The organism is Thermosporothrix sp. COM3, assembly GCF_059696735.1.
Genome location: NZ_AP019376.1, coordinates 3,632,940 through 3,863,625, shown reverse-complemented (window position 1 = coordinate 3,863,625; position 230,686 = coordinate 3,632,940). Strand labels below are relative to the sequence as shown.

General features: G+C 54.5%; 185 protein-coding genes, 6 tRNA genes, 1 other RNA gene and 1 other annotated feature (1 of these 193 running past the window's edge). Of the genes, 89 read left to right on the top strand and 103 right to left on the bottom strand.

The features are described 5' to 3' along the window. The 5 genes from KTH_RS16350 to KTH_RS16330 all read right to left on the bottom strand — a co-directional run. Positions 1 to 707, bottom strand: the 5' portion of a protein-coding gene (locus KTH_RS16350) for a MetQ/NlpA family ABC transporter substrate-binding protein (protein WP_111317934.1). 112 nt of this gene lie to the left of the window's left edge; 707 of the gene's 819 nt are visible here — the first part of the coding sequence; it begins with the start codon at positions 705 to 707; its stop codon lies beyond the left edge, outside the window. Between the two features lie 266 nt (positions 708 to 973). After that, positions 974 to 1,951: an aromatic ring-hydroxylating dioxygenase subunit alpha gene (locus tag KTH_RS16345; protein WP_497619982.1), complete on the bottom strand. Its 978-nt coding sequence runs from the start codon at positions 1,949 to 1,951 to the stop codon at positions 974 to 976. Positions 1,952 to 2,144: 193 nt separating this feature from the next. Next, positions 2,145 to 3,743, bottom strand: a complete 1,599-nt coding sequence (locus KTH_RS16340; RefSeq protein ID WP_497619981.1) for a helix-turn-helix domain-containing protein — start codon at positions 3,741 to 3,743, stop codon at positions 2,145 to 2,147. A gap of 329 nt (positions 3,744 to 4,072) precedes the next feature. After that, positions 4,073 to 4,891, bottom strand: a complete 819-nt coding sequence (locus tag KTH_RS16335; RefSeq protein WP_111317924.1) for a tetratricopeptide repeat protein — start codon at positions 4,889 to 4,891, stop codon at positions 4,073 to 4,075. Between the two features lie 48 nt (positions 4,892 to 4,939). Next, complete coding sequence (locus tag KTH_RS16330) at positions 4,940 to 6,439, bottom strand: MiaB/RimO family radical SAM methylthiotransferase (RefSeq protein WP_111317923.1); 1,500 nt, start codon at positions 6,437 to 6,439, stop codon at positions 4,940 to 4,942. A 538-nt stretch (positions 6,440 to 6,977) separates the two neighbouring features. On the opposite strand from KTH_RS16330, the gene KTH_RS16325 reads away from it, so the two are divergent. The 6 genes from KTH_RS16325 (at position 6,978) to KTH_RS16300 (ending at position 12,197) form a co-directional block, all read left to right on the top strand. Beyond that, positions 6,978 to 8,597: a Na/Pi cotransporter family protein gene (locus tag KTH_RS16325; RefSeq protein ID WP_111317921.1), complete on the top strand. Its 1,620-nt coding sequence runs from the start codon at positions 6,978 to 6,980 to the stop codon at positions 8,595 to 8,597. A 249-nt stretch (positions 8,598 to 8,846) separates the two neighbouring features. Next, positions 8,847 to 9,464 carry an RNA polymerase sigma factor gene (locus tag KTH_RS16320; RefSeq protein WP_111317918.1) on the top strand — a complete coding sequence of 206 codons (618 nt, stop codon included), beginning with the start codon at positions 8,847 to 8,849 and terminating at the stop codon, positions 9,462 to 9,464. A gap of 21 nt (positions 9,465 to 9,485) precedes the next feature. Then, positions 9,486 to 9,851 carry a hypothetical protein gene (locus tag KTH_RS16315; RefSeq protein WP_111317915.1) on the top strand — a complete coding sequence of 122 codons (366 nt, stop codon included), beginning with the start codon at positions 9,486 to 9,488 and terminating at the stop codon, positions 9,849 to 9,851. Positions 9,852 to 9,873: 22 nt separating this feature from the next. Then, positions 9,874 to 10,809 (top strand): mechanosensitive ion channel family protein, encoded by a 936-nt coding sequence (locus tag KTH_RS16310; protein WP_111317913.1) that lies wholly within the window; start codon positions 9,874 to 9,876, stop codon positions 10,807 to 10,809. A 381-nt stretch (positions 10,810 to 11,190) separates the two neighbouring features. After that, on the top strand, positions 11,191 to 11,406 hold the full coding sequence (locus KTH_RS16305; protein ID WP_111317910.1) for a helix-turn-helix domain-containing protein: 216 nt from the start codon (positions 11,191 to 11,193) through the stop codon (positions 11,404 to 11,406). Positions 11,407 to 11,507: 101 nt separating this feature from the next. Beyond that, a complete protein-coding gene (locus KTH_RS16300) occupies positions 11,508 to 12,197 on the top strand; it encodes an RNA polymerase sigma factor (RefSeq protein WP_111317907.1) in 690 nt (229 codons plus the stop codon). A 46-nt stretch (positions 12,198 to 12,243) separates the two neighbouring features. On the opposite strand, the gene KTH_RS16295 is transcribed toward KTH_RS16300, so the two are convergent. Both KTH_RS16295 and KTH_RS16290 read right to left on the bottom strand, forming a co-directional pair. Beyond that, the gene (locus tag KTH_RS16295) at positions 12,244 to 13,188 is read right to left on the bottom strand and encodes an aldo/keto reductase (RefSeq protein ID WP_111317904.1); all 945 of its coding nucleotides are present in this window, start codon (positions 13,186 to 13,188) and stop codon (positions 12,244 to 12,246) included. A gap of 98 nt (positions 13,189 to 13,286) precedes the next feature. Further along, positions 13,287 to 14,627 (bottom strand): phenylacetate--CoA ligase family protein, encoded by a 1,341-nt coding sequence (locus KTH_RS16290; RefSeq protein ID WP_111317901.1) that lies wholly within the window; start codon positions 14,625 to 14,627, stop codon positions 13,287 to 13,289. Positions 14,628 to 15,002: 375 nt separating this feature from the next. On the opposite strand from KTH_RS16290, the gene KTH_RS16285 reads away from it, so the two are divergent. Continuing rightward, positions 15,003 to 15,656, top strand: a complete 654-nt coding sequence (locus KTH_RS16285) for an HAD family hydrolase (protein ID WP_111317898.1) — start codon at positions 15,003 to 15,005, stop codon at positions 15,654 to 15,656. Between the two features lie 40 nt (positions 15,657 to 15,696). Then, a tRNA-Sec gene (locus KTH_RS16280) sits at positions 15,697 to 15,792 on the top strand. 15 nt (positions 15,793 to 15,807) lie between these two features. Here the strand turns inward: KTH_RS16280 and KTH_RS16275 are convergent. After that, on the bottom strand, positions 15,808 to 16,875 hold the full coding sequence (locus KTH_RS16275; protein WP_211325985.1) for an L-threonylcarbamoyladenylate synthase: 1,068 nt from the start codon (positions 16,873 to 16,875) through the stop codon (positions 15,808 to 15,810). Positions 16,876 to 17,164: 289 nt separating this feature from the next. Here KTH_RS16275 and KTH_RS16270 point away from each other — a divergent pair, with 289 nt between their 5' ends. From KTH_RS16270 to KTH_RS16260, 3 genes are all read left to right on the top strand, one after another. Next, complete coding sequence (locus tag KTH_RS16270) at positions 17,165 to 18,775, top strand: HAMP domain-containing sensor histidine kinase (protein WP_111317895.1); 1,611 nt, start codon at positions 17,165 to 17,167, stop codon at positions 18,773 to 18,775. 143 nt (positions 18,776 to 18,918) lie between these two features. Beyond that, positions 18,919 to 19,779: a formyltetrahydrofolate deformylase gene (gene purU / locus KTH_RS16265; RefSeq protein WP_111317892.1), complete on the top strand. Its 861-nt coding sequence runs from the start codon at positions 18,919 to 18,921 to the stop codon at positions 19,777 to 19,779. A 222-nt stretch (positions 19,780 to 20,001) separates the two neighbouring features. Beyond that, a complete protein-coding gene (locus KTH_RS16260) occupies positions 20,002 to 20,433 on the top strand; it encodes a gluconate 2-dehydrogenase subunit 3 family protein (RefSeq protein ID WP_111317889.1) in 432 nt (143 codons plus the stop codon). Positions 20,434 to 20,479: 46 nt separating this feature from the next. On the opposite strand, the gene KTH_RS16255 is transcribed toward KTH_RS16260, so the two are convergent. Then, positions 20,480 to 21,664, bottom strand: coding sequence for a serine/threonine protein kinase (locus tag KTH_RS16255; RefSeq protein ID WP_170142266.1), 1,185 nt, complete (start codon positions 21,662 to 21,664; stop codon positions 20,480 to 20,482). 250 nt (positions 21,665 to 21,914) lie between these two features. On the opposite strand from KTH_RS16255, the gene KTH_RS16250 reads away from it, so the two are divergent. Beyond that, positions 21,915 to 22,559 carry a PadR family transcriptional regulator gene (locus KTH_RS16250; RefSeq protein ID WP_111317884.1) on the top strand — a complete coding sequence of 215 codons (645 nt, stop codon included), beginning with the start codon at positions 21,915 to 21,917 and terminating at the stop codon, positions 22,557 to 22,559. 81 nt (positions 22,560 to 22,640) lie between these two features. Here the strand turns inward: KTH_RS16250 and KTH_RS16245 are convergent, their stop codons facing one another. Beyond that, the gene (locus KTH_RS16245) at positions 22,641 to 24,203 is read right to left on the bottom strand and encodes an O-antigen ligase family protein (protein WP_170142265.1); all 1,563 of its coding nucleotides are present in this window, start codon (positions 24,201 to 24,203) and stop codon (positions 22,641 to 22,643) included. A 366-nt stretch (positions 24,204 to 24,569) separates the two neighbouring features. Further along, positions 24,570 to 25,262, bottom strand: coding sequence for a metal-dependent transcriptional regulator (locus KTH_RS16240; RefSeq protein ID WP_111317878.1), 693 nt, complete (start codon positions 25,260 to 25,262; stop codon positions 24,570 to 24,572). Between the two features lie 243 nt (positions 25,263 to 25,505). Here KTH_RS16240 and KTH_RS16235 point away from each other — a divergent pair, with 243 nt between their 5' ends. The 10 genes from KTH_RS16235 (at position 25,506) to aroH (ending at position 35,934) form a co-directional block, all read left to right on the top strand. Continuing rightward, a complete protein-coding gene (locus KTH_RS16235) occupies positions 25,506 to 26,306 on the top strand; it encodes a transglycosylase SLT domain-containing protein (RefSeq protein WP_111317875.1) in 801 nt (266 codons plus the stop codon). A 71-nt stretch (positions 26,307 to 26,377) separates the two neighbouring features. Beyond that, positions 26,378 to 26,653 (top strand) — a binding site (T-box leader). Between the two features lie 67 nt (positions 26,654 to 26,720). Beyond that, complete coding sequence (gene trpS, locus KTH_RS16230; protein WP_211325984.1) at positions 26,721 to 27,758, top strand: tryptophan--tRNA ligase; 1,038 nt, start codon at positions 26,721 to 26,723, stop codon at positions 27,756 to 27,758. 107 nt (positions 27,759 to 27,865) lie between these two features. Further along, positions 27,866 to 29,464 carry an anthranilate synthase component I gene (trpE, locus tag KTH_RS16225; RefSeq protein ID WP_497619971.1) on the top strand — a complete coding sequence of 533 codons (1,599 nt, stop codon included), beginning with the start codon at positions 27,866 to 27,868 and terminating at the stop codon, positions 29,462 to 29,464. Further along, on the top strand, positions 29,445 to 30,026 hold the full coding sequence (locus KTH_RS16220) for an anthranilate synthase component II (RefSeq protein WP_111317869.1): 582 nt from the start codon (positions 29,445 to 29,447) through the stop codon (positions 30,024 to 30,026). Before trpE ends, KTH_RS16220 begins: the two co-directional genes overlap by 20 nt. A gap of 40 nt (positions 30,027 to 30,066) precedes the next feature. Next, positions 30,067 to 31,134 carry an anthranilate phosphoribosyltransferase gene (gene trpD, locus KTH_RS16215; RefSeq protein ID WP_111317866.1) on the top strand — a complete coding sequence of 356 codons (1,068 nt, stop codon included), beginning with the start codon at positions 30,067 to 30,069 and terminating at the stop codon, positions 31,132 to 31,134. Continuing rightward, positions 31,124 to 32,569, top strand: a complete 1,446-nt coding sequence (gene trpCF / locus KTH_RS16210; protein ID WP_497619968.1) for a bifunctional indole-3-glycerol-phosphate synthase TrpC/phosphoribosylanthranilate isomerase TrpF — start codon at positions 31,124 to 31,126, stop codon at positions 32,567 to 32,569. The genes trpD and trpCF overlap by 11 nt, the downstream gene beginning before the upstream one ends. 20 nt (positions 32,570 to 32,589) lie before the next feature. Continuing rightward, positions 32,590 to 33,834 (top strand): tryptophan synthase subunit beta, encoded by a 1,245-nt coding sequence (gene trpB / locus KTH_RS16205; protein WP_497619966.1) that lies wholly within the window; start codon positions 32,590 to 32,592, stop codon positions 33,832 to 33,834. A 13-nt stretch (positions 33,835 to 33,847) separates the two neighbouring features. After that, complete coding sequence (locus KTH_RS16200; RefSeq protein WP_111317857.1) at positions 33,848 to 34,555, top strand: B3/B4 domain-containing protein; 708 nt, start codon at positions 33,848 to 33,850, stop codon at positions 34,553 to 34,555. Between the two features lie 30 nt (positions 34,556 to 34,585). Continuing rightward, entirely contained in the window at positions 34,586 to 35,449 is an 864-nt protein-coding gene (gene trpA / locus KTH_RS16195; RefSeq protein WP_497619963.1) for a tryptophan synthase subunit alpha, read from the top strand. Positions 35,450 to 35,574: 125 nt separating this feature from the next. Then, a complete protein-coding gene (gene aroH, locus KTH_RS16190) occupies positions 35,575 to 35,934 on the top strand; it encodes a chorismate mutase (protein WP_497619961.1) in 360 nt (119 codons plus the stop codon). Positions 35,935 to 35,982: 48 nt separating this feature from the next. Here the strand turns inward: aroH and KTH_RS16185 are convergent, their stop codons facing one another. The 8 genes from KTH_RS16185 to KTH_RS16150 all read right to left on the bottom strand — a co-directional run bounded on the left by KTH_RS16185 (position 35,983) and on the right by KTH_RS16150 (position 46,268). Continuing rightward, on the bottom strand, positions 35,983 to 36,453 hold the full coding sequence (locus KTH_RS16185; protein WP_111317850.1) for an NUDIX hydrolase: 471 nt from the start codon (positions 36,451 to 36,453) through the stop codon (positions 35,983 to 35,985). A 158-nt stretch (positions 36,454 to 36,611) separates the two neighbouring features. Continuing rightward, positions 36,612 to 37,871 carry a sugar ABC transporter permease gene (locus KTH_RS16180; RefSeq protein WP_497619959.1) on the bottom strand — a complete coding sequence of 420 codons (1,260 nt, stop codon included), beginning with the start codon at positions 37,869 to 37,871 and terminating at the stop codon, positions 36,612 to 36,614. A 4-nt stretch (positions 37,872 to 37,875) separates the two neighbouring features. After that, positions 37,876 to 38,679 carry an ATP-binding cassette domain-containing protein gene (locus KTH_RS16175; RefSeq protein ID WP_497619957.1) on the bottom strand — a complete coding sequence of 268 codons (804 nt, stop codon included), beginning with the start codon at positions 38,677 to 38,679 and terminating at the stop codon, positions 37,876 to 37,878. 85 nt (positions 38,680 to 38,764) lie between these two features. Beyond that, on the bottom strand, positions 38,765 to 39,898 hold the full coding sequence (locus tag KTH_RS16170) for a sugar ABC transporter substrate-binding protein (protein WP_497619955.1): 1,134 nt from the start codon (positions 39,896 to 39,898) through the stop codon (positions 38,765 to 38,767). A gap of 158 nt (positions 39,899 to 40,056) precedes the next feature. Continuing rightward, positions 40,057 to 41,400 (bottom strand): PTS sugar transporter subunit IIC, encoded by a 1,344-nt coding sequence (locus tag KTH_RS16165; protein WP_497619953.1) that lies wholly within the window; start codon positions 41,398 to 41,400, stop codon positions 40,057 to 40,059. 7 nt (positions 41,401 to 41,407) lie between these two features. Further along, positions 41,408 to 41,728, bottom strand: coding sequence for a PTS sugar transporter subunit IIB (locus tag KTH_RS16160; protein WP_497619951.1), 321 nt, complete (start codon positions 41,726 to 41,728; stop codon positions 41,408 to 41,410). Positions 41,729 to 42,391: 663 nt separating this feature from the next. Next, positions 42,392 to 45,292: a sigma-54-dependent transcriptional regulator gene (locus KTH_RS16155; protein WP_497619949.1), complete on the bottom strand. Its 2,901-nt coding sequence runs from the start codon at positions 45,290 to 45,292 to the stop codon at positions 42,392 to 42,394. 106 nt (positions 45,293 to 45,398) lie between these two features. Next, a complete protein-coding gene (locus KTH_RS16150) occupies positions 45,399 to 46,268 on the bottom strand; it encodes a class I SAM-dependent methyltransferase (protein WP_497619947.1) in 870 nt (289 codons plus the stop codon). Positions 46,269 to 46,493: 225 nt separating this feature from the next. Here KTH_RS16150 and KTH_RS16145 point away from each other — a divergent pair, with 225 nt between their 5' ends. Further along, positions 46,494 to 47,846: a glutamine synthetase family protein gene (locus tag KTH_RS16145; RefSeq protein ID WP_497619945.1), complete on the top strand. Its 1,353-nt coding sequence runs from the start codon at positions 46,494 to 46,496 to the stop codon at positions 47,844 to 47,846. A gap of 537 nt (positions 47,847 to 48,383) precedes the next feature. Further along, positions 48,384 to 49,706 carry a UDP-N-acetylglucosamine 1-carboxyvinyltransferase gene (gene murA / locus KTH_RS16140; RefSeq protein WP_497619943.1) on the top strand — a complete coding sequence of 441 codons (1,323 nt, stop codon included), beginning with the start codon at positions 48,384 to 48,386 and terminating at the stop codon, positions 49,704 to 49,706. Positions 49,707 to 49,799: 93 nt separating this feature from the next. On the opposite strand, the gene KTH_RS16135 is transcribed toward murA, so the two are convergent. Together KTH_RS16135 and KTH_RS16130 are read right to left on the bottom strand one after the other, a co-directional pair. After that, entirely contained in the window at positions 49,800 to 50,150 is a 351-nt protein-coding gene (locus KTH_RS16135; RefSeq protein ID WP_111317819.1) for a YtxH domain-containing protein, read from the bottom strand. 144 nt (positions 50,151 to 50,294) lie between these two features. Next, complete coding sequence (locus KTH_RS16130; RefSeq protein WP_497619941.1) at positions 50,295 to 51,338, bottom strand: competence protein CoiA; 1,044 nt, start codon at positions 51,336 to 51,338, stop codon at positions 50,295 to 50,297. A 219-nt stretch (positions 51,339 to 51,557) separates the two neighbouring features. Between KTH_RS16130 and KTH_RS16125 the strand changes: the two genes are divergently transcribed. Then, positions 51,558 to 52,685 carry an amidohydrolase family protein gene (locus KTH_RS16125; RefSeq protein WP_497619939.1) on the top strand — a complete coding sequence of 376 codons (1,128 nt, stop codon included), beginning with the start codon at positions 51,558 to 51,560 and terminating at the stop codon, positions 52,683 to 52,685. Between the two features lie 30 nt (positions 52,686 to 52,715). Further along, positions 52,716 to 53,177 (top strand): NUDIX domain-containing protein, encoded by a 462-nt coding sequence (locus KTH_RS16120; protein WP_111317811.1) that lies wholly within the window; start codon positions 52,716 to 52,718, stop codon positions 53,175 to 53,177. Positions 53,178 to 53,181: 4 nt separating this feature from the next. Here the strand turns inward: KTH_RS16120 and KTH_RS16115 are convergent, their stop codons facing one another. Next, a complete protein-coding gene (locus KTH_RS16115) occupies positions 53,182 to 54,066 on the bottom strand; it encodes a thiamine pyrophosphate-dependent enzyme (protein ID WP_497619936.1) in 885 nt (294 codons plus the stop codon). Positions 54,067 to 54,356: 290 nt separating this feature from the next. Between KTH_RS16115 and KTH_RS16110 the strand changes: the two genes are divergently transcribed. From KTH_RS16110 to KTH_RS16080, 7 genes are all read left to right on the top strand, one after another. Further along, entirely contained in the window at positions 54,357 to 56,453 is a 2,097-nt protein-coding gene (locus tag KTH_RS16110) for an alpha-ketoacid dehydrogenase subunit alpha/beta (protein ID WP_497619934.1), read from the top strand. Positions 56,454 to 56,623: 170 nt separating this feature from the next. After that, entirely contained in the window at positions 56,624 to 57,538 is a 915-nt protein-coding gene (locus tag KTH_RS16105; protein ID WP_111319515.1) for an AAA family ATPase, read from the top strand. Continuing rightward, complete coding sequence (locus KTH_RS16100) at positions 57,535 to 58,899, top strand: vWA domain-containing protein (protein WP_497619932.1); 1,365 nt, start codon at positions 57,535 to 57,537, stop codon at positions 58,897 to 58,899. The genes KTH_RS16105 and KTH_RS16100 overlap by 4 nt, the downstream gene beginning before the upstream one ends. A 15-nt stretch (positions 58,900 to 58,914) precedes the next feature. Continuing rightward, positions 58,915 to 59,232, top strand: coding sequence for an XdhC family protein (locus KTH_RS16095; protein WP_497619930.1), 318 nt, complete (start codon positions 58,915 to 58,917; stop codon positions 59,230 to 59,232). 8 nt (positions 59,233 to 59,240) lie between these two features. Continuing rightward, positions 59,241 to 60,002 carry an XdhC family protein gene (locus KTH_RS16090; RefSeq protein WP_497619928.1) on the top strand — a complete coding sequence of 254 codons (762 nt, stop codon included), beginning with the start codon at positions 59,241 to 59,243 and terminating at the stop codon, positions 60,000 to 60,002. Between the two features lie 181 nt (positions 60,003 to 60,183). Next, positions 60,184 to 61,446: an LCP family protein gene (locus KTH_RS16085; RefSeq protein ID WP_497619926.1), complete on the top strand. Its 1,263-nt coding sequence runs from the start codon at positions 60,184 to 60,186 to the stop codon at positions 61,444 to 61,446. A 157-nt stretch (positions 61,447 to 61,603) separates the two neighbouring features. Continuing rightward, a complete protein-coding gene (locus KTH_RS16080) occupies positions 61,604 to 62,998 on the top strand; it encodes a protein kinase domain-containing protein (RefSeq protein ID WP_497619924.1) in 1,395 nt (464 codons plus the stop codon). A gap of 25 nt (positions 62,999 to 63,023) precedes the next feature. Here the strand turns inward: KTH_RS16080 and KTH_RS16075 are convergent, their stop codons facing one another. The 4 genes from KTH_RS16075 to murJ (KTH_RS16060) all read right to left on the bottom strand — a co-directional run bounded on the left by KTH_RS16075 (position 63,024) and on the right by murJ (KTH_RS16060) (position 69,027). Next, on the bottom strand, positions 63,024 to 63,224 hold the full coding sequence (locus tag KTH_RS16075) for a PLD nuclease N-terminal domain-containing protein (protein WP_111317789.1): 201 nt from the start codon (positions 63,222 to 63,224) through the stop codon (positions 63,024 to 63,026). Between the two features lie 106 nt (positions 63,225 to 63,330). Next, positions 63,331 to 64,368: a homoserine dehydrogenase gene (locus tag KTH_RS16070; RefSeq protein WP_497619922.1), complete on the bottom strand. Its 1,038-nt coding sequence runs from the start codon at positions 64,366 to 64,368 to the stop codon at positions 63,331 to 63,333. Between the two features lie 10 nt (positions 64,369 to 64,378). Then, positions 64,379 to 66,802: a murein biosynthesis integral membrane protein MurJ gene (gene murJ, locus KTH_RS16065; RefSeq protein ID WP_497619920.1), complete on the bottom strand. Its 2,424-nt coding sequence runs from the start codon at positions 66,800 to 66,802 to the stop codon at positions 64,379 to 64,381. 302 nt (positions 66,803 to 67,104) lie between these two features. Next, positions 67,105 to 69,027: a murein biosynthesis integral membrane protein MurJ gene (gene murJ / locus KTH_RS16060; protein ID WP_497619918.1), complete on the bottom strand. Its 1,923-nt coding sequence runs from the start codon at positions 69,025 to 69,027 to the stop codon at positions 67,105 to 67,107. Between the two features lie 661 nt (positions 69,028 to 69,688). Between murJ (KTH_RS16060) and KTH_RS16055 the strand changes: the two genes are divergently transcribed. Further along, the gene (locus KTH_RS16055) at positions 69,689 to 70,618 is read left to right on the top strand and encodes an acyl-CoA desaturase (protein WP_497619916.1); all 930 of its coding nucleotides are present in this window, start codon (positions 69,689 to 69,691) and stop codon (positions 70,616 to 70,618) included. A gap of 221 nt (positions 70,619 to 70,839) precedes the next feature. Further along, positions 70,840 to 71,904: a mannose-1-phosphate guanylyltransferase gene (locus KTH_RS16050; RefSeq protein WP_497619914.1), complete on the top strand. Its 1,065-nt coding sequence runs from the start codon at positions 70,840 to 70,842 to the stop codon at positions 71,902 to 71,904. Between the two features lie 81 nt (positions 71,905 to 71,985). On the opposite strand, the gene KTH_RS16045 is transcribed toward KTH_RS16050, so the two are convergent. Beyond that, positions 71,986 to 72,237 carry a hypothetical protein gene (locus KTH_RS16045; protein ID WP_497619913.1) on the bottom strand — a complete coding sequence of 84 codons (252 nt, stop codon included), beginning with the start codon at positions 72,235 to 72,237 and terminating at the stop codon, positions 71,986 to 71,988. A gap of 467 nt (positions 72,238 to 72,704) precedes the next feature. Here KTH_RS16045 and ggt point away from each other — a divergent pair, with 467 nt between their 5' ends. From ggt to KTH_RS16025, 4 genes are all read left to right on the top strand, one after another. Continuing rightward, positions 72,705 to 74,330 (top strand): gamma-glutamyltransferase, encoded by a 1,626-nt coding sequence (gene ggt, locus KTH_RS16040; RefSeq protein WP_497619911.1) that lies wholly within the window; start codon positions 72,705 to 72,707, stop codon positions 74,328 to 74,330. A gap of 47 nt (positions 74,331 to 74,377) precedes the next feature. Continuing rightward, complete coding sequence (locus tag KTH_RS16035) at positions 74,378 to 75,337, top strand: glycosyltransferase (RefSeq protein WP_497619909.1); 960 nt, start codon at positions 74,378 to 74,380, stop codon at positions 75,335 to 75,337. 163 nt (positions 75,338 to 75,500) lie between these two features. Beyond that, the gene (gene pepF, locus KTH_RS16030) at positions 75,501 to 77,306 is read left to right on the top strand and encodes an oligoendopeptidase F (RefSeq protein WP_497619907.1); all 1,806 of its coding nucleotides are present in this window, start codon (positions 75,501 to 75,503) and stop codon (positions 77,304 to 77,306) included. Positions 77,307 to 77,530: 224 nt separating this feature from the next. Next, positions 77,531 to 77,794 carry a CsbD family protein gene (locus tag KTH_RS16025; protein ID WP_111317763.1) on the top strand — a complete coding sequence of 88 codons (264 nt, stop codon included), beginning with the start codon at positions 77,531 to 77,533 and terminating at the stop codon, positions 77,792 to 77,794. Positions 77,795 to 77,861: 67 nt separating this feature from the next. Here KTH_RS16025 and zwf read toward each other — a convergent pair whose 3' ends face one another. The 3 genes from zwf to KTH_RS16010 form a co-directional block, all read right to left on the bottom strand. Continuing rightward, positions 77,862 to 79,409: a glucose-6-phosphate dehydrogenase gene (gene zwf / locus KTH_RS16020; RefSeq protein ID WP_497619905.1), complete on the bottom strand. Its 1,548-nt coding sequence runs from the start codon at positions 79,407 to 79,409 to the stop codon at positions 77,862 to 77,864. A 141-nt stretch (positions 79,410 to 79,550) separates the two neighbouring features. Beyond that, positions 79,551 to 80,504 (bottom strand): hypothetical protein, encoded by a 954-nt coding sequence (locus KTH_RS16015; protein WP_497619903.1) that lies wholly within the window; start codon positions 80,502 to 80,504, stop codon positions 79,551 to 79,553. A 186-nt stretch (positions 80,505 to 80,690) separates the two neighbouring features. Continuing rightward, positions 80,691 to 81,746, bottom strand: a complete 1,056-nt coding sequence (locus KTH_RS16010; RefSeq protein WP_111317754.1) for an alpha/beta hydrolase — start codon at positions 81,744 to 81,746, stop codon at positions 80,691 to 80,693. A 256-nt stretch (positions 81,747 to 82,002) separates the two neighbouring features. Between KTH_RS16010 and KTH_RS16005 the strand changes: the two genes are divergently transcribed. Together KTH_RS16005 and KTH_RS16000 are read left to right on the top strand one after the other, a co-directional pair. After that, positions 82,003 to 83,397: a nicotinate phosphoribosyltransferase gene (locus tag KTH_RS16005; protein WP_111317751.1), complete on the top strand. Its 1,395-nt coding sequence runs from the start codon at positions 82,003 to 82,005 to the stop codon at positions 83,395 to 83,397. A gap of 243 nt (positions 83,398 to 83,640) precedes the next feature. Beyond that, positions 83,641 to 84,465 carry a hypothetical protein gene (locus KTH_RS16000; protein WP_497619900.1) on the top strand — a complete coding sequence of 275 codons (825 nt, stop codon included), beginning with the start codon at positions 83,641 to 83,643 and terminating at the stop codon, positions 84,463 to 84,465. A 36-nt stretch (positions 84,466 to 84,501) separates the two neighbouring features. Here KTH_RS16000 and KTH_RS15995 read toward each other — a convergent pair whose 3' ends face one another. Beyond that, a complete protein-coding gene (locus KTH_RS15995; RefSeq protein WP_497619898.1) occupies positions 84,502 to 85,305 on the bottom strand; it encodes a CPBP family glutamic-type intramembrane protease in 804 nt (267 codons plus the stop codon). Between the two features lie 558 nt (positions 85,306 to 85,863). Here KTH_RS15995 and KTH_RS15990 point away from each other — a divergent pair. Beyond that, complete coding sequence (locus KTH_RS15990; RefSeq protein ID WP_111317743.1) at positions 85,864 to 86,856, top strand: GAF domain-containing protein; 993 nt, start codon at positions 85,864 to 85,866, stop codon at positions 86,854 to 86,856. Between the two features lie 865 nt (positions 86,857 to 87,721). On the opposite strand, the gene ndk is transcribed toward KTH_RS15990, so the two are convergent. The 12 genes from ndk to KTH_RS15930 form a co-directional block, all read right to left on the bottom strand. Beyond that, positions 87,722 to 88,186: a nucleoside-diphosphate kinase gene (gene ndk / locus KTH_RS15985; protein ID WP_111317741.1), complete on the bottom strand. Its 465-nt coding sequence runs from the start codon at positions 88,184 to 88,186 to the stop codon at positions 87,722 to 87,724. Between the two features lie 227 nt (positions 88,187 to 88,413). After that, positions 88,414 to 88,767 carry a roadblock/LC7 domain-containing protein gene (locus KTH_RS15980; RefSeq protein ID WP_111317738.1) on the bottom strand — a complete coding sequence of 118 codons (354 nt, stop codon included), beginning with the start codon at positions 88,765 to 88,767 and terminating at the stop codon, positions 88,414 to 88,416. A gap of 42 nt (positions 88,768 to 88,809) precedes the next feature. After that, positions 88,810 to 92,433, bottom strand: coding sequence for a DUF6584 family protein (locus KTH_RS15975; protein WP_497619895.1), 3,624 nt, complete (start codon positions 92,431 to 92,433; stop codon positions 88,810 to 88,812). Between the two features lie 24 nt (positions 92,434 to 92,457). Next, positions 92,458 to 93,735 (bottom strand): M16 family metallopeptidase, encoded by a 1,278-nt coding sequence (locus tag KTH_RS15970; protein WP_111317736.1) that lies wholly within the window; start codon positions 93,733 to 93,735, stop codon positions 92,458 to 92,460. Between the two features lie 339 nt (positions 93,736 to 94,074). Then, positions 94,075 to 95,043 (bottom strand): double zinc ribbon domain-containing protein, encoded by a 969-nt coding sequence (locus tag KTH_RS15965; RefSeq protein WP_497619893.1) that lies wholly within the window; start codon positions 95,041 to 95,043, stop codon positions 94,075 to 94,077. A gap of 173 nt (positions 95,044 to 95,216) precedes the next feature. Beyond that, positions 95,217 to 96,323, bottom strand: a complete 1,107-nt coding sequence (locus KTH_RS15960) for an aminopeptidase (RefSeq protein WP_111317728.1) — start codon at positions 96,321 to 96,323, stop codon at positions 95,217 to 95,219. An 81-nt stretch (positions 96,324 to 96,404) separates the two neighbouring features. Beyond that, the gene (locus KTH_RS15955) at positions 96,405 to 96,761 is read right to left on the bottom strand and encodes a hypothetical protein (RefSeq protein ID WP_111317725.1); all 357 of its coding nucleotides are present in this window, start codon (positions 96,759 to 96,761) and stop codon (positions 96,405 to 96,407) included. Between the two features lie 117 nt (positions 96,762 to 96,878). Further along, positions 96,879 to 97,757 (bottom strand): class I SAM-dependent methyltransferase, encoded by an 879-nt coding sequence (locus tag KTH_RS15950; protein WP_170142261.1) that lies wholly within the window; start codon positions 97,755 to 97,757, stop codon positions 96,879 to 96,881. Positions 97,758 to 97,789: 32 nt separating this feature from the next. Then, the gene (locus tag KTH_RS15945) at positions 97,790 to 98,800 is read right to left on the bottom strand and encodes a GAF domain-containing protein (RefSeq protein ID WP_170142260.1); all 1,011 of its coding nucleotides are present in this window, start codon (positions 98,798 to 98,800) and stop codon (positions 97,790 to 97,792) included. 295 nt (positions 98,801 to 99,095) lie between these two features. Further along, positions 99,096 to 99,965 carry an FAD binding domain-containing protein gene (locus tag KTH_RS15940; RefSeq protein WP_111317718.1) on the bottom strand — a complete coding sequence of 290 codons (870 nt, stop codon included), beginning with the start codon at positions 99,963 to 99,965 and terminating at the stop codon, positions 99,096 to 99,098. A gap of 42 nt (positions 99,966 to 100,007) precedes the next feature. Beyond that, complete coding sequence (locus KTH_RS15935) at positions 100,008 to 102,341, bottom strand: xanthine dehydrogenase family protein molybdopterin-binding subunit (protein WP_111317715.1); 2,334 nt, start codon at positions 102,339 to 102,341, stop codon at positions 100,008 to 100,010. Positions 102,342 to 102,448: 107 nt separating this feature from the next. Continuing rightward, positions 102,449 to 102,958 (bottom strand): (2Fe-2S)-binding protein, encoded by a 510-nt coding sequence (locus KTH_RS15930; RefSeq protein ID WP_111317712.1) that lies wholly within the window; start codon positions 102,956 to 102,958, stop codon positions 102,449 to 102,451. A 106-nt stretch (positions 102,959 to 103,064) separates the two neighbouring features. Between KTH_RS15930 and KTH_RS15925 the strand changes: the two genes are divergently transcribed. Further along, positions 103,065 to 103,334: a hypothetical protein gene (locus KTH_RS15925; protein ID WP_137686085.1), complete on the top strand. Its 270-nt coding sequence runs from the start codon at positions 103,065 to 103,067 to the stop codon at positions 103,332 to 103,334. A gap of 93 nt (positions 103,335 to 103,427) precedes the next feature. Here the strand turns inward: KTH_RS15925 and KTH_RS15920 are convergent, their stop codons facing one another. The 6 genes from KTH_RS15920 to pgmB all read right to left on the bottom strand — a co-directional run bounded on the left by KTH_RS15920 (position 103,428) and on the right by pgmB (position 107,482). Continuing rightward, positions 103,428 to 103,820 carry a cupredoxin domain-containing protein gene (locus KTH_RS15920; protein ID WP_111317707.1) on the bottom strand — a complete coding sequence of 131 codons (393 nt, stop codon included), beginning with the start codon at positions 103,818 to 103,820 and terminating at the stop codon, positions 103,428 to 103,430. Positions 103,821 to 104,136: 316 nt separating this feature from the next. After that, a tRNA-Glu gene (locus KTH_RS15915) sits at positions 104,137 to 104,210 on the bottom strand. A 26-nt stretch (positions 104,211 to 104,236) separates the two neighbouring features. Beyond that, positions 104,237 to 104,313, bottom strand: a tRNA-Glu gene (locus KTH_RS15910). A gap of 41 nt (positions 104,314 to 104,354) precedes the next feature. After that, positions 104,355 to 104,431 (bottom strand) — tRNA-Glu (locus tag KTH_RS15905). A gap of 142 nt (positions 104,432 to 104,573) precedes the next feature. Beyond that, positions 104,574 to 106,781 carry a glycoside hydrolase family 65 protein gene (locus KTH_RS15900; protein ID WP_170142259.1) on the bottom strand — a complete coding sequence of 736 codons (2,208 nt, stop codon included), beginning with the start codon at positions 106,779 to 106,781 and terminating at the stop codon, positions 104,574 to 104,576. Positions 106,782 to 106,834: 53 nt separating this feature from the next. Then, positions 106,835 to 107,482, bottom strand: a complete 648-nt coding sequence (gene pgmB / locus KTH_RS15895) for a beta-phosphoglucomutase (RefSeq protein ID WP_111319511.1) — start codon at positions 107,480 to 107,482, stop codon at positions 106,835 to 106,837. 426 nt (positions 107,483 to 107,908) lie between these two features. Between pgmB and KTH_RS15890 the strand changes: the two genes are divergently transcribed. Then, positions 107,909 to 108,607, top strand: a complete 699-nt coding sequence (locus tag KTH_RS15890) for a hypothetical protein (RefSeq protein WP_111317700.1) — start codon at positions 107,909 to 107,911, stop codon at positions 108,605 to 108,607. Positions 108,608 to 108,648: 41 nt separating this feature from the next. Here the strand turns inward: KTH_RS15890 and KTH_RS15885 are convergent, their stop codons facing one another. The 5 genes from KTH_RS15885 to KTH_RS15865 all read right to left on the bottom strand — a co-directional run bounded on the left by KTH_RS15885 (position 108,649) and on the right by KTH_RS15865 (position 116,268). After that, entirely contained in the window at positions 108,649 to 109,398 is a 750-nt protein-coding gene (locus KTH_RS15885; protein WP_111317697.1) for an alpha/beta hydrolase family protein, read from the bottom strand. A gap of 16 nt (positions 109,399 to 109,414) precedes the next feature. Beyond that, positions 109,415 to 110,194, bottom strand: a complete 780-nt coding sequence (locus KTH_RS15880) for an SIR2 family NAD-dependent protein deacylase (RefSeq protein ID WP_111317695.1) — start codon at positions 110,192 to 110,194, stop codon at positions 109,415 to 109,417. A gap of 29 nt (positions 110,195 to 110,223) precedes the next feature. Beyond that, the gene (locus KTH_RS15875; RefSeq protein ID WP_497619886.1) at positions 110,224 to 112,647 is read right to left on the bottom strand and encodes an Eco57I restriction-modification methylase domain-containing protein; all 2,424 of its coding nucleotides are present in this window, start codon (positions 112,645 to 112,647) and stop codon (positions 110,224 to 110,226) included. Between the two features lie 110 nt (positions 112,648 to 112,757). Beyond that, a complete protein-coding gene (locus KTH_RS15870; RefSeq protein ID WP_497619884.1) occupies positions 112,758 to 115,175 on the bottom strand; it encodes an Eco57I restriction-modification methylase domain-containing protein in 2,418 nt (805 codons plus the stop codon). A gap of 133 nt (positions 115,176 to 115,308) precedes the next feature. After that, positions 115,309 to 116,268, bottom strand: a complete 960-nt coding sequence (locus KTH_RS15865; RefSeq protein ID WP_111317686.1) for a TerC/Alx family metal homeostasis membrane protein — start codon at positions 116,266 to 116,268, stop codon at positions 115,309 to 115,311. Between the two features lie 407 nt (positions 116,269 to 116,675). On the opposite strand from KTH_RS15865, the gene pyrH reads away from it, so the two are divergent. After that, on the top strand, positions 116,676 to 117,380 hold the full coding sequence (pyrH, locus tag KTH_RS15860; RefSeq protein ID WP_497619882.1) for a UMP kinase: 705 nt from the start codon (positions 116,676 to 116,678) through the stop codon (positions 117,378 to 117,380). Positions 117,381 to 117,403: 23 nt separating this feature from the next. Here the strand turns inward: pyrH and KTH_RS15855 are convergent, their stop codons facing one another. Next, positions 117,404 to 117,883 (bottom strand): DinB family protein, encoded by a 480-nt coding sequence (locus KTH_RS15855; protein WP_170142258.1) that lies wholly within the window; start codon positions 117,881 to 117,883, stop codon positions 117,404 to 117,406. A gap of 318 nt (positions 117,884 to 118,201) precedes the next feature. On the opposite strand from KTH_RS15855, the gene KTH_RS15850 reads away from it, so the two are divergent. From KTH_RS15850 to KTH_RS15840, 3 genes are all read left to right on the top strand, one after another. After that, positions 118,202 to 120,073 carry a transketolase gene (locus KTH_RS15850; protein WP_111317678.1) on the top strand — a complete coding sequence of 624 codons (1,872 nt, stop codon included), beginning with the start codon at positions 118,202 to 118,204 and terminating at the stop codon, positions 120,071 to 120,073. Between the two features lie 199 nt (positions 120,074 to 120,272). Then, entirely contained in the window at positions 120,273 to 121,079 is an 807-nt protein-coding gene (locus tag KTH_RS15845) for a ribonuclease HI (RefSeq protein WP_211325980.1), read from the top strand. Positions 121,080 to 121,122: 43 nt separating this feature from the next. Continuing rightward, on the top strand, positions 121,123 to 121,836 hold the full coding sequence (locus tag KTH_RS15840) for a DUF169 domain-containing protein (protein WP_170142257.1): 714 nt from the start codon (positions 121,123 to 121,125) through the stop codon (positions 121,834 to 121,836). Positions 121,837 to 121,925: 89 nt separating this feature from the next. On the opposite strand, the gene KTH_RS15835 is transcribed toward KTH_RS15840, so the two are convergent. Next, positions 121,926 to 123,191: a hypothetical protein gene (locus KTH_RS15835; protein WP_111317672.1), complete on the bottom strand. Its 1,266-nt coding sequence runs from the start codon at positions 123,189 to 123,191 to the stop codon at positions 121,926 to 121,928. A gap of 136 nt (positions 123,192 to 123,327) precedes the next feature. Then, positions 123,328 to 124,167, bottom strand: a complete 840-nt coding sequence (locus KTH_RS15830) for an LLM class flavin-dependent oxidoreductase (protein ID WP_111317670.1) — start codon at positions 124,165 to 124,167, stop codon at positions 123,328 to 123,330. Positions 124,168 to 124,356: 189 nt separating this feature from the next. Between KTH_RS15830 and deoC the strand changes: the two genes are divergently transcribed. From deoC to KTH_RS15800, 6 genes are all read left to right on the top strand, one after another. Continuing rightward, positions 124,357 to 125,340 (top strand): deoxyribose-phosphate aldolase, encoded by a 984-nt coding sequence (deoC, locus tag KTH_RS15825; protein ID WP_111317667.1) that lies wholly within the window; start codon positions 124,357 to 124,359, stop codon positions 125,338 to 125,340. Between the two features lie 14 nt (positions 125,341 to 125,354). Then, positions 125,355 to 127,739, top strand: coding sequence for an aldehyde dehydrogenase family protein (locus KTH_RS15820; protein ID WP_111317664.1), 2,385 nt, complete (start codon positions 125,355 to 125,357; stop codon positions 127,737 to 127,739). Positions 127,740 to 128,144: 405 nt separating this feature from the next. Beyond that, a complete protein-coding gene (locus tag KTH_RS15815; RefSeq protein ID WP_111317661.1) occupies positions 128,145 to 128,909 on the top strand; it encodes an RNA polymerase sigma factor in 765 nt (254 codons plus the stop codon). Between the two features lie 169 nt (positions 128,910 to 129,078). Continuing rightward, positions 129,079 to 129,858, top strand: coding sequence for a zf-HC2 domain-containing protein (locus KTH_RS15810; RefSeq protein ID WP_111317658.1), 780 nt, complete (start codon positions 129,079 to 129,081; stop codon positions 129,856 to 129,858). Positions 129,859 to 129,863: 5 nt separating this feature from the next. Then, positions 129,864 to 132,812 (top strand): CHAT domain-containing protein, encoded by a 2,949-nt coding sequence (locus KTH_RS15805; RefSeq protein WP_137686083.1) that lies wholly within the window; start codon positions 129,864 to 129,866, stop codon positions 132,810 to 132,812. 44 nt (positions 132,813 to 132,856) lie between these two features. Beyond that, positions 132,857 to 134,167, top strand: a complete 1,311-nt coding sequence (locus KTH_RS15800; RefSeq protein WP_111317654.1) for a formimidoylglutamate deiminase — start codon at positions 132,857 to 132,859, stop codon at positions 134,165 to 134,167. An 8-nt stretch (positions 134,168 to 134,175) separates the two neighbouring features. Here KTH_RS15800 and KTH_RS15795 read toward each other — a convergent pair whose 3' ends face one another. Further along, positions 134,176 to 137,499: a S41 family peptidase gene (locus KTH_RS15795; RefSeq protein ID WP_111317652.1), complete on the bottom strand. Its 3,324-nt coding sequence runs from the start codon at positions 137,497 to 137,499 to the stop codon at positions 134,176 to 134,178. Positions 137,500 to 138,151: 652 nt separating this feature from the next. Between KTH_RS15795 and KTH_RS15790 the strand changes: the two genes are divergently transcribed. Together KTH_RS15790 and KTH_RS15785 are read left to right on the top strand one after the other, a co-directional pair. Next, on the top strand, positions 138,152 to 138,367 hold the full coding sequence (locus tag KTH_RS15790) for a hypothetical protein (protein WP_111317649.1): 216 nt from the start codon (positions 138,152 to 138,154) through the stop codon (positions 138,365 to 138,367). 322 nt (positions 138,368 to 138,689) lie between these two features. Next, a complete protein-coding gene (locus tag KTH_RS15785) occupies positions 138,690 to 140,045 on the top strand; it encodes a polysaccharide deacetylase family protein (RefSeq protein ID WP_170142256.1) in 1,356 nt (451 codons plus the stop codon). Between the two features lie 6 nt (positions 140,046 to 140,051). On the opposite strand, the gene KTH_RS15780 is transcribed toward KTH_RS15785, so the two are convergent. Genes KTH_RS15780 through KTH_RS15750 form a run of 7 tightly spaced genes read right to left on the bottom strand, consistent with a single transcriptional unit; the run spans position 140,052 to position 147,213 of the window. Then, positions 140,052 to 141,278 (bottom strand): glycosyltransferase family 4 protein, encoded by a 1,227-nt coding sequence (locus tag KTH_RS15780; RefSeq protein WP_111317643.1) that lies wholly within the window; start codon positions 141,276 to 141,278, stop codon positions 140,052 to 140,054. A 30-nt stretch (positions 141,279 to 141,308) separates the two neighbouring features. Then, complete coding sequence (locus tag KTH_RS15775; protein WP_111317641.1) at positions 141,309 to 142,520, bottom strand: glycosyltransferase family 2 protein; 1,212 nt, start codon at positions 142,518 to 142,520, stop codon at positions 141,309 to 141,311. Positions 142,521 to 142,538: 18 nt separating this feature from the next. Continuing rightward, positions 142,539 to 143,729, bottom strand: coding sequence for a glycosyltransferase (locus tag KTH_RS15770; protein WP_111317638.1), 1,191 nt, complete (start codon positions 143,727 to 143,729; stop codon positions 142,539 to 142,541). Continuing rightward, a complete protein-coding gene (locus KTH_RS15765) occupies positions 143,677 to 145,260 on the bottom strand; it encodes an O-antigen ligase family protein (RefSeq protein WP_497619873.1) in 1,584 nt (527 codons plus the stop codon). Before KTH_RS15765 ends, KTH_RS15770 begins: the two co-directional genes overlap by 53 nt. 11 nt (positions 145,261 to 145,271) lie before the next feature. Further along, complete coding sequence (locus tag KTH_RS15760) at positions 145,272 to 145,403, bottom strand: hypothetical protein (protein ID WP_497619871.1); 132 nt, start codon at positions 145,401 to 145,403, stop codon at positions 145,272 to 145,274. A 27-nt stretch (positions 145,404 to 145,430) separates the two neighbouring features. Next, the gene (locus KTH_RS15755; RefSeq protein ID WP_111317633.1) at positions 145,431 to 146,159 is read right to left on the bottom strand and encodes a CpsD/CapB family tyrosine-protein kinase; all 729 of its coding nucleotides are present in this window, start codon (positions 146,157 to 146,159) and stop codon (positions 145,431 to 145,433) included. 28 nt (positions 146,160 to 146,187) lie between these two features. Continuing rightward, the gene (locus KTH_RS15750) at positions 146,188 to 147,213 is read right to left on the bottom strand and encodes a hypothetical protein (protein WP_497619868.1); all 1,026 of its coding nucleotides are present in this window, start codon (positions 147,211 to 147,213) and stop codon (positions 146,188 to 146,190) included. 446 nt (positions 147,214 to 147,659) lie between these two features. Here KTH_RS15750 and KTH_RS15745 point away from each other — a divergent pair, with 446 nt between their 5' ends. Genes KTH_RS15745 through KTH_RS15725 form a run of 5 tightly spaced genes read left to right on the top strand, consistent with a single transcriptional unit; the run spans position 147,660 to position 152,996 of the window. After that, entirely contained in the window at positions 147,660 to 148,823 is a 1,164-nt protein-coding gene (locus tag KTH_RS15745; protein WP_497619867.1) for an FAD-dependent oxidoreductase, read from the top strand. A 26-nt stretch (positions 148,824 to 148,849) separates the two neighbouring features. After that, the gene (locus KTH_RS15740) at positions 148,850 to 150,076 is read left to right on the top strand and encodes a carboxylate--amine ligase (protein WP_497619865.1); all 1,227 of its coding nucleotides are present in this window, start codon (positions 148,850 to 148,852) and stop codon (positions 150,074 to 150,076) included. Beyond that, positions 150,060 to 151,556 (top strand): flippase, encoded by a 1,497-nt coding sequence (locus KTH_RS15735; protein WP_497619863.1) that lies wholly within the window; start codon positions 150,060 to 150,062, stop codon positions 151,554 to 151,556. Before KTH_RS15740 ends, KTH_RS15735 begins: the two co-directional genes overlap by 17 nt. 9 nt (positions 151,557 to 151,565) lie before the next feature. Further along, on the top strand, positions 151,566 to 152,123 hold the full coding sequence (locus KTH_RS15730; RefSeq protein ID WP_497619861.1) for an acyltransferase: 558 nt from the start codon (positions 151,566 to 151,568) through the stop codon (positions 152,121 to 152,123). Between the two features lie 24 nt (positions 152,124 to 152,147). Then, positions 152,148 to 152,996, top strand: a complete 849-nt coding sequence (locus KTH_RS15725) for a PIG-L deacetylase family protein (protein WP_497619859.1) — start codon at positions 152,148 to 152,150, stop codon at positions 152,994 to 152,996. On the opposite strand, the gene KTH_RS15720 is transcribed toward KTH_RS15725, so the two are convergent. Then, positions 152,991 to 154,052, bottom strand: a complete 1,062-nt coding sequence (locus KTH_RS15720; RefSeq protein ID WP_497619857.1) for a GH39 family glycosyl hydrolase — start codon at positions 154,050 to 154,052, stop codon at positions 152,991 to 152,993. The two genes, KTH_RS15725 and KTH_RS15720, sit on opposite strands and share 6 nt — an antisense overlap. Positions 154,053 to 154,326: 274 nt before the next feature. Here KTH_RS15720 and KTH_RS15715 point away from each other — a divergent pair, with 274 nt between their 5' ends. Next, positions 154,327 to 155,361, top strand: coding sequence for a lipid II:glycine glycyltransferase FemX (locus KTH_RS15715; RefSeq protein ID WP_497619855.1), 1,035 nt, complete (start codon positions 154,327 to 154,329; stop codon positions 155,359 to 155,361). Between the two features lie 69 nt (positions 155,362 to 155,430). Here the strand turns inward: KTH_RS15715 and KTH_RS15710 are convergent, their stop codons facing one another. The 8 genes from KTH_RS15710 to KTH_RS15675 all read right to left on the bottom strand — a co-directional run bounded on the left by KTH_RS15710 (position 155,431) and on the right by KTH_RS15675 (position 164,388). After that, positions 155,431 to 156,186: a winged helix-turn-helix domain-containing protein gene (locus KTH_RS15710; protein WP_497619853.1), complete on the bottom strand. Its 756-nt coding sequence runs from the start codon at positions 156,184 to 156,186 to the stop codon at positions 155,431 to 155,433. A gap of 36 nt (positions 156,187 to 156,222) precedes the next feature. Further along, on the bottom strand, positions 156,223 to 156,537 hold the full coding sequence (locus KTH_RS15705) for a putative quinol monooxygenase (RefSeq protein ID WP_497619851.1): 315 nt from the start codon (positions 156,535 to 156,537) through the stop codon (positions 156,223 to 156,225). Between the two features lie 558 nt (positions 156,538 to 157,095). Beyond that, positions 157,096 to 160,029 carry an ATP-binding protein gene (locus tag KTH_RS15700; RefSeq protein WP_497619849.1) on the bottom strand — a complete coding sequence of 978 codons (2,934 nt, stop codon included), beginning with the start codon at positions 160,027 to 160,029 and terminating at the stop codon, positions 157,096 to 157,098. Positions 160,030 to 160,743: 714 nt separating this feature from the next. Next, positions 160,744 to 160,827, bottom strand: a tRNA-Leu gene (locus KTH_RS15695). Positions 160,828 to 160,898: 71 nt separating this feature from the next. Further along, positions 160,899 to 161,885: an acetyl-CoA carboxylase carboxyltransferase subunit alpha gene (locus KTH_RS15690; protein ID WP_111317599.1), complete on the bottom strand. Its 987-nt coding sequence runs from the start codon at positions 161,883 to 161,885 to the stop codon at positions 160,899 to 160,901. 13 nt (positions 161,886 to 161,898) lie between these two features. After that, positions 161,899 to 162,798: an acetyl-CoA carboxylase, carboxyltransferase subunit beta gene (accD, locus tag KTH_RS15685; RefSeq protein ID WP_497619847.1), complete on the bottom strand. Its 900-nt coding sequence runs from the start codon at positions 162,796 to 162,798 to the stop codon at positions 161,899 to 161,901. A gap of 15 nt (positions 162,799 to 162,813) precedes the next feature. Next, entirely contained in the window at positions 162,814 to 163,809 is a 996-nt protein-coding gene (gene ftsY, locus KTH_RS15680) for a signal recognition particle-docking protein FtsY (protein ID WP_497619845.1), read from the bottom strand. 366 nt (positions 163,810 to 164,175) lie between these two features. Beyond that, positions 164,176 to 164,388, bottom strand: coding sequence for a hypothetical protein (locus KTH_RS15675; protein WP_111317593.1), 213 nt, complete (start codon positions 164,386 to 164,388; stop codon positions 164,176 to 164,178). A 774-nt stretch (positions 164,389 to 165,162) separates the two neighbouring features. Here KTH_RS15675 and KTH_RS15670 point away from each other — a divergent pair. After that, a complete protein-coding gene (locus tag KTH_RS15670; RefSeq protein WP_111317589.1) occupies positions 165,163 to 166,167 on the top strand; it encodes a sigma-70 family RNA polymerase sigma factor in 1,005 nt (334 codons plus the stop codon). A 103-nt stretch (positions 166,168 to 166,270) separates the two neighbouring features. Here the strand turns inward: KTH_RS15670 and prfB are convergent. The 7 genes from prfB to rnhC form a co-directional block, all read right to left on the bottom strand. Further along, a protein-coding gene (gene prfB, locus KTH_RS15665; RefSeq protein ID WP_111317587.1) for a peptide chain release factor 2 occupies positions 166,271 to 167,387 on the bottom strand; the annotation gives its coding sequence in 2 pieces (ribosomal slippage) (positions 166,271 to 167,320 and positions 167,322 to 167,387; 1,116 coding nt in all). Between the two features lie 217 nt (positions 167,388 to 167,604). Continuing rightward, positions 167,605 to 168,444: an HNH endonuclease gene (locus tag KTH_RS15660; RefSeq protein WP_497619842.1), complete on the bottom strand. Its 840-nt coding sequence runs from the start codon at positions 168,442 to 168,444 to the stop codon at positions 167,605 to 167,607. A 109-nt stretch (positions 168,445 to 168,553) separates the two neighbouring features. Further along, positions 168,554 to 169,141: a zinc ribbon domain-containing protein gene (locus tag KTH_RS15655; RefSeq protein WP_170142252.1), complete on the bottom strand. Its 588-nt coding sequence runs from the start codon at positions 169,139 to 169,141 to the stop codon at positions 168,554 to 168,556. 209 nt (positions 169,142 to 169,350) lie between these two features. Beyond that, the gene (locus KTH_RS15650) at positions 169,351 to 169,869 is read right to left on the bottom strand and encodes a GNAT family N-acetyltransferase (protein ID WP_111317583.1); all 519 of its coding nucleotides are present in this window, start codon (positions 169,867 to 169,869) and stop codon (positions 169,351 to 169,353) included. 14 nt (positions 169,870 to 169,883) lie between these two features. After that, positions 169,884 to 170,756 carry an SDR family NAD(P)-dependent oxidoreductase gene (locus tag KTH_RS15645; RefSeq protein WP_111317581.1) on the bottom strand — a complete coding sequence of 291 codons (873 nt, stop codon included), beginning with the start codon at positions 170,754 to 170,756 and terminating at the stop codon, positions 169,884 to 169,886. A gap of 272 nt (positions 170,757 to 171,028) precedes the next feature. Continuing rightward, entirely contained in the window at positions 171,029 to 171,781 is a 753-nt protein-coding gene (locus tag KTH_RS15640; protein WP_211325979.1) for a hypothetical protein, read from the bottom strand. Between the two features lie 310 nt (positions 171,782 to 172,091). Further along, entirely contained in the window at positions 172,092 to 173,045 is a 954-nt protein-coding gene (rnhC, locus tag KTH_RS15635; RefSeq protein ID WP_497619839.1) for a ribonuclease HIII, read from the bottom strand. 226 nt (positions 173,046 to 173,271) lie between these two features. On the opposite strand from rnhC, the gene KTH_RS15630 reads away from it, so the two are divergent. Genes KTH_RS15630 through tmk form a run of 3 tightly spaced genes read left to right on the top strand, consistent with a single transcriptional unit; the run spans position 173,272 to position 176,622 of the window. Continuing rightward, positions 173,272 to 175,317 carry an exonuclease domain-containing protein gene (locus tag KTH_RS15630; RefSeq protein WP_497619837.1) on the top strand — a complete coding sequence of 682 codons (2,046 nt, stop codon included), beginning with the start codon at positions 173,272 to 173,274 and terminating at the stop codon, positions 175,315 to 175,317. A 55-nt stretch (positions 175,318 to 175,372) separates the two neighbouring features. Then, positions 175,373 to 175,975 carry a dCTP deaminase gene (gene dcd, locus KTH_RS15625; protein ID WP_111317571.1) on the top strand — a complete coding sequence of 201 codons (603 nt, stop codon included), beginning with the start codon at positions 175,373 to 175,375 and terminating at the stop codon, positions 175,973 to 175,975. Positions 175,976 to 175,977: 2 nt separating this feature from the next. Continuing rightward, entirely contained in the window at positions 175,978 to 176,622 is a 645-nt protein-coding gene (gene tmk / locus KTH_RS15620) for a dTMP kinase (RefSeq protein ID WP_111317569.1), read from the top strand. An 18-nt stretch (positions 176,623 to 176,640) separates the two neighbouring features. Here the strand turns inward: tmk and KTH_RS15615 are convergent, their stop codons facing one another. Continuing rightward, positions 176,641 to 179,454 carry an ABC transporter transmembrane domain-containing protein gene (locus tag KTH_RS15615; RefSeq protein WP_497619834.1) on the bottom strand — a complete coding sequence of 938 codons (2,814 nt, stop codon included), beginning with the start codon at positions 179,452 to 179,454 and terminating at the stop codon, positions 176,641 to 176,643. 258 nt (positions 179,455 to 179,712) lie between these two features. Here KTH_RS15615 and KTH_RS15610 point away from each other — a divergent pair, with 258 nt between their 5' ends. Then, positions 179,713 to 180,543, top strand: coding sequence for a phosphatase PAP2 family protein (locus KTH_RS15610; RefSeq protein WP_497619833.1), 831 nt, complete (start codon positions 179,713 to 179,715; stop codon positions 180,541 to 180,543). On the opposite strand, the gene KTH_RS15605 is transcribed toward KTH_RS15610, so the two are convergent. Both KTH_RS15605 and KTH_RS15600 read right to left on the bottom strand, forming a co-directional pair. Beyond that, complete coding sequence (locus tag KTH_RS15605) at positions 180,540 to 180,914, bottom strand: tetratricopeptide repeat protein (RefSeq protein WP_111317563.1); 375 nt, start codon at positions 180,912 to 180,914, stop codon at positions 180,540 to 180,542. The genes KTH_RS15610 and KTH_RS15605 overlap by 4 nt on opposite strands. Next, positions 180,914 to 181,543: a nucleotidyltransferase family protein gene (locus KTH_RS15600; RefSeq protein WP_170142251.1), complete on the bottom strand. Its 630-nt coding sequence runs from the start codon at positions 181,541 to 181,543 to the stop codon at positions 180,914 to 180,916. Before KTH_RS15600 ends, KTH_RS15605 begins: the two co-directional genes overlap by 1 nt. Positions 181,544 to 181,670: 127 nt before the next feature. Between KTH_RS15600 and larE the strand changes: the two genes are divergently transcribed. The 3 genes from larE to KTH_RS15585 all read left to right on the top strand — a co-directional run bounded on the left by larE (position 181,671) and on the right by KTH_RS15585 (position 185,197). Further along, positions 181,671 to 182,510, top strand: a complete 840-nt coding sequence (larE, locus tag KTH_RS15595) for an ATP-dependent sacrificial sulfur transferase LarE (RefSeq protein WP_111317561.1) — start codon at positions 181,671 to 181,673, stop codon at positions 182,508 to 182,510. A 72-nt stretch (positions 182,511 to 182,582) separates the two neighbouring features. Next, a complete protein-coding gene (gene nifS, locus KTH_RS15590) occupies positions 182,583 to 183,734 on the top strand; it encodes a cysteine desulfurase NifS (RefSeq protein WP_111317559.1) in 1,152 nt (383 codons plus the stop codon). Positions 183,735 to 184,021: 287 nt separating this feature from the next. Next, positions 184,022 to 185,197, top strand: a complete 1,176-nt coding sequence (locus KTH_RS15585; protein ID WP_111317557.1) for an aminotransferase class I/II-fold pyridoxal phosphate-dependent enzyme — start codon at positions 184,022 to 184,024, stop codon at positions 185,195 to 185,197. 46 nt (positions 185,198 to 185,243) lie between these two features. On the opposite strand, the gene KTH_RS15580 is transcribed toward KTH_RS15585, so the two are convergent. The 3 genes from KTH_RS15580 to KTH_RS15570 all read right to left on the bottom strand — a co-directional run bounded on the left by KTH_RS15580 (position 185,244) and on the right by KTH_RS15570 (position 191,443). Next, positions 185,244 to 185,888, bottom strand: a complete 645-nt coding sequence (locus KTH_RS15580; protein ID WP_111317555.1) for a mycothiol-dependent nitroreductase Rv2466c family protein — start codon at positions 185,886 to 185,888, stop codon at positions 185,244 to 185,246. Between the two features lie 125 nt (positions 185,889 to 186,013). Next, positions 186,014 to 186,541 (bottom strand): hypothetical protein, encoded by a 528-nt coding sequence (locus KTH_RS15575; RefSeq protein ID WP_111317553.1) that lies wholly within the window; start codon positions 186,539 to 186,541, stop codon positions 186,014 to 186,016. A 228-nt stretch (positions 186,542 to 186,769) separates the two neighbouring features. Further along, positions 186,770 to 191,443, bottom strand: coding sequence for a ribonucleotide reductase barrel domain-containing protein (locus KTH_RS15570; RefSeq protein WP_170142250.1), 4,674 nt, complete (start codon positions 191,441 to 191,443; stop codon positions 186,770 to 186,772). A gap of 319 nt (positions 191,444 to 191,762) precedes the next feature. Here KTH_RS15570 and KTH_RS15565 point away from each other — a divergent pair, with 319 nt between their 5' ends. From KTH_RS15565 to KTH_RS15555, 3 genes are all read left to right on the top strand, one after another. Further along, positions 191,763 to 193,004, top strand: a complete 1,242-nt coding sequence (locus KTH_RS15565; RefSeq protein ID WP_170142249.1) for a competence/damage-inducible protein A — start codon at positions 191,763 to 191,765, stop codon at positions 193,002 to 193,004. A 141-nt stretch (positions 193,005 to 193,145) separates the two neighbouring features. Beyond that, positions 193,146 to 194,486 (top strand): Nramp family divalent metal transporter, encoded by a 1,341-nt coding sequence (locus KTH_RS15560; RefSeq protein WP_111317549.1) that lies wholly within the window; start codon positions 193,146 to 193,148, stop codon positions 194,484 to 194,486. Positions 194,487 to 194,545: 59 nt separating this feature from the next. Further along, positions 194,546 to 195,502, top strand: a complete 957-nt coding sequence (locus KTH_RS15555) for a site-2 protease family protein (protein WP_111317547.1) — start codon at positions 194,546 to 194,548, stop codon at positions 195,500 to 195,502. An 88-nt stretch (positions 195,503 to 195,590) separates the two neighbouring features. On the opposite strand, the gene KTH_RS15550 is transcribed toward KTH_RS15555, so the two are convergent. The 5 genes from KTH_RS15550 to KTH_RS15530 form a co-directional block, all read right to left on the bottom strand. Further along, positions 195,591 to 196,502, bottom strand: a complete 912-nt coding sequence (locus KTH_RS15550; RefSeq protein ID WP_111317545.1) for an NAD(P)-dependent oxidoreductase — start codon at positions 196,500 to 196,502, stop codon at positions 195,591 to 195,593. A gap of 73 nt (positions 196,503 to 196,575) precedes the next feature. After that, positions 196,576 to 198,555 carry an acetyl/propionyl/methylcrotonyl-CoA carboxylase subunit alpha gene (locus KTH_RS15545; protein ID WP_111317543.1) on the bottom strand — a complete coding sequence of 660 codons (1,980 nt, stop codon included), beginning with the start codon at positions 198,553 to 198,555 and terminating at the stop codon, positions 196,576 to 196,578. A 3-nt stretch (positions 198,556 to 198,558) separates the two neighbouring features. Further along, positions 198,559 to 199,368, bottom strand: coding sequence for an enoyl-CoA hydratase/isomerase family protein (locus tag KTH_RS15540; RefSeq protein ID WP_497619826.1), 810 nt, complete (start codon positions 199,366 to 199,368; stop codon positions 198,559 to 198,561). A 38-nt stretch (positions 199,369 to 199,406) separates the two neighbouring features. Continuing rightward, complete coding sequence (gene corA, locus KTH_RS15535; protein ID WP_497619824.1) at positions 199,407 to 200,387, bottom strand: magnesium/cobalt transporter CorA; 981 nt, start codon at positions 200,385 to 200,387, stop codon at positions 199,407 to 199,409. 142 nt (positions 200,388 to 200,529) lie between these two features. Then, positions 200,530 to 202,137 carry a carboxyl transferase domain-containing protein gene (locus tag KTH_RS15530; RefSeq protein WP_497619822.1) on the bottom strand — a complete coding sequence of 536 codons (1,608 nt, stop codon included), beginning with the start codon at positions 202,135 to 202,137 and terminating at the stop codon, positions 200,530 to 200,532. 256 nt (positions 202,138 to 202,393) lie between these two features. On the opposite strand from KTH_RS15530, the gene KTH_RS15525 reads away from it, so the two are divergent. The 4 genes from KTH_RS15525 to KTH_RS15510 all read left to right on the top strand — a co-directional run bounded on the left by KTH_RS15525 (position 202,394) and on the right by KTH_RS15510 (position 206,727). Further along, a tRNA-Gln gene (locus tag KTH_RS15525) sits at positions 202,394 to 202,464 on the top strand. Between the two features lie 379 nt (positions 202,465 to 202,843). Then, a complete protein-coding gene (gene glmU, locus KTH_RS15520) occupies positions 202,844 to 204,280 on the top strand; it encodes a bifunctional UDP-N-acetylglucosamine diphosphorylase/glucosamine-1-phosphate N-acetyltransferase GlmU (RefSeq protein WP_497619820.1) in 1,437 nt (478 codons plus the stop codon). A gap of 65 nt (positions 204,281 to 204,345) precedes the next feature. Then, positions 204,346 to 205,788, top strand: a complete 1,443-nt coding sequence (locus KTH_RS15515; protein WP_497619819.1) for a hemolysin family protein — start codon at positions 204,346 to 204,348, stop codon at positions 205,786 to 205,788. A gap of 18 nt (positions 205,789 to 205,806) precedes the next feature. Continuing rightward, a complete protein-coding gene (locus KTH_RS15510) occupies positions 205,807 to 206,727 on the top strand; it encodes a hydroxymethylglutaryl-CoA lyase (protein ID WP_111317536.1) in 921 nt (306 codons plus the stop codon). 17 nt (positions 206,728 to 206,744) lie between these two features. Here the strand turns inward: KTH_RS15510 and KTH_RS15505 are convergent, their stop codons facing one another. Further along, entirely contained in the window at positions 206,745 to 207,068 is a 324-nt protein-coding gene (locus tag KTH_RS15505) for an L-rhamnose mutarotase (RefSeq protein WP_111317535.1), read from the bottom strand. An 88-nt stretch (positions 207,069 to 207,156) separates the two neighbouring features. Between KTH_RS15505 and KTH_RS15500 the strand changes: the two genes are divergently transcribed. Continuing rightward, a complete protein-coding gene (locus tag KTH_RS15500; RefSeq protein WP_497619816.1) occupies positions 207,157 to 208,020 on the top strand; it encodes an AAC(3) family N-acetyltransferase in 864 nt (287 codons plus the stop codon). 26 nt (positions 208,021 to 208,046) lie between these two features. Here the strand turns inward: KTH_RS15500 and KTH_RS15495 are convergent, their stop codons facing one another. Next, complete coding sequence (locus KTH_RS15495; RefSeq protein ID WP_111317533.1) at positions 208,047 to 209,495, bottom strand: S41 family peptidase; 1,449 nt, start codon at positions 209,493 to 209,495, stop codon at positions 208,047 to 208,049. A gap of 264 nt (positions 209,496 to 209,759) precedes the next feature. Beyond that, positions 209,760 to 210,584, bottom strand: a complete 825-nt coding sequence (gene infC, locus KTH_RS15490; protein ID WP_249033438.1) for a translation initiation factor IF-3 — start codon at positions 210,582 to 210,584, stop codon at positions 209,760 to 209,762. A gap of 596 nt (positions 210,585 to 211,180) precedes the next feature. Between infC and KTH_RS15485 the strand changes: the two genes are divergently transcribed. Beyond that, positions 211,181 to 212,776, top strand: coding sequence for a DUF255 domain-containing protein (locus KTH_RS15485; RefSeq protein WP_170142248.1), 1,596 nt, complete (start codon positions 211,181 to 211,183; stop codon positions 212,774 to 212,776). Positions 212,777 to 212,855: 79 nt separating this feature from the next. Here KTH_RS15485 and KTH_RS15480 read toward each other — a convergent pair whose 3' ends face one another. Both KTH_RS15480 and KTH_RS15475 read right to left on the bottom strand, forming a co-directional pair. Then, positions 212,856 to 213,296, bottom strand: a complete 441-nt coding sequence (locus KTH_RS15480) for an Hsp20/alpha crystallin family protein (RefSeq protein ID WP_111317531.1) — start codon at positions 213,294 to 213,296, stop codon at positions 212,856 to 212,858. 280 nt (positions 213,297 to 213,576) lie between these two features. Next, a complete protein-coding gene (locus tag KTH_RS15475; RefSeq protein WP_497619813.1) occupies positions 213,577 to 214,806 on the bottom strand; it encodes an SGNH/GDSL hydrolase family protein in 1,230 nt (409 codons plus the stop codon). Positions 214,807 to 215,042: 236 nt separating this feature from the next. On the opposite strand from KTH_RS15475, the gene tyrS reads away from it, so the two are divergent. Then, the gene (gene tyrS / locus KTH_RS15470) at positions 215,043 to 216,278 is read left to right on the top strand and encodes a tyrosine--tRNA ligase (protein ID WP_170142247.1); all 1,236 of its coding nucleotides are present in this window, start codon (positions 215,043 to 215,045) and stop codon (positions 216,276 to 216,278) included. Positions 216,279 to 216,382: 104 nt separating this feature from the next. Beyond that, positions 216,383 to 217,255 (top strand): S-methyl-5'-thioadenosine phosphorylase, encoded by an 873-nt coding sequence (mtnP, locus tag KTH_RS15465; protein ID WP_111317529.1) that lies wholly within the window; start codon positions 216,383 to 216,385, stop codon positions 217,253 to 217,255. Positions 217,256 to 217,322: 67 nt separating this feature from the next. Here the strand turns inward: mtnP and KTH_RS15460 are convergent, their stop codons facing one another. Then, complete coding sequence (locus KTH_RS15460) at positions 217,323 to 217,628, bottom strand: protealysin inhibitor emfourin (protein WP_111317528.1); 306 nt, start codon at positions 217,626 to 217,628, stop codon at positions 217,323 to 217,325. Positions 217,629 to 217,821: 193 nt separating this feature from the next. On the opposite strand from KTH_RS15460, the gene KTH_RS15455 reads away from it, so the two are divergent. From KTH_RS15455 to recA, 6 genes are all read left to right on the top strand, one after another. Then, positions 217,822 to 218,673 (top strand): GNAT family N-acetyltransferase, encoded by an 852-nt coding sequence (locus KTH_RS15455; protein WP_111317527.1) that lies wholly within the window; start codon positions 217,822 to 217,824, stop codon positions 218,671 to 218,673. A 612-nt stretch (positions 218,674 to 219,285) separates the two neighbouring features. Next, positions 219,286 to 219,385: signal recognition particle sRNA small type (gene ffs, locus KTH_RS15450), an RNA gene on the top strand. A 115-nt stretch (positions 219,386 to 219,500) separates the two neighbouring features. Further along, positions 219,501 to 221,588: a DNA polymerase III subunit gamma/tau gene (gene dnaX, locus KTH_RS15445; protein WP_111317525.1), complete on the top strand. Its 2,088-nt coding sequence runs from the start codon at positions 219,501 to 219,503 to the stop codon at positions 221,586 to 221,588. A gap of 15 nt (positions 221,589 to 221,603) precedes the next feature. Continuing rightward, a complete protein-coding gene (locus tag KTH_RS15440; protein ID WP_111317524.1) occupies positions 221,604 to 221,900 on the top strand; it encodes a YbaB/EbfC family nucleoid-associated protein in 297 nt (98 codons plus the stop codon). 253 nt (positions 221,901 to 222,153) lie between these two features. Further along, positions 222,154 to 222,765: a recombination mediator RecR gene (gene recR / locus KTH_RS15435; RefSeq protein ID WP_111317523.1), complete on the top strand. Its 612-nt coding sequence runs from the start codon at positions 222,154 to 222,156 to the stop codon at positions 222,763 to 222,765. A gap of 330 nt (positions 222,766 to 223,095) precedes the next feature. Next, positions 223,096 to 224,232, top strand: coding sequence for a recombinase RecA (recA, locus tag KTH_RS15430; protein ID WP_111317522.1), 1,137 nt, complete (start codon positions 223,096 to 223,098; stop codon positions 224,230 to 224,232). An 82-nt stretch (positions 224,233 to 224,314) separates the two neighbouring features. Here the strand turns inward: recA and KTH_RS15425 are convergent, their stop codons facing one another. From KTH_RS15425 to KTH_RS15415, 3 genes are all read right to left on the bottom strand, one after another. Then, entirely contained in the window at positions 224,315 to 225,736 is a 1,422-nt protein-coding gene (locus KTH_RS15425; RefSeq protein WP_211325978.1) for a DUF4032 domain-containing protein, read from the bottom strand. 241 nt (positions 225,737 to 225,977) lie between these two features. Beyond that, the gene (locus KTH_RS15420; RefSeq protein ID WP_170142246.1) at positions 225,978 to 227,474 is read right to left on the bottom strand and encodes a sensor histidine kinase; all 1,497 of its coding nucleotides are present in this window, start codon (positions 227,472 to 227,474) and stop codon (positions 225,978 to 225,980) included. 1 nt (position 227,475) lies between these two features. After that, positions 227,476 to 228,189 carry a response regulator transcription factor gene (locus KTH_RS15415; protein ID WP_111317519.1) on the bottom strand — a complete coding sequence of 238 codons (714 nt, stop codon included), beginning with the start codon at positions 228,187 to 228,189 and terminating at the stop codon, positions 227,476 to 227,478. Between the two features lie 154 nt (positions 228,190 to 228,343). Between KTH_RS15415 and KTH_RS15410 the strand changes: the two genes are divergently transcribed. Beyond that, positions 228,344 to 228,799 carry a GNAT family N-acetyltransferase gene (locus KTH_RS15410; RefSeq protein ID WP_137686079.1) on the top strand — a complete coding sequence of 152 codons (456 nt, stop codon included), beginning with the start codon at positions 228,344 to 228,346 and terminating at the stop codon, positions 228,797 to 228,799. A 45-nt stretch (positions 228,800 to 228,844) separates the two neighbouring features. On the opposite strand, the gene KTH_RS15405 is transcribed toward KTH_RS15410, so the two are convergent. Beyond that, positions 228,845 to 229,018, bottom strand: coding sequence for a hypothetical protein (locus tag KTH_RS15405; RefSeq protein ID WP_170142245.1), 174 nt, complete (start codon positions 229,016 to 229,018; stop codon positions 228,845 to 228,847). A 56-nt stretch (positions 229,019 to 229,074) separates the two neighbouring features. Further along, a complete protein-coding gene (locus KTH_RS15400) occupies positions 229,075 to 230,106 on the bottom strand; it encodes a zinc-binding dehydrogenase (protein WP_111317517.1) in 1,032 nt (343 codons plus the stop codon). Between the two features lie 196 nt (positions 230,107 to 230,302). Between KTH_RS15400 and KTH_RS15395 the strand changes: the two genes are divergently transcribed. Further along, positions 230,303 to 230,578: a hypothetical protein gene (locus KTH_RS15395; RefSeq protein ID WP_111317516.1), complete on the top strand. Its 276-nt coding sequence runs from the start codon at positions 230,303 to 230,305 to the stop codon at positions 230,576 to 230,578. Positions 230,579 to 230,686: the final 108 nt, after the last annotated feature.

Here is a 230,686-nt window from a genome sequence, read left to right as displayed (position 1 = left end):
TTCAGCACGGCGAGTACGTTGGCGTATGGGTTGCCTTTCGCCTGTTCCAGCGCCAGCGCGTCTTTTGAGGGCTTGAGGTTGATCGACATGGCGTAGTTGCCGTTGATTACGGAAATGGTGGTGTCATCCAGTGAGCGCGGGAGCTGGGCGGCTTCCAGCTCTTTAATCTGAAGATTCTTGGGATTGGCGGTGATATCGTGAACGGTGGCCTTTGTGCCCACATTCTCTTTCAGGGTGAGAAGGCCCTGTGCTGCGAGCAGTTGCAGCGCTCGACCGCCATTGGTGGCATCATTCGGAATGGCGACGACCGCTTTGTCGGGAACCTCTTTGAGCGATTTGATTTTCTTCGAGTAGATGCCGAGCGGTTCGATATGCACGCCACCGACAGAAACCAGATCAATATGATGTTCCTTGCCAAAATCCTCCATATAGGGGACATGCTGGAAATAGTTCGCGTTGAGCTGCCCATCCTGAAGCGCCAGGTTTGGTTGTACATAATCAGTAAATTCCACTATCTGGATATCCAGGCCCTCTTTTGCCGCAAGATGATCCTTCACATATTTGAGAATCTCTGCGTGTGGGGTGGGCGAGGCTCCAACTTTAATGGAAAGAGAATTCGATGAGGATTGACCGCTGCCGCCGCATCCGACCAGAAGCAGAGCGAGCGCGGCAAAGCAAAGAAGAAAACGAGTCCTGAACAACCGCATAAATAAGGTACCTCTCCATCTCAAAAACATCTTCTTCGTCTGAAGCAAGCGAATACGAAGAATGGCGGTATTATAACAAAGTTGATCAACTATGTCAACAATATGCAGGCCCGCCAGTTGCTGCCCCCGGGGAAGCTTTCCTGAATCTCTGTATCGGCCAGGTCGAGGCTCTTCTAAAGGGGAAAAAGGAGAGAGCGGAAAACAACCTCAATGGATTATAGCATATCTCAACAGGTGGTGCTTTCCGCTCCGGGGTATATATTGAATTATGCGGTTCCGAAACTCAGGCCAAGCTGACGCAACCATTTACGATAAGCAATGGACGTGCGGTCAGAGCGCAGATGGAGTTCGGCCTGAAGATCAAGCGGCAGAAGCTCCGGGCGCTGTGATTCGACGACCGGGATATCCTGTAGCGTGATGATATTCTGGAACTCGCGTACCTCTTCATCGGTCTGATCAGTGTGATCAATGGCGACATAGGCCCAGGCGATTGATTCCTGTTCGGAGACCGGCGTGACCGTAAAGAACATTGCAAAGCGCGGCCCGGTTGAGGTTTTCATAAAATAGGCGCTCAAGGGGCGAGGTACTTTATACGTATAGTGAACGCGTTTCCCTTCTCCCGTGCCGTCTGGATTCGGCTGCCAGACAGAGATATCACGAGCAATGACACCCTCCGGGGTGATCTCGGCGGTGTAGTCGTTGATCGCGGGGTCGATGGGATCGCCCAGATAACCCTGATGGACAAAGGGGAAATGGGCGACATCCAGGAAGTTTTCAACTGCTCTTGGCCCACTTGCCTTATAGGTGTAGGGACCGCAATGAATCTTACGGAACGAGGGGTCATCCCATTCCTCAAATACGGGAACATCCTGTGTGGTTTCTCCGAGCGTCACCCAGACCCAACCATACTTCTCGGTCGCGCGATACACTTTTGCGCGGGCCTTCGAGGGGGGAATCTGCTCAGGATGCGCGGGAATACGGACACAGCGTCCTTCTGCATTGTAGGTCCAGCCGTGGTATGGACAAATAATGGTCTCGTTCTCGATACGGCCAAGCGAAAGCCGGGTACCTCTATGGATGCACAGGTCACGCCAGGCACACACTTGATCGCCCACCCGCCAGAGCACGATATCTTCTCCGAGCAGTTTGACTGCCAGCGGTTTTTCACTTGTTACGTCTTCAGAACGTGCGACAACATGCCAGTCGTTGGCAAGCACAGTATCACACAGTTGTTGCTGCTGCATATCTCATCCTTACTTTGGGGGAATAGGTATCTCTTTTGAGAATGTCTTCCACAGGTAATACTATCTCAGTCTCTTCTGAAAGTAAAGGATTCTAGCCTCTTTTTATGGAATAGTTGCCTGTGAAAGGTGAACTATCTGTGTATTGAAGTGGTACCCGGAATGGAAGGAACAAACAATGTAGAGGAGAAAGGTCTTAGCGCTTGTGTACCTGATGAATCTTAAGCGCGATCTGGAGTGAGAGGCGAAAGTCTGCATCTTCAAGCGAGTGGCCCAGAAGCTCTTCAATGCGCCCGAGGCGATAGAGCAGCGAGTTGCGGTGCAAGTGCATCATCCGGGCTGTTTCGCTGAGGTTGCCATTGCAGTGAAAGAAGGAGTCCAGGGTTTCGATCAGGGTTTCGTCCTGCCGGCTATCATGCTGTAGCAGAGGACCAAGCGTTTCACGGTAGAAGGCGTCTAGCTCGCTGTGTCCATCGAGGTGGAAGAGCAGGCGATAGATGCCAAGCCGTGCGAACGAGTGGATTTTCCCTTCCCCGAAGAGTCGGCGGCCTATTTCCAGCGCTCGTTGCGCCTCTCGATACGATTGCGGGATCGTCTCAAGCGTGTTGGCGATGCGCCCGATGCCGCACGAGAGCGGAGTGCCTTTATTGGTGCGGGAGAAGATGCGCTCCAGCCGGGTATAGATTGTCTTTTCACGCTCATTCTCGTCTGCCACACTGGCAGGGAGCAGGGCCAGCACGCGCCGTCGCTCGACCAGTATCCAGCAGCCGCGCCAGTCGCGTTGTAGCTCTTCGCGGATGCGGCGTCCCCACAGTGCTGCCGGATCGCCGGGGCGAAAATCGGGGATCTCCTCGGCAAGCTCGAAAATCGCAACAACCTCTGGTTGGGCGAGATCGTAGCCAAGAATGCGAGCGCGAGCCAGCATTTCCTCTGTGCTCTGGTAGGTGCCGCGAATAATATTGGTGAATGCCTCGACAAGATAACGATTCTCGACCTCGCTGCGTTCGCGTTCCCGGGCCACTTCCAGTGCCAGCACCGGGACAACCTGCCCGAGAATAATGCGTTCCAGAAAGTCGAAGTCGCTTTCGGGGCCGATCAATGAGATCGAGCCTACCACCTCGTGCCGAATCTGGATCGGTTCTGTGATGCGGGTCAGCGAGCGCTGATGCAGAAAATCGTCGGAGAAGCTGGCTGGAAGCTCAAGCGGTCGCGCTGAGTCGGGCGTGGCTTGAACCCGAACCTCGCCGCTTGAGTCCTGAACAATGACCCATTTTTCCCGGCTCTGCGCCAGATAATCACAGACGCCCTGAATGCCGGCACCCTGAACGCTCAATTGCATCAGATGATGAGCAATCTCGGTGGCTTTGCGCTCGATTTCGCCCCTGAAGCTGACAACAAAGGTAATGACTTCGCGCTCAATCTCTTCGAGGTGGCTGTTGGCAGGCAGGAGGATCAGGGGAAAGTTCTGCTGATCGGCAAAGGAGATGGCTTCCGGGTCGAGGGCTGAGAGATCGGGGGCGGCAACTCCGACCGCTGCGACGCCTGCTTTCTGCAAGCTTTTGAGCAGGCGGGGAAGTGTTTCATCCAGTCGTCGTAGCTGTGAAAGGGCGAGCAGGGCCAGTTCGCCCCCCTGCACGCTTTCAAAGGCTGGCAGGCGTACGCGCATGCGACAAGCCCAGGTAACGCGGCGTTCCAGCCCGCCTGACCCCGCCACCAGCTGGGCTTCGCGTGAGGCGAGCAGCGTGAGAATATTGCGGACTGAGGCCGATGAGATGGAAGGTGGAAGACTGCTCATAGCTCACACTGTATTCCCACTGTTTCTTTCATCCCCGGCAGCCGTGGAAGGCCACCCCTACGAGAGAGGAGTGCAGGCTTCATCCCTCGTTCATGGAGCGTGTGTAGTTCCAGAAACGTGAGTGATGTTGCCTTCACACTCTTCTGTGCACACTCAAAAGGTTGCTGTGATACAGCAATGCGAGAAAATAAGGGAAAGCCGACTAGCGGCGGGTTGCTGTTGCGGCTTTTTGCTGTTGCTGTCTCTCTTTCATCTTCCGTTTTTTCTTCAAGTGTTTATGCCAGGCAACTTTTTTCGTTTTATTCATATAGAAACCTCCTCTGACTGCATTAATCTTCTATTTCAAGCGAAGAATCGAAATCGGCGTCGCTGAGCTCGTCGCTTTCGTCTCCGCTATCATAGTACTCGTCATCATTGCCAAGCTCGTCATCATCATCATGCTCGTAGCGAACCGCAGAGCCACGAATATATGCGCGGATCGTATCGCTGCTGCCCTGGGAGGGGAAGCTGACGCGACCGAACATACTGGGATGCTGGTACTCCTCGCGAATGATAATACGGACCTGGTTATTCTCGGTTCCAAGAATAGCTGCTGCGTATCGGTTCCCATGTTCCATGAAGGTAATCAGGCGATTTGCCAGACGGGGTTCAACCTGTCCGATTTCGTCACCTGCTGCATTATATACCAGCAGAGAATGGCCGCTGACGCGCAACTGCACACGATCTCCCACCCCGATTTTCACGAGAATGGAGGCAGGGCCGAGGTTGATCAGATCGGTCACACCGGTCTTGCCGGTCTCCTCAATGAAGAGCCGTGGATCAATCCTGTCTGTCACCGGGGTAGGTTTGCGTTCCTGGGTGTCTTGAAGCAGTGCCAGACGCTCAAGATTCTTTTTCGCGATAGTGTTGTTCGGGCTAAATTTGAGTGTCTGGTTATAGGCATCTCGTGCCTCGGCGTACATGCCTAGCTCGCTATAGGCTTTGCCGAGACGATTGAGCGCATCTGGTTCGCTGGGGAAGAAGCCCAGAATGTTCTTGTTGGTCTGGATCGCTTCTTCCCATTGTCCCTCTTGCGCCTGCTTGATGGCGATTTCAGTCCATTGTTTCTTTAAGCGAGCTTTATCTTCGGTTGAAAGGGCTTGCGTCATCGAACGACACCTCCATCATCACCATGATGTTATTATTTGTAGTCCCGATTACGTGAAGGAAGGTTCAGCAACCGCGCACCCCTGAAGGGACCAGGCTGTCGCTCGTTCAATACGCACATTGACCAGATCTCCCGGCTTGATATCTCTATCGTCAGGTGCGGGGAAGAAGACCAGTTTGTTCGTGCGGTTGCGTCCCTTCCATTGCTGAAGGCCACGAGAGGTGTTGATCTCTTCAACCATCACTTCTTCGATACTGCCTACCAGCGGTTGATTGATTTCCAGGGCAATTCTGGCCTGTTGCTCTTCCACTGCATGCAGGCGGCGCTTCTTCTCGGCCAGCGGGATATCATCTTCCCAGCGTGCCGCGACAGTGCCGGGGCGTACAGAGTAGGCTGCAACATGGACGACATCGAAACGGATCTTTGCCAGCATATCAAGGGTTGTCTGGAACTCTTCCTCTGTCTCTCCGCAGAAACCGACAATAATATCTGTTGAGAGTGAGGCTTTCGGCCATAGCTCGCGTACGCGGTCAATGCGCTCGCAGTATTCCTCTATAGTATAGCCGCGCTTCATACGCTTGAGTGTATCGTTATGTCCGGCCTGAACGGGAATGTTCAGGTGCTCGCAGACCTTCGGCATAGCGGCCATACGGCGGATCATGTCGTCTGTCATATGGCGCGGGTAGGAGGTCATAAAGCGGATGCGCTTCAGCCCTTCGATCTCGCTAAGGCTCTCCATCAAGTCGGCGAGATTTGGCTGCCCGGGCAGGTCAAGCCCATATGCCTCAATAGTCTGACCAAGCAAGGTCAGTTCTTTCGCTCCCTTGTCAACCAGAGTACGGGCCTCAACCATCAGCTCATCAATCGGCCGGCTGCGCTCGCGGCCTCGGCGATAGGGAACAATACAATAGGTGCAGACTTTATTACAGCCGAGCACAATCGGGAGCCATGCGGTTGGCTTGGCGTGCGCCTGTGGTGGAATGTTGGTCGGATAGTGTGCGACGCGCTCGCCAGGTTTAGGCACGATTGCCATCGGCAGAACAGTGCGTTTTCCGGTCCTATTAAAGGAAGTTGCGAATGTCGGTGTGATCTGTGCGGGTGCTACAGGAGTTGCGGCCGGCTGCTCGTTGTCCATGAATTCAATATCCAGACAGCCTGCTCCAGAGATAGGGGTCCAGCGTTCTTCCAGGAACCGCGGCAAAATGTCGGCCTGCTCTACCTTCATAAAGAGGTCGATATGTGGGTATCGCTTGCTGAGCTCATCAATGGTTTTTTGTTTGCCAATCATACAGCCCATCAGCGCGACAAGCAGGTCGTCACGTTTCTCCTTGACTCGCTTGAGCTGTGCCAGCAGGTTGTGAGCCTTCTCTTCGGGAGCCTGGCGCACGCTACAGGTATTGAGGACCACGAGATTTGCTTGATCCATACCCGTTTCTTCCCAGCCCAAATCCTCTAATATGGCCTGGATGCGCTGCGAGTCGGCCTGGTTCATCTGGCAGCCGACCGTCCAAATATGATATTTACCGCGCGGAATATTCGTCGTGGTCATCGTTAACGCCTCTCTTCGAGTCCAATTTGCTGATCTACTTTTGAACTATGCATAAGGAAATAGAAACTTTCTCCGGGACCTTATCTCTAGAGACGGTATTATATACTGTCGTCCGTGCTTTGTCCAGGTGGCTTACAATGGGGGTTTCTCGGGGGGAATGAGACTCCTTTTTCCCATGCTGGGAGCATGTTTTTCAGAGGCGTTCTTTCCTTTCGCCTTCTCCCGGGCTGCTCTCTGTCTCCTGGCAGCCGGGTAAGCGCGCCTCTGCTTGCCAAAGGACAGGCAACATGGTATAGTATATTTAACACTGCCTTAACATTCTCTTAATATTGATTTAACACAGTGTGGCATCGACCGGATGGTTTTTGTAGGTTTGTGGTTGTGGGTTCCCGGGGATCGCTGCTTCCCCTTTGTGTGATCGTTGCCTCTTGCTACTTCGGCTGGAATAGGTATTTCAGCAAATTCTGTTTCCAGATTCACATGATGTGACGTTTGCGACTGTTTGGCGGGTCGCCTTATCTCAGGAAGGGAGGGGGTCATGTTCAACACCGCAAATCCTACGGCAGTTCTGGGATTGCTGGTGAGTGGCGTCTGTTTGTTGCTCTATGGGGTTCATCAAATGGCCGATGCGATGCAGCGGCTGGCCGGTAGCCGGCTACGTAGCGCGACAATGGCGCTCTATAAACAGCCGCTTGCGGCTTTCGGTGTGGGGGTACTGACAACCGCGTTAACGCAGAGCTCAAGTGCCACCTCATCCTTGCTAGTTGGTCTGGTGGGGGCGCAATTGATGCCTCTCAGTGTCGCTATTATCATGCTTTTAGGAACCAATGTCGGCTCTACCCTGGTGGTTCAATTGCTCGCCTTTCACATTACCGATTATGCCTTGATCATTGTTGGTCTGGCTGCTGCTATCGCCTTGCTGACACGCAAGACATCGAAGCGGGAACTCGGAGGGGCACTTGTTGGTTTCGGCCTGATTTTGCTGGCGCTGGCGGCGCTCCAGGCTGGAAGTAAGCCCATTACATCGAATGAGATCACTGCGGAACTGTTGCAGAGGTTAACAGACGCGCCGATTGTGCTGGCGCTGATCGGGCTTGTGCTTGCTGTCATCTTCTCTTCAAGTACGGCCACGATCGGTATTGTGCTGGTGCTGGCTTCTAATGGCTCGCTGCCTTTAGATGGGGCGGTTGCCTTGATGCTCGGGGCGAACGTTGGCACGACGATCATTGCCCTGTTAACATCGATGGGGCACGAGGCGATTGAAGGGCGGCGGCTCGCGCTGATTCACACCGGCACCAAGTCACTCGCGGCTGTCGTCGCGCTGGTTGCATTGACCCCTCTGACTGATTTGCTGGCTATGTTGCCCGTGCATGCAGGGATGCAGGTCGCTCTGGGACATCTTTTCTTTAATGTGCTGCTGGCTGTGGTCTTTGTCCCGCTGGCGCAGCCGCTGGCCTCGCTGGCGACAAAGCTGATGCCTGCTTCCGTTGAGGAGTCGCAACCCGGGCTTGATCCGGCGGCGCTTCAGTCGCCGGCGCTGGCTCTGGGACAGGCGACGCGTGAAATCCTGCGCATGACCGACATTGTCACGAACATGTTCAGGCGCAGTATTCGCGCCTTTGTGCGGAATGGCAATGAGGAGCCGCAACTGATCGGGAAGATGGACGATCAGCTTGATGAAATGGAGGATGCCGTCAAGCGGTATCTGACGCAACTGGCTGAGGATAAGATGACGCCCGAACAGAAGCGGCGGCAGATCGCGCTGCTCTGCATCGTGACCGATCTGGAGGCGATCGGCGATATTATCGACCGACAGTGCATGCGGGTCGCACGGCGCAAGTGGCGCAAACAGATCTCGTTTTCACAGGAGGGATGGAATGAGCTTGTGACCTACCATTCCGAGGTCACTACGGCGCTCCAGCAAGCGTTGGCGGCGCTGGCGGCTCAAGATCCAACGCTGGCGGACGAGTTCTTTGAGCGTAAGGCGCAGCTCAGCCAGATGAAACGCGAGTTCCGCTTGCGACATTTACAGCGGCTTCAGTCGAAACTACCGCCTAGTGTGGAGTCGAGCGCTCTGCACCTGGAATTCTTGAATGCGATGAGCCGGGTTGTGTCGCATGCTTCCAGTATCGCTCATGTTGTGCGGGGAGATATGTAGTCAGGCAATATCGACAAAGAATGCAAGGGAACTGTTCTCGGTGAGCGCGTTTCCTTGCTTTCTTTTTTGGGGGGCGAGTGCAGGGTTCGAGTTGTCAGAATCATATTTGTCCTAAATGTTCGTTTCTGGTGATATGGAATTTAAGCTAAAATAGTATATATCTGGACAAATTCTCTATAGAAGCGTATACTGATTCCAGTAGATATATCAAAATGTATTGTGCATGCTTTTTTGTGGGGGTTGTGAAAGATGGTTCTTTCTACGCTTTCTGATAAGGAGCTGGTTGCTCGTTGTAAACAGGAGTTACCGGGCAGCACAGGAAGCTATGAGCTACTCGTTCAACGCTATATGCACCAGGTGTATCGTGTGGTCTATGGGGTCGTTCATCAAAGGGAAGATGCCGAGGATATCACCCAGGAAGTGTTTCTCAAGGTCTACAACGGTTTGCCTCGACTGGAAAAAGCATCCTCGTTTCCTGGCTGGCTCTATCGCATTGCCGCCAATACCGCACTTGACGCTCTAGAAAAGATGCAGCGTCGCAAGTCAAATGAAATCTCTCTCCCCGAGCCCCAGCCGGTAGCTGTCGCGGGCCTGGAGGATAGTGTGTTACGGGCCGAGCTTCGCGAGTGCATCCAACGGGTATTGTGTCAGCTCAAACGCGAGCAGGTCGTGGCCCTGGTGCTGCGCGATTTTGAGGGGCGGCCATATGAAGAGATTTCGCGGGTGCTGGAGGTGGAAGAGGAGAAACAAAGCACGGTTAAAATGCGCATTCATCGTGCCCGATTAGCTTTTCAGAAAAAGTTTATTCAAATGTGTGAAAAAGTGAAAACAAAGGCGCGTCAGCGTCTTTCGCTCTCCACAATGTAGTTAAGGAGGATAGGGGTTTGTATGCGAGATGAAGAAGTGTTGTTGTGGATAGAACGTTTACTTCGTGATTTTGCTGATGAGGATCTTGATGCCGCGTTGCGTGCGTACCCTGACATACCCGAGGTGATTCAGCGTGCCTGGGAAGTACGGAAGCTGCTTCGCTTCTTTCAGGCAGAGGCCGTGCAGGTTCCAATGGGGCTTGAGAAGGCTGTCTTTGCCCGGCTCAGAACCGTGCATACCGGACGCGAGTTCCTTGATCTCACGTCGTATGCCGGGCGCGAGCTGGTAGATCTCTCGTCTCAGGGGCTGCTTTTCTGGCTACTTGAACTGGTGCGGTTGCTTGTTGGGCTGATTGATCCCGCTGCTGGCACGCCGGGTCTGGCCTGATCGTTGCAAGAAAGGATCACAGATGGACCCGCAGCTTATCTTCAAGACGCTGTACCAGATTTTGACCCAGATTCTCGACTTTCTCCCTCGTATGGTCAATGGGCTGGTAATCTTGCTTGTTGGCTATCTTCTCAGTTGGGCGGTGCGCAGATTTTTGTCCTTTCTGCTGGTGCATTTGCGTGTGGAACAGCTCGCGACGCGGGCGGGAATTACCGGGGCGCTGCAAGGCCTGGGCATTCGGACGCCGCTTTCGCGCTTGTTGGCGCAGATAGTCTTCTTCTTTCTCCTGCTGAGCTTCGCCACCTCGGCTGTGCAATTAATGGGGCTTTCAACGGTTGCCGATCTGCTTCAGCGCGTGTTGCAGTTTATTCCGGTTGCCATTAGCGCCGGGCTGATTATCATTTTCGGCTCGATGCTGGCACGTTTCGTCGGGACCGCCGTTGGAACGGTCGCAAGGGGAGCCAATATCAGCTATGGGGGCGCTCTGGGCCGCTTCCTGGAATATCTGCTGATGACGCTGGTTGTGGTGCTCGCCATTTCAACCATCGGGGTCGATACTACCGTGTTGACGACCAGCTTTACCATCTTGATCGCCGCGATCGGTCTGGCTATTGCGCTGACATTCGCATGGGGAGCGCGTGAGGCTGCGCGAAATGTGATCGCTGGCTATTATGTGCGGCAGCGCTGGCGTCCCGGGCAGTGGGTACGCGTGGGTGAGTACCAGGGCGAGATTCATTCGGTCGTCGGAGCCTTTACCCTGCTGGAAGCGAAACAGGAAAACGGCGAACGCAAACTTATTTCACTCCCGAAATTCCCTGTTGTTACAACAGGTGTCAACAGGAATAGAGCGAGACGTACCGCCTCCAGAGACGCAGCATTAGCGCTGGAAGAAGAGAGAGAGCGCTGCTCTCCTCTTCTTGTCCTCCTGAATTTCTCTGTCTTTTTTGAATCTCTGTGAAAAAACTGTGACTTTTTGCTGGCGATCCCGTCTGTACTGTGGAGAAAGGTGCAAAAGTTGCTACTTCTATTCACTCGTGTCTGATAGGTAGCTTTATGAGGAACGTTTGAGAGGAGTGAAGCTGACTGATGGGAGAAATAGGGCGTATTGAAGCAATGTAGCATCCTTTTACGTGTCTAATATTGCAGAGTATTCAAGGGGAAAGTTCTTACACAATAAGAGACAGCAATGTTTTTCTTTCTCCGAAAAGCAGACGTGTAGATGGAAGGAAGGAACGTCACAGGCGTTTCTTATATGACTACTTTACAACCCGACATACTGACGACATTCTTTCTGAGTGGCGTCAGACAGAATTTTTATTGGTGCAAAGGAGTACATATAATGCAGGAGTATGCAGAAGAGAAGTTTGAAGACGAATTCCTTACCGTTGGTGAGGTCGCGAAAATCTTGAAGGTTGATCCAACGACGGTCAGGCGCTGGATCAGACAGGGGAGCCTGGAAGCGGTGCCTCTGCCTCTCAAAGATGGAGGCGTGCGGCGTCGTCATCGTATCAGGCGGTCGGCCCTGAACTCGCTGTTACTTGACCAGGAGAAATAAAGCTCTATGAACGTGGGCGGATTTGTTGCTTTTGGGGGAGTAGCCGAATGAAACAAGCCATTTCTCTTGAGCCTTCCTGTTTATGCCGTGAAAGAGCGTGTATGGAGCCGTCGCATCTCTCCTTAGCTGTGCTGGCTCAAGAAGCATATCGCGAAAGCCGGAGCCTGCTGCATTCACGGCTGACTGAGAATCGATATGCCTGGGAGCTTTTCCGCCGGGCAATCGTGGAGCAGGATGAACAGGCATGGCAATATATTCTGACACTGTATAACCACCTGGTCATTTCCTGGATACATCAGTGTGCGCCTGCGCTTTTGCTCTCGCGGGAGGATGCGCAATCGCTGGCCAATGAGACGTTTGCGCGTTTTGCCCGAAGTTGTGGAGCGCAGAAATTCACCTCTATTGCCTCACTTCCCGCTTTAATGGCCTACCTGAAGCTGTGTGTGCGCAGCACGGTTCTGGATGAATTGCGGCGTCAGCAGGTGCGCAATATGTATGAATTGAAGATTGATGAGGTGGTGGCGGAGCCGCGCATTGAAGATCCGGCGGAGGGTGTGGTTGAGCGGTTGGACGCGGAGGGACTCTGGCACTTGCTGGCCTCGTTAACTCGACGTGACGAGTGTATCATCCTTCATTGTGTCTATGTGCAGGGCTTGACTCCTCGCGATATCCAGCAGCGGTATGCCGATTTATTCCCCTCGATTGAAGATGTCTATCGGGTGAAGCGCAATGTGCTGGATCGGCTGAAGCGGAGTGCTCAACTGAAAGCATTTCTGGAAGAGCATGTCTAGCAGGGAAGCGAGTCTGAAATCCCAGACTCGCCTGTTGCTGGCACGGCTAGCGCTGAGCGGGGCCCAGTGCTTCCACTTCGGACCAGAGCTCATCTGGTATCGAGAGCTGAGCCAGTGCGATCGTTTCATGCAGCCGCTCCGGTTTTGACATCCCGACAATTGTGCTGGCGATCCGCGAATCACGCAGGGAGAATTGAAGTGCAACCGCCGCCAGAGGGAGGCCATAGCGTTTACAGATCTCCTCAAGCCTGATCGCGCGATCGATCAGCTCGGGAGAGGCTTCGCCATACATATAGCGCGGGTAGTTGCTTGGGCCTTTGGCAAGCATCCCGCTTCCATATGGGGCGGCATTGACCGCGGCTACCTGATGCCTGACGCAGACATCCCAGAACGACCCGGCTTCCTGGTTCAGCAGGGTATAGCGGTTGTGCGAAATAGCAACGCTGAACAGATCGGTTTCGACAAAGCGTTGCATCATGTCGATGGGCCCGCCTGCGATGCCCAGATGCTGGATCAGGCCCTCTTCCTGACAGCGGCGTAGCGCTTCAACCGGACCTCCGGGAGCCATCGCCGCCTCAAAACCGATCCATTCCGGATCATGAAGATAGCAGAGAGGCAACTGTTCCAGACCGAGCAGGGTCAGGCTACGCTCAACGCTGCGGCGCATCTGATCCCCCGTGAACTCATTCGTTTTCAGATCACGGTCGGCTTTCGTCGCGATAACGTATCCTTGCGGCACCCCACCAAGCTCCTTGAGGACAATGCCAATGCGGCGCTCGCTTTCGCCATCGCCATAGGAGGCTGCGGTATCCAGGAAATTGATCGGGCTGCGGAAAATCTCGCGAATGGTTGCCAGAGCTGTTTCTTCGGCGACACTGTAGGCGAAGGTTTCAGGCATGTTCCCAAGCGGTGCACAGCCCACGCAAAGTGCTGTGACCTCTAAGCCTGTCTTGCCGAGTGGGCGCAATGGGAGAAATGACGGTGTTTGCATAGAGTTCCCCTTTCTCTCTTTGGCGGCCAGATAAAGAGAAGGCAGCGTCTTCCCTGCCTTCTCTCGTGTGTTTTTGAACCCGTTGGAATAAAACCAGATTATTTTCGCCGATCTTCCACACGGGCGCTGGCGGTTTTCGATTCGCCTCCGGTTGCTCGTGGCAGCGTATCAGGCCCGACCAGATGGACATGTGGTGTATTGCCGGTCACGGATTTGACGGCGGCTGCCATCTCTTTTTGCAGACGGCGGGTCAGATCCTCGCTGGCGAGCATGGTTGGCTCTTTGACCTCGACCAGCAGATCAAACGTGTCAAGGTCATTCTTGCGATCAACGACGATGCGGAAATTGACGCCGGTCTCCGGGAAGCGGAGCAGTGCCGCCTCAACCTGACTCGGGAAGACGACCAGACCGCGAATCAGCACGGCATCATCGGTACGTCCCTTAATCGAGCCGATTTTAGGATGTGTGCGTCCGCAGGTACAGCACTCTTCCCACCACAGGCGCGAGAGGTCGCGGCTGCGATAGCGAATCATAGCCGTGCCATCGGACTCTAGCCACGTCCAGACAAGCTCACCCTCTTCGCCTTCGGGGACGGGCTCGCCTGTTTCGGGATTGATGCACTCGACCAGGAAGGTATCAGCCCAGGCGTGCATACCGTCGCGGGCCTCGCATTCGCAGGTCATGCCAGGGCCAAGAAATTCGGTCATGCCAAATTCATCGTAGGCCTTGATGTTGAAATACTCCTCAAGTTTGAGGCGTGTTTCCCAGGGCCAGGGCTCCGCGCCAAAGATACCAACTTTCAGTTTCGTGTCGGTGAAGTCGATGCCCATTTCGCGGGCCTTGTTGCCAACATAGAGGCCTACCGAGGGCGTCATACACATGCCAGCAACGCCAAAATCGTAGATAAAGTCAATCAGGCGCTCATACTGGCGTGCGTCGGCACCCATCGGGATTGCCATGACGCCCATTTTCATCGCGCCGTAGTGGAAACCAAAGCCGCCCGTTGGCAGGCCATATCCATAGCAGTTCATCAGGACGTCGCCGGGGCGCAGGCCGGTCATCCACAGTTCGCGGGCGTTCAGTTCGGCCCAGTGCTCAATGTCTTTCATGGTCGCGAAGACCGGGACACTTTTTCCGGTGGTGCCGCTGGTCGCATGCAGTTCGACGGCCCCGTCTTCGCCTCCCGGCTGTTTCATTGCCACGCCGTAGGGATAGGCGGCACGAACCGTTTTCTTTTCCAGAAAGGGAAGCTTTTGAATGTCTTCAAGTGAACGGATGTCGGATGGTTTAACCCCTGCCTCATCATACAGCTTACGATAGAAGGTATTCTGGTGATAGACGCGCTCAACGGTTGCCTGTAATCGCTGTAACTGCAAGGCTTTCAGTTTCTCTTTGGGGAGCGTTTCTATTTCTTCATTAAAGAAACGACGGCTGCTCATAGTAAAGAAAGTCCTCCAGATTGTATGACCCCACTCACATCTCTGGATGCAGCGAGCATACGATCTTTTTTGTTTCAGAATAAGTAGTGAGTAAATTTTTTGTTTCTTGCCACAACACGGTTGTGTTTGTCGAGCGTCTGGAGCAGGCTGCTATGGGCAACCGACAGACGAGATGCTAGGCACGTGTCTGACAAAACAGATCTGATATCTACTCAGCATATAGCATAAAGTTTGCCACCAAATAGGAGGGGGCGATTTTCGGAAATAAGCTGCCTCCATTCTATCATGGTCAATGCGTGACCGTCTATGAAGAGGCCCAGAAGGAATAGGATATGATATCATGGGGAAAAAAGCTGCGAAGGAGCTTACAACGTCATGTCACACACGATACAGGCCGTTATCTGGGATCTGGACGGCGTGATTATAGATAGCGCAGACGCTCATCGCAAGGCATGGTACAAATTGGCTGAAGATCTGGGAATCCCGTACAGTGATGAGGAGTTCTGGGCTACATTCGGCCAGCGCAATGATGCCATTATTCCCCGGATGGTCAAGGGGGCGACCCCTGAACAGGTGCGGGCCTATGGCAATCAAAAGGAGGCCTATTTCCGCGAGTTTGCCCGCGAAACGCTCGCCTTTCTGCCGGGAGCACAGGAGCTTCTGCGTGGACTACGCGAGGCTGGTTTCCGGCAGGCGCTGGCCTCCTCAACCCCGATGGAGAATATCGAGCTGATCAGTGAGGTGCTTGGGCTTCATCGCTACCTGGACACGCTGGTCTCTGGCGAATCGGTCCCGCATGGGAAGCCCGCCCCTGATGTGTTTCTGAAGGCCGCCGAGGAACTGGGGGCCGCGCCTGCGCATTCGCTGGTTATTGAGGATGCAGTTGCCGGAGTGCAGGCGGCTCGGGCCGGAGGCATGTATTGCATCGCGGTGGTGGGTGAGCGCGATCTTCCCGGCTTGCGGGCCGCAGATCTGGTTGTCCGGGATTTGACCGAAGTCTCCGTTGAGCGCATTCAGCAACTGGCTTGACAGGAGCAGGGCAGAGTGGCACAATAGACAACACAAACAGGGAGGTGTAGGGGTCCCGGTGGGCCTCACCGTCTTCAAAACGGCTGGAGGGTCGCTCGGCGCGGTCCTCGGTGGGTTCGACTCCCATACGCCTCTGTCACTCTTCCTGCTTTCAGGCTGAAATGATTTTCCCTCCTGTTGCCTTCAACAGCCGATCCCGCACGGCACGTCCCAGGCCTTTTTCTGGAAAATTCCGACAGAGAATCACATCCACTCCCGCATCTTCCAGCGTGCGCAGTCCGGCAAAGAGCCGCGCCGCGACCTCTTCCGGAGCCTTGAGGCTGCCTGCCGCATAGCTATGGAGGCCGCTGTGTTGAAAGGTTACGATATCCTCGGTTGCGATGAGGACGCCAACCTGTTTCCCCTGTGCGCTATACCGTGCAGCTTCGCGCTGCATCGCGGCTCGGACCTGCTCGTCGCTCCCCTCAAAAAGATATGCGGGCACATGCGGCGAATAGTGGATCAACATCTGTCCCGGAGATTTCATCGCCGTCCCTTCGTCAGCCGTCGGGCGCTTTTTTGCGACCTGTACATCAGGCAGGACGGCTTGTAATGCTTCAAGACTGACGCCACCGGGACGTAGAATGGTCGGCACCTCGGCGCAGAGATCAAGAATGGTTGACTCAACGCCGACCGCGCATGGTCCGGCATCCAGAATCAGCGGCACTCGGCCTGCGAGGTCCTGGTAGACATGCTGTGCCGTGGTTGGGCTGACATGCATAAAGCGGTTTGCGCTCGGGGCAGCTATCGGTGAGTTCATCGCGCGAATCAGGGCCCGGGCGATCGGATGGCTTGGCATACGCACGGCAACGGTGTCGAGGCCAGCCGTGACGGTGCGAGGGACCTCGGGCGCGGCTGGAAGGATCAGGGTGAGTGGACCGGGCCAGAAATGTCGGGCCAATTCGTGCACCAGAGGGGGAATGCTGGCTGTTAGCCGAACAAGCATCTGTTCATCAATGATATGCGCAATCAAGGGGTCACTGTACGGGCGCTCTTTTGCCGCGAAGATGCGCTCGACTGCTTTGGGCCGAAAAACGTCTGCTCCCAGGCCATAGACGGTTTCGGTCGGGAAGACAACAACATCTTCTCCACGTAGAATGGTGGCGGCTCGCTCGATGATTGCCGCGTCTGGCTGTGCTGGATCAAGGGGGATTACTTCTGTCTGGTACATGTCCGCCATTATCGTTCTCCTGCTCTTATAATGTTCTCTTTTGGCTGTGAGTATAGCACGTTTTCAGGTATTCAGGTAACAGCTCTCAAGAGGGAGAACAAACCCCTCCATAGTCGCGTTCTATTGTTCAGGATAGATCCTATACTGTAAGGTGGCTTTATGTCCTCAATAATCTCTGTTTTTTGCTCGCAAGAATATTGAAAAATGATAATGATAAAGGCAGGTTCGGCAAAATGCATTCTAAGAAAACGCTCTCTGATAAAGAGATTTGTGGCAGTGCCGGATAGGATGGTGAGCAATGAAGCTGATCTATAGCGTGTTGCGACGGATAGGACACTTTTTCCTCGGTTTACAGGTCAAGTTGGCCCTTTCCTATCTGGTTATTACTATTGTTTCTCTCCTTATTTTTGAGACGTTAGCAATTTGTCTTGTTGCACAGGTGGCGATTGCGAAGTATCCGCAGCGTGTCTTGAAACACTTCAAGCAGGAAGCGTCGATGCTGGAAAGTGTGCTCAAAGAAGTGAAAAGTCTTCCCCAGGAGGATCAGGATGATTACATGCGCTCGATTAACCTGGTCCTGCAACATTCGACGGCGAAGAATGCCTGTGCGCAGGTGCGTATTGATCTGGCAAATATTCCCCCGGATGAGCCGTTTGCCTATTCCGATGTTGATGAGAAAGAGTGTAACAGTATTGATGTGAGCCTCTATACCCGCTTTGGTTTTGTCGTCCTGCTGGATAGCAGAGGGCAAGTGCTTGCCTCAAGCGATCCTCGACAGTTCACGGTACGGCGCTTGATTCTTCCCCGTCTCTCCTCTACCGAACGCGCCGTCTGGCAGCATGTGCTTCACGAGAAGCAGGATAACGTACAGGCGCAGATCTCTGATACTGATAGCGTGCTGGTCGGTGCGATCAAAATACGAGATGAGAGCACACAGCAAACCTTTTTCCTGCTGACCAAACAGGGTCTCCCGGATACCTGGACGGTATTGCCCGGGATTCTGCATTTGATGGGGCAAACGCTGCTGTGGGCGACCGGCGTTGTTGCCTGTGTAGGGGGGCTCTTTGGCTTTGCACTGGCACACTGGTTCGTCGGGCGCTTTTTGCCCGTGCGGCTGGCGGTCGAGAAGTGGAGTCAGGGCGATTTTACTGCGCAGGTACAGGACCGTTCCCGTGATGAACTTGGCTCGCTGGTGCGCCACCTGAACAGTATGGCTGTGCAGTTGAAAATGTTGCTTCAGGCACGGCGGCAACTGGCAGCACTGGAGGAGCGGCATCGTCTTGCGCGTGATCTGCATGATAGCTTAAAACAGCAGTTATTTGCGCTTGGTATGTTGATTGGCGGGGCGCGAACGGTCTTGCATCGAGATCCCGCACAGGTTGAGCAGCGGTTTGACGAGATGGAGCACTTACTTGAGCAGGCACAGGAGGAGCTCAAAACGCTGATTCATCAATTGCGTCCTCATGCGCTGGCTGATAAGCGGCTGGTGGCGGCTGTCGAGCAGTTCTGTCGGCAGTGGGAGATACAGCATGGGATCGAGGTCAGGCTTGAGCTGGAGCAGGACCTTGTGCTCCCACGCTTTCTTGAGGAGGCGTATTATCGGGTGATGCAGGAGGCCTTTTCCAACATTGCCCGTCATAGTCAGGCAACGCAGGTCTATGTTCGGCTCGGGCGCTGGCAGCAATCGGTTTTGCTCTCAATTGCCGACAACGGGCGCGGGTTTGAGCGAGAGGCCTTGACGAAGCAAGGGCTTGGATTGGTGTCGATGGAGGAGCGGGCGCGTGAGGTTGGTGGCTTATTTCGGCTGGAATGTGCCCCGGACCAGGGAACGGTTGTGCAGGTCATGGTGCCGCTCGATCTGCTGAAGGCTGATGCCGAGCATTTGAAGTCAGCGCCGATTGTTTCCTGAAACACTCTACCTGTTTGTGCCTTTTGTCCGCTCCTCTTGACTCATTGGGCCGGGAGGTTTAGTATACGCACTTAAAAGAAGCTGATCTGTAGCACTGCGGGCGCATGTGGACTTGTAGGTGTTTCTGAGAGGAGAGCGGTTGTATGCCTGTAAAGAAACCAACTATCACGTTATTGATCTCCTGTCCTGATAGGCCGGGGATTGTCGCTGCTATTTCGCGTTTCATTTTTATGCATAATGGGAACATCGTTGAATCGGACCAGCATTCGACCAATCAGGGGGAAGCCTCTTTCTTTATGCGGGTCAGTTTTGCTGAAGAGGGCTTTCAGCTTGATGAGGTGGCGCTGAAGGAAGCGTTTGCGCCAATTGCCAAAGAGTTTCAGATGAAGTGGAGCGTCCACTATTCACGGCAACGCATGCGAGCGGCCATCTTTGTTTCTCGCTTAGATCATTGTCTGGTTGATTTGCTCTGGCGCTGGAAGAGTGGTGAGCTGCTGATGGACATTCCCTGTATTATCAGCAACCATCCCGACATGGAGCCGCTGGCGCGTATGTATGAGATCCCTTACGAGTATTTCCCGGTACAGAAGCAAACGCGTCGACAGGATCAGGAGCGTATGCTTGCCTTTCTCGAAGGGAAGGTCGATTTTCTGATTCTGGCGCGTTATATGCAGATTCTGGAACCGTTCTTTGTCCATGCCTATCAACATCGTATTATCAATATCCATCACAGTTTTTTGCCTGCTTTCGTGGGCGCTAATCCCTATCAGCGTGCCTTTGAGCGTGGTGTAAAGCTCATCGGAGCGACAGCGCACTATGTCACCGACGAACTGGATGAAGGCCCGATTATCGCACAGGATGTGATTCATTGCGATCATCGTGACTCAACCGAGGATCTGGTGCGTAAGGGGCGAGACGTGGAACGACGGGTCCTGGCCGAGGCGGTCCGGTTACACACAGAAGCTCGGGTGCTTGTCTATCGAAATAAAACGCTGGTTTTCTAGCTCCGAGTGGCTCTACAAGCGGAAGGAGAGCAGGGAAAGGCAGAGCGATCAGATGAGGGTGCTCAAACGGCGTCGAGGCGCCTGGGGAGCGTTACCAGAGAAAAAAGTCTGGGTTTTTCTGAAGAGGGACGAACACCTTGCCTCGGGTTGATGTTCATCTATGACATATGATACTATTAGAGAGGTAAAAAGGCCGCCATGTGAGTCCGAAGAGGAGCACCCATGAGAGAAACGTACAGGGGTACACCGACATTGCAGCGGCGTCACGCCGAACTTTCCTTTGAAGAGCGGGCGCAACTGAATGCGGTGATTGATCTGTTAATCCCGTCTGACGGGGATTTCCCCCCTCCTTCCAGCCTCCATCTTATTGATGAGCTGTTAATTCATCTTCATCCTTGCCAGAAGAGTCAGGCCCCGCGCATGCTCACTGTGAAGCGTCTACGCCTGCTTTTACATGAATTGAATATTTCTGCGGGAGGTGATTTCTGCCGGGCCAGCCCTGAGAAGCAGCAAAGCTTGCTCAAGCAACTGGAATGGCGTAATCCAGCTTTCTTCCAGGAATTGTGGACTCTGGCAAATCATAGCTACTATACTCGTCTGGCTTATCTGTCGGGAAGTGTCAAAGAGACACACACGATCCGCTACGCCGTCTAAAGTATCTACTCTGAATAACCGCTACAAAGGAAGATGAAACTCCGGCTTATCCATTCGGAAAGAAGAAGGTGGAGAGGAGTACGCCCAGTAGCCCGAGCAGGAGCAAGAGAACCGCAAGCATTGCGAACCAGTGATTGGCGGCCTTTTTCTGAGGGTTTTCTTGTGCCTGAGAGGTGGGCAATCTATCCGCGGGCGGCGAAGAGTCTGGTACAACTGGCGAGGGGACCAGACATGGATATGGTTTTGTAGGTATCGTATCGATGTCAGGGACAACGCGTGGCTGCTGCACGCGCTCCTGATTGGTTTCAACCGCAGTGTTGCGGGTTTGGGAAGCTCCATTATCTGTATCAAAAAGAAGTGATGTTGTGCTTGCCGAAGCGGTGCGCAATGGGCTGGCAACAGGTGAGGTCAGAACTGCTGTCTGATAGGCCTGATACAGCATCAGCGCTGACGGATAACGGTCGGCCGCTCGCTTTTGCAGGGCGCAATGAATCACTTGATCGACTGCCTCTGAGAGAGAGGCGACAGAGAGTCGCGCCGATGGCGGCTCTTCTCTTATGTGCTGTAGCAGGATTTCAGTTGAATTCGTCCCTGTGAAGGGCGGATGCCCTGTCAGCAGGTGAAATAAGAGAACTCCAAGAGCATATATATCACTTTCGGGCCGGAGCAGTCCTAGCGATTGCTCCGGCGCTCTATATTCCGCTGTCCCTCGGCTGAGATTGGTGGTCGAGTATTGCGCCTCGGGAGCGTTGCGCCACAGATCTGGGTCCGTGAGATAAAGATGTCCGCTGTCGGTGACAAGGATATTCTCGGGCTGGATATTGCCATGCGGCATTTGCTTTGTATGGAGATAGTGAAGCGCGTTACATATCTGAAGCAGCAGCGGCAGGGCCTGGATGGCCGAGAAGCGCCCGCCTACCCGCGTCAGTAGATCATTCAATGAGCCACTCCGAATGCAGGGATACACGATAAACAGAAAGTCTGGCTCTTCCCCATAGGTCAGCATCGGCAATAAATGCGGGTGGCTGAATGTCGACATGGTGCCAAGCGCCTGTAGCATTCGCTGGCGCGTGAGCGGATGACGTGTGCGTAGGAGCTTGATGATAACCTCTTCGCCCGTGACCGCGATATGGCATCCTCGATAAGATTCTGTCAGATGGCTATCCTTGCTCCGCTGAATGCGATGCAAGAGCAGATAGTTACTGATCTGTCTTCCTGTCAGATCGCTCATGATCTCTCCTCTGCTGAGTAAATGCATCTGTTCTTCCTTTCCCTGCCTTCTACTCTTGCTCTCCCGCTAACATACGGAGTAAACGAAAACGGTGTTCTTTTTCGGGCAAATCACGGGAATATCTGAACAAGGGTGAAAAATCGCCCGGATTTGACCCCAAAAAGCCTTGACAAGTTTCCGATATATCGTTTATATTACTGATAACGATATATCGTGATATATTGAGAATGCGAAAAGGAGTATCAGAAAAATGCGTGGACGATTTGGAAGACAGTTTGCGGAGTCGTTTTTCGGTCCGGATTTTGAGCATTGTGGACCGCATCACCATCACGAGAGACGCCAGATGTGGAAGCAGATGAAGCGTAACCTGGTAATGGCACGCTACTTCGGTCGAGAGGATATCAGCTCTACTGTCCTGACCCTGCTACGTGAGCGCCCGATGACGGGTTACGAGCTGCTGAAGTTGCTTGAAGAGAAACAGTTTGGCTTTGCCGCGCCGGGCGTAGACGTGGTTTACCCCACCTTGCAGATGCTGGAAGATCAGGGCTATGTCACCGCTACCGTTGCCGATGGCAAAAAGGTGTACAGCATCACCGATGCCGGCAAGGCTCATTTGGAGGCACAGAGCAGCCACCAGGAAAATCCCTGGGAGCAGTGGCGTGAGCGCTTCCATACCTATCGCGATCGGTGGGCATCGCCCGAGGTGCAGGCATTGCGCGTAGAAGCTTCTGAGGTTGCCCGGCTGTTTGCGATCGCGAGCTGGGAAGCGATTGAGAAGCCCGAGCGGCTGGCGCAGGTGCGCGAGATTCTCGGTCGCACCCGCAGAGATCTTACCTCGCTGATCTATCCCGAGGAGACACCAGAGCCAAAGTCAGAGTCAAACACAGAGAGCTAGGATCTGGAAAACCGCTTGAGTAGTGCTGAAAATCTCCTGTAAAGGATACCGGTTCCCTCTCATGAGGAAGCCGGTATCTTTTTATGCTGTTGCTGGCTGAATCAGTCTGCCACGAGCGAAGACAAAGAGGATACCCATTGCCACAATTAGCGTCCAGAAGCAATAGGAGAGATCCTGTTCCAGAAAGGCGCTGTCAATCAATCCCTGTGTCATGGCGGCCAGCATCGCGCCCGCGACACCTACAAGCTGCCAGCGAAGCTCGATATCTCGCGTCTTGTGAACCGCGAGCAGGCCTCTGATGAAGGTGCGGAAGAACTGGACAAGCAGTCCCAGAAAGGCAAGCAAGCCAAAAATACCCATACTGACCCAGACGTGCAGGAACACGTTATGCGGGTGTGAAAGGGTTGGCTCATCGCTCAGGCCGGTCAATTTGCCGGTCAGCGGATCACGAAGAATCCAGTAATGGTATGTTGGCAGCTCACAGATCGAGTTTCGGCTGTAGTGGCAGAGCCAGTTATCCAGCCCCACACCGAACCAGAAGTGATCCCGAATCATGTTCCATGCTGTCTGCCAGAGATAAATGCGCTTTTCCGCGGTTCCTACACCTATGTGACTGTTGTGGCGCTCGAAGACATAGGAGAGGAGCGCCTGATGATAGATGAGAAGCAGCAGCGCCAGCGCCGCGCCAAAGGCAATCGCGCAAATCAATAGTGCCTTGCGATTGGGCAATGCACACGCGCCACAGAAGAGCAACGCAACACCGATTGCCAGCCATGCCCCGAGCGACTGTGTCAGGTAGAGCGCGATCAGCATCAGGACACAGCAGACCAGCAGTGATAGGCGCGCCAGCCAGGTGTTCTTCTTGCTGAAGAGCCATGCCAGCAGCAGCGGCAGCGTATAATCAAGCAGCAAGCCAATGCTGTTCGCGTTCCCATAGACTGTATGAATGCGGAAGCCCTCGGCCTCCCGGACCATCGTTTCTTTGAAAAACGTAAACTGGATGATCCCCATAACTGCAATACAAAGGCCGATACCGCTGAGGGCCAGCAGCAGGCGCTTGAGATCCTGCCGCGTTCGCAGGAAGAGCAGCGCCAGTATCGCATAGAGCAACGGGAAAAGCACTTCTTTCCGCAGGTCCACGGTGGCATAATGTTTTTGCAGCGCGGTGGTCAGCGACATGCAGGCGGCGAAGAGAAATAGCAGCGTTGGCAGAAGAAATGGCTTGATCCGCTCCCAGAGCAGACGCAGGGTGGCAAGGTTTCGGTTCTCTTTGTAGAGCAGCACTTGAATGATCGCTATCCCAAACAGGATACCGAGCGTGATTTCTGCCAGACTGAAGCTGAGTTTCGAGTGTCCGATCTCGATCACCTTCTGATAGTAGGGCAAATAGAAAGGGAAGGTGATCGGAAATAGGGTGATAGCGACAGAGAGACGAAACCAGCTCAACAGGGTAAAGATGGCGAGAAACAGGAAGGCGAGAAGCGGCGGAGCAGCAGGAAAAAGACCGAGCCCGGTTTGCTGATTCCCGATCAGGTAGAAGAGGAGCAGTGAGAGGATCAATCCGCCTTCATACAGGCGTTGCTGCCAGAAGGTGAGAGATCGTGCTGTCGCTCTGGTCGGGCGCTCGGGTGGATCGCTTGCCATATGCTCTACGCTGTTTTGCTTACCTTGTATTGTAGATAGCGTTTCGTCGAACTTTTCCATCAGTTATTTACACCAGCATTGTATTCATCTTTCATATGGATCTTACATGGCTCTGCTTTTTTCTGTGTATACAGTTCTACACTCTTTCTGGAAAGAGCCCCTCCCAAAAGAGTCAGCCTGTTTGAGTATAGCAAATGAGTATCCGAGCCGTCTATCTTTCAGAAGAAATGGCGATTTTCGAGCCTGTGCAGGATGGCATGCGTTCCAAAAAAAGAAAAAGCCACTCGCTTCTGCGAGGCAATATCCTTTTGTGGAAAGAAGGCGCCCACGAAATGGATATTGTCGCATTGAAGCGATGGCTGCCTGTTATCTGGTTACCCAGATTTTTGCTGCTGAGCCCTTGCTGATCACTACCTCACGTCCATCAACCGAGAGTGTAAAGTTATCAGTCGGTGCGTCTCCACTGGCAGAAATGACCTTCACCTGCATTTCAGGTGTCAGGCCCTTCTCGTGCAGATACATAATCAGTGCCTCCTCGTCCTCAACGACCTCGGAGATGCACAGGATTCGCGCGGTATCACCTTCGGGGATTGTGGAGAGTCGCACAGCGTTATTATCCTTCAAGTAGTTGCGCGCGTTGGGGACCAGGCCGGGAATGGGATTTCCATGAGGGCAGGTCTTCGGATTTCTTAGCGTTGCAATGACCTTTTCCTCAACCGCGCCCGAGATGTAGTGTTCCAGTCGGCAGGCTTCTTCATGCACCTGATGCCATTGTAAGCCGAGAATTTCGACAAGAAAGCGCTCGGTGAGACGGTGGCGACGGAGCACTGCTTCAGCGGCCTGAATTCCTTCCTCGGTCAGAGTGATGTGCCGCTTGTTGTCCATCTCGATATAACCAGACTTGACCAGACGCTTGAGCATTTCTGTGACGGTAGGTGCTGCAACACCGAACTTTTCCGCGAGTCTCGCCCCTATAACCGTATCTCCCTCTACGCTCATATTGTATATTGCCTCAAGATACTCTTCGACAGTTGCGCTTAATGCCTCGCCTGCTTTCATATGACAACTATCCTCTTTTCTAGATATCACGCACTCTTACACATACAATTTAGCACATCTGTACAAGATACGTCAAGGCGAACCGTGAAGCAATAGCACAATTGCTGCTCTGCCTCGCAGAGCCCTTCAGAAGGGAAAGGAGTGGGCGCTATTCTGCATATGATCGAACGGCAAGACAGTGGATAGGGATGTGTCAATTCAGGGATCGGATATAGTGAAGGAAAGAGGAGGCATACATCTTTCATGCACTGCTTATTCCGTACAGTTTTCAGGACACCCAACTGCAAACGAACGCGCTACAATAGGGGAAGGTACCGTTTAACTCTGCCTTTTCTGCTTGTATGTCTCCTCTTCTTTCTCTGTCCGACGTTCGCAACGGCGGCTTCGTTCTCTGAACGACCGTGTGCCTGGTATCTGGGGCGCGAGGGAGAGACGCCGGAACTGCTTGCCCGGCGCTTTCAACTTCCTGTGATCGATCTGATGGAGGCGAATGGTCTGCATGAGAGAAACGGCAACCTGAAAGGTCAGGTGCTCTGTATCCCGGCTACTGAGGCGGGAAGAACCATCGCTGTTGCACCGGAGAAACAGGGACCTTCGGGACTACAGCCTGATGGCTCGGTTCGTCGCTTTGCCTATGAGGCGCTGGAAACGTCAACCCTTGAACAGGTCTCCGATCTCTTGTTAACAGAGGCCGCGACCCGCCATATTCCGCCCGCCTTGCTTCGGGCGCTGGCCTGGCAGGAAAGTGGCTGGCAGCAGCAATTGATTGCAGAGGATGGCGGCATCGGCGTCATGCAGTTGATGCCGGAGACGGTTGACGAACTGAACTCCCGAGAGGGAAAAAAACGCGATCCTTATAAGGTGCGCGATAATATCCAGCTCGGCGCTCTCTATGTCCATTATCTCTGGGAGCGCTATCATGGAGATCTGCGCAAGGTGATCAGCGCGTATAATCAGGGGCCTGGCACTTTGGAAAAGCATGGCGTACGGAATAACCAGTATGTCCACACTGTCCTGGCTCTGATGAAGCGGTTCAGCGCGTGAAATGAGCTTCGTTTTGCCACTTGACAGCAGACGATTTTCTTCTTATACTGATACTCAAGTACAAGCGAATCAAAAAAGCGACGAACAGGAAGAGTACATAACTGACCTCTGGTCCAGAGAGCCGGGATTGGTGGAAACCGGTACAGCGGAGTTATGGAATGGGCCTGGAAGCTAAAGAGCGAACGCTGTTTGTACAGTCAGTAGGACTCTTTCGGAATGTCCCCCGTTATCGAGGACAGGATATACCAGAATTCTGGTCGTATCTGGAAATGAGGGATTATCTTTCAGTGTGAGATAATCTGAATAAGGGTGGTACCACGGAAAGCTTGCCGCTTCTCGTCCCTGGGGGATGAGAGGCGTTTTTGTTTTTGGGCTCCTTCTCTTTGATGTCGCATAAATGGAGGTTTGAAGATTATGACTGTTGATACGCATGAGGCGACTGCGCCCGGGGCCGAGAAAATGGCTACGAAGAAGCGCACCTTCTCAGGAGTGCAGCCGACCGGAAATATTCACCTGGGGAACTATCTGGGCGCTATTCGTAACTGGGTGGAAACTCAGGATCAATACGACAATATCTTTTGCATTGTCGACCTGCATGCTATCACGGTTCCTATTGACCCTGTGGAGCTCCATGCCAATACACGCAAACTGGCCGCGCTCTATCTGGCCTGTGGACTTGATCCGAAGCATTGCAGACTCTTCGTCCAGTCCCACGTGCATGAACATGCTGAATTAAGCTGGATCTTAAACTGCTTTACGCCGATGGGCTGGCTCAATCGCATGACGCAGTTCAAGTCGAAAGCGGGATCAAATCTCGATTCCGTTGGCACCGGGCTGTATTGCTATCCTGTGTTGATGGCCTGTGATATTCTGCTCTATCACACGAACTATGTTCCTGTGGGAGACGACCAGCGCCAGCATGTTGAGCTCACTCGCGACATCGCTATCCGCTTTAACAATCGGTATAAGCAGCAGATCTTTACGATCCCCGAAGCACAGATTCGCTCGGTGGCTGCGCGTATCATGTCGCTGACCGAGCCGACGAAGAAGATGAGTAAGAGCGATCCTGATGAGGGCTCTCGCATCTCGCTGTTGGATACGCCAAAGGCTATCAAGAAGAAGATCGGACGCGCAACGACGGACTCTCTCCGGCTGGTCGCCTTTGATCCAGAGCGCCCTGGCATCACGAATCTGCTCTCGATCTATCAGGCGTTGACCGGACGCTCGCGTGAGGAGATCGAGGCCGAGTTCGAGGGGAAGGGGTATGGCGAATTCAAGGCCGCGCTGACCGATTGCATTGTCGCGACACTGGAACCAATCCAGCAGCGGTATCATGAGTATATGAATGATTTGCCAATGCTCGAAAGTATCCTCAAGGAGGGCGCTGATCGAGCTCGCCCGCTCGCGGCAGAGACGGTTCGCCGGGTCAAAGAAGTGGTTGGTCTGGGCTAGTCTCGGGACCAGAAGAAACGCGCATGTTATGCATATCGTTTGATGCGCCTGTCTGTGGAAGTCGCCTTTCCGGGCACTTCCCGGACGGTAGAAGTGCAGGTTGAAAGATGTATTATCCATCGTTTACCGAAATACAACAAGCGTATGACCGCGAGGCCGGTAGTCAGGTTGTCGGACAAACGCGGCCAATCATGCCCATCTATAGCGATGTCATGGCCGATATGGAGACACCGGTTTCTGCGTACTGCAAAACTGCGCTCAAGCCGTTTACGTTTCTGCTGGAAAGCGTGACCGGTGGGGAGCAGGTGGCCCGCTACTCATTTATTGGTATCCAACCCTATATGGTCATGATTCATCGAGGACAGACGGCCCGCCTGCTCAAATACTCCCACGCGAGTGAAACGCCGGATATTGAAGAGGTACCCTGTCATGACCCGTTGACATTGATCGAAGAAGAGCTTGGACGCTACCGCCTGGTGATGCCGTCCGGCCTGTCTGCCAGCGAGTTGCCGAAGTTCTTCGGGGGGGCCGTCGGGTATGTCAGCTATGAGGCTGTGGCCCGTTTTGAGCGGGTGCCGGTGCCGGAGAAGACCGCGCTTGGCCTGCCGCTGGCCGTTCAGTGTTTTACTGAAACGGTGCTGGTCTTCGATCATGTGCGGCATCGCGTGCGCATTATGACGCATCTGCATCTTGATGCGCCTGATTTGCAGGCAGAGTATCAGCGCGTCTGTGCTTTAATTGACGAGATTCAGCAGCAATTGCGGCAACCACTCCGTACCCCGCGCTATGAAGGAACGGTGGATGAGCCAACCGCTCCGTTGACCTCCAATCGCACGAAAGCTGAGTTTATGGAGATGGTGCGTCGCTCGGTTGAGTATATCAAGGCCGGCGATGCGTTCCAGATTGTGCCGTCACAGCGCTTCAGTCGGCCGGTGAAGGCCACACCCTTTACGGTCTATCGGGCGCTTCGGACTATTAATCCCTCTCCCTACATGTTCTATCTGGACCTTAAGGATTTTCATATAGTTGGGGCATCGCCCGAGTTGCTGGTGCGCTACGAGGACGAGCAGGTCACGATCCGCCCGATCGCGGGAACTCGTAAGCGTGGCGCTGATCCAGTCAGTGATGAGGCGCTGGGGCGTGAGTTGCAGGCCGATATTAAAGAGCGAGCCGAACATGTGATGCTGGTTGATCTTGCTCGCAATGATGTGGGACGGGTGAGCGTGCCGGGTTCCGTTCAGGTGGATGAGTTTATGACCATCGAGCGCTACTCGCATGTGATGCATCTGGTCTCTAATGTCACGGGCACGCTGCGCCCGGAGCTCTCTCCGTTTGACGCCTTGCGTGCAGGCTTCCCGGCTGGCACAGTCTCCGGTGCGCCAAAAGTGCGGGCAATGGAGATTATCAGCGAGCTTGAGGGCGAGCAGCGAGGCGTGTATGCGGGTGCTGTTGGCTATTTTGGACACACCGGCAATCAGGAGACTGCCATAGCCCTACGCACGATGGTCATGCAGGACGGCATCGCCTATATACAGGCTGGCTGTGGTGTGGTGGCCGACTCAGACCCCGAATTTGAATATCAGGAGAGCGTGAACAAGGCGATGGCGTTGATGCGAGCACTGGACGAGGCGGAGCAAATGACGCGTGACGAACTGGCCGTTGATGTATCGGAAAAGGGGGATAGCAATGCTGCTCTTGCTCGATAACTATGACAGCTTTACCTACAATCTCTATCAATATCTTTCCGAGCTTGGGGCCAGCGTTGAGGTCTACCGGAATGACCGAATCACGCTGAAAGAGATTGAGCGCTTGCACCCCGAGCACATTGTGATCTCGCCCGGGCCCTGTACGCCGAACGAGGCAGGGATTTCGTGTCAGGTGATTGAGCGTTTTGGCTCTTCCACTCCAATCCTCGGTGTGTGTCTGGGTCATCAGTGTATCGGGCAGGTGTACGGGGGACGTGTCATCAGAGCGCCGGAGCCGGTGCACGGGAAGGTATCGTCCATTGAGCATAGCGGACAGGGGGTGTTTCGTGAGCTGCCCCAATCGTTCGAGGCCTGTCGCTATCATAGCCTCATTGTTGAGCTGGAGACGCTTCCGGAGTCGCTGGAAGTGACGGCAACGACCGCCGATGGTCTGATTATGGGGATACGTCATCGTGCGTTCCCGGTTGAAGGGATTCAGTTTCATCCCGAGTCGATTATGACTCCGGTTGGAAAAAGCCTGTTACGCAATTTTCTACAGCAATCAGTTGCATTGAGCTGCTAGGAACGCGCTGCGAGCGAGGGCAGCGTGAGAGGAGTAAAGCATGACGATCCGTGAGGCTATTGTACAGGTCAGCGCCGGGGCAACGCTGAACGAGAGCGAAGCTGCCGCTGTGATGGAAGAAATTATGACCGGAATGGCGACCCCGTCTCAGATGGGGGCCTTCCTGACTGCGCTTCGCCTGCGCCCGGGGGGCGAGACCACCGAAGAGATTACCGGTCTGGCCCGAGTGATGCGTGAGAAGGCCCTGCGGGTACATCTGGACGAAGCGTTTGCGACGCGCGCGATGGATACCTGCGGCACAGGCGGCGATCGAGCGGGCACGTTCAATGTCTCAACGGCTGCCGGCATTCTGGCGGCGGCGGCTGGTGCCACGATTGCTAAACATGGGAATCGCTCGGCTACCAGTCATTGCGGTAGTGCCGACGTACTGGAAGCGCTTGGGGCCACGATTGAACTGACCCCTGAGCAGGTCGCCTATTGTATTCAGGAAACGGGCTTCGGCTTTATGTATGCTCCGGCCTTCCATCCCTCGATGAGACATGTGGGCCCGACGCGGCGCGAGATCGGAATTCGTACCGTCTTTAATATTCTTGGCCCGCTGACCAATCCGGCCTACACGCCATATCAGGTATTGGGCGTACCTGAGGCGTCGCTGATGCGCAAAATGGGTGAGGTGCTGCTGCGTCTGGGCTGTAAACATGCGCTGATCGTGCATGGCGAAGATGGCCTTGACGAGTGCTCGTTAAGCGCTCCCACCCGTATTTGTGAGGTGCGAGCAGGTGAGGAACTGCGCGAATATACAATTACGCCCGAAGAACTGGGCCTGCCCCGTGTCGCTGATCGCGATGCAGTCCGTGGGGGCAGCGTTGAGGAGAACGCGGCCATTTTCCGCATGGTCCTGAGCGAGTATACCGATTCGCCGAAGACACATATGCTCTGTCTGAATGCCGGGGCGGCGCTGCTGGCAAACGATCTGGTCCCCTCGTTGCAGGAAGGGGTGAAGCTGGCGCAGGCCACCTTAAAAGCGGGCAAGGCCAGACAGAAATTAGCTGAAGTTATCGAATCTACGCAGGTTGCGTCTGGTAGTCAGGTGAGATATGTTTCTTGATCGAATTGTTGCACAGACACGTGAGGATCTGATCCTGCGGAAGCAGGATTGTTCGCTTGAGGAGATGCGGGCTCGGGCACTGGCGCAGCCTGCTCCTCGTGATATGCTCGCGGCTTTCACGCCTCGTACCCGGGTCAATTTGATCGCGGAGGTCAAACGGGCCTCGCCCTCAAAGGGCCTGCTCGCGCCTGATCTGGATCCAGTAGCGCTGGCGAAGGTCTACGAGGCCAACGGGGCGGCGGCTATTTCTGTGCTCACCGAGCCACACTTTTTCCTGGGAGCGCCAGAGTTTTTGACCGCGATCAAGCAGGCGGTGCAGGTTCCGGTGCTGCGCAAAGATTTTATTGTTGACGAATATCAGGTCTACGAGGCGCGGGCCTGGGGGGCCGATGCCATTCTGCTGATCTGTGCGTTGCTGGATGATGCGCAACTGCGTTATCTGCTGGAGCTGGCCCGGAGTCTTGGGATGTGTTCGCTGGTAGAAGCGCACACCGCTGAAGAGGTCAGGCGGGCGGTAGCCGCCGATGCAAAGCTGATCGGGGTTAACAGTCGTGATCTGGTGACCTTCAAGATGAACCCGTATCTGATTCGCGATATGCGTCGTTTTATTCCTGCTGACCGGGTCGTCGTCGCTGAGAGCGGCATTCATACCGCTGATGATGCGCGGCGTGTCGCTCGATATGACGTACAGGCGATGCTGGTTGGTGAATCGCTGGTCGTCTCCGGTGACGTGCCGACGCAGATGCGGACGCTGCTTCAGGGCGCGAATGAGGGCGTGCAGGTGAAGGTCTGCGGGCTGAAGCGTGCGGAGGATGTCGAGGTAGCGATTGAGGCCGGGGCTGACTTTCTCGGTCTGATCTTCTACAAGCCGAGTCATCGCTATGTGGCGCCAGAGCGTGTTCGCTCGCTGCTAGAGGCTACTGCTGGCTATGTCTCCTATGTAAATGGGAAGCCCGCACCCGATCTCGTCGGGGTCTTTGTCAATGAGGATGCAGAGGTTATTAATGAGATAGCGGAGCAGGCGGGCCTGCATTTTGTACAGCTTCACGGCACCGAGTCCCCCGAATTCTGCCAACGGATTCAGCGTCCTGTTTTAAAAGCGCTGCATCTCAACGATCAGACAGATCTGGCCCTGATGGATGCTTATCGTGATGTGGCATGGCGGCTCTTGCTCGATACACCTGCGCCGCAGCAGTGGGGTGGAACCGGTGTCCCACACGACTGGGCGCTTGCCGCGAAGGCCGCACAGCGTCAGCGGGTCTTTCTTGCAGGTGGGCTTACACCTGAGAATGTACAGGAAGCGCTCTCTCAGGTGCGACCGTGGGGCGTTGATGTCAGTAGCGGGGTTGAGACTGAGAGGCGCAAAGATCCCGCGAAGATTCGCGCCTTCTTACAGCAGGTTCGTTCGCACTCTCTCCCTGTAGTCACCTTGTAGCCAGTAGAAAGAAAGCGTTTATGCAGCAACAACAGATATCACATCAGAAATCCAGCTATCAGCATGGTCTCTATCCTGATATGCGTGGCCGTTTTGGCGACTTTGGCGGAAAGTACATTCCCGAGAGCCTTGTTCCGGTCTTTGCCGAGCTAGAAGAGGCGTATGAGCGCTCTCTGCATGATGAGGCTTTTCAAGAAGAGTTGCGGCGTGCGCTGCGGGAGTATGTGGGACGACCGAGTCTGCTCTACTATGCGCCGCGCTTTTCAGAGCGGGTCGGGCCGGGCGTCAAGGTCTATCTGAAGCGCGAAGATCTGAACCATACCGGTGCACACAAGATCAATAACGCCATTGGCCAGGGCCTGCTTGCTCGCTATATGGGAAAGCAGCGTATTATCGCGGAGACCGGAGCCGGTCAGCATGGTGTGGCGACCGCGACTGTGTGTGCGTGGCTTGGCCTGAAATGCGTTATCTATATGGGCTCCGTCGATGTTGAGAGGCAGGCATTGAATGTATTCCGGATGAAGCTGCTCGGAGCTGAGGTACGCTCGGTTGATATTGGCTCTCGCACCTTGAAGGACGCTATTAACGAGGCCTTCCGCGACTGGGTGACGAATGTGAACGATACCTTCTACCTGTTCGGCACCGCGGCTGGTCCGCATCCCTATCCGCGGATTGTGCGTGATTATCAGTCGGTGATTGGGCAGGAGGCGCGTGAGCAGATTCTTCAATTGGAAGGGCGCTTGCCTGATATGATTCTGGCTTGTGTTGGCGGTGGTAGCAACGCTATTGGCATTTTTCACCCGTTTGCCGGAGATGAAGGTGTGCAACTAATCGGGGTTGAGGCTGGCGGCACCGGGATGAAGGAGGGCGAACATGCGGCCTCGCTTGCGGCTGGAACGCCGGGGGTGCTGCATGGAGCTTATAGTTATCTGCTTCAGAATGAGGATGGACAGGTGCTGGATACGCACAGCATTTCGGCGGGACTGGATTATCCCGGCGTCGGGCCAGAACACAGCTATCTCAAGGCGTCGGGACGAGCATCCTATGTTCCGGCCAGTGATGCCGTTGCCCTTAACGGCTTACAGGTATTGAGCCAGACAGAGGGCATTATTCCCGCGCTGGAGTCTTCTCATGCTCTGGGTCATCTGCTGGAGATGGGTAAACAGGGCAAAGTGCCGCCCGGCTCAATTGTGATTGTGAACCTTTCAGGGCGTGGCGACAAGGATATGCAAACGGTCGCGAAGGCGCTCGGTGTCTCTTTATAAGGAGGTAAAGAGGATGTATACCTTTCAGTACAGTGCGGAGATCCTGGAGCGCTACCCGACCGTTGTCGGGGGGGTGATCGTAGCCCGAGGGATGCATAATGGACCCACGCCCGAGAGCTTGCTGGCAACCTATACCGCCGAACAGCAGGCTGTTATCGAGCGTCTTGGGACGACACCGCTGAGCCGTCTTGAGTCTATTGCGGCCTGGCGGCAGGCGTTTCGCGGGTTTGGCGTTGAGCCGACACAGTATCGCTGCGCTGCTGAGGCGCTTTTACGGCGTCTGACGAAGAAAGGCGATATCCCGAGTATCAATCTGCTGGTTGATCTTGGGAATCTGATCAGTATCCGGTATGCGTTGCCGATTGCGGTCTGTGATATGCAGGCGGCACAGGGAGCGATTACGGTTCACTTCGCGCGAGGTGAAGAACGCTTTACAATTCTGGGAGAGGTCGAAGCGGAGCATCCTGAGCCTGGCGAGGTGATTTTCTCTGATGAGACCGGCCTTGTCTATGCGCGACGCTGGTGCTGGCGACAGAGTGAGCAGAGCGCTGCGAAAAGCACAACCACCGATGCGATTATCACGGTTGAGGGCCATCATGCCGACGCCCGGCGCGATGTGCTTGCGGCGTTGACCGATCTGCGCGAACTGTTGAGCAAATATGCCGGCGGAACCTATGAAAGTGCTGTGCTGGATAAAGATCACCCCGGGTTTTCCGCGTAAGGGATCAAAGAACGAGGAGAAAAAGCTGTAATGGAAGTGAAAGACGTCGTGGCTGAGCAGCCTGCAACACGAATCTCACAGGTGTTTGAGCGATCCCGTCGCGAGCGGCGCGGGGTGCTGATTCCCTATTTTATGTGTGGCTATCCTTCGGCAGAGCAAAGCGAGAAGATTATTCTGGCAGCTATCGAGGGCGGCGCTGACATTATCGAGCTCGGGATTCCCTTCAGCGACCCGCTGGCCGATGGCGCGACGATTCAGCAGGCTGGCCATGTAGCGCTGGAACAGGGAATGACCTTGAAGGGCTGTATGCAGATTGCCTCGCGGATTGCCGCGCAAAGTGATGCGCCGCTGGTTTTTATGGGCTACTACAACCCGATCCTTGCCTATGGGCTGGAGCGTTTTTGTCGTGATGCCTGTAATAGCGGTATCTGTGGCCTGATTATTCCCGACCTTCCGCCTGAAGAGGCCGAGTCGCTCCAACGAGCCGCCTACGCCTACGGGCTGGCAATTATCTTCCTGGTGCCGCCAACAACGCCTGATGAGCGCATTGCACACATCGCTGACATTGTGGCTCAGGGGCCTGGTGGCTTTCTCTACTGTGTCTCCTTGAGTGGCGTGACTGGCTCGCGGAGTGAATTACCACCTCACCTACGCGAGTTTATTGCCCGTGTGCAGGCCTATACTGAGCCCAAGAATGTACCGCTGGCGGTTGGCTTTGGCCTTTCGACGCCCGAACATATCGCGGCGGTGACCGGTTTTGCTGATGGGGCGGTGATCGGGAGCGCGCTTGTGAAGCTGATCGAGCGTGCTGAGGAGGCTCAACAGCCCGGGACGATTCGCGAGTATATCAGTCGCCTGCGCAACGCTGCGGATTCGCCGGTAGAGCGGCAGTAGGTTGTTATAGAGTAGCTATAGAATGGCTATCCGGTCTTGCGTCTATCCTTTACAATAAAGCCATCTATCCTCTTTGTGTTCAAGAAGGGGTTAGGGAAAATCTCTTGAAAAGGGGGCGCAGGATCGTGTACTGTCGTGGTATTCGTGGCGCAATTACAGTTGAACACAATGACCGGGAGGCGATTCTTTCGGCGACGACCGAGCTACTCCAGGCAATAAAAGAGCAAAATAAGCTTCAACCTGACGATATTGCCAGTATCATTTTTACCCTGACGGAGGATCTGGATGCGGTCTATCCTGCATTGGCGGCTCGTGAAATGGGGTGGACTCAGGTTCCCCTGATGTGTGCCCGCGAGATTCCTGTACCGGGTAGTCTGTCAAAGTGTGTGCGCGTGCTGGTGCATATCAACACCGAGCTCTCGAATAGCGAGCTGCGGCATGTGTATTTGCGTGATGCTGTGGTGTTGCGCCCGGATCTGCCCTGAGCCAGCGAGATGCCCGTTCCGTTTGAAAGGAGCGGGCTTTCTTGCTGTTTAGACGCGTGCATGCTCTGCCCGGCGGTATTGCTGATAGCGGGCAAAAAGTGCCTGATAGTATCCGCCCATCTGAGCGACCTCTTCAGGCTCAAGCCAGCGCGGCTGCCCCTCAATGCTTTCTCTAAGCGAGCCGCCGAGCACCCTCCCGGCAAAGAGGAATGTCATGGTGCTCATACGGGTGATGCCTGTACTGCTGCCTGTCTCATAGCCGATAACGTCGCTGACCTCGATTTCGAGCCCGGTTTCTTCTTCACATTCGCGACGTGCTGCCTCTTCTGGTTGCTCGTGCCAGCGCATAAAGCCGCCCGGGAAGGCAAGTCCGCCCTCGGTGCGTTCAATCGCAAGAAAACGGCCCTCTTGTTCGACCAGGATGCAGACGCAAGCAAAGGGCGGCAGGTTTCCACCCAGAAGGATATTCAGGAGATTAAAGAAGACGCCAACCGCTCTCTTGAGTAGAAGATAAAGCACTGTGTTATCTGCCTGTCTTTCTCTCTATTTTTCTTTTGAGATAGTATAGTGAGTGTATTCAATCGATGCAAGCGGATGTCATCAATGCGATGGAGATCAATATAAAGCGAAACGAATGCCCCGGGCCTGAAGGGAGACCCGGGGCGGACAAGCAGGGACTAGCGTCCTTGACGGGCCTGCATTCGGCGCACCAGCGCATCGACAATAACGGCAATGACCAGTACCGCGCCCTCAACCATCTGTTTGATATCTGTTCCCTGGCTGCGCAGAGAGAGACCATTTTCCAGACTACCGATGACCAGCGCACCGAGGGCAACCGCCCAGAAGGAACCCCGGCCACCAAACAGGCTGACACCTCCGATCACCGCTGCTGCGATCGCGTTCAGTTGGAGTGTCGGGTTGATCTGGCTGGCAACACCCAGGGAGCGTGAAGTTGCGAGCAGACCACCGAGAACGGCCAGCGTTGAACAGAGGGTAAAAGCTGCAATGCGCAGTGTGGTAACGTTGATACCGGCGCGGCGTGCGGCCTCTGCGTTACCGCCAACAGCATAGATGTGGCGCCCGAAGCGAGTTCGTGTGCTGATCGCCCAGAAGACATAAATCAAGCCGAAGAAGATCGCCACCCCGTTCGGAATGCCGAGATAGAGTCCTTTCACCGGGCTTGGTGTGCTCTCCATAACGAAGACAATGCCTTCCACAATGATTACGGCTGCCGCGATCTGCGTCACCAACACCCAGAGCGGTTTGGTACGTAGTTCCAGACGGCGGCGCTGAACCCAGCCGTAAATCTCCATTGCGGCATAGATGACGAGGAGCAGTGTCGGTAGGCCGAAGGCCAGCCAGTCGGGCAGGAAACTATATGGTGTTCCGGCCAGCGCAACCAGCGGATCAACGTCATTGACTTTGAGGGTTGATTGACCGGCCAGCAGGTTCAGCAGAAAGCCCGAGTAAAAGATTGATGCGGCCAGCGTCACGATAAATGAGGGAACGCGCAAGACTGCGACAATGAACCCGTTAATAAAACCGGCGAGCGCCCCGGCAAGGAGCCCGAGCCCTATTGCTGCGTAGGGATCGACATGCATACGCACGGCCAGAACCGAGGTTACCACCGCACCAAAGGTGCCTACGGCTGCAACCGAGAGATCGATTTCGCCCAGGAGCAGCACAAATGTGACTCCCAGACCATCGATACCGATATTAACGATCTGCTGTAAGAGGTCCGAGATGTTGCGGGGCTGCAGGAAGAGACCTTCTGTAGTGATCGTAAAGTAGATGGCAATAATCAGGAGTGTCAGCAGTACCGGAAGAAAGCCCAGATCATTGCGCAAAAGCTGTGCAAAGGTTTGCTTTTGCCTGTATTCCGGTCGCTCGACACTGCCCACCCTGGGTTTGTCGTCAGATGGGATAACCTGACTCATGAGCTTACTTCCCTCCCGTCTCGTTTCCATTCGTATGAAGAATCTCGCCAAATTCTGCGCCTGTGATCGCGGCAATGACGCGCTCCTGTGAGGCATTCTTGACATCAAAGGTACCGACACGCCTGCCCAGACGCAAGACGATAATGCGGTCAACGACCTCAAAAACATCTGCCAGATTGTGAGAGATAACCACAACTCCCAGGCCCTGGGCCTTTAAGCGCTTGATCAGGTTTAAGACCTGGCGCGTTTGAGCCACGCCGAGGGCTGCGGTTGGCTCATCAAGAAGTACCACCTTCGCGTTTCGTAGAATGGTCTTCGCGACCGCAATCGACTGGCGCTGCCCGCCTGAGAGCGTCGAGACGACCGATCGAATCGAGGGCAGTTTGACATCAAGCGTGCGCAACACCTGCAAGCTGCGGCGCTCCATTTCGATATCTGATAAGAAGCCAAACCGTGTGCTCTCCCTGCCCAAAAAGAGATTTGAAACGACATCCAGATTGTCACAGAGGGCAAGATCCTGGTAGACCGTTTCAATCCCGAGCTGCGTTGCCGTCTGGGGTGAGTTCAGCGTCACTGGCTGGCCTTCAACAAATACTTCGCCCTCATCGGCGGGACCAACGCCCGAGATCGTTTTGATCAGCGTTGACTTTCCGGCACCGTTATCGCCAACCAGCCCGACGACTTCTCCGGCATAGACCTCAAAGTCAACGTGGTCAAGTGCGCGAACTGCTCCGAAGCTTTTGCAGATGCCACGGAGTTGCAGAAGAGGTACCGCGTCCTGTGGGGCTGCTGTCTTTTCTACACTCATATGTCCTCCTGATTGAAAGAGATGTCCGAACAGACAGGCAGGACGGTACCCTGTGTAGAACAGGATACCGCCTGATAATGACTGCTTAACAGATGCCGCCGGTCCCCTTTGGCACGTTCTGACACACTTCCTCTTTGGTCAGGTACTTGTCGTCGAGGACGCGCTTGATGTTCGACTTGTCGATAGCGATTGGCTCAAGGAGTACTGAGGGAATCTCTTTACCGGATGCTGTTTTCTCGATTGTGCCTTTGGTAACCGTCTTGGGGTCGGTACCATCAATCAGGGCTTTCACGATGTCTGCGGTTGCCTGCGCTTCCTGGACGACAGGCTTATAGACCGTCATCATCTGATCGCCAAGCAGGATGTTCTGAATGCCTGCGGCAGTAGCGTCCTGTCCGGTGACAAGCACTTTGCCGTTCAGCTTCTTGGCCTTCAGTGCGGCAATGACCGAGTTTGCCATACCATCATTTGCGACATAGGCAATCTGGACATTATCTTGACTCTGGGTCAGGGCACCATCCATCTCGGTGCGGGCGGTATCGTTGTTCCATTCGGGGGTAAACTGGTCGTAGACCTTCTTCAATTCGCCTTTGTCAATCAGTGGCTGTAGCTTGTTCATTGCACCCTTGTAGAACAGCTTGGCGTTGTTGTCGGTCTCGCCGCCATTGATCATGACCAGATTCTTGTTATCGCCCTTCACATACTCTTTGTAGTGATCCACGATGTACTGACCCTGTACCTCACCGACGCGGACGCCATCGAAGGAGACATAGTAGTTGAGGTCATCGGACTGGATCAGGCGGTCATAGGCAACGACGGGGACGCCCTGAGAAGCCGCCTTAGACACGATCGCGCCCGCTTTATCGGCATCGAACGGAGCGACGACCAGAATGCAGGCACCCTTTGTCAGGGCGGTGTCTGCCTGTGTCTGCTGCGTATCGGCGTTGCCTTCGGCGTTCGAGATCATGACTTCAACGCCAAGCGCCTTGAGTTTTTCTTCGAGCAAGGGGCGATCTTTTTTGTCCCAGCGCTCCGATGAGGCGGTTTCGGGAAGAAGCACGCCGACCTTTTTACAGCCTTTGCCGTTTGCCTGCTGCGTATTGGTATTACCGGGATTGCCGGTGTTGGCTCCGCTGTTGCCACATGCCGCGACCAGCATGGCGATTAACAAAGCGCCAAACATGGCTTGTAACGAACGATGTTTCTTAAATAGTTTCATCGCTGAAAACTTCCTCCATGCTCATTATGAATATTCCAGTGGTTGGGTGTTCCAGAAAACCAGAAGTGATGGAAGCCTGTTCGTCATTGAACAAATACCTGACATTGTGTATGATTCCCCTCTTTGGATCATTCCTGAATGAAAAAGGGTACCTCCTTTCAGTTGGATTGGTGATGAGCCGCCACAAGCTGCTCTTTGGGACCCTCATTGGTCTGAGCTGCCTGCTGTTCTTTACCCATCAAGATGCGTTCCCAGGCCTTGAAAAACGGATAATATAGAACAGCGGAGACCAGAATATCAAACAACTGAAGCAGACCGCCTCGGATGTCTCCTCCACTTGCGATAATGCCACTGATCCCCACGGGAACGGTGAACGGTTGCATGATGACCGGGACATGGACCCATCCAAGCGAAAAGACGATGTAGTTGATTGTGACAATCACCAATGGCACGCAGACAAAGGGAATCATCATGATCGGGTTAAGCACCATCGGGACGCCGAATGTGATTGGTTCGTTGATATTGAAGATTGCAGGACCGAGCGCGACTTTCCCCACAGTGCGTAACTGCGAGGAGCGCGACCGCAACATATAGATTACCAGCGGCCATGTGGCTCCCGAGCCACCAAGATGGGCGAAAATATGGAAAAATGGTTCGGTGACGATACCATGTCCCCCGTGAACATTGTTTGCCAGCGTCGTAAACCAGAATGGCGCTGCCATTGCGGTTACAATGTTCATGCCATGAATGCCGACTGACCAGAGAAGCATCATCAGAATGATCTCCAATACGGCAGCCGGATAGCTGTCCTGGACCACGACGAGCGGCTTAAAGACCGTCATGAGCAGGATCGGCAAGGTATAGGGTTGCGCTTTCCCATCCGCGTTGATAAACGTATGTGCGCTGATAAACCACTCAAGCAGCCATGCCACGGTCAGTAAAATGAGCGTGGGCACCAGCGCTTCAAAAGCGCGTTTGACGTTGGGGGGTACCGTTTTGGGCAGGCGAATCGTCAGGCGCGACTGCCGGAAGCGATATACTACTTCACCTGTGCCGATGCCAACCAGAATCGCGACTAAAAGCCCTTGCCCACCGAAATAAGGTAGAAGATCCCCGAGTCGCAACGTGTCGAGATCCCCGACCGGGATGCTGACCACCAGAAAGACTACTATTGCCAGAATCCCGGGTTGTACCGCTTCGGTTCGCCGATATTGCGACAGGCTGTGCGCAACTCCAAACGCCAGAAAGAGCGCCATCAACCCGAACGAGAGCTGAAATGGTACCTCGACGGCGGTCTGAAAGGCCTTGTAGGACTCCGGTATTGCATCCGGGCTCCAGAATGGCGGGTTCGCGATAATGAGAAAGACACTGCCCGCGATAATCAGAGGGAGCGTGAAAATGATGAACGCGTCCCTGATGGCTTGCAGATAAATACTGCTGCCAATGGCTCCCAATGGTGGGACGAGATAGCGTTCAAACCAGTTGCCGACGCGTTCGATCACGTTTTCGTTACTCCCCTTTAGTCACATGAAAGATGTGTTCAATCTGCTCAAGTACGGCCTCGCCATTCATCGTTGCATAATGAAAGGGTTCGATCATGGCGACCGGCTTGTGCAGCGAACTCGCGATCGCTTCAATATTCTTGCGCAGATGCCGGATCTGAGGCGCGATCAGGATAATATCGAAATCCTCAACACGCTCCATATACTCACCCGCGCTGAGTGCTTCAACAATGAGATCTTGCTGCTTTACCCGGGCCGCCGTCATCATGCTATCAACGAGCAAGCTGGTCGACATGCCCCAGCTACAGACAATCAGGACTCGAATCATGTTTCCCTTTTCCCACACTATCTCTTCTTCGTTCTCTTTGTCAGGAGATTTCTCCCTGCTGCTTCCTTTCTTGCAAATTCTATGCCAGGATGTGTGCTACACAGATGACACACTGTGGAATCATATGAATCTGTACATGCTGAAGAAGCCAGAGAAGCGTAGTAAGCAATCTTTTATTTGCTTTTCTGCTTTTCTCTCTTTTCCCGGAAAGGCTGGTTTACCTGCGTATCTTCCCTGTAACTGTGTTTCTTGTGTGCGGGTACCTGGTGGCCGTTTCGTCGGGTATCTCTGGAGAAAGTCCCTTTCTCGAAGAAGTCTCTATGCCGTTTGAGCAATGAGTGAGGTGGTAATCAGGTGCAGGGAGAGGAAGGAGAAGTGTGTTTCTCAGTGTGTTATTTCTGTTCTGTGTAGCCCGTATAGAAGAAGACGTCCGGTTATCTGCCGCTCTATTTCAGGGATGTGATACGGTCACCACCGCTCTGAACGGAGACCCGGCCTCAGATAAGTCAAGTGGGTGTGAAAGGATCGGCAGGCCGAGCGAACGATTGTTGCGTACGTTGGTCGGCTGCCGATGGTTACCGCGGGTGACGGATGCGCTGCATGCTGCCTCTGCCTGCACTGGAACGTGCGTGTTTTTGCGTGCAGGGGCTTCCAATGTTGCTGTCAGGGTGTTGCGGGTGGATCGATAAAGATATCAACTTGCCTGAGAATACTGACGATGTTATATGCCTCCTCTTCTGGCAAGGGATGCCCGATTTGCAAACTCAATGCCTGCCAGGCGTGGCGACAGATCGCGAGCTCCCGCGGGTAGAGCTGATGAATCTGCTCGCGAATAGCGTCGCTGACCAGCATTGGAGGGTGCGAGGGACTGCGTTCAAGCAGTGTTGCGAGATGGAGAATCAACCCGGCCAGCACCTCTGTGTCAAAGCTTTCTCCGACCTCAATTTCAATCATTTCGATAGTTCGTTCTATCAGCGGTAGCACCCGGGCTGGATTTAGAAAAAGCGAGCGCTGTCGCAGCGTATGCTCGATCTCGCGCATCAGGGCGGCGCGTTGGGCCTGCCTGGGGCGCAGGCGGCGCGTTGGTGGATTGAGCAGAGCCGGGTCGATGAAGGTACCTCCGAGCAGTGTCCGTAAACGGGTGATGCCATCGCCAAAAAGCAGCTCGGAGAGCGAGATAAAAGGATAGTTCTTCAGGTGTGGATTGATGGTCCCCACGACTGCCACGACCTGCCGTGAACTGACCAGCCGCTGGAGCTCATCCTCGGTTTTCCCTGTAATACTGATATCCATACAAATAATCTCAACATCCTGCTCACAGATCTCAGGCAGGCGCTCGGTAATCACTTCTGCTAGCTTGGTTGCGCTGCCATATCCTGTCAGGCAGATTGAGAGAATGACTCTCTTTGTTGACGTGGGAGTGTATGGAGTCGTCTGTTCACGAAGCAGGTGACCGCCAGTCTGCGTTGTTTTAGAGGGAGGGGCGTATGCCCGGGTGTTTGATGCCAGACTGGTGGCCAGCTCATCGAGTGTGTAGCCTTCGGCGCGTTGGGCCTTGCGGGATGCCTCGATGACCAGCGGCGCCGAAACGTTCGCGATGGCCCGGATCGCGATTCCGGTCCGATGGGCGATGATCTCGCCCAGGGAGAGCAGCGACGCAAAGTCGACGAGGAGCAGGACACCACTTCCTTGATCGGCGTCACGAACGCATTGTTCTACCAGATTGAGAATCTCTTCCGGGGTCTGCTCAAGGTCTAGCTCGACAGGGGAGACGCTGGTTGCTCCAACCAGTGTATTTGCCAGTTCAGCCAGCCCCTGTGCCACTCCATGTCCGTGTGCTGCAATCACAATGCCCGCAGAGACATGCCCGTTGCTCAACAGCGTATCCGCGTGGTTAAAGAGCACGACAAGCACGTTTGCCTCGCTTTCGGGCAAGGTGACGCCCATCTCTGTCTGAATATGCTGCAAGGCAAAGCGAGCGATTTCATATTCAATGGGATAGGTTTGACGGACGGCCTGAATCCCCGGGACATGGAGCGGGTGCCCCTGGCTGCTTCGCTCGATCGCGCTGGACAGATGGAGTGCCAGCACGAGCGGCAACTTTTCGGGGAAAGTGCGTCCGAGCTGTGTTTCCGCATGATGCACGATGGTCTGTGCCAGCTTCAGCAGGCGCTTGTCTACCAGGCTGGCTGTGGCTTCATTCGTTTCCTGGTCGATGCTCTGGGCAAAGTGCTGAAAATACTGCTGAATCGAGAGCCGTACCAGGGAATGGATCTCGGCTTCGGAGAGATTGGTTTTGCGCAAAAAAGCCAGTTCAGTATTGATAATGTCGTAGAGACTGCGGCCAGAGTCTATGTCACTATCCAGATTCAGGCCGGTTGGCGTAAAGATATGGTTGGCTTTGAGATGGTAATGTGTCTCTTTTTCGAGCGTCTGGTGCAGCTTGGCAATGTGGAGCAGGCCATTGCGCACGTGGTCGGGCAGCGTATCGATGTGGACAGAGAGCTCATGGCGGTTATGGGTGCGATATTCCAGATATGCCTGGGCACAGGTTAATTGTACGTCAGTCCTCAATTGCCCTATATTCCCGGGACAATTATACAGTAAAAAGGCTTGTATCGCCTGGGGAGTTACCTGAATATTGACGCCGATACTGCTGCATTCCGCAGTGAAGAAGGCGCGAACCAGCTCATAGCGCTCCATAATCGGACGCTCATTCAGCCCGGGTAGCCTGATGACCATTGGAATGCGGCGTCGAAAGGTTGGCAGCAGCGTGGTATGTGGGTCCTCTGTGGTTGCGGCGATCAACAGCACGGAGGCGCTCCGCTCCTTGACCTCGCCAAGCCGCCGGAAGCGCTCCTTATCCATTAAATAGAAAAGCATTTCCTGCCCCTCTGGTGGCAGACGGTGCACTTCATCCAGGAACAGGATGCCGCGATGTGCCTGTTCAACCAGACCACTTCGATCACGATCTGCTCCTGTATATGCACCGCGTACGACACCAAACAGGTGCGCCATGAGCAACTGAGGATTACCCGCATAGTCCGCGCAGTTAAAGCTGACAAACGGCGCATCTTCCGGGAAGGCTCCCTGTTCAATAGCAAAATCGTGCATCAGGCGTGCAACCGTGGTTTTACCGACGCCGCTCGGGCCACAGAGCAGCGTATGCAGGCCATGTGGTGGGTAAAGGATAGCTGCTTTAGCCTGTTGAATGGCACTTTTTAAGCCCTCAGAATTCCCGATGAGCGTATCAAAACTGGTAATGACCGCGCCCACCTGCACGGAAGCCACAATTGTTGGTGGCGTTCCCTCTGGTGGGACGGCTTGTGGTGTGCTCGTCTCAGTTTTCAGGGTGAACAGGACCGGTCTGCCGGGTATACGAAGGATCATCCCCTCGTGTGCCAGTTGGTTAAGATCACGGCTGGCATTGCTGCGGTCTATTCCTGCTTGCAGAGCAACTTCTTCCGCACTGAATCCCGCATGACGGCGAAGTACACTATGCTGTGGCATGTGTTGCGTACAGAGATAGCGCAATGCCTCAAGAACCTTCTCTTTGCGCAGCATAGATAGCAACTTTCCTTGTTGATTTTTCTATTGTCCGTTTCTCGTAGATCCAAGTATACCGAAATACCATTCAAAAAAGCAAACAGGTGTTTCCCGCGCTTCCCTGCTAGCGCTTCCCCACAAAGTGAAAGCCAACAGCGGGCATTATTCCCTGTGCCGTCTGATAATGCTCCATCTCCTTGATGAAACGCACAAGCTGCTCTTCCTGTTCGGGGGTGACGTTGCGCAGCCCGTTCGCGATAGACAGAAAGATCCAGGGGGCGTCTGTGAACAGGAGTTCGGTAAAGTGGCCCTTGAGCGCTGCAAGCAGATCCTCCCCTTTTTGCAACTGATGATGTCTGCCACGTGCTTCCCATGCTTGATAGATCTGCTCGATTGCCTGTGCATCGTCGTCTGTCTCCTGGGGGTGCTCGGGCTCGAAATGACCGCTAAGCTGAAGGAGGCGCTGTGTCTGGTAGACCCAGAGGGCGCACTGCTCATCGAAGAAATCGTAGGCATAATCATAACAGATGATGCGCCCCTCATTTTTCAGGAGATGATGAACTTTCTGCATGGTGGGTTCCAGCGCCTCAAGGTGGTGGAGCACCCGGTTAAAGATGATAGCATCGAAGCGCAGTTCGCCCGCGTCCCAGTCCAGAAAATCCTGCTGAAAATAGCGCACTGGCAGCGCGTTTGCTCCCTGAATGGCGAGTGTACGTTCAGCGATCTCGATGCTGTCAGCGATTTTATCGACTCCGATGACGGTATGACCATCACGAGCCAGTTCCAGTGTCAGAAACCCGGTGCCACAACCGACTTCGAGGATATGCAGCTCGGTACCCTCCGGGAGCCAATCTTTGACAAAATAATACGTTGCTCGGGCGCTCTGATCCAGAATTGCGGGGCTGCTCCACTGGAACCAGCGACTATGGATATCACGATAGTAGTAAGGGTGCTGTAAATCGGCGACAAAGTCGCGCGGAAGTGTCTCAAACATGGGGAGCCTCCTGATAGAATGCCGTTTTTATCGGCTTTTCAAGCATACCCAGCGAGTTGGCTTCTTTGACCACCTGAGCTGTGCAATTGCTGTCTCCATAGTGTAGCGGTTTTTTGAGAATTGCGCTACAGGCCCCCGAGCGCTGTCTTTTTGCCGGGCGCTATACTTGAATAGGACCTTTGGGTATTGTTTCGCTCTTTTTGTCGGTCTGAAAGGGGATTGGTGATGGATGTTCAAGACGTGCTGCGCCTGACGCGGACAGAACATATACGCCTGGTTCGCTTCCTGTACTGTGATAATGGCGGGATTATTCGTGGCAAGGCAACGCATACCAGTAAGCTGCTTGAGCGGATGGTTGCGGGCATCGGGCAATCACTGGCAATGCAGGCATTCAATGGGATGGAACAACTGGTGCCGGTTGAGGGCATGGGGCCGATTGGCGAGTTTCGCCTGATTCCTGATCCAGAGACGTTCACGCTCCTGCCCTATGTTCCGGCAACCGCAAGCATGTTTTGCGATATGGTGCGGCTGGATGGAGTGCCCTGGGAGGCGTGCCCGCGTACCTTTCTGAAACGAATGATTGCTCGTCTGGCCGAACATGGGATACGGGCCGAGGCCAGCGTTGAGCACGAGTTTTATCTGGCACGGCGCGATATCGGGCAGTTTACTCCGGCGGATCAAAGCCTGTGTTATAGCAGCGCGGGTCTGGATGAACAGGCCGATTATATCAATGCGCTGTTGGAGGCGCTTGAGCAGCAGGGCATCTCGATTGAGCTCTATCATACCGAGCTCGGCCCGGCTCAGCAGGAACTCTCGGTCAGCAATGCGCCCGTATTGCAGGCTGCCGATACGATCTGTCTGGTACGTGAGACGGTGCGTGGTGTGGCGCGGACGTTCAATCTCTATGCCTCGTTTGCGCCGAAGCCGTTTCTGGATCAGGCGGGAAGCGGTGCGCATATTCACTTCAGTCTCTGGGATAAGGGACAGCCGCACAAGAACCTGTTTTTTGATCCCGAAGAGCGGGGAGGCTTCAGTCAGGTAGGGAGGTATTTCGTTGGCGGGCTGCTTGCACACATGCGTGGGTTGATGGCGCTGACCTGTGCCTGTCCGAACTCCTATCAGCGGGTTCAACCTCGCAGTTGGAGCGGGGCCTATAACGTGTATGGCTATGACAATCGCGAAGCTGCGGTGCGGATACCGTCGCTTTTCAAAGGGCGCGAGGTGCTATCGGCCAACATTGAGTTAAAGTGCTCGGATCACAGCGGCAATCCCTATCTGGCGCTTGGGGGGATGATCGCTGCGGGGCTGGATGGTATTCAGAAGCGGCTCGATCCGGGCGCACCTCTGGAGATGGACCCGGCAAACTATAGCAATGAGGAGCGCGAGCTGCTTGGTATACGGCGCCTGCCTACCTCGCTGGATGAGGCGCTCAACGCGCTGGAACAGGATGCGGTATTACGCGAGGCGCTTGGCCCACTGTTGCTGAAATCGTATCTCGCGGTGAAGTGGAGCGAGCAGGCTTATTTTCAAGATAAGACGCCTGAAGAGGAGGCTCTGAGCCACTTTTCTAAGTACTGAGCTCTGATGCCTGCCCTTTTCTAAGTACTGGGCGAGTTGTGTATGCGTGCCTGATCGAGAGGAGAAAGGGCATCGGCCCATGATGAGCGGATGCCCTTCGCGTTGCAGCTCTCGGACAGAACTGAAGGTGCACGATGACAGAAAACAGCGTGCACGCCTTGCTTCTGCGCGATCAGAGGGCGCACAGGGCAGGTGGCGTTCCTTCACAGAACGAACTGGCTCTGTGTGTACGCCGAATGCGGTGCGCTGGTGATCGGCCAGAAGGTCACGTTCAATGCTTGAACATTTGAACGCAATAATACTATACCATGTGACGGCGTGCTCGTTCTTTTGGTCTGCTTTTCTTCCTGTTCTGTATCCCCCAAATTGCCTATATCTACCCTCCTCTTCTACCAGATACTTGCGTTAATGGCCGGATTTGTCATATATCGTGAGGTGGAAGTATACCTGTATAATGGCAAGGGAGGATAGCATAACAATTGTTCCTCCCTGCGTACCTGATTTTTCAAAACTCTATTCAAAAAAGGTAAGGTAGCTGTGAAGAGTCCGTATGCATATCGTATCGAGGGCGGATACCCCGTGAAGGGTGAGATAAACTGCCTCGGTGCAAAGAATTTCGCGACGAAAGCAATGGTTGCTGCATTGCTCGGCGAAACCCCCACTGTATTGACAAATGTTCCTCCTATTGGAGATGTTGATATCACAGCAGAGTTGCTCACCTCAATCGGTGCAACCGTTGAGAGGACAGAGAGCCTTGAATTGCGCATTGATCCGACCACGATTAATACATCGACGGTGCCGGTCCCGCATTCAGGCAGTAACCGCATCCCTATCCTGCTGCTTGGGGCCCTGCTGCATCGTTTCCCGGAAGTCTCGGTGCCGGTTGTGGGAGGTTGTAAGATTGGCGCTCGTGCCGTCGATTTCCATCTTGAAGCTATCCGTAAATTTGGCGGTATTGTGGAAGAGGGCGAAGATGGCTACGTTGCGCGGCGTGTGAAGTCGCTCAAGGGAGCATATATCGAACTTCCCTATCCCAGCGTGGGCGCGACGGAAACCTGTCTGTATCTCAGTGTGCTTGCTGAAGGGCGTTCGGTCATTGCCAATGCCGCTGTTGAGCCCGAAATCATGGAACTCATCACCATGCTGCGTGCAATGGGCGCGATTATTTTTACCTCGTCGGGACGCGAGATTCGCATTGAGGGTGTGCCGCGCCTGCATGGGGTGAATATGCGTGTGTTTGGTGATCGAATTGAGGCGGCTTCGTGGGCCTGTCTGGCCTGTGCCTCGGACGGTGATGTGACAATTCACGGGATTCGTCCCGATACGCTTGGCAACTTCCTTTCCTACTATCAGCAGATCGGCGGCGGTGTAGAGCTCAAAGGAGCGGAGAGCATTCGTTTCTTCCGCAATGGAGAGCTACGTCCGGCTGTCATCGAAACCGACGTCTACCCTGGCTTCTCGACCGACTGGCAGCAGCCCTTCGCGGTGCTGCTGACGCAGGCACATGGTATCTCGATTATGCATGAGACGGTGTATGAGAAGCGTTTTGGATATCTGAAGGATCTGGCGGAATTGGGCGCTCATACTCAGTTGACCACGCATTGTCTGGGGGGGACTCCCTGCCGGTTCCGCGACAAGAACTACGAGCACAGCGCGATTATTATGGGGCCGACTCCGTTGACGGCAGCAGATCTCTGTATCCCTGATCTCCGTGCTGGCCTTGCTTATGTGATCGCGGCGGCAATCGCACGAGGCACGACCATGATTACAGGTATCGAGTTCCTTGAGCGTGGTTACGGCGATATTGTGCCGCGCCTGACCTCGCTGAATCTTCAGATAGAGCGTGTGCAGGTCTCATAATCCTTTTTATTCGGCAGCAAAAAAACATGGCACCCGATATCAGGTGCCATGTCTCTTTTTTTTACGTCTGAAGAATGGGAAGCAGGCAAGGCCCTATTGCTGACTGGGTGTTGCTTTAATGGTCTCTTTGGTTTCCTGTGTCACGTCCCTGCCTGTGCTTTTTACATCCTCGCCGGCTTTCTGTGCGGTGTTCTTCAGGTTGCTGGCTGTCTGTTTCACGGTGGAGCCAGCCTGTTTGGCATAGCTCTTGAGATTATCCGCAGTCTGTGAGACGCGTTCGGTTACACGTTGCTTGTACAGTGCGATCTGTTCATTTTCGGGAAGCTGTCCTCGAAGCTCCTCAAAGCGCTCGCTCAACATCTTGCGCATCTCTTCGCCGCGCATAGGAGCAATAAGCATGCCAACACCGACGCCGACGAGTAGACCTTTGAAGAAGTTATTCATCTCTTTCTATCCTTTCCTCTCCTGGTACAGAGGTATTGGCTGGACTATGTATCTGATCCTTACTATTAGGATAACGCACTGCTCTATCATTGAGTTTCAATCCGGGAATCGTCGGTATCGCTTTTCTTATTGAGAAGGCCTTGTTCAGGGAAGAGAGAGTAACAATTCAAAATACGTGGCAAAAGCGGCGTATGCATTGACAAAGGGAATCTCTCTGACAAGGGCGCGTAGCCGTTCTCGCGTGTAGCCTTTTGCGTCGAGTGAGACCAGCCAGTCACGGGCCCTGTCAATCCGCTCTTGCTCAGCGGGTGTGAGCGTGCCGCGCCCATAGTTATAGCGCTGCAACAGATGGGGGTCCAGCAGGTAGGCCTTCAACAGCGGACGCAGGACATCGGTCAGAACGTCTTGCTCCACCCGGGAACGCAGGTAGGCCAGCAGCAGGCGCGGGTCAAACCTGGCGTGCATCAGTCGAAGCAGACGAGCGCGTTCGTCTATCTCATCCCGGATCGGGTGACGCAGGCTGCCCTCCTGGATCAGGCGAAACTCGTTCAGAGGAGCCGTCAGGGTTGCATGGGCGCCGTCATAGTCCAGAAGCTGTCTATCCTGGATGAGTTCAGGTGAGACGGGCCAGCGGAGCCAGCTACATGCGGGCGTTACCAGCGGATCGAGAAAGAGCAACTCGTGCGTATGGGAGAAGATTGCCTCAAGGAAGGCTTCGTGTTTGTTGCGGCGATTGTTCCCGATGATCCAGATGTCGATGATTCCAGCCCTGCGATAGGCAATGTGGCGCTTCTGCCAGCGTTCGCGTTCCAGATGAGCACATTGGAACTCGATGGCCCATCGCGTCCCATCGGGATGAGCGACAAAGATATCAGCGATGCGGTTTGGCTCGGGAAGCCGCTGCTCAAGCGTAATCGTGGCAGCAGGATATTGCTGCTGTAGCCAGTGAGCAAGCGTCACTTTTCCCTGCGCATGACGCTCGGATTCGGGTTCGGTGCTCCACGCACATTCGCCTTTTTGATGGGCAAAATGGAGCTGTCTGCGCTTCTCCGCGCCGCCGCGCAGATGAACAGGGGCGTGACAGTTCGGGCAGGTGAGCAGGTGGGCGCGTGACCACTCCCGTAATTGGGTTGGCGATATTTCGCGGGCCGTGAGGCGCTGTCCATCGGGACCACAGGCAACCAGCATCGTCTTTCCCCTTTTTTCAGCACTGTGTTCTTAGAGCATCTCGCGTTTTTATTCGACGCTCTCCGTCAAAAAACGCGGCCTCTGTACATATATTTTCTCCATCCGGTGTGTCAAAGCGGAGATATCCGCCTGAGTACTGTATCATAGAGAGTGAAACCATTGCGACAGAGATTACGTGTATGATAGCCTGCCTGTAGGCGTTGCATGAATGGGGGAACTATGCTTGATCTGACAGATATTCCGGTAATCGATAACCATTGTCATTCAATGCTATTGCACCAGCATCTGGATACCGTTACCTATCGCTCGTATTTCACGGAGGCGACTGCTCCCGTTTTCGCCCAACAACATGTGCAGCACACGGTGTACTATCTCTGGATGGTGCGTCATCTGGCGCGATTTCTGGACTGTGAGAGCACGGAGGAGGCGGTCATTGCCGCGCGTCAGCAGATAAGTAGTGATGAACTGGTCCAGCGCCTGTTGCGGGCGGGCAAGATCAAGGGCCTGGTACTCGATGGGGCCTATCCTCCGCCCGAGCAGTGTTACTCGGCGGAACAGCTTGCGGCACTTAGCGGGGTGCGCGTGGTCTCGCTCTTGCGGCTGGAAGTCCTGATGCAGGATCTGTTGCAGACCTGTGCGGATTTTGACGAGTATCTTGAGCGCTATCGCGAGGCGATCAGCAATGTGCGTGAAAAGGGCTATTGCGGCTTTAAGAGTATCGTGGCCTATCGTGCTGGCCTGAACATTGCGGAATGGTCGAAAGAGCAGGCGCGGCTTGCGTTTCAGGCGGCCCGGACGGAGGTGGCACAGCGAGGCAGTATCCAGCTTCGTTCAAAGCCGCTGATTGACTATTTGCTGCATATCGCGTTTGCCTCCGCCTGTGAGCAGCGCTTACCGGTTCAGTTTCATACCGGCTATGGGGATAGCGATACCGATATGCTGCTTGGCAATCCCTTACACCTGCGTCCGGTGCTGGAAGCGTATCAGGAGATGTCGGTTGTCTTGCTGCATGAGAGCTACCCTTACAGCCAGTTAGGGGCATATCTGGCGGCGATTTACCCGCATGTCTATTTCGATCTATCGTATACTATTCCCTTTGTGGAGAAACTGGAAATGCTGGCCTTTACCCGGCAGGCGTTGAGTATTGCGCCAGCAAGCAAGCTGACGTATAGTTCGGATGGTATCTATGTTCCTGAGATGCATTGGGCATCTGCCTTGCGGGGACGTGCGGTCCTTGCACAGGTCTTGCAGGAAATGATCGATGCCGACGAGCTGGATGAGCAACAGGCCCATGATCTGGCTGAGTTCGTCTTGTACAAGAACGCGGCTCAGCTCTATGGAGTCTAAACAGAAACAAAAAGCGGGAGGATGAAGTGCATGGAGAGTTCATCTCTTTCAGAAACCCATGCGGCATATTTTCGGATCGGGGTTTCCGCTGTCATCATGCAGGAGAAGCGTGTCCTGCTGGCGTTGCGGCGTGATATTGAGTGGTGGAACTTGCCGGGAGGGGGCATGGAACCCGGTGAGACAGTGGAACAAACGGTACTGCGTGAGGTGCGAGAGGAGACCGGGCTTGAGGTTGCCATTGAGCGGCTGATAGGTGTCTATTCCAAGCCGCAAAAGCGTGAGGTGGTCCTTTCCTTTGCCTGCCGCGTGGTAGGGGGAACGCTCCATGAAACAGAGGAGTCGCGCGAATGCCGTTTTTTTGCGGTCGATGCCTTGCCTGAAAAAACGCTTCCCAAGCATCGCCAGCGCATTGAGGATGCTTTGCTTCAACAGGAGCGGGCCCTGTTGCGCGACCAATTGACGACAACAGCGGAAGATCAAGGGCTGGTGTAGTCCCTCAGGGGAGGCGAGCAGGCTGTTCCTGTAGCGCCTCCTCAAGTGCGCGTTCCACTTCGTGGCGCAGTCTACGATAGAGCTGTTGGGCGCGTTCTTCGTCCCAGAGGCCCAGATGTTGCAACTGGAGCCGACTCTGAACGAGAGGATCACAGTCCGGGGGGCCTTCCAGCGCAAAGATGCCCTGCTTTGTCGGGGCGAAATCGGGCAGGAAGCGGACAACGGAAAATTCCAGAAAGACCGGACCGGCTCCATCACGTGCCTGCTGCAAGGCCTGGCGCATGGTTTCTGCAACCTGTAACACGTTTGTGCCGTCTGCCTCAATATGCTGGACATTGGGGGGAAGGGAGATCACTGTCTGATCTGTACGTTCTTTCTCGCAAACGATCACCAGCGGAAGGCGGTGTTGTGCCGCGAAACGCAGCCCTTCCTGAAAATCGGCCTCTTGATGGGCGGCATGATCGCAGTAGGCCACAGCAGCGACCGTATCCTTGCGCAGTTTGCAGGCGAAAGCGATGCCTGCGGCGTGCAGAATCTGGGTCGCGATCGAGGTTGTGCCGGTGACTGTATTATGTTTATGATAGCCCCAGTGCAACATAGCTCGCGGTTTGCTCCCGTTGTACTGAGGTTGGAGATACGTGCGGAAAACCTCGTAGGGGGTCATGCCGATCGTCAGTACGACGCCGAGGTTGCGGTAATAAGGAAGTGTGAAATCCTTTCCTACCTCGATACAAGCCGCGCTTCCAATTTGAACGGCTTCATGCCCTCGGCAGCTTGCCACAAAGTCGATATGGCCCTGTAGGTGCAGGTGCCAGGCCAGCTCATCGACGATTCTCGTCAGGAGCATGCGCGTGTAGAGTTCCTGTAACAATGCTGATGTCGGCGTCATTACTACTGCTTTTCCGTTCTATTACAGAGAAAAATTCTGAACTGTATTAAGATCCTTTTTTAGAAGAAAGGGAGAAAATCGGTATTATACCTGTTTTGGATAGACCGTTAGCAGGCTTTATCATTATAAGCCTTCTTCCATTGTTGTTGCAATGAGTCAGGCGTGAAGTTTGCGGTACCATTGCTTTTCGGCGTTTGCAACCTTATAATGAACTTGGAAAAAATAAATCTTTGTGAGGAGAAGTAGAGAATGCCCAGGGCGTCAACGCAGACTATTGGAGGCTTTTGCAAATGACAGTCGATATCAAAGCTACGGGAGCTAATACACTAGCACAGCCGCTAGATGTCATTGCCCTCTATAAAACAATGCTCACTGCGCGACTTATGAACGACCTGCTCAAGGTCCGCAAGACTCAAGGACGCTTTCCTTTCTACATCGGTTGCGCCGGGCATGAAACTATGGCAGCCGTCGTCGCCGCCCTCGATGAAGAGGACTGGCTTGCGCTGTATTATCGCGATCTGGCTGCATGGCTTCAGCGAACTGGCGATATCTATGGCCCTCTGCGTGAAGCGTATTCGCGTGTGACCGGTCCGATGTGTGCCGGACGAAATATGCCAGCACATTATAGCAGCAAGCAGCATCGTATTCTCCCTGGTGTCAGTGAGGTGTCTGGTCTGGCTCCCTTTGCTGGCGGTGTGGCATTCGCTGCCAAACGGCAGAACGAAAACGCCATTGTGATGTGCTCAACCGGGGAGGGCAGTTCAGCTACCAACGATTTCAGTGTTGCGCTTCGGCAGGCTGCCGTTCATCGTTTACCGATGTTGCTTATCGTAGAAGACAATAACTGGGCAATTACCACTCCTTCCTCTGTCCAATGGGCCGGGTCCCTTGTTGAATGGGCGAAAGGCGCTGGCGTGTACGCCGAAGAGGTCGACGGAAACGATATTATCCAGACCTATGAAACGACCGCACGTCTTGTCCAGCAGATTCGCTCTGGCAACGGACCGGCATTGATGCACCTTCATCTCGGACTCCTTGACCCGCACTCCAGCAGCACCGATATTAAGGCCTATCGCTCGAAAGAGGAGATTGCGCTGACCACGGCAACAAAAGATCCCGTCAAGAACTTCGGGCGCTGGCTTGTGGAGAACGGACAGGCCCGAGAAGAAGATCTTGAACGTTTCCGCAAAGAGATCCGTGCTGAACTGGATCGCGCCGAGCAAGAAGTGCTCAAGGAGCAGGAACCGACCGGTGACCGCGTGTTGGAGCACGTTGTCTATGTGCCTGAGTGGCGCGAGAATATTCCTCGTGGCGCAAAACGTCGCATGACAATGCTTGGAGCCATTAATGAGGCGCTCGGTGAACTGGCCGAACGCGATCCCCAGTTCTTTGTGTATGGCCAGGACGTTGGGAGCCCGCGCGGTGGCGTCTTTGGGGCGACCGCTACCCTGGTTTCCAAATATCCCGGACATGCCATTAGCAGTCCGCTCAACGAACAATTGATTGTGGGAATTGCTGCGGGCGCTGGCATGCATGACGGAAAAGCGCGTTGTGCTGAAATTCAGTTTGTCGATTATCACCAGTCAGCAACGCAGACCATCCGGCTCGCGGCTCGTATGTCCTATCAGAGCTTCGGTGATTGGTCTGTGCCCCTGATTATTCGGACAAAATCTGGCAGCGGTGGTGGTGGCCCGATCTCCAGCAGTGGTTCTGGTGGCGGGGCCTATGGTCACTCCAATGCCGGCGAACTCTGGTTTACGCATGTTCCGGGAATGATTACCATTTGTCCCGCGACTCCTTTTGACGCAAAGGGACTGTTGCTGGAAGCTGCCCGCTCGAAATCTCCAGTGGCATTTCTGGAGCGCGGGCGTCTGTATCGCTCGGAGCCGCCAAAGGATGGCGCAGGAAATAGCATTGCGGAAATAGCGGAATACTGGTCTGTACCTGAAGGATATTACACGCTCCCGATCGGTAAAGCGCGACGCCTGCGTATCGGTCAAGGCCCCTCACAGATGGCAATTATTGCCTGGGGAACGATGGTGTTAGAAGCCTGCACCGCCGCCGCAAACGTTGTCAGTCGCGAAGGCGGCTCGATTGAAGTCGTTGACTTGCGCACGTTAGCACCTTTCGACGAAGAAGCTATTGCGGCTGCCGTGAAAGAAGCAAATCGGGTCATTGTTGTGACAGAGGAAGCTGATCTTACCAGTTTTGGTCGTCATATCCATTCCTGGATTGTGCAGAACTGCTTCTACGACCTGGATTGTACCCCGGCATTCATTTCAGCCGTGGCAGCTCCGGCTGCTCCCTATAGTGCGGCGGAAGAGGCTGCCTTCTATCCTGATGCTACTGATATTGAGGCAAAGATAGAGGCATTACTGGCTGAATAGATAGATATCATTCTAAACGACGAGAAACGGGCGCGTCTTTCATGGGCTGTCATGAGGTATGCGCCCGTTTTTGTGTTCTGTCTCTGCTTGCTAACTTTTCTTTGTATAGCTTAGAATAAGATACTCGGTATTTCTGAAAGACGATTGCTAGATTGGAAAGGTCTTTGTTCGTGCAGGAACTCCCTACGTTTGCAACTGTTGAAGATGTACAGCGGGCACTCTATGCCCTGGATTATATTGCTGATCGTCCACTTGCTACGGCTATCTTTCTGGCGTTGAAGCGGCGCAAGCCCCTGTTACTTGAGGGCGAACCGGGAGTAGGAAAGACAGAGGTGGCGAAAGTGCTCGCGGGCATCTTGCAGACCAATTTGATTCGTTTGCAATGCTATGAGGGCATTGATGTCAGCACGGCTGTCTACGAGTGGAACTACACCCGCCAGATGCTCCATATTCGTCTGATGGAGGCCAGTGGTGCGGCTCAGCATCAGGAGGAACTGAAGGAGATTTTCGGCCCCGATTTCTTGATTCAGAGGCCGCTGCTTCAGGCAATTGACCCGGCAAATGCAAAACCTCCTGTGCTCTTGATCGATGAGCTTGATCGCAGTGATGAAGAGTTTGAGGCGTATCTGCTGGAACTGCTCTCTGACTTTCAGATTACGATTCCGGAAATTGGTACGATTCAGGCAAAAGAGCCGCCGTTTGTGATTATCACCTCGAATCGCACCCGTGAGATTCACGATGCGCTGCGTCGTCGCTGCCTCTACTACTGGATTGATTATCCAACGATCGAGAAAGAGTTCTCGATTCTGCTGGCGCGTCAGCCACAGGCACCCGAACAGCTCGCGCGGCAGGTGTGTGCCTTTGTGAGCGAGCTACGCAGTATGGATCTCTATAAAGCGCCAGGCGTCGCGGAAACGCTTGACTGGATTAGCTCGCTGCTGGCGCTCGATCAACTGGAACTGGTTGAGGGACCGGTGCGCGATACGCTTGGTGCGTTGCTGAAATATCAGGATGATGTGCTGAAGGTTGGTGGCAGTGATCTGGGGAAGTTGATTCAAAAGATAAAGGGAGCCTTTCGCTCATGACTTCGATCCCGCCTGAACAGCCCGGAGAGAACGGTAACAAAGCGCTGCGTCCGCTGGATATAGAGCGCGGAGAACGGCTGCTGTATCGCCTGACCGAGTTTGGCCGTTTACTCTGGGAATCGGGAATTTCTGTCGGGCCTCAGCAGCTTCTCGATCTGGCTGAGACCCTGAACGAGATTGATATTACCAGCAAGGAAGATTTCTACTATACCCTGAAATGCAGCCTGTTGAACAAGCACGAGCTGGAACCTGTCTTCGAGCAGATGTATCACTACTTCTGGTTTGTGCGTGACAATCCGCGTCGGAAGAAGGAGAAACCGGGTTCACAGGTTCGCAAGCAGGAGCAGGCGTTTCGGCTTCCCCCCTCGGAGCGGAAGCGTCTTGCCGAGCATATGAACGCAAGCGAAGCGCGCCGCGATATGCAACGTGCATCGCAGCCAACTCAGAAGCAGCGTAGCGAACTGTCTGAGGCGAAGGCAAAAGATGACGATCTGGGGGATCCGCAGGCATATGCCTATAGTGCTATCGAGCGGCTGCGGCAGAAGGATTTTGAGCACTATACCTGGGAAGAAATTCAGGAAGCAAAGCGCCTGATGGCCGATATGCGCTGGAATCTGGGTATGCGCCGCACGCGACGTAAAGCGCCTGCTCGCCGAGGCTCGTATCTGGATATGCGCCGCCTGGTTCGACATAATCTGAAGTACGGCGCGGAGATGGTCGAGCTGACCCGGCGTGAGATCAAGTACAAGCCGCGTCCCCTGGTGATTATCTGCGATATCAGCGGCTCGATGAGCCTCTATTCACGGCTGCTGCTCCACTTCATCCATACAATCTCGAATGGACTCCAGAACGTAGAGGCCTTTGTGTTTGGCACGCGCCTGACCCGGATCACACATCAGCTCAAGCGCCGCGATGTGGATGAGGCTGTGCGCGATGTCTCAAAGAGCGTGCAGGACTGGTCCGGCGGGACGCGCATTGGCGACGCGCTGCACATCTTTAACCAGCGTTGGGCGCGGCGCGTGCTTGGACGGGGCGCTGTGGTTTTGATCATCAGCGATGGGTGGGATCGCGGAGAATCGGAGGTGTTGCAGGTTGAGATGGATCGTCTGCAACATAGCTGCCACCGTTTGATCTGGCTGAATCCTCTGCTTGGCGCGCCCGATTATCGCCCGCTGACAATGGGCATGAAAACGGCGCTCAATTTTATCGATGATTTTCTTCCGGCTCACAATCTGGATAGCCTGATTAGCCTGGGGAATATCCTTTCAACCATTGATGATAGTCGTCCTGTGCGCAACGCGTATGCCAGACGCAAAGCCGTGGAAGCCTGGACAAGACGCAAGGTGCCACAGGACTGGTAAAAGGAGGCAAAATCAATGCGTGATGTGCTCCCAGATATTGAGAAATGGCGCGCGCGTGGCGAACAGGTAGCCGTTGCGACGGTCATCAGCGTAATTGGCTCGGCTCCACGCAAGCCGGGGGCGAAGCTGGCGGTCAGCGAGAAGGGTGAGCTTGCGGGCTCAGTAAGCGGTGGTTGTGTAGAGCCTGCCGTAATCCATGCGGCTGAGGAGGTTATCAAGAATGGGAAGCCGCAACTGCTGGAATTTGGGATCAGCGAGGAAGACAACCTTGCGCAGATCGGCCTATCCTGCGGTGGGACTATTCGTGTGTTTGTTGAACGGCTGGACTGGTAGGAGAACGTATGAGTGGAGTGTATGAGGCGCTTAAGGAGCAACTGGCGCGTGAGCAGGGCGCTGCGCTGGCGACTGTTGTGACGGGACCGGCTCATGTCGGGGCCAAGTGGCTGCTTCTGCCCGGTCAGGAGGCGCATGGCTCACTCGGGGAGCCACGCCTTGAAGCTCTGGTGCGCGCCGACGCTGAACAGGCGCTCTGGAATGGTGACGCAAAGGTCTATACGTATACCCTGGAAGACGCGACCTATCAGGTCTTTATTGAAGGGTTCGCACCGCCTCCTACGCTGATCATTGTGGGAGCGGGACATATTGCCATTCCGCTGACCACGTTTGCCAAAACGCTCAATTATCGCGTGATTGTGGTGGATGCGCGGGCCGCCTTCGCCACAAAGGAGCGCTTCCCTCATGCCGATGAGCTGATTGTGGCCTGGCCGGATGAGGTGCTGCCCAAACTTGGCTTGAATCCCTCAACGGCGGTGGCGGTGTTGACGCATGATCCCAAGTTTGACGAGCCAACACTACAGGTAGCATTGAAGCACAATGTGGGCTATGTTGGCGCGATCGGGAGCCGAAAGACCAGCGCGGAGCGTGCTGAACGCCTGAAGCAAGCAGGGTTAAGCGAAGAGCAGGTCGGTCGTATTCATGGCCCGATTGGCCTGAACATCGGGGCCGTCTCTCCTGAAGAAATGGCGCTGGCAATTATGGCCGAAATTGTGGCGACCCGTTACGGAAAGGACGAGAAGGCCATGCTTGATTGGAGCAAGAAATAGCGTGCAACTTCTCGGCTGTTAAAGCGTTAAAGTGAGTAGGGCTGAAAAAACTATCTGCCCTGCTCTTTCATTTTGTTCTGGGTGGGAGAAACTGGCAGGTAGGTTGTAAGAAGAATGCGAACATATTATGCTTGTCTTATAATTATTCATTTTCTTAAAAACGGTAGGAAAGAGATACTCTATGTCGGATAAATACCAGTATGGTTCTGATGATCCAACAGTAAGGTCATTTTCACAAGAGCATCACCAGAATCAGGGGAAGCTGGTACTTGGTGGCGGTGCTCAGGGAGCACAGAAGCGCCAGCCGTACCAGTATCCGCCTCAGGCACCCGGGCACGATTATGCCCCTCCTGTGCAGCAATCGCATGTGCGCCAATCTCCCGGCGGACCTGTCTATACTCCTCCTGCCAGCGCACAGCGTCCAGGCCCGTCACCGAGGAATCAGCCTCCAAAGAAGGGACGCATTCGGCGTATCGGTTGTCTGTCCCTGCTGGTCATACTGGCTGTTCTTATCATTGCCAGCCTTTTTGTGGTCCCTCGGGTGCTGGCCTTTGGCTCTGCGATCTCCACGAAAGCCCCGCTGACCACCGAGACCGGATTTATGTCGACTGGCGACCGGGTCAACCTGCTCGTCATGGGCTATGGTGGCGGCGATCATGATGGCGCGAACCTGATGGACTCGCTGGTAACAATCAGCATGATTCCCTCAACACAACACACGTCGCTGGTCTCGGTACCGCGCGACCTGTGGGTACAGGTGCCGCCGCAGTCCGGGCAATATGGCAAGATCAACACTGTCTATCAGGTTGGCTCAAATAATGGCAAAGATCGCGTTGCGGGCGCAAATATGGCCGCGCAGAAGATCTCTGAGATCACCGGACTGGATGTAAAATACTGGATGATGGTTGACTTCAACGGCTTCCGCAAGCTGATCGATGCGGTCGGCGGCGTGGATATCAATGTGCCGGAAGGCTTTACCGCGAACTATCCCAAGAACGATGATCCAAATATTGACGCCAGTTGGATCAAAGTGACGTTTAAGAAGGGGTATCAGCACATGAACGGCGAGACGGCGATTCGCTATTCGCGTGCTCGCTACGTGCTGGATAATCCGGCTGAGGGAACCGACTTCGCTCGTTCGGTACGCCAGCAGACGGTGATTAAAGCCACGCTTGCGAAGTTAAAGTCCGCGTCGACATGGCCGAACTTCTATGGGGCAATGGATGCGCTGGAAAAGTCCGTTTATACGAACATGTCGCTGACGGATCTTGGTCTGTTTACCATGAAGATGGATATGAACGACCCCAAAACCGCGCGTATCGGCCTGAGCACGCAAAATGTGCTTGCGGAAGGCACTGCCGATGACGGGGCCTATATCCTGACTGCACGCGAGAATAATTGGGACCTGGTGAAACAATACGTGCAGGATCAACTATACAAGTAAAGCGAAGAAGACGGAGCGGGAGCGATAGCGCGGCGCGTTATCGCTCCTGTTTTATTATGGCGCCCCTCCCATCACAGATGTATTGTCTAAAGAGCCACTGGACAACCGTTATACAATAGAGATGCTGATTATTTTCTGATGCAGGGAGAGAGCAGGCATGGTATCGCGCGATAACCGAACGGTCGGGGGCGTTTATCGTCTCGGGCAGCTTGTGCAGAAGAATGGCGTCTATGCTTTCTATACGGCCTATAACCGCAACAATAATGATGTGGTTGGTCTGTGGATCGTTGATTTCCCGCCCCAGATGCAGCCACAAGCGGTCCAATCCCTTCTTCAACCTCTTGCCAGCCGGCGTGCTCTGGAATCGCCCCATGTGCTGCGAGTATACGACTGGGGAATTGAGGGGAATCGTATCTACATTGCCACAGATCCGCCTCGTGGAATGACCTTACGCTATGTGATGGATAATGAGAACGTGGGGATCGAGCGCTCACTGAACCTGGCGCAACAGATGGTTATGGGGATTAAGGCCTTGCACGAGCGGGGCTTTGTCGGGCTTGATTTGCGTCCCCGATTGGTGACTGTTGATTCGATGGAAGTAGAAACGATTGGCATTGAAGATCGTGTCCAGCTCGATGATATTGGCTTGCGGGGCCTGCTGAAAGCGCTTGGATATGGGGAACCAACGAGCGTCGAAGATCTGGGGGCTTTCGATACACGATATGCCTCGCCGGAGCAGATTGCAGGCCAGCCGATCACCGTTGCCAGCGACCTGTATCAGGCCGGGCTGGTGCTCTTTGAGCTGATTGCTGGCCGCCTGCCCTTCGTTGGACAGAATATGGCGGAAACGGGTATTCTGCAAACGACCGGGAGTATTCCCCGACTCAGACAGTACGTCCATAACGCGCCAGCGATGCTTCAGGATGTGCTGAATTACGTGCTGGCAAAAGATCCGGCACGGCGTTTCAGCAATGCCACTGCACTCTTGAACGCGCTGCAAAACGTGAAGGCGCAAATTCAAGTAAACCCGGTTGAGATTCAGAACACGATCCTGGAACCGAAACAGACCGGCGGCTTTACGCGTGAAATGAAGACGTTCGATTCCGGGGAGCTGCCAAACGAAGAGGTGCTTAAGAACCTCGGTCAGCCATCCGGTGCGATGTCGGTGGTTTCTGCTTCAGAAGTCTATGCCAACCTGCGTTATGAGCGAGATGGCAAGGTGTTGCTGCGGCTCCCCATACGGCAAAAGAATGTGATTGTTGGGCGGCGTGATCCCAAGCGTGGCTTTACTCCCGATATTGACCTGACGCGACTCGATCCACAGATGACGGTTTCACGCCAGCATGCCCGCATTCGCTTCGAGGAGACCTTTTTCTATATCGAAGACCTCAAGAGTCGCAATAAGACCCGGCTTGGAGAACTGACGCTTGCCCCACTGAAGGCAGAGCTGGTGCAGCATGGAGACTGGATCTGTTTTGGAAGCGTCCGGCTGCGCTTTGAGATCCCGGGAATGTCTACCCTGAAGCCGGAGAAGCGGGAAGAGGAGCAGTAAAGGCCCCCCTTCGCATGTGAACGCCTTAGCGCCCTACCGCTTTGATGCGCTCAGGACGACGAATGACATAATAGAGAATGGCTCCAATCAGAGGAACCCAGAGAATAAAGAGCATCCAGGCAATTTTGTCGTTTCCTTCAGACGGCTCTTTCGTCACGCAGTCGATCAGGACGAAGATCCAGAAAAGAAACGCCAGAAGTGCGATACCATTAGGCAGGTAGACCATGTAAGCTCCTTTCAACTGGCGCTTATGCATTCAAAAGAGAAAAACCCAGGATAAAAGGGTTCTATCCTGGGTTTACGTATATGCATGCTTCGGGTTGCAGTAGTACCTATTTGGCCTGGTGTCTGCTTACCGCTATCAGATCCGCAAGCAATCCCTGGCCGGTCTCGCATCGACCCGCGCCGGGACCGATGATCGTGACTGCCGAGAGCGTATCGCTATGCAGCGTGATCGCGTTCATGGTTCCCTCAACGTGGGCCAGAGGATCACTCAGCGGCAGCGCGACTGGCGCGATGCTCGCCTTCAGGTGATCACCTTCTCTGTTGAGGGCCGCGATCAGCTTGATACGCTGATTGGCTTGCTGCGCCTGAAGCACGTGCGTGCGGGTGACACCGGTGATGCCAGTCCGCGCGACCTGTGCGGGCTGAAGTGGCTGCCCGAAGACCGTGGCGGCCAGAATCAGCACTTTTGCCATGACATCATAGCCCTCAACATCAGCGGTCGGATCGGCTTCGGCATAGCCTTTTGCCTGAGCTTCGGCCAGCACCTCAGCGTAGTCCCGACCGGCTTCCATCGCGCTCAGAATGTAGTTTGTTGTGCCATTGAGGATACCACGCATGGTCTGAATACGGCTCCCGCTCATGCCCTCACGAGCGGTGCTGATAACGGGAGTGCCAGCCATCACGGTCGCCTCAAAGCGGAGCTGCACGCCGTGCTGTTGTGCCAGTGCCAGCAGTTCATAGGCTGCGAGAGCCATTGGTCCCTTGTTAGCTGTGACGACATGCGCCTTTTTGCTGAGGGCCGCACGAATGTAGCTGAGACCGGGTTCAGCATCGCGCAGGTTTGTCAGGGTCGCTTCAGCCATGACATCATAGTCTGCTGCCTGAATGCCCTCAAGGACGGTTCCCCAGTGCTGAACGTCTGGGTGCTCGGTCAGCGGTTTGCGCTCTTTTGCCAGGGTCAGCACTGTGGCGATGTTCAGCCCGTCTGCCCGATAGATAAAGCCGTGGCGGGCGTTGGCAACCCCCACCAGGCGGATATCAAGGGCATGCTGCTCTTGTAATACCGCCCGCTGGGTCAGGAGCAGTTCAGCCAGACCCTGACCGACGGTGCCGAAGCCAACAATAATAAGCCGTACCTGTTTCATACTGCCTTCCTTAAATCCAGGATAGTCTGAGGCGATCGAGTACCTTCTTCAACGGTCCCAGTTCCTGGATACCGAGAAGGCGTGCCATACGGACATAGACAATCAGTCCCAGGAAGATCATCACGCCGAGCTTGATTGCGGCCATGATCGTTCCGGGCAGGCCAAGCGCCGGGGTTGCCATTGTATCCATCCAGCGCAAGAACGGGACCTTGCCAACTATCGTCAGCAGGAAGTTGATAATGAACTGGATGAAGAAGAGCGCAACGCCCATTACTGCCGACGCGATCAGCGTGCGCAGAATGAAGCTACCAATCTCTTTGAGTGGCAGCGCGCCGAGACGCTGATGTAGCAGCCAGAAGAGCACGAATGCCTCCAGCAGGGCGGCGATCGAGGTTGCGGAGGCAATCGCGGCCATACCCCACGAGGTGCCACCGATAACCGCGACGGTCATCAGTACGATACTGAGCGCGATTTTAAAGATAAACTGTAGAATACTGATGATGACCGGTGTCTTGCTGTCGCGCATCGCATAGAACGCACGTGTCAGGATCTCAATTGCCGCATGTCCCGCCAGACCAAAGGCAAAGAAGGTCAGTGGAACGGCTGTTGCCTGTGCCATCGAGAGCGAATAGCGCCCATGTTGCAGCAGGACCTGAATCACCGGCAGACCGAGGACCATCAAGCCAATTCCAGAGGGGATCGAGAGGAACAGAGTGCTCCGCAACGTCTCGGAAATGGTATTGCGAACCCGGTCAAGGCGGCCTTTGGCAACGTTTTCGGCCAGCGTCGGGAAGGCGGCGGTTGAGACGGCTACACCGAAAATACCAAGCGGAAGAAGAACGAGCTGCCACGCCTGATAGTTCTGCGTAATCAGACCTTCGGCTCCATCTTTTGCATCGCCCATCAGCATCTGGATCAAACCGCGGTCGACGAAGATCGATGAGTAGAGCATGATGGAGTTTGCCATGCGTGGAAGCATCTGACGAACGATCTGGATGACTCCGGGATGTCGCCAGCTAAAGGCCGTTAGCGAATACTGCATGCCCACTTTTTTCAGGCCGTAGACCTGCACACCAACCTGTAGCAGCGCTCCCAGGACCACGCCCCAGCTTGCCCAGTGAATGGCGACAAGGTCATTGGCATCGCTCCGATGGCCGGCGAAGGAGATAATGAGGCCCGGGAGTAGGCCCGCGATCAGGCCAACGTTGTAGAGCACGGTGCCAATGGCTGGGATACGGAAGTCCTGCTTTGCGTTCAGTACCGCGGTCACAATCACGCCAGAGCCCAGGATGATCGCCTGAAGCAGCATGATGCGGGTCAGGTCGGTGATGAGCGCAAGCTGCTGTGCATCTTTGATGCCCGGGTTGTAGAGCGGCACCAACACGGGCGCGAAGAGAATCGCCAGGCCTGCCAGGACCATCATCACGACGGTTACCAGATTAAGCGCGGTACTGGCGATATGCCAGGCTGTCTTCTCGTCTTTGTCTCCGATCATGTACTTGGTAAAGACCGGGATAAAGGCCGAGCTCAGCGCACCGCCCGAGACAATGTTAAAGATAAGGTCAGGTACCAGGAATGCCTGTACATATGCATCTGAAACGTTGCTGGTGGCAAAGACGGCACCAAACATAGAGGTACGGATAATACCCAGGGCGCGGCTTGCCACGAAGGCGAACGTAAGGAGCATTGTGGCCCGACGCACATTGACACGCTGGATCATTCCCGTGTCTTGCGAGGGGACCCGTGCAGCTTTCAGCTTCTCTGAAATGCGCTCAACCTGCTCCCCGATGACACCTCGAAATCCACGTGCGGTGGATTCCATCGAGGGCGGTTGCTGTGCGGGCTGCATTCCCGGAGGCGGCGCGACCTGTGGCGGCATCCCGGTAACGCCGGGAGCGTTTGGCCTGAGTGTGGGGGGCAAACCACTGGGTGACTTCTTTTGCCACCAGGGCGCTATGGTTGTGACGTCGCCTTGCATGCGGCGTTGCTGCCGACGCATGCGCTCCTCGCGCAGTTGTTGCAGGCGCTCCTGACGCAATTGCGCGATGGGCTGTGATGGTTGCGGCGTCTCAAAGAACTGAAACTCAGTTGTGGCCTGTCCATACCCGAGCGTTGAGCCCATATCATACACCGTATCCTGAAAAATATCAGGTGCCGGTTCCTGTGGCTTGCGCTGAACGGGCGGCATCTGCCGGGGATAGCCAGGCTGTTGTGGATAGCCAGGTTGACTGGGCATTGGAGGTGGATATGAAGGCTGCTGTGGGGTGTATCCCTGTGGCAGCGGTGTGGGCTGAGGCGAATACGGCGGAGAAGGCGGTGCCGCGTTTGGTGCCGCATTACTCTGATCATATTGCCAGCCGTAAAAACCTCCCTGTTGTCCCGAAAGCCCTTGTCCTGGCCTCGATGGTTGCTGTCCTTGATTTCCCACGTTCATTCAAACTGTACTCTTTATTTATAAGATTTCATGACAAATCAATGTATAACGGGTGTTTTTTGCCGCCTTTGATATATTCTTGCCTGTCAAGCATACCACACTCATGCATTTCTTTCTACCCTGATAAGAGAGGATACTTATGAAACCTGCTTCCCGCATCGTTTCGGGCCAGAGAGGGGCTGTCACTCCCGCCTCCGGGCCGACAGAAGGGGAGGGTACCTCTTCTGTCGCTTACCAGAAGGTACTAGTACGCTTCGGAGGGGAAACGGTCTACTGAAAGAAACGTTGGCATCGGTTGTCTCTCAAATCCATGCCAGTTTCAGCTTGATAAGCAATCGGTTCACCGGTTGGAGCTGTCCGCCACCGAGCAGATGCAGGAAACGGGCCGAGCGCAGATAGACAAACGTCCCTACTCCGGCAATAATGGCAAGTTTGAGTATGACGAACAGCATTCCCACCAGGGACAGAGTGCTGTTTCCTGCATGATTCGTTGTAGGGATAAACGTATCAAGCAGCCACTTCGTCACGCCAATCGTCAGGGCCAGGGCCAGAGTGGCTAGAAGTACTCGGGCGACAAAGCCCGTGAATACACGCATCTGAAAGCCGCGAAGCTGGATATGCAGCACCCAGAGCAAGGCACATGCTTCAATCAGCCCGGCAATGGAGGTTGCCAGCGCCAGCGCACCCATGCCCCAGGCCCCCTCAAGCGGCAGTTTCTCCACCGAGGGCAGCTCTGACGTGATGATCCCCGTCTGCACAAACCAGACGAACGGATAGATCAGCAGAATGCTCAGGCAGATCTTGAGGATAAACTGACAGGCACTGATAAAGACGGCAATCTTGTTCATACGGAGCGCGTAAAAGGGGCGGACCAGCACTTCGACCAGTGCCATTCCAGGGATGCCCAGCGTAAAGCAGAACAGCGGAATAGACATGATATATGCCTGATCGAGCGTCATGCGCCCGTGTTCGTAGAGCAGTTGCACGATGGGCAGGCTGAGAAAGGCCATCCCTACCGCAACCGGTATGGTGATAAAGATCACGCTTTCCAGCGCTTCCATGACCAACGCTTTTAAGCGTGTCAGGTTGCGTTGCGCGGCATATTCGGCCATGCGTGGAAAGGAAGCAACGGCCAGCGGCGCTACCAGGCTCAAGGGGATCGTTGTAATTGCCAGCGCCTGCTGTGACATGCTGATCACTCCACTGACCGTGGTCGCTGCAAGGAAGGTCAGAAAGAAGAGGTCAACCCAGGTTGCCAGTTGCAACATGAGCGTGTTCACAAAGCGTGGGATCATCTGGCGGCCAATCTGACGAATGCCGGGGTGCTTCCAGTCAAAGCTCAAGCGATAGTGCATGCCCACTTTATGCAGCCCGGGAAGCTGCACGAGCACCATCAGCAGAGCGCCCAGAACGACCCCCCAGGTCGCACATAGCACCGCCAGATAGTCATTGCGATGATGCGTGACGTTGAGCAGAAAACCGGGCAGAAGGCCGATAATGATCCCGAGCGGGTAGAGCACATTTCCGAGCGCCGGAAGCAAAAATTGTTCGTGGGCCTGCAAAATAGAGGTGATAATGACACCCGTACCCATGATGACCGATTGCAGAAACATAATCCGCATCAATGTCACTGTAAGCTGCAATTGTTCATTTGAGAGCGGGAGCGACCAGAGGCGCAGTAAGGGCTCGGCAAAAAGAATACCAAGCAGGGCCAGCAGGACCAGGGCGGCGGTCGCGACGTTGATCGCGGTGTTGGCAATGTGCCAGGCCGTTTTGTGCTTGTTCTGGCCCCAGTAGAGCTTGAAAACGGGGATAAAGGCTGAACTCAGTGCTCCGCCTGCAATGATATTAAAGACCAGATCGGGAAGTTTAAAGGCCAGATTAAAGGCGTCAGAATACAGATTGACACCAATAATACCCAGAAAAAGGGAGGAACGGAGCAGGCCCAGACAGCGGCTGGCAATCAGTGTGACCGTGAGAATAATCGTTGCGCGTCCGATGCTGCCCGCTTTGGAGACAGATGCCTCTTGAGTCTGAGCCTGTTGGCGACGCTCCCGTGCTGCGGCAAGCTTCCTGCGGCGTTCTTCTCTCCATTCTTCAGGAATTTTGATCGGCTGTGTGTAGTGGAAGCTGCCATATTCCAGCCCCTGCCCATATCCCAGTGTGCCTTCATCTTCTACCGGAAGTTGCGCGTTTTCTGTGCGTCTCTTCTTGTTTTTCTTCATACACTATAGCCCTTCTGGCACTAAAAAGAGAGTAGAGAAATAACTTCATAGAGAGTTTTTTAAGTCAGTCGATCGGGCAGGGAGCACCATGCGGCTCCCTGCTTGCGTTTAGTCGAGATGCACTCACTGTATGATACGTTGAAATTCTTCGTTTTGTTGCTCTGCACCAGCCCCTTCGTTTCCGGGAGAAAAGGGGGGAGATACCCATACAGGTCACTTCCTCCTGTTTCTCACATGTATTCTGGTCGGAATGGGTTAAAACAGCGTAAAAATCAGGTGGATAAACTGTTTCCTCTCCTCCTGATGAGGGAGGTGCGCTTCTCTGTTTTCAGACTACACAGAGCAACAAAAAAAGAATGTGCTCAAAGTCGTGAAACAAAAATGCAAAAACCTCTCTCTTATTAACTGTACCCACAGAATGGGAAAAATTCGAGTAGAAACCCGGTAAAAAGCCGGATTGCAGTCCTTCTGACCGAGAAAGAGTTCTACTGAGAAGTAGCCGTCCGCTTGCCTGTAACACCGATCGGCTGTGCAGGGCCAGGGATAGCAAAAGAAGATACTCTTACCCGTGCCAGGAATGTATTCATCTCTCAGAGAGAGCATGCAGGATCTGCCACCATGCGGTCAGGCTGACGAATGAAGAAGTTTTTGGAGGTTTTCGTTGAAACATAGCCCTCTTTACAAAGCAGGTATTCTTATAGTTGTGGTGGTGCCGCTGGTGGCGACCATTTTCGCGATGGTACTACTCTGGCAGCGGGCGGTAAACTGGCTCGATATTGTACTGCTGGTGACGTTTTATAGTCTGACTGCGCTTGGTATTACAGTGGGGTATCACCGGATGCTGACGCACCGTAGTTTTACTCCGCACCCGGTGGTGAAGTTTCTCTTTCTGGTCCTGGGATCGATGGCTCTTGAAGGGGCTGCATTGGAATGGGCCGCGACCCACATCAAGCACCACTCAGTTTCGGATCGGGAGGGCGACCCACATAGCCCGGTTGAAGGCTTTTTTCATGCACATATCGGTTGGCTCTTTAAAGATCGTATGGCCGATCCAAACCAGTATTGCCGCCATCTGCTCAAGGATCCTGTGATTGTTTTCGTCAGTCGTACCTTTTTTGTCTGGGTGGTTCTCTCGCTTGTTATCCCGTTCTTGATCGGGGGCTGGACAGGCCTGCTCTGGGGTGGTCTGGTGCGTATCTTCCTGACGCATCACGTCACATGGAGCGTCAATTCAATCTGCCATACCTTTGGACGGCGCGATTTCGCCACCAATGATGAGAGTCGCAACGAGTGGGTTATTGGCCTGCTGAGCTTTGGTGAGGGCTGGCATAACAATCATCACGCCTTCCCGCGCTCGGCCTTTCATGGGCTGCGCTGGTGGCAGGTTGACATCTCTGGATATATCATTTCGTTCATGGAGAAAGTCGGGCTGGTGCGTGATGTCTATCGTGTCTCGCCTGAGATGATGCAGCGGCGTCTGGCGCGTCAAACAGCGGTTGCGACAGTGTCAACTGCTCCGGTTGCTCCAAAGTCTGCCCCTGTTTCAAAGGATGAGGCTCAGCCGCCGGTTCCGGTGACCGCTGATCTGTAGTTGCAGATCAAGAGCGAGAGGGGTTCCCTTTCGCTCTTTTTTTTGCGAAGAACGCCTTCTCATCGTCGCTGGCATATGCCTGAAAGGGCCAGTGCCGAGCTTACCTATTTGACACTACCTCATAACCTCGATACAATCAATTTGTATTAATGAACCAAAGACGGTTACTGTGGCGAATCGAAAAAAACCTTTGAGATACATCGCGAGGAGGCGTCTTCTTGATGGAACACTTTAACGCCGTCATTCTGGCCGGCGGAAGCGGAACCAGACTCTGGCCGCTCAGTACTCCTAGTTTTCCCAAGCAGTTTTTGCCTTTGCCGAATGGAAACAGCATGATCCAGGAAACGCTGGAACGCGTTGCGCCGCTGATCTGCACGGATCAGACATGGATTGTTACCGGACAGAGTATGGCTGATCTGGCTCAGGAGCATCTCCCGACCGTTCCGCCAGAGCATGTGTTGCGTGAGCCTATGGGCCGTGGCTCGGCCGCTGCGATTGGCTGGGCTGCTGCGGTGCTGGCACGGCAAGATCCTGATGCGGTGCTGGCTATTTTTAGTGCCGATCATGTTATTGCCAATGTTGAGACCTTCCGGCAGTCGTTGCAGTTGGCTTATGAGTGGGCCTTGCAGGGGTCACTGGTTACGATTGGCATTACGCCGACCAAGCCTGAGACCGGCTACGGCTACATTCGCTTTGCCGAGAAACTGGGCGAGGGGCATGGACATACGACCTGTCGAGCCGAACGCTTTGTTGAAAAGCCCGATCTCGAAACGGCAAAAAGCTATCTTGCCGACGGGCATTATGTCTGGAATGCCGGTATTTTTATCTGGAAAGCATCGACGTTTATGGCTGAGATGCATGAGCACCTTCCCGATTCTGCCCGCAAGCTGGAAGCGATTGCTGATGCAATGGGCACGGCAAACGAGCAGCATGTGCTTGAGGAACTCTGGCCGACGCTTCAGAATATCACTGTGGACTATGGTATTCTGGAGAAAACCCGGAATCTGGTTGTGATTCCGGCCGATCTCGGTTGGTGTGATGTGGGGAACTGGGAGCAGTATGGAATGCTCTTCCCGGCAGACGAGCAGGGCGTGCGTTCTGTCGGTCATCATCAGGGCTTTGGCAGTCAGAATGTTGTGGTCTACAACAATACAGGACGCCGGGTTTATACCATCGGAGTCGAAGACCTGATTGTGGTCGAGATGGATGACATGACCGTGATCTGTCACAAGAAAGATGTGCAGCGGGTCAGAGAACTGGCGGAACACCATCATAAAAACTGCTAAGCGGAAAGACAGAAGCCCGGCTGCCTGCCTCGCGTTTTGCGATCCTGTGCCACCGGCTGGTATACCGGGCTTGCTTCTTGCTCAGGCGTTCCCCGCGTCGGGATCTGCATCTGAAGTAGAAGGATCATCCTGCTGCTGCCGGTAGCCGATGCGTTCACGGAACTCAGCGCTGACCTTGCCGTCAACAAGAAAGATAATCCGATCGCCGTAATATTCTGGCTGATCGGCTGCCTCGAAAAAGATCTTGCGTGCCTTTTCTATATTCTCGCCTTCATAGAGAACATGCTGTCCTGCCTGAACGGTAATGTGTTTCTTTCTGCCTTCCTTGTTCATCCTCCAACGTACTCCTTCGTTCCTTCTTGGTTTCCTGTTTCTCTTGTAGTATACCTTTGATCGTTCCGCCTTGTATAGAGCTGTGCCTTCTTGAACGCTTTGAAATAGTAGAAAGCGCGTTCTATACATCGTTTCATTGCACCAGCGTTCTATAGCTTAAACGAAGCTTATAAATGAATTTAGTGGAATTCAGACGGACGTCTCAAATGCTGCTGAGTTCTTCCCCCTGCTTCTCAGTGTAGCATGTTTTTCATGCAATAGCGCTAGAGCCGTCCTGATTTTCTTATGCCTTTGTCGCAATCTGGCAAACAGGCAGGTCGGCAAAAATGGCTGCAACGAAAAAGCGCTCGTGCATAGATGAATCGGGACCTGTGATATAATTACCAGTAACGTTCGTCCGTGCCTTAACAATAGAAACGGGGTCTCCTGAAATGCTCTCCGATAGTCCTGTTTATGCTACACGGGGAATGGTTGCGACTGCTCATTACCTTGCTACTCAGGCTGGTGTACAGCTCCTTGCACAGGGAGGAAATGCACTCGATGCCGCTCTTGCTGCCAACCTTGCCATGACGGTCGTCTATCCTTCTACCTGTTCTGCCGGTGGTGATCTGTTCCTGTTGATCTGGGATGCGAAGACGCGACAGCTTCATGCGCTCAATGCCAGCGGGCGGGCGCCACGGGGGTTGACGCCGGAACTGTGTGCCGCTCGTCGGCTTCGGAAGTTGCCCTTGCGGGGGCCGCTCTCGATCAATGTTCCGGGCGCTGTTGATGGCTGGTTTGAGGCCTGGGAGCGTTTTGGCTCGGCCTCCATTGAAGCGATTTTCTCGCCTGCTATTCAGCTTGCGGAAGAGGGCATGCCGGTCAGTCCCAAACTGCATACATGGTTTACTGAGGCCGCTGAAGGAGTACTTGGACCGTGGAGTAGCAGCGCCGAGGTCTATCTGACGGGAGGTGCTCCCCCTGCCGCTGGAAGTATTCTTCGACAGCCGCGCCTGGCCCGTTCCTATAAGATGCTGGCGCACGAGGGGCCAGAAGTGTTCTATCGGGGGCCACTCGGACAGAGTATTACAGAGTATGTCCAGCGCTGTGGTGGCGTGTTGAGTATGGAAGATCTGGCGAAGCATCAATCAAACTGGGTGGAGCCGATCAAGACGACGTATCGCGGCTATGAGATCTATGAGTTTCCGCCAAACTCGCAGGGGCTGACTGCGCTGGAGATGTTGAATATTCTGGAAGGGTATGACCTTGCTTCTCTGGGCTATCAATCGCCCGAGTACCTTCACCTTCTGCTCGAAGCAAAGAAGCTGGCTTTTGCCGATCGTGATCGCTTTATTTCTGATCCTGATGTTGTAGAGATTCCACTGGAACGTTTACTGAGTAAAGCATATGCAGCCGAGTTACGCCAACGCATTGACATCCAGCGAGCGTCCCGAAGCGCGGGCCCGCCTGAGCCGCCGGGAGACACGACGTATCTCTGTGCCGCTGACCGCTACGGGAACGTCGTCTCGCTGATTCAAAGCCTCTATTATGGCTTTGGGAGTGGTGTGGTTGGTGGTGATACCGGCATTCTTTTACATAATCGCGGTTCCTACTTCTCGCTTGATCCGCGACACGCAAACTATTTGCAGCCGGGGAAGCGCACCATGCATACCCTGGCCCCTGCAATGGTATTACAGAACGGACAGCCCTATCTCGCGTTCGGCTCTATGGGTGGCGATGCACAACCGCAAATCCATGTACAATTGCTGACCGCTGTGATAGACTTTCAGTTGAATATCCAACAGGCTATAGCGGCCCCTCGTTGGAGAAGCGGACGTTTCCAGTTGGATCAGTCCGGCAAAGAATACGAATTGGGAGGGCAAAGCGGTGTTGATGACTACCAGGATCACTCTATAATCGAAGCTGTCGAGCTTGAAAGACGCTTCCCTGCTGATGTTCCCACTGCACTTGATCTTCGCGGTCATCATGTCTCCGTTCTGGGGCCGTATGAGGATCGTATGGGACATGTGCAGGCGATCGCGATTCACCCCGAAACTCACGTTTTTGCTGGTGCTGCCGATCCCCGGTGCGACGGTCTCGCACTTGGCTGGTAGCGGGAGTTTGTGGGTAGCGTTTTTTGTAGCGAAGGAAGGATCGTACCATGTCTACTCGTCCATATCGTCAAACCATTCCACCTGAAATTCTTGCCCTCTCTCAGGAACGCGATCTCTTGCGAAGGCGTGGTCAGTATGCTCGTGCTGACCTGCTCAAGCAACGTATTGAAGAGGCTGGCTTTGTTGTAAAGGACAACCCCCACGGCGCATACCTGATTATGCTGCCCGGTGTCGAGGTGGATGGTAGACTCTATCGCGTTGCCCGGGATATCCCATCACAGGTAGAGGCACCGGATACCTGCACATTTTCGATACATATTCTTGCTCGAAACGCCTTTCAGGAGGCGCGGCGCTGTGTTGAAAGCGTGTTGCGCTACGCGGGCGATGCGAGCATCGAAATATTGCTGTTCGACAATGCCTCGCAGGATGGCCTGGATCTCTGGGCCGATGCTGCGCGGCAACAGGAGAGCCGTTTGCATGTGTTGCGTGCCACCCGCACAATGGGGGCGGCGGACGCACAGAACGCCTGCTTGAAGTTGAGTCGGGGACGCTATATCCTGTTGCTTGACCCGACGCTTGAACTGACCGGCGATATCTTCACCCCGCTTGCCCGGGCGTTGGAAGATGATGAGGTTGGTATTGTCGGGGCGCATGGCTTCCGTACCGATGATTTGCGCCATTTTGAAGCAAGTCAGGAAGAGCAGGTCGAAGCGGTTGACGGCTCCTGCATGGCGTTCCGTCGTGAGCTGGTCAGAGAGATCGGCTTCTTTGACGAGCGCTATCGCTTTGCTCGCTATATGGACATCGACTTCAGCTTCGCGGTTCGCGATTTGGGCCTTGAAGCTGTTGTTGTGTCAGATCTTCCCCTCAAGGATCATGCGGAACAGCTTGACTCTGGCTTTTCCGACTCTGAGCAGGCCCGCCTGACCAAGCGAAACTTCTATCGCTTTCTGGGCAAGTGGGGCGAGCGCGATGATCTCTTGCTAGAGGAAGAGGAAGAAGAATAGATTTTGCCCGAGGCGGTATCATCTCTAAAGAGAGCATATGATACCGTCTCTCTTCTATCGGGTGCCAGAATGAGCTGAGCCTTCTCAGCTCTCTCGATTCATTATGGCTGGCTCCACACCTTTTATTTCTTTTGTGCTCTATTTTCCGCTGAAAGGGAGAAGCATGACTACGGTACAGACATACAAGAATCGTACCGAGATTCCCCAGGACTATAAGTGGAATCTCGAAAGCATTTTCGCAAGCAATGATGCATGGGAACAGGAGTACCAGGAGCTTCAGAAGCGTATTCCCGAGCTGGCTGCTTTGAAAGGCACGCTCGCTCGCAGTGGGGAAGCGCTGCTCAGTGTGCTGCGCAAGCATGATGCGGTCGCCGAGCGTCTGGAACGCCTGTATGTCTACGCGTCGATGCGCAAGGATGAGGATACGACGAACAGCTTCTATCAGGGGCTGGCGGACCGGGCTACACAGTTGTTTGTCCAGTTCTCAACGGCGGTCTCCTTTATTGACCCCGAAATTCTCTCAATTCCGCAGGAAACGCTTGACCGCTATGTTGCCGAGACTCCAGGCCTGGACCTCTACAAACATCATCTGGACGATATCAACCGCACGCGTCCCCATATTCGTTCCGCTGAGATCGAGGCAATTCTAGCTGCTGCCGGTGAGATGAGCCATGCGCCGGACAACATCTTTGCCATGATTAACAATGCGGATATGAAGCTGCCGACTATCAAAGATGAGCAGGGCCGGGATGTTGAGCTGACACACGGAAACTATATCCTCTATATTCGTAACAAGGATCGCCGTGTTCGTAAGGATGCCTTTGAGGGGATGCATGGCTCGTTCTATCGGCAGCGCAATACCATCGCGGCCACGCTGTCCTCTCAGGTCAAGTCAAACATCTTCTATGCTCGTCAGCGCAATTTCGAGACGTGCCGCGAGCTGGCACTGTCTCGCTACAATATTCCCGTAAGCGTCTATGACAACCTGATCCAGACCGTACACGAGAATATCCCGCTGATGAATCGCTATCTTGAGCTGCGCAAGCGGGTGTTGAAGTTGAACGAGCTGCACATGTACGATTTATATGTGCCGATTGTTGAGGAGAAAGAGGATCGCGTGTCCTATCAGGAGGCGTGTGATATCGTCGTTTCGGCGCTCGCTCCTCTGGGCAATGACTACGTCAGCACGCTGAAGCAGGGTCTCTCACAGCGCTGGATCGATGTCTATGAGACGCCCGGTAAACGCAGTGGCGCATATAGTGGTGGCGCGTATGGCACCAACCCCTTCATTCTGCTGAACTATCAGAACAACCGCGATAGCATGTTCACGCTGGCTCACGAGCTCGGACACTCGCTGCACTCGTACTTCACGCGGAGCACGCAGCCGTATGCCTATGGTGACTACACGATCTTCGTGGCCGAGGTGGCTTCCACGCTGAACGAGGGCCTGCTGACGAACTATCTTCTGAAGCATACCTCAGATACCGCGACCCGGCTGGCGATCCTGAACCATGCGCTGGAAGACATGCGCGGCACGCTGTATCGTCAGACGATGTTTGCCGAGTTCGAGCTGAAGGTCCACACGCGGGCCGAGCAGGGTGAACCGCTGACTGCCGACGTGTTCAGTGAGATCTACAAGCATCTGAACGAGCTGTACTATGGCGGCGTTGCCACGGTTGATGATCTGATCGGGATCGAGTGGGCGCGTATTCCGCACTTCTATGAGAGCTTCTATGTGTATCAGTATGCAACCGGCATTTCTGCCGCCTCAGCGCTGGTGCAGCAGATTCTCAATGAGGGCCAGCCCGCCGTTGATCGCTACCTCGGCTTCCTGCGCTCTGGCTCCTCTGACTACAGTATTGAACTGTTGAAGAAGGCGGGCGTCGATATGACGAAACCCGAGCCGGTCCAGCAAGCGTTTAAGCTGTTCGAGACGTATCTGGAGCAGATGGAACAACTGCTCGGCTAAGTAGCATCCATCGGGCATCTCTTCGCGAGGTGTCCGATCTTTTTTATGTATCGCTGTGGTTAGCTGTATTCGTTTAGGAGCTTTTGACAGTGTCATATACAGAGGCCAGTGTTCAGGGAAGGATATAGCACAACTTCTCATCGACACAACAGTACATACTGGCTTCAGTACGAGAGATGTCTTGTATGCATCACGCGTTTCTCATAAAGAAAGGATAGAATGGTATGGACGAGAATAAGAGAGATCTTGGTGCAGAGGGAACTGCCGATACGCTCAAAGGCAAGATGAAGAAGGCCGTTGGAAAAGTACAGGACAAGGTCGGCGAACTGACCGGTAACGAGGAGATGCAGGCCAAAGGCAAAGAGAAAGAGCTTGGCGGCTCTGTGCAGTCTACGGTAGGGAAGGGCAAGCAGAAGGTTGATGAGGCGGCGGATGTGATTCGTGGACGTATGAAGGAGCAGGAAAAGCGAGAAAATGAGCCCGAATAGGGTCTTCTGTGTCTCCACTGGAAAAGCGTGAGGAGCCTTGAGAGGCGCCCCGCGCTTTTTCTCTTTTCTACTCGGGATTATGCCAGCTCTTGCCATCGCGTGCCAGCAAGCGGTCTGCCTCCGGTGGCCCCCAGGTTCCCGCCTCATAGGGATGCACGCTGGTTGCTGACATCTGTTGCCAGCCTTCCTCAATGCTGTCAATGATGCGCCATGCGCCTTCAATCTCATCGCGCCGAATGAAGAGTGTTGAGTCCCCGAGCATACAATCAATGATCAGGCGTTCGTAGGCGCGAGGGAGCTCAATCTTGAAGTCGCTGTATGAGAAACTCATATCCATCGATTTCAGGTAACGAGCCGCCCCCGGCACCTTTGCCGCGATCTTAAGCGATATGCCCTCGTCGGGCTGAATGCGCAGCGTCATCGTATTAGGCTCAAGGCCGACCGTTTCGGCTGGCTTATAGAGCTGATGCGGCACACTCTTGAACTGGATGGTGACCTCTGAATTTCTAACGGGGAGGCGCTTGCCTGTGCGAATATAGAACGGGACTCCTTCCCAGCGCCAGTTTTCAATGAAGAGTTTCAGGGCAACGAAGGTCTCCGTTGTTGAATCGGGGGCAACGTGCTCTTCCTCATGGTAGCCTACCACCTTCTGGCCGTCGATTTGCCCGGCGGTATATTGTCCGCGCACAACCTGCTGGGCTACCTCATCAGGTGTCAGGGGCTGAATTGCCTTGAGCACCTTTGCCTTTTCATCATGCAGGGACGCAGGTTCAAAGTTGACGGGAGGCTCCATTGTTGTCAGGCAGAGGATTTGCATGATGTGGTTCTGAACGATATCGCGCAGGGCTCCCTCTGTCTCGTAGAATTTGGCGCGCGTGCCGATGCCCAATGTTTCGGCAACACTGATCTGTACGTTATCAATAAAGCGTTGATTCCAGAGCGGCTCAATGATGCCGTTGGCGAAGCGAAATGCCAGAATATTCTGAACCGTCTCTTTGCCCATATAGTGGTCAATACGGTAGATCTGTTGCTCGTGGAAGATGCGCGCCAGATCGCGATTAAGCTGCCTGGCACTCGCCAGATCATGTCCGAAGGGCTTTTCAATAATGATGCGGGACCAGGGCCCTTTCTCCCCGTTTTCCAGCGGCTTGTAGACAAGACCCGCTGCACCGAGATGCCGGACAATCTCGTTATCGGTATCAGGGGGCGTTGCCAGATAGAACAGGCGATTCCCCTCTGTGCCATACTCTTTATCCAGCCGCTCCAGCAGGCTTTTCAGCTTTTGATAGCCGCTGCTGTCCTCAAAGGTGGATTGACAGTAGAAGAGCCTGCTGGCGAACTGTTCTTTTGCCTGGCTATCGAGGCGGTCATCTTCTGGCAGATAGGTATCAATTGCCTTCAGAGCCATCTCGCGCCATTGCTCATCGCTCATCGGGCGGCGGGCGAAGGCCACAATGCAGAATGGCTCTGGCATGGGATGTTCGTGCATAATGTGGGCCAGCGTGGGTAACAGTTTTCGTTGGGCCAGATCTCCGGTTGCGCCGAAAATCACAATGGTACTGGGATCGGGTACTCTTCCCTCTGCCCAGAGCTTATGGGGCTGGAGTTGTTGCATACTGCCTCCCAAAAAAGAAGTTGTGTATGGGTTATGATTGTGCTTGCTCTTATTTAGGTACTGGCGAAAAAGCAAAAAGGTTTCCGGCTGGAGGCAAAAAAGGAGTGCCCGGATTTCCTCGCGTGAATCCGGGCAGAGAGGCTATTCCTGTACTTTTTTCTTATGGGGGGCACCTGTATAGATGGTCCAGGCCGTCGCCAGAGGCCCATTCAACGCAAATACCCCGAGGATGCAGAGCAAGATGGGGGTGAGAAGCGCGAATGAGATCCCGGCTGTAAGTGGAATGTGGAAAAGCAGGAGAAACAGAAATTGAAAGGCAATCATACAAAACAGGAACACAATAGTTGTCAGAAGTGAAGTCACTTTCCAGCGCGTTTTGATACGCTGCTCCAGGAGGCGCTGGCGCAGGTGTGCCTGCTCACGCGAGCTTCGTTGAAGGGTCAGCACCCGTTTCTGCTCCTCGGCGAGCTGCTTGCGCTCTTTGTCCAGCACATCAGCCATATGCTGCACCTCGCGTTTGAGCAAGAGCAGTTCGACCAGGTGCTTTTCTTCCTGCTGCTTGATCTGGGCTTCGATGGTCGCCTTCACCTCCTGCAACAGCTCCGGGGGGTTCTCTGGCGAACGGGCCAGCTCTTGCGTGGCGGCGGCAATCAGCTTGCGGGCCTCTTCCTGGGCTGTTGTTTGCAGTTCCTGCGTGTGAAGCTCCACGGTCTCTTGAAGCCGTTGCCGTTCGGTGGTGGCCTCGTGCAAATGCTGCTGATAGTATTCCAGTTCCTGTTGATAGCCGTTGTGTAGCTGAGCGAGCTGGTTTTCAAATTCGGCTTTGAGGGTAGTGTGTTCCTCTTGTAGCTGTTGGTAGGTGGTGCGTTGCTCTTCCAGCAGAGTGCGGAGATGGCGATTCTCTTCCCGAAGCTGTGCGACCTGTTTCCAGGCGGCGCGAGTGCCGGGGCCATCCGAGCCGTAATACGGAAGAGCATCTGTCTGTTTGAGACGGCCACTCGCTTTACGAGTAATGATCGCATTCCGCTGTCCGCTTGTACGAGGCAGACGTTCCAGTGCATCGGTCGCAGGAGAGATCTCGTCTCGTTGTATCATGCTTTCTCCTCGGGATAGTGCAAAAACTCCTTGCCCACGCCACCAGCAGCAGATGGCCGATGGCGTGGTCTCCTCCAATATTCTGTGCGCCACGAAAATGTGATTCAGGCAATACAGTTAACGCAGCTACCTGATCTCCTATTCAAAATTATTGCACTTCAAGGTGGAAAGATGCAAGTCTTTCTTCTATTCGGGTATCTTCATATTCCGATGTTTGGCAGGAAAATCACTCTGTAGATGTCTTTCAAGAAACGTTCGTAATACCATGTCATACTGTGTTGGATTGTAGCCATACGCACTACAGTGGCCGATTGCATCGACGAAGTACGTTTCCAGTGGAATATCATTCGCTTTTGCCTCGGTCGCGAGACGATAGGCATGTTGAATGGGGATTAATTGATCCCCGCGAGCATGGATCAGCAGAATGGGCGTGGTGCGCGGCTGTGTAGCGCCTTCGAGGAGAGCCTTCCAGCGCTTAAAACGCGGACGCGCCACAAAGCCATAACCAAAACGGAGCCGAAACACGACCGCGCTCATAGCGACGGTTGCCCAGGCCAGCGGAGAGAACAGGGCGTTCAGCCTTCGGGCAAGGGTGGGCCAGTGATTGCTATGCTCCATAAGCTGAAATTGAACGATTCTGCGGATAATATCATCGGAGCGAGCATAGGGACTGTCGGCAATGATGGCTGCAACTTCTGGTCCCGGTGGAGTGAGTAGCGCGACGGCTGCCCCCATTGAGAAGCCGTGCAGAATGATGCGTCCGGGGATTGTTTCTGGTTGACGGCTGGCGGCCATGATTGCGGCTTCCAGATCGCGCACCTCGGCATTGCCTCCGCTGGTAATCACGCTATCGCTGGTTCCGTGGCCGCGAAAGTCGAAACACAGAACATTGTAGCCGCGTGCGTATTCCAGGCTGGCGACCGAGCGCAGGTGAAGCCGGGAGATGCGATAACCGTGACAGAGGACGATGGTTGGTGCGGGCTCGGGCTGCGCCCAGAACTCGCCGCTAATCAGCGCTCCATCGGTGGTTTGAAAAAGAAGCGGACGTTGAAGTGTATACGGTGGTTCTGGTAATGGAGCCGGGGTGATCCAGCTAAATTCGGCTTCATTCAACACTGCATGCGGACGAGAAAGCTCTTTCACAAAATGGTTGGCTAACATGGCTAAACCACTGGTCATGGTGAGGCCCAGAATGCCGGTACTGGTAGCAACTCCAATGGCCCAACGATGTCGCCCGGACATGGCAACCTCCTTTAGAACATCCCTTGTGTGCCTGTAGGTCGGTTTTCTGTTATTCGTGTAGGTGGGGAATTTCCCCGATGAAATAAGGAGATTGTTTTCAGGTAGGTGCCGATATGAAAAATTGCCCTTTCTTCTATTGTACTCTATCTCTAGAGCACGGGTAAACTCTCCCTTCTCTTGTCTTTTCCTTGCCTAAATATGGTACAATGTACACTAACTCACATGGAGGCGAATTTGACTAAAGAGGAAGAAACTTATGAATCGTCGTGCGCCTAGCTTTCATCCAGGATTAATGACGGATATGTATCATCCTGACGCTGCTTATGTATCGTGGCGGACGGGTCGTAACGGTCTGACCACGTTTGATTTATACACGCGGACAGCTCCCTTCGGTGGGGCGTATTTGCTGGTTGCAGGTCTGGAATCGGCCCTTGAATTTGTACAATCCTTTCGCTATACATCTGAAGATCTGAAATTCCTTGCGCGGATTCGTGACTATGATTCCGCTTTTCTCGACGAGTTGGCCGAAGTGCGTTTCACTGGCGAGATTCTGGCCTTGCCGGAAGGCTCGATTGCGTTTCCGAACGAGCCAATTATGCGGGTGACAGCGCCCTTTCGTGAGGCATTGCTACTTGAGGCGGGGCTGTTGCAGGCGATCAGTCTGTCAACCTTGATTGCCACAAAAGCCTCACGTATTACCTATGCCGCCAATAAAGGACGAACGCGCCGAATCTCGGAGTTTGCTTTCCGGCGTGCGCAGGAGCCAATGACCGTCGCTCGGGCCTCCTACATCGGTGGATGCGCCAGTACCTCTTTGCTCAATGCGGCGTATGAATATCGCCTTCCTGCTACTGGCACTGTGCCTCATGCCCTGATAGAGCTTTATCCATCTGAGAAGGAGGCATTTGAGGCTGTTGCGGAGGCGTACAACCGTTATACACTGCTCCTGGATACCTACGATGTTCGCTCGGCTATTCATACCGCGATTGAGGTCGCGCTGCGCTCGCAGGAGACACTGGGCCATACGTTAGCGGCGGTGCGTCTTGATAGCGGTGATCTGGTTGCCGATAGCAAATATATTCGTGAGCAACTGGATAATGCGGGGCTGCATAGCGTGCGGATTCTGGTCAGTGGTGATCTGGATGAGTGGAAAATTGAAGAGTTACTGGCTGAGGGCGCTGCGGTTGATTCCTTTGGTATTGGTACATCCCTGGGTAGCGGAGCTGGTTCGGTTGAGCGCGGCATCAATGGCGGCTCGCTTGGCGCGGTTTATAAAGAAGTCTGGTATGTCGATGATTCGGGGACGGAATACCCCAAGATCAAGATTGCGGGCGCCAAGAGTACCTGGCCTGGCAAGAAGGAGATCTATCGTCATCCAAACTGGGAAGAAGATATTGTTCAACTGGCGCATGAGCCCCGCCCGGACGGCTACCATCGCCTGTTGCGTCCGGTGATGCGGAATGGTGAAGTGATTCCTGGCAGCCTGCCTCCGCTGTCTGAGATTCGCGAGCTGGCACAGCAGAACCTTGAGCAGTTGCCTGCTGAGTATCGTGCACTCTCGCCCGAGAGACCATTCCCGGTGCGCTTTAGCGAAGGGCTGCTCTCTCTGCGGAAGCAGGCGGCCCAGTTAATTGGCAAGAATGTGCCTTAGACGAAAAGCAGAGAGGATGTCTTTCCCCACATCCTCTCTCCCCTGAAACTCCTCCTTGCGCTGTGCATGATAGAGGCCTCTGGTACTGTTGTACTTCCTCTCTGGTTATATCCTGGTATAATGAAGGGGAAAAAGAAAAATACGCATGCCTGGTATGTGAGGGAAAACACATTACTCTTGAACGTATGCTTCGGGTATCGGCCCTGGTTTGTCACTATTTTTTTATTATGAGGAAGTGTCTGCATGGCTGATAGTATTTTAGATTCCAATCGGTATCAGCAACAGGAAGCGGCGGCTCAGTTGGAAGAGAATGCTGCGTCGCGCGGGACCTCAAGGGGTTCAGGTCGAACGGGCATTATCTGGACACCGCGCTTTATTATCTCTTTTGGTGTAATTGCTATTCTCTGGTTGAGCTGTGCAGGCGTCATCGCGCATAGCTGGCTCAATGGCTATCGTTTTTTTCGTTCGGACAATCGCTTTTTGTTGGGGCAGACCGCTCTATTGCTGGTGGTCTGGGCGGTTTTCTTTTTTGTGTCGCGGCGCTCATGGGGGAAGCTGGCGGCTGTTTTCGGAATTGTCTGGAGCGCGTTTCTTGTTGCGGGCGTGGCGATCAAATATTTCGTTCTCCCTGTTGATGGATCGGTCGGTATCTATTTAGACACGATGTCCTCGGTTGCGCTGCTCGGGGCTTTTGTCTGTCTCTCGCTGAATCGTGTGCCTGTCCGTCGATGGGACACCATCTTTTTTGGGCTGGCGCTGATAGGAAGTATTCTCCTGTTCTTCTATCGTTTCTGGAAGTTTCCTGAGGAGGCGCGAACGCTGGAGAATATGGAGGCGGTTGTCTCGACACTTGCCATCTATCTTTCTATCTGTGTCTGGTGGTTGCGGCCCTCCTGCTGGCGTTTTCAGCCCGGCCCGGCGCTGCTTTTCGGAATGGTTGCCGTGTTAACCGTGATGGTTGGCAAGATTCACAGTCATCCAGAACTGGTCTTCTTCTTTCAGCAGACCGTCTACCTTGTAATGTTGCTTGGCCAGTTGCGTCTGATCCAGGGTGAGCTCAAGCAGTGATGCATAGGCAGAAGAGCCGCCTATGCATTGCGTTGATTAAAGTGAGAGATGCCCATAGAGATTGACCAGTATCAACACCGTTCCCAGTGTGTTGTTCAGCCAGTGCAGGCAGATGCCCGGCCAGATTGAGCCGGTACGCCAGCGTAGATACGCAAAGGCAATTCCCAGACAGAGAAGGACCAGAAATGAGGCGGGGTCGAAATGGGTCAGGGCAAAGATGATTGCGCTGAGTAGAATTGCCCAGAAGACCGGCATACCCCGCCGCAATCCGCTAAAGACAAATCCCCGGAAAAAAACTTCTTCACAAACGGGCGCAACAAAAACACTCAAAAACAGCGTCACATAGAATGTGATCGGCGCTCGTTTCCCCAACGAGAGAATAACCTGATCATTTGTTTTGAGATCCAGGTGCATGGCTTGCAGGAAAAGCTGATAGAGCACATTGATGATATAGATAAGCACGAGTAGCCCGATAACCGTCAGAATGACACGCGGCTGAAAGCGCCTGAAGCCAAGCGCCTGTGTCCCCCATTCTCTGCGTGGCACTTCTGTCGGCCTGGTGCGGAAAAAGGCAAAGTAAATCGGGACCAGGAGAAATATACTCTGAATGAAGCCCGTCACAATGAACGTGGCGATGGCATTGGCAAGGTCCGTTCCGGGCGAGAGTGGCGTCTGCGTTGTTGGTGCTCCGCTACTGCTGAGGGAAGAGGCGATATTGAGCAGAAACCACGGAACCAGGGTAAGAACCATGCCCGCGATGGTCTGCTTCAGGGTCCAGGGGGCTTTCTCTGCGAGTTGCTCGCTTACGGTGACGTGTTCGTCTTGATGATGTTGTAGCAATGAATCGCTCCAATTCTTTTGATTTTAGTATGCTCTCTTATTAGTAGAAACGGTTTTCTGGAGCCGAAAGATACGTTCGGTGATGCGGCATTCCTGTGAAAAGCGAAACAGACGTAATACGGCCTGGCAAGGGAAGATGACACGCTGTTACATGCATGTTTGTTGTTTTGATAGGGAACGAAAGTTATTTGTATATGTTTTGTTTCTTGTGTGAGAAAAAGAAGATTGATATTTTTCTGTATAAATGTTATTATAGGTGTGAAAGCTTGTAGTCAGGAGTCGGTTTCAACCTGACCGGTTTACGGGCTTGCGTTCAGAGCACGTGTAGAGGGATGACGCCTGTCAGTTCTCACTACGATACGGGTCCATAGCCAAAGGCGGTGGAGAGGGGTCAATGTCAGCGCTGTGGATTATGGGAACCGCTCCAGGCCATGAACAAGGCAGCTATTGTGTGTGCAAGCGGAGGTTTGGGGAAAAGGGCCGCAATGTGTCTTCCCTTCCTGCGGCTCAATCCCGGGGCCCCTTGAGGCGATACAGTTTGATGATTGAGAGAAAGAGATGCACAACGAGCATGAAGAACGAACCTGGCGTGAATTGCTTGGCTCAATTATCCAGGATAAGGCAGAAAAGAAACGGATCGCTTCGGCTGTTGAGGTCACTGAGGTGACATTAGTGCGGTGGGTTAAGGGCGGGACACGCCCCCAGGAAGAGAATCTACGGGCGTTACTTCGTGCCATTCCTTCCCGTCATGTACAGGAGTTTACCTGGCTTGCAGCGAAAGAATTTCCTGGTTTACAGGATATGGTCGCCCAATCTTCGATAGTGCAACAGATCCCGGCGGAGTTTTATGCGCAGATGTTGCAGAACTACGCCAATACGGCGAATTCCCTCTCGACCAATTTACAAGGGGTGATTCTAGAGCAGGCGCTGAAGCATCTGGATCCGGACGGATTGGGGCTTTCTGTCAGTGTGATGGCCTGCCTGCCGCCAGCGCAACCGGGCGGTAAGGTGCGGAGCTTGCGCGAGATAGGGAGCAAAGGATCAGGTCCCTGGAAGGGGGATCTCGGGCAGAAGACGATGTTTCTGGGTGCGGATTCGCTAGCAGGCGCTGCGGTGATGAATTGCCGGCTGGTGTTTGTGCAGAGCCGTGCGGAACAGTTTATGCTGTTTCCTGCGATCTGGGCAGAGAACGAGGAGAGTGCGGCTGCCTTTCCCATCATGCGCCGAACGCGTATCTTTGGCTGTTTACTGGTATCCAGCGCTCTGCCAAAGTATTTCACGGTTGCCCATCTAAACCTGATCGAGCAATATGCGAATCTGCTGGCGCTGGCCTTCGAGTCGGACGCCTTCTATGCATTGGAGGATATCGAACTGCGTGTATTGCCTCCATATACTCTTCAGATGGCGCTGTTTCGTAACTTCTCGCAACGGGTCTCACAAATGATGTTCGATCAGAAGCTATCCTATCCGGTGGCGCTGTTGCGGGTGTGGCAAGAAATAGAACAGGAAATGCTAGAAATGCCTATCTCGCTTGATATACAGGAGGACTGAACCGGGTGGGGACTTTTTCGGGGGGATGCAAGGGAAAGGATTAAACTTCAATCTTGCCTCTATTATAACATGTTTGCTTCCAAAATGCACCGTCCATATGACCGATGTATCTCCCCCGCTCTTTCAGGTATTCTATGTACAACCTGGGCCGAGGGATACCTATCCAGTGTGTTTGTCTCCTTTGTGAGAGGGGTGTAGTGTATCTATCTCAGCAGGCTTGCAAGGGTGGCTATGGTGGTAAAAAGAGGAGATGAGCGGAGAGGGAAGATTGACCCCTGTTCGTGTCGTACAATATACTACCTTGTATCGTTGCATCTAGTTGTTTACTCTGAAGAGTTAGGAAGGACGACTCGTGGCAGGCCAGATTCATACACATCCGGCGGAGAATTGTAATTGGCGACGACATAAAAACGCCTGCCCTTTTTATCGGGAGCGCTGGTTTCCCTGTAACGATGTTGTGGGTGAACCAATGTATCAGGTTTTCTGTTTGAAGGGTACGCCGCCGGTCACATTAGAAGAGCAGGACAAATGCTTTCGCAGTAAAAGCCGCTGCTGGCGTCTGGCTGAAAGCACCAGACGGAAAGCTGAAAAAGTAGGACACACATCTGAACACAGCAAGTAATTGATTCAGTGGGTCCGTGTTGTTGCTGGCGGGATGTAGTAGGGAATAAACACAATCTATTCCTCTCTGTTTTCTTTCCAGATTCCTGCTCAAAGAAGAATGGAAGCTTCGTGTTTTTCCTGTATTCACGAAAGTGCTGGGAACGTATGCCCGAAATTTGTCTTTTAGAAGCGGTCTCTCAAAAAGCAAAAGAAGAGGTACTCGAAGAATCTGAGTACCCCTTCTTTTTTTATGGATCTGGCTTTATTCCTGCTCGCGAGCGGAGTAGACGTAGTTGATGAGGGCATCGGGATACTCGAAGAGCTCCTCTGCCTTGAAGAAGCGCGGAACCTCAACCTGAGCGGTTTCCAGGGAGTCGGAGCAGTGAATCAGGTTAGCCTGAACGCTCATGCCGAACTCGCCGCGGATGGTTCCAGGTGCAGCCTCGCGGGCTTTGGTCACGCCACAGAGTGCGCGCACGGTGTTCACACAGTCGGTGCCTTCAAGGCACAATGCGATGACCGGGGTAAGTTGCATGAAAGATTTGACTTCGGGGAAGAAGTCGCGCCCGACCAGATGGCTGTAGTGCTCGTTGAGCAGCTCATCTGACAACTGCATCATCTTGAGACCAACAATCTTCAGGCCTTTGCGCTCGAAGCGGGACAGGATTTCGCCGACGAGATCACGCTGAATGGCGTCGGGCTTGAGTAGAACGAGTGTGCGTTCCATCTGTATAACTTTCTCCTTTTTTGTGTTTTCTTGTTTGTTTATTTGCTTGCTTGTTTATTCCAACCTCCAGCGACCCCAGGGAGCCGCTGCAACTGGCTTTTCCTCTACACACCGGAGAGAGGTCCGCTGTGCAGGGGGAAAGTCGGTTTACGCTTGTAAGGGCAAAAGCAAGGGCAGATACGCTACAAGAGCGCACCTGCCTGTACTTTCTTCAGGATGTAACCCGATTAAAAGCTTGAGGCGACCAGTTCTGTGAGCTGCCGACAGGCTTTTTTCATTTCGGTGCGTACACGACCCATGTTCCCGCCAGAGCGCTGGGTGATCACGATCAGGATAAGGTCTCCAGCTTCTTCCATCTGGATCGTATTGCGCTCGGTTTCGATAATAATATGCTTTGCAATACTATTACTGACCTGACCAGTAAAATGGGTGATGGAACCGAAAGCAGCAGCGGACATTGCACCGATGACCTCTTCATCCTCGCTGTGCAACGTACCTGCAACAATCAAGCCTTCCTTAGCAACAAGAATCGCATTGTATACCTCATCGAGGTCAGTCAACCGTTGTAGGATCGTTTCCACGCTGTGACTCCTTTGTAGATGTTTTCAGCTAGCTGCCTTCGACTAGGGACGAGGCCTGTTTGTTAACATAAGGGCTTTATTATAGGCCTCCATTGCCTGGAGATATTCGCCCTGTCGCATGTAGGCATCACCCAGTACGCGGTAGCCTGGCGCGTATTTCGGGGCCAGTTTCAGTAACGCACGTACGTTGCTGACCACCTCATCTAACAATTCTGGTGAGTTGCGGATGATAGAGCGATATTCTTTCATGGCTGAGTCGTATTCACCGACAAGCTGATGCTGGTAGCCTTTCAGGAGTTTCGCTTTCGCTCCGTTGTTCTCGTTCCCCTGATTTGCCAGTGAGCGTCCCTTCGACTGCGGTGCTGGGGTTCCGCGCTGCTGCGTTGGCTGAATACGGATCGCCGGGCGCTTCATGGTCGCTTCAAGCTGGTCGAGCATCGGATTATACTGCGAGGCTTGAGGCTTTGTCACTCCCGGTCGTGACGGGATTGCAGACATGCTACCAGTACGCTGCTCTTGCATCGCTTTCATGCGGGCTGCTTGAATCGGTGACGCTTTGACAGTCGCCTCGATATCCTGTATTGATCTCGCTGCTGGCTGACGGATGTCGCCTCTTTGCGGTTGCTGCTTTGGTTGTTCCTGTGCTGGTATGTTCCTCTTAGATTCTGTCGGCTGTTTTGGCTGTTCCTGAAGGGGCTGCCAGACAGGAGAAGAGGGCTGTTTTGGCTGCTGTTCCTGCATTGGTTGAGATGCAGGGTTAAAGGAAGCGGCCCACTGCGGCTCTACTGGCTGTTTTGGCTGTTCCTGAAGGGGCTGCCAGACAGGAGAAGAGGGCTGTTTTGGCTGCTGCTCCTGCTCGAAGCCAGACCATGAAGGGCTGGAAGGTTGCTTCTGCTCCTGAACAGTTTGCTGCTCGAAGCCAGACCATGAAGGACTGGAAGGTTGCTTCTGCTCCTGAACAGTTTGCTGCTCGAAGCCAGACCATGAAGGGCTAGAAGGCTGCTTCTGCTCCTGAACAGGTTGCTGCTCGAAGCCAGACCATGAAGGGCTAGAAGGTTGCTTCTGCTCCTGAACAGGTTGCTGCTCGAAGCCAGACCATGAAGGACTGGAAGGCTGCTTCTGCTCCTGAACAGGTTGCTGCTCGAAGCCAGGCCAGCTAGGGCTGGAAGGCTGTTTCTGCTGGACTGATGGCTCTGGTACAGGATTAAAGGAGGCAGCCCATTGAGATTCTACTGGCTCCGAAGCTGGAGCCTTTTGCTGTTTGGGTATTGCAGGGAACTCGCCCAGGGTTGCCAGTGCCGAAGAGAGTGAGTCATCTGACAGCGACGCCACAGTTTCTGGCTGTGGTTGTTGCTCGGTTGATTTTTCTACAGGTGTATTGTTTTGTTGCGCAATGGTTGAGAGTGTATTAGGCTCCATCGGGACAAAGCCCTGTGCATAGAGCTTCTTTTCTAGCTCTTCCAGTGAGGCAACAATATTTTGTTCGTTCACCTGGGCCTCTGAGATGTCAGATTGCGTATTACCAAACAGTTGGGTTGACCAATCCGGCTGCTGCTCAGCAGGCGTTGCCCATGATGGCAGTGACTCTTCTTTTTCCTGAGCAGGCTGCTCGAAGCCAGGCCAGGAAGGACTGGAAGGTTGCTTCTGTTGTGCAGGCTGCTCGAAACCGGACCAGGAAGGACTGGAAGGCTGTTTCTGTTCCTGAAGCGGCTGCTGTTGTTGCTCGAAGCCAGGCCAGGAAGGACTGGAAGGTTGCTTCTGTTCCTGAACAGGTTGTTGCTCGAAGCCGGACCAGGAAGGACTGGAAGGCTGCTTCTGCTCTTGAACAGGTTGCTGCTGTTGCTCGAAACCGGACCAGGAAGAGACTTCTTCTTTTTGAGTCTGAGAAGTCTCAAAAGATGGGGCTTGTGGCGCATTCTGGTATAGCTGGCTGAGCCATGCAGGTTCGTCTTTTGGCTTCTCGGGCTGAGATACTGTGTTGTCTGGCATAGTAGCGGCTGGTTGTTGCTTGTTCTCTGCCAGAGCAGACGCTTCTTGAACGAGCTGTGGTTTCTCGTCATCCTCGATGGATTCTGCGCCGATAGATTTCAGCCATTCGGGGCCAAACGGGATAACATCATCGTCGTCGCCCATACTGAAGGCGGGAAGTTCCTGTGAATCTTCGCTCCAGCTCGGGCTAGAGGGCTGCTGTACAGAAGCCTTTGTTTCTTCGGGGAGTTGCTGCTGTTCGACCGGTTGTTGTTCTATCGGAGCGGGAACCGGAGGGAGTTCAGCGCTATTCACTTTACGCTCGCTCGATTGGGTCAGCATATTCAGCCATGCTGGCGCAGCCTGGTTCTCGTCCTGTTTCTGTGCATTGTCCCAGTTACCGTTGAAAGATACTTCATTGCTGATCGTTTCGGCCTGTGGTTGTTGCTCATTGTTTGTCGGAGTGGCTGCGAACGCTGACAAGCTTTCCCATGAAGAAAACTGCTCAGATTGTTCAGAAAGTGAAGGTTGCTCCTGCTGAGGAGAAGTGAAAAGCTGACCAAAATCGGCAACAGGCTGTTCTGGTTGCTGATTCTGAGTTTCCCATGAAGAGGCTGACTGAGAGGAGCTATCCAGGTATGCAGCGAAGTCTGGAATATCCTGATTGTTGGCCCGGGCGGCATCTTCAGGTGTGGCCCACATATTGGTTTTCGCGACAGTATCCATCCACTGCGGGAACATCGTTTCCTCTGGATTGCTGTTGACGGGCGTGGATGAGGGCGTAGTTTCAGGATGGACAGCGGGTAGACTGGCCCAGCTTGGCAACTCATCGGAGAAGCCGTGGGACGAGTAGGCAGTATTTGAGGGTGTTGCGCTGACAAGCTCATCAGCAAAGGCAGGGGCCCCGCTGCGCACTCCTTCCGTATCGAGCTGTGAAGGTTCTTTGCGGAGAAGTTGCAGGAACGGTTCATGCGCTTGTTTGACGAACATATCGGCAAAAAGGTCCTGAGCAAGCTGAAGATCAGGGTCGAGTTTCTCAGCCTGTTGAAGCAACTGCTGCGCCTGACGCATATCTTTCGGCGAAGTGACATGAGCGAGAAGCAGAAGCGCCTTTACACAGCCCGGCACTTCCTGAAGAATCTGGTTTGCCAGTTGCTCGACCCGGTCATAGAGCCCTTCGCGCCAGAAAGTTTCAAGCAGACCAGTGCGTGCATCCAGGCGATCGGGAGTGGTTGCAAGAACTGCTTCCCATTCCTGAATAGCCTGAATGAATAAGCTGCCCCGCATGTAGAGGCGAGCCAGGCCAGCGCGAGAATACATAAAGCCCTGCTGTCCAACGCGGGCGCTCAATGCATTGAACTCGTTGCGGATCTGGCTGTTGCCACGGCTCAACTCGTAGGCCTGCTGATAGCAATCAAGCGCTGTATCATAATCACCCTGTCGCTCACTGATTAATGCCCGGTCGCAGTAGACAACAACATTCTCCGGGTCATTGGTTAGAACCCAGTCGAATGCTTGCTGAGCATCATCGAGATTTCCCTGAGCCAGGTACACTTCGCCGAGGAGTCGCTGCGCCTCCAGCGACTCCGGAAAGTGGGCAAGGATATTTTGACAACGCGCAAACGCGTCGTCAATGCGACCGCTACTGATGGCATCTTCTGTCTCTTGCAGGTACTGACGAAGCGTTACTTGTGCCATAAAAATAGGTCTCCTCTTCCCTCTTTACACACCTGTTAGCAACGTATTGAAGTACTCAGCGTGCCGGACGTTTTCCGGCCCGATGATGGCAAGGCGTCGCCACTCGGGAGCGAAGCAATAGCGGGCTACACGCTGAATATCCTGTGCTGTCACTGCATTCATCCGCTGTTCTGTTTCTTCCATGCTGCGTACACGATTCTGAAGACATTCCTGACTACCAAGCCAGGAGGCTACCTGTTGGGTACCTTCGAGGCCGAGCCAGAGGCCACCACGCATATATGCTTTGATCCGTTCCAGCTCGTCCTGGGGGATTGGTTCGTCACAGAGTCGTTGCAGCTCTTTCACTATTGCGCGTATCGTTTTCTTGGTGTGTGCCGGGTCCACTCCCGCACTGATAACCAGGCTTCCCGTCTCGTTGTAGCTATTGTAGTAGCTTCCTATGTCATATGCCAGCCCTTGCTCTTCGCGGATAGACAGGAAGAGCCGCGAGCTCATACCGTCACCAAGCAGTGCGTTGAGCAAGAGGAAAGGGTAATAGTCTGGCGACAGGTATGAAACGCCGAGTGTCGCGAGACAGATATTGGTTTGTTCGGTTGCCTTCTGGATCGAACGCACCGCCGATACGTCCCGAGGGGGAAGACTGAGTTTCCAGCGTGGACCCTGTTTCGCTTCCCAGTCGGCAAAATACTTTTCTACCAGCTGTTTGCTTTGCTGCGGGTCAATATTGCCCGCGATGCTGATAACCAGGGAGTTTGGGCGATAATAGGAGTTCAAGAAGGAAAGCATGTCTTCCCGCTTGAGTCCTTTGACGGAGTCAATCGTCCCTGCGTCATCACGCCCCAGGGGCAAATCAGGCCACATAACCTCATCAGCAAGCAGGCTAACCCATTCGGCTGGATCGTCTTGCGTTGAGCTAAGTTCTTCTATGATAACATTCCGCTCTTTTTCAAGCTCTTCAGGTAGAAAGAGCGGATGCCGCACCATATCTGCCAGCACATCCAGCACATTTTCAAGATACTCGCCCGGTACACGAGCTGTGTAGTGGGTAATCTCTTTCCCTGTGCTCCCGTTAAATACCCCTCCAACACCTTCTATCGCCTCGGATATATGTTTTGCGGAAGGATAGCGGCGGGTCCCCTTGAAAAGCATATGCTCGATAAAATGTGAGACGCCTGCTATACGATCTTCTTCGTAGCGTGAACCGACAGAAAAAAAGAAGCCAATGCTCGCGGAGCGCATACCAGGCATCTGAGCGGTCAACAAACGTAGTCCATTTTGCAGCGTGGTTCGCTCGTAGTTCATGTAGATTATTCGTCAGGCACTCAGCCTCTTTCACCTGAGAGAAGAGGGCCGTGATCTCCTTATAGTTCCTGATAAGTCAAAAAAGGTGAATTTCAATAAAACGCGTACAGTTGCTATTTTACTTTACTCAGAATCAGCTTATCTCGCTGTATTATAGACGTTTTAGCGCATTGTCGCAACTGGAAACCATGAGAATAGGAAGAAAAGTTGCTCATCCTTATCCAGGATATGTAGGTTGAGTGGGTGAGATAGGGTCGCGTTGGCGCATAATCTCGGTATATATAAAATAAGAAGGGAGGCAGTAAATGCCTGCCCTTCCCTTCCTATCTCTGTTGCTTACTAATCAAAGAGATCATCCAGTGGTCCGCTGTCGTGGTCAAAGATATCATCAACCGCATCTAAGAGCATAAAGCCGCCAATTGCCGCTGCTGCACCACCCAGTGCACCGACCGCCATTTTTCCGCCATCACTTTGCAGGAAGCCGCCTTTCTGCGGTTGCAGGTTGGGCGGGAGCTGGTTTGCCTGAATTGGTGGGATACCGAGCAAGCTCTGATGGCAGTTCAGACAATGCGAGGCGCCAACTGGTGAGAGCGCGCGGCAGGTTGGGCAGAGAATCACCATCTGATTGGGAGCAGGTTGGAATCCGCTATATGGTGGCTGCTGCGGATAGGGCTGCCCATAGGGTTGTTGTGGATAGGGAGGCTGCCCATAGGGTTGCTGCGGATAGGGAGGTTGCCCATATGGTTGCTGTGGGTATGTCTGTTGTTGTGGATAATGGACCTGTTGCTGTTGATAGTGGACCTGTGGTGGCTGGGGCTGCTGGTAGGGCTGTGGCATCTGCTGATTGCCCGGATAGGGTGTCGGCGTGGGCTGCTGCCCGTGAGCCAGCGGCTGTCCACAACCATGACAGACCGACGCACCCGGATCATTCTGTCGTCCACAGCGCTGACAGATCGTGGGGCCGCTATGGGCTCCGGGACTGCTTATATTGGTGTTTGGATTGGTGCCCATGCCGGTACCAGTATTGGGGCCAAGATTATAGCCACATCCCGGGCAGAACACGCTTGCCATCGGAACCATTGTATGACAGGACGGACAGGGGCGACTTTGTGGGGTCGAGTTGTGTGGCTGCGCCGCCGTTGGCTGGAGCGCGGTGCCACAATGCTGACAAAATGCGACATCGGGAGCTGTCTCGGCATGACAGCGCGGGCAAAAGGCATAGCGTCCGCCAACCTGTACGGGGGTGCCGCATTCGGGACAGAACTTTTTGCCGGTAACATCGCTACCACAATTTCTACAGGTTGCCATGAAAAGGAACCTCCTCATATATGCGTTGTCGGTTGTCGACACTCGATGCTGCATGAAAACAAAGGCAGTAGGATAAGTCCATACAAGAAATGAACGTATCTACTGCCTGCATCTCAAATTCGCGCTTCCTTATACAATGTATACGAAGTGCTCGCCGCTTTGTTGTGTGTAGGCTAGATAAGAATCTGACCATCTTTCAGAAAGAGGGTATCATCAACCCAGACTTCACCCTTTGTGCGCAGGTCGCAGATCATATCCCAGTGTAGCGCTGATTTGTTCAGACCGCCCGTTTCTGGATAGCTGGCACCAAGCGCCAGATGAACGGTGCCACCCATTTTCTCATCAAAGAGAATGTTTCTGGTGCCACGAGTCACGCGGGTATTGGTACCAAACGCGAACTCTCCGAGGTATCGTGCGCCCTCATCCAGTGCTAGCATTTGTTCAAGGATCTCCTGGCCGACGCGAGCACTGGCTTCAACAACTTTTCCTTCCTTGAAGACAAGGCGAATCCCCTCAACTGCGCGTCCACTGTAGGTTGAAGGAATATCATATTGAATGACGCCATTGGCGCTGTTCTCGACCGGGCTGGTGAAGAACTCACCGCTCGGGAAATTGCGCTTGCCGTCGCTGTTGATAAAGATACGATCTTCAATTGATAGGGTCAGGTCTGTGCCCTCGCCCAGGATATGCACTTTCTTTTTCCCTTTGAGCCAATCGACAAGACGCTGCTGGTTGACAGAGAGCTCTTTCCAGCGGGCTACCGGATCGGGATCATTCAGGAAGCAGACATCAAAGACGAACTCTTCAAACTCGCGGAGCGACATATTGGTATCCTGAGCATACCCGATTGTCGGATAGAGCGTCAGGGACCAGCGGAAGTCTCCCGCCTGTTCGCGCTGCCGGAAGATCTGGGAGATATGACGGCCAGACTGCCGTGAGAGGGCCAGACGCGCGGGATCGACTGAGGTCAGGGCTCGCGTGTTGATCTCCGACTGGATGAATAGACGAGCGGTGATATTTTGTGCCAGAGCTTCCTCAAGAAAGGTCGGTCGGGAGGTAAGCTGTTCCTCGCTGGCCTCGCGCAGGAACACCTCGTCCTGGGAATCGAACTTGATGACAGGGATCGGGTATGCGCCTGCACGTAGCACCTCGCGGTACACCGCCTCTATCAGCGGAGTCGCTACCGGAGTCGCATGAATAGCAACGATATCGCCTGGTTTGAGATACAGTGAATATTCAACGAGCGTTTTTGCCCAACGGTCAATGCGGATATCATGCATAATGAACGTTTCGTCCTTTGCCAGGGAATTTTCTTTGTATTGTAACACGCTTGCCTGGCCGTTTCCAGGACGTCGACGCGCTTATTGCGCTACCTTCCTTTTGTACCAACGATAGAGCACATACCCGATACCACCGAGAAGACAGAGCGGCAGCAAGACGCCAAAGAGGATGAGGTTCTCGCGCTTCTCACAGGCAGCCCGTTGCTGAGGGTCAGTATAGCGCTGGCAACTGGATGAAGAGTGGCTGGTCCGCCTGGGCGGTCGATAGCTGCTCTTCTTCTTTTTTACCGTAGAATGATGGTTGCCACCCTTCAGCACATGATGCACGCCTGTCTGCTGTTGTGCGTGGGCGGTAACTGCTGGCAGGAATGCGAAGGCCGAGAGACAGAGAAACAGGATCAGGAGAACCGATAGCCGAAAATGTTTTTTGTGCTGCATTGTTCCTTTCCAATCTGGTGGTATGTCTCACAAAGAAGATGCAAGAGGCAGGGGAGGAATGGTCCCCTGCTCATAGGAGGGTAAACGAGGAGAGAGGCGAAAATTCAAATGGATGGATTAGCGCGGCTTGGTGCCGAGGGTGGTCAGCAGAATCCAGAGTGAGCGGAAATCTTCGCTCTGCATTTCGGCCATACTCTGCTGATAAACCTGGTCCAGCTCCTCCTGAGTGCTGATCCCCCATTTGGTGATAAAGGGCTGCACCAGCTTATAGCCAACCTCCAGATCATGATAGAAACCCTCATGATACGGTGTGCCATAGGAGAAGTCTACCACGCAGGCCTCTTGCTTGATCTGCTCGAACCCGGCCTTCTGATAGAAGTCTGCCAGCATATGAATGAGGCCCATGTGCAGGCCATTTGGCGAAAAATTGTGCCGGGCTTTATGGAAGGCGCTGCTGATCAGCCAGGAGTACTTTTCAAAGGCCTGCTTGTTGCTGAAGCCCCATTCCATCTCGGTGACGCGAAGAATCCCGCCCGGGCGCAGAATACGTTTGCATTCCTGGATGAAGATGGGCCAGTGCGACGCCTGCATAAAGCCAACAATAAAGCGAGTGTTCACCATATCGAATGAGTTATTGGGAAATTCCAGACGATTGAGCGCGTTCATGACATGAAAATGGGCATTCTCAAGCCCCTGAACGCGAGCCTGTGTTCTGGCATACTCGATCATGCGCGTGCTGATATCAATACCGGTGACCTCGATGTCGGAATGCGCGTAGGCAGTATCGAGCACCCATCCGCCGGGACCACAGGCGATATCAAGTATATCGTTGATATCAGTGATATCGATGTTTTCCCGCTCAGGGAAGATCCCACCCATTGCGCTGGTAATCAGGCGATCCTGCTTGAGCAGGCGTGTCATCTCAGCGGCGCTTTCCGAGTCAATGACATACGTGTTGTATTCATTCTTTCCGAAATATTCCTGTGGGTCTGTCATACTCATAGCCCTCCTTTGTGATGAGTGACCCGTTACTCCTTTTCGGTGACTCCTGCTGCTAGCTGGATAAACTCCTCTTCGAGTTCCTGCCAGACCTCCTGTTGCGCTTCGTGCAGAGACAGGAGACGACGTTCACTGGCAGCCTGAGCCATTTTCTGCGATACGCGCTGATTGACGTACCGAAAATAGGGCTCTTGCTGGCTCTGCTGAGGCATAAGGTGTAGATGGATGTCTTCAAGCGCATAAAATTCGTGGTCTTGAAAGGCCAGCGCGACCAGATTTGCGTAATTCTCGATCAGGCGAATGTGGCTATCCTGAAAATACTCAGGATAGGGGCTTGATGCAACCAGACTGCCAGCCACTTTTGAGTGACGGAGCAGGGGATAAGCAACAGCGCTCTCCTCTTGATCTGTCCAATGGGCAGGCGTGGGCGAGGCGGGTTCATCGCGGCGGCTTCGCACTGCCGGGCGATAATGGAGAACTGCGGTACCTGCCAGCGATTCACTGCCCAGAAACAGCGTTTTTGGCCCGCTCGGGTTGCGCTGCTGTTTTGAGCACAGGCTGCTGATCTCGCGCAAGCTGCGCACTTTTTGGCCCTCGCGAGGTGGAACACAACTGATGATACTGAGGGAAATGCCTTCGTGCTCAGGATCGAGGAGTGAAAGGGCCTGCTGCAAGACCAGATCTATATATTGTTGTGGATAGATAGAGCGTGGTGTGTTGGCATGATGGTTCAGCGCTTTGGCATAGAACTCAGCGGGTGGAACGGATGGAATCCGCTGGACCTTTGCTTGTCCCTGTTCGACCAATTGAGGAAAATCTTGCTCGATGAGCCGAACAAACTCCTGAGCATACGCGCGTGGTATCGCTTTCAAGAGCGTGCGCATATTGTCTTCGCGCGGTCGTGATTCGTTCGCAACCCACCGATGGAGTGTAATTGGCTTGACCCGGATCTCCTGCGCTATTCGTTGTTTCTCATGGGGGTCTTTAATCAGAAAATCGAGTAATGCATTCCAGCTTGTGAAGTTAGTCGGCTCGCTCATAGCTCTCCTTGCCCATTCTGGTGATGTTCTACGCTTTAGAATTTTTCCAGAGTTTCGCGCATCTATCATAGCACTTTGATAATAAAAGTTCAATTCGTGGTAGGAACAACGTGAATTTTTAATACTTTTTTTATACGCCTGGTCGCTCATTACAATTGTCTACATTGTGTGTTGCATGTGTTCACATATGTTGTAGAAAAGGGAAAGGAGGGCTACAATAATACTGACATTGAATACCGGACAAAAAAAGAGACACCCGACGAGAGGTCGGGTGCCCTTATGAGTCGTTGCTTGCCTAGCTGATGCGCTCTAACGCACTATTGATGGTGCGGCGTACGATGACGCTTGCCATCTGCTTGCGATACTCTTCGGAGCCGTGAATGTCGCTGACCAGTTCCAGTTCATCGGCGGCATGGCTGGCTGCATCGGTAATCGTTGCGGTGTCGAGTTGCTTGCCAATAAGTGCCTGCTCAACCGCTCGGGAGCGTTCAGTTTTCATCGAGGCGCCGGTAATGACGACGCTGGCCGCGGTGCAGGTCTTATTTGCGTCCAGAGTGAGCACCACTGCGCTGCCAACAATCGCGTAATGCGAGGCCTGGTTTGCGAGTTTCTGATAGGCACTGCCGGTGTGAGCGGGCGGGCGGGCGAAACGGAGCTCGATGACGATTTCATCCGGTTCCAGGGCCGTTTCAAATGCGCCCAGGATGAAATCATCGGCGGCGATGGTGCGTTTCCCCCCGGGGCCCTGCACCACGATCTCGCCTTTGAGTGCCAGAATAACGCCGGGCATATCGCCTGCTGGATCAGCGTGTGCGATACTGCCGCCAATCGTGCCCCGGTTGCGGACCTGCTGATCGGCGATAATGCTGGCACATTCGACCATCAGGGGAAAATACTGTTGCAGCAGGTCCGAGCGCTCGATCTGGGTGTAGGTGGTCAAAGCGCCGATCGCAATGGTGTCCTGCTCCTCTTTGATGTACGAGAGTCCCTGAATTCGGCCAATATCGACAAGGTGTTCAGGCTGTGCCAGCCGGAGTTTCATCGCGGGGATCAGGCTATGTCCGCCAGCCAGTATCTTCGCGTCATCACCGTACTGCTGAAGTAATGACAGCGCCTCATCCACCGTTTGGGCGGGATGGTAATCAAAAGCTGCGGGTATCGACATAGAAACTTCTCCTCATCTTTCCTCTTGATGTGTGTGGGCTTTTTATGGTTGCTGGTGGATGATCCGCCAGATTTTTTCCGGTTTAAAGGGCATATCCACATGAGCGACATTGAGCGCATCTGCGACAGCGGCCACAATTGCCGGAGTTGATCCGATCGTGCCGGCCTCGCCGACCCCTTTCACGCCGAGCGGATTGACTGGCGTGGGCGTGACCGTGTGATCGAGCTCAAATGGTGGAAAGTCTTTTGCGGCGGGAACCGCATAATCCATCAATGTCGCTGTCAGTAATTGCCCCTCGTCATTGTACTCGACGCTCTCATAGAGCGCCTGCCCGATGCCCTGCGCCAGCCCTCCGTGAATCTGCCCCTGCACGATCATCGGATTCAATTGACGGCCACAGTCATCGACGGCGACAAAGCGCTTGAGATGGACCTGACCGGTTTCCTTGTCGATCTCGACGACCGCGATGTGACTGCCGAAGGGGAAAACACACGCGTCGGGCTCAAAGAAGACGGTGGTTTCCAGGCCGGGTTCGATCCCTTTGGGCAGCGTATTCGAGAGGTTGGCCGTCATAGCAACCTCGGCGAATGTCACGGCCTTTGAGGGGGCCCCCTTTACGGAGAACTTGCCATCTTCGAGCGTCAGATCATCCGGGCTGGCCTCGAGTATATGGGAGGCAATCAGCAGCATTTTCTCTTTGAGCTTCTGGACCGCGTTAAAGACTGCCGAGCCGCCGACTGCCGTGGTGCGGCTGCCATAGGTGCCGCGTCCCTCGGGCGTGGAGTCGGTGTCGCCGTGCAGGATCAGCACGTTCTCAACTGGAATGCTGAACTCCTCAGCGACAATCTGGGCAAAGGTTGTTTCTTCACCCTGTCCATGCGGCGAGGCTCCTGTGTAGACAATCACTGTGCCGCTCTGCTCCACGCGTACGCGAGCGCTTTCATAGAGCCCGACCGGTGCTGAGCCCTTCGGGCCAAAGCCGCAGATCTCGATGTACGACGAGATGCCGATTCCGAGCAGCTTGTCACCTGACTGCTGCTTCTGTTCGGCGCGTAGCTGCTCGTAGCCGATCAACTCCATTGCCTTCCGCAAGGCGGCGTGATAGTTTCCGGAGTCGTAGACGGCACCGGCAGCCGACTTGTAAGGGAACTGCTCGGGCTTGATAAAGTTGAGCAGACGAATTTCCGCCGGGTCTTTGCCGAGTTCGCGGGCAACAAGGTCCATCGCTCGTTCAACGACATAGGTAGCTTCGGGACGTCCAGCGCCGCGATAGGCGTCGGTTGGGGCCTTGTTGGTAAAGACAATATCCGCGCTCAGGTGGACGGTTGGAATGTCGTAGGCGCCGCAGGAGACGGGGTAGCCAAATGCCAGCATAATCACGTCGGTGAAGAGCTGGCAGTATGCTCCCATGTCCGAGATCCCATGCACCTTCAGGCCGGTCACTTTGCCCTCGCGTGTGGCCGCAACCTCAATATAGTCAATCTGGTCGCGTCCGTGAACGGTAACCGCCAGATTCTCGCTTCGGTCCTCGATCCATTTGACGGGGCGACCAAGCAGCATACTGGCAAGCGCGGCCAGAGCCTCTTCAGGATAGACATTGAGCTTCGAGCCAAAGCCGCCGCCAACCTCCGGCACGATCACGCGTACCTGATGCTGTGGCAGGTTCAGTTGTGCGGCCAGAATATTGCGCAGCAGGTGCGGAATCTGCGACGAGCTCCAGAGAGTCAGGCTTTTATCTGCCTTGCGAAAATCGGCCACAACGCCCCGGGTCTCCATTGAGACGGGGGCTACGCGGTGATTGACCAGCCGCGCTTTCACCAGGACGCCGCCATTGGCCTGCGTTTCGGCAAAGACACGCTCGATCTCGTCGGTCGGCGGGTGGACACTGTGGGCAACATTGGTCCCGAAATCCTCATAGAGAATCGGAGCGTCGGGTTGCATGGCTTTTTCGGCATCAACAACGGCGGGAAGTGGCTCATAATCAACTTCGATCAGGTCAAGCGCGTCCCGGGCTGCGTAGGGCGTTTCTGCCAGTACAATCGCGACTGGATCGCCATAGAAGCGTACTTTGCCTTCAGCCAGGGGGCCACGGCATCCCATGCCTTCGGTAATATGTCCAAGAGGAACGGCAACGGCGATATTGCCGACTTTCCCTTTCAGGTCTTCTGCTGTGTAGACCGCGACCACGCCGGGCGCTTGCAGGGCGGTTGACACGTCAATGTGTTGGATTCGTGCATGTCCATACGGGCTGCGCAGGACCGCCATATGCAGCATACCCATGAGCTTGATATCATCGACATAGGTTGCCTGTCCGGTAATCAGGCGCGGGTCCTCCCGGCGTTTAATTGACGTGCCGAGCATAGATGCAATACCCATGAAAATATCACGTCCTTTCCCAGGCAATGGAAACACTGTTAACGCGGAAGAGATGGTTGCTTGTTATGAGCCGGAGCTGCTGCTGTGCCGAAAGAACAGGGAAGCGATTACTCGCCTCCTGCTCCGACGGGTTCTGTCTGCTCTGCCTGCATTTTCTCTGCAGCATACTGGACGGCACGAACGATGTTCTGGTAGCCAGTGCAGCGGCAGATATTGCCCTCAAGGCCCTTGCGAATCTCGGCTTCGCTCGGGTTGGGGTTGTTTTTTAGCAGTTGAGCCGATGCCATGATCATGCCGGGAGTACAGAAGCCACATTGCAGGCCATGCTTCTCCCAGAAAGCTTGTTGTAACGGGTGCAGGCTGCCTTCGGGAGCAAGACCTTCAATGGTGGTGACCTCGCCGCCATCGGCCTGAACGGCAAGTACGGTGCAGGATTTCACTGCCTCGCCATTCAAATGTACAACGCATGCGCCACACTGTGAGGTGTTGCAGCCGACATGGGTGCCGGTCAGATCGAGTACGTCACGTAAGTAGTTGACCAGAAGCATGCGGGGCTCGACCTCAGAGTGATGTTGTTTCCCGTTGACGGTGACGGTAATAGAGCGCTTGTTTGCCATGAAAAATACCTCCATCTCGCCTGTGCCCGCTTTCTATTACAAGGGCAACAAAAATGTGTGCGGGCAGAGAGCCTCTCTAAACTTACTATATAGGGAAAGTCTATCGATGTATCAGAAACCTGAGATATTGCTGGTGGATGGAGCAAGGTGCAAGAAAGCGATGCTTCGCAAGAAGGAACTCGGGATGTCACATCGCGTGACGCCTGTTGCTGTGGTCGCCTCCGAGGAAAGCCCATACATTCGCCTCTTCTTCACGCCTGCTCTGTGTGATTGTCGGGAACAACCTACAAAGCCGATCATGGACATGCTGATCGTGCACGTTTTCTGTGATGATAAAGAGCGTAGCATATCGGGAGAAGGGATGTCAATTCTTTGACAGGGCCATTTTGTGGCGCGATGCCTTGAGAACGAAAGAAGGGAGCCACTGTTCCAGCGTGGCCCCCTTCTCGCAGATAAATATGAAGCGTCTTCACTTGACTACGACAGTGAGATTCATATTCGGGTGTATGGTGCAGTAATATTTAAATTCTCCCGCCTGATTAAATGGCCCGACGGTGATGGAGCCAGTGCCACTGACAGCAACAGCGCTCAGCGTTGGCGCGTTTGGCTCAGACATCGGTTTGGCTTTACCGTTATCCCAGGTTCCGTTCGAGATATAGTGTGTGGAAGGAACGGCATTTACCAGCGTGATGGCTTCTCCCTTTTTGATTTCAACCTTTTTGTCGATGAAATCGGCTGCACCCATTTTCACTTTTGTCTTCGCCTCAACCTGAGCCCGGACCGAGCAACCGGCAAAAATCACGGTGGTCAGCGAAAGAGTAAGTATAATCAGGACGGTGACGAGGATACCTTTTTTATGCATGGATGTTCCCTTTCAGTCCTCCGAAAAAAGAGATTTTTTCTCCTGTGGATATGAGCATCTGTTCTTCAACATCACAGGGAGGTGTTACTAGTTCTTACTATAGCAAAGAGATCTGTACACCTGTCAAGTTTTCCACGATTGGCCTGAACGCTATAGAAGAGCGTCCTGGGCTTAAAACGTGCCCCACAATAATACACCTTCCTTCGGGCTCTTTCAACGCCTGCTTTTGCTGAGAAACTGGTTTGCCTGGCAGAAACCTGTTTTGTTGGTCGAGGGCACAAAAAAAGAGGTAAGACGATAAGCCTTACCTCTGAAGTAGCGCATACGGGATTCGAACCCGTGATCTCCGCCTTGAAAGGGCGGTGTCCTAAACCACTAGACGAATGCGCCAGATAGTGTTCGAATAGAGAAAGAAGTGGTAGCGCATACGGGATTCGAACCCGTGATCTCCGCCTTGAGAGGGCGGTGTCCTAAACCGCTAGACGAATGCGCCCTGGTTTGTATTGTTGTGATAGGGCCGAAACCCTATCACTCTGGTAGCGCATACGGGATTCGAACCCGTGATCTCCGCCTTGAGAGGGCGGTGTCCTAAACCGCTAGACGAATGCGCCTTAGTATTTTGCTGGTCTACCGTTCCCGGCTGACCACGGGGTACATAATACCTGAACTTTCCGGGCTTGTCAAGGGTTTTTTCTCTGGATTTCCAGAAAATGGTCAAACCGGGGTAGAGAATTCCCTACCCCGGTTGGTTGCTCACTGTTGCTCACGACGCAGGTCGAAACGGTGTAGTTTCCCTTTGTAGTAGACCGAGAAGGCCAGCCGAGACCAGTTGTTGAGCCAGTGAGGTTCAGTAATCACCTTGTGCTCGTCGCTGATTTGAAGCCCGGCTGCGCCGAAGATGGCTGCCTGCCAGACGGCTCCGGCACAGGCGGCATGAATCCCTTCGGGCGTGTTCCCACGCAGGTTCTCGATATCGACCATTGCGCCTTTCATAAAGAGCTTATAGGCTTCTTCCAGGTAGGCCAGTTCGCACGCCAGCACAACATGCAGCGCGGGAGTTAACGACGAGCCATAGTCATGATCGGTAATGGGGTAATAATAGTCCCAGTTCACGCGCTTGGTTCGCTCGTCGAATTGATCGCGTTGCAATGTCAGTAGCATCAACACATCGGCCTGCTTGATGATGCGATATTTCTGGACCGCCTCAACCCCCAGGATACCCTGGAAGGAGTCGCGGCGTCCCTTGAACTTGCTCTGATCAAGCGGTTCGAGTTGAAAGAACCCGTCAAATTGCTCAAAGAGGCCACTCTGTCGTACTTGAGGCACGCGCATGTGTTGGGCGACGTCGAGCCAGTATGAGATGCGTTGATTGGTCAGGCGCAGCTTTTCTCCAAGCTCGCGCTCTTTCTCTGGTGCATTCAGGGCCAGCCAGCGAAGCGCATCGAGTGCATAGAGAATATTCTTGCTCGCCATATAATTGGTAAAGGCGTTGTTGTCGACATGTTCGTGCCACTCATCGGGTCCGATCACATCATTGATCTCGTACTGGTTGGTCTCCTCGTTTTTCTCCACCCGGCTAGCCCAGAAGGTGGCTGTGCTCAGCAGGATTTCCGCCCCATAGTCGCGCAGAAAGGCGTCGTCCCCCGTGATCTGCCAGTATTGCCAGACGGCATAGGCAATGCTGGCCGTGATATGCAACTCAATGAAGCCGTTGAGAACCGGAACGACCTCACCGGTTTCCGGGTGCACAATCGAGACCGGGGTTGTTTCTTCGCCGTTGAGCGTGCTTTCCCAGGGATACTGTGCCCCTTCATACCCGTTGCTGGCCGCTTTCCGGCGGGCGGCATCCAGCAGGTGATAGCGGTAGAGCAATAGATTACGCGCTACTTTGGGCATCACAAAGGTATAGAAGGGCAGCATAAATACCTCAGTATCATGGAAGACGTGACCGCGATAGCCGAAGCCGGTCAGACCTTTGGCGGCAACGCTATAGCGATAATCATGATCCGAGACATTGATGCGCAACTGATAGATATTGAAGCGCATGCCACGTTGTGCTCGCTCATCGCCCTCAATGACGACGTCTGCAATCTCCCAGAAGGTGCGCCAGGCCTCTTGATTTCTGGCAAGCAGTTCGTTATACACCTGCCGGTAGTGCCCGGATGCGCTGTCTAACAGCTTTTGGAGATGCGCAATAGACTTTTCGCGCGGATTATGCACATCGCGAGACGTGTACATCACCACAATTTTGTCTGCGGTGAAGGTTTCACCCGGGGCTAGCTTCCCATTGTAGCGGATGCTAGGCGCGATATCCGAGTCCAGCATCATGCGCTCGAACTCCGGTGTATCGCTGAGGAAACACATCGACTGGACGAGCTGGACAAGGGTCTTCTTGGTCTCGGTATGGAACCATGAGATATCGCCCTCACTCCTCTGGTCAACCGATTCCCAGTGCATAACGTCGTAGTTACCTTCAGCCAGACTGATTCCACTCCAGATAGAAATGTCACAGGGCTGGTTGTCTGGTGTCTCTTCAATAGTCACGGTGTAGCGAATCGCGCCTACATGCTCATCGGCAAGGCTGGCGAAACGCTCCGTGTCGAGCCGAAGGCGTATTCCCTGATCGCTTCGCCAGGTGACAGTACGGCGCAACAAGCCCTGTTGCATATCCAGGCTGCGCTGATATGCCAGGATTTGCCCCCGATCAAGGCGGAAGCGCTCGCGATTGACGAAGAGCTTAATGGGAATCCAGTCGGGGGTGTTTGCCAATTCCTCACGGGCAACCGGAATGTCATCAAATACCCCAAACAGGAGTGTCGCGGCGTTGTCTCTTGGGTATCCTTCCTCGTATGTTCCACGTGTACCAAAGTAGCCGTTCCCGATTGTGAAGACGGTCTCATTGCTGTGGATTCTTTTCAGTGTGGGTTCAAATGTCTCTTCGGTTATGTGCCAGAGATTCACAAGAACGCCCTCCCTACTATCTTTATGCAATCTCTCAGGGCTATGGGATTGCTTTAGTCCTCCAGTAAATCCGATAGCCGCTTGTGATCCAGGGTTGGGAGCACTTTGTCTGCACCCTGGAAACGCTCTTCGGGCCCGATGGCAACCGCTCTCATTCCCGCCTTTTTGATCGCTTCGATGCCCGCGGCGGCATCTTCGACGCCGAGACACGCAACAGTTGGTGTGTGCAGCAATCCAGCGGCATAGACAAACAGGTCTGGAGCCGGTTTTCCATTGACAACACTATATCCATCGGCGATACCGTCGAAGTAGGGAGCGATTTGGAGCCGTTCCACGACGGTACGACAGTTTTTACTGGCCGATGCAATGGCGGTTTTGATGCCTGCTGCTCGGATTTCTTTCAGCAGGTCAATCCCACCTGGAACGATTTCATCAGGCGTCATCTTTTCAATAAGTGCATTATAATACCGGTTCTTGCGCTCCATCATTTCCTGGATTTGTTCCTCGCTATACTGTCTGCCACGAATCAGGTACATAAGCGAGTCCCGTCGACCCACGCCGCGCAGGTGGGCGTCATTTTCCTCTCTGGTAAATGGAATGCCCTCATCATCGGCGAGATGTTTCCAGGCCTGAAAATGATATTCCGACGTGTCAGTAAGCACTCCGTCAAGATCAAAAATGATGGCTTTTGGTCTTTCCATAAAAAAACTCCTCGTTGAGGTATTTGGTCACAATCAATTTTTTTGATCTATAGTGGCGCGGTAGGGCTTTCCCTCGGCGCTTCTTCACATACTTTCTTTGTTCTATTCCCATTAACGAATGAACGGTAACAAGAGTGAACATTCCGTATAGAAACTGATACATTTGTGTAGGGAAGAGGCCGGGTTTCTATTCTGTAGAGGTTATGCATACGCTGCCAGCGCTTCTTAGCTGCATTTTACCTGCTCCGGCTTGAAATCGCAAATCTGCATCTTTCTCTGTCAACATGTTATCGCGAATGTTTCTTCTTTGTCGTTCGTTCTGTTACCCTGCTGTTGGATGTGCCGAAGTTGCTCCAGAATCGTATTACCATGTAGAGCAAGGTGGCTGTTACTGTTCTTTTTGATGACAAGGGAGATGTGCCGCGCATGAATTACCCCGTTTCATTTGGTGTTCCACAGATCATTTTAACCCTGATGGTGCTGCTCGGACTCAGCTTATTGTTCTATTCTCTTTTCACGGTTGTGAAGCGCCATCGGGTGGTGTTTGATGAGGAGAGCGGCAAACGCTATCGTGTGCGGCGGCGCGTGCGCTGGAAGCATGGAGCGAGCGGCGGGCTGCTGCTCGCTCTGGCGATTCTGTTGCTCTGGGCCTCATCGCTGCTGCAAAGCTATATCGCGCTGACCGGGGATGTGCTGGTTGCGCGTGTGCAGGCTACATCATTCACCAATATGCCGCATTCGATGAACCTTGAATTGACACAGTTTGATGAGAACGGCAAGGTAAAGGCGAACAATAGCTACCTCGTGAAGGGCGATCAGTGGATGCTTCAGGGCAACATCTTAAAGTTTCCAGGCTGGATGAACCTGCTCGGGTTTCATACTGGATATAAGCTGACTCGCCTTCAGGGGCGCTATGAAGACCCCAATCTTGAGCGAACCGCTGAGCGAACTGTCATAGAACTGAATGGAGGCGATGGCGACTTTTTTAAGACGGTCTATAAACAGGCGTGGTCATCCCCCTTTGTAGAGGCGGCGTATGGGCAGGCGGTCTTTTTGCCTGCGGATGGTTTGCCCTACAACATTTATGCCAATCAATCAGGCATCTATGCCAAACCGGCCAAATGAGGCGTGAGCGCGGGCAACATGAGAGCTGCCCGCGCCCTTTTTCAGGGCAGGAGCTTGAGCAGCTCACTTACCGTTTTTTGCCAGGCATCAGAGCGAGTGTCGATCAGCGCGAGATGCTCAACGCCGGGAAGCTCGATCAGGAGCGCATTATCCCCTGCGATTCGGGCTTTCTCATAGTACCTCCGGCTGATCTCGGGAGGCACATCAATATCTTCGAGCCCATGAAGCAGGACGGTCGGGACGCCAAGCGGCAACAGGTTGGCGGGAGAAGCAAACGCATAGCGCTCAGGGACCTCTTCGGGACTGCCTCCAAGCAAGCTGACGACTGCATCATTGCTGAGGTGCAACCGCCAAACCTCTTCCAGATCGGCGGCTCCGGCCTGACTGACAACTCCTTTCAGGCGAAGCGTTTGTTCCCGGTTAAGCTTGGGCCGGGCGGCCAGCCAGAGCGCCAGATGGCCGCCCGCCGAATGCCCGATTGCGTAGATACGTTGCGTGTCAAGGGCATATTCGAGCGCGATGTGTTGTAAGAAATCGGTGGCCCGCGCGATGTCTTCAAAGGTGCCCGGCCAGCCGCCTCCCGGATCACCAACACGGCGGTATTCAATATTCCAGCTTGCGAAGCCGTGTCGCGTCAGGTCATTTGCCAGTTCTCGCATCAGATCGAGGCCGTAGGTGTTGCGCCAGAAGCCACCATGAAGCAGGATCGCGACCGGATAAGGTCCGGGCGTTGCTGGCAGCGCGAGTTCTCCGAATTGTTGTGGCTCTGTTCCGTAGGCTATTGTTCTCATTGTACTCCTCTTTGTGCTAGAGCAGTGCTATCAACCGGGGAAGCACTGTTCCTGCTTTCTCATGAAGCGTAACATCTGCCTGCTGATCCAGACGAGTGGGTTCTACATTGATAATAATTAAGGGGATATGCGCCTGAAGGGCAAGGCGTGGCAGGTGTGAGGCTGGTGTTACCTTCAGCGAGGAGCCAACGACCAGAAAGAGATCACAACGGATTGAGAGCTCTTTTGCCCGTGTCAGCACGTCATCCGGGATACGTTGCCCGAAGAGGATGGTTGCGGCCTTGAGATAGCCCCCGCACAATGAGCAGCGCGGCTCTGCTTCTCCAGCGTCGACGCGGCGCTGTACATCCTCAATCGAGGTGCGCGTATCGCAGATGATGCAGGTGGCCTCGCGGGAGGTTCCGTGCAGCTCCACGATGCGCTCAGGTGAATTGCCTGCGTCCTGATGTAGCCCGTCAAAATTCTGGGTAATCAATCCCAGAAGTCGTCCCTGTCGTTCCAGTTCTGCCAGCGCTCGATGTGCCGCGTTCGGACGAGCCTGTTTTACGGCAGGCAGCAAAGTGCGTCGGGTCTCCCAATAGCGGCGGCGAGCTTCTGCCTGATTGAGAAACGCGTGAAAGGTGACGGGTGGTTGTTTTTGCCAGGGAGAGCCGGGGCTGCGGAAATCGGGGATCCCCGACTCGGTGCTGATCCCGGCTCCGGTGAGCACGGTTATCTTCTGCGATGCCTGAAGCAACTCAACGGCGTCCGCAAGTTGTTCCTCATAGGTTGAGGCGGTTGTGATGATGTGCTCCATTCCTTCTGTTTCCTGTCGTCTGAGGGGTTCTAGCTCGGGTCTGAGCTGATTGATTCGCTTCTCATACGATAACGGATATCATAGTTGCGCAGGAAGGTCAATTCCTCATCATTGAAGCCGTAGTGCCGCGCCAGCACGGCATCAATCCGGTCAATGATTGCTTTGGCCTTGCGTGCATAGATTGTATAGCTGCCAGTTGTGCCGCGCCTGAGATGGCGTGCATGGTCCTGGTAGTTCTCCATCAGTTCGGCACAGAGCTGGCGCAGCTCTTGAAGCATCCCCTCATTATCCGGGTAGGTAAAACGAAAGCCAAAAAGCATATAGTCTTTGAGGTTAAACGTATCGAATGTCACAGTATAGTACCACCAGAAAAGCGAGCTGTTGAACAGCGCGACAAAGATATTACGGTCATACTCTGGAAGAAAGTCACACTGTTTATTGGAGGTGGTATGATATGGCCAGGGAAAATTCACAAAAACCTTCCAGTACAGTCCTCCTGCTGAACGGTAGTACATACTATTCTCTCTCGTTTGCCTTGATCGTCTCTTGATATAGTGCTCTATTTTCCGCTGTTGCAAGATTTTTTCCATGATGGTATTTTCGCATGCATGGCCGAATTTTGGATAGTAGTGGCGGTTCTCGGGATCTTCGCTGGCGGTAATGCGGCAATAGTGAAGCAGGGTGAAGAGATAGGGGCGCTGTTCGGTGGTCCACTTCATCAGCCGGGTGCTGTAGCGGGTCTCGGTACCTCTGACGCGGGCCAGATAGATCGCGGTGGGAATACTGGCGATTTTGCCGCCCGAAAAGAGCATCGAGGGGCGGAAATGGTAGAACGAGAGCCAGCTTACGGGGAACCAGCGCTTGAAGCCCTCAAGGAAAGGGGTCATGTTGCGGGTCGCGAAGGCTGCCAGAGGCAAAATCATGCCGCACCGTCCATAGGGCGCCAGGAGCCGGGCGCTCCGCTCGCTGATACAGGGATATAAATTGGCACAGGTGAGCGTCTGATAGCCTCGAAGCTGATAGGGAAACTTCTTCTGCTCATATTCGACATAGGGCGGATTCCCGATGATCGCGGTGAAGCCTCCTTGCGCGGCCACTTCGGGGAAGACGTGGGCCCAATGAAACGGCTGATGGCTTGCTTTCCAGGCAACAAAGCGCGGCCAATCATGCGGGTCGATACCATATTCTCGGGCCAGTTGCAGATCAGGGCTGGCTGTGTCGTCGAGTGCATCGTTCCAGGTATAGCCGACAAGTGCATTGCCAACATGCATATGCTGCGCAATCTCTGGCAGGGGCTCGATGTCTTCGACGCGCCTGACATGGGCCAGGAGCTTGAGATAGAGATGCAGCCGACAAATCTCGATGGCTTCGGGCATCATATCGACGCCGTAGAGGTTACGGGTGATGATCTCTTTGAGTATGTTATATTCGTCGGGCTGTTGCCCCTGAAGCCGGTACAAGCAGGCGCGATAGAGCGGGGCAAGCACGCGCAGTGCAGCCAGCAGAAAAGCCCCGGATCCACAGGTAGGATCAAGGACCGTCATCGAGCACAGCTCTTGATAGATGCCCTCTACCAGAGGGCGCGGTGCCTGTATGATAACATCCCGGGCGAAGCGCTCAATATCCAGATTGCAGGTGACAAAGTCATCAATAGTGTTGACCAGCCCGTCACGGAGCGCGTTGAGTAGATCTGTGGCACGCCGCTGCCGCTCTCGTTGCTCGGCCTCGGTTTCGCCCGGAAGCCGCTCTGCACGTAGCAGCGTGGCATAGATATAGCGGTGAGGAAAGCGCTGGGTCAGTTGCCAGAATGGGTCACATGCTGTAGGAACGGCGCTGGTAAGGCGCTCAAACAGGGCCGGGATGAGGGTATACCTGGCGATATAGTCGGTAACATCGGCGCGGGTGTAGTAGGCTCCCATCTGCTGCTGATTGATCTGCTGTTCAAAAATATAGCCGAGTACTGTGGGGCTGAGTTCCTGTTCGCTGCCGGGTGGCGCCTCATCGAGCCGCCAGTGATAGGTATCGAAGAAGGTGAACAGAGACGAGAAGCTATCGTCCGCAATATGCACGCCCGGGCGTAGCTCTTCAGGATGTGGTGCAAAGAGCGTCGCGCCCAGGTAGGGGATTGTGCCGAGAGGGGTTGCCCTTCGGTGGGCGGGTGTGCCAAAGCCCATATGAAAAAGGGGCAACAAAAAAAGCCGGTAAAAGCGGTCTTCTCCGAGTATACGGGCCTGCTGAAGCTGATGCGTGAGATAGTATGGGTCGCCATTGAGAAAGCCCTTCTGTTGCAGAAAATAGGTAAAGAGCAGGCGATTGAGCATCAGCATGCCATAGCGCTCGCGCTCCTGAGCGTCATCAATGCCCTGAATGCTGGCAATAAACTTTTCTCGTTCTTTCCGAAAGCGCCGATAAAACTGGCCGGTAATGCGCTCGGGTGTTACGGATTCCCCCACGCTCTTTTCTGCCTCCATGTGTCCTGGTTGATTGCTACTCTTATGGCAGTATGTAGCGGTATTGCACGTGTTCATCATAAGCGTTCAGGTGGGCTTTTGTAAAGATGTGTTTACCCGCGGCCCATTCGATATTTCTGGTCATAGCCGAGGACAAAAGCCAGCTCTTCGCTGTCGAGCTGGTAGGTCTCGGCCAGAACGTTATCTATGCGCTCGAGGAGCGGCCTGCAACAGGCGGGGCGATACTCGGCCAGCTCGATTGAGAGTCCTTTGTTTGTATGCTGAGCGTTCTCATGGGTGTTGCGTGTGCTGATCCGGGCGTGCTGCATCAGCTCCTGTTCAAGCTGTTGTGCCAGCCGTAGAAGCTCGGGCTGTTGAAGCAGGGAGCGATGGAGAGGAAAGCGCTGTACCAGATAGTGGGAGAGGTGAAAGCCATCCGAGAAGGTGGCGAACCAGAGATAAAAGAGTGCGCTGTTCAGCAGGGCCATGATTGCCCATGCGCTTGCTTCCTCAGCAAAATAGAGAAAGCGCCCATGTGGTGGCTCCATCAGGGCACCATTTTTCTTATAGTACGGAATATGCCGGACGGCTTTTGTCCAGTAGTTGGTAGCTTCCTGGTAGTAGATGAAGTGTGGTGTTGGCCCGGGCACGAGAGAGAGATCAAGCGGTTGTGTCTCTGTCTCTTGCAACAGCTTTTGCAGGATACGCTGATGCTGTGGCGCGGCCAGTTTGGGTACGCTGTCGTTGAGCAAGGGGGTGCTGACCGCTGTATAGTGCAGGAGATCCAGCAGGTGGGGCCTTTCGGCGGCATACCAGCGGAGGATCTTGGTCACATAGGTCTGGGGGCTAGCCGCGCTGCCGTGTTGTGCCAGAAAGAACGAGAGCCGCTGATAGGCTTCCTGAAAGAGGCGACAGGGAAAGATTTCAAAGTTGGCGAACCAGTGACGGGCGGTCTGCTGTCGAATCAGGGTGCGCAGGCGTTGGAAGCGTTGGCTTCCACAGATGCTCAATGGGACGAGGAAGCCCAGATAACTGACCTGTTGACGGCTGAGCTGAAGCGCCCGCTCAAGGACGGCGGCATAGAGGTTACCACATTGTTCGCCCGCGCCTTCAAGCAGGCTATAGCGCTCACGAATCTGGCTATACTCAACGTAGGGCGGGTTACCGATCAACACATCAAAGCCGCCGCGCTGCATAACCGTGGGGAATTCAGCGGCCCAGTGGAACGGGCTATGTGTCTCTTTCCAGTGTTCAAAGTCCTGCGGGTTGTCGGTGGCAAGCCCATATGCCCTGGCGAGAGCATGGTCAAGCACCGCTGTATCGGTCCGGCTGGCGTGCAGGTAGCCAACCAGAGCATTTCCGGTACGAATATGCCACTGAAGCGGGCCCGGCTCGCTCGGATGCGGATAGGCGGCAAGCAGGCAAAGAAAGAGCCGCTGCTTGCAGATCTCGACTGCCTCGGGCATCAGATCGACGCCATACAGGTTGTTTTGCAGGATCTCCTTGAGGATAAAGACCTCAATGGTGTCCGGTTCAGGGAGCGAGATGTCTTCGGGCTGCTCCATCAACCGATGCAGGCAACAGCGATAGAGCGGTTGAAGGATATGCAGCGCCGCGAGCAGAAACGCGCCCGAGCCACAGGTGGGATCAAGAATCGTCATGCTGCGCAGGATCGCGTAGCATATATGGACGCATGTGATATCATGTGTGGTTGCGATGACATCCTGTGCCAGGCGCTGAAGATTGAGCCGGTGTGTAATGCCCTGGTGGATCTCGGTAATGGCCTCTGTTTCCAGCATGTGCAACAGCGCCTGATAGCGACTCCGGCGGCGCTCGAACTCATCTGGGGTTTCAGTGGGCAACAGGTCTTCATACTGTACGGCCGGTTGAATATACCGATTGGGCTGGCAGCGAAGCAGTCGCCGTATTTCGTGTAGCGTCGCCGGATACTGGCGCTGAAGCTGTTCCAGCAGATAGGGCACGATGGTATTGCTGCTGATATAGTGTGTGATGTCCGCACCCGTATAGTAGGTCCCGGTGTGTTTCTGCCGGCTGGTTTTCTCAAAGATGTAGCCGATGATCTCGGGCGTCAGGACCTGCTCGCTTCCTTGAACCTGCTCATAAAGCTTCCATTGATAGCAACTGAGAAAGGCAAACAGGCGCTCAATTGCGACATCCGGAACGTGCGGATGCCGGCGGAGAGACTGCGGTTCGAGGAGTCCCGGCGAGAGGCGAGCAAGCAGACATTCGACATGAGCGGGTGTGTGACCGGCGGTCAAATCTGGCTGGAGCCAGCCGTTGTGTTGCAAGAAAGCAAGGAAGAGCAGGCGCAGCGTGAGGCGTATCGTGAAGCGCTCCTCTTCTTCAGGGGAGGCTCCCCCTGTGACCTGTGAACGCAAGGCTCGATATTCGTGTTGAAAGAGGGCATAGAAACGGCGAGCAACCTTTTCTTTCTGCTTTTCGTTATATTGTGTATCGTGCTCGCTCGGAAGCTGATGCGCCACCTGTATCACTGTTCGTTTGTGCTGCATGCAATTTCACGCCTGCTCTCGGGAGCGTCGAATGCGTCCCTGTTCTTTCTGGTATCTCTTCATAGTATACATGATGCAGCGATTGAATACGAAAGAGAGGCCACAGAAGCGCTCTGTGACCTCCTTGTTGTCCTTAGCTCTTTACCTCAACCTTCTCTTCCTCATGCTTATCTTGCTGTTTCTGCTGCAAGCGTTTGTCGCGAATCAGTGAGGCCACGATTGCGCCACAGAGAATCAACGCGATGACGCCGAGCGAAAGGAGCGTTGGTATGTGGAATATATCGATCAACACCATCTTCAGTCCAACGTACACCAGAATGACCGAGAGGCCGAGTTTAAGGTAATGGAACTTATCGACCACGCCAGCCAGGACAAAGTACAGGGAACGCAGACCAAGAATGGCGAAGATGTTCGAGGTGTAGACGATAAAGGGGTCTAAGGTGACGGCAAAGATCGCCGGAATCGAGTCAACGGCAAAGATCAGATCCGTTGTCTCGACGAAGACCAGTACCAGGAGCAGCGGTGTAATCAGCCATTTCCCGCTTTGCTTGACAATGAACTTCCCTTCTACGTAGTTTTCGGTGACAGGGAAGATCTTGCGTACCAGTTTCAGAATCGGGTTTTTCTCCGGGTGAACGTTGTCTTCCTCCCGTTGGAGCGCCATTCTGATCCCGGTAAAGATCAGGAACGCACCAAAGATGTAGATGATCCAGTGGAACTGGTGCAAGAGCGCTGTTCCGACGCCGATCAGGATGCCGCGCATAACAAGCGCACCCAGAACGCCCCAGAAAAGCACTTTATGCTGATACCTGGCTGGAACCTGAAATGCGCTAAAGATGAGCACAAAGACAAAGATATTGTCCACGCTCAGTGATTTTTCGATCAGGTAGCCAGTAAAGAACTGGATGGCTGCTTCGCTCCCGCGCCAGAAGTACAGGCCCAGGTTAAACAGGAGTGCAAGCGCTATCCATACGCCACTCCAGATAAGGCCCTCTTTGACCGAGACAGCGTGCGATTTCCGCTGAAAGACTCCTAGGTCAAGGGCAAGCATAATCAGTACAAAGATGTGGAATCCAATCCAGATCCAGGTCATTTGCGAGAACACGCAAACTCCTTTCCATTCCATCCCCACCGTGAGGCCCTTCATTGAGCAAAAACCATCACGGCATGGAGGTATCCAGTGTCGTGGTGGTCTTGCTGCTAATGCACGGTTCTCGCATCAGTGAATGGCCGAGAGAAACGCTTCTCTGTCCTGACGACCAGTTCACCCCTTTGCGGCAAAGGGTCAGCTACTCCCCACCCGGTAGTGGTACGAGTGAGCTTTTTCATACACTCGCTGGACCATCAAAGAATGGCCCTTTACAGTATAAACGGAGAAATCTCTTCCGGATCAAATGGACCCTTTCTGTGTCACGAATTTGCTTCTTTTCGCGATGAGATATGTTATAATCACCCGAACAAGAGAAATACCCGACTGCATGAATGAGGAATAGAGAGAGAATGACGCAGAATCGACTAGAAGCGCATGTGATCAAGTTGGGTGGCTCATTGATCGTCCCTGATGGCGGCATCAATGTTCCATTCCTGAAAGAGTTCAACGCCTTCATTCGTCGGCAGGTGACCGAGCGAGGAAGGCGTTTCTTTTTGTTTGTAGGTGGCGGTCGGCTGGCACGCCATTATCGCGATGCCGGGGCGGAGATTACCGGGCATGAACTGGCCTCTGATGACCTCGACTGGCTCGGGGTCCATGCGACGCGCCTGAACGCGCACCTTTTTCGCACTATTTTTCGTGATATCGCACATCCGGCGATCATCAAAGATTATAGCTATATCCACAAGCCAGAGAAGCCGGTGGTGATCGCGGCAGGCTGGCGGCCCGGCTGGTCAACCGATTATGTGGCGGCTGTGCTCGCGCAGGACTATCATATCAAGACGATCGTCAAGATGAGCAATACGGACTTTATTTATGATAAAGATCCTCATACAGAGTCAGATGCAAAGCCAATTGAGCGCATTTCCTGGGCTGATTATCGAGCGATTGTCGGTGATACCTGGGAACCAGGCGCGAATGCTCCCTTCGATCCCATTGCTTCAAAGTTAGCCTCTGAACTCTCCCTTAGAGTGATTTACCTCAATGGACTCCAGCTTGCCAATGTTGAGAAGGCGCTGGATAACGAGCCCTTTACTGGCACCGTTATTTCCTGAAAAACAGTACTCGCCGGTGATTTTTATTCTGCCGGGAAGAAGCTTTCAATGTAGCTGAGATGCTCTTTTTCGTGTTTGGCCATATGCTCGATCAGCCAGATAATCGTATGTTGCGCGCTGGCATTCCAGGGCATACCGAGCTGTTGCTGAAGTGCTTCCTCATCATGCTCTGTGAGCACGCGCTGATAGGTGTCGAAGGTGCCACCAAGCCAGGCGTGAACTGTATCCAGTGGTTTTGAGCTATCTTCGATACGCCAGCGCTCGTTTTGCTCATCGGAGGCGATAAAGGGAAACACCGGAGCGGGCGCTTCTGCCAGTCGGGCGTGAATGCACTGAAGCGCGAGGCCGTCCCAATGGGCAATGTGGGCCAGGTAATCTTTTCCCGACCAGCCTTCAGGGGAGATTGGCTTTTGCCAGTCCGCAGGGGTGAGATGTGCTTTCATCGCCTGATGTTGTTGCCTGTTTGCTTTCAGGATAGCGAGCGTTTCGGAAAGCGTATTCAATGGAAGTGACTCCTGTTCTATGGGAGAATGAAGCGCTTTAGAGTACTGATATGGTACAGATGTTCAAGCCAAAAGTCAAGCCGTTGATGTGTCGCTTTTTGTGGCCGTGTATCGTGCCTTAGTAGAGAGGTTGCCTGAGAGCAGCGTTTTTGCATGGTGAAAAATTGTGTTTTGACCTATACTGAAGAGAGATGCCTGTTTTTCTCTGTTTGAATAAGCTCTCAGGCGGGCGAAACGGCACGGGTCTATTTTCACCTGATGTATGGTTGTGGCGGCTGAAAAAGTCACCATTGAGAATCAAAAAGATGAGGAGTAAGTATGACAACGGCTCAAACATCTGAGAAAGTTCAGCAATGGACGAATCTTGCACAACAGTTGCGGATTGATAGCATTCGCTGCACGACCGCGGCGGGATCCGGACATCCCACGTCTTCGATGTCCGCGGCGGATTTGATGGCAGTGCTGATGACGGATTACCTGCATTATGATTTCGACAATCCGAAGCACCCGAACAATGACCACCTCATCTTTTCTAAGGGGCATGCTTCGCCGCTGCTGTACTCGATGTATAAGGCGGCTGGGGCGATTACCGACGACGAACTGATGACGTTGCGTAAGTTCGGGAGTCGCCTTGAAGGTCACCCGACTCCTGTTCTGCCCTGGGTTGATGTTGCGACAGGCTCGCTTGGTCAGGGGCTGCCGATCGGGGTTGGTATCGCGCTGGCGGGCAAATATCTCGATAAACTGCCCTATAAGGTCTGGGTGTTGCTCGGCGACAGTGAAACGGCTGAGGGCTCGATCTGGGAGGCTTTTGAGCACGCGTCCTTCTACAAACTCGATAACATGATCGCGATTCTTGACTGTAACCGTCTGGGTCAACGTGGCCCGACTATGTTGCAGTGGGATACAAGTGCCTATGAAGCCCGTGCGAAGGCCTTCGGCTGGCATACCATTGTGATTGATGGGCATAACTACGAGGAAATTAACCGTGCGTATGCCGAAGCGGTGCAGGTGACGAATGTCCCGACCTTGATCATTGCGCGTACGGTCAAGGGGAAAGGTGTCTCCTTCCTTGAGGATGTTGGCGGCTGGCACGGAAAGGCGTTGAGCAGCGACAAGGAAGAGAAGGCGCTGGAAGAACTGGCAACTTCGTCACGCAGCAAGGTGTATACGGTGCAGAAGCCGGAAGACAAGCAGCCGGTCAGACTCCCGGAGGGCCAACCGATTGAGCTGCCTACCTATGAGGTGAACAAGGATAAGGTTGCGACCCGTAAGGCGTATGGCGATGCCTTGAAGGCGCTTGGAGAGGCTGTACCGCAGCTTGTGGCCCTTGATGGTGAAGTCAGCAATTCAACCTATGCCGAGGAGTTCGCGAAGGCCTTCCCGAACCGCTACTTTGAGCAGTACATTGCTGAGCAGCAGATGATCGCGGCGGCGGTTGGCCTGAGTGTGCGCGGCTATATCCCCTTTGCTTCGACCTTCGCGGCCTTCCTCACGCGGGCCTATGACTTCATCCGTATGGCGGCGATCTCCCGGGCGAATATCCGCCTGTGTGGCTCGCATGCCGGTGTCTCGATCGGTGAAGATGGCCCATCTCAGATGGCACTGGAAGATCTGGCAATGATGCGCGCCGTCTTCGGCAGCACGGTGCTGTATCCCTGTGACCCGAATCAGACGGCACAACTGGCCGCGGAAATGACAAAGCATGACGGCGTCGTCTATATGCGCACGACCCGGGCTGCGCTCCCGACGATCTATGCACCCGATGAGACCTTCAGCGTTGGTGGCAGTAAGGTGTTACGTGAGTCGGATGCCGATCAGGTCGCGGTGATTGCAGCCGGCATTACGGTGCATGAGGCGCTTCAGGCGTATGATCAGCTACGTAGTGAGGGCATCACCATTCGTGTCATCGATGCCTACTCGGTTAAGCCGATTGATAACGAAACCGTTCTGGCGGCCTCACAGGCGGTCGGCAAGATTATCACGGTTGAGGATCACTGGCCTGAGGGTGGTCTTGGTGACGCGGTGACCGAGGTTTTTACCCAGAGCGTGGGGCAGTTCCCACAGATTGCCAAGCTGGCTGTACATTCAATGCCCGGTTCCGGTACACCGGCTGAACTGATCGAAGATGCCGGTATCAGTGCGCATCATATCGTGCTGGCGGTCAAAGCAATGCTCAACCGGCTCTAATCGTTCCGGATATCGTGTGCCTGTTCTTTTCTTCCCACTGTGGCGCGGACTGTTGTTCCGTGCCACAGTTTTTTTATTAGTGATCAGAAAGTAGGAGTTCAGGGAACCAGTTGGCTGGCTTTTCCGCTTTTTCTGCTCCAGAAAGTATTACAATAGAGAGGTTTGCTGAAAATCTGGCGGAAAGGTTGGAATTGTTTTTGTGAGCACCGATGTCGAGGAGAGCCTTGAATGGGACTCTGTTAAGCAGGAAACGGTTCATGTCGATCTACGTGCTGCATTGCCTGCTCTGGGAAAAGATGGGGTTGTGGCCTTTACCGATGGCGCCTGTATCAAGAATCCCGGGGGCCCGGCTGGCTGGGCGGCGCTGCTCTGGGCCAGGCATGATATGACCTCTGAGGGCGTTCTCAGACCGAACGCGTCCTGTCTGGAATGTTACGGGCACGTGCCGTGCTCCCGGACGACGACCAATAATCGTGCGGAAATTGCCGCCGTGCTGGCTGTGCTGGCACTGGCTCCGCCACAACTCCCCTTAACAATCTATAGCGATAGCGAGTACACTATTAAGGTGGCGAGTGGCATCTATCAAATGAAGGCAAATCCCGATCTCTGGGCCATCTATCGCAAGCTGGCCTCCTATCGGCAAAAGCCGCCCGTGTTTGTCTGGGTGCGCGGCCATATCGGACAGAAACAGAACGAACGCGCCGACGAACTGGCGGGACTGGGGGCTTTTCAAGGCAACCGTGCGGCATTTGAACGCTGGCGGACCTCCCAGACCCCGGAGGCGCGAAATGGACTTTCAACGACTGAACTGGCCACATTACGCAAACAGGTACAGCGCTTGCATGCCTATTTTGAGGCGCAAGATCCGACACGTATTTCCGCGCGGGAACGTCAATTTATCGCGGATATGGCAAAACGGATGCGGAAGGACCGCTTTGTGCTTTCCGAGAAGCAGAAAAATTGGCTGTACGTTCTCCTGAAGAAGTACTGGGCCAGTATTCAATAACAATCGAGCAGCAGATATCGGATAGAAAAAAGGAGTTTGCATCGTGGATAAGCAGCTTGCACAACAGTTTGTAGACGCTCTTCATGCTCGACATGTGCCGGTTGGTCTGGCATTTGTTGAGGAGGTTCCGGCCTCCGTGGGGCATATAGATCGCAAGGTCCCCTCTGCCTGTACTTTCTGGGTGCTGGCCGAAAAGGGTGTGTTCTTCGCCTCGGCAGAGGATCATCAGGAATGCCCCATCGGTATGATGACAATGGGCTTTACGATGCCGCAGGAGGCGCAGGAGCGGGCGCAATCTCTGGTGCAGACAATGGCGAGCGTTCAGTATTTCTCTCCTGATGAGGTCAGCGCCCTGCCCACCGTGAAGAAGCCTCACAACAGCATCGTGTATGGTCGTCTTGATCGCTTTCCCGATGAAGTCGATCCGGATGTGGTCCTCTGCATTCTGGACACACAGCAGGCGATGCTGATTGCCGAGGCGCTTGGTCAGGTAAACTGGTTGCAGGGGGGACAGGTTGCTTTTGGACGTCCGACCTGTGGTGTCATCCCGCGTACGATTCAGACAGGAGAGCCCTCGATGAGCTTTGGCTGTGTGGGTGCTCGCACTTATATCGAACTGACACCCGGTGAGGTTGTGATGACGCTTCCCGCCACACGCTTTCCCGAACTGGTTGAGCGCCTGACAACTATTGTTCAGGCTAATGAAGCGCTTGCGCCGTTCCATCAGGGCCAGAAGGCGAAGTTTGCGTCTATCTAACATCTAAAACGGGGTGGTGGTGAGATGAGCTTCGTCTGTCAGACAGCGCGAAGCCCGTCTCACCCTGGAGATAGGGGGCTGGTGTTGGTTTACATGCTGCTCGTTTGTTCGTAAAGGGCGACCCCGCTGTTTGAGGCGGGTGGACTGAAGAGCAGCGTCTTCACTACGGCTGATTGCCAGAGAATATGGACCAGAGCCTGCACGAACTCGGTCTGATTATCCCAGTAGTTGTGGGGTTGCAGGCCGCGTCCGTAGCTGTTTCGGATGTTATCGACCTCCTTATCTATCACTGCGACCTCCGTTGTACTCCCTTTGATCGGGTTGATGCGCTGAAAGAGCGACTCGCTGGTGCGGATTGGGCGACCTCGTTTCCAGTTCAGCGGTGCGGAAAGGGGGTCTGCCATCGGGTCGCGTTTATCCCAGAAGTTGTACCACGGGGGAAGCGCGATCTCGCTTTCGATCTTGCGTCCCCACCCGAAGAGCGTGACATATTTTCTCAGCGGGCTCCCGGCTGTAATGATCGCTTTGATCTTGCGGCGTGCGGGTGTTGGAAGCTGTCGGAAGACATCATAGGCGATCAGCGTGCCGGTGCTGTGCGCGTTCAGAATAATCCCCTCGACATCGTCACGCGCTGCCAGCCGAAGCAGGGCATCCATCACGAAATTGCGCAGTTGTTCGCGCTGCTCGTTATGCAGCAGGTAGCCTGCCATATCGCTGAGGAGCTGCATCGCGATGGCAAAAGTGCCGCGGCGCCGGTAGAGATGTCCGGGAAGCCACTGCCACCACTCCTGAATTCTGGCACTATCTTTGCGCACGGAAAGGCTTGCGGCGGGGTGCCGAACCTCGCCAATGGGCTGGTCGAGTACCCCACCGATAAACTGGCGGAGCAACCCGAAGAGGCCGAAAATAGAGCTATACCGGTGCACCCTGCACTGCGAGAGCAGCATCATCAGGAACATCATGCTCAGCGTCGTTTTCTGCTCTTCCTGGTCGGCATAGATCAGAGCAACATGCGAGATTCGTTCTCGTCCCTGAGTGAGGGGCGCGCCTGAAATATCGATCTTGCGTCGTCCATCGATGTCGCGCCAGCTTCCAAGTCGCGCCAGGCCTAATTCGCGCTGCTTGCTATAGGCGGGCCAGCAACTATGAACATAGATGGGGCCATTTTCGCCATGTTCGCTACGTAGCCGAAATGGATCATTACTCAAAACGGAGGAGTCGAGAAATTTACTGAGATGTCGATGCAGGTAATCCGCATAGCCGGGAATTTGTTCACCGGGTGTCTGCTCAAAACCGACTCCATGCAACGACACGAGACATAAAAGTGAGGAATCCGCCACAACCACAACCTCCACATCCAATAAGCTCCTGCTTCACAGTATACGAAAATGTGCCAGGATGTACCAAATTGTCTATTTCTATAGAGTAGCTATTTCTATCTATGGAAGTGAAGGCCCGGGTAAGCGCGGAGACTTACCCGGAAAGCGCTGCTCAGGCGGAGCAAGGGCCCCGGCGGATATGCGCTCGAACCTCTTCAAGCGAATGGTTCCAGGTAAAGCAGCTTTGCAGCCAGGTTGTGCCTGCGGCTTCGTAGGCTGCAATAATTTCGGGGGTGCGCTCATCGCGCCCGATGTAGAGCGAGGCCATCACATCGAAGGGGGCTGTATGCTGACGATGCCGCTGCATGAATGTGATAATCTCATGAATATCCTCGGGGGTTAGCGTGCGCTCGCGTGAGAGGGGGGTGACGCCATCCCAGGCGGCGGCCCGACGAAAGGGCCTGGGATGTGGCCAGAAGCCAGCAAGCCAGATCGGGATGCGTGGCTGTTGCAGTGGACGCGGCGCAAATTGGATATCGCGAATATGGTAGTGTGTACCCTCAAAGCTGAACGGTTCGCCGCTCCATAGCCCGTTCAGAATGGCAAGGCCCTCATCCAGCATCGCGCCCTGTGTCTTCGGGTCGGCCTCCTCACCAAAGCCCTCGAATTCCCGGTTGCGATCGCTGCCCAGACCTACCCCTAGAATCAGGCGACCCTGCGAGAGATGATCGAGCGTGAGCGCCTCGCGAGCCACTTTCCACGGTCGACGACGGGGCAACGGTGTAACCATCGGCCCGAATTTGATGCGGCTGGTGTTCAGGGCAACAGCGGTCAGCGCAATCCAGGGATCCGCCATCGGTACCGGAGGCTCCAACCCGGCCGGGAAATACAGGATATGATCCCAGAGAAAGAAGCCGTCCCAGCCGGCGGCCTCAGCTTCACGGGCCAGCTCGGCCAGCGCTCGCGTGTCGCTGAATTGAGCAAAATTAGGAAGATTAATCGCAAAATGCATGCGGCATCGATCCTCTTTTCTATGCTATTGACATGTCATTCTTATAGTATCGGATCATTTTTCGCGCTGTCAAGGCTCGCCTGCTTGCAAGAGGCAGGCATGGAGGCGGGAAGGGGAGGACAGCAAGCGATATAATAAAGACAAATCAATGAAACCTGTTATCGACTGGCGGGGAAGGATTTTGTTTTTATGACGACTACGCAACAACATGCACAACAGGCATCCGTTGTTCCGGCTCGAAATCCGGGGATGCCGCTTGATCTGGATTGGATACATCGTGTCCATGTCAATCGGAGCGCCGTGGAGCGTCGGGCGGCGACCTTGCCAACCAGGCGCACGGTCAAGAAGGAGTGGCAGGCGGCGTGGCTGCTGCGAGCCATCACCTGTATCGACTTGACCACGCTTATGGGTGATGACACGCCTGGCAACGTGCGTCGCCTATGTGCCAAAGCCCGGCAGCCGGTGCGTCAGGAAATACTGGACGCGCTCGGCTTCAATGAACTGCACGTGGGCGCGGTCTGTGTTTATCACAACCTTGTGCCTGTGGCCGTCGAGGCATTGCAGGGAACAGATATTCCGGTAGCGGCAGTCTCAACCGGGTTTCCTGCCGGACAGACCCCCTTTGAGCTCAAATTGCGCGAAATTGAGGCGTCGGTGCAGGCCGGGGCGAAGGAAATCGATATTGTGATCTCGCGCCCGCATGTCCTCACCGGTAACTGGCAGGCACTCTATGACGAGGTGAAGGCGTACCGCGAGACGTGTGGAGAGGCGCACTTAAAGACGATTCTGGCAACGCATGAGCTGGCGACGCTGCGCAATGTGGCGATGGCAAGCCTTGTCTGTATGATGGCCGGAGCCGACTTTATCAAGACTTCGACTGGAAAAGAGCCGGTGAACGCAACACTTCCGGTCGGGCTGGTGATGACGCGCATGATTCGCGAGTATTTTGATCGGACCGGCTACAGGGTTGGTTTTAAGCCCGCCGGTGGTATTCGCACTGCCAAGCAATCGCTTGATTGGTTGATTTTGATAAAAGAAGAACTGGGGAACGACTGGCTGAACAATACACTGTTCCGGTTCGGTGCAAGTGGCCTGCTCGCCGATATCGAGCGTCAGCTTTCCCACTTTGTGACAGGCCGTTATGCAGCAGAGTACCATAATCCGCTGGCGTAGGGAGAGAAGTGCAGATGAACATTATGGAGATTTTTGAGACGATGGAATATGGCCCGGCTCCAGAAGATGCCTCGATTGTGCGGAACTGGCTTGAAAAGCACGCTCAGTTTGACCTATTTATCAATAATCAATGGGTCAAGCCAGGCGAGGAGCGCTATCTTGAAAGCCTTGATCCCGCGACCGGGAAGCCTCTGGCACAGGTTGCGGCGGCCACATCCGCTGATGTCGATAAGGCTGTCGCGGCGGCTCGCAAGGCGTTCAAATCTTGGAGCAAGCTGGCGGGACATGTGCGGGCGCGTTATCTCTATGCGATTGCTCGTCAGATTCAGAAGCATGCTCGCTTCTTTTCCGTGCTGGAAACGCTGGATAATGGGAAGCCCATTCGCGAGACCCGAGATATTGATATCCCGCTGGTGGCGCGTCACTTCTATTACCATGCCGGATGGGCGCAACTGATGGCCTCGGAACTGCCGGGTTACGAGCCGGTGGGCGTGATTGGTCAGATCATTCCCTGGAACTTTCCGCTCTTGATGCTTGCCTGGAAGATTGCTCCGGCGTTGGCAATGGGCAACACCGTCGTACTGAAGCCCGCGCGTTATACCTCACTGACCGCGCTCAAATTTGCCGAGATTGTGCAGGAAATTGGCCTACCACCTGGTGTGGTGAACATTGTCACCGGTGAGGCCGGACAGGTTGGCGAGGCGCTGGTCAACCATCCCGACGTGGATAAGATCGCCTTTACAGGCTCAACGGAAGTGGGTCGCTCGATTCGACGGGCAACAGCCGGTTCCGGGAAAAAGCTCTCTCTGGAACTGGGGGGCAAGTCGCCCTTTATCGTGTTCGATGATGCCGACCTTGATAGCGTTGTCGAGGGAGTTGTAGACGCGATCTGGTTCAATCAGGGGCAGGTCTGTTGTGCCGGTTCGCGCCTGCTGGTACAGGAGAACATCGCCGATCGCTTGCTTGAGAAGCTGCGCATTCGCATGGAGCACCTGCGCGTCGGCAACCCGCTTGATAAGGCTATCGATATTGGCGCGATCGTGTCGCAGTCGCAGTTGCGTGATATTCAAAAACTGGTCGATCAGGGTGTTGCGGAGGGTGCCGAGATATGGCAGCCGTCATGGTCCTGCCCGACCGACGGCTATTTCTTCCCGCCAACGCTCTTCACCAATGTCTCTCCGGCCTCGACCATCGCTCAGGTGGAGATCTTTGGCCCGGTATTGGTTGCGATGACCTTCCGCCATCCATCTGAGGCGGTAGCGCTGGCGAATAATACGCGCTACGGGCTGGCCGCAAGCATCTGGAGCGATAATATCAACCTTGCGCTTGATGTGGCGTCGAAGATCAAGGCGGGCACCATCTGGGTGAACACAACCAATGTCTTTGATGCATCGAGTGGCTTCGGTGGCTATCGCGAAAGTGGTTATGGACGCGAGGGCGGTAAAGAGGGGCTCTACGAGTATGTCAGGCCGAAGCACGAGGGGGCAGCGCCAAAGCCGGCACGCAAGGTAGCACAGGAGGAAACGCCCGAGACCGTCGAGAGCTCGCTTCCTGCCATTGATCGCACTCCCAAGCTCTATATTGGCGGCAAACAGGCTCGCCCGGATTCGGGCTACAGCCGTCCGGTCTATGGGCCTTCGGGGCGCTTGCTGGGCGAGGTTGGCGAGGGCAACCGTAAAGATATCCGAAACGCGGTTGAGGCAGCCCGTGCAGCGGCTTCGTGGGGGAGCAATACGGCGCATAATCGCGCGCAGATTCTTTACTATATTGCCGAGAACCTCGCCAGCCGTGAGCAGGAGTTCGTTTCACGGATCGTGCAGCAGACCGGTTCTGGTGTCGGGGAAGCTGCTAACGAGGTGCAGGCGTCGATCGCGCGCTTGTTCAGCTATGCTGCATGGGCCGATAAGTTCGAGGGCTCGATCCATCGCCCGCCGCTGCGTGGTGTGGCGCTGGCAATGCACGAGCCGGTGGGCGTGATCGGGCTTGCCTGTCCCGATGAGTATCCGCTGCTTGGCTTTATCTCGCTGGTCGCGCCTGCGATTGCGATGGGCAATACGGTGATCGCGCTTCCTTCGCCACAGGCCCCGTTGAGCGCGACTGACTGCTATCAGGTCTTCGATACCTCTGATGTGCCGGGCGGCGTCATCAATATTGTGACAGGCGACCGCGAGGCGCTGGCGAAGGTGCTTGCCGAGCATGACAGCGTGGACTCCATGTGGTATTTCGGGACTGCCGAAGGATCGCGCATGGTTGAGGCCGCATCGGCGGGTAATATGAAACGTACCTGGGTCAATTACGGGCGCTCTCGCAACTGGCTGCTCCCCGATCAGGGTGAAGGGCAGGAGTTCCTGCGTGAGGCCGTTCAGGTGAAAAATATCTGGATACCCTACGGCGAATAATCCTCTTTGTGGGCCAGAGCGATCCTCTGGCCCCTCCTCTTTTTGAGTATCCCCGATTCTGCGGATTTTCTTGTGTCAGGGAACCGGGTAAAACAGCGGTAGAGGCGCAGAGAAGCGAACAGACAGGAAAGAAGCGGTGTTGTTTTTCAGGGTGAGCAGACTAGCGGTGGAGAGTTGAAACATGCGATAATAAACACAAACTGCCAACAATGAACTCTCTTTGAACGCCGTTCGTAGTGTCTGTTTGTACCCGGTGTGGGCTTTAACGATCCATACCAGAAATGAAGCCTGCAATCGTATCTCACCTCCAAACCAGGCAGGGGAGGAAGGCTTGCAGCAGTCTTGAGTGGTTGCTGCGAAACAAACTGTTGAGCTATCTAGTTCTGGAAGCAGGAGCTTGTGCGCATGGAGTCTCTGAACCTCTCTCATTCCTCAGATGCGCAGTCTGGTATGAGAGATCGGGGTAACGATGCCCGAAATCCGCAGCAATTATCGGTTAAGGATTTGGCCCACTGTTGCGCGGAAGAGACCAACAAGTTTTTACGGCAAAGGGATTCAAATGACCGCTTTTGTTTAGAGCTGTTCCGGCGTGCCATTGTGCAACGAGATGAGGCGGCATGGAGCAGTATTTATCAGCAGTATGCACCTCTGGTTCTGACGTGGGTGTCACAGCATCAGAGCGTCGCGGCGCTGTTTGGTTCGGAAGGGAACGCTGCACTTGTGAACGCGGCTTTTGCGAAATTCGCTCAGGCGCTTACCGCGGAGAAAATGCAGAAGTTTGCTTCCCTGGCTGCTCTATTGAAATATCTGAAATTGTGTGTGCATAGCGTGGTGGCCGACGAACTGAGACTGCGTCAGGCGCGGCAACTGGAAGAGACCCTTGAATCAATCGAGCAGGAGCCGGCAGCCAGCGATCCGGCTGAGGATGTGATTTCGCAACTTTCGGCCCACAATCTCTGGCAGATTGTGCAGGCGGAGGTCAATGGTGAAGAGGAACAACTGTTACTCCATCTGGTCTATGTGCAGGGGCTGAAGCCGGGTGAGATCAGCGCGCAGCATCGACACCTGTTCCCGACCGTTGATGATGTGTATCGCGTGAAGCGCAATGTGCTTGAGCGCCTGCGTCGAAATCGCCGTCTACTCGCTTTATTGCGTAGCCAGCATTTCTGATTTTTACGCTCGCCTGAAACACAAAAGAGGCGAAGGAACTCGTTTATTAAGGTGATCGGAGAAAAGAACGTTCTTGTATTTTGAACTGGTATGAGCTTCTGTTCCAGTACGATCGAGCTTGCCGACTTGAAAATCTGTGGAAAGGAATACGCATTTCGAGAACATGTGCATGGAGTGTCAGGAACCTGGTGCTATTCGTGACGAGGAGTTGATAGCCTACCTCTCCGGTGAGCAGGTTCGTCCTGCCGTGGTGCGCCATCTTGCCCGTTGTTCGGCATGTGCGGCCCTGGTGAATGGATACCAATTTCTGGATGCCAAGCTACAGCAGAAGCTCTACCGCTGGAATTGTCCGCCGAGTCTGCTTCTGGGCGAGTATCAAATGGGCTTGCTGGATAGCACGCAGGAAGCAGCCTTGCGTGAGCATCTGCGCATCTGTGCCCGCTGTACACAAGAGGCCGCTGCGCTTACGGCGCTGATCGCGAATGATCCCTTGTTCGCGGTTCATCAGCCCCTGCCCGAAGCGCAAAAGGTCGGGGTGCAGCTCTCCCATATCCTGCATGATCTGCAAGAAGGGACGCGCCGTATTCTTGCGACCCTGCTGCCACAGCCTGCCAATGGCGGCTATGCGCTTCGTCAGGCTTCGGTACAGACGAGCGAGTGGCCGCGGCGCTATCAGGCAGGGGCTATTCAGATCTCGCTTCAGCTTGAACGCGAAACGGGAGGGCGTCAGACGTTGGTCGGACTGATTACCCGCAAGGATGCGGCGTTAGGAGCCTTGCAGGGTATTCCTGTTGCCCTGCTCTCCGACGAAACAGAGGCGCTCTACACGCAACGAATTGACGATCTGGGCAATGTGATCTTCCCTGAATTGCCTCCCGCGCTTTATACGCTGGAAGTGCATTTTCCGGATGGCACCATTGTCGTCGAGCAGATTCCTCTCAACGGGTAGTGTCATTGACGCCACGGGAAATTGCGGCCTTGCTGCTGAAATGCAGGGAGGATCAGGGACGACACCTGTTACAGCAGCTTGTGCCGCGTATGAGTCTGGATGCGCTGGAACAACTGGTAAACGCGCTCAAGATGGCCGCTGACCGCTACTGGCTGGAAAATGTCAGTCTCTCTTTTGTGCTCTCTGGCTATGTGCTGTTGATCGGTGAACTGAGTGGCAATGGCTCCTTTTACGCGCTCGGGCTGATGACGCGAGGCGATGCCCTGCGTGGCATGGAGCGGCATGAAGAGGCGCTGCCTTTCTTTGATGCCGCTGGCGAAGAGTTTCTCGCGTTGCATGATCTGGTCGGCTGGGCGCGTTCCCGGCTCGGGCGGATCAGTTCATGTATGCGGCTCAATCGCATGTCGGAGGCGCTCCGAGACGCAGCGGCGGCGCGTGAGATCTTTCTTCAGACAAACAATCTGATCCGCGTCGGTCAGCTTGATGTGAATACCGCCATTATTCACTTTGAGCTCGGCCAGTATGAGCAGGCACTGCGGTACTACGATCGCGCGATTGAAGCGTATATGCTGCATGGGGTGAATGTTGACCGCCTGATTGCTCGGGCGCTGGCAAATAAAGCGATGGCGCTCGCGGCGCTTGGGCGCTTTCATAAGGCGGTCGAGTTGCATCAAGAGGCCTGTGAGACCTTTAAGCAATATGGCACTCGAGAAGAGATCTCTCTGGCGCGGCAATACCTGAACATCGCTGATATTTATACCGCTCAGGGGCGCTACAGTCAGGCATTGATGCTCTATAATCGCTGTTTACCGCTCTTCCGTGAGCATCAGATGACGTTCGCGGAGGCGGAAGTGTTGTTGCAGATGTGCCTCTGCCTGCTGCGACTGAACCGCACCGAAGAGGCGTATGAAATGGCCTCTGATGCGGTTGCGATGCTTCGGACGCAGGAGGGACAGGATGATAGCCTTGCGCGGGCGCTGATGTATCAGGCGCGGGCGGCCATTCATGAGCATCTTTTTGAGGAGGCGGCACTTCAGCTTCAGGAGGCAAGCACGTTGCTCTTGAATCGTGGCCTGACCCGACTTGCAGCGCAGGCTCGTTTCTATCGCGCTGAACTGGCTTTCTCAATCGGGGAGTTTGAGGAGAGCAAGCGCGAGGTGCGCTATGCCGCTGATGCCTTCGCTGAACAGGAGGATGTGCCGCTTCTGGCGCAGGCGATGCTCCTTGAGGCCCATATTGCAGACGTGCGGGGCGAAGCGGAGGCGGCGCGTGTACTCTGCCTGCATGCGCTGGATCTGGCTGAGAAACAGGAACTTTTCGAGGTCCGGTATCGCTGCCATGCGCTGCTTGGCAAGCTTGCGGCCAGTGCCGGGAAGGACGAGGAGGCGGGAATCTTCTACGATCTGGCAATCAAAGGCATCGACGAGATTCAGAGCCGCCTCATTCTCGATGAGCGTTCCAGCTTTCTCGAAGACAAGGGCGCAATCTATCAGCAGGCGGTCGAGCTGGCCTTGCAGCGCGGCTATCTGGAACAGGCTTTTATCTATGTGGAGAAGGCCAAGTCCAGCGTTCTGGGTGATTATGTGCGCAACAATATCGACATCCGTTTACGCGCCGATGAACAGGTCAGTGATGAGCTGCTGGAAGAGCTTGCCCGCCTGCGTGAGGAACAGGCATGGTATAGCTCCATTGTGTATGAGACCGTTAACGAAGCGAATCTGAGCGATACGGCACTGATGCGCATTCGGACGATTGGTCCTGTCCGTGCACGCGAGGAGATGCGCGAACGAGAGCGGCAAATAGAGCGGCTCCTTGAGCAGATTCGGCTTTCATCCGCTCACAAGTTGCTGCAGACGCCCGCGCTGACAAACGATCTGGTTGTCTTTGAGAACTGGGCCTGTCTGCCCTCAGGGACGCTGCTTCTGGAATATTATCTGACCGAGCAGGATCTTCTCATCTTTCAACTGACATGTAACGGTATCGAGGTTGAGCGCGTTTCGGGAGCGCGTCCCCAGCTCGAGCGTCTGCTGACCCTCTGGCGGGCCAATCTTGACCTTGCTGCCCAGGCTGCGACCTTACCGGAGCGTGAGCGCGAGTTCGCCTCATTGCAGGAAAACGGGCTCGGCCTGCTGAAACGTCTGCACGCGCTGCTCATTCGTCCGGTCGTGGTGGATATGCAGCGCGTTGACCATTTGATTGTTGTGCCCTATGGAATGCTGCACTATCTCCCCTTTCATTGTCTGTTTGACGGCACACGCTTTCTGGTCGAGCGCGTGCAGATCTCCTATCTTCCCTCGCTCACGTTGCTGGATATCTGCTTGCAGCGTGGGGCCCGCAGCGCTGCTACGCCACAGAATATCCAGCATTCGCTGGTGCTTGGGGTCTCGGATCAGTTGCCCTTTGTGCGGGAGGAAGCAAGCGTCGTGGCCCGATGCCTGAACGCTCCCTGTGTACTCGATCAGGAGGCCACGGTTAGCCTGCTTCAGGCTCGAAGCAGCTATAGCCCGGTGGTTCATATCGCGGCGCATGGGCTCTTTCGGCTTGACGCGCCCGATTTCTCCTTTATCAGTCTGGCGGATCGCCAATTGAACACGTTCGAGGCCTTTAACCTGGACCTGTCGCTCTGTTCGCTCCTGACGTTAAGCGCGTGTGAGACCGGACGGGCGAGTATTGGTGGCATTGATGAGGTGATTGGCCTGGGGCGCGGCTTCCTGTATGCAGGAGCGGCTTCGCTCTTGCCGACACTCTGGAAGGTAGACGATGCCAGTAGCGCCGAGTTGATGGAGATGTTCTATCGCCAGCTGTTGCAAGGGGCGACGAAGGCGGGAGCGCTGGCACAGGCGCAGCGAGCGTTTTTGTTGCGGGCGCGGGCTTCACTGCATCCCTATCGTCTGCACCCCTATTTCTGGGGCGCGTTTCAACTGATTGGTGATCCCGGTCCTCTGCTTGCATGAGTGGTACAATGACGAGGAACCATATCATGAGGTGAGGAAATACGATGAAGTATCTTGTTCCCGACTATGTGTATACAACTGAAGGGCTTCAAGCGAACAGGGTGGTCGCGGTCAACGATGAGGGATATATTGCGGCGGTAGTCGAGAATACCCTGACCGATGAAGAGCTACAGGCCCCCTCGGCGGTTCGTCTGCCCGGCAAGGCGCTGCTCCCCGGCTTTGTGAACGTCCACAGCCATGTATTTCAGCGGAACCTGCGTGGTCATACGCATCGCCCGCTTTCGCAGCAGGATACCTTCTGGACGTGGCGGCGTGCCATGTATGAAGAGGCGCAACACATGACTCCCGAACAGCTCTATGAGCTGGCGCTGCGGACGTATCGGGAAATGCTGGCAAATGGCTATACCAGTGTGGGCGAGTTCCATTATGTTCACCATCAGCCCGATGGGACGCCCTATGAGCAGCCAAACGCGATGGCTGAGGCAGTGCTTCGAGCCGGGAAAGAGGCCGGTTTGCGCGTGGTGCTGCTGATGACGGCCTACGCTCGCGGCGGCTTTAACCAGCCAGTGGAAGAGGGGCAGAGACGCTTCTGTGATCGCTCGGTGGATGCCTATCTTGCCCGTGTGGAGGCGTTGCGCTCGGAGGGCGTTTTGATCGGTCTGGCTCCTCATTCGGTACGCGCGGTGCCGGGAAACTGGTTTCATGAGATCGCGCGTTATTGTCGTACCTATCAGCTTCCATTGCACGTTCATGCTGACGAGCAGGTAGCCGAGATCGAACAGTGCAGACTTGCACATGGATGTTCCCCGATTGAGTTGCTAGAGCGCTACGGAGCGTTGTTCCCGCTAACCACGATTGTGCATGCGACCCATGCCAACGCCAGAGAGATAGAGCTGCTGGCGCTTCATGGCTGCACTGTGTGCGTCTGTCCGACAACCGAGGGAGATCTTGGGGATGGTATCGCACCCTATGCCGAGCTACGGGCCGCCGATATCCCGCTGTCCATTGGCTCGGATAGCAATACGCGCCTTGATCCGATTGAGGAACTGCGTTGGGCAGAATATACGGCGCGCATGCGCTATCAGCGACGGCGGGTACTGGTCGCGGGAGAACTGGAAGCGCCAGGGCCCCTGTTGCTGGACTATGGCACACGACGCGGCGCGGTGGCGCTCAAGCTGGCAACGGGTAGCATTGCCCCTGACCTGCTGGCCGATTTTGTGGTTGTCGACCTCGAACACCCGTCGCTTGTGGGCTGGACGCAACAGGATTTCCTTGACACGCTCTTTTTCGGCTCCTCTTCCGAGGCAATCGTCCAGACATGGGTGCAGGGGCAGAAGGTCTACGAGCGGAGATAGAGACCCGATCAGGCCCCTATCTCGTCTGGCGTAGACGCGGTTTTCGCGCTCTGGGTCCATATACCGAGGCGTCGCTGTTGGGGCTGGCGTCTCGGTTTTGGTTCGAGCACTGTTTGCTCGCTGGCAAGGCGCAGCGCTTCCTCGATCGCGCGATCAAGCTGCGGATCGCTGCCCTGGACGAAATCCTGTGGCGCAATATCGACCTCAATATCAGGGTCGGTGCCATAGTTCTCGATATTCCAACCCACATCAATGAACCAGTTCGCGTATTCTGGCTGCGTGGTGGTGGTGCCATCGACCAGATGATGATTGAGTGTATAACCGATCACTCCGCCCCAGGTGCGCGTTCCAATGAGCGGACCGAGGTTCATGAGCTTGAAGGCATGGCTGAAGATATCGCCATCTGAGCCTGCATGCTCGTTGGTCAACGCGACCATCGGTCCACGCGGAGCCTCTTTCGGATATGGCGCGGGTTGTCCCCAGCGCGAGATCTTGCAGCCGAGGCGCTTGCGGGCCAGTTTCTCCAGCAGCAGGCCGGAGACATTACCACCACCATTCCAGCGCACATCAACAATCAGGCCGGGACGATCATATTCAGCCAGAAAGCCGCGATGGAACTCAGCATAGCCCTTTGGCCCCATATTCGGGATGTGGATATAGCCCACGCGCCCCTGCGAGCGCTCATGGACATAACGGCGGTTCGTCTCAACCCAATCGCGGTAGCGGGCCTCACGCTCCATTGCCAGCGAGATCGCGTGCACTGTGACGATGCGAGTTTCGCCCGTTTTTGCCGACTCAATTGTCAGTTGAACCTCATACTCCGCCTGATTAACCAGCAAGGCTTGTGGGCTGCGCTGTGCGCTGACGCGTTGCCCGTTGATCGCCAGCACCGCATCACCAACCTCGATATTCAGGCCGGGAGCGGTGAGCGGTGAAGTGGCCTCGCGGTCCAGCGGGTCGCCCTTGATAATGCGGGCGATCCGATAGCGTCCGGTGGCCTCATCATAGTGCCAGTCGACGCCGAGCGAGCCCTGACGATAATAGACACCCTGTCGATACGCGCCACCATATTCATACGTGTGCGAGGTGCCAAGTTCACCCTGCAACTCGTGAATCAGGTCGGAGAGCTCCGAGCGCGAGCTGACACGCTCCAGCAGCGGCGCATAGCGGGCGTACATCGAATCCCAGTCAATGCCGGACATATCTTCGGTCCAGAAATGTTCTCTCTGTAAACGCCAGGCCTCGGCGAACATCTGCTTCCACTCGCTGGCCGGTTGCACCGAGACTTTCACCCGGTCCAGATCGAGCCAGCCACTTTCTTTCGAGGGGGTATTGCTCTCGGAGCGTGGCTTCTCACAGTTGCGCAGCACGCGCAGGCGAGTCCGCGAGCGATACAGCAGCGTGGAGCCGTCACGCGACAGGGTTAGCTCATTGACCGAATCTGCAATCCGTTCCAGGTTCTGTGTTTCAAAGTCATAGCACTCAACCCAGCCTTTCGCGGGTCCTGATAGCTCACCGTTCAGGCCGCTGACAAGGAAGAGCACTTTACCGCGCAGCGCAAGGATGCCATCGTAGCGTGCTTCGCCGGTCGGGAAGGGTACGGCGCGGCTGGTGATGCCTTCAAATTGAATGCGCACGGTGCGTCGTGGGCCGCTGTTCACCTCATGAAGTGGTGTTGCGGGAAGCACCTTTTCTTCCTGTGCGGCGCTCTCGCCTCCGGGGATAGTCTCTTCAACAGAGGCAGATGTTGTCTTCCACGTGTCGGGCTGACGATCCTTCAACAGCCGCGATTCAACCTCGAATGGCGAACGGATATCGTTGCGCAATGGGAGCGCATACGGGATCACACCGCGCGGGAAGCTCCATTCAAACTGCATGTTATCGGAGACCGGATTAAAGACACGGTAGCTCAGGAAGTAGAGGAACCTGCCGTCCGGGTCAAAGCTTGGCGAGACGTCGGAGCGCACTGGATCGGTGACAACATGCGTTTCCCCGGTATTGATATTGCCGATTTTGATCGCGCGCTTTTGTCCTGAAAGTGGGAAACTATAGGCGATCCATTGCCCATCAGGAGACCAGGCCAGATCATAGATGCGTGCATGCTCGCTTGCATCGAGAATCATCGACATGCTGGTTGCCAGATCGACAAGTATCAATTCCTGGCGGTGGTTGGTAATCGCGACAATATCGGCGGTAGGCGATACTTCAAACTCAAGCACACGACCTAGATCGAGCTCAGTGAGCATTTGTGGCTCTTCATCGCTATCCGGATTGAAGATGACGAGTGTCTCATAGCCCGGAGCGTCACAGATCGCAACCAGCCGATGCCCGTCGTTGAGCCATTCGAGGAAGCGATAGCGTACGCCATCCTGCTCGCCATGCTGCACAACCGCGCCTTCCCAGTTGCTCATAGTGAAGGCCTTGCCACGAGTGGTCAGTGCGACGGCGTGCCCCCGTGGATGCAGCGCGAACGTATCAAGGTAGTGATCAGCCGCGACGAACTTACGGTTGAGTTGTGTACGTGGGCCTGGCATGGTGAGCGGAACCTGCTGTACATGCCCGGTACGTGGATCGAACAGGTAGAGGTCCGCCGCCATCTGAAAGACAAGCTGCTCTCCGTCCGTCGAGAGATGGCGGGCGTAGAAGTCGTGAAAGTCCGTATGGCGCTGAAGGTCCTCCCCAGCGGGTGTACAGGAATAGATGTTTCCCGTTCCTTCATGGTCGGACAGGAAGTAGATTCGGGCGCCAATCCAGCATGGGTCGGTGATATTGCCGTTGAGGTTGAGAAGTCGGGTAAAAGTTCCTTCTCCGGTTGGATCGCACCAGAGATGACCGACGTTACCGCCACGATAGCGTTTCCAGTAGGCGGGCTCTTCGGTGTTGCGCCCGATCACGACCCCTTTTCCCGGACCAAAGGAGACCGCGCTTGCCATTCCGTACGGTAGCAGGTGCGGTACGCCCCCTTCCGGGCTCACAGCATAGATGACGTTGTAGTCATGGTGAAATTGACCTGCGTTGCTTGTGTAGAGAATGGAGGAACCATCAGGGGTCCAGCCAACGACACGACAGGAGACGCCATCGAAGGTCAGGCGGCGGGCCGGGCCTCCCTGAGCGGGCATCACGTAGACTTCTTCCGGGCCTTCTTCGCGGCCCACGTAGGCGATCCATTGCCCATCTGGAGAAAAACGGGGGTGGCTTACTCGGCCCGTTCCTGCTGTCAGGCGCTCTGCGCGTCCTCCCTTGCTCGAAACCTGCCAGAGATCGTCTTCCGAAACAAAAACGATAAGATCATGATAAATGGTAGGGAAGCGAACATAACCGAGCGAAGGCATTCTAACTCCTTTTGGCGAGTAGCCAGATGTTGAAATGTTCATAGTGTGCTTACTGATGTTCTGATGCAAAGGGATGAATCTATAGAATATCCGTCAGTATGATAGACGTGTGTAGAATGCAGTATTTATCAGGAGATAAATTGATATTACCTGAGTTAAATAGATTATATCACTACTGTCAGGTACTGTCTAGAATAGTAGAGCTGTATGGGAAAATAGTCACTGCATGAGTGCTGAAAATGCGACTGGAAGTGTAGATATCGCGACACATTAAGCGGCTCCTCAGGCCAGTGCGAGGGGGAAAGCTCGGCACCGTTTGCCTATCTGTATTATCTGTATATACTCGCTCATTCCACTTTTTCAGAATGAGCGATCTTCAGAAGAAACAAAAATAACGAATTTCTGCCGAAACGTTGCCTGCATGATTTTTAGAAGCGCTTATAGATGCACATTGAAACGTTGCGAAATGGTTGTGCTCCGGTTGAAATATGTATGAGCTCGCTTGTGAAGCTTTTTTTGTTGGAAAAAAAGCATCGAAATTTCGGCGAAAGTCGTTTATAATAGTGAGTACAGATCAATGAAAGAATGCTCGTATTCTGGCAGGCCAATGATGGCCCTGTGTATAGCACCGAGTCAAAGAGGAGTAGGAACTATGAACGAGCAAGAGTGCAAACGTATTGGACGATATCATTCATGTGTTGAGAATGGACAACTCAAGCTGTATTACCATCAGGTTGGTGACCCCAACGGCTTCTATGGTTCAATGGACCCCGAAGAAACACTTGGGCTTCTAGAATTCCTCTCAAGACATCGGGAAGCCATCTATCAGGCCGTAAATCAGAAAGAAATGCAGCAGCATTACCTCTAAATAGAACGAAAGCCAGAAACAGACGCTTGTTGGGACAGGGAGCGGGAATGCCCCTGCTCGTTTCCCCATGCAAGCAACAGATGCAGCAGTTCGGCTGCTGAAGCGTGAAACTGCTATCGAGAGCAAGCAACAGGTCGTATCCTGTCCTTGCTCTTTTTTGTCGGCACAAAAGATGAGAAATGTATACCAAATAGGGGCTGTTGCGACCTTTTCTAGACGATAAAGACAACGAACTTCTGTATAGAAAGGCGTATTATTAAAAATATGGGGCCTTATCGGGTAGAAGGGAGAGAACATGGCGATTCTATACAGGAGCGAACAGATGAATCTGGTCTCATTCTCGATCAAAACCAAAGGGATGCACAACTTTATCCGGCGGCTCTGGACCGTTTTTGCGCGTTTTGGGTTCACTGAGGGGAGGACACGTCGCTCTCTCTACTCAATTATGGATGCGCTCTCTTCTTATAAGGGATCGCCTACCTTTTTTATTCCCGCAATTGTGTTGCAGAGGCATCCCCGGCTTATTGCTGAGCTTGCCGAGAATGGAGCCGAGATAGGGATACATGGATATATTCATAACGACTATCGGGCCCTGAACCGGGACGAGCAATACCACCATGTGCGTAGGGCGATAGAGGTATTCGAGAGCGTGCCACTTGTCTTTCAGGGATTCCGTAATCCGTATCTCGGGTGGACCGAAGAAACGCTGGACGTGTTTACTGAGCTGGACTTGACCTATGATAGCAATGAGGCCGTCATCCACGATGTCATAGACCGCAGCCGCTTTACGCCGACGCTACTGGATGGGCTTGAGAAGTCACTGGCACTCTTTCAGGCTATTCCTCCTGGAACCTATGCCCTGCGACCGCACTTTGAGGGAAACCTGCTCCGTATTCCGACAAGTATCCCCGATGATGAAATGCTCTTTGATCGCCTGCGCGTCACCAATGCGCACGAGTTGGGCGAGATCTGGTGCCGCGTGATGCAGAATGTCTATGACTATGGCGGGATCTACGCCTTGAACTTGCATCCGGAGCGGGGCGTCCTCTGTCGGCGTCCGCTGGATATGCTGTTGCGCTACGCTGCCGAGTTGCCCGGAGGGGTCTGGCTGGCGCGTCTGGATGAAGTGGCCCAATGGTGGCGCGAGCGCAGCCGCTTCAGTATTCAGATCACGCCCCGGGGATCTCATTTCTGGCAGATTGAGGCGACCTGTACCCCACGAGCAACGTTGCGTGCTCGCAACATCTCAGTAGATTACCAGCTTCCGACCGTGGGCCGAGAGCTTACCTGTAAGCCGCGCTGTATCGTGCAATCCAGTAAGTGCCCCTGTATCGGCCTCTCGCTGCGAACGCCGCGTTCCGTTTCCCACTTTTTGCAGGAAGAGGGTTACCCCACGCACTATTGCGCGCAGGAACAGGCCGAACAGTATGCGCTCTACCTGGACATGCCTGAAGGGATGGGAGCCTCGCGCCATGAACTCCGTTCGATTGGTTGCGAACTGATCCAGCGTATCGAGCAATCCGATGCGCCGCTGCTCTATTTTGGCGCCTGGCCGAACAACTGCCGGGCTGCCCTGGCGATCAGCGGCGATATCGATTCAATCACGATACAGGATTTCTTCTTGCGCATCCTTGAAGTGCATCAACAGAAGAGGGTTCACGAGCAGAGTGCCGTCTAGAAAGGCCTACCTGGCAATCGAGAGCGGTCGCTTCTCCGGCAAGGGGTTTTCAGCCAGAGCGCTCAACAGGTGTTGATAGCGCTGTGCCATCTTCTCCCATTGATAGGGTAGGTAATCCTCGGCCGCGTTAGCAACCATGCGTGCTCGCTCCTCCGGGTGCTCATAGAGGGAGATGATCGCATCGGCGAACTCCTGCGGGTGCTCGGGACGACAGAACTTAATTGACTCCGGACGGAACATCGAGCGAATCGCGGGTGTGTCAGAGGCGATGATGGGACGGCGCATCCAGGCGAATTCATACGCCTTTGTCGGGAGCACCAGATCCATAAAACCGTCACTGCGATACGGAATAATGCCGATGTCGCCATGCACCACAAAATGGACTAGCTCTTCGGAAGGGCTACTATCGGTAAAGACAACTCGGTCGGCAACATCCAGCTTCCGGGCAAGTTCCTGCAAATAGGGTAGATGTTCACCGCGCCCCTGAATATCCAGTCGCAGTGTCGGCACGGCATGGCGTGCAATGGCAACCGCACGGATCGCGATATCCAGGCCATTCCGTTCGGAAATCGTGCCGTGATACATCAAAATAAATGGCTCATCGTCTGAGGCACGCGGACGCGGGTGCTGCTGTAGCGCTTCCGGGAAGATCTTCGGATCGGCGCTGTTCAGAATGATCGTCATTTTCTCTGGTGGAACGCCGCGTTGTAGCAGCAGGCGCTCAAAGGGAGGTCCGACCGTGATGACGTGATCGGCGAACGCGGTCGAAAGCCGCTCCTGAAGCCGAGCAAGCCAGGTAACAACCGGTTTTACGTTTGATTTTGCTTTCGCTGCCATCAGTTCCGGGCAGGTATCCTGAACCTCAAGAATGACTTTCGCTCCGGCCAGCTTCGGGAGCAGCGCCGCAAACACAAGATAGTCTGGCATATTGTGCACATGAACAATATCATAGGGGCACTGTCGATGAAGCTGTGCGACTTTCACTCCGGCTTGTAGAAGGAAGACGCTCCAATCGAGCAGCGTGCGTGGCAGAGAACGCCCGAAGCCCCGGTCCATCGGAAGGCGAAAGGCACGCACGCCGTTGATGATCTCAAAGCTCTGCTCGTGCGGCTGACGCAAGCAAATGACATCGACCTCTGCGCCACCGTCTATTGCGGCTTCAGCGACGCGGCGGACGAGTACATCAAACGGGTACCAGTCGAAGGTAATGGTTGCAACTCGAATCGGTGTCATTGTTTTTCCTATCCTCTTTGAGCAAACTAGTTACGATGATATGCGACTTGTGCGGACCCATTCGCCGGTATGCTTCTTGTTCCTGCGCAGTGCCAGAATGACCCACAGTTTCCAGAGGATGAAACGGGGTGCGTGCAGCAACGCCAGATAGACAGCCCGAGGAGGGCGGAGCAGATACAGCGCAGTGCCCGCATAGAAACAGAGCGCCAGGAGAAGGAGAGCGTTGATTGCAAGCGATACGGGCGAAAAAAGAACCAGAGATGCGAGTAGCGTGAGCAGGCAACCACTGACAATGACAGAGAGTGGTGGGGTGAGAAGCTCTGCGATTGCCTCCAGTCGTGCCAGATCGTGGTGTTGTATCCCGGCCTTGAGCAGGCTGCATACAGTTTGCCAGGTACTTCGCTGCTCTTCTGCGGCTTCCCATCGAATATCCTGTGTGCGCATCTGCTGAAACGTGGTTGGCATCTCGGAGCGGACCAGTGCTTCGGGCACATAGCGCACACGAATGCCATTGGTAATAAGCGTCAGATAATATTGGTAGTCCTCGGCCAGTGAGAACGCCTGCCAGGGGTGCCGTTGCAGTGTGGCTCGGGCAAGACACATGCCATTTCCTGTGAGAGTCGAGGAGGCTCCCAGACCGTTGCGCCCGAGTGGTCGTACATGATTCATCAAGGTGAGCGCGATCAGGCGCAGGGCCGTGCTCGGTGAGTCTGTAGGATTCAGGACGGTGTTCTGTCCTTGCAAGGCGAGTGCACCGTTACGGAGCTCATAGGCGAATGCACGTAAAAAGGACGGTGTCACCACTGAATCGGCATCCAGGATGACATAGGCATCATAGATCTCTCCTTCAATCCGCTTGAGTAGCCAGTTGAGCGCGTATCCTTTGCCACGTCTGGTGGTATCGGTACGCTCATGAACCCGGGCATAAGGTCGCGCAATTTCAGCAGTATGGTCGGTGCAATTATCTGCGACCACATGGATTGTATAGCGATCTTTCGGGTAATCAAGCGCCGCGAGGCTCTCAAGCAGCTTCTTGATCACGCTTTCCTCATTATGGGCAGGGATCAGAAGCGCGAATGTGACGTCGTCGGCATGCGCAATATTCAGCGTTCTCCGTTTCCGCGAGACGATGATTGCCAGGCAGGAAAGCAGGCAGAGATAGAGCAAGGGCAGGGCCAGACAGAGCGTCATCAGCAGAAGCAGCCAGCGAAGCGCTTCCAGCATCATCGAAAATACAGGCATAAGAGCGATACCCCCTGTTCAAGCGAGCTGTTCCAGGATGTGGAGGAGGCGGTCCCCGCATCGTTGCCAGCTATAGTGTGTCTCGACCAGCGCGCGTCCTGCCTGCCCGAGCCTCTGGCGTAGTTCAGGCTCGCGCAAGAGCCGGAGGATGGCAGCAGTGAACGCCTCCGGTGTGTCTGCCAGCAAAAGATGTTTCTCATGTTCGACCGCCAGCCCTTCTGCGCCGATACTGGTCGAGACGACGGCCTTTTGCATAGCGAGCGCCTCAAGAATCTTGATCCGCGTGCCACTGCCGATCAGCAGCGGCACAATGGCGATAGAGGTGCGTTGAAAGTAGGGGCGTGTGTCGGGGACGCTCCCCGTTACCGTGATTCCGGGCTGGTTGGCGAGTCGCAGAATGTCAGGTGGTGGATTCTTCCCGACAATGCACCATTGCAGCGCAGGGACATGCTGTCGAAGGGTCGGCCAGCACTCACGGGCGAAAAAGAGGACTCCGCTTGTATTCGGATAGTAGTCAATCGAGCCAGTGAACAGCAGTTGTGGTGGCTCCACTTCACCTTCAGTGATGGGGGTGAAGGAGGTGAGATTGACGCCGTTAGGTACAACCTCTATAGGGCGGTCAGGCACAAGCTTGTGCAGGATATGCTGCTCGCGCTCGCTGGTCACAAGGATCAGATCAGCTTTGCTACATTGTGCCAGCTCGTATGGCCTGACAAGACGATACTCAAGCCAGTTATAGAGCTTGCGGAGGGCGTTACTGTCATGCTGATAGCTTCGGCACAGTAGCTCGAACTCAAGATTATGTTGTAGCAGAATCGTTCTGGTTCCCGGCGGAAGGCGCATCCCCGCGCTCAGGGCACAGTCAAAGATCACGGCATCATAGTGAGTCAGGCGAAAGTGCTCGTCAATGGCCTGTTGCATGACCGGATGCGTGTAGCGCAGAAGCGTATTGGATTTTCCCCGGGCCAAATTCAGCAATTGACGAACGCGCTTCTGTTGCCCTGTGCCCGGACGTGTAAGCACATGAATCGTGTTGACAAAGCTGCTCAGGCGGGTGATATCCTCCTCTATATGGATTTCATCCGGTTGAGCGGCTGCCAGGAGCGAGACAGGATGTTGCTGTGCCAGCGCTTTAAGCAGAAAGAAACTTCTCGCTTTAGCGCCCCACGTGGGCGACGGCAGATAAGGGGATATGACGAGTAGTCTCATTCCTCTCTCCTCCCTGTTGAGCGGCGTCAAGTGTGGGCAGCTTGAACAGGATGCCCGCGAGCAGGCCAAGATAGATCACATTGCGATAGAAGAACAATTGATAATCGGCGTAGGCAACAATAATCTCCATCACTGCAACAGCGACTACATAAATCGCGACAAGCTGCAAATAGGGGTCCCGTAGCGTGCGGGCGATAATGCAGCCTCGCACGATCAGCGCGCCGAAGAGATACCAGAGTGCCAGATAGCCAGCCGGACCAAGTCGCATCCAGATCCAGTAGATGGTATTGTGTGGCACCAGCGTATAGTATGGATCCTGTTCTGAGATGTCCGGGAGTGGCACCGGTTGCAGGAACTCTTTGCCAAAGCCATAGCCAAGCAGCGGATTCTGTTTGGCCGTATACTTCAGATCAAAGTTTTCGATGTCTCGATAGATATTGGATGAATACTCGTCTTTATCGATGGTTGGTTGCGCGTTAAAGACCGAGAGCACGGCCCGGGCTGGCGCTCCCGCTAATCCGCTCGCGTGACTGAAGGCAAGTGTGTAGGCACCGCCGAGTAGCGCACAGAAGAGCATCAGCGCGATCAACAGGGGGCGTAGTCGCTTCTTGAGGACGAAGATCAGGCACCACGCGACGCCCATTCCTGCCAGCAACGCAACATAATCGGCGCGGCGATCATTGGCGATAGTCGAGAAGATCACCGGAGGCAGCGCCAGTAACGCCACGAGAAATTGTCCCCGCCGCCGATGATGCAGACAGAAGAGCATGACCAGCAACAAGAGCGCCACAAAGAAGAAAGACTCTTCATGCGACATGATCTCGTTGTGCCCGTGCATCTGCCCGCCGTACTGTACAATGAAGATATAAACGCCCTGCCAGCCTTTGAAGGTCGCTCCCAGAATGACAAGCCAGAAAAACACCTGTACTTGCTCTTTACGCTCAAGCAGGTTGTATGCCAGCATATAGGAGAGAAAGAGGTACCAGAGGGGCCGGACTTCCAGCACCGTAGATTTAAGACTGCCTCCGCTGGTCAGGCCGTGGAGCACTCCCCATGCCACACAGAGCAGAAAGCAGCAGTAGGGCCAGAAAAGGGGACCGCCCAGAAGCGGGCGCTGTCGTTTCGAGAGCCTATGACCGACAAGGATCAGGAGCGTGAAAAGGAAGAAGAAGCCTATCGGGCGCTCAACCAGTCCCTCCAATTGAGGCGGCCAGTAGAAGAGATAGAGCCGATCTGTGCCGATAGGGATCGGGCGGGCGTTCTGTTCGATCAGGACCACGCACCCTACTGCCAGAAACAGACCGATAGAGGGCCAACGGAGGATGCAAAGCAGGCAGAGAATCACCACACCGAGGCTGGCCAGCAGCAAGAAGCCAATCTGTACGCCGACCAGTGTCATGAGCGGCGTGATTCCGATGGTTATGGCAAAGAGCAAGGCGAAAAGCCGCGTTTCGGAACGCTTTCGAGCTGCCTGTAATGTCTGGACGTCTGCCAGTTTTCCCTCGGGATGAAAGAGTTGATGCATTGCCATAATCACGCTTTTCAGGTTAATGAGACAAAGAGAACCATTGCAGCAACAAGAGAGAACAAGAGCCAGCGCGTGCGCCGGGTAAACGAGCGTGAGCATAGCCCGATCAGCAGAAAAGCGATGAGCAAGGCGGCAATGGTTTTCATATATCCTCGTTCTTTCTTTTCAGGGTATTAGAGCAGGCGCTGCAACCAGCGTGGAATCTTGCTGACCATCTGGTTCAGAATCACGCCCTGCACTGGCAGATTCTTCAATTGCTCGGTTGTTTCGGCGATCATCAGATCAGTCGTTTCGCCAGAGCGCACTACAATCACCAGCGATTCCACCAGCGTAGCGGCCAGTTTCCCATATGCCGATGAGACCACCGGCGGAAGATCAACAATAAAGAAGTCATCAGGGGTGTTGAAGAGTTTCCGCAGACCATGTTGACGCATCTGCTGAAGCTGCTTCACCGCGCTCGACCTGCCATTTCCGGCGGGAATTACCGTCAGATTTGGCCCGACAATGTAACGGATATCTTCAAGCTGGCACTCGCCGCGAAGCCATTCCGCCAGGCCGGGGGTCGCTGGAATCTCAAAATACGTGTGTATATCCGGGTGTTCCCAGTTGCATTCAAGCAGCGTTACCGGGTTGGTTGTGTCGTTCGCGAGGGTTTTTGCCATAATAGCCGCAAGAAAGGTTTTCCCCTCTCCTGCAATCGAGCTGGTAATGCCGAGACTGCGAGCCGGGTCGGTGTCAGGGAAAAAGGTGGATAGACAGAGTTGCCTGCACCGCTCTTGAAGCATGGAGATATTGGCCTTGTCCTGTTTCGCGATGGCCGGAGGAAGGGGTGAGCTCTGTGGCGTTTTGGCCTGCTGCTTGACGGGTGTCAGAGATGTTTGCTGTTGATCCTGTGTTTGCATGCTACTTCATTCCTTCTGTTTCGGATGCCTAGCGCGTCTGTTCAAGGGCAACAGGAATAGCCTTTGCTGCCAGCTGCGGAACCTGCATCAACACGGGTAGATTGCTCATTTTATGCAGGTCCTGAGCGGTGTAAATGGCGCGATTGCGACGATACAGGATAACGATATAGATGACGCAGCTTACGAGTGCGAGGCCCAGAGCTACACCGGCTGCGATGAGATACAGGCGGGTTCGCGACTCATGATATTGTGGGACTTTCGGAGGATCGATCACGCTGAAAATGGTGTCTGTGTCCTTTCCCTGGCTGCTTAGCTGGCGTTGCAGATCCGCAATACTGTTCTGGATATTCTCTACTTTGGCTTGTGCCTGCTTGGTTTGGGAGTGCAGCAGGGCATATTGCGGGTTGGAGAGCGAGGCATAATCGGGATTGGTGCGCAAAACATCCTGCGTGAGATCTGGATGGTCGGCAAGGAATTTTGCTTCTACATCCGCCGCTGACTTTAATTCATTTTGTGCATCATGGAGCAACTTTTTATAATTTTCCAGTAACTTTTGCGCTTCAGCAATAATCAATACCTGACTTTGAGAACTAAAGTTCTGAAGAACGGCTTGAACTACTTTTTGCGCTATTTGAGGGTCGCGATTTGCATACGAGACGGTAAACATGTTATACCCCTGAGCTTTGACCTCAACGTTCTGTGTGATCTCCTCATAGAGGGCATCATCCAGCCGTGATGGGGTCGAAAGGACATCCTGAGGCAGGTTGAGCGTGGCGGCTACATTGGTGTTCCTGGCGATATTCAGGGCAACGGCGCGCGTGTGAAGTAGCTCGTTGAGCGCGGTTACCTGGGTTGTGGCTGGTGTGGCTTCGAGATTGCTTTCAACTCCGGTGCTGCCGATAACCTCATAACGGCGCAGGGCCCAGAGTGAGGCGGTCGTGCGATAGGTATAGGGAAGGAAATAGACAACGACAGCGCTGATAAGCGGAGGGATCAGTAGAATAAGGAGAAGTGCCAGCTTGTGCCGAAAAATCTCCTCTAGCGTACGACGCATAGCGGACTCCTCTGACCACTAAAAACGGATTGGTCGCTTTTCAGGATAGTACATCGATAAGTACACCCTTGAGGATACACTACTTCTATCGTGAATTGGTTGTTATGAATGTCGAGAAAGTGTTAGGAAGAGGAAGGCTCTGTGTATATTCTGGTACCTGATTCCCGGTAGCGGGCAGATATCGGGTCAGTCGCTGCTTGAGCCTGAAGAAGCGGCGGGAATGATAGCAGATGGTTGCGATATCAATACCTTTTTCTGTGTGCATCTTGCTACCAATTTGATACCAAGATCGGGCTAAACTCTACCAATTGCGACAAACTCTCTACCTGAGAGACGATCTTTTCAGAACGGACGGGTGGTATCTTCTGTTGCAGACGGAGGATTTGTATGTTGTAGCTTCATGTGAAGCGAAACAAAGAGACTGAGAAGCAGACAGAGGAAAAGCGGTGGAAAAGAACACCCGGATCGTTATTGGTGCAGGTCCTTATGGCCTTTCAATCGCGGCCCATTTACTGGCTCAGGGAATTCCAACACAGGTCTTTGGAAAGCCTATGGAGTTCTGGGAAAAAATGCCTGCAAGGATGTATCTGAAGTCAGTGTGGAGTGCCTCAACGCTGTTTGATCCCGAGGGTCACTATAGTCTGGATCGTTACTGCCAGGTGCGAGGGATCGGGCGCCGGGAGCCGATCCCCTTGTCATTCTTTGTGGAGTACGGGCAATGGTTTCAGCAACAGGCCGTGCCAGACGTGGATGAGACGTATGTGCGTCTGTTAGAACGAGACGGCAATGGTTTTCGGCTGGAGTTGGCCGATGGGCGCAGCCTGAAAACTCATTCTGTGGTGCTGGCAACAGGGATCGCTCCTTTCTACCATGTGCCTGACTTTGCCCGCGATCTTCCCGCATCGCTGGTTGCCCATACCCATGTTGAGACGGATTATACCCCGTTTCAAGGCAAGCGTGTTGTCGTTGTGGGAAGCGGTCAGAGTGCCCTGGAGACGTCGGCGCTGCTGAACGAGACCGGGGCGCAGGTTGAATTGATTGCGCGTGGTCCCGTGATCTGGATTAACCGCAAACTCTATGACTCGACGGGGCCGCTGAAGCACATCTTCTATCCGCCCAGTGATGTGGGGCCTCCGGGACTGAACTGGTTGGTTTCATTCCCGCTTCTCTTCCGCAAGTTTCCAGATACGGCCCGTCAGGTGATGGATCGCCGCGCTGTTCGTCCCGCGGGAGCGCAGTGGCTGCGTCCGCGCATTGAGAACTGTGTGCGTGTGACCGAGCGAACACAGGTGGTGCGAGCTGAGGCGCGAGGTGAGACGCTGCGGCTGTACCTGAGTGACGGGACGGAACGAGAGATTGATTTTCTCTTCCTCGGGACAGGCTACCGCCCGGATATTCGCGAGGTGGACTACCTCTCACCCGAACTGCGAGCGCAAATCCAGACACGAAACGGCTATCCAATCTTGAACCAGTGGTTCGAGACCTCGGTTCCCGGATTGCATGTCGCGGGTGCCCTGGCAAATCACACCTTCGGCCCCATCTGCCGCTTTGTAGCGGGCGCGAAAGTTCCAGCTCAACAGATTGCGCGATATGCGAGGGCAGAAGGATAACAAGTTGAGAAGATAAAGGGAAATGTATGTCACAGCAGCATGAGATGCCATTAGCCGTTGTGCTTGGTAGCGATTTTAAAGCGCTAGGTGTTGTGCGTAGTCTTGGGCGAAGAGGTATACCGTGCGCTGTGGTTGACAATATACCTCGTTCTGCCTGGTTTTCGCGCTATACCAGAATGCGTATCAGATGGGGCGGGTACATGGGTGATGAACGGTTTCTGCACTTTTTGTTGTCTCTGGCGAAGAGGCCAGGTTTTGAGCGGGCCGTCCTGATCCCCGTACAGGATGAGGGTGTTGAGTTGATTGCCAGACACTCAGGTCCGCTCTCCCGGTTATACCGACTGGTGACGCAGGATTGGGATGTAATCCGCTGGTCAAGTGATAAGCGACTGACTGATCAGCTCGCCCGCGAAGTGGGTGTACCCTATCCGCAAACGTGGTATCCCCGCAACGAGCGCGATCTAGGTATGCTGGGTATTCCCTTTCCCGTGATTATCAAGCCCGCGATCTCAGTTCATTTGCAATATACGCTGCGGCGGAAGGCGCTTTCCGCGATGACGCTTGATGAACTACGTGCACAGTATCAGCGGGCGGCAGCGGTAATTCGAGCTGATGAGATTATGGTGCAGGAACTGATTCCCGGACCGGGTCGAGAGCAATATTCGGTCGGGGCTTTCTGTCACGAGGGGCGCATTGTGGCCTGTATGACAGTCAGAAGAACCCGCCAATATCCCATTGATTACGGCCTGGGAAGCAGCTTCGTTGAGGCACTTGAGAATCCCGAACTCGTGGCCCTGGCTGAGAAACTGGTGCGCCATATGGGAGTTTCGGGCATGGTCGAGATCGAGTTCAAGTACGATGCTCGCGTGCGCACATATAAGCTGCTGGATGTGAACGTGCGTCCCTGGGGCTGGCATGCGCTCTGCCCTGCCTGTGGTCTGGATTTTTCCTATATGCAGTACTGCGCGGCATTAGACATGCCAATTGAGCCGGTGACACCTCAGTATGGCTACCATTGGGTGCGCCTCTTGACCGATATCCCGGCAGGCATTCAGGAGGTGCGGCAGGGGCTCAGTACGCCGTTCACCTATCTGCGCTCTCTCTTCGGGCGGACCGTCTTCTCCGTGTTTGACCTGAACGATCCCGTTCCGCTGCCCGCCGATTTCGCGATAGCGCTGATGAGGCGGGTGTTCCCCCGGTCGTTTTCTGGTGGCTTTCCTGTGAAGGGAGTGTTAAATGAGCAGGCTCCGTAGAGTGGTGAACAACACCGTCATTTCACTGGCAGGGCAGCTTGTCACCTGGGCCTCGACGTTCCTGTTAATGGCGGCCTATGGGCGTTTTCTGGGTGATGTGAAGTTCGGTGAGCTCTATTTTGCTACCAGCTTTGTGCTACTGATCGGGATTCCCATCGAGCGTGGTTTCGATCAGCAAGTGACACGGGAAGTGGCGCAGAGGCCGGATCAGGCGTTGCGCTACCTCTCGAACACGGTCCTGATCAAAACCGTGCTCTGGGTCGTGTTATTTGCGCTGTTGCTGTTTCTCTGCCGGCTGCTTGGCTACAGCGAAGAGGTCTACCATCTGGTGATGATCTGTGGCGTTTCGCTCCTCAGCACCTCGATCGCGACCACGTTTGGCTCGGTGCATTACGCGTTTGAGCGTGTCTTGCATCCGGTCATCGGCACTATTCTGGAGAAGGGGCTGACGGCGCTGGTGGGTATTCTGCTGTTGAGGAACGGGGCGACAGTGCAGACGATGGCGTTCGTGCTACTTGGAGGCTCGCTGGTCAGTATGCTCTGGCAGGCGTTCTGGTGCTTCAAGGCAGTTGGCTTCGGTTTCGCGCTGGATCGGGCCGTCTTGCGGGCCCTGTTACGCACAAGCATCCCTTTCATTGTGTATGGAATGGTTGGTGTGTTGTATTATCGCCTTGATACGGTAATGCTTTCACTAATGACCAATGATGCCGTTGTGGGCTGGTATGGCGCGGGCTATCGTCTGTTTGATACGCTGACATTCCTGCCCAATCTGATTATCTCGGCTATCATGTATCCTGTCTTCTCAAAACTGTCGATGCAGGATGAAGGGGCTCTCAAGACGGCCATTGAGAAGACGATGAACTTTCTGTTGTTCTGCGGGCTGCCCATTGCGACGCTGATGATTCTATCAGCGCCGAATATTCTTGGTTTTCTCTATCATCGAACCGAATTTGACCATACAATCCCGGTCCTGCAAGCGCTGGCTCCGGGACTGGTGTTTCTGTATCTGAACTCCATTTTCAGCGCGATTGTGGTCAGCCTGAAGCAGGAAAAGAAGATTATGGTGCAGGCAGCTATTGCGCTGGTCTTTAACTGTCTGGGAAACGTGGTCTGTATTCAGCTTTTCCAGCATGTAGGCTCTGCCGCGATTACCTCATGCACTGAAATGCTACTCTGCGGACTCTATTTCTTCTTCTCGGTTCCGCGCCACCTGTTGCCGCGTCGGAGTGCGATGGTGCTGCTCAAGACACTGGTGGCGTGCGTGGCTCTTGCTGCTGTGGCGTTCCTGCTGCAACGCTTCCATATCTTTGTCATTCTGCCTGCTGCTATGGTAGTGTATCTGGCTTTCGCCTTCCTGCTTGGGAGTATTCCCCGCGAGGATTTGCTGGCGCTCTATCAGGCTGTTCGCTATAAAGCACAGCGCAAGAATGCCTCAGTTTCCCTCAATGGGGGACAGGAGGAACCGGTGAAGCTGTCTTGAGGAGGTTTTATGCCTGGATTCCTGCGTGATATTATTAAATTCCTGACAAACTATGTTATTGCCTATATCCCGTTCTACACAATACGGTATGCCTGGTATCGGCGGGTGCTTGGTTGGCATATTGGGCGCAAGACAACGCTGATGATGGGGCTGTTTACCCAGATGGCCGGGCTGCGCAGGGAGCCGTCGCAGCGCGTCTTCATCGGGAATCATACGGTAATCAACTACAAGTGTCTGCTCCATGTAACCGGTGGCGTGCGGATCGGGGACAATGTCAGTATCTCGCCGGGCGTCTGGATTATCTCAGGAAAGCATGATATCAACGATCCAGAGAATAAGAGTATTTATCAGCCGGTTGTGATTGAGGATTATGCCTGGATTGGTAGTCGGGCCACGATCCTGTGCGGGCTTACTATCGGGCGTGGCGCGGTCGTGATGGCCGGGGCTGTGGTGACAAAAGATGTCCCTCCTTTTGCGGTTGTTGGAGGTGTGCCAGCGCGGGTGGTAGGTGAACGACAGTTGAAAGATCCTTCGTATGAGCTGGATTACCGGCCATTTATGGCGTAGCCAGACGAGAGAGGAGGAATATTCGTGCAGGTTCATAGCCTGGCGGAGATCACCGAAGAGCATCGCTGTGTTTTTCTCTCACCTCATTTTGACGATGCTGTCTACTCCTGTGGTGGCACCATTGCGCTACAAGGGCGTTCCGAGTGCCGTCCCCTGGTGATTACAGTCTTTGCGCGTGAGATAGCCCCCTGTTTCAAGTTGAGCCCATTCGCGCGCAAGCTTCATCGAGTGATGGGGCAGGGAGCAGCGTTGGTGCAGACACGCAAGGACGAAGACGCACAAGCTCTTGCGCTCTTACAGGCCGACTACCTCTGGCTGAACTATCCAGATGCGATCTATCGGGGGACGCCTCCCCTCTATCGTTGGAAGCGGGCCATTGCGGGGCGCGTCCATATCAGGGATCTCTGGATTATGCAGCAGTTGATCGGGGAGCTTGAGGCGGTCAAGCGGCGTTTTCCGCGCATGGTCTGGTATGCGCCGCTCGCGCTTGGTGGTCATGTCGATCATCAGCTTGTGTTTGCAGCAGCAAACTATATACGCTGGCTTGGGGCCGAGGTCTACTTTTACGAGGATTTCCCCTACAGTATGACGCCCGGAGTGCTTCAGAAGCGTTTGCGGGCCCTTGCCAATGAAACAGGGAGCGTGTTGAAGACGACACAGCACGATGTCAATGATGTGCTTCATCTGCGTCAGGAGGCTTCCGAGCGCTATGCTTCTCAGGTTGCGCTTAATTTTGGCTCAGTCGAAACCATGTATCACGCGATCGAAGAATATGCGCTGGCCTTGCATCCGGCACGACAGACGGCGCTGGAACGCTTCTGGCATGCTCCCTGTGAGAGGAGGGAACAGGAGCGTCTGCTCGCTCCCCTATGATTCGGGAATGCGATATTCCGCGATCATTTCTTTCATCGCATCGTATTGAGGCTTTGGCTGGTTGGTATCGACATCGAACATATCGAGCCTGCCATAGCCGCTATAACTCGCTGCGTCGAACTGGTTGGCAAAGGCGACCCCGGCCTTGAAGAGTGAGTACAGAGCCGTTTTGGTGTATGCCTTGATAAACTCCGGCTCATCGCCATAAGGTGGCGGCGGGTTTGCCGGGTCATAGTTCCACTCGGTGACCCCTATTGGTAGCTCTTTCCCGAGGGTGTCTCGAACCATCTTGCGGACCGAGAGCGCGGCATTATAATAGTCGGTTGCCTTTGCCAGACAGCCTTCGCGGCTATCTTCCCAGCAGGGGTACAGGTGGAAGCTAATTGCGTCGGGCATAACCCCGGATTCCTTCACACCATCAAGAAAGCCCTGAATGTATTCCGTATCTTCGTGTGTATAGGTGACCGGTCCGATGAATTTGGCCTGCGGGTTGATCTGGCGTAGCATCGGAATAACTGTATTCCATTGTTTCAGATAGTCTTTGATGGGAATCTTCATAAAGTCGGGCTCATTGCCAAATTCGTAAAGCAAACATCTTGAACCCGCCAGTTGCACGACGTGCTTCATAAACTCCACGTTAAAGACATTGAAGAGCACGCCCAGACAGGACATTCCGGTATTCTCGACCGTCTTCAGGCGCTGCTCGATCTCGTCATCTGTGATCGGGTGATGGTCGTCGGCTTCACTTTTATCAAAGAAGAACGTACGGAGCAGCGTAAAGTGCGCCTCTTTGAGGGCTTTTTGAATGCTCTGGCTGGTCTGGATGTTGTTCTCGCTCCATTCCTGTGTGTCGTTGGTGCCGAAGAGAAAGGAAGACGCGCCGTCTTTCCAGATGCGCTGGCCGGGAAGAAGCGGCTTTTGCGTGGCGGTTGCTGTCGGGGGTGACTTTGTCGCGGTCGCATCCCCGGGGAGCTTCTGGCTGACAGTGGCACTACAGGCGCTCAGAAAAAGGACCAGAATGCAACAGGCCAGCCGCAGACTTCTGGTGAAACGCATGGTATGTTTTTCCTCTCCTCAAGATGCTCAAGATCTCCAATCTTACTGTAGCATCTGTGGGTTATAAAAGGATTGACAGATATGTTGCGAAATGGTTGATAAGACAGGTGCAGGCAGAGCTATTGCTGACCGCAGGAAAGCGAAAGTAGCGAAAATGGGAACTCATAGCGCGGTATCTAACGATTTTGCAACAGAAAAGACGACACTATTTCTATGTGCAGATGCTATGGTACTGGTGACTGATAGATCCTGGCAACGGAAAGATAGGCAAAAGATGCAAGAAACACGGACGGAAGCGAGCTTTCATCCTCTGGTTGAGCAGCAATTGCAAGAATCGTTCTTCCACGATCAGGCATGGCTTACGCTGGTCGCCAGGCGCTACGGATATCATACGGAGATACTGACCACGACCGACCGGGAAGGGCGTATCACCGGTATGTTGCCGGTAAGCCTGGTGAGCAGCCCGCTTACCGGGAGGCGGTTGGTTTCGTTTCCGTTTTCCGATTATTGCCCCGTTATTGCGGCTGATATCTCTGCCGAACGAGAGCTGGTATGTCAGGCGCTGGATCTGGCGCGTCGCTCTCGGGTGCGGTATCTGGAATTGCGGCCCGGAACCAGTCTGCAAGGTCATGACGAACTGATGGAAAGCGATCTCTATGTGCGCTGGATGCTGGAGCTGGACAGCGATCTCGGTACGCTCTGGAAACGGCTACGGAAGCCGATTCAGCGCCAGATCAAGAAGGCCCGGAATCAGGGGGTACAGGTGCGTCCGGCACGTGAGCGGGATGAAATGGCGCTCTACTATCGCCTGCATTTGTTGACGCGCAATAAGCATGGCATGCCTGCGCAGCCGCGAGCCTTCTTCTTTGATCTCTGGGATGCGTTCGCCTCACGCGGTCACCTGCATCTGTTGCTGGCAGAATATCAGGGAACCGTGATCGCAGGGATGATCCTGCTGGCGTACGGCTCAACGGTTCGTTATGCCTATGGGGCCTCTTCCGAGCGCTTCTTACAGCTTGCGCCGAACAACCTGCTGTTGTGGGAGGCGTTGAGCTGGGGAGGTACACACGGGTATCGCCGTTTTGATTTTGGTCGAACAGCACGCGATAACGAGGGGCTTATGGAATTTAAGCGGCGCTGGGGGGCAGCAATGGAGCCTCTGCCCTATTACTACTTCCCCGAGGTTGCCGGGATGGTTGCAACCTCGGAAAGCAGCGCGAAGTATCGCGTCTTGACTGCCTGTTGGCGACGCTTGCCGCCTGCTGTTGCCGGGCCTCTGGGAGGCTATCTATACAGACATCTGGGCTAAGGCATCGTGTCACCTGCACAGCCGGCACGATGCCTTGAGCGTGTATTCAAGGGTCGACATGTCTGAATGTTAGCCGGTTATAACGCGAAGCGTGCGCGCGGTTTCCTCAGAGATGTAGGCATCTTCTTCGGCAGTCCGTCGGACTAACGAGTAGCCAACGCCACGAATTGTGATGATATAGGTCGGGTTGCTCGGATCGGGTTCTATTTTTTGGCGGAGATGATGAATATGCGATTTAATCAAATAGATATCCCCATCGTTTCCATAGCCCCAGATGTGTGATACGATCTGATTGGCTGTACACACGTTGTTCGCGTTGATTGCGAGAAAATGCAGGAGTTTTCCTTCGGTCGGTGTCAGGTTGAAGGTTTTCCCGCGCACCGTGACTTGATTATGCAGAGCATCAATGCTGATCGGGCCAACCGTAATGATTGATGAGGGCTGTAACGAAAGTGTTGAGCGGACGCGGCGCGTCAGGGCGCGGATATGGGCAAGCAGTTGACCCGGGAAAAAGGGCTTGCAGAGATAGTCATCTGCGCCCGATTCCAGGCAGTAAATCTCGTCCTGCTCGCTCTTGCCACGAGTGGTCGCAAGAATCAGGGCATCATGCTTGCGCCGGAGCTCGCGGCACAGCGCCAGGGCATCCGTTTCGCCGATTATTTCCATTGTTGGCTCAAGGATGACGAGATCAGGCTGTTGCTCTTCCCATTCGCGTTTAGCGCGGTCCAGCGTATAGGCTCGGCAGACCTCATACCCCAGAGTTTTCAGCCATCCGGTAAGCATCTCAACCCAATCCCGGTCAGTGTCAACAATAAGCAATTTCATGACGATACCTTCCTGTTTTCTACTAGGTGGTCCGATTCATGCCCCCTGCTGCTGTGGAACGACTAATTCACGATAATACTGTGAGTAGGTTGGCTCTCTCTCAAGCAGGCTGATAAGGCGGCTGTACCATGCGTCCTGCTCAAGATTCTTGAGGATTGCCTGTGCCGCTTCTTGATTTTCAAAATGACCGATAAAGAGGAATTCACGCGGGATATCTGTCCTGCGCAAGAGCTCCCAGGAGAGAGAATACCCGATCCGGGTGGGTCGTCTGCGTTGCCAGTCCTCATGAAGGGCTAAAACTGCGTCTTCTTCTCCGTTTTTGGCCCGATACGCTATGGTAACAACAAACATCTTCCCTCCTTTTGCACAGTGAACCGCCGTTGGTGAGATGCCCTTTGCTCTATCCTGAGTGTGACAGGGAAAAGCATTGCAAGCGGCGGAAACAGGCGACTCCTTTCACAAAAGTGATGCATGTAAATACGCTCTTTATCTAACCATTGTAGTATAACATCGGCTTTTGCAAATTATCATCGGATAAACTGCTCAATTCTGTTACATAAGATGATGTACCTTTCTCTATTTAGGCGAGAAAAAACGTGCCTTTCCAATTGGGAGCTTGCTATCACACTTCTCAAATAGGACATTAATCAGCTATTCGCGATATAGGTATTCTTACCTATACTTCAGCTTAAAGGAAGCGAACGAGATATGCTTGCTGCGCCACTAAATTGCTAGAAAGCGTCTCATATGAATTCCTTGACGCTACAAAAGAATTGACAACGTATCTACAACGTAGAAAACAACAGGTTGACAACCATTCGGTGCTATAGTGAGAGAGAACCAGATGCGGCCTGCTGGCGTGCTTTCATCCCCCTGCAAGGCGAGCGCGAACAGGCCGGTTTTGGAACGTTATACGAGTTTATGGCGAATCGCAAAGGTGGTTGCAGCAACCCGATTCTCGCATCTGATCTTATGCAAGATATTTGAGATGTGATTGGCAACCGTACGCTCACTCAGGTTGAGGGAGCGGGCAATCTGTTTGTTGCTTCTGCCCTTTGCGACAAGCCGTAGTACTTCTTTTTCTCTTCTGGTCAGATTGGCCGGAAGAGGTGGTGATTCGGGCATATCAGTGGGCTCATCAAGCTGCTGGCGAATCCGGCTTGCGGTTGTATGCAGGGCCAGCTCTTCGCTGAGATGAAGTGCATGCTTGAGGAGCCGGTTGCTTTCGGGTTGTAGTGCTGCCTGTGCCAGGATTACCTGTATCAGTTCGGGGTGAAGGCCCTCAGAGCGTGCTGTCTGTTCGGCGCGCTGAAGATAGGCGCGTGCCTGCTCCTGTTGCTGACAGCGAAGGGCAAGCATGCCGAGGATGCGGTCAACCAGAAACCAGGCGAAGAGACCCTCAAAGCTTTTGAGGCGCGTATAGGCATAGGTAATAGTGGCCTGATCGTTGTAGGCCAGGGCCAGCAGGGCGAAAAAGACAAGCGCTGGAGCTGTCTGATGCGCGGCATCTGGAAGCACGCTGAGCCATGTTTTAAGTTCTTGCATATGCATATGTGCAGCACTGTGATTGTTTGTTGCCAGCTCTGTCAGGGCAAGGAGTCCGATCAGCGCCGGATCAGCCTGCTTGAGGCTATTTCTGCTTGCCTGTAAGGCCTGTTGCAGGAGCGTTTTCGCCTCGGCATACTCTTCACGCAGATACGCGGTGAAGCCTCGGGTAAGCAGGGCCGGATATGCATGTGATCCGGGAAGCTGTGTTAGCAGAGCGTCAGCGGTCTTCCAGTCTCCCTGCACGGTATGCAGGTAGGCCAGCCAGATATAGGTATCGCGCTGAAATAGCAGATGGCCGGAAGTGGGCATCAGGTCCAGCCGTTTTCGGCTGATTGCGCCTGCCCGTCGAATCTTGCTAGCACGACATGCGCCACGGGTCAGATACCAGTAGCCAAGCGCGGCTTCGGCTCGCAGGTTCGGGTGCTGCATCTCGGCGATAACGGCTTCTAGCGATTGCAGGTAGGGATGGAGTTCTTCGCCTGTCAGGGCCGGAAAGCGCAAGATATGATTTGCCAGCGCTTCTAGCGTCTCTTGTTTAAGCATCCGAGCCAGCGCTTCGGCTTTGCGGGCATAGAGAGCCCCTTGCTTGCTTTGGCCGAGGAAGAGGGTAAGCAACGTTGCCAGGTCAAGTTGCAGGCCAATGATCTCCGGTTCCTGGTGTCCTGCATAGAGTGATAGAGCGTATTCCAGCGTGCTCTGTGCGAGATGGATATTGCGCTGCGCCCAGTAGATGCGGCCCAGACAATGAGCGGCACGAGCTGCATTCAGGGGATCCTCGTTATGGATGAACCAGTGAAGTGCGGTCTCAAAGGTGGCGATCGCCTCAGCCTCTCGATGCTGCGAGCTGGTAAGCTCACCGATTTTCAGCAGAAGTTGACCGCGTTGCGGATCGCGTGCATCGAGAAGATCGAGGATGCGGCGGTAATGATGTAGCGCTTCCTCGATTGCCTCATTTTGTTGGGCGGCTTCGGCTGCGTAGCGCGAGTAGGTAATGATCTTTTCCCGGTTCGTGCTGTGGATAAAGTGAAAGGTCAGTTCTGCGAGTCGTTGCAGGCTATTTCGCTCCTGGGAGGTGTAGCGCTGTTCGAGCGTCTGTCCGATCTGTTCATGCAGGCGTCTCCGTCGTGAGGAGCTGACTTCCAGATAGAGCGTGGCTCGAATGGTGTCATGCGTAAAGCGATAGGTTTCCGGTTGTGCAGATGTAACCAGGTGGGCCTGCTCGGCGGCAAGCAAACGATCCTCTATGATCTCGCTTTCCAGGCCAGTGATAGCCGTGAGCAGTGAAAGATCAAACGAACGGCCAATGGTGGCTGCAATACGCAGGATATCGATAGTGTTAGATGGAAGGCGTTGAAAACGCTGACGTAACGTGCCGACAATGCTTGGTGGGAGCTGTTGTGGAAGCGGCGTCTCCGGGGCGATCTCCCATTGATGTTCATTTTTTACCAGCAGGTTGGTTTCAAGCCAGTTCTGAAGCAACTCTTCTGTAAAGAACGGGTTGCCCTCGCTTTGCTCATAAAGGAAGCGGCAGGTCCGCTCTTCGATGGACGAGCCCAGATAGTTTTCACTCAGAATGGCGATCTGCTCGAATGAGAGTGGCTGTAGTGTCAGCATGGTCAGGGTGCGCTGCCGGATCAGGTTGTTTAAGGTGTGGTCCAATGAGCGATTCTGAGTTTCTCCGCCCGAGAGAAACGCGCCAACGATCAAGATGCGAGCGTCACGCTGGTGGCGCACAATATGGCTGAGCAAGGTAAAGCTTGCGCTATCGCACCAGTGCAGGTCATCCAGCAGCAAGAGAAGCGGCTGTGTCCGGCTGATCGCGGTCAGAAAATAGCCAACGGCTTCATAGAGGCGAAGCTGTGACTGTTCCGGTGGCGAGGGATACGCCGGGGTGGGAAGCTCGCCCAATCGGAGGGCCAGTTCCGGGAAAATCCTGAGCAGCGAATGCGTCAAACCAGTGCATTGCTCTTTCAGGATGGCAAGTGGTGCCTGTCGAATGTAGCCGCCAAGTGCCTCAAGGAAGGGAAGAAAGGGCGGCATCCCTTCGGAGTCGGACGCATTACCGTGGAGGGGAAGCGCTCCTGCTTGCTGCGCCCGGGCGGCGAATTCATGGAGCAGCCGGGTTTTACCAATGCCCTGATCCCCTATCAGGAACACGACACGTGTGGTACCCTGTAAGACTGCCTGATACTGCTCTTGAAGCAGTGTGAGCTCTTTTTGTCGCCCTACAAAGGCGGTGGATGGCGTGCAAATAGAGTGTTTAAAAATGGCCAGATCCGATGTTTGATCTCCCATAGACAGTTTTCCCCCTGCTTGTGTGCTGTTTCTCGATAGAGAAAAGAAAAAGATGCTTGTCTCTGCTCCGCTGCTTGCATGAAATAGCGGCTATTTCTGCAAAACAGGGTGCGTCTCTATTCCCCCTTTGTTGGCATGCTATGAATGCAGAGAATCAGGCAGGTCATATACAAGAGAGAAAACGCGGTTTACATGTAATCTCAAGCTGTAAACGGTGGAAGACGACATTTTTGACGCTTATGTGTTTGCAGCTTATGGAAACTGTGCATTTTCCGAAGAAAAGAAAAAGATGTTAGCATCGGTCCTGCTCCTCGAATCACCGTTACAATGTTTCACAATTTGAAACATATGGAGAGTAGAGAACAGAAAGTGAAAGAGAAAAGAAAAGATCTATAAGTATTACAGTATAACATATCATGATGAATTGTTTCAGGGAAAAAGTGGTGAGCATGCCGGGAGGGAACAAGCGATAAAAGCGGAAAAGCAGAGAGGAGGTAGTGCGGGGAAGGCCAAAAAACTCAGACTGCTTGCGGAGGTACTTGAGATGCGTATCCAAACGAGGCAGGCTGGAATTACTTCTACAGAAGAGCAAGAAAGCGATGCGTTCGGGATGGATCCTGAGGATAAAAGAAAGCCGTACAGGGTGGCTATCACTGAAGAAAAAAAGACTCAAGTGGCTTATTGCGCCTCATGAGTCCTTGATTTGCGAAGTAGTGGTGCCGGTGGAGAGATTCGAACCCTCAACCCTTGCGGGATCTGTTTTTGAGACAGACGCGTATACCGTTCCGCCACACCGGCAAGTTGTCCGTGATGCTTGCGCATCCTTTGCGATGCATATATTAGCGCATCTACGGACAATTGTCAAGAGGTTATGCCTGGATGGGCGAGGTTTCCTGTGCAGGAGCGCTCTCAAAGTGCCCGATATTTCGATATTTTTGATAGCGCTGCTCAAGGAGCTCGTCCAGCGGAATACGTTTCAGTTCTTCCAGGTGTTGCAGGAGAGCCTGTTTCAGGGACTCAGCCGCCAGGCGATGATTGCGGTGTGCGCCGCCGAGAGGTTCGGCGATGAGTCCATCGATGATCCCAAGCTCAAGCATATCTCTGGCTCGAATGCGTTGTCCTTCTGCGGCCAGTGGAGCCTGTGCGCGATCACGCCAGAGGATGTCGGCGGCGGCTTCAGGGGCGGCGATCGTGTAGTAGCTGTGCTCAAGCATCAGGATGCGATCGGCTACACTGATCGCCAGAGCGCCACCACTGCCACCTTCACCGATCACAATGGAGATGGTCGGAATGCGCAGGCGGGGCATCAAATAGAGACATGAAGCGATTGCCTCAGCCTGTCCACGCTCTTCATCAACCAGCGCCGGAGAAGCGCCGGACGCATCAACAAGGGTCACTACAGGGATGTGAAACTTCGCGGCATGGCGCATCAAGCGTTGTGCTTTGCGATATCCTTCGGGGTGAGGCATGCCGAGATTGCGGTACTGCATCTCTTTCATATCCCGCCCCTTCTGGTGTCCGATGAGCATCAGGGTTTGTCCGTCGATTGTTGCCAGTCCGCCAACAATAGCATGATCATCGCCGAAGGTCCGATCGCCGTGAAGCTCAAAGAAATCGTCGCAAATAAGCTTGATATAGTCCAGAGTATAAGGGCGGTTTTTGTGACGAGCGACCTGCACGGTCTGCCATGCGTTGAGATTGCTGTAAATCTCTTCAGTGCGCTTGAGCAGCTCGCTCTCCAGAAGCTGTAACTGTGTAAATTCTTCTGGCTTTAGCCGGTCACCCTTGCGCTGGAGAGAATGGATCTTCTTTTCGAGCTCTGCCAGCGGTTTTTCGAATTCCAGGTCATAAGCCATATTGTCTTTTCCTCTAAGCCGTTTCCTCTTTTTTCGTCGAACCGGAGTACATCTGAAGCAGACGGGAAAGTGTCTGCCGCAAGTCTCGTCTGTGGACGACAGCATCAATCATACCATGTTGCAGGGCAAATTCCGAGTTAATTGTACCCTCTGGTACCTTAATATGCATGAAGCCTTCAATGACGCGGGGGCCTGTGAAGCAGACAAGCGCGCCGGGCTCGGCAAGGATGATATCGCCGAGGAAGGCAAAGCTAGCGGAGACGCCACCGGTTGTCGGGTCTGTCAGCAGACTGATGTAGGGTAGGCCTGCCTCACCAAGTTTTGCGAGAGCGGCCGAAGTTTTTGCCATCTGCATCAAAGAGAAGATACCTTCCTGCATTCGTGCGCCGCCGGAGGTCGACGAAATGAGGACAGGAATGGAGCGTTCAAGCGCCAGTTCAATGGTGCGGGTGATCTTCTCGCCAACCACGGAGCCCATAGAGCCCGCCATAAACTGGAAGTCCATAATTGCGAGGGCAAGCGGCTGTGCATCGATTGTGGCATATCCACTGATGACCGCCTCATTCTGGCCCTTCTTCTGACGTTCTTCCTCAAGTTTGGCGGCATAGGGGGGCTTTTTGGCATCTCCCGGAGGTGAAGCGACAAAGTGCAGTGGATCAGCCGGGAGCATGTCCGCGTCAATTTCAACGAAGCTACCGGGATCAACAAGCAGATTGATACGCTCTCTGGCCGAGATACGCCCGTGGTGGTTGCAGCGAGGACAGACCTTCAGATTCTTTTCCCAGTCCCGGTTATAGTGAATTTCTTTACATTTGGGACATTTGACGGCAATATTGCCAACTGTTGAGAGAGAAGAGGCTTGATCGGCAGAGAAGTTTTGCCGAGTAGTAGGGGTAGCCGCTTCTTTTGCCATGTGTGATCCTCCTCGTTATTCTTCTGCAAAGAGCGCTGACACAAAGCTCTTTGGATCAAAGGGAATCAGGTCTCCGACCTTTTCGCCTGTGCCGATGAATTTAATCGGTACCCCTAGATCATCTGCGACAGCGAATGCAAACCCACCTTTTGCGGTACTATCTATCTTGGTGATGACGACGCCGGTCAGGCCGATGTGCTCCGCGAACTTGCGGGCCTGAAGCAGGGCGTTCTGCCCGGTTGTGGCATCAATCACCATCAGCAACTCATGCGGACCATCGGGGACAAATTTCTGAATGATTTTATTGATCTTTCTCAGCTCTTCCATCAAGTTGTACTTGGTATGGAGACGCCCGGCAGTATCGACGATTAACACATCACTGCCACGGTTTTGGGCGGCCTGTAAGGCATCATAAACCACCGCTCCGGGATCGGAATTCGGGCTCTGGCTGATAACGGGGACGTTAATCCGCTCTCCCCACTCTTTCAACTGATCGATGGCTGCTGCTCGGAACGTATCGCCTGCTGCCAGAATAACTTTATGGCCTTCATTTGTCAATCGATTGGCCATCTTGGCAATGCTGGTCGTTTTACCGGAGCCATTGACGCCGATGACGAGAATAACGGTCAGAGGGGATGTCTGGGAAAAATGGAGAGGGGTTGGTTTTCCAAGTAGTGCGGTCAGCTCCTCGCGCAACGCCTGCTGCACCTGGGAACCGGTCTGCATGTGTTCCTCTTCAACTCTCTGATGCAGGCGCTTGAGCAGCCAGCTTGTGGTATTGGGGCCGATGTCCGCCGCCAACATCAGATCTTCCAACTCTTCCCACATCTCGTCTGTAATCTGGTCGGATTCCTGAATCGTTGCACCCAGGCGGCTAAACCACTGCTTGGTACGACTTAAAAAAGAAAAGCGTTGCTCTGAAGCGGGCTTTGTCCCGGCCTGTTCCTGAGCAGCACCCTGATTCTTTTTTCCGTCGTCCTGTGGTTTCTGCCCAAAGAAGCGATTGAGCACGACTGTATAGACTCCTTTATGTATAGATGTATCTGTGCGTTGCCTCCAACACACTCATCGGACAATTGTCTCCGTCTTGGTTGCATTTCTCTTTGCAAACTCGAAGAAGAGGGCACTGAACCACTCCATCATACACCATACACATTATACGAAATACCGAAATACCGGGATACCAGAATACTGGAATAGCGAAATACCGGAATTTCCTACGCACAATGTACAATGCAGTGATCGTCCCTCTATGCAAGTCAGGCATAAGGGGGCAAAAAAGTCACTGCGTGACCCTCGCCCTCCTCCTGAAATACCACGCCTTTGAGTGGTTGCGGCCACTCAAGGACGTGCTTTTGACAGATCTGCTCTCCACTCTTACTGACGACTGCGATAGGAGTGGAGCGATCCGTCACTGATCGGTTCGTTAATGATGATGTCACCGTTACGGATTTTGATGTTGTACAGGCAGGACGGGTTCGTACAAACCCACGCCTTGTACTCGATGGAAGCTCCCTGGCTACCGAAATCCGAAAGCGGAACCAGATCACCTTCACTACATTTGCGACACCGAGGAAATGCGTTTTCCACGAAATCGCCTCCTTCCTTCTTTCTGGAGGATTAATCGCTTACCTGTTGTCCAGGTCAGGCATCAAGCGAGGCTTAGCGAGTAAGTAAGCCGAGGGGGGAGCCTCCGCCGCTGCATCCGCATCCCCACAGCAAGTCTAATCCATGCCTCTTTCATATTACCACAACTCCTCTTCTCTGTCAGCAGGTATATGAAGAAAAATTCATCTTTTTTTGCCGCAAAAAGAATGACTTCTCCTTCTCCCCCTCTGCATTGAAGAGGCGTGAGAAATGTAGAAACGGCAGCTCGAGCACCCCGACCCGCGCTGCTTTCCTCTCCGTTGCAGCCCGGTCAAGCGTGCGCTGTCGTCCTATTGCACTTACTTTCAGAATAACAGGACTTACAACTCTAGTCAAGCATTCATATCTTTTGAATCTCCACTCCCTCAAAAATGAAGAACGGTCTGTGGAAATTTCCCCACACATGGAAAACTCTTCATACATTGGAGAACAATGTTTTAAGCTCTGCCGTCCACGAATTTTTTTCCTTTTCAGAAATTTTCATTCTTTTCCCCTTCAGAGGCCCGGGTGCACGGTCGATTACTATAGTGTTACCTATGCCCTTGAACGTGCGGGCTCCAGTATGCTGAAACGGTAATACGGTTTTGGCACGGTTCTTGCAATAAGAGTTTGTGGGAGAGCAGTTATACGAGATTGGTCCAGAAACGGCCTTCTCTGTACTTCTTTCATCGTGTGTGTTGGTCCTATGATTCTAGTCAAGTAGAAGGAGTATCCGTCGTGGGAGCAAGAGGACAGAAAGCAACCCGTACTGTGGATACCGATGCGGTGGTTTCATTCGGGCGGAAACGGACGTCTAAGGACCTCATGGATGAGATGAGTATTCTGGATAATGAAAAAGAATTCATCTGTGAGGGTGACGAGGATCTTGAGGGTGACGAGGATCAGCGCAGTGCCGTTGATGATTCAGTCAAGCAGTACCTGAAGGAAATCGGGATGTATCCCCTCCTCACGGCTGAGCAAGAACTTCGCCTCGCCGAACGTGTCGCGCGCGGCGATCAGCAGGCGCGTCAGAAGTTAATCGAAGCCAATCTGCGCCTTGTTGTGAGCATTGCCAAGCGCTATTCTAATCAAGGCTTACCTCTTTTAGACCTCATCCAGGAAGGCAATATCGGCCTGATGCGTGCTACACAGAAGTTCGATTATAAGCGCGGCTTCCGCTTCAGTACCTACGCAACCTGGTGGATTCGGCAGGCTATCAGCCGCGCAATCGCTGAACATTCACGCAGTATTCATATTCCCGTTCACGTCGTCGAGCTTATTTACAAGATTAAGCGCGTCGCTCGTCGTCTGTATCAGGAGCAGGGCATTGAGCCGCTGCCCGAGCAGATTGCCGATGAGCTTGGTCTACCGCGCGAACGGGTGGTTGAGCTCTTAAACGTCTCGGAGCAGCCTATTTCTCTTGATGCTCCGATGGCCGATGATGAGGAATATCACCTCGCTGATATGCTTGAGGATACCAGTATGATGCCTGTTGGCGATCAGGCTGCCTTACAAGCACAGCGAGACAACATCGAACAGGCGATGGCTATCCTGAACCCACGTGAACGCACGATCATTGAAATGCGCTACGGACTCAAAGACGGTCATTCTCTCTCGCTTGATGAGGTCAGCGTGCTGTTCCATCTTACACGCGAGCGTATTCGCCAGATTGAGGTGAAGGCGCTGCGCAAGTTACGCTATCCCGAACGCTACGATGGGATGCGCGATCTGGCTCGGGCCTGAGTAGAGAACAAAAAGAGAGCCTGGAAGGAATGACGACATTCCTCATCAGGCTCCTTTTTTTGTTCTGGAAAGGTTGAAAAGATGACTATGAGCTCACATGCGCTCAGGCAGGCGAGCTTTCAAGGCCAGATGCCTTTTCTTGCAGGTAGGCATGAATAAAGGGATCGATGTCTCCCGCAAGGTAGCCGCTGGTATCGCTCGTCTCGTAGCCGGTGCGATGGTCTTTGACAATATTGTATGGGTGGACGATCACCGAGCGAATCTGCGTGCCGAAATCTGCCTCGACATGCGCTCCTTTCAGGCGTGCGGTCTCTTCCTCGCGCTTTTTCAGCTCCAACTCATAGAGACGTGCTCGGAGCAGTTTCAGCGCCACTTCGCGGTTTTGAATCTGCGAGCGTTCGTTCTGACAGGTAACGACGATCCCTGTCGGAATGTGGCGCATGCGTACCGCCGAGTCCGTTTTATTGACGTGCTGACCGCCAGCACCAGTTGAGCGGAAGGTGTCTACCTCAAGATCCTCCGGTCGAATTACGATCTCGATGGCATCTTCGATATCGGGCATGACCTCGACCTTCGCGAAAGAGGTATGACGACGGTGGGCCGCGTCAAAGGGCGAGAGTCGGATCAAACGATGTGTGCCCGCCTCGGAACGCAGATAGCCATAGGCATAGCGCCCCTCGATCTCGACGGTGACGCTCTTCACGCCCGCCTCTTCACCTTCACTGTAGTCGTAGACCTGCGTGCGGAAGTGATGTTTCTCTGCCCACCGCAAGTACATGCGCAGGAGCATCTCGGCCCAGTCCTGTGCATCGACGCCGCCAGAACCCGCGTGAATACTGAGGATGGCGTTTTTCTCGTCGTGCTCTCCGCTAAGCATCAGCGCGAATTCCAGTTGTTCTATCTGCTGCTCAAGCGCGTTCAGTGACTGCTCGACCTCTGTGCGAACCTCGTCGTCTGGCTCTTCTTCCAGCAACTCAGCCAGCCCCTGAAGGTCCTGAAGTTGGGTCGCGATCCCCTCCCACGTGTTCACTTCTTCACGCAGGGCATTGAGGCGCTGCATATGGGTTTGCGCCTTGCGGTTATCGGACCAGAAGTCGGAGGCCAGACTTTCTTCTTCTAGTTTTTGTACCTGTTGCGCCTTTTCGGCCAGGTCAAAGACGCACCATAGTTTTCTCGACGCGTCTCTGTAAGCGTTCGATTTGATGGGTTAACTCACTCATAGGGCCATTGTATCATACGTTGTTCCTTTACGAAAGGGGAGACGGGTGATGAATGGGGCATCTGCGCCCTCTGCCCGGAGAACGCGAACATCGCTTGCCTGTGGAGCCCACCTGTGTCAGGTTCCTTCAGATGGAGAGACGGGCAACCGGGACCCGACGAGATGCCCTCGTCAAATGCTTCGGCCTGCCGCGATGCGGTGTCATGCGGCGGAAGCTCTCACATAAGTCGGCGCTGGTCTGTGCTGCTTTTTCGGTTTGCCTGCACAATTGCCCGCAGCTCTTCAACCGAGAGCGGCTCTTTGCGGTTGTGGTGAAGCATGCGGTGGCAGTTCGGGCAGAGCACGGCCATATCTGTCGCGGGGTTGACGACCACTTCACCGGTGTAGCCCGCAACCGGGTTCTTGTGATGGACTTCAATATAGTCCCCGGCGAGCGGCCCATAGAGCTCAGCAAGCGCGAGATCACAGACCTGACAGCGGGTGCCGTGAATGTGAATCGCGGCTTTGCGCAGGGCACGGTTCCGTTCATGGCGGGTGGTGAGGCCCTGAATCAACCTGCCCTCTCTGTAATATGGCGTCTCCTGTGTGGGATCTGCCGGGCGGGGTGAGTAGCTTTCTGGCTCTTCTCGTACCTGTCGTGGGGCTCGCTGCGTAGCACCAGGGATATGTTGCAGGACGAAATGCGCGGGGCGTGCGCCGCGATGCGAGATATAGCGAAAGCGGCCCTCATAGCGAAAGCCAGAGCCGGGATGCTCTTGTTTGCTTTTGCGATAGAAGACAAGCAGCTCGATGCCGTTCGCCTCATGCTCGATGATCTTGCGGTCGGTCTTCCCGGCCTTCTGCCCGTCCCAGTAGAGAATTCCGTCATCCAGCAGATCTTCATACTGGGTGCGATTCTTTGGCTTGTTCTCGGTCACAAAGAGCAGGATTGAGTCATAGCCTTTCAAGGGGAAGACCCCATTTTTGATAGTTGCATCGTTTGTCTGAAAGAGCTCCTGAAGCTCCTTCCGGCTATAGATTTCGCCCTCGGTCAATCGGGAAGACGCTCTGTTGCTCATGTACGCTTGCTCCGGGATTTTCCGGCTATTGTACCTGGAACAGCGCTTTCTTGCAAGTTGCATAAAAATGCCCGGAAGAAGCGGCCTTCCGGGCGTGCACAAGGATGATTTAACTGATAATACCGTTATGCTGAAGGAAGAATAAAAGCATTGCTGCCAGAATAAACAGGATACCAACAAAAATGGTTGCCAGAGCGGCGGTACGGCCACGGGCATTTGCGTTCTGCTGCCCTCCTTCCACCTGTGGTTGCTGCATCTGATGTGCTGGATAGGAGGTATGTTGCGGATACTGTCCGCCCGATGGGTAGCCCTGATAGGCCTGTGATGGGAAGGGCGGCGTATTTCTGGGTTGCACATAGCCTCCTTGCTGACCGAGCGGCATCGAGGAATAATTTCCTCCGCTGTAGCCGGGCTGCTGCGAATAGCCGGGAGGTGGATAGTTCCCGGGATTCACTTCATCCATCATGCGGGTTGCATCGCCAGCATCAGCATATGTCTGGTTGCCCAGAATCAGCTTTTGTGGTGTTGCCTGTTGCTGATAGGGAGGATGCTGCGCGATGAACGATTGCGCCTGAATGGTTTCCTCGTTGGAGGCGTAGGTGCTGGTAGCTGCGCCCGCATCAACGGCTGCGCCACACCGTGGGCAACGGGTTTCTCCCGGGGCCAATTGTAACCCGCATTGACCGCAATAAATCATAGTATCTCCTTTCTGCCCGCTGGCCTCAAGCGTTCACAGGGCGCTTCGTCTTTTACACTTGAGGCCGGGTTTCTGTCTTGGTTGCCCCTGAGAGGCGCTGTTCTGTCTCTTTTCTACCAAAACGGTAAAACGTATTTACTTGTTCCGATATCCCCCATTATAGCCCACTGGCATACCCGAGACAACAAATGCGCAGCGCGTCCAGACCTTTAGGTGCGCTCGTTTGCCTCATCGAGCAGCTTCGCCATGTAATATTCATCGACATAGTGGCCGTCGACAATGCAGGAATGGCGGGCTGTTCCCTCGATGACGAAGCCCTGTTTGGTATAGAGTGCGATTCCTGCGGCATTGTGTGTCATGACGGTGAGTTCCAGTCGATGGAGCCCCCGCTGACGGGCCCATGCTTCCACTGCTTGAAACAGCCGGGTGCCGATACCCTGCCCGGTATAGGCTTGCAGGATACCTGCGACAAGGTAGGCTTTGTGGCGTATCCGGCGGAAATGGGCTCCGGTCGCGCTGACATACCCTATCAAGCGGTCTCCATCTACTGCAACAAAAATAGCCTGATTGGCCTGTAGCTCTTCGAGCTGGCGGCGTTGTTGCTCGACGGTCTGGGTGCGCTCTCCGGGCTCTAGCAGCATAAAGCGGGTTTCCTGGTCGAGCTGGTGACAGAGCTGAAGAAAGGACGCGGCGTCCTCCGGGCGAATCATACGTATCTGAATAGCCATCGTTGTGTTCTCCTTCAGGGCATCCGAAGCCCACCACTAACCGAGAGCAGTTGGCCGGTAAGCCAGCGTGCCTGCTCGGAGGCCAGAAAGACGATCACGTCTGCGATATCATCGGGCTGTCCCACACGCCTGAGCGGCGTCACGCGGGAGATCTCCGCGACCTGCTGGGGGCTGATCCAGCCAGTTTGAATGGGCCCGGGCGAGACGATATTGACCGTGATGCCATAGGGTCCAAGCTCTTGCGCGGCGGCTCGGCTGTACGATTCAAGGGCTGCCTTGCTCGCGCCATAGGAGACCTCTCCGGCAAAGCCCGGTGCTCCATCAGTGCTGATGTTGATAATGCGGCCCCATTGTTTGCGGGCAGCGATATGACGGCTGGCGAATTCGGCCATCAGCAGGGCGACGGCGCGGCTATTCACGGCGAAATGGCTGTCATGCAGCGCTGCCGTGATGGTGGCGTTCGGGAAACCGTCGGCTGCCAGTCCGGGCTGTGCAAGAAACGTATCCTGCTCACAGTGATCGGCGTTATTGACGAGAATATCAACCGTACCGAAGCGCTTTTCGGCCTCCTCAAAGAGCATGGGAATGGTGGCGGGATCAGCCAGGTCGGCTTCAATGGCGTCTGCCTTGCCTCCCTGTGTCCGAATTTCCTGAACTACATTGGCGGCATCGGCCCGGCGTTTGCGATTATAGAGGGCAATTCCCGGCGTTTCGGTTTGTATCTGCGCCAGGTAGTCGTTCTCGGTTATGCCTTGCAACGGCAACCGCAGGTAGTTTATCAGGACATGGCACCCTTCAGCGGCCAGTGCCCGGGCCGTGGCAGCTCCGATCCCATGATTGCCGCCCGTAATGAGGGCGACTTTCCCCTGTAATCCTGTCTGTAGCATGAAAAGAAACTCCTTTAACAAGAGAAATGAGAGTGGACACGCCGAAGCGGAGGGAGGATGTTTTGTTTCAGGGTGAGCAAAAAAGGCATGGGAGTACGAATAAGAAAGGCAAGCGCTCCTGCATCGTTTCGGCGTATCGAACGATTAGCGGCTTGTCGTGTCTCCCACTCTGGCCTGTGCTCCTTTTTAAGAATATGAGGAATAGTGAGTAGAGTATAAGCGGTGAGCGAGGAAAAAGTCAAGCCGCCCGATCCCTTCGGGCGGCCTGCCTGTCAGTCTTCCTCGTCGCCGTCCGTCTGATTGAGCTGTGCGTTTACAATGCGCCAATCACTGTCGGCTATTTTCTGAACGAGGTAAAAACCATCGTAGGAGTGAGGTTTTCCCTTATCCTGATGGGCTACAAGCGTGATGTTGACCTTTGCCACCTCTGGCGATTGGGGCTCAACGGAGACGATCGTTACATCATCCCGCACGGTATGCTTGAACCCTTTTGCGAAGTCCTCATACTTGTCGCGCGGGTTATACCACAAATTGTATGCTGAGCGGTAATCCTTCATATTGATATACGCAAAATACTGTTCAACGATATGGCTCCCCTGGGTAATGGCCTCATTGGTGCCCGGTGTCGGGCTGGGTGTGGGCGATGGGGCCCGGGTTGCCTCTTCGGTTGGAGCCTGGGTCGGTTCGGTTTGCGCGGTTGTCGGCACTGGTGGTGGGGCCTGCTTGAAGCCGCCCGCATTCGCGATAAAGAAGAGCGTGGTTCCAACAAGGGTGACAACCACGACCAGAAGAACGAGAATAATTGCGCCTGTATTGCTCTTGCGTGGCGGCGGTGCCTGCGTTGTATAGGTAGATGGGGCCACCGTTTCCAGGCTTGGATAAGGCGGTTGCGCTGGATACTGTGGCGTACCGGGATAGCCATCGATGGGCTGATGTGTTGTCGAGGGATAACCCTGCCCGGGAGATGAGACATAGGTTGCGGCATTATGTTCCTGTGGCGGAACCTGAACAGGTGGTGCATGCACTATGGTCGCATCGTCGGAAGCATAGGTTTCTGTTTGGACGTTAGCGGGGACTGGTTCCCCACAGCGTGGGCATTTATCGACGTGTGGAGGGAGTAAGAGTCCACATTGACCACAAAAAGACATAAGATCTGTTGTTGCTCCTTTCCTCCTGCGGCAACCGGATGTTCCATTCTATCAATAAAGGCGATGAGTTGAAGATTTTCTTATTGTACTGCATTTGGTGAAGAGAAAAATACGATGATCGTCATTCTACAATCTGCCGGCCTGTCTTGCTTTGTTCACAAGGGGCTTTCTTGTCAAACGATTCTCCTCACGGGTTCGTTGAGCCACGCAAGATCTCCTCGGTATTTTTGAAGTGGTACTTGGCGACCAGCTTCAGCACTTCGGGCCCCTCGCGTTGTACCAGGGCACGGCCTACAGTCACGATTCGTGGATCTGAGCCTCCTTTGGGAAAGGTGAGCCCATATTGTGCGGCGAGACGGCGCAGGCCCTGCACGAACCCGGCGCGGGCAAGGATAGAGGCTGCCGCAACGGCGACATCATCTTCGGCCCGTGGGCGCAGGTCAAACGAGATGTCACAGTGTGTTTTGATGAACGCTCGCTTGAGCACGCTCCGATCTGCGAATTGATCGATAACGGCAAGCTGATAGTTGGTTGCGACCTGCAAGCGAGAGATCAGTTGCACATGCACGTCCGCAAGCAGCGTGTTCAGGTTTCCTACCCTGCTATAGAGCTCGTTATAGGTTGCTGGCATGTAGCGTTCCACACATACCTGACCCGCGCAGATCTCGCTGATTCTGGTTGCCATTGGTAGAATCGTCTCATCTGTCAGCCGCTTGCTATCACGGACTCCGAGCGCTATCAGTTGCTCTTCACGCTTCGGGTCAACTGCCACAGCCGCGACCACAAGCGGGCCATAATAGTCACCTTTGCCCGATTCGTCGCTGCCAATCCGCGCCACTCCTGTTCTCGGGGCCGGTACCGGAGTAGTCTCAACCGGAAAGAGCGTTGCTTGAGGTGCCGTTTTATGTGTTCGCGTTGCAGGGCGTGCCGTTTTCCATGCCATGAGCGCATCTTTTAACGGGCTCTCTTTCCCCTGGATCAGCATGTTCCCGTTGGGGTAGAGCGTGACAGCAACAGAAGTGGTTCCATCGTTGATGAGATATTGATAGCCGTTCTGAAGCGGTCGTTCGCTCTCAATCTGCCAGCCCTTCGCTTGAATGAGCTGGCTGAGCCTTTTCTTCAGTTGCGTGATCTCCGGCATGGGGCTGAGCTTCTCCCTGTCTCTTTTTCTCTCCCATTATAGCAGCTATAGACCGTTCAGTCCCTCATAATGGCCTATTTAGCGCTCTGTTTCATGCTGAAAAAGCGTGATAAGCAGCGTGCTGAGGGCGTTTGGTAGCTCCTTGCCAAAAGGAACGGGTCATGTTATGCTTCTCGTACACATGATCTAGAAAAATACCTCGTACAGGTGGGAAAGGAGGCGCTCCGTGAGTCAGGAGGAGGCTCCATTACATGGGGGCCTGTTGCGGCGTGCGCATGCATTGCTTGAAAACGCTGGTGAGCCGGTCGCGGAAGAGGAGCTGATTCAGCAGCTTTTCAGTACTGAGAACGGTGTTGCCAGAGTCTGGGCCTCGGTGTTGCGACAAACGTTAAGCGAGTCCACGCTATTTGAGCGGCTTGACGACACTGATGAGGGAGTGCGCTGGTGCCTGACTGCATGGCGCAAAGAGTCGCTCCTGCTGGAAGAGGTCGAATTTGTGGTGGTAGATACCGAAACGACCGGGTTACGCCCTGCCTCTGATCGGATTATTGAGCTGGCGGCTGTCCGCATGAGGGCCGGGCAGGTGCTTGATTCGTTTCACTCGCTCGTCCATCCCCGGCGAAGCATCCCGCCCTTTATTGTGAAGTTTACTGGTATCACGCCCGATATGCTGGCCGATGCGCCCGGAGCTGAAACGGTCATGCCCGAATTTATGCGGTTTGCCGAGGGGGCGGTGCTGGTCGGGCACAACCTGAGTTTTGACCTCAATTTCCTCTCTCAGGAGGCCATGCGGCTCGGCCAGACCTTTGAGCCAGATGGCTTTGATACTATTCCGCTCGCTCGGCGGCTGGTGCCCGATCTCAAGCGCTTTAAGCTGGATATGGTGGTGCAACATCTCCAGATTCCTGCCATTCCTGCTGGACAGCGTCACCGGGCAATGGGTGATGCCCGAGCAACCGCCGAGGTCTTTCGCCTGCTGCTTGAGCGGGCTCGGCAGCAAGGCATCATGACGCTTGGACAGCTCCGCCTGCGCCTTCAATTGCCGGTTGCCTGGGATGGCGATATTACCAGTGCAAAGCCGAAGAAGGGCAAGGGCTGGCGAGCTGATAGCAGCGTAGTCGCGCTGACTCGCCCGAATGGGAGCCTGTTTTTGAATCCCGCCTGGAAGCGCAATTTCCCGGCACGTCCCGGCGTCTACCTGATGAAAGACGAGCATCAACAGGTGATCTATGTCGGGAAGGCCAAAAGCCTGAAGGATCGTCTTGCCTCGTACTACAGTCAGCCGCTCGGCTATGTGCGGAAGCTGGACGGCCTGCTTCAACGTGTTCGCGATATTGAGATCAGGGTGCTTGGCTCCGAACTGGAAGCGTTACTGCTGGAATCCCGGCTGATTAAAGAGTTGCAGCCGATGTACAATGTGCAGTTGCGGAATTATGAGCTCTATCCCTTTATTAAGATCGATGTGCAGCATACCTTCCCCCGCGTCTACGCTACCCGTGAGATTGCCGCTGATGGTGCACGTTATTTCGGTCCCTTTCGGAGCCGTCGCATGGTGGACGCCACAATTGAGCTGATACAGAAGGTCTTTCCGATTCGTACCTGCACCCGCAGTCTGCCGCCACAGGGAAAAGCAACGGAGCCCTGTTTGCGGTTACATCTGGGGCGCTGCCCGGGTCCCTGTCGGGGTGGCGTAGATCCTACTGAGTATCGTAAAATAATTGAACAGGTTTGCGCCTTTCTGGGTGGCGAACGTGAGGACCTGATAGAGCGCTTGCGCCGCCAGATGTTTGAGGCTGCGCAACAGCTCAACTTTGAGCGGGCTGCCTGGCTGCGTGACGCGATACGGAGCGCCGACGAGGTGCTGATTGGTCAGCGGCTGATTACCGGCGCGGTTGAGGCGAATAATCTCTTTATCGTGTATCCTTCCGCCGAAGAACAGTGTAATGAGATCTTTCTAATCCGGCATGGCAGGCTTGTCGAGCAGCGTCGTGTGGAACATGACGAGCAGAGGATGAAAGAGGCGTTGCGCGAGCTGTTGCGGCGGGCCGAGGCCCTGGGTGAGCCGCCCGCGCAAGTCGGTCAGGCCGAGGTGGATCAGATCAATATTATTAGCCGCTGGATTCATCGCCACAGCGAGGATCGCGCCTTCTTTCCTTTTCATCACGCCCTTGCTCATGAACAGGAGGCGCAGGCGTTGCTTGACCATATCTGGCGTGAGGTGGAGCTAGCGCGCGCTGCTCCTGCTGCGGAATGGGAGGAGTTGCAGGGGTGAAACACAGCTTCATCTGAGCGCTGCCTTGACAACTGATACAAAGCTTGGAGACACTATGTTACTATCTGATAAGCGTATTCTCGAAGAAATGAAGAACGGGAATATTGTGATAGAGCCTTTTAACGAACGGCATCTAGGCACAAACTCGTATGATTGTCGCCTGGGTGAGTGGTATTTTCAAGGAGATGCAAACGTGGAGGTCATGCATCTCGATAACCCCGAAGAGATTCGCCGCTACTGGGGCGAGCCGCGCAAGGCTCAAAATGGAAAGATTGCCATTCGGCCGGGCACGACGATTCTGGCCCACACACAGGAGATTATCGGCGGGCACAATGGTTTCCTGGCGAAAATGTACTCGCGCAGCACCGTGGCTCGCTCGGGGCTGTCCGTCTGTCGCTGTGCTGGTGTGGGTGATGTGGGCTATATCGGGCGCTGGACGATGGAAATCAGCAACCACACCCAGACCACAATCTATGTTCCGGTTGGTTTCCGTATCTGTCAGTTGACATTTGAGTATGTCGGCGAGACGCTCAAAGAGTATCGGGGAAAATATGGCAAGGCTGGTCGCGAGCTTGCCGAATGGACCCCGGAAGATATGCTGCCGAAACCCTATTTTGACTGGGACTACGATATTTATCGCACCGATAGAGGGAAATAAGGGTGAGAAAAGGGCTGTTCATCTCTTTTGAGGGCCTTGATGGCGCTGGCAAAACAACCCAGTTGCAGCTTCTCCATCACTGGCTTGAGCAGCGCGGAGTTGATTTTCTGCGTACCCGGGAACCGGGAGGAACGCCGCTCGGGGTCGAGATCCGGCGTTTGCTGCTGGAACGGGCCGATCTGCATGTCACCCCGCTTGCAGAAGCCTTTCTCTTTCAGGCCGACCGGGCACAGCATTTCGCCACGGTGATTGTGCCTGCTCTGGACGCCGGGAAGCTCGTTCTGACTGATCGCTGCTTTGATTCCAGTATGGTCTATCAGGGGGCTGCTCGTGGCCTGGGAACAGATCTGATCAGGCGGCTTTCGTTGCTGGCGATGGGAGGCCGTGTACCCGATCTCACGATTCTGCTCGATCTTGATCCGGCAAAGGTACACAGTCGCACCGCCGAGGGCAAAGACCGGGCGCATCGCACGCATTTCGATCAGGCGGAGGAGGCATTTCACCGGACGTTGCGCTCTGCCTTCCTCGCGCTGGCACAGGCGCATCCCGAGCGTATCAAGGTGATTGATGCCTCGTTGCCTCCCGACGTGGTTCATGCGCATATCATTGCGCTGATCGAGCCGCTGTTACAACAGAATGAGGGGTAGCCGTTTTGCAGGCTACCCTTAGTTGACGCTCTCGATCGTGACATCAGAGATGGCCGCTTCGATCTGAGCCAGACATTCTATCAGGCGCTCTTCGTTCTGGTCTTGTAGAGCCCAGAGAGCCGCCGAATAGGGATCGTACTGTTGATAGAAGTGCAGGCGTTGCCAGAAGCGGTTGTCAATGATCCCGCTGTACTCTTCCAGCAAGGCCGCCACAAAGTTGTAGCCAAACTGGGTGGCAAGGTCCATAAAGTCGCGTGCGGGATCGCCAATAATGACATCTCCCCAATCAATGACCCCCGCGACGCGCTGCTTGATATCATCATAAATGATATGCTCCTTCCGCACATCACAGTGCAGCAAGACCGGCTCGAACAGGAAGTTCTCATCATCGGTCAGGAAGCGCTCCCAGAGCTGGCGGGCACGCTGGCGAATCTCGGGCGGCAGCAAGGGAAAAACACACTCGCGAATGGGCTGGTAGCGCTGCTGATAGAGCTGTCGCCACCATTGCGGATCGCCGCCCAGTACCCCGAGCTCCATTGCACGCTCTGGCGGGAAACTGTGCAACTGGTTAAAGAACGTGGTCAGGTCGGGAACCAGCGATGCCAGCAGCTCTGGTGTGATCTTTTTCTCGGAGAGCGGAACGCCCCGAATCTTGCGATAGCCACCGCAGGCAAGCGGATTGCCCGGCCAGACGTATTCAAAATGGGGCACCTGCACGCTGAGCGCCGTTTCTAATGCTGGCAACAGACGCATCTCGATTAACAACTGCTCGATCGTGTCCGGGCTTCTGGGCACACGGAAGATCAGTTCATCATTAATCTCGATGGTGGTGTTGTCGGTCCCGAGGGGAACCGGCGTAACATGATGAATTTCCAGCTCCGGGAAGCGGTTCTGTATCAAGGTGGTACAGCCTTCGATACTCAAGGGAAGATACTTATCCGGCTGATCGAAAATACTTTCATTGCGCTCCGGGATGGGCGTTGTCGGGATATTGTAGAGATCACCTTCCAGATTCGTCGTGTAGAGTCGATAGTACAGCCCGCTCCGTGCAATCAGTTCTTGATGGGTCCCCTGTTCGACGATCTGGCCCTTGTCGATCACCAGAATGGTATCAGCGTGCATTACCGTGCTGAGGCGATGGGCAATAACAAGCGTGGTGCGTTCCTTCATCAGGCGGGCCAGCGCTTCCTGTACCAGACGCTCGCTCTCGTTGTCGAGCGCACTGGTGGCCTCATCCAGAATCAGGATGGGCGTGTTGCGCAGAATGGCCCTGGCAATCGCGATACGCTGGCGCTGCCCGGCTGAGAGCTTCACGCCATCTTCCCCAACCACCGTATAGTAGGCATCTGGCAATTGCTCGATAAATTCAGCGGCGTTGGCGGCCTGCGCGGCGGCCTCGATCTCCTCCTGCGTGGCGTTGAGGCGCCCATAGGCGATATTGTCCCGGATGGTTGTGTTAAAGAGGATCGGTTCTTGCTGTACCATGCTGATCTGTTCGCGCAGCGTCTTGAGCTGAACATCACGGATATCATGCCCGTCAATGGTAATGCGTCCGCTCTGGATATCGAAGAAGCGCGGAATCAGATTCGTGATGGTCGTTTTGCCTGCGCCACTGGGGCCGACCAGGGCGACCATCTTGCCCGGCTGGACCTCAAAGGTGAGTTCTTGCAGTACCGGCTGCTCCGGGATATAGCCAAATGTCACCTTCTCGAAGCGAATCTCGCCTTGAACTGGAGGCAGCGGGGCCGCATTGGGGGCGTCGGCGATACTGATGGGCTGTTCAAGGAGCTCGAAGGCGCGTTCACTGGCGCCTAGCGCGACCTGAAGCTGATTATAGTTTGTAAAAATGCCGATCAGAGGCGAGATCAGCGTCATGAAATAGAAGACGACCATCAGCAGCGCCCCCAGGGTCAGCGTGCCGTGAAGAATGGCAATACCACTGTACCAGAGAAATGTGATCAGACCCGCCCACACCAGGGCCCCGGAGAGGGTTTGCACAAACGAGCTCAAATAGATGCGCTTTTTGGTCTGAGCAAACTGGAGCTCGGTCAGGCGATGATAGCGCCGCAGCTCGTGTTCCTCGCGGGTAAAGGCCTTCACGATTTTTGCGTTGCTGATGGCTTCCTTTGCGGCCTCGATGGTTTTAGCGATTAGCTCATATTCGCGTTTGCTCTGCCTGCGCTGAAAGCCGCCGGTCAGCAGTGCGAGCAGCAGCCCGGGCACAAAGAACAGCGCGACCATCCCCAGAACCGGGAGCAGGTTACTGGTATCGGTTGTCGGGATGGTCAGATTGAAGCGCCTGACCTGGGTGAGAATGAGGTCAGGGCCGATCAGGAGCAACGCCACGCCGAAAAGCACGGTAATCAGGTTCCGCAGCATACCCGTTATATTGGATGTAATCGCGGTACGAATCGTGCTGACATCGTTGGTCAACCTGCTGATCAACTCGCCGCTATGATGCTCATGAAAGAAGCGAAGCGGCAGCTTGAGCAGGTGTTCATAGAGCGTGGTGCGCAGATCGATGACCACTTTTTCGCTCAACGTCAGGCTGAGCAGGACTTGTCCGAGGCTTATCACGGTGACAATAGCGGTCAGCCCGAGCAGCAGATAGATCAGATGCTTGAGCCCGGTCAAATCTCGGGCCAGCACGCTATCAATCACCTTACCAAGAATGGCGGGGTAGAGCATTTGTAAGCCGCTGATCAGGAAGGTCGCAAACAGGACAATGACCAGTTGCCACCAGTACGGTTTTGCAAAGCTCAGGAGATGCGTAAAACTATGGCGACCCGGTTTGCTTTCCGGCGTTTTTCGCTTCCTGTTACTGTCCAACATTTCAATGATCTCCAATGAGTTGGTGAAACAGCCACATAAAAGGGAGTGCTCCCTTTAACAGTGTACGATTCCAGATGCCAGAATGGTTGTCTGACGCTACCGGCAAATGGGATATTTTTGCTACTTTTGTGTGCTTTCTGTCTGTACTTGTTCGTAGATATCAGAGAGTTCCATGCGTCCTTTCGGGAAAACGTGAATCTGAAGGGATGCGTCATCGAGAGATGAGCGACAATTCCATTGAAACAGGTAAACAGGTGAATGAATAGAGCACAAAAAGCACGCGTCCCTGCATATAGATGGTTTCTGGCGGCAGTGATCCTCTTTCTGCTTTTCCTCCTCTGTACCGCTCTGTATGCTGCGGGGCTCTTTCACACGCCGGTGCTGCGGCTGGAACAGCAATGGCTGCTTCGCCCGGCGACGCGGGTTGACTGCCTCTTCTGGGAGTGGCGGCGGGCCGGGGTTTTTCCGGTCAGCCTCCTGTTCACAGTGCTGCTTGGCGGGCTGTGCTGGCTCCTCGGGTATCGTAAGCGCGTTGTGATTCTGCTGGTCTTTTTGCTGGCCGTGGCTATGGGTTTTGAGGTTGCCGGGAAGCTGGCCTTTGAATTTACTATGCCATCAGCCCTTCGTTCCGGCCTTACCACGCTGGCCTGTCCTCAGATGTATGGTCAGCCGAAGATCGTCGAGGTGAAGACCGCGCTTGGTTTCTGGAACGAGATTCCCGCGCCAATCGCTGAGAAGGCCAGTTGGGCCCGCGATGTGGCTCAGATGCCCCTACCGATGGATGATCTTTCCAAACTACCACCCGGAGATATAACCGGCGAGAGCGGATATCCGAGCGGGCATGCCTTGCGCTGGATGTTTCTTGGCCTGATCGCCTGCTGGCTCTGCTGGAAGCACCTGCGTGTGCCTGTGCTGCGTGAGCTGCTGGCGGGATGCTTCCTGTTTCTGGCCTTTTTCGGTGGCTTTATGCAGTTCTATATCGGCAATCATGTTTTGACCGACACGCTGGCCGGGTATCTGCTCGGCGCGGCGGCGGCCTGTGCGGCGATCGGGGGCCTGCTGCTCTGGCGGCGGCCCGCAAAGGTCTAGAGCGCTTCCAGGCGTTCCTTGCGTTTCTGGGCGGCAAAGTAGTCGGGGTCAAGCTCCAATGCGCGATTGATCGCGGCGAGCGCCTCCGCTTTGCGTCCCAGAATGCCGAGCACCCAGGCTTTGCCGTCCCATGCCGGGACATAGGTTGGGTTCAGGCTCAGCGCATGCTCGAAGTCTGCCAGCGCCTCCTGCTGGCGTTTGAGCATCGCAAGGCATGTGCCTTTGACATACCATGCCTCAGTGTTTGTCGGGTCGAGAGCAACCGCTTTCTCCGCGGCAGAGAGTGCCTCGACATAGCGAATCGCGTTGGAAAGATGCTGGCTGTATTCGAGCCAGAATGCAGCCTGCTTTTTCTTGGTATCTTCTTGCATCAGGATTCCCTGTCGTTGGTATTCCAGAGCGTCACGACCTGTTGATAGGCTTCCCAGGTGTCGACGTCGGTGGCCGTCTCGATCGTGCCTGCTTCGATAGTCGCGACTTCATCCGCATGCCGGGCAATGACCTGCCGCCCGCCCTCGTCTCCGCGAACGCACAGCAGCTCTGGAAAGAGACTGGCATCAAAGAGGACTGGATTGCCGCGTCTGCCCTCATAGAGTGGGGCAATAATGCGCTTGCCAGTCGTACGCTTTTCTGCGATAAGTGTATCCAGAATCGACGCAGAAAGCAATGGCTGATCTCCCAGGACAATGCATGCGCCCTCAACGGGATACGGTTCAAGGGCATGCAGCCCGGCATGCAGTGAGGTGCTCATTCCCTCCTGATAGGCCGGATTTTCCACTGCGATCAGATCAGGGTGGGAAAGTGCAAGCTGTTCCTTGATGCGCTGCGCCTGGTAGCCAAGTACCAGGACGACCGGGCGAGCCCGGGACGCGAGCACTGCCCGAAGCACATGCGCGAGCACCGGCTGCTCGCCGAGCGGAAGCAACAGTTTGTGCTGGCCTGCCCTCATTCGGCTGGATGTGCCTGCTGCCAGAATCACGGCAGCTATGGATGTAGACATACAACGCTTGTCCCTTTCGCTTCGTGATTGCTCAATAAGAGAGTTATAGCATATTGTGATGGACAGATGCATCTCTATGTGTTTATTCTGAAAAGAAACGAGAAAATTTCTCGCAGGAGCCGGGAGAATGGAAAGATTGGACGCCGAGACACAGGCAAAATATGAGCACCTGCGGGCCATTTTGCGCGAGATGGGCTCTGTGCTGGTGGCCTATTCAGGTGGGGTTGATAGCGCCCTGCTGCTGAAAGTGGCGCATGATGTACTCGGGGAGCGGGCGCTAGGCGTGATCGCAGCCTCTCCTGCCTACGGGCCCGAGGAGACACAGGCGGCTATCGAGGTCGCGCGGCAGATGGGGGTTCCGCTGCTCCAGATCGAAACCCACGAACTTGAGGACGAGCGCTACACCGAGAATACAGTGCTGCGTTGCTACTTCTGCAAGACCGAGCTGTTTACGCGACTGGAACCGATTGCCCGGGAGCGAAACCTGCGCTATATCGCCTATGGCCTGAATCGGGATGATCTGGGTGACTTTCGCCCCGGGCAGCGGGCGGCGCGTGAGTTTGGCGTGCGTGGTCCCCTGAAAGAAGCTGGGATGGGCAAGCAGGAGATTCGAGCGGTCGCGAAATGGTTGAATGTGCCGGTCTGGAATAAGCCTGCGATGGCCTGCTTCTCGTCGCGAATCGCCTACGGGCAGAAGGTCGATGTGGCCTCGCTACGCATGATCTATCGGGCGGAAAAGGTGTTGCATGAACTGGGGTTCAAGCAGGTACGCGTGCGTCATCATGAGAAGCTGGCGCGCATCGAGGTCGAGCGCTCGGAGATCCCGCGCCTGATTGATGAGGAAATCAGCCGCCGTGTGACGCAGGAGTTACGGCAGATTGGCTACCTCTATGTCACGGTTGATCTTCAAGGATATCGCACGGGCAGCATGAACGAGGCCTTCTTCCGCAAGCGAGAATCCGTTTGAGCCGTTTATGGTATAATGTGGGTTGGTGTAAGAATGACACCAGGTCAGAGAGTTTTTCATCAGGAATAGACTATGCCAGAGCGTATTATCTACCTCGATCATGCCGCAACAACTGCCCTGGATCGGCGGGTCCTGGAGGCGATGATGCCATATCTGACAACCGAGTATGGCAACGCCAGCAGTATTTATACACTGGGCCGGCATGCGATGCAAGCAATTGATCATTCACGAGAACAGGTCGCCGAGCTATTGAACTGTCGCGCGGCGGAAATTGCCTTTGTCGGGTGTGGCTCCGAAAGCGATAATCTCGCCTTGAAGGGGCTGGCGTTTGCCGCACAGAAGAAGGGCAAACATATTATTACGACGCCGATAGAGCATCACGCCGTGCTTCACACCTGTCATTATCTGGAGCGCTTTGGCTTTCAGACGACCTATCTGCCAGTTGATGAGTATGGACGAGTGAACCCTGAGGATGTTGAGCGCGCGATCACCGATGAGACGATCCTTGTTTCGGTGATGTACGCGAACAACGAGGTGGGAACCATCCAACCGATTGCGGAGATCGGGCGGATCTGTCGTGCGCACAAAGTGGCGTTCCATGTTGATGCTGTGCAGGCCGGGGGATTGTTACCACTGGATGTGCATGCCCTGAACGTGGATATGCTATCGCTTTCGGCACACAAGTTCTATGGCCCGAAGGGTGTGGGTATTCTCTATGTCCGTCAGGGTGTGCGCATTCTGCCGCAGTTGCAGGGAGGCTCACAGGAGCGTGGCCGCCGTGCCGGAACCGAGAATGTGGCCGGGATCGTAGGAGCTGCGACGGCGTTTGAGCTGGCACAGCGTGAATTTCCGCAGGCAGTCGAACGGATGCAGGCGTTGCGCGATCGACTGATCGAGGGTGTGCTTCGCATCCCCGACGCGCGGCTGACTGGCCACCCAACCGAGCGTCTGGCGAACAATGCAAGCTTCTGTTTTCGGGGCGTCGAGGGCGAATCGATCCTGCTGAGTCTGGATATGCACGGCATCGCTGCTTCCACCGGTTCAGCCTGTACCTCCGGGGTGGTCGATCCATCGCATGTCCTGGTAGCGATGGGCATTTCGGACGAATGGTCACGGGGCAGTCTGCGCCTGACACTGGGCAAGGACAACACCGAAGAGGATGTTGAGAAGGTGCTGACAGTCCTTCCCGAGATTGTCGAGAAGGTGCGAAGTCTGGCTTTATAGCGTGATCGCAATGAGGTATGAGATGACCGCGTACACCGGGTGCGCGGTCGCTGCTTTTTTGGTCTCTATTTTGGGTTCATATTGGCGGGTGAAATATATCGGATTGGCTGATTGTAGTCGATAGGAAAGTATGGTACATTGTGCGTAGTGCTTGTGAGGCACCAGGTGGAAGGTGGTTGTATCGCATTTTCTGGCTACAAAGTCGTAGTTTGTATGTGACAACACCGTAAGTTGTATCAGTGCAAGCAGGCCTCCAGGCCCTAACGAAAGGAAGAAACCGAGTGGATATGGATACGCTGAAACGTGAAGTGCTGGCGCAGCGAGTGCGTCAGGTGAAACCATCTGGAATCAGAAAATTCTTCGATATCATAAATACGATGCCGGAAGTTATTTCGCTTGGCGTTGGTGAGCCGGATTTTGTCACCCCTGAACACATTCGGCAGGCTGGCATCCGGTCTATTGCCGAGGGACGCACACAATATACCTCCAATTACGGCATGATTGAGCTGCGGCAGGAGATCAGCGCGATGTTGCAGCGCCGCTATGGTGTGTCCTATGACCCGGCGACGGAGCTGCTGGTCACGGTTGGCGTCAGCGAGGGCGTTGATCTGGCGATGCGTACGTTGATTAATCCGGGCGATGAAGTGATTGCGCCAGATCCCGGCTATGTTGCGTACGAGGCGGATATTACCTTCGCCGGTGGTGTGGCGGTGCCTGTGCCCACGTACGCCGAGCATCAATTTGCGATCCGAGCTGAAGATATCGCGAAGGCGATTACGCCGCAAACGAAGATGATTCTGCTTGGCAACCCCAATAATCCTACCGGGGCTGTGATTCCGCGTGAAGAGTTGGAGAAGATCGCGAAGCTGGCAATTGAGCATGATTTACTGGTGGCTTCCGATGAGGTTTATAGCCGTCTCGTCTATGGTACTGAGTATGTCAGCATTGCCTCGTTGCCCGGGATGCGTGAGCGCACAGTTCTGCTTGACGGCTTCTCGAAGGCCTATGCTATGACTGGCTGGCGCGTTGGCTATGTGGCGGCTCCGGCTTTTATTCTGGAAGCCATGCTGAAGATCCACCAGTACACCATTATGTGCGCCGGAACGGCTCCCCAGGAAGCGGCTATTGAAGCGCTGCGCAATGGTGAAGAAGATGTTATCCAGATGCATGACGAGTATGAGCGCCGTGGACGCATGTTTGTTGACGGACTCAATCGACTTGGCCTGAAGTGCTGCGAGCCAAAGGGTGCCTTCTATGCCTTCCCCTATATCGGCCATATCGGTATGAGCGACGAAGAGTTCGCGGAAAAGCTGCTCTTTGAGGAACAGGTTGCAGTTGTGCCTGGAAGCTCGTTCGGTGCGGCGGGCAGGGGGTATGTCCGCTGCGCCTATTGCACGGCTTATGACAAGCTGGAAGAGGCCCTCAGACGTATAGAGCGCTTTGTGCAGAAGTACCAGCGGTGAGCAGAAAAGCGGGAGCGGTTCTTGCGCCGCTCCCGAAGCGTCGCTGTTAGTCCTCGGCGCTGATACGATCCCACGAAGGAACAAAGCTTCGATCTCGCTTGAGCTCGAAGAGGTTGGGATATTTCAGGGCCCATGCAGTAAAGTCCCAGAGCTCACCCGCCTCATCGCCCTTCGGTACGTTTTGAATGACCGGGCCATAGAATCCGACATCGGAGCCGTCGAGGGCGATCGTCGGGACGCCGAAGGCGTGATAGCGCTGGGCGGCTTCTTCATGGTCTTTCAGCACATCCAGAATCGTTTCTTCGGAGGCCAGAGCAGAGGTGACAAAATACGAGCCGCCTGTTCTCTCCGCCAGACCTGCCTCTTCAACGGCTTCCTCGACGGTCCCGCGATCAAGCTGTTTCCCGCGACCGTGGGCAGCATTTCCCAGGGCAATATAGAGCTTCTCCACACCCTCGTTTCCATGAAGGCGACGGACCATTGCGAGCGTGCGTAGAGCCGTCCAACCCGCGCCGTTGACGTAATCTGGTTCTGTATCTGGCGCTCGGTTCACGACTTCCAGGCTGAAGAAACGCCATGTAACCTCTATCGGGCGTACCTTACGGGCGTTACGAATCCATAGGGCGGTGCGCCACGCAAATGGGCAGAGGGGGTCAAAGTGGAATTGAACGTGTGCTACATTCGTGGTCATATCTACAATTGCTCTCCTGTCATTCCTTATGCGATATCGTCAAGCACTTCAATTCGGGAAGTGAGCTCGATTTCAGCATACGATGTCGCCAGGAGAGGTGTCAAGCAGATGACCGCGAACTCCGTTCAATATCGGGTGGTGGGAAGCTCTGGTTGTGGTACAGGCTGCTGTGTGGCGATGGTGAGCGTCACTTTGCTCTGGCGGGAATCCTGAAGGAGATTCAGCACGGCCTGAGGCATTGTGATGACCTCGTGTTTATTATGGAGCAGCACGAGATAAAAATGCAACCGAAGATCCTGCAACACGGCCAGAATAGTATCTGTATCGAGGAGCACCCCTTTCTCATTGCGCATAAAGAGGAGGATACTGGCGTTATTGAGCTCGCTTGCCAGGGCACGAATGCTACTGAGGGGACTCGGTGTGTGCAACTCAATGCGTTGTAGTGGTATCTGAAAGTGCCTGGAACGTCGATAGAGGAACTCAAGAAAATCCTTTGATTGCTGAATGACTTCCAGCCGAATCACTCCGTCCTCGGGTCGGTGTACCAGTGAGAGCGCCACCAACCGACAATCAAGATGACGTGCGAGGGCAAACCCCTGATCGATAGCGCCTACATCGATATCATGTAGGAACGGTAACAGTAGTGTTTTCATCTTCTTCCCTATCCAGTTCTTACAAAAGCGGGTGTTACCTGAGTGGATGGTTCTCTATAGAGTATAGTAATATATTACACCTCAATGGGAGCTCAAAGCATTATGCTGGTTCCTCAAAAATCGCTCAAGATGGCTTGTGGAGGCGAAGAAACAGGAAGGGATTTTGTAGGATGGAAGAGGGAGCAACCTCCCGAGAGGAGCACTCTCAGGAGATTGCGGAAAAAATGGCTAACACTCGCTGTGACCGCAGCTATAGCACTTGCGGCAGCCTTCTTCATAGACCATCGCGTTACTGCCACACTGCGGGCAGATGTTCCCGGTGAGATTGGTGATCTCGAACGAGGAGGATTGCGGTGTCTCGATCTCGGGTTGCGGCTCTTCCGCCGAATGCTCACCGTTCTGGCGGCTGAGCTCTTCGATATGGGTTTCGAGCGCCCGGGCAACGGCGTCGGGTAGTGAGCGAACCTGCTGCGGACCGAAACCGACGGTGCGACTGCCTCCGATACCGCGAAGCTGCTCTGCGATTGCTTTGGCACGGTCAACCTGTGAGAGCGGGCTGAGGATTTGCAGTGTCAGCGAGATCAGGCGACCGAGCGCCTCCGAGAGGGCCGCGATATCGCTTCCTGCCTTGCCGACGTTTACAAAGACCTCGAATGGTCCCTGGTCGTCGCTATTGATTGTGATGTTGACCTTGCCTTCCGGTGCGCGAACCTGTCGTGTATAGCCGTTGATGACCTCGGGGCGCTGTTTGATGCCCTGCTGAATCGAGGTCACAGGCTCGATCATCGGGGTAGAGGCAATAACTTCCTCGACCTCTTTGATGGCTGTCTTTTTCTCGTCTTCGAGGCGGGTCAGCACGGCATCACGTGAGCCATCACGATAGTAGGTGACACCTTTACAGCCCATATCGTAGGCGAGCTGGTAGAGCTTGCGCACCTGATCGATGGTATGATCATTGGGCGCGTTGACCGTCTTGCTGATGCTGGAATCGGTGTACTTCTGAATGATTGCCTGAACCCGCACATGTTCTTCCGGCGAGAGGTCTTTCGACGAGACAAAGTAGCCCGGAGTTGGCTTATTCGGGTGTTTATCACGCCACTCTTGCAGGAGCGGATGGTAGAGAATATGTTCTCCGGTGCGGTCACGTCGGATCATGGCGAAGTCGTAGACCGGTTCAATGCCGGAACTGACGCCTGCAAGCAGGCTTGTGGTGCCGGTAGGTGCCTGAGTCAGTAGTACACCGTTGCGAATACCGTGCTGCTTGATGCGCTCCTGAATGGCTTTTGGCAGCCGCTTGATAAAGCGACCCTGCATATACTTCTCGCGGTCGAACTTGCCAAAGGGACCTTTTTCCTCCGCAATCTCGGTTGAGGCCTCATAGGAGGCGTCGCGGATGGTCTGATAGATCTTCTCGATGACGGGCAGAGATTCTTCGCTGCCGTAGGCGATCTTCATTTTAATCAGCGCATCAGCCAGACCCATCGTGCCGAGACCGGTGCGGCGTGTTCCTTCCTGCTGCGCTTTTCGGTTCTCCTCTAAGAAGTAGTGGGTCGAATCAATGACGTTATCCAGGAAGCGGATCGCCACCTTTGCTGTTTCAGCCAGGCGCTCGTAGTTCATCTTGCCATTTTCGACGAACGTTGAGAGGTTCAGCGCTCCAAGATTACAAACGCCGAAAGGCGGCAGGCCTTGTTCACCACAATTATGGCATATAATACCATTTGCTGTAAAAAGATGCATTTCGGGTTCGGTCAGATCGTAGACAATTTCTTCGCCATCAGGGATCAGGCTTTCAAATGTGGCGAGAAACGCTTCCTGATATGGGCCGCTGGTGTAACTGGCAAGTGTTTGCTCCAGTTGCTGCTGCTTCTCGTCGGTAAGGAAGCCGATGTGATCGGCGAAAGTTCGCAGGCTGCCCTTGCTAATTACCAGTTCGTGGTATGCCTGACAGTTATAAGCTACCTGGTTCCCTTTCCCATCTGGCAACATGCGTGCTCGGGTCGTACGCTGATTCTTATAGATGCGTGAGTAGATGCCAAAGTTCAGCAGGACGCGTTGGACACCCTGTAACAACTGTTCGCTGCAAGAAGTCAGGCGAACGCTCAATCCTTTGGCAATTGATCCCTGCACCGAGCCATCTGCTGTAAAGAGAGCTGAGAGGAAGCCCTTTTGCATCTCTCGTTTCCCTTTCAGGACCGAAGAGGGAACCTGAAGCTTCTCATGTAGTAGTTCAGGGTCAATCAGGCGTAGCAGGCGGGCGGATTCAATGCGAACCTCGTTATGGGATGTGATATCAATGACACTAACAGGGTATTCACGAACGTTCTGGCGATCAGTGACAAGGCGATTGACAGCTTCTGCGAAACGAGGTGCTATTGCTCGCTCCGGGCCAAAGAAGGAAAGCACTGCACTACCCTGCCGCTTCGTGTTGATATAGCCATCTCCAATCAGCCAGCCAAGGACAAGCCCGAGATCTTCATTGCCACTATGTCCGAAGGCTCCTTCACTATGCAGAAGAACAATGCTATCTTGAGGGGTCAGTTGACCAGCTTCCTTCCATCCGGTAGAAGTAAGTACCTTATGATCGCGGGTAAGGCGCAAAGAATAGCCTTCTTTTGTCTGCAAACGATAAACGGGTTTCACTCCGGTCTCAAAGACATGGCTGGCTTGCCGCAGCGTTCTACCAGGTTTGTGGGTGACGCGGGCCTCTGTATGGGGGCGTCCTGCCAGTGCCAGTTCTTCGATGGTCACATTTGGCGATACCACTGTAACTGGAAGGCCTTGCTCTGCCAGTTCTTTCGCGCTGATGAGACCTTTGTCTGTATAGATCAGCGTATCCCCTGTCACGCATGGATTAACGCAGCGGATGTTCTCGAAGTACCATGTATTCGATTCTTTGTTGTAGCGGTCCATGAAGACCACGCCGGGCTCAGCAGATTCCCAGGCCGAGGTGCAGATCAGGTCCCACAGATAGCGGGCCTTGACCGTCTTCTTGACCTCGCCCTGCCAGACCAGATGCCAATCAGCGTCATCGCGCACGGCCTGCATAAACGCATCGGAGACAGCAACTGAGAGGTTGGCATGCTCGATCAGTCCCGGGGTTTTTTTGACGGTAATGAACTCTTCAATATCCGGGTGGTTGTCATCCAGCATGAGCATTAACGCCCCGCGCCTGCTTCCGCCTTGCTGAATGACATCTCCTGTGGCAACAGAGTAGAGTTGGGCCCATGAACACGGTCCAGAGGCGGTCCCGTTCACGGTCTTGATATAGGAACCACGCGGGCGCAAGCTGGAAAGGTTAATGCCCACACCACCGCCGCGAGCCATGATCTCGGTCATGAGCTTGAGGTTATCAAGAATGCCCTGGCGGCTATCCTCCGGCTGAGGGATCACGAAACAGTTTGAGACAACGACACCCGCTGAGACGAACGAATGGTCTTCTTCGACCTCGATGTCTATGACTGTTCCTTCGTATTCCTCAATTGCGATTTCATTGATCCTTACCCATTTGAGACCATCATAGTCAATGGAGAATGTAAGATCGATATCGGATGATGGCGCTTGTTGCCCGAAAAATGCTTGAAAGAGAGGAGCACACTCATTGACTGTGGCATGCAGCCGATAGGTTGGTACACGCCCTGAGCGCTGCGTGTTCTCGCGAATTGAAAACAGATAACCCAGTCTCAGGAGCAATTGATGAACTTGTGCTGTAAGTACACGATTCGCGAGGCCGAGGCCGCTTCTGTTTCGTGAAGAAATGGAGCCATCGGCACTAAAGAGCCCGTGAAGCAGTTTTGTGGTGAGATGGGCGGGCATCTGCATCAGCCAGGATGGGATATGCTTCTTATAGCTATAACCTCCGAAAAGAGCCTTGAAGAACTCTCCCAGTGGCATTGAGCTGACCCGGAGGTCATACCAGCGTTCAGTAGTGCTGAGCTTTATTGAGCCTTCAATACCAAATTTAGCAACAATAATACGTGCGATCTCTTCCGCTTCTTTTTGTTCATCAAGACCAAAGACAAACTGAATGCCGGATGGAATATCTGTTCCTGTGTGATGCGTGATGCTGCCATTCCCAAGCCAGCGGCCAAAGAGGTAGCATAAGTCCTCATCGAGTTCCAGCCGATCGTTGAGCTTGTAACGGGTATCCCCATCTGATATATCTCCATGATGGCCGTGCGTCGTTGCTTTGAAGAGCTTTCCATCCTCTACGCTATAGCCTGTAGCATACTCATGGATGTAAAGAGGCTCGGGGCTTTGTTCTTCACTGTTGTAGGCAGCAGCAAGAAAATCGCCGGGTTTTAGCTCTTTGGCCGGAATCCAGGCCGGTTCATGTTGCAGGTGCAATCCGTCTCTCGATTTGTGCTTGTGAACCCATTCAGAGCGGATGGCGTAAACTTTGTGTTCTCCTGTGACGCGTAGATCATCATAGCCGATCTTTGCGGGACGAATGATATAGAGCGGCTCTGCTGCTTCGCGCTCAAATTTATGGAGAACGGAGCGTAATCGGTTGCGATGGGTGACAACCAGATCACCTATGGCTACCTGTGCGATGGGTTTATAGCCTTCTGCGGTCAAAATTTCTTGATCGGGAGGCATGCAGTTATATGCTGTTACCTCGTGCCCTGTGCCAGCGCCTGCCAGAATGCGTCCGCCGGGAACGAACTGGAAATCTTTGAGGACGTCATAGAATTTCTGCTCCCACTCCTGGCGTTTTTCTTCCGTCTGTTCAACGGCTGCAATGCCACGGGCAACACGGGCCCACATCTCTTCAGGGGCCTGCTCAATGGGCTCGCCAGATGAGCCTTTCAGGGCATAGCGGTCCATGAAGACTTTCTGCCGAATGCCTTCAAGTTTCGTCTGAGGTGACTGCTGGATCGGGCGCTCCTGCTGATGTACCATAAAATGAAAGCTCCTTTTACCAGACCTGACGACCTTTGATCTGCTAAGCTTGCAAACAGGTGTCGTCAGAATGTATCGTTACGAACTCAGGTCGGATGTTTTCGGTGCAACGCCCCTCAGTATACTCTTCGCGCCTGCCAAAAACAAGCCCTTTTCACAAGATATAGTAATATTTTAACATGTCAGCACAATATATTGTGTTGTAAGCGCTACAGCACAGGTATATGGTATGATAAAAGCGCGAGGCGGTGGAATGGGGCTTCAGGCCCTATTTGATGTTCTCTCTCTCGCTCGATTCTATTCTTTCTGGAGGGCTGTTATGCGGGCGGAAATCATTTCTTGTGGAACTGAACTCTTATTAGGACATATCACTGATACCAATGCAACATATCTTGCCCGGAGTCTGGCGACCGTGGGTATTGATCTGTTTTTTGTCTCGCAGGTGGGTGATAACCTCAAACGCATGGTTGAGACGCTGAAACGAGCCTGGGAGCGCTCCGATCTGATTGTGATGACCGGTGGCCTGGGACCGACCGAGGATGACCTGACACGTGAGGCGATCAGTACGCTGCTCGGCGAAACCATGCAGGTTGACCACGAGCTTGAGCGGACGCTGCGAGCTCATTTTCACGGCTCTAATCGGCCCATGCCTGAGCGGAACGTGAAGCAGGCGACGCTCATTCCGTCTGCGCAGGCGCTACCAAACCCTGTCGGCACGGCTCCTGGCTGGTTTGTCCAGAAGGATGGGCGTATCCTGATCGCGATGCCGGGGGTTCCCCGCGAGATGTATCGTATGTGGGAAGAGGAGGCCCTACCACGTCTGAAGCCGCATCTGGGGGCGACTCTCTTCACGCGGATTTTGCGTGTCTATGGTATGGGCGAATCCAATGTAGAAGAGGCGCTCGGCAAGCTGACGACCAGCACCAATCCAACGGTCGCAACCTATGCAAAAGAAGATGCCGTTGATGTGCGCATCAGTGCGAAGGCTACTACTGCTGAAGCAGCGGAAAAGCTGGTCTCAGAGATGGAGCTACAGGCGCGGCAGGTGCTCGGCTCGCATGTCTTTGGCATTGATAATGATACGCTGGCAAGTGTTGTCGGAGGGTTGTTGCAGGCGCGACAACAGACGCTCGGTGTGATGGAGTCATTGACTGGTGGGCTGCTTTCCAGCATGATTACAGATGTTCCTACCAGCTCGCGTCACTTTATTGGCGGTCTTGTGACCTATAGCACCGATCTCAAGGTACAGATGGGGGTGCCTCGGGCCGTTATCGAGAAGTACGGGGTGGTGAGCGAGGAGACAGCACGGGCGATGGCGCATGCAGTGCGGGTTCAGCTTGGGACCTCGTTTGGTATCGGAATCACAGGTGTGGCTGGCCCTGATCCTGTTGATGATAATCCGGTTGGAACGGTCTATATTGCCGTAGAGGGACCGGAGGGTGTCGCGACCAGTATGGGCCCCGGTTGGCGAACCGGACGCAAAGACAGTAAGAGGCTGGCGGCCCTTTCGGCGCTTGATCTGCTGCGTCGAACATTGGAAGGAGTGGTGACAGTACAATAATTCCCTCCGAAGAGCATGGAGAGAATTAACCGGGTCTGCTCTTGTACCGCCCGAGTGGGGATGATAAGATCAGATGCAAAGATCACGAAGCAAGGGGGATGGGGAGGAGCGTTTAGGACGCTTTGCCCTGATGAACGGCCTATGAAGATATGGCGGCAAAAGGATAAGCAGACGAAAAGCGACCGCGCTGAACGAAAGAAGCATGCGCGGTCACGTTTTCGTTCTTCTCCTCTCTATAAGCTACTGACTGTACTTGGCCCCGGCTTGATTGCGGCAAATGCCGGAAATGACGCCGGTGGTATTGCGACGTTCTCGACATCGGGAGCTAGCTTCGGCTATGCGCTGCTCTGGGCGCTGGTCCTTGCGGGAATCTGTCTGGCGATTGTGCAGGAAATGTGTGCTCGTATGGGGGCTGTGACCGGAAAGGGACTGGCTGACCTGATCCGTGAACAGTTTGGCGTGCGATGGGCGGCGCTTGCCATGCTGGCGCTTCTGATCGCGAATACAGGTGTGACGATATCCGAGTTTATGGGTATCGCGATGAGTGTGCAGGTGCTTTTTAATGACCCACATACGCCCTGGGTCTATGTTGTAGTGCCGGTAGCAGCAATCGCGCTCTGGTGGCTGGTAATCAAGGGGTCGTATCGCCGGGTTGAGAAGATCTTTCTGGTGATGTCTCTGGGGTTTCTGGCCTATATCCCGGCTGCGTTTGCGGCGCATCCCGATTGGAGTGCGGTCGGACGCGAACTGGTGTTGCCCACGTTGAGCGGGAATTCCGCGTATCTACTGGCGGCGGTAGCGCTAGTCGGTACGACGATCAGCCCATATATGCAGTTCTTTGTACAGGCGTCGGTCGCCGATAAGGGCATTCATGCCGGTGAATATTTTTATGAACAGGTTGACGTGTATAGTGGTACCGCGTTTGCGGTTCTGATCGCCTGCTTTGTGGTTGTGACCACGGGGGCTACCCTGTACCCGAACACCCCGGTTGAGACGGCGCTTGATGCGGCTCTGGCCCTGAAGGATTTCGCAGGCCCCTATGCTACCATCCTGTTTGGTGTGGGTCTTTTCGGTGCCTCGCTGCTGGCGGCGGCGGTCTTGCCGCTTTCCACTTCGTACGCTATCTGTGAGGCGTTTGGCTTTGAGCGCGGTGTCTCGCGAAGTTTTAAGGAAGCGCCGGTCTTCCAGAGTATCTTTACCGGTCTCATTATTCTTGGCGTGATTGTGACGCTGATCCCGGGACTACCATTGATTCAGGTGCTGCTGTTCTTGCAGAGCGTGAATGCGGCGATGTTGCCGATTCTGCTGGTCTTTATTATCCTGTTGGTGAATAATCGTCGGTTGATGGGGCGGCGTGTGAATGGTATCGTCTTTAATATTATCTGTTGGGCGACTGTTATCTTAATCACGCTTATGATCGTTGTACTGATGTGGGTCAATAGCATCTGGCCCTTGCTTGCACCGCTGTTTCATCTTGGCTAAGACCAGAGCCACAGGGCCGATGTTTCCTGTGACATATGGCGGTAGAAAAGAGGATCATTGTGTATTATCAGAATACTCCGGAGCAGCAGCCGGATTACACGCGCCCTGACTATTATCAGGAGTCGTCGTATCCTCCGCAGGAGATGCAGGAGTATCGTGGTCCGCAATGTATGGAGGGCTATACCGCCGAGCCCGTGAAAGAGCAGCAACCAGCGGCGGAAGGAGGCCAGAAAAGGGGGGGAATTCTTGGCCTGGGAGCTGCCATACTCTCTGTGGGGGCCTGGCTGCTGAAGTTTAAGGGACTGGCTTTCCTCTTGAAATTCGGGTGGGCCGGGCTCTCTGCGGTGGCCTCCATCGCGATCTATTCGATTGCCTATGGCTGGCAATTTGCCGCGGGGTTGGTGGCGCTGCTCTTTATCCATGAGATGGGACATGCTGTCGCTATGAAGATCAAGGGGATTCCGATTGGCCCGATGATCTTTGTACCGATGCTTGGCGCGGCGGTGATCATGAAAGAGATGCCGCGCAATGCGAAGGACGAGGCGGAGGTAGGTATTGCCGGACCGGTCGCGGGCGCGATTTCGGCGGGAGTGTGTCTGTTGATCGCGCAGTGGCAACCCGAGTCGGGCTCTCTGTGGGCGGCGCTTGCATACTTCGGCTTCTTCCTGAATCTGTTCAATCTGCTGCCTGTGGTGCCGCTGGATGGGGGACGTGTGGTGGCCGCGATTGATAAGCGGATCTGGGTACTGGGCTTTGTTGGCCTGCTGGCGGTCCAGATCTGGCAGTGGTTTCATGGGAACCCGTCATTCTGGCTGCTGGTGATCGTCTTGATGGCAGCCGGGCAGTTCTTTGCACGAGGTGGCAAGGCACAGACGCCCGAAGAGCAGGCGTATCGCGAGTCATATTATGCGGTGCCTTTGAGCTCACGCATTCTTATCAGCGTGCTATACTTCGGGCTGGCTGCGGTCCTCTACCTGGGCATGTCAATGGCACACGCTATGATTTTGCCTTATTGATATCGCTCTCTAGAGGCGATCAGTTGAATATATCGAAAGGCATGGATTCTCATGTGAGGTCCATGCCTTTGCTTTCTAGAACGGGATGTTATTGTTGCTCTTTGTTGCGAACCTCGACCCCGGTCATCTGCTCAAGCACTTTCAGGTAGGAGGTGTAGTCTTTTTTGCCATAGCCAGAGGCGCGGGTCATCTCGTAGAGCTGGCGTGCAAGTGCTGTCATCGCAACGGGAGTCTCATAGGTGGCGGCCAGATCGAGCGCCAGACCGAGATCTTTATGTAACAGGTCGGTCATAAAGCCGGGCTCGAAGCTGCCGTTGAAGGCTCGCATGGGGAACTGATTGGCAAGCTGCCAGTTTGCGCCCGTGCTGACACCGATAATGCGGGTCATCATGTCGAGGTCTACCCCGGCCTTTGTGCCAAGCACCAGCGCCTCGGCGGAAGCGGCGGCAATCGTGCCACAGAGCATATTGTTCAGGATCTTCACGACCTCGCCCGAGCCACTTGGCCCAACGTAGAAGATATTCTCTTTTTTGCCCATTGCCTCAAAGACGGGCAGAGCGCGTTCAAAGATCTCGCGTTCTCCGCCGACCATAATTGAGAGGGTGCCCTGAACGGCTCCCTGTGAGCCGCCGCTGACCGGTGCATCCAGAAAGTGTACGCCTTTCTCCTGCGCGAGCGCGTAGAGGTTGCGACTGGTTGTCGGGGCAATGGTACTCATGTCGATGATGATAGTATCCTTGCGAGCGCCTTCGAGCAAGCCCTGTGACCCACTGACGACCTCTTCGACCTGCTGCGAATTGGGCAGCATCGTAATCATGACCTCTGAAGCCATCGCGACGGCACGAGGTGAGGGAGCTTGCTTCGCGCCTGCCTGAAGTACTTCCTGCACTTCGGGCTTTTCGGGATGACGCGCATAAATCGTGACCTGGTGCCCGGCCTTGAGCAAATTGAGGGTCATGGGCCGTCCCATGACGCCGATACCGATAAAACCTATCTGCATGGTAAGCGATCTCTCCTGAAAATAGAGTAGGTGAGCATGCAGAGCGCTTCCTGATCTGCATGCTCGCTGTGGCTTATTCCATCTCAACCAGAATGGAGCCGCCCGTGACGACGGAACCTTCTTTGCAGTGAATGCGTTGCACGCGTCCCTCGTAGGGGGCGATAATCGAATGCTCCATCTTCATCGCGGTCAGGATGACAAGCACCTGATTTGCCTTGACGGTTGCGCCTTCCTCGATCTGTACCTTGATAATCGTGCCTGCCATTGGAGCCTTGAGCGCCTTTTGCGTATGCGCGGAGCTGCTGCCATGTAGCGCGTGCTCGATGTCAGGGGGCTGACGGCGCTGGAGCGTGTAGACCTGCCCTCTGTAGGCCACGCTGATAGCGTCTCGCTGGCAATCAACATACAGGCGTTCTTGCTGTGCGCCACTGCGTATCACTACTAGAGTATCATATCCAGCGAGCGCAGTGATAGAGCGCGGCTCATCTCCATTGACGGCGATGTCCCACACATTTGGCTGTTGGAGTGCCGGGCGCAGCGACACCCGATAGTCCTGCTCTTCGTGCTGGTAGCTCAGCTCGCGCCACTCATCTCGTAGACGCCACGGGCCCTGTGTCTGCCAGGGGTTGCCTTTTGTGATGGGCTGCTCGATCTCGGAGAGCGCCGCCGCAGCAAGGACCGGGAAGGGAAGCGCTGCCTGTGGCGCGGGCTCAAGGAGTCCCTGTTCATCCAGAAAGCCGGTGTGGGTCTGTCCCTGCTGGAAAGCCTGGTTCTTGCTAATGGTAGAGAGAAGCGGCAGGTTGGTGGTGACACCCAGGACGGCGCAGCGCTCCAGAGCCGTGCGCAGGCGTGCAAGCGCTGCGGCACGATTTTCCCCGTAGGCGATGAGTTTGGCAATCATAGGATCATAATACTGGCTGATGTCATCGCCGCTAGAGACGCCGCTGTCAACCCGGATGCCCGGGCCTGTCGGTTCGGCGAACAGGGCCAGCGTGCCGGTTGAGGGCAGGAAGTTCTGCGCCGGATCTTCGGCGTACAGGCGTACCTCGATAGCGTGGCCGCGTGGCTCAATCTGTTCCTGTGTGATGGCAAGCGGCTCACCGGCAGCGATCAAAATCTGATGCCGCACCAGATCAAGCCCCGTGACGAGTTCGGTGACCGGGTGTTCGACCTGAAGGCGCGTATTCATTTCGAGGAAGTAGAAGCGCTGCTCTTCATCCAGCATAAATTCAAGCGTGCCTGCATTGATATAGCCCGCCGCCTTCGCAATGCGCACCGCTGCCGCTCCCATCTCGGCGCGAAGTTCCGGGGTCAGGGCAACGGAAGGGCTTTCCTCGACAATCTTCTGATGGCGACGCTGAATCGAGCATTCACGTTCACCCAGATGGATCAGGTTGCCGTGTCGATCGCCAAGCACCTGTATCTCGATATGACGTGGGCGCACAAGCAGCTTTTCCAGAAAGACAGTACCATCACCGAAGGCCGCAAGCGCCTCACGCCGGGCTCCGGCAAGCCGGGGTAGAAACTCCTCGGCGCTCTCAACGATGCGCATCCCCTTGCCGCCGCCGCCTGCCGAGGCCTTGATAAGCAGAGGAAAACCAATGCGTTCGGCCTCGCGTTGCAGTGTCTGGTCGTCCTGTTCCGCTCCGTTATAGCCGGGCACGGTTGGTGCGCCGACACGCTGTGCAAGCTCTTTTGCCGCGATTTTCGAGCCCATCAGGCGCATCGCCTCGGCGGGAGGGCCGATAAAGACGATGCCTGCCCGCTCGCACGCTTCGGCAAACTCGGCGTTTTCGGAGAGGAAGCCGTACCCGGGATGAATAGCCTCAGCGCCAGCGGCCCGGGCGGCCTCAAGAATCGCGTCAATCCGTAAATAGCTTTGCGTGGCTGGCGCTGCTCCGATGCAGTACGCCTCGTCGGCCTCGCGAACATGGCGCGCCTGGCGATCCGCTTCTGAGTAGACCGCGACGGTGCGGATACCCATTTCGCGGCAGGTCGCCATGATCCGAACCGCGATTTCGCCTCTATTCGCAATCAGAATGGTGTTGAACATGACTTACATCTTCTCTTCTTCGTGCATGGTCCACTTTGGTGTACGTTTCTCAAGAAATGCTGTTAGCCCTTCCTGACCTTCCGGGCTGGTGCGCAGGCGGGCAATCGTCGCGGCTGTATATTCCCGGGCCTCCTCTGAGGGCATCTGCCCGACCGTTGTTGCCAGCGTCTTACAGACACGCATAGCCTGTGGGGCGCTGCTCAGGAGCTCTTTGAGCGTGCTTTCCAGCGCGGTATCAAGCTGCTCTGCTGGCACAACGACGTGCACCAGCCCGATCTGACGAGCGCGTTCGGCGGTGAAGCGTTCCCCGGTGACGAAGAGGGCGCGGGCGTGCGTTTCGCCAATTTTGCGCAGGACATAGGGTGAGATCGCGGCGGGGGCGATACCAAGCTTGACCTCACTCAGAGCGAAGCGCGTATCGGCTGCGGCAATGACGATATCACAGACTGCCACCAGACCGACGCCGCCACCCATCGCAGCCCCGCTCACGCGTCCCACGACCGGGCAGGGACAGGTATTGATGACGCGCATCAAGTCGGAGAGCCGGAGCGCATCTTCGCGGTTCTGTTCCTCGCTGTAGTGAACCGATTCCTGCATCATCCGGATATCAGCTCCGGCGCAGAAGATTGGCCCGGCCCCGGTCAGCACGACGGCGTGCAGTTGTGACGACTGATGCAGCATCTGGAAGGCGTCTATCAGCTCCTGCATCATTTCGGCGTTGAAGGCGTTGCGCACTTCGGGGCGCTGTAATGTGACAACGGCCACCCTGCCCTGATGCGTATACGTCACTGTAATATGCCGGTAGGTTGCCATACGTTGTCTTTTCTCCTTCCTTCTCTCTCTTGTTCTGCTCAAAGCCAGTGAATTGTACGGAATATGGCGATCAGAATAGCGGTCAGGATGCCCATAAAGCCAAGCACCACGAAGTAGGCCCATTTAAAGTGAAGCTCCGGCATGTAATCAAAGTTCATGCCATAAATGCCCGCGATCAATGAGTCGACCATCAGAATAATCGAGGCGGCGGTCATGGTGCGCATCACCTTATTGAGCTCATTGGAGGCAATGGTCAGGTTGGTATCCATCACACTATTGAGCTGATCGCGATAGATGTCAATCGTCTCGGCAAGCCGCGTGATATGGTCGTAGATATCGCGAAAGTAGACATCAACCTGAGGATTCTCGTGCAGCGGGTTGTCGCGGTTGGTCAGTGTGTTCAGGACATCGCGCTGTGGCGTGACAATCCGCCGAAGCTCAAGAAACTCCTTGCGGAGCGAGAGCAGCCGAATCGTAAGGTGACGGTTCGGGCGTTCGCGCTCAAACAGGTTGTCCTCAATCTGCTCTGCCTCGTCAACGAGTGTATCGATAATCGGAAAATAGCTATCAACAACGGTATCAAGAAAGGAATAGAGCAGGATGCCAATCCCGGCGTCGAGCAGTTTGGTGTTACGAGTCCAGCGCTGCTCAACCTCCTCAAACGCGGCAATAGGCAGCTTATGCACCGTAATCAGGTAGTGCGAGTTTAAAAACATATCGATTTCATGAAAAACAATCGCATTCTGCTTTGAGCCTCGTTCAACGGCATAGAAGACCATAAAGTAGAAATCCTGGTACTCTTCGATTTTCGGGCGCTGATGCTCTTGCAGAGCGTCTTCGACGGCCAGGGGATGCAGTCGAAAGCTGGTCGCCAGATGTTTTATTTCCTCCTCGTTCGGGTCACACAGGTCGATCCAGAGCAGGACATTCGGGTCCTGCAACTTTGCTTTCACGGCATGTACCGAATGGAGCTCATGAAACGTAGAACTTTTCCGATCACAATAGAGCGCTTTAATCATCTACTTTCCCTTTTACCGGGCGTAGTGTGGAGGGAAGACAGGCCGGGCTGCCTTCCCGTATTCCTGGCCCGGGTCTTGCACGAAGTTTGCATATATTTTGCATATACAAGATTGGAACGTGCAAGCGATCCCGTTAGCGTCACTACATCCTGAAGACGCCGAAGGGAGTTTCGGGCATGGGCGCGTTCAGCGAGGCGGCAATCCCCAGGGCCAGAACGGTGCGGGTATCGCGTGGATCAATAATCCCATCGTCCCAGAGGCGGGCCGTGCTGTAGTAGGGGTTGCCCTCCTGCTCATACTTCTCAAGGATGGGCTGCATAAAGGCGGCCTCTTCTTCGGGGCTCATCGTCTTGCCGCGAGCGGCCAGTCCTTCCTTGCGGATCGTTGCCAGGACGGTTGCAGCCTGCTGTCCGCCCATCACCGAGATACGGGCATTGGGCCACATCCAGAGCTGCCGCGGGGAGTAGGCGCGACCACACATGCCGTAGTTGCCAGCGCCGAACGAGCCGCCGATGATCACGGTAAAGCGCGGGACGGGTGCGTTGGCGACTGCCATAACCATCTTGGCCCCATCTTTGGCGATGCCGCCATTCTCGTATTGCTTGCCGACCATAAAGCCCGTAATGTTCTGTAAGAAGACCAGCGGAATCTGACGCTGCCCGCAAAGCTCGATAAAGTGGGTGGCCTTGAGGGCGCTTTCCGAGAAGAGGATACCGTTGTTGGCGATGATACCGACCGGATAGCCCATGATGCGGGCGAAGCCACAGACGAGCGTTGTGCCATAGAGCGCCTTGAACTCGTGGAAGTCGCTGCCGTCCACAAGGCGAGCGATCACCTCACGGACATCGTAGCTTTTCCGGCTATCGGCGGGCACAATCCCGAGCAGCTCATCAGGATCATAGCGCGGTGGCTCTGGTGGCCTGATCTCCCAGGGGATATATTTGCGCCGATAGAGATGTGAGACGATGCTGCGACAGAGCGCAAGCGCGTGCTCGTCGTTCATCGCGTAGTGATCGGTGACGCCAGAGGTGCGACTGTGCACATCGGCCCCGCCGAGCTCCTCGGCTGTGACCTCCTCGCCGGTTGCGGCTTTGACCAGTGGCGGACCACCCAGAAAGATCGTGCCGTTGCCGCGCACGATGATCGTTTCATCACTCATGGCCGGAACATATGCTCCGCCAGCGGTACAGGAGCCCATCACGACCGCGATCTGTGGAATGCGCTGGCTGGACATCCGCGCCTGGTTATAGAAGATGCGCCCGAAGTGGTCGCGGTCGGGGAACACGTCAGCCTGAAGGGGAAGGTATGCGCCGCCCGAATCGACCAGATAGATACAGGGCAGATGGTTCTGCTCGGCGATTTCCTGGGCGCGGAGATGTTTTTTGACGGTCATCGGGAAATAGGTGCCGCCTTTGACTGTTGCATCATTGGCAACAATCATGCATTCTTGCCCCTCAATAACCCCGATCCCGGTCACGATGCCCGCCGAGGGAGCGTCATTGTCATACATATCCCAGGCGGCCAGAGGGCTCAGTTCAAGAAAAGGAGTATCGGGATCGCAGAGCAGGTGAATGCGTTCGCGGGCAAGCAGCTTGTTCCGCTTGCGATGTTTTTCGATGGCTTCCGGGCCACCACCCTGTTTCACCTGTTCCGTGCGCTCGCGCAACTGTTCGAGCAGTTGCCTGAAAGAGCGAGCATTCTCTTGAAACTCGCTACTGTTGCGATCTATTCGACTTTCAATCAATGCCATTCTGTCTAGGTTCCTCTCGTCGATGATACTGGGAACAGCGTGTCGTGCGTCATTGCTCTATTTGCAGCATAGCACCGCTTTACAAGGCCCGTCAAGATTTAGACTTCTCGCCTGTGAATGTGTGACGGTGGAAGGTGGCTTCTGCCTGCCAGTTTTTCGGCAAAAAACTCGTCCGGATTATTGACAAATCGTACGGTTTCGTGTACTATACTTGCGTGCGAGGAAGAAACCTCGCGCGGCTGGTAACAAACAGCGTTGGGGTGTGGCCAAGCGGTAAGGCAGCGGACTTTGGATCCGCGATCCTAGGTTCGAATCCTAGCACCCCAGCCTCATCACTTTCTTTTCCTTCCACTTTGTAAGGCATTAGAACTTCTAATGCCTGATTTGTTGTTTATACAGTCTATATTTCGCTCGTCAGGGACCCCACCGGGGCTTGTGAAGAGCAGACCCGAACCTGACCAGTCTCAGCCAGCACTCCTTGTGAGTGATCGGGCTCCGTTCGGAGCGAATAGATAGGTACGTCAGGGTGTTTGCCCGCTCTGACCTCTACGGCCCATAGTGAAGCCTGTGCTATGGACAGACAAACCGCTCCAGAACCTTGACGAGGCATACATTACCCGCGCAAGCGGAGGTTCGAGGAAGGGGCGGTGACGTCCTCTTTCCTCCCCACGGCTGAGGCCGGGGATCTCCCGAGGAGATTTGTTTGATGAATACATATGCGACCGTGGTTCTTGCCGCAGGAAAAGGAACCCGGATGCGTTCAAGTTTACCGAAAGTGCTTCATCGGCTGGCCGGACGCCCCCTTCTCGGTCATGTCTTGAACGCTATTGAGTCAATCCCCGCTACCTCTTCTTTTGCTCCCCTCGCTGATTCTGTTCATTCACATCGTCCCGTTGTTGTGCTCGGGCATGAGCGTGAGCAGGTTGAAGCTGCTTTTGGTGAGCAGTGCCATTATGCATTACAAGAAGAGCAACTGGGAACCGGGCATGCACTCCTGATGGCAATGGATGTTGTGAATTCGCTTGCTCCTCTGCCACAAACTGTGTTGGTCTGTTATGGTGATACTCCGCTGGTGCGGCCAGAGATTCTGGCGCAGATTGTGGCTGAACATATACAGCGTCAGGCGACAGTGACGTTTTTGACGGCTTTGACCGATCGTCCCTCCGATTTTGGCCGTATCGTGCGCGATGCCACTGGGCGTGTGCTGGAAATCGTTGAGGTCAAGCGGGCCACTCCCGAGCAGCTCAAGATTAACGAGATCAATTCGGGGGTCTATTGCTTTGATCGCGAATGGCTCTGGCCCACTCTTGAGGCGCTGCCACGCAATCCATCAGGCGAGTATTATTTGACCGATCTGGTTGGCATTGCCAGTCAGCAAGGGCGAGAAATCGCGACCGTGCTCGGGACGCTTGAAGAGACCATTGGTGTCAATAATCGCGTCCAGCTTGCCTATGCAGAGCAGCTTGTGCGCCGTCGGATCCTGGAGCAGCACATGTACGCCGGGGTTACGATTGTTGACCCGAGCTCAACCTATATCGATGATGGAGTGCAGATCGGCCAGGATACTGTGATCCTCCCTGGAACGATGATTTCCGGTGAAACGACGATCGGTGCGGGCTGCCGTATTGGACCGGCAACGACCATCGATCAGTCTGTTGTGGGCGACCGCTGTGTCATTCAGAATTCTGTCGTAGAATCCTCTACGCTGGAAGAGGGCGTACATGTTGGCCCTTTCAGCCATTGTCGCCCCGGGGCGCATCTGGCACGTGGTGTCTATATGGGGAACTTTGCGGAGGTCAAGAACTCCTATCTGGGACCCGAAACGCAGATGCACCATTTCAGCTATGTGGGTGATGCGACCGTCGGTAAACAGGTGAATATCGCCGCCGGTGTCATTACATCGAACTATGACGGCAAGCAGAAGCATCCGACCATTATCGGTGATCATGCGTTTGTCGGGTGTGATACGACGCTGGTTGCCCCGGTCACGGTCGGTGAGCATGGATATACGGGAGCTGGCGCAGTTGTGCGGCAGGATGTGCCACCACACGCGCTGGTTGCCGGGGTGCCCGCTCGCTTGATTCGCGTGCGCGAAAGTGCCGGGACGGAGCAAGATTCTCCTGTAGAATCTGGAAATAAATAGTTTTTGTGTCAGGGGGCGCCAACGGTTGCCCCTGACACGCTGTGAAAGGCAGTAATTGATGACCTATGGACGGCCCCGATCTAGGTAGTATAGCCGCCATTCTTGATTTTCGGTTGCCACAGTGGAACGGGGAACTCGGGACACAGCTCATCATCTTGCTTGTGGCTCTGCTTCTCTGTGCATTGGCTTCGGCTGCCGAGACGGCTTTGACCTCTATCAGCCGTATTAAGCTCAAAAATCTGGTTGAGGAAGGCGATCAATCTGCGCTGAAGATAGATCAACTCCTGGCTGAACCAAATACCTTCCTCACCACGGTGCTCATTGTTCATGTTGTATCGATCATCGTTGCCGCTGTTGCGTCAACACTCCTTGCCCTGCATTTCTTTGCCTCGTGGGGGCAGTTGATTGCCTCGGTTCTCCTCGCGCTGATTGTCCTGCTCTTCTGTGAGATCGTCCCCAAGACCGCCGCCGTCCAGAGCCCGATGAGTTGGGTGCGGATACTGGTCACGCCTATTCGGTTGCTGGCGCGGCTCCTTTCTCCGGTTGTCTGGTTGTTGCGTTCCGTGACCCGGCTGCTGGTGCACCTGACCAATGGGCGCTTAAAGCGAAGTGGCCCGTTTGTCACTGAGGAGGAGCTGCGTATGCTGCTGACCGTCGGCGAGGAAGAGGGCGTGCTTGAAGAGGATGAGACGGAGATGATTCATAGCATCTTCGAGTTCGCGGATACGACCACCCGTGAGGTGATGATTCCTCGCATTGATATGGTCACGTTGGCCGATACCACAACCGTGCTGGAAGCCGTGGACGTGGCCCTTCAGGGAGGCTTTTCGCGTATCCCGGTCTATGATGCTGGCAAAGGCGTTGATGAGATCATTGGCATCCTCTACACCAAAGATTTATTGAAACAGTTGCGTGATGGACAGACCACCCGCTCAATCCGCTCGCTGGTACGCCCGGCATACTTTGTACCTGAGACGAAAAAGCTCGATGATCTGCTGAGCGAGATTCGACAGAACCGCGTCCATATCGTGATTGTGGTTGATGAATATGGCTCGGTGTCAGGACTGGTGACGATAGAGGATCTGGTGGAAGAGATCGTCGGCGACATCAAAGACGAGTACGACCACGAAGAGAACCTCTACGAGAAGGTGAGCGAGAACGAGTATATCTTCGATGCGATGTTCAGCATTGATGACTTCAACGATATGATGGATACCCACCTCTCGAATGAGGACTATGAGACGCTTGGTGGCTTTGTGTATGCGCAACTGGACAAGATACCTGGCGTAGGCGATGTGGTCTCCTACGAGGATCTGACCTTTACGGTGCTGGCAACCCGCGGCCGCCGGATCCTGAAGATTCGGGTGCAGCGAGAACAGAAGCCCGTTGAGTCTCAGCCGGGGCAGGATGTTCATACTGTGCCGGTCGTTCCGGCTTCCGAGAAGCAGAGCGACACAGGGGTCGGACAGCAGCCGATGGTGCGCCCGACATTTTCGGCTTTCCTGTAAGTGAGAGGAGTTTGCTGGATGCACACGTTGTTTGCTTCGTTGCCACGCCGGGTACGCGTGGTAGAGGTTGGCCCGCGTGACGGCTTGCAGAACGAGAAGGGACAGGTCCCCACTGCCCAGAAGATCCGCTTTATCGAGCAACTGGCCGAGGCCGGTTTACCGGTCGTTGAAGCGACCTCGTTTGTCAGCCCGCGGGCGATCCCACAGTTAAGCGATGCGTCCGAGGTGATGAGCAGCCTGACGCGCCTGCCCGGAACCGAGTATCCGGTTCTTGTGCCGAATATGAAGGGGATGGAGCGGGCGCTTGCTGCCGGAGTACGCTCGATTGCCGTCTTTACTGCCGCAAGCGAGAGCTTTACGCGCCATAACATCAACGCTACGATCGCGGAGAGTCTGGCAAACTTTCGCCCGGTGGTCGAGGCGGCACAGCGGGAACAAATCCCCGTGCGTGGGTATATCTCAACCGTCTTCGGGTGTCCCTACGAGGGTGAGGTCAAGCCCGAACAGACGCTTGAGGTGGCTCTGCGCCTGCTGGACATGGGTATCAGTGAGCTCTCGCTTGGCGATACGATTGGTGTCGCGACTCCCGATCAGGTGGTGACGGTGATTGATCTGCTGGTGACAAAGGGACGTATCCCGCTGGAGAAGCTTGCGGTGCACTTTCACGATACACGAGGCACTGCGCTGGCAAACGTCCTGACAGCGCTCCAGCTTGGTATTTCAACGGTGGATAGCGCTGCCGGTGGTCTGGGAGGCTGTCCATATGCTCCGGGAGCTGCTGGAAACCTGGCAACAGAGGACCTGTTGTATATGCTTCACGGGCTCGGGATTGAGACGGGGGTCAATCTGGAGAAAGTGGTTGCGGCCACCCGGAGTATTGCGCCCTTCCTGGGACATCCTCCGACGAGCAAATACTATCAGGCGGCCACAGCGCTCTGAAGCGTTCTCTGCTTCTTTTAGTCAGTATGAAAGACCTCGCGCATGGTGGTCCACCATTCGCCTGGTTGGCGTGAAGGGAGTGGTTCCTGACAGGGGTCGGTATAGCTCCACCACTCCCTTGTTTTGGGGTCTTCCGCCATCTTCTTCATATCCGCCTCGAAATCGTCTCCGATATACTCAAAATACGCGAACAGCAGGTGTTCATGGCGAAAGATGGTGTAGTTGCGGATGTTGCATGCGTGGATGGTTTTCAGCACCTCGGGCCATGTGGCGGCGTGCAGGCGCTCATACTCCTCGATTTTGTCAGGCTTGATGCCAATGACCTGACCAAAACGGCGCATATCGGTTCTCCTCCCTGAATATGGTATACTCCCGGATAGTGTTTCTCCCACTATAGTCGATCGCGATACACTTTTCAAGGATGCTTGCTTGTTCAGAAAGGAAAAACGGATGCTGGTGACGCTCAGTATGATTCGTGTGGCTGTACAGCAATGTGGCTTGTCCGGGAAGGCGCTCTGTGTCCATTCCTCTTTGCGCTCCTTCGGGCATATTGAGGGAGGGGCCAGGACGCTGCTTGAGGGGCTGCTTGCTGAGGGATGCACGGTGATGGCGCCTTCCTTTTCGCTGCGTACCTTTTCCGCTCCTCCGCCTGATAGTGCGTATCCAGCGCGTAACGGGTGGAGTGAGGAGGAGCTTTCGCTTCCGCCTACAAGCCAGATCTATCGCCCCGACACGACTGCGATAGATCTGGATATGGGGGCGCTTCCTGCTGTCATGGTGCGGGAGCGGCGGCGCGTGCGTGGGTGGCATCCTCTGAACTCCTTTGTTGCCATCGGACCGCAGGCGGAACAGTTGATTGCGCCACAGAAACCACTCGCGGTCTATGCACCTTTTAAAGAGCTTTGCGGGCTTGATGGAGCCATTCTGTTGATGGGCGTGAGGCTGACATCCATGACGTTTCTGCATTATGCCGAACAACAGGCGGGTCGGACACTCTTTCGGCGATGGGCCAACGACGAGCACGGAAAGCCTCAGATGGTGGAAATCGGAAGCTGCTCCACTGGTTTTGAGGCGTTTGCCCCGCTCCTTGCGCCGTTTCGTACCACCTGCACTGTGGGGGAAAGCCTCTGGCAGGTGTTTCCGGCCCGGGCCACGCTTGAGGTAGCATCAGAGGCGATCAGGCGGAATCCGTCGATCACGGCCTGTGCTGATCCTACCTGTGTGCGCTGTCGTGACGCGATTCCCGGAGGGCCGATGCTCGATGCACAAAAAAGCGGAGAGTCAACCGGGTAGGCTGTCTCTCCGCCGCGCAGGAGCGCTCAGTGTGCTTTGAGGTACTTGATTGCTTCCTGTAGCTGCTTGTCCTGACTGCCCATAATCTGGGCCTCGTTCATATGCTCGCTCGATTCCTCGGTTGGCGAGACAATGGAGACATTGGGAGCAAGCTTGATCGTTACATCTGGCTGGACCCCCTGATCACGGATGAACTGTCCCTTCGGAGTGAGCCATTCGCGAATTCCAAGCAGGATCGCCGAGCCATCGGAGAGATCAAACTGCTGAAGCACGGTTCCGGTGCCGAGCGTCTTTTCACCGATGATCGTGGCACGGCCATTATCGCGGAGCGCGCTGGCGACAATCTCGGCGGCGCTGGCGGTATTGTTGTTGGTCAGCACCACAAGCGGTATTTTGGTATCAAGGGTCTGACCGGTTGCCTTATATTCTTGCTGGTTGCCCGACTTGTCTCGTTCAATCAGAATGGTGCCCTGTTCAAGGAACAGGCTGGCGGTATCAATGGCCTCGCGGAGGTAGCCGCCGGGATTGTTGCGAAGGTCAAGCACAATCTTCTGTGCGCCCTGCGCTTTGGCCTTGTTCACAGCCTCTTTGAGCTGGCTTGTCACGCCATCTGTAAACTGGACGATCTGAATATGCGCGATATGGCTATCGGGGATGTAGTACATAAGCACGTTGGGCACGGTAATTGAGGCGCGGGTAATCTTGAAGTCCTTTGTTCCCTGTTCGCCGGGGCGCTGAATGGTCAGGGTGACGTCGGTGCCTTCCTTGCCTTTAATCATCGCACTGATCTCGCTGAGGTCCTTTCCCTGTGTGCTCTTTCCATCGACGGCCACAATGACATCATTCGCTTTCAGGCCGGCCTTTTCGGCGGGTGAATCTGGCATTGTGCCTGAGATAAATACCTTCTTTGTGTTCGGGTCCTGCTGGACATAGACGCCGATGCCAACCACTTTCCCGCTGAGCTGCTGGTTCTCGTTCTTGACGTCGTCGGGAGTGAGGAAGCGGGTATGTTGCTTGTCATTGAGCGAAGTCACCATAGAGTCAATAGCAGTATAGGCCATTTTCTTATAGTTTACATTTTCGCGGTCGACATAGTTTTCGTCGATAAGTTGCCATGCTTCTTGAATAAGACCGAGATACGATTTTGATTGGTTGTTAGAGTCGAAGCGAGGCCCACTGAAAAACTCGTGACTGAACCAGCCTCCGAGGAAGGCGATCGCAACAAGGGCAAGGATACCGAGCGTTTTGCCGATGGTGCGTTGAATGCGGAGTCTCCGTTCCTCTTCCTGATGCTGACGCAGGTCGTAGCCATCGGGCGGAACGTTGTCATAGGGCAATGGGTCAGGAGAGGTCGGGATCTGACCCTGATGCCCGAGATCATCATATGCTGGTCGGCTGGGCGCCTGATCCGCCGGGCGTCCTTCGTAGAAGCGCGGATCATCGTAGTTCCAGCGGGGATCATTATTGTTGTTCACCGAAAGCCTCCGTGTGGCACTGTTACTTTTACATCTATCTTTGATACAGTTCAGGCTAACTGCTGGATCGCTTTTTGTTATCTTAGTGAGAGCGAGAAAAAAAGTCAATTCAGAGGAAACAGTGAGAGAAAAGAAAGAGGGTATAGCCGCTGTCAGCTATACCCTTCTGATCATGTTTTGCGTTGCACACCCATCAGCCTTTCGGCATATATACCAAAAGGAGAGAGTGTGATGGACAACAGCTCAATATCTGGAAGCGCAGTACTACGATTCTTGCTGAACCGCTTCAACTGGCTTCTCGCTCTGTTCGTTGTCGACAGCCTTCAACTGCTTCTTGGAAGGAGGAGCAGCCTGCTTTTTGGGCGGTTCCCATCCGGGAGCACGAGAAACGATCATGGACATCATGCGCCCTTCCATAGATGGAGCGCGTTCGATAGTTGCTGTACCCTTTAGGCTTTCCGCGATCTGATCCAGCAATTTACGACCAAGTTCCGGGTGTCGCATTTCTGCGCCACGGAACTGAACGCTCACCCGGACCTTGTCCCCATCTGCCAGGAATTCCTGAATCTTGCGGGTTTTGACCTGGATGTCATGTTCATCCGTGCGGGGGCGCATCCGAATCTCTTTGAGCGTAACCGTCTTCTGATTTTTCTTCGCTTCGTTCTCTTTCTTGGCCTGTTCATACTTGAAGCGGCCATAATCCATCAGCTTACAGACTGGCGGATTGCTGTTCGCAGCTACTTCAACGAGGTCAAGATTTTTCTCGCGGGCAATATCGAGTGCTCGTGCTGGGGGCATCACTCCCACCATTTCACCGTTCTCGTCGATTAAGCGTACCTCCCGAGCACGAATGCGCTCGTTCACTCGTGTCTCACGTGGCCGGTCGCTTCCACGAAAGTCCCTGTTAATAGGCCGAACCTCCTCTTTTGTCACTAACAAATTTGTACCTTGTTGTTCTTGTGTTTGTTGGGTTGTTTGTTTGCTTCTCTGGTGTTTCACCCTGCTTCTGGTCGCCAGCAACGCCTGCTTCTCGCCAATAGATCCACGCTCTTTTTCTGCCCGCCAGGATGAGCGGCTATCGGGAAACAAGGTTCTTGCTGGTACGCCGGCTCTCATCGGAGAACCGTTTGACCAGTTGCATCATTCTAACAAAAGGTCAACGGCAAAGCAAACTATCCGTGTTTTAGAATACGTTCTGACGCAGCCTGTCGTTACAGAATCACCTGTCTGACATTGCCTGAGCGGGGGAATATCTTCTCTGCTTGCGGTCCTTCGATGCAAACCAGCCTCTTCTATTGAGCGGGGTACTGTTCTCGCTCGCTTTCTTCGAGGGCAGTTTACAGGCCAGATTTTCCCCTTTTGCAGCCGGAGACCCCTCTTGGAGAGAGTATACCAGATCGTGTGATGCTTGACAAGGATTTTGAAGCTCTGATAAAGCGGGAAAAATGTCGGATTTCTCCCGGCATGACCTCTTTCCGGTCTTCTTATCTGCTCTCTTTTTATTGCGCTTTCTGTGCCTTTTTAGCCCGGGCAGGAGAAGAGGGAGCAGGCAGGAGTAAGAATAGAATCCTTTCTCTCCTCTGTGTGATATACTTGTTGTTACGGATAGTTCATGGTTCTCTATGATGAATTCGCTTGACAGGCGTTCCTGTGTGATTCATGCTACATGCGAAGGAGGCTTGTGCATGAGCGGCGATGTTGTCGCGTCTCAATCTCAATCCTCGGCGGCTGAGGGCCTGCGTTTCTCTCCTCATCCCAATCAAGCCCACCAGATTGCATGGCGGCTCTGGGGGAAAGAGGCGTTTGATGAGGCCGAACGTTCCGGGAAGCCCATTTTTCTCTCGCTTTCCTCGTCGTGGTGTCAGTGGTGTCATATTATGGATGAAACCACTCTCTCCGAGCCGAGCGTGATCGCGATTCTCAATCACGATTATATCCCGATTCGCGTTGATAGCGACCTGCGCCCCGATGTGAACCAGCGCTACAATCAGAATGGGTGGCCAAGCATTGTCCTGCTCTCCGCCGAGGGTGAAATCCTCTGGGGTGGCGTCTATGTGCCGCCGCACCAGATGCTCTATTACCTCGGCCATATCCGCCGCTATTATAGCGAGCATCGCGCCGAGATTGCTGCCCAGATTCAGCAGCTTCGGGCGCACCGGGTGTCGCCGCCTGCACCGCTGCCCTTGCGTGCGCTGCTCCTGGAGGAGCGTTCCGCCCTGCTTCGACTGCCGGAAGAGGCGTCTCGTGTCCTGCTTGATCTCTATGACCCGGAGTATGGCGGCTTTCTGCTGCATCCACATCTGCGCTTCCCTCATCCTGAAGCGTTGGAGCTCTGGCTGATGCTCGGACGAAAGCAACAACCAGAGCTGCTTGAACGTGTGACGTATTCATTGATCCAGATGCGTGATGGGGGCCTGTGGGATTACGAAGAGGGTGGGTTCTTCCGCTATTCGGCGGCTGGCGATTGGAGTAATCCCCATACTGAAAAGATGTTGGAAGAGAACGCGGCTATGCTGCGGCTGCTCGCGCTCACCGCCCGGGAGACCGGCCAGCAGGAATGGGTCGATCTGATCCGCCAGTTGTTGATGTACTTGAATAATACGCTCTGGCAAACCGAGCGCGGGGTATTCAGCGGTAGCCAGTGCGCCGACGAAGAGTACTATGAGCCCGGGCTGTATTCTCGGGCATCGCGGGAGGCACCGGGCGTTGATACCACCGTCTATACCTCCTGGAATGCCCGCATGAGTTCTTCGCTATTGCTTGCCGCCGAGGTCTTACACGCTCCCGCCCTTGAGAAAATGGCCTGTCGGATCCTCGATTACCTGGGCACGCATGTGCTACATCCCGCTGGCTGCATGTATCACTATGAGCTGGATGGACAACCCGGCCTGCCCGGACAGCTCACGGATCAGGTCTGGATGACACGCGCCCTGTTGGATGCATATGAGCGACGTGGTGAGAAGCGGTATCTTGAGACGGCGATAGCCCTGATGCACTTCGCCTGTCAGGAGCTGCTTGACCGTTCGACCGGCCTCTTCTACGACTATCCTGAGACGCCGGATCTTCTGGGCAGGCTAACTGTGCGCCAGCAGCCGCTTGCTGAGAACGCGTTGGCGGCTGAATGTCTGTTGCGGATGGCGGTCTATAGCAAGCGGGAACACCTGCGCGAGACAGCCCTGCTGGTACTTGCTGCCTGCCTGGAAAAATACCGCCGTACCGGCATTGAAGGGGCGCTCTATGCCTGTATTGTGCAGGCAGCCATTGAAAATGCCTGGTTCTAGCAGGCAAAAAAAGTGGAGTGGCACATCAAGACCACTCCACTCGGCTTATTTCAACTTTTACTCAGGCTTGACGGGAGGCTTATTTGACGCTTCTCACTTTGATTGTGCGAGCTTTCGCATGTTCCGCCTTCGGGAACCGCAGGGTGAGAATACCTTCGTTGTAGCTTGCCTCGGTCTTGTCCGAGTTGATCGGAGCGGGCAGGCTGAACGAATGCTGGTACTGAGCACTCTGCCAGCCGCGCAGATGGACGGTCGCGTTGTCCGGGATCGTATTCTTTGTCTCCCATTTGATATTCACGGCGTCCTGGTGCACGTTGATCTCAACGTCATCGGGGTTCACGCCAGGCATTGGGACCTGTAAGACGAATTCTTCAGGTGTCTCATACAGGTTTGCCGGAACGCCACGCCCGATGAAGCTGCTGCTGCGCGGAGAGATGAAGCTATCTTCAAACAGGCGGTCCATTGCTTCACGCAGTGAAACAAATTCCTGGAATGGGTTATAGCGTGTAATGTTTGCCATGATATGGGTTCCTCCTTTCAGCCTCGCTCGGGTGGGCGAGGTGAAATGCTCTTTCTAGATTCCTTCTTCTATAGATCAGACGATTTCGTGGAAACCGTTTTGTTGTGATCGTTTCCGCGTTCGTTGTTTTCGTTCTGGTAGTAATATAGCGCATCCCGTGTTAGAAAGACGTAAGATATTTATAAGAATTCTGTTAGAAACTTTGATAGGACTACTATCAAGGTAATACAAAGAAGCGTCACGTTCTGCTCACGTGACGCCTTCGGGGGTGTGGACGAGCTTATGAGGCTTTGTAGACGGTTTTGAGCGCTGTTTCTGCCCAGAGCTTACGGAGCGCTCCGCTTCCCTCCTCGTTGGGGTGAATGCCATCGTCGCTGATATAGTTCGGATGTTGTTGAAAGTAGGTCCAGGTATCGGGACCAGCGATGACCTCGGGGTGCTCACGATAGAGGCGGTCAAGCTGCGCGTTCAGAGGCGGGGCGCATTGCTGAATACGCTCATTGGGTCCCCAGAGAATCTTCTGCACCAGCGGCACCTTGCCCGCGTTCGTGATCTTCTGGACCAGCGTTTCATAGTTCTTATAGAACTTCTCGGGATCGAAACAACTGAGCGCGTCATTGGAGCCGTAACCCAGGGCAACATATTTACCAGGGAAGATCTGAAGCCAGCTATCAAAGTAGTGCAGCGCGTCGGTGGTGGTGAAGCCGCCAATGCCACCGCCCTCGGCAACGGGGTAATGATCGGGGCGCTGTTGCTGGATCAACTGTTGAAAGGAAGGGACGCCGGCCCGCGAGTCCTGATTCATTGCCTCCATGAAGATTGAGGCGCCGTAGAAGATCCAGTCGTCCGCGATGGCCTTACTGGCTTCGTAGACATCCATGTTCAGAGAGACCCCATAGTTCTCGGTGGTGCCATCCGAGCCGCGCACCCGGATGCGAAGCCAGTTTGCTGCTCCCATGTCAATGAGATGCTGGCGTGAGTGATAGGTGTTTCCCTGCACAGAAGCCTTCGACTCCCAGTGAGCGGCAGGGGGCTGACTACCGCCCGCACCTGAATTGATCTCGATCTCATAGTCTTTCGGGTTGTTGTAGCCTTCATAACCGTTGAGGACATGATTATAGTTGCCGGTCGGGGTGTTGTACCAGACAAGCAGGAGTTTGGCACGCTGGGCCGCTGGAACCCGGGAGAGGTCATAGGCGAGCCAGATAGGCTTGTCTGGTCCGGGCGTCTGACAGGCCTGCCAGAAGGTGTCATAGCTGGCGTCGTCTGCCTGTTTGGCTGGATAGGAGCCCTCACAATCATCGTTGGTGAAGGCTGGAGCGTTGCGACTGACAAGGGCGGCAGCGCTTCCGGCGGGATGATTGCCGGGCCCGGTACTGGAAGGCTGGACGGTCGTGCTGGTCTGAGGTGTCGGGTCGGGCTGCGTGACTTGCTGTGCGCATCCGGCAAGCAGGAGGATGGTTACAAGGAACAGACAGGCAGGTGAGATAAAAAGGCGCTTCTCTTTCATTTTTCCTACTTTACTTGACTATACAGAATACTTCCTACAAAAGATCCTTCTTTTATTTTGGGCATAAGAAACACGCGATGTCAAAAAAAGCATTCTTGCTACAGGAGCAGGGAGCAAGAGAGGAGAAGCGGCAGTTGAGGAGCGCTATCTTGAAGAATCCTCTCGACGTCTTTCCTCTGTTCTGTTACAATGCCCACAAGAAAAGATCATTATTCCGTTGGCTGAGAGGTTTAGAGGTGTCGGTTAAACAAGCATCACAAAAAGAAATAGATTACCTGCTCAGGCGTGGGGTGGCGCTGGTCGAGAAAGAAGACGATCTGCGCCGTATGCTTCTTGAGGGGAATAAGGGCGAGCCGCTGCGCGTCAAGCTCGGGGTTGATCCGACCCACTACGAGCTGACGATTGGTCACGCCGTTGTGTTTCGTAAATTGCGCCAGTTCCAGAAGCTCGGTCATAAAACCGTGGTGGTGATCGGTGACTGGACCGCCCGGCTTGGCGATCCGAGTGGTCGTCTGGAGGCGCGGAAGCCGCTGACCGAGGAACAGGTGAACTCGAACGCTGCAACCTATCTGGAGCAGTTCTTTAAAATTGTTGATCCGCAGCAGACCGAGGTCCGCCGCCAGAGCGAGTGGTTTGATACGTTTACGCTCAGCGATGTTATGCGCCTTTTGAGCTATAAGACGGTGGCGCAGATGCTTGAGCGCGATGACTTCTCCAAGCGCTACAAGAGTGGCATTGAGATCTATCTGTCAGAGTTTATGTATCCGCTGTTGCAGGGCTATGACTCGGTGGCGCTGCATGCTGATGTCGAGCTTGGTGGAACCGACCAGACCTTTAACCTGCTGGTTGGACGCGAGTTGCAGCCTATTTTCGGCCAGAAACCGCAGCAGATCCTCACCATGAACCTGATCGTTGGCCTTGATGGTGTCAAAAAGATGGGCAAGTCGCTTGATAACTATATCGCGATTACGGCGCCCGCCCGTGACATGTTCGGAAAACTGATGTCTCTGCCCGATCACTGCATGCGCTCCTACTTCGAGGCGTTGACCGAGGTTGATGATGAGGAACTCGACGAGTTTGATTGCAAGATGGCCGAGGGCACATTGAACCCGCGCGATGTCAAGCTGCGGATGGCCCGCGAGATCGTGACGCAATTCCATAATCAGGAGGCAGCCGAGGACGCGCAAGAAGCCTTTATTCGGCAGTTCTCGCAGCGCAAGCTCCCGACCGATATTCCCGATTATCAGATGAGCCAGCCTGCACCGATCGTGGATGTGATGGTTTCTGCCGGGTTGGCTGCAAGCAAAAATAAAGCACGCGAGCTGATTAAGCAGGGTGGCGTTTCGCTCTTCCTCAAGGGTGAAGAGGGAGAGGCAACGCGTATCACCGATGTCGAGTATCAGGTTCCGGCTGAAGCGGGCGCGATTCTCAAGGTGGGTAAGCGTCATTACATCCGGATCAAGGTATCCTAGAAAGGGCGTGGCTTTCCACGCTCTTTTTTTGCTCGGAGCGCTTTCCACGTCGCTCTTTTTTATTTATGTCTACGATTTCTGTTCTGTGAGGAGAGGAAAGATCTATGCCACAGGCAACTATTGGTGTCATCGGGGGAAGCGGACTCTATCGAATGGAGCATATGACCGAGGTTGAAGAGGTCAAGATCAGCACCCCGTTCGGTGATCCCAGTGATGTGATTACGATCGGGAAGGTCAACGGCGTTTCGATGGCGTTTCTGCCTCGCCACGGGCGTGGCCACCGCCTGAACCCGACCGAGATTCCGGTGCGAGCGAATATCTGGGCGCTGAAAAGCCTCGGCGTTGAATATGTGATCTCAGTGAGCGCTGTGGGAAGCCTGCGTGAGGATTATGCACCCCGCGATCTGGTGATTCCCGATCAGCTTTTCGACCGGACGAAGAGTCGCGTGAACAGCTTCTTCGAGGGTGGTCTTGTAGTGCATGCGACCTTTGCCGAGCCGTTCTGTCCCCACCTGAGCAAGCTGCTGCTGGAATCGGCACGTGAATTGAAGGATGTTACCGTACATGCAGGCGGCACCTATGTCTGTATGGAGGGACCGCTGTTCTCGACAAAGGCTGAGTCCAACACCTATCGTAAACTGGGAATGGACATCATTGGTATGACGGCACTTCCAGAAGCCAAGCTGGCACGCGAGGCCGAACTGTGCTATGCGACCGTCGCCTGTGTCACCGATTATGACTGCTGGCACGAGGCGGAAGAGTCGGTCACGGTTGAGATGGTGGTTCAGAATCTTGCCGCCAACGTCAAGAATGCACAGCGGATTCTCCAGAATGTGGCACAGCGTATCCCTGCCGATCGAGCGCAGGCGACCTGTGGCTGCTCCGAGGCGCTGGCAACGGCCATTATGACGGATCGTTCCGCAATTCCGGCTGAGGTGAAAGAGAAATATAGCCTGCTGGTGAAGAAATATCTCTAAGCTGCGTTATGTCGCCCATCGCTCAAGCTTGAAAAAGGCTCTTCCCATGTGCGGGAAGAGCTTTCGTTCAAGCACTGTGTTCCTTTAAGATGTGAATCAGTGAGCGAAGCGCCGCGTTCTGTATAGGTCCGGCAACCGAGACCGTGTGCTTTTTGCCCTCATCCTCAACGGTGATAACGTACTGATGATAGTCCGCGGCGCCGGGCGGATGCGTATTAATGCGCTCAGGAAGCTCAAAGAAGTGGACGGAAGCAAGTGTGTGCTCTAGCTCCTCTGCCTCCTCTTTGGGTATGTGTGTTGTATCTATCATGGTCTTTTTATGAAGCCCGGGGAAATAGGCGATGCCCCCCTGAATGGCAAACTCGATACGCATAATATCAGGAACAACCTCCCTCCTTTTCTGCAAATGGACCCTTCCTCTTCATTATATCTGTCGGGCGAGAAACTCCATGTATCTGGCTGTGCTGTCTTTCGATGGGTGTTGTGAAGCCATTCCAGTGCTCTGAAGGGTCACTGGTTGTGGTATATATAGTACGATAAGGAAGAAAAACAGAAGGGGTAAGAAGATGGCACTACTTCATGTGTATCCTCGGGCGCACGATTTTCTGGAGCAGGTGGTCCCGGTGCTTGAGCGAAAAGAGGTCTTGAATAGCCTGATCCTCGGGATCAGCCAGCGGTTTCAGGACTTTGCAGACAGGGTGTATCTTGCCTCGGTCGAGGATGAGCAGGGCCTGATCCTGGCTGCCTGTATGACGCCGCCATTTCGTATCATCTTATCCAGCGAGCAGCCAGAGAACATCGAGGCTCATGAGCTCATCATTCGCGATCTGCTGGCGCACGGTTGGACGGTTCCGGGTGTGGTCGCGGAGAGCACGCTTGCGCTGGCCTTCTCGGAAAGCTGGAAGCGGCTTACCGGTCGGGGATATGAGATCGGGATGCGAGAGCGGCTCTTTGGGCTGACGGAGGTCATTCCACCATCTCCGGGACCGGGAGCCTTGCGGCAGGCAACGGAGAAAGATGGCCCGCTACTGGCGCAGTGGGCCGGGGCCTTCCATCGGGAAGCACTACCGGATGATCCGCGTGGTGAGGAGGGATTTGTTCAGATGGCCTTGAAACGCATCAGGGCGGGAGATGTCTTCCTCTGGGTGTTGCCCGATGGCCGACCGGTTTCGACAGCGCTGAAAACCCGTCCACTCAAGCAAACTATCACAATCGGAATGGTCTATACGCCGCCTGAAGAGCGCGGTCATGGCTATGCTTCGCGCTGTGTTGCCGCCTTGAGTCAGCACTTGCTGGATAGTGGTTGGTCTATGTGTTGTCTGTATACCGATCTGGCGAACCCCGTATCAAACAGCATCTACCAGAAGATTGGCTATCGTCCGATAGTTGATGCTTGCGAGTGCAACTTTCATCCATAGCGGAACTCTTATGTAAGAGAAGCAGACGGGCAGGGATTTTGTAGCCAAAAAAAGCGGAGAGAACCGGCGTTTCACTCCCGTTCTGTACAGTATTCCCGCTAGAATTGCTATGAAATCCACTATGTGTGTGGGTTTGTCTGTGGGTAATTCAGGAGAAAGTCTTGCGGTGTATACTGGATTACACACTTCACTGAAAAGGTCGGAGAGCCGGGACTGAGCGCGCATCTTTTGAGTCTGTATGGGTGCGCATAACGTGTAGTACATATGCTTTATCAGGTTGAGCGGGATGCGCTTTCCGGCGGGCGAATAGCTCTTGTCCTGATGCCGGAACCGCTTCGGATGATGTCTGGTTCCACTGCCCATGAGATCCCGAAGGCGGGAGATTGCTTTCTGACTCTCACTTGTTTTCTACTCATCGGACAGGGAAGAGCGCTCTTCCCTGTTTTTTGTCCGTCTGAACTGGAAAAGAAATTCCAAACGGAAAAAATTCCAGGAAAAAAGCCCCAAAAAGTGATTGACAAACTGGTCAAGGAAGGGTACAATACACACGTCCCGTAAAGGAGATAAAGCAATGGGGCAGGCCGGTTTTCTCCCGTGCCTGTCGGTCTGCGTAATTGGGTCCTGCGCGGCAGATGTTCGCGAACCCCGCCAGGTCCGTGAGGAAGCAACGGTAAGTGGGCCTCTCTGGGTGTCGCAGGGGAGCCTGATTACGCTGACTGGTAGGTGCTGGTGAAAATCGGTTTTCTATGTCCGAAACACTTTTTTTCTTCTGATTCTGGAGGCCGCTTCTTGGCCGTATCGAGGAAACTACAGGCGGGAGTTGTACTATGGCCTCACAATCTCTCTACCGTAAGTGGCGTTCTCAAACCTTCTCCGAACTCGTCGGTCAGGAGGCCGTTGTTCGCACACTCAAGAATGCCCTCAAAGCTGGCAAATTAACCCACGCCTATCTCTTCACCGGTCCGCGTGGAACCGGAAAAACAAGTACCGCACGCTTGCTCGCGAAAACCGTGAACTGTCTCTCTCCTGTCAATGGCGAGCCCTGCAATGAATGTCAACTCTGCCGCGAGATCGCTGATGGGAGCTCTTTCAACGTTGTTGAGATCGACGCTGCCTCCAATCGTGGTATCGATAGCATTCGTGAGCTCCGTGAAAAGGTGATGGTGCCGCCCTCTAGTGGTCGCTATAAAGTCTACATCCTTGACGAGGCGCACATGCTGACCACCGAGGCCTTTAATGCCCTGCTCAAGACGCTGGAAGAGCCGCCCCCCCACGCTATTTTTGTGATGGCGACAACTGATGTGCATAAGATGTTACCGACGGTCCTGTCTCGCTGTCAGCGCTACGACTTCAAGCGGATCACCACGCGCCAGATTGTTGAGCATCTGTGCTTTGTTGCGGAACAGGAGAAAGTCCAGCTTGAGCGCGGAGCCGCTGAATTACTGGCTCGTGCCGCCTCTGGTGGTATGCGCGATGCCTTGAGCCTGCTCGATCAGGCAATCGCGTATAGTGGAGAGTCGATCACGCTGGATCAGGTGCAGGCAATGCTTGGTGTCGCCGATCCGCGTGCGATTCAGAAGTTTATTCAGTACGTGGCACAGCTTGATAGCTCGGCGGCGCTCCATCAGGTGCATGAGCTGGTCGAGGCCGGGGCCGATCTACGCCAGATTAACGGCCAGATTGCTGAGCTCTGGCGGGCGATGATGCTCTGTAAGGCCGGGGCGAACATCGCTGAGATTATGGATAGCACCGAGGATGAGATTCGTGATATTCAGGCGGCGGTGCAGCAGTTCACGCTCGAAGAGCTGATGGAGTGCTCGCGGATCTTTGCCCAGAATGACTTGATTCAGAAGAACCAGGGAACGCCGCAACTCGGGATTGAGCTTGCCTTGCTGGCCTGTATCGAGCTGCATCGCCGTGCTCAGGCCGGTGAAGCGCTTGTACCGCAGCCTGCATCACGCCCTGTTGCGCCACAGGCAAGCCAACCTGCGCTACGCCCTGTCGCACCACAGCCGAGTCAGCCCGCGCCACGTCCTGTCACACCACCAGATCTGTCACAGCCGAGCCAGCCTGTCGAACGGAAACAGGCCTCAATTCGCGCCGCGACAGGGATTAATATTCCTCCTCCCATCCAGCCAGAGCCACCCGCGCCGGAAGAGCCTCCTGTCCAGCAGGAAGAAACGCCTCCCGTCGCTGAAGAGAGTGCTGAGCCGCTGATAACGCTGGATGAGGTCAAAGAGAAATGGGAGCTGGTTATCCGGCGTGTGCGCTCACAGCCACAACGAGATGGCGCCCGCGTGTCGGCCTTCCTGAGATACTTTACCCTGCTCGGAATCGAGCCGACAGCCGATGTGCCGTTGTTGGTCATCAAAGCGACCCAAACGTTCTTCTATACGAATCTAAAAGATAAAGATAAGCAACTGATTGAGTGGGCATTAGAAATAGAGTTGCCGCAGAAGTGCCGCTTGCGTGTGTTGCCACCCGATCAGGATTGGCGACCCGGCAACCGCAGCAGAAACAGTATCCCACAGCCGGAGCGTCCCGCGCCTCAGCCGCCCACTCAGCAGCAGAATGGCTCGTCAGGAAGAAATGGGCCAATTGATCTGGCGGAGGCGCTGGCTGTTTTTCAGGCGACACCAACGGCTGTGCAGCCGCCCCCCGTTCAGGAACCTCTTGCCAGAAATGGGAGTGTGAGAGAGAATAGTACTCAGGAGAGTACAAACGGTACCAATGCTCTCAAGAGTGCTGCCCTCACGAGTACGGAGGAGCGCCGCCAACCCGTATCGCAGCCACCAACTGCTGCACCTTCTGAAACGCGCAGAGAACAGGTGGAACGCAAAGCGAAAGAGGATCCCGTTGTGCGAGAGGTAGTACGAATATTTAAGGCTGAAATCAAAGATATCTATCTGAAATAAGGAGTGTTTGGTCCTATGAACATGCGTGAGATCCAGAAAATGCAGCAGAAGCTGGTGAAGATGCAGGAAGAGCTGGAGAACAGCCAGTTTACCGGAACTGCTGGCGGTGGCGCTGTCACCATTACGATGAGCGGAAAATATGAGATCACGGCGGTGAAGATTGACCCCGAAGCGTTCTCACCCGAAGACATCGAGGAGCTGGAGGTCATGGTCAAGGCCGCAGCAAAAGATGCCTTTGATCGCGTGACGGAAGCACAGCAGCGCCTTGTTTCGAGCGCGACGGGCGGCATCAAGATTCCCGGCCTGTTCTAACGCTTCATAACTGTTCTTCAATCCCGATGAAGCAGGGAATGGAGGTTTTGGGGTGGCGCCGCTTGCATGCGAAGCACGCGTTGTTATGGTGCACTGCGAAACCTCCATACTGAAGCCTGTGCTCTCTGCTTGACGAGGGCGGGTTTTGGAGCAGCGCCCACGGGCTGCTGAAGGAGACAAACAACAGAAGACGAACTCATAAAGATCGTTGCGGCGCTCGTACGCGAGCGTCGAGGATGGAAGAAACGAACTGATGAGCGATATTGCACCACCAGTCGCAGCGCTGGTTGAGGAGTTTGCGAAGCTGCCGGGTATCGGCGTGAAAACGGCGCAGCGCCTCACCTTCCACGTGTTGCGTTGCCCGACCGATCAGGCGCGTCGTCTGGCTGAAGCGATCATGCGCGTAAAAGAGAGCATTATCTATTGTTCTCGCTGTTTTAATATCACGGAGAAAGACCCCTGTCCCATCTGTAGTAATCCCGCGCGGGAGCAGGATACCATCTGTGTGGTTGAAGAACCGATGGATGTGCTTGCGCTGGAGAAAACGGGAGCCTACAAGGGCCTGTACCATGTGCTGCATGGGGCGCTCTCCCCGATGAATGGGATCGGGCGGAAAGAGATTCGTATGGATGAACTCTTGCGCCGCCTGGAACGGGGAACTATCCGTGAGGTGATTTTTGCTACAAACCCCGGCTTCGAGGGTGATTATACTGCACGTGCCATTGAACGATGTATTAAAACCGAGTTGAGTGTTCCCGAGGTGCGCATTACTACACTGGCAAGGGGCCTCTCAATGGGCAGCTCGCTTGAATACGCTGACGAAGACACGTTAGGACGTGCGATTGAAGGGCGACGTGAACTCTGATTCTGTCGCCTTTCTTTTTTTCCACGGTTTTTGCTTCTGAGGTCCCGGCATCCAGCGGGCAGGTCTTGTTTTTTCATGTATTATAAGAGTACAGAAGGCATCATTTCTTGACACTTTGCCCTTATTATGGTACTCTTGTTCTACTTTCCCGGAAATAGTTCGTTGTTGTGAGTGGCTGCTATTTCCACTTTTGTTCCCTTGCCAAAGAAGTAACCAGAGGAAATCTATCTGAGGACGAAAAACGATCTGAAGATTGCGCTGTATACAGTTTTGAATTGAAAAAAGGAGGCGTGCAGGGGATCTTTTTTTGCCTCTGTGCGGAGGAAGCTGATGAGTAGTAAGAAAGAGAAAGCTCTTGTTGATCGCAATGCCGCCGCGAGTGATGCTGGAAAAACCGAGCGCGAGAAAGCTATAGAGCTGGCTTTGCAGCAGATAGAGCGCCGCTTTGGTAAGGGCGCTATTATGAAGATGGGTGACGCCCCGAAGATCCATGTAGATGTGATCCCGACCGGCTCTATTGCCCTTGACCTTGCGATTGGCGTTGGTGGTGTGCCGCGTGGTCGTATTACCGAGATCTATGGTCCTGAGTCTTCTGGTAAAACCACGCTCTGTCAGCATATCATTGCGAACGCACAGAAGGCCGGTGGCTATGCGGCCTTTATTGATGCCGAGCATGCGTTCGACCGAACGTATGCGGCTCGCTGTGGCGTTGATACACAGACCTTGCTCATTTCACAGCCAGATACCGGCGAGCAGGCGCTTGAAATTGTGGACTCGCTGGTACGCAGTAATGCCGTTGATGTGATTGTGGTCGACTCGGTTGCCGCACTGGTGCCACGCGCGGAAATCGAGGGCGAGATGGGTGACTCCCACGTTGGCTTGCAGGCTCGTCTGATGAGCCAGGCGCTTCGTAAGCTGACCGCGGCGATCAGCAATTCCAATTGCGCCGTTATCTTTACGAACCAGTTGCGCGATAAGATCGGTGTGATGTTCGGTAACCCTGAAACCACTGCCGGTGGTAAAGCGCTGAAGTTCTATGCCTCGCTGCGTCTGGATATCCGCCGTATCGACTCAATCAAGCAGGGGCAGGAAGTAACTGGTAACCGCACTCGCGTGCGCGTGCTGAAGAACAAGGTTGCGCCTCCGTTCAAGTCCGCAGAGTTCGACATTATGTACAGCGAGGGCATCTCTCGTGAGGGTGGCCTGCTTGATGTCGGTCTGGAGATGGGTCTTGTGAAACGCAGCGGTACATGGTTCACCGTCGGTGATATCCGCCTGGGTCAGGGCCGCGAGAACGCGAAAGAGTTCCTGCGCCAGAATTCCGATGTCGCTGCCGCGCTCGAGGAGCAGATCCGCAGCAATATGACCATCTTCGGTAACAACGAGGAGGATGGGGTTGAGACGACCGAGGTAATGGAGACCCCGGAAGAAGAGCCGCTGACTCTGGAAGAAGAGGGCGAGATCTAAGCGGTCCTTCGACCAGACTGCACACAAATGGAGGGAAGGCTTTTTGAAACCTTCCCTCTTTTTTGTCCCTTTGAACTGGCGATTAGCGCGCCTTTTTCCCTTTTTCCAGGATTTCCGGGAGCTTCTGTTCTAGCTGTTCTTCGTTGAGTCGTACAAGTGGCTTTTCCCCGGTTGAGAGCAGAGGTTCAAGCTCTTCACTTTCAATCAGAGGTGGCTCCAATGCCTTCGCAACGGGTTGTCGTTCGCGCCACCATGTAGCAATCTTTGCCGGGTCAACTTTGCCTAACTCGCCTGTCTCCGCGGCCTCCATTGACCAATCAAGAATGGCATCTTCAATGGAAACCTCATAGCCGGCTTTCTGGCTGAGCTTCCATTTATGATCCATGATGTCAAAGTAGGCATCCATCGGTTCCTGATCACTGGACAGGTTACGGCGAAGCATAAGGATCGTCGGTAAGTGATATCGTTCGTACCAGTCACGTGCAGCTTCTTCGATGCTGATGGGCCGTTTCTCGCGTTGGCTGCTCATAATCTGATGCCCCAGAATCATCTGATAGAGACGCGGTGCATACAGAGGCGGCATCGAGATATGAAGCAGCTCATACAATCTGCGCTGATACCAGCCGGGCAGAACGGTTGTTACCTGGAAGCGCTTGAAAACACGTTCCGTCGCTTCGGCCAGTGAAAACCCCCAACGATGGAGGGTGCGCAAGAAGCGTTGCGCTTGCAGCAGCGTGTCAAAGCCCTTGCTATGGGTAATCCGGGCATGTTCGCGCCGGAGCCAGCGATAGCGCCGCTCGAAGTAGCGGTAATCGCGGTCATCCAGCACTTTCTTGTCTTCCGGCAAGCCTTTTGCCTGGCGTAGATCTTCCGCCTGCCAGGCCAGAGACTCCCCGAACAGGGCTAAATCCTGCTCCCTCAGCTCGTCATTGACCGAATCGGGGAACAGTTCCGCTGTCTCTGCATCGGATAGAATCGCGAGAATTCGTCGACCATCAATACGTATCAGGACGTTCGCCAGTGAAGGGTCTCCCCAGTAGATGCCGTGCTCATGGAGCTCAACCATAAGGACAGCAACCGCTGAAAGAATCCGCTGTTTTGAGCGCTTTTTGAGTGGCAAGCGATAGAGCAGCACATGCGGGATCACGCGGGGGGCCAGACGGGTTACAGTATAGCCTCTATCCCCTTTGATATAGTCTCTGGCGCCCGGGATCCCCGGAATCTCAATCGGAATTGGTGGTGCGGCAACGGCCACGCTTCCAACCGGGCTGAGGGCTGGAATGCCTCTCCGCTCGATTTCGCGCAGGTTGCGGATTTCGCGCTCCGCCATATGAGGGGTTGTCTCCTTAATGGCATAGCGCATTCCCTGACACTCGACAAAAACGACCGGGTGCCGGGACTCGCCCCGCCGAATAATCAGCAGGTCTACACCCTGACTATCCCACTCGCTCAGCGGGGCATGCCAGGGCAACTTCTCCAATCTGTGCCGCTCGGATGGTGCCATGTTAAAGCGGATATCGGTTTTTGTTTTCACCTGTGTGTAAATGATAGCGAACCTCCCTGATGATTTTTTCAGTAAAGAAGCAACCATCCTTCCTTTGATTATAGTATATCGAGGGCATATGACGCAAACTCAGGCCGTAAATTAGTAAAATTGGATCCAGAGATTTAGAGCGAGATGAAAGGCCCGATAGCTTTCATGTAGACACTATGGGAGAGAATGGTGCTACCTGTCTATCCTTATTTCACGGTGTTGTAAGTGGTACCTGTATTGTAAAGGTACTCCCTTTTCCCCATTCACTGGCTACTGTTACTGTTCCTTTGTGATCCTGCACGATTCGCTGAACGATTGCCAGCCCCAGGCCGCTTCCATCCCGGTGGGCGCGGGCCTCGGCTGTGCGGTAGAAGCGCTCAAAGAGCAGAGGAATATCGTGTGCGGCAATCCCTGGCCCGGTATCACTGACGCGAAGCAGCGCCTGTTGTCCCTGCACGGTGAGCGAGAGGGAGACTATCCCCTCGGGCGGTGTATATTTCAGTGCATTGTCTATTAGCGCGACCAGAGCCTGCTTGAGCTGATCCGCGTCGCCCAGGACACACACCGGTTCCGTTTCCTGTAAACGCAGGCGCGGCCTGTTGCTCTCTTTAACACGATGATACTGGCGAAAAACGTCGAGCAGCAGGCTATCAAGCTTGACCTGACGGTGCTGTGGCGGTGCTGCCAGGCTGTCCGAACGCGCCAGCCAGAGAAGGTCGTTCACGAGGCGACTCATCCGTTCGGCCTCTGCCTGGACATCAGCCAGCGCTTCCTGTTGCTCCTCTGGCGGCAGATCCCGCGCCTTCGCAAGCAGATCGAGATTGCAGCGAATGGCAGTAATTGGTGCGCGAAGTTCGTGGGAGGCATCGGCGATAAAGCGTTGCTGCTCGCGATAGAGCCTTTCAAGCGCATCGAGCATGCGGTTAAAGGTTTCGGTGAGTGTCGTGAACTCATCGCGCACCAGGCCGGGCCTCTCGGGGAGACGCTTGCCAAAGTCGCGTGTCTCGCTAATCGTGCGGGCTGAGTTGGTGATGCGGCGCACGGTTCCGAGCAGTCCTCGACCGATCAGGCTATTGCCGAGGAGCGCCAGCCCAACAAGGAACAGTCCCTGTAGCAGATACATGCGCCGCAGCTCGTCCAGTCGCCGTTCAAGCAGGCGATAGCTTTGGGCGGTCTGAATAATATGGAGCGAATCGGGGCTTTTATAGGTAAAAACGCGGATACGCTCACTATGAAAGGTGATGGTGCTGTAGCGGCAAAGTGCTCCCATCTCTCGCTGATTGCAGTGCTCACCCTTTCCCTGAACAACGAGGCTTGCGCTTGCTGCATCCCAGGGAACCGGTGGCGGCGCCTGCGCCTGGATCCCGGTGTTCAGGATATCCTGCTCGGAGACGGTAGCAGTGGTTGCAAGCAGCGTAAAGCTGGAGTGCTCATAGCGCAAGACCTCGATTGCGATGGCCTCATCTCCCAGACCATTGAGCGCGGGAATGGTTTCAACGGGTGGGGTGGCTTGCATAAAGAGCATCTTACCCAGGCGCACGCTCAGGGCACGGGTTTGTAGCTCTCGATCGATACTGGTGTAGCCCTCTTGCTCGGTACGATTCAGCAGGAAGGCGCTGAAGAGCCAGAGCGCAAGTACAAGAATCAGCGTGTAGAATAATGTCAAGCGCCAGTGAAGCGGCAACGCATAACGTGATGCCTTGAACACATCAGGGCTCCTGAATACGCAGCACATAGCCAGTTCCGCGCACAGTCTGCAACAGGCGTGGCTCTCCATTCTGTTCCAGCTTGTTGCGCAAATGGCGGATGTAGACCTCAAGGACGTTCGGGCCACCCTCAAAGTCGTCCCCCCAGATTCGCTGCATAATCACCCCGCGGGGTAAGACGATGTGTGGGTTGCGCAGAAAGAGCGTCAGTAGCTCATACTCTGTTGTGCTCAGGTGGAAGGTGCGCCCGCCCCGGTGTCCCTGTCTGGTCGCGGTGTCCAGCTCCAGATCTTCAAAACGAAGCAGCTCGCGATTGATGCCTGCTGGTTGCTTCCGCCGCAACAGCGCCTTGACCCTGGCCAACAGCTCTTCAAGGGCAAACGGCTTGACCAGATAATCATCAGCGCCCAGTTCCAGCCCGCGTACACGATCAGGAATAGTGTCACGGGCGGACAGCATCAGAAGCGCGACGTCATTTTTTTCGGTGCGCAGGCGCCGACAGACCTCAAGCCCGCTGAGGTCCGGGAGCATGATATCCAGAATGACCAGATCTGGTGTCTGCGAACGAATCAGGTGCAGGGCCTGCTCTCCCGTGAAGGCACACGAGATCTGATAGCCTTCATAGCTCAGGCCACGACGGAGAGCGCTGATCACGCGGCTCTCGTCATCAACAATCAGTATCCGAGGGGTGAAGGGTGTGTCATATGTGTTTTTCATGCCAGCTTTTCCCGCTTCTACAGGAAACAACGTTTCAGTGCTACCATCTCATATCTGAAGCAGGCTGTCAAGAGGAACCTGAGTATGCTATGGTGTGACAGTACAGCAAAGAGCTGAATTCTATCTGAACATTGTTGAGAGATCGGAGCAATCTATGACAGTTCGCTTGCAAGCAAGTGATGATATTGAGCTACTGGTAACGTTGCTGCATGATGCCGATGAGGATGATGCGCGCATTCGCACGACGCTGACCAATCCCGCGTATATGTCTGCGGTGGCGCTGGTTGGAGAACAGGTCGTTGGCGCAGTCACGGTGCGCTGGCAGGAGGATGAGAGCGAGATTGAGTATGTCGCTGTGGTGCCAGAGGCCCGAGGGCGCGGCTATGGTAAGGAGATCATCGCGCAGGTGGTTGAGGAGGGTCGCAGGCGTAAGGTGGGCTCGCTGCTGGTCGGGACGGCTAATAGCTCATGGGAGAATATCGCGTTCTATCAGAAGTGTGGCTTTCGTATGGATCATGTGCGCCGGGATTTCTTTGCCTATATCCAGCCGCCAATTGTGGAAGATGGGATCCCGATGCTCGATATGCTGGTGTTGCGCTATCGCCTGTAAGCAGGATTGACCGGAGCGCGGCCAACCCTGCCACGGAAGAAACGATTATTCCTCGCTCTGTTCCGACTCGCGGCGCAGGGCTAGAAAGACAACAAGGGCCACAAGTGCCAGGACCAGTGGAAGAAGGATATTGATGTTGGAACCGGTGTGCTCTGGCTCTTCTGCCGGGTCAACAATCTCAACTGGTCTGTCGTTTGCTTCCTTTGCTGGATCAACCATGAACGTCGTTTCCTTTCAAATACGGAGTGCGCTGATGCACGCGTGCATCACTTCTATTATACTCGGGGTGTCACAAGAATCTTCCCAAAGCTCTGGCGGCTTTCCAGGCGGCTGTGAGCCCGGGCAATCTCTTCCAGCGGATAGGTGCTATCGATCACCGGTTCAAACACTTTTGCCGCGACCAGTTTCAGGACTTCGGCCAGATCTTGCCGGGTGCCGCCATAGGAGCCGATCAGCGTCATTTCTTTCGCGAACAGATTCCAGATATTCAGCGTGCTCTCGTTGCCGGTCGTCGCGCCGCAGGTGACCAGCTTGCCGTTACGGCTCAGGCAGGCGACGCTCTTTTCCCAGGTTTCCGCGCCGACGTGCTCGATCACGACATCTACGCCACGCTTATTGGTGAGGCGACGCACTTCCTTGAGAAAGTCCAGCTCATGGTAATGAATCACCTCATCGGCGCCTAGTTCAAGGGCCCGGGCGCGTTTCTCTTCGGTGCTGACCGTGGTAATCACGCGGGCCCCGCTCAGCTTGGCGAATTGGATAGCCGCGCTTCCGACACCGCTTCCTCCCGAGAGAATCAGCACATCCTGCCCGGGGTGCAGAGTCACGCGTTTCGTCAGCATATGCCAGGCGGTAATAGCTGCCAGGCCGACCGCTGCCGCTGAAAGCGTATCGACGCCCTCGGGCAGAGGCACAATATTTGTGGCAGGTACCCGTACATATTCTGCATAGCCGCCCTGGTTGCCAAGCCCCACAATGTCGCCTCTCAAGCAGATACATTCTTCGCCCGAGCGGCAGAACTCGCAGACACCACAAAAGAGATAGGGCGCAACAACGACAGCCTGTCCAATTTGCAGCCCGCTGACCGCGTTGCCCAGCGCCGCAATCTCGCCCGCGACCTCTGAGCCAGCGATGTGGGGCATGGGGGCTACTTTGGTGCGCCCGGTGCGTGAATAGATATCCAGCCGATTGATGCCACAGGCATGCACTTTGACGATCACATCTGTGGGGCCCGGAGTGGGTTCCGGTACGTCCTCAATGCGCAACACGCTTGTATCACCATGTTCGTGGAAAAGTGCAGCTTTCATGGATTCTCCTTTCAAATCTGCCCGCTTTACAGCACCTTCATCTGTTGCGATTGTGTTCCTCTTTCCATTGTATGCACAGGAGAGAGCGGTTGCAAGGAGCTTGCAGAAAAGGCATTCACCTTGACGATCTGGTTTGATCGCGCTATCATCCCTATACAGGCTTATCAATCATTTTGTAAGGATTTTGTGACTGGCGATGATGAACCAAATGCGAGGGCGCAACCTCAAGCACCTGGGATGTTTGACCGGGTTAACGATTGGCACGATTGTTGGAATTATTATTGCCGGCGTGCTGGCCGGTGCCTTTTTAGTGAACTATCAAATCGCGTCGTTGTTCTGGCTGATTCTGACTCTGATATGTGCGGTGGTAGGCTGGATTATCGGAGACAGGATATCTCCCAGGTTTGCTCAGTCTCAGAAGCCCGAAGAAACGTCTTCTGATTCTGCCGAGGACGCGGCACAACAGGCGTGAAGGCGTTGACAATAGAGAGTGTTCAGCCCGGCTTTTGACAACGGAAAAGGGCAGAGGTTTCGGGTTGAAACTTTTTCCTGGAAACAGGCGTGTCATGCAATAGTAGGG

Bases quoted from the DNA above. Each gene is read 5' to 3' on its own strand.
- KTH_RS15585 (WP_111317557.1), top strand. From the start codon at position 184,022: ATGGATACGCTGAAACGTGAAGTGCTGGCGCAGCGAGTGCGTCAGGTG.
- KTH_RS16255 (WP_170142266.1), bottom strand. From the start codon at position 21,664: ATGAGCGATCTGACAGGAAGACAGATCAGTAACTATCTGCTCTTGCAT.
- KTH_RS15780 (WP_111317643.1), bottom strand. From the start codon at position 141,278: ATGACACCGATTCGAGTTGCAACCATTACCTTCGACTGGTACCCGTTT.
- KTH_RS16125 (WP_497619939.1), top strand. From the start codon at position 51,558: ATGCTTGATCTGACAGATATTCCGGTAATCGATAACCATTGTCATTCA.
- KTH_RS16200 (WP_111317857.1), top strand. From the start codon at position 33,848: ATGTATACCTTTCAGTACAGTGCGGAGATCCTGGAGCGCTACCCGACC.
- KTH_RS15645 (WP_111317581.1), bottom strand. From the start codon at position 170,756: ATGCTACAGACAGGATTACAGGGGAAAGTCGCCCTCATTACGGGCGGC.
- murJ (WP_497619918.1), bottom strand. From the start codon at position 69,027: ATGAAGAAAAACAAGAAGAGACGCACAGAAAACGCGCAACTTCCGGTA.
- dcd (WP_111317571.1), top strand. From the start codon at position 175,373: ATGTTACTATCTGATAAGCGTATTCTCGAAGAAATGAAGAACGGGAAT.
- trpCF (WP_497619968.1), top strand. From the start codon at position 31,124: ATGTTTCTTGATCGAATTGTTGCACAGACACGTGAGGATCTGATCCTG.
- KTH_RS16180 (WP_497619959.1), bottom strand. From the start codon at position 37,871: ATGAGTCAGGTTATCCCATCTGACGACAAACCCAGGGTGGGCAGTGTC.
- KTH_RS15785 (WP_170142256.1), top strand. From the start codon at position 138,690: ATGAATCTGGTCTCATTCTCGATCAAAACCAAAGGGATGCACAACTTT.
- KTH_RS15925 (WP_137686085.1), top strand. From the start codon at position 103,065: ATGTATCAGAAACCTGAGATATTGCTGGTGGATGGAGCAAGGTGCAAG.
- pyrH (WP_497619882.1), top strand. From the start codon at position 116,676: ATGACGCAGAATCGACTAGAAGCGCATGTGATCAAGTTGGGTGGCTCA.
- KTH_RS15715 (WP_497619855.1), top strand. From the start codon at position 154,327: ATGCAAGAAACACGGACGGAAGCGAGCTTTCATCCTCTGGTTGAGCAG.
- pepF (WP_497619907.1), top strand. From the start codon at position 75,501: ATGACTACGGTACAGACATACAAGAATCGTACCGAGATTCCCCAGGAC.
- nifS (WP_111317559.1), top strand. From the start codon at position 182,583: ATGCCAGAGCGTATTATCTACCTCGATCATGCCGCAACAACTGCCCTG.
- KTH_RS15885 (WP_111317697.1), bottom strand. From the start codon at position 109,398: ATGAGAACAATAGCCTACGGAACAGAGCCACAACAATTCGGAGAACTC.
- KTH_RS15455 (WP_111317527.1), top strand. From the start codon at position 217,822: ATGGCACTACTTCATGTGTATCCTCGGGCGCACGATTTTCTGGAGCAG.
- accD (WP_497619847.1), bottom strand. From the start codon at position 162,798: ATGGCAAAAGAAGCGGCTACCCCTACTACTCGGCAAAACTTCTCTGCC.
- KTH_RS16070 (WP_497619922.1), bottom strand. From the start codon at position 64,368: ATGAAACAGGTACGGCTTATTATTGTTGGCTTCGGCACCGTCGGTCAG.
- KTH_RS16275 (WP_211325985.1), bottom strand. From the start codon at position 16,875: ATGGCGGACATGTACCAGACAGAAGTAATCCCCCTTGATCCAGCACAG.
- zwf (WP_497619905.1), bottom strand. From the start codon at position 79,409: ATGCAACAACTCCAGCCCCATAAGCTCTGGGCAGAGGGAAGAGTACCC.
- KTH_RS15920 (WP_111317707.1), bottom strand. From the start codon at position 103,820: ATGCATAAAAAAGGTATCCTCGTCACCGTCCTGATTATACTTACTCTT.
- trpS (WP_211325984.1), top strand. From the start codon at position 26,721: ATGACTGTTGATACGCATGAGGCGACTGCGCCCGGGGCCGAGAAAATG.
- KTH_RS15800 (WP_111317654.1), top strand. From the start codon at position 132,857: ATGAAGTATCTTGTTCCCGACTATGTGTATACAACTGAAGGGCTTCAA.
- recR (WP_111317523.1), top strand. From the start codon at position 222,154: ATGAGCGATATTGCACCACCAGTCGCAGCGCTGGTTGAGGAGTTTGCG.
- ggt (WP_497619911.1), top strand. From the start codon at position 72,705: ATGGTTGCGACTGCTCATTACCTTGCTACTCAGGCTGGTGTACAGCTC.
- KTH_RS15815 (WP_111317661.1), top strand. From the start codon at position 128,145: ATGGAGTCTCTGAACCTCTCTCATTCCTCAGATGCGCAGTCTGGTATG.
- KTH_RS16000 (WP_497619900.1), top strand. From the start codon at position 83,641: ATGGCTGATAGTATTTTAGATTCCAATCGGTATCAGCAACAGGAAGCG.
- KTH_RS15425 (WP_211325978.1), bottom strand. From the start codon at position 225,736: ATGGCACCATCCGAGCGGCACAGATTGGAGAAGTTGCCCTGGCATGCC.
- KTH_RS15740 (WP_497619865.1), top strand. From the start codon at position 148,850: ATGTCACAGCAGCATGAGATGCCATTAGCCGTTGTGCTTGGTAGCGAT.
- KTH_RS15550 (WP_111317545.1), bottom strand. From the start codon at position 196,502: ATGCAGATAGGTTTTATCGGTATCGGCGTCATGGGACGGCCCATGACC.
- KTH_RS15750 (WP_497619868.1), bottom strand. From the start codon at position 147,213: ATGCGTCGTACGCTAGAGGAGATTTTTCGGCACAAGCTGGCACTTCTC.
- KTH_RS16115 (WP_497619936.1), bottom strand. From the start codon at position 54,066: ATGACGCCGACATCAGCATTGTTACAGGAACTCTACACGCGCATGCTC.
- KTH_RS15410 (WP_137686079.1), top strand. From the start codon at position 228,344: ATGACAGTTCGCTTGCAAGCAAGTGATGATATTGAGCTACTGGTAACG.
- KTH_RS16100 (WP_497619932.1), top strand. From the start codon at position 57,535: ATGACTTCGATCCCGCCTGAACAGCCCGGAGAGAACGGTAACAAAGCG.
- KTH_RS15765 (WP_497619873.1), bottom strand. From the start codon at position 145,260: ATGGCAATGCATCAACTCTTTCATCCCGAGGGAAAACTGGCAGACGTC.
- KTH_RS15600 (WP_170142251.1), bottom strand. From the start codon at position 181,543: ATGTCTACATCCATAGCTGCCGTGATTCTGGCAGCAGGCACATCCAGC.
- KTH_RS15795 (WP_111317652.1), bottom strand. From the start codon at position 137,499: ATGCCTTCGCTCGGTTATGTTCGCTTCCCTACCATTTATCATGATCTT.
- KTH_RS16120 (WP_111317811.1), top strand. From the start codon at position 52,716: ATGGAGAGTTCATCTCTTTCAGAAACCCATGCGGCATATTTTCGGATC.
- KTH_RS16270 (WP_111317895.1), top strand. From the start codon at position 17,165: ATGAAGCTGATCTATAGCGTGTTGCGACGGATAGGACACTTTTTCCTC.
- KTH_RS16045 (WP_497619913.1), bottom strand. From the start codon at position 72,237: ATGAACAAGGAAGGCAGAAAGAAACACATTACCGTTCAGGCAGGACAG.
- KTH_RS16155 (WP_497619949.1), bottom strand. From the start codon at position 45,292: ATGCTGCGCAAAGAGAAGGTTCTTGAGGCATTGCGCTATCTCTGTACG.
- KTH_RS15890 (WP_111317700.1), top strand. From the start codon at position 107,909: ATGAATTACCCCGTTTCATTTGGTGTTCCACAGATCATTTTAACCCTG.
- KTH_RS16250 (WP_111317884.1), top strand. From the start codon at position 21,915: ATGCGTGGACGATTTGGAAGACAGTTTGCGGAGTCGTTTTTCGGTCCG.
- KTH_RS16080 (WP_497619924.1), top strand. From the start codon at position 61,604: ATGGTATCGCGCGATAACCGAACGGTCGGGGGCGTTTATCGTCTCGGG.
- KTH_RS16110 (WP_497619934.1), top strand. From the start codon at position 54,357: ATGACAGTCGATATCAAAGCTACGGGAGCTAATACACTAGCACAGCCG.
- deoC (WP_111317667.1), top strand. From the start codon at position 124,357: ATGACGACTACGCAACAACATGCACAACAGGCATCCGTTGTTCCGGCT.
- dnaX (WP_111317525.1), top strand. From the start codon at position 219,501: ATGGCCTCACAATCTCTCTACCGTAAGTGGCGTTCTCAAACCTTCTCC.
- KTH_RS15575 (WP_111317553.1), bottom strand. From the start codon at position 186,541: ATGAAAACACTACTGTTACCGTTCCTACATGATATCGATGTAGGCGCT.
- KTH_RS15705 (WP_497619851.1), bottom strand. From the start codon at position 156,537: ATGTTTGTTGTTACCATAGCGTATCGGGCCAAAAACGGAGAAGAAGAC.
- KTH_RS15615 (WP_497619834.1), bottom strand. From the start codon at position 179,454: ATGTTGGACAGTAACAGGAAGCGAAAAACGCCGGAAAGCAAACCGGGT.
- KTH_RS16320 (WP_111317918.1), top strand. From the start codon at position 8,847: ATGGTTCTTTCTACGCTTTCTGATAAGGAGCTGGTTGCTCGTTGTAAA.
- KTH_RS15560 (WP_111317549.1), top strand. From the start codon at position 193,146: ATGAAGATATGGCGGCAAAAGGATAAGCAGACGAAAAGCGACCGCGCT.
- KTH_RS16050 (WP_497619914.1), top strand. From the start codon at position 70,840: ATGGAACACTTTAACGCCGTCATTCTGGCCGGCGGAAGCGGAACCAGA.
- KTH_RS15565 (WP_170142249.1), top strand. From the start codon at position 191,763: ATGCGGGCGGAAATCATTTCTTGTGGAACTGAACTCTTATTAGGACAT.
- glmU (WP_497619820.1), top strand. From the start codon at position 202,844: ATGAATACATATGCGACCGTGGTTCTTGCCGCAGGAAAAGGAACCCGG.
- KTH_RS16330 (WP_111317923.1), bottom strand. From the start codon at position 6,439: ATGACCACGACGAATATTCCGCGCGGTAAATATCATATTTGGACGGTC.
- KTH_RS16295 (WP_111317904.1), bottom strand. From the start codon at position 13,188: ATGCAAACACCGTCATTTCTCCCATTGCGCCCACTCGGCAAGACAGGC.
- KTH_RS15655 (WP_170142252.1), bottom strand. From the start codon at position 169,141: ATGATTTATTGCGGTCAATGCGGGTTACAATTGGCCCCGGGAGAAACC.
- KTH_RS15605 (WP_111317563.1), bottom strand. From the start codon at position 180,914: ATGCAAGAAGATACCAAGAAAAAGCAGGCTGCATTCTGGCTCGAATAC.
- KTH_RS15940 (WP_111317718.1), bottom strand. From the start codon at position 99,965: ATGTCGATACCCGCAGCTTTTGATTACCATCCCGCCCAAACGGTGGAT.
- KTH_RS16145 (WP_497619945.1), top strand. From the start codon at position 46,494: ATGGATGTTCAAGACGTGCTGCGCCTGACGCGGACAGAACATATACGC.
- KTH_RS15660 (WP_497619842.1), bottom strand. From the start codon at position 168,444: ATGAGCAACAGAGCGTCTTCCCGATTGACCGAGGGCGAAATCTATAGC.
- KTH_RS16010 (WP_111317754.1), bottom strand. From the start codon at position 81,746: ATGTCCGGGCGACATCGTTGGGCCATTGGAGTTGCTACCAGTACCGGC.
- corA (WP_497619824.1), bottom strand. From the start codon at position 200,387: ATGATTAAAGCGCTCTATTGTGATCGGAAAAGTTCTACGTTTCATGAG.
- KTH_RS16085 (WP_497619926.1), top strand. From the start codon at position 60,184: ATGTCGGATAAATACCAGTATGGTTCTGATGATCCAACAGTAAGGTCA.
- KTH_RS15515 (WP_497619819.1), top strand. From the start codon at position 204,346: ATGGACGGCCCCGATCTAGGTAGTATAGCCGCCATTCTTGATTTTCGG.
- KTH_RS15880 (WP_111317695.1), bottom strand. From the start codon at position 110,194: ATGGAGCACATCATCACAACCGCCTCAACCTATGAGGAACAACTTGCG.
- KTH_RS15990 (WP_111317743.1), top strand. From the start codon at position 85,864: ATGCACAACGAGCATGAAGAACGAACCTGGCGTGAATTGCTTGGCTCA.
- KTH_RS16305 (WP_111317910.1), top strand. From the start codon at position 11,191: ATGCAGGAGTATGCAGAAGAGAAGTTTGAAGACGAATTCCTTACCGTT.
- trpE (WP_497619971.1), top strand. From the start codon at position 27,866: ATGTATTATCCATCGTTTACCGAAATACAACAAGCGTATGACCGCGAG.
- KTH_RS15790 (WP_111317649.1), top strand. From the start codon at position 138,152: ATGAACGAGCAAGAGTGCAAACGTATTGGACGATATCATTCATGTGTT.
- KTH_RS15830 (WP_111317670.1), bottom strand. From the start codon at position 124,167: ATGCATTTTGCGATTAATCTTCCTAATTTTGCTCAATTCAGCGACACG.
- KTH_RS16075 (WP_111317789.1), bottom strand. From the start codon at position 63,224: ATGGTCTACCTGCCTAATGGTATCGCACTTCTGGCGTTTCTTTTCTGG.
- KTH_RS15610 (WP_497619833.1), top strand. From the start codon at position 179,713: ATGAATAGAGCACAAAAAGCACGCGTCCCTGCATATAGATGGTTTCTG.
- KTH_RS15810 (WP_111317658.1), top strand. From the start codon at position 129,079: ATGGAGTGTCAGGAACCTGGTGCTATTCGTGACGAGGAGTTGATAGCC.
- trpA (WP_497619963.1), top strand. From the start codon at position 34,586: ATGGAAGTGAAAGACGTCGTGGCTGAGCAGCCTGCAACACGAATCTCA.
- KTH_RS15775 (WP_111317641.1), bottom strand. From the start codon at position 142,520: ATGCCTGTATTTTCGATGATGCTGGAAGCGCTTCGCTGGCTGCTTCTG.
- KTH_RS15760 (WP_497619871.1), bottom strand. From the start codon at position 145,403: ATGAAAACCATTGCCGCCTTGCTCATCGCTTTTCTGCTGATCGGGCTA.
- KTH_RS15405 (WP_170142245.1), bottom strand. From the start codon at position 229,018: ATGGTTGATCCAGCAAAGGAAGCAAACGACAGACCAGTTGAGATTGTT.
- KTH_RS16335 (WP_111317924.1), bottom strand. From the start codon at position 4,891: ATGACGCAAGCCCTTTCAACCGAAGATAAAGCTCGCTTAAAGAAACAA.
- KTH_RS15530 (WP_497619822.1), bottom strand. From the start codon at position 202,137: ATGGCATTGATTGAAAGTCGAATAGATCGCAACAGTAGCGAGTTTCAA.
- KTH_RS15485 (WP_170142248.1), top strand. From the start codon at position 211,181: ATGAGCGGCGATGTTGTCGCGTCTCAATCTCAATCCTCGGCGGCTGAG.
- KTH_RS16235 (WP_111317875.1), top strand. From the start codon at position 25,506: ATGCACTGCTTATTCCGTACAGTTTTCAGGACACCCAACTGCAAACGA.
- KTH_RS15970 (WP_111317736.1), bottom strand. From the start codon at position 93,735: ATGAACTACGAGCGAACCACGCTGCAAAATGGACTACGTTTGTTGACC.
- KTH_RS15865 (WP_111317686.1), bottom strand. From the start codon at position 116,268: ATGACCTGGATCTGGATTGGATTCCACATCTTTGTACTGATTATGCTT.
- rnhC (WP_497619839.1), bottom strand. From the start codon at position 173,045: ATGCCGGAGATCACGCAACTGAAGAAAAGGCTCAGCCAGCTCATTCAA.
- KTH_RS15735 (WP_497619863.1), top strand. From the start codon at position 150,060: ATGAGCAGGCTCCGTAGAGTGGTGAACAACACCGTCATTTCACTGGCA.
- KTH_RS16015 (WP_497619903.1), bottom strand. From the start codon at position 80,504: ATGATACAACGAGACGAGATCTCTCCTGCGACCGATGCACTGGAACGT.
- recA (WP_111317522.1), top strand. From the start codon at position 223,096: ATGAGTAGTAAGAAAGAGAAAGCTCTTGTTGATCGCAATGCCGCCGCG.
- KTH_RS15960 (WP_111317728.1), bottom strand. From the start codon at position 96,323: ATGCATGATATCCGCATTGACCGTTGGGCAAAAACGCTCGTTGAATAT.
- purU (WP_111317892.1), top strand. From the start codon at position 18,919: ATGCCTGTAAAGAAACCAACTATCACGTTATTGATCTCCTGTCCTGAT.
- KTH_RS16260 (WP_111317889.1), top strand. From the start codon at position 20,002: ATGAGAGAAACGTACAGGGGTACACCGACATTGCAGCGGCGTCACGCC.
- KTH_RS16310 (WP_111317913.1), top strand. From the start codon at position 9,874: ATGGACCCGCAGCTTATCTTCAAGACGCTGTACCAGATTTTGACCCAG.
- KTH_RS15570 (WP_170142250.1), bottom strand. From the start codon at position 191,443: ATGGTACATCAGCAGGAGCGCCCGATCCAGCAGTCACCTCAGACGAAA.
- KTH_RS15690 (WP_111317599.1), bottom strand. From the start codon at position 161,885: ATGGCTTATGACCTGGAATTCGAAAAACCGCTGGCAGAGCTCGAAAAG.
- KTH_RS15415 (WP_111317519.1), bottom strand. From the start codon at position 228,189: ATGAAAAACACATATGACACACCCTTCACCCCTCGGATACTGATTGTT.
- KTH_RS15730 (WP_497619861.1), top strand. From the start codon at position 151,566: ATGCCTGGATTCCTGCGTGATATTATTAAATTCCTGACAAACTATGTT.
- KTH_RS15955 (WP_111317725.1), bottom strand. From the start codon at position 96,761: ATGCAGCACAAAAAACATTTTCGGCTATCGGTTCTCCTGATCCTGTTT.
- KTH_RS15505 (WP_111317535.1), bottom strand. From the start codon at position 207,068: ATGCGCCGTTTTGGTCAGGTCATTGGCATCAAGCCTGACAAAATCGAG.
- KTH_RS16025 (WP_111317763.1), top strand. From the start codon at position 77,531: ATGGACGAGAATAAGAGAGATCTTGGTGCAGAGGGAACTGCCGATACG.
- KTH_RS15850 (WP_111317678.1), top strand. From the start codon at position 118,202: ATGACAACGGCTCAAACATCTGAGAAAGTTCAGCAATGGACGAATCTT.
- murJ (WP_497619920.1), bottom strand. From the start codon at position 66,802: ATGAACGTGGGAAATCAAGGACAGCAACCATCGAGGCCAGGACAAGGG.
- KTH_RS16300 (WP_111317907.1), top strand. From the start codon at position 11,508: ATGGAGCCGTCGCATCTCTCCTTAGCTGTGCTGGCTCAAGAAGCATAT.
- pgmB (WP_111319511.1), bottom strand. From the start codon at position 107,482: ATGGAAAGACCAAAAGCCATCATTTTTGATCTTGACGGAGTGCTTACT.
- mtnP (WP_111317529.1), top strand. From the start codon at position 216,383: ATGCCACAGGCAACTATTGGTGTCATCGGGGGAAGCGGACTCTATCGA.
- KTH_RS16005 (WP_111317751.1), top strand. From the start codon at position 82,003: ATGAATCGTCGTGCGCCTAGCTTTCATCCAGGATTAATGACGGATATG.
- KTH_RS15440 (WP_111317524.1), top strand. From the start codon at position 221,604: ATGAACATGCGTGAGATCCAGAAAATGCAGCAGAAGCTGGTGAAGATG.
- KTH_RS15395 (WP_111317516.1), top strand. From the start codon at position 230,303: ATGATGAACCAAATGCGAGGGCGCAACCTCAAGCACCTGGGATGTTTG.
- KTH_RS15820 (WP_111317664.1), top strand. From the start codon at position 125,355: ATGAACATTATGGAGATTTTTGAGACGATGGAATATGGCCCGGCTCCA.
- KTH_RS16035 (WP_497619909.1), top strand. From the start codon at position 74,378: ATGTCTACTCGTCCATATCGTCAAACCATTCCACCTGAAATTCTTGCC.
- KTH_RS15475 (WP_497619813.1), bottom strand. From the start codon at position 214,806: ATGAAAGAGAAGCGCCTTTTTATCTCACCTGCCTGTCTGTTCCTTGTA.
- KTH_RS16175 (WP_497619957.1), bottom strand. From the start codon at position 38,679: ATGAGTGTAGAAAAGACAGCAGCCCCACAGGACGCGGTACCTCTTCTG.
- KTH_RS16090 (WP_497619928.1), top strand. From the start codon at position 59,241: ATGAGTGGAGTGTATGAGGCGCTTAAGGAGCAACTGGCGCGTGAGCAG.
- trpB (WP_497619966.1), top strand. From the start codon at position 32,590: ATGCAGCAACAACAGATATCACATCAGAAATCCAGCTATCAGCATGGT.
- KTH_RS15945 (WP_170142260.1), bottom strand. From the start codon at position 98,800: ATGAGCGAGCCGACTAACTTCACAAGCTGGAATGCATTACTCGATTTT.
- KTH_RS16240 (WP_111317878.1), bottom strand. From the start codon at position 25,262: ATGAAAGCAGGCGAGGCATTAAGCGCAACTGTCGAAGAGTATCTTGAG.
- KTH_RS15700 (WP_497619849.1), bottom strand. From the start codon at position 160,029: ATGGGAGATCAAACATCGGATCTGGCCATTTTTAAACACTCTATTTGC.
- KTH_RS16160 (WP_497619951.1), bottom strand. From the start codon at position 41,728: ATGATTCGAGTCCTGATTGTCTGTAGCTGGGGCATGTCGACCAGCTTG.
- KTH_RS16095 (WP_497619930.1), top strand. From the start codon at position 58,915: ATGCGTGATGTGCTCCCAGATATTGAGAAATGGCGCGCGCGTGGCGAA.
- KTH_RS16220 (WP_111317869.1), top strand. From the start codon at position 29,445: ATGCTGCTCTTGCTCGATAACTATGACAGCTTTACCTACAATCTCTAT.
- KTH_RS16135 (WP_111317819.1), bottom strand. From the start codon at position 50,150: ATGAATAACTTCTTCAAAGGTCTACTCGTCGGCGTCGGTGTTGGCATG.
- KTH_RS15935 (WP_111317715.1), bottom strand. From the start codon at position 102,341: ATGGGTATTGCATCTATGCTCGGCACGTCAATTAAACGCCGGGAGGAC.
- ndk (WP_111317741.1), bottom strand. From the start codon at position 88,186: ATGGAACGCACACTCGTTCTACTCAAGCCCGACGCCATTCAGCGTGAT.
- KTH_RS16315 (WP_111317915.1), top strand. From the start codon at position 9,486: ATGCGAGATGAAGAAGTGTTGTTGTGGATAGAACGTTTACTTCGTGAT.
- KTH_RS15545 (WP_111317543.1), bottom strand. From the start codon at position 198,555: ATGTTCAACACCATTCTGATTGCGAATAGAGGCGAAATCGCGGTTCGG.
- KTH_RS16345 (WP_497619982.1), bottom strand. From the start codon at position 1,951: ATGCAGCAGCAACAACTGTGTGATACTGTGCTTGCCAACGACTGGCAT.
- KTH_RS16285 (WP_111317898.1), top strand. From the start codon at position 15,003: ATGTCACACACGATACAGGCCGTTATCTGGGATCTGGACGGCGTGATT.
- KTH_RS15930 (WP_111317712.1), bottom strand. From the start codon at position 102,958: ATGGCAAACAAGCGCTCTATTACCGTCACCGTCAACGGGAAACAACAT.
- KTH_RS16245 (WP_170142265.1), bottom strand. From the start codon at position 24,203: ATGGCAAGCGATCCACCCGAGCGCCCGACCAGAGCGACAGCACGATCT.
- KTH_RS16325 (WP_111317921.1), top strand. From the start codon at position 6,978: ATGTTCAACACCGCAAATCCTACGGCAGTTCTGGGATTGCTGGTGAGT.
- KTH_RS15400 (WP_111317517.1), bottom strand. From the start codon at position 230,106: ATGAAAGCTGCACTTTTCCACGAACATGGTGATACAAGCGTGTTGCGC.
- KTH_RS15580 (WP_111317555.1), bottom strand. From the start codon at position 185,888: ATGACCACGAATGTAGCACACGTTCAATTCCACTTTGACCCCCTCTGC.
- KTH_RS15650 (WP_111317583.1), bottom strand. From the start codon at position 169,869: ATGGCTATTCAGATACGTATGATTCGCCCGGAGGACGCCGCGTCCTTT.
- KTH_RS16290 (WP_111317901.1), bottom strand. From the start codon at position 14,627: ATGAGCAGCCGTCGTTTCTTTAATGAAGAAATAGAAACGCTCCCCAAA.
- KTH_RS15720 (WP_497619857.1), bottom strand. From the start codon at position 154,052: ATGCGTTTCACCAGAAGTCTGCGGCTGGCCTGTTGCATTCTGGTCCTT.
- trpD (WP_111317866.1), top strand. From the start codon at position 30,067: ATGACGATCCGTGAGGCTATTGTACAGGTCAGCGCCGGGGCAACGCTG.
- KTH_RS16340 (WP_497619981.1), bottom strand. From the start codon at position 3,743: ATGAGCAGTCTTCCACCTTCCATCTCATCGGCCTCAGTCCGCAATATT.
- KTH_RS16130 (WP_497619941.1), bottom strand. From the start codon at position 51,338: ATGCTGGTTGCCTGTGGTCCCGATGGACAGCGCCTCACGGCCCGCGAA.
- KTH_RS15975 (WP_497619895.1), bottom strand. From the start codon at position 92,433: ATGGCACAAGTAACGCTTCGTCAGTACCTGCAAGAGACAGAAGATGCC.
- KTH_RS15460 (WP_111317528.1), bottom strand. From the start codon at position 217,628: ATGCGTATCGAGTTTGCCATTCAGGGGGGCATCGCCTATTTCCCCGGG.
- KTH_RS16150 (WP_497619947.1), bottom strand. From the start codon at position 46,268: ATGTTTGAGACACTTCCGCGCGACTTTGTCGCCGATTTACAGCACCCT.
- KTH_RS15540 (WP_497619826.1), bottom strand. From the start codon at position 199,368: ATGGCAACCTACCGGCATATTACAGTGACGTATACGCATCAGGGCAGG.
- KTH_RS15510 (WP_111317536.1), top strand. From the start codon at position 205,807: ATGCACACGTTGTTTGCTTCGTTGCCACGCCGGGTACGCGTGGTAGAG.
- KTH_RS15480 (WP_111317531.1), bottom strand. From the start codon at position 213,296: ATGGCAAACATTACACGCTATAACCCATTCCAGGAATTTGTTTCACTG.
- KTH_RS15870 (WP_497619884.1), bottom strand. From the start codon at position 115,175: ATGCAGCACAAACGAACAGTGATACAGGTGGCGCATCAGCTTCCGAGC.
- larE (WP_111317561.1), top strand. From the start codon at position 181,671: ATGGAAAGATTGGACGCCGAGACACAGGCAAAATATGAGCACCTGCGG.
- KTH_RS15965 (WP_497619893.1), bottom strand. From the start codon at position 95,043: ATGGCAACCTGTAGAAATTGTGGTAGCGATGTTACCGGCAAAAAGTTC.
- KTH_RS16170 (WP_497619955.1), bottom strand. From the start codon at position 39,898: ATGAAACTATTTAAGAAACATCGTTCGTTACAAGCCATGTTTGGCGCT.
- KTH_RS15950 (WP_170142261.1), bottom strand. From the start codon at position 97,757: ATGACAGACCCACAGGAATATTTCGGAAAGAATGAATACAACACGTAT.
- KTH_RS15755 (WP_111317633.1), bottom strand. From the start codon at position 146,159: ATGCAAACACAGGATCAACAGCAAACATCTCTGACACCCGTCAAGCAG.
- KTH_RS15770 (WP_111317638.1), bottom strand. From the start codon at position 143,729: ATGAGACTACTCGTCATATCCCCTTATCTGCCGTCGCCCACGTGGGGC.
- KTH_RS15710 (WP_497619853.1), bottom strand. From the start codon at position 156,186: ATGAAATTGCTTATTGTTGACACTGACCGGGATTGGGTTGAGATGCTT.